The organism is Beggiatoa alba B18LD (assembly GCF_000245015.1).
Classification (GTDB): Bacteria; Pseudomonadota; Gammaproteobacteria; order Beggiatoales; family Beggiatoaceae; genus Beggiatoa; species Beggiatoa alba.
The window spans coordinates 1,278,901-1,444,336 of sequence record NZ_JH600070.1 but is presented as its reverse complement, the minus strand read 5'-3'; the positions used below and the strand labels follow the sequence as shown (position 1 = coordinate 1,444,336).

General features: G+C 41.2%; 146 protein-coding genes and 1 pseudogene. 89 read left to right on the top strand and 58 right to left on the bottom strand.

Annotated features, from left to right (window positions below; genetic code table 11):
• Positions 1-104: 104 nt before the first annotated feature.
• The 4 genes from BEGALDRAFT_RS05835 (at position 105) to BEGALDRAFT_RS05820 (ending at position 4,149) form a co-directional block, all read left to right on the top strand.
• Complete coding sequence (locus BEGALDRAFT_RS05835) at positions 105-575, top strand: IS630 family transposase (RefSeq protein WP_157237528.1); 471 nt, start codon at positions 105-107, stop codon at positions 573-575.
• 159 nt (positions 576-734) lie between these two features.
• Positions 735-2,177 carry a pyruvate kinase gene (pyk, locus tag BEGALDRAFT_RS05830; RefSeq protein ID WP_002684670.1) on the top strand — a complete coding sequence of 481 codons (1,443 nt, stop codon included), beginning with the start codon at positions 735-737 and terminating at the stop codon, positions 2,175-2,177.
• 159 nt (positions 2,178-2,336) lie between these two features.
• Positions 2,337-3,401: a class II fructose-bisphosphate aldolase gene (gene fba / locus BEGALDRAFT_RS05825; RefSeq protein WP_002684669.1), complete on the top strand. Its 1,065-nt coding sequence runs from the start codon at positions 2,337-2,339 to the stop codon at positions 3,399-3,401.
• A gap of 172 nt (positions 3,402-3,573) precedes the next feature.
• Positions 3,574-4,149 carry a Uma2 family endonuclease gene (locus tag BEGALDRAFT_RS05820; protein ID WP_002684667.1) on the top strand — a complete coding sequence of 192 codons (576 nt, stop codon included), beginning with the start codon at positions 3,574-3,576 and terminating at the stop codon, positions 4,147-4,149.
• 56 nt (positions 4,150-4,205) lie between these two features.
• Here the strand turns inward: BEGALDRAFT_RS05820 and BEGALDRAFT_RS05815 are convergent, their stop codons facing one another.
• The 4 genes from BEGALDRAFT_RS05815 to BEGALDRAFT_RS05800 all read right to left on the bottom strand — a co-directional run bounded on the left by BEGALDRAFT_RS05815 (position 4,206) and on the right by BEGALDRAFT_RS05800 (position 12,970).
• Positions 4,206-5,222 carry a virulence RhuM family protein gene (locus BEGALDRAFT_RS05815; RefSeq protein ID WP_002684665.1) on the bottom strand — a complete coding sequence of 339 codons (1,017 nt, stop codon included), beginning with the start codon at positions 5,220-5,222 and terminating at the stop codon, positions 4,206-4,208.
• 20 nt (positions 5,223-5,242) lie between these two features.
• Positions 5,243-8,683 carry an N-6 DNA methylase gene (locus BEGALDRAFT_RS05810; protein WP_002684663.1) on the bottom strand — a complete coding sequence of 1,147 codons (3,441 nt, stop codon included), beginning with the start codon at positions 8,681-8,683 and terminating at the stop codon, positions 5,243-5,245.
• A 395-nt stretch (positions 8,684-9,078) separates the two neighbouring features.
• A complete protein-coding gene (recD2, locus tag BEGALDRAFT_RS05805) occupies positions 9,079-11,340 on the bottom strand; it encodes an SF1B family DNA helicase RecD2 (RefSeq protein ID WP_002684661.1) in 2,262 nt (753 codons plus the stop codon).
• 214 nt (positions 11,341-11,554) lie between these two features.
• Complete coding sequence (locus tag BEGALDRAFT_RS05800) at positions 11,555-12,970, bottom strand: aminotransferase-like domain-containing protein (protein WP_002684660.1); 1,416 nt, start codon at positions 12,968-12,970, stop codon at positions 11,555-11,557.
• Positions 12,971-13,113: 143 nt separating this feature from the next.
• On the opposite strand from BEGALDRAFT_RS05800, the gene BEGALDRAFT_RS05795 reads away from it, so the two are divergent.
• Together BEGALDRAFT_RS05795 and BEGALDRAFT_RS05790 are read left to right on the top strand one after the other, a co-directional pair.
• Positions 13,114-14,139, top strand: coding sequence for an FAD-binding oxidoreductase (locus tag BEGALDRAFT_RS05795; RefSeq protein ID WP_002684659.1), 1,026 nt, complete (start codon positions 13,114-13,116; stop codon positions 14,137-14,139).
• A gap of 300 nt (positions 14,140-14,439) precedes the next feature.
• The gene (locus BEGALDRAFT_RS05790) at positions 14,440-14,973 is read left to right on the top strand and encodes a hypothetical protein (RefSeq protein WP_002684658.1); all 534 of its coding nucleotides are present in this window, start codon (positions 14,440-14,442) and stop codon (positions 14,971-14,973) included.
• Positions 14,974-15,807: 834 nt separating this feature from the next.
• On the opposite strand, the gene ftsY is transcribed toward BEGALDRAFT_RS05790, so the two are convergent.
• Positions 15,808-16,812, bottom strand: coding sequence for a signal recognition particle-docking protein FtsY (ftsY, locus tag BEGALDRAFT_RS05785; protein ID WP_002684657.1), 1,005 nt, complete (start codon positions 16,810-16,812; stop codon positions 15,808-15,810).
• Positions 16,813-17,318: 506 nt separating this feature from the next.
• Between ftsY and BEGALDRAFT_RS05780 the strand changes: the two genes are divergently transcribed.
• Positions 17,319-18,155: an N-acetylmuramoyl-L-alanine amidase gene (locus BEGALDRAFT_RS05780; RefSeq protein WP_002684656.1), complete on the top strand. Its 837-nt coding sequence runs from the start codon at positions 17,319-17,321 to the stop codon at positions 18,153-18,155.
• Between the two features lie 139 nt (positions 18,156-18,294).
• On the top strand, positions 18,295-18,807 hold the full coding sequence (locus BEGALDRAFT_RS05775; protein ID WP_002684655.1) for a zinc ribbon-containing protein: 513 nt from the start codon (positions 18,295-18,297) through the stop codon (positions 18,805-18,807).
• 274 nt (positions 18,808-19,081) lie between these two features.
• On the opposite strand, the gene arsM is transcribed toward BEGALDRAFT_RS05775, so the two are convergent.
• The 5 genes from arsM to BEGALDRAFT_RS05750 form a co-directional block, all read right to left on the bottom strand.
• Positions 19,082-19,903, bottom strand: coding sequence for an arsenite methyltransferase (arsM, locus tag BEGALDRAFT_RS05770; protein ID WP_002684653.1), 822 nt, complete (start codon positions 19,901-19,903; stop codon positions 19,082-19,084).
• Between the two features lie 242 nt (positions 19,904-20,145).
• Positions 20,146-20,772, bottom strand: coding sequence for a class I SAM-dependent methyltransferase (locus tag BEGALDRAFT_RS05765; protein WP_002684651.1), 627 nt, complete (start codon positions 20,770-20,772; stop codon positions 20,146-20,148).
• Between the two features lie 26 nt (positions 20,773-20,798).
• Positions 20,799-21,179, bottom strand: a complete 381-nt coding sequence (gene apaG, locus BEGALDRAFT_RS05760) for a Co2+/Mg2+ efflux protein ApaG (RefSeq protein ID WP_002684649.1) — start codon at positions 21,177-21,179, stop codon at positions 20,799-20,801.
• 56 nt (positions 21,180-21,235) lie between these two features.
• The gene (locus BEGALDRAFT_RS05755; protein WP_002684647.1) at positions 21,236-21,892 is read right to left on the bottom strand and encodes a thiopurine S-methyltransferase; all 657 of its coding nucleotides are present in this window, start codon (positions 21,890-21,892) and stop codon (positions 21,236-21,238) included.
• A 97-nt stretch (positions 21,893-21,989) separates the two neighbouring features.
• Positions 21,990-25,052, bottom strand: a complete 3,063-nt coding sequence (locus BEGALDRAFT_RS05750; protein WP_002684646.1) for a PAS domain-containing protein — start codon at positions 25,050-25,052, stop codon at positions 21,990-21,992.
• A gap of 461 nt (positions 25,053-25,513) precedes the next feature.
• Here BEGALDRAFT_RS05750 and ribBA point away from each other — a divergent pair, with 461 nt between their 5' ends.
• The gene (gene ribBA / locus BEGALDRAFT_RS05745) at positions 25,514-26,641 is read left to right on the top strand and encodes a bifunctional 3,4-dihydroxy-2-butanone-4-phosphate synthase/GTP cyclohydrolase II (RefSeq protein ID WP_002684644.1); all 1,128 of its coding nucleotides are present in this window, start codon (positions 25,514-25,516) and stop codon (positions 26,639-26,641) included.
• Positions 26,638-27,108 (top strand): 6,7-dimethyl-8-ribityllumazine synthase, encoded by a 471-nt coding sequence (gene ribH / locus BEGALDRAFT_RS05740; RefSeq protein ID WP_002684642.1) that lies wholly within the window; start codon positions 26,638-26,640, stop codon positions 27,106-27,108. The genes ribBA and ribH overlap by 4 nt, the downstream gene beginning before the upstream one ends.
• A gap of 508 nt (positions 27,109-27,616) precedes the next feature.
• Here ribH and BEGALDRAFT_RS05735 read toward each other — a convergent pair.
• The 4 genes from BEGALDRAFT_RS05735 to BEGALDRAFT_RS05720 are packed head-to-tail and all read right to left on the bottom strand — an operon-like array spanning position 27,617 to position 29,032.
• Positions 27,617-27,802, bottom strand: a complete 186-nt coding sequence (locus BEGALDRAFT_RS05735; protein WP_002684640.1) for a hypothetical protein — start codon at positions 27,800-27,802, stop codon at positions 27,617-27,619.
• The gene (locus BEGALDRAFT_RS05730) at positions 27,799-28,152 is read right to left on the bottom strand and encodes an IS630 transposase-related protein (RefSeq protein WP_002684639.1); all 354 of its coding nucleotides are present in this window, start codon (positions 28,150-28,152) and stop codon (positions 27,799-27,801) included. The genes BEGALDRAFT_RS05735 and BEGALDRAFT_RS05730 overlap by 4 nt, the downstream gene beginning before the upstream one ends.
• A 38-nt stretch (positions 28,153-28,190) precedes the next feature.
• On the bottom strand, positions 28,191-28,511 hold the full coding sequence (locus BEGALDRAFT_RS05725) for an RnfH family protein (RefSeq protein ID WP_002684632.1): 321 nt from the start codon (positions 28,509-28,511) through the stop codon (positions 28,191-28,193).
• A gap of 14 nt (positions 28,512-28,525) precedes the next feature.
• Positions 28,526-29,032, bottom strand: coding sequence for a type II toxin-antitoxin system RatA family toxin (locus BEGALDRAFT_RS05720; RefSeq protein WP_002684630.1), 507 nt, complete (start codon positions 29,030-29,032; stop codon positions 28,526-28,528).
• 185 nt (positions 29,033-29,217) lie between these two features.
• Between BEGALDRAFT_RS05720 and BEGALDRAFT_RS05715 the strand changes: the two genes are divergently transcribed.
• The gene (locus tag BEGALDRAFT_RS05715) at positions 29,218-29,802 is read left to right on the top strand and encodes a carboxymuconolactone decarboxylase family protein (RefSeq protein WP_002684629.1); all 585 of its coding nucleotides are present in this window, start codon (positions 29,218-29,220) and stop codon (positions 29,800-29,802) included.
• Positions 29,803-29,871: 69 nt separating this feature from the next.
• Here the strand turns inward: BEGALDRAFT_RS05715 and BEGALDRAFT_RS05710 are convergent, their stop codons facing one another.
• Positions 29,872-30,261: a DUF779 domain-containing protein gene (locus tag BEGALDRAFT_RS05710; RefSeq protein WP_002684627.1), complete on the bottom strand. Its 390-nt coding sequence runs from the start codon at positions 30,259-30,261 to the stop codon at positions 29,872-29,874.
• A 219-nt stretch (positions 30,262-30,480) separates the two neighbouring features.
• Positions 30,481-32,001 (bottom strand): aldehyde dehydrogenase, encoded by a 1,521-nt coding sequence (gene adh / locus BEGALDRAFT_RS05705; RefSeq protein WP_002684624.1) that lies wholly within the window; start codon positions 31,999-32,001, stop codon positions 30,481-30,483.
• Positions 32,002-32,448: 447 nt separating this feature from the next.
• Between adh and BEGALDRAFT_RS05700 the strand changes: the two genes are divergently transcribed.
• From BEGALDRAFT_RS05700 to mnmG, 17 genes are all read left to right on the top strand, one after another.
• Positions 32,449-33,327: a hypothetical protein gene (locus BEGALDRAFT_RS05700; RefSeq protein WP_002684623.1), complete on the top strand. Its 879-nt coding sequence runs from the start codon at positions 32,449-32,451 to the stop codon at positions 33,325-33,327.
• 12 nt (positions 33,328-33,339) lie between these two features.
• Positions 33,340-33,708 carry a hypothetical protein gene (locus BEGALDRAFT_RS05695; RefSeq protein WP_002684621.1) on the top strand — a complete coding sequence of 123 codons (369 nt, stop codon included), beginning with the start codon at positions 33,340-33,342 and terminating at the stop codon, positions 33,706-33,708.
• A gap of 39 nt (positions 33,709-33,747) precedes the next feature.
• Positions 33,748-34,110, top strand: a complete 363-nt coding sequence (locus BEGALDRAFT_RS17970; protein ID WP_157237552.1) for a hypothetical protein — start codon at positions 33,748-33,750, stop codon at positions 34,108-34,110.
• 18 nt (positions 34,111-34,128) lie between these two features.
• Positions 34,129-34,785, top strand: a complete 657-nt coding sequence (locus BEGALDRAFT_RS05685; RefSeq protein WP_002684613.1) for a YqiA/YcfP family alpha/beta fold hydrolase — start codon at positions 34,129-34,131, stop codon at positions 34,783-34,785.
• A 184-nt stretch (positions 34,786-34,969) separates the two neighbouring features.
• Positions 34,970-35,707 (top strand): 1-(5-phosphoribosyl)-5-[(5-phosphoribosylamino)methylideneamino]imidazole-4-carboxamide isomerase, encoded by a 738-nt coding sequence (hisA, locus tag BEGALDRAFT_RS05680; protein WP_002684612.1) that lies wholly within the window; start codon positions 34,970-34,972, stop codon positions 35,705-35,707.
• Between the two features lie 36 nt (positions 35,708-35,743).
• On the top strand, positions 35,744-36,517 hold the full coding sequence (hisF, locus tag BEGALDRAFT_RS05675; protein ID WP_002684610.1) for an imidazole glycerol phosphate synthase subunit HisF: 774 nt from the start codon (positions 35,744-35,746) through the stop codon (positions 36,515-36,517).
• A gap of 136 nt (positions 36,518-36,653) precedes the next feature.
• On the top strand, positions 36,654-37,046 hold the full coding sequence (gene hisI, locus BEGALDRAFT_RS05670) for a phosphoribosyl-AMP cyclohydrolase (protein ID WP_002684607.1): 393 nt from the start codon (positions 36,654-36,656) through the stop codon (positions 37,044-37,046).
• Between the two features lie 10 nt (positions 37,047-37,056).
• On the top strand, positions 37,057-37,770 hold the full coding sequence (locus tag BEGALDRAFT_RS05665) for a lipid-binding SYLF domain-containing protein (protein WP_002684606.1): 714 nt from the start codon (positions 37,057-37,059) through the stop codon (positions 37,768-37,770).
• 41 nt (positions 37,771-37,811) lie between these two features.
• A complete protein-coding gene (locus BEGALDRAFT_RS05660; protein WP_002684604.1) occupies positions 37,812-38,135 on the top strand; it encodes a phosphoribosyl-ATP diphosphatase in 324 nt (107 codons plus the stop codon).
• Positions 38,136-38,146: 11 nt separating this feature from the next.
• A complete protein-coding gene (locus BEGALDRAFT_RS05655; protein WP_002684602.1) occupies positions 38,147-38,494 on the top strand; it encodes a histidine triad nucleotide-binding protein in 348 nt (115 codons plus the stop codon).
• Positions 38,495-38,532: 38 nt separating this feature from the next.
• Complete coding sequence (tatA, locus tag BEGALDRAFT_RS05650; RefSeq protein WP_002684600.1) at positions 38,533-38,769, top strand: twin-arginine translocase TatA/TatE family subunit; 237 nt, start codon at positions 38,533-38,535, stop codon at positions 38,767-38,769.
• A 6-nt stretch (positions 38,770-38,775) separates the two neighbouring features.
• On the top strand, positions 38,776-39,162 hold the full coding sequence (tatB, locus tag BEGALDRAFT_RS05645) for a Sec-independent protein translocase protein TatB (protein WP_002684599.1): 387 nt from the start codon (positions 38,776-38,778) through the stop codon (positions 39,160-39,162).
• Positions 39,159-40,025, top strand: a complete 867-nt coding sequence (tatC, locus tag BEGALDRAFT_RS05640; RefSeq protein ID WP_002684591.1) for a twin-arginine translocase subunit TatC — start codon at positions 39,159-39,161, stop codon at positions 40,023-40,025. The genes tatB and tatC overlap by 4 nt, the downstream gene beginning before the upstream one ends.
• Positions 40,026-40,288: 263 nt before the next feature.
• Entirely contained in the window at positions 40,289-40,495 is a 207-nt protein-coding gene (locus BEGALDRAFT_RS05635) for a type II toxin-antitoxin system VapB family antitoxin (RefSeq protein ID WP_002684583.1), read from the top strand.
• Positions 40,482-40,877 (top strand): type II toxin-antitoxin system VapC family toxin, encoded by a 396-nt coding sequence (gene vapC, locus BEGALDRAFT_RS05630; RefSeq protein WP_002684581.1) that lies wholly within the window; start codon positions 40,482-40,484, stop codon positions 40,875-40,877. Before BEGALDRAFT_RS05635 ends, vapC begins: the two co-directional genes overlap by 14 nt.
• Before the next feature lie 314 nt (positions 40,878-41,191).
• A complete protein-coding gene (locus tag BEGALDRAFT_RS05625; protein ID WP_002684579.1) occupies positions 41,192-41,494 on the top strand; it encodes a hypothetical protein in 303 nt (100 codons plus the stop codon).
• 198 nt (positions 41,495-41,692) lie between these two features.
• Positions 41,693-43,567, top strand: a complete 1,875-nt coding sequence (gene mnmG, locus BEGALDRAFT_RS05620; protein ID WP_002684577.1) for a tRNA uridine-5-carboxymethylaminomethyl(34) synthesis enzyme MnmG — start codon at positions 41,693-41,695, stop codon at positions 43,565-43,567.
• Positions 43,568-43,982: 415 nt separating this feature from the next.
• On the opposite strand, the gene mch is transcribed toward mnmG, so the two are convergent.
• From mch to rpmH, 7 genes are all read right to left on the bottom strand, one after another.
• Positions 43,983-44,933 (bottom strand): methenyltetrahydromethanopterin cyclohydrolase, encoded by a 951-nt coding sequence (gene mch / locus BEGALDRAFT_RS05615; RefSeq protein WP_002684575.1) that lies wholly within the window; start codon positions 44,931-44,933, stop codon positions 43,983-43,985.
• A complete protein-coding gene (locus BEGALDRAFT_RS05610; protein WP_002684573.1) occupies positions 44,930-46,042 on the bottom strand; it encodes an ATP-grasp domain-containing protein in 1,113 nt (370 codons plus the stop codon). Before BEGALDRAFT_RS05610 ends, mch begins: the two co-directional genes overlap by 4 nt.
• Positions 46,043-46,045: 3 nt before the next feature.
• Entirely contained in the window at positions 46,046-46,942 is an 897-nt protein-coding gene (locus BEGALDRAFT_RS05605) for an NAD(P)-dependent methylenetetrahydromethanopterin dehydrogenase (RefSeq protein ID WP_002684571.1), read from the bottom strand.
• A gap of 534 nt (positions 46,943-47,476) precedes the next feature.
• The gene (gene yidC / locus BEGALDRAFT_RS05600) at positions 47,477-49,162 is read right to left on the bottom strand and encodes a membrane protein insertase YidC (protein WP_040294882.1); all 1,686 of its coding nucleotides are present in this window, start codon (positions 49,160-49,162) and stop codon (positions 47,477-47,479) included.
• Positions 49,155-49,391 carry a membrane protein insertion efficiency factor YidD gene (gene yidD / locus BEGALDRAFT_RS18710; protein ID WP_232281998.1) on the bottom strand — a complete coding sequence of 79 codons (237 nt, stop codon included), beginning with the start codon at positions 49,389-49,391 and terminating at the stop codon, positions 49,155-49,157. The genes yidC and yidD overlap by 8 nt, the downstream gene beginning before the upstream one ends.
• The gene (gene rnpA / locus BEGALDRAFT_RS05595) at positions 49,376-49,744 is read right to left on the bottom strand and encodes a ribonuclease P protein component (protein ID WP_002684563.1); all 369 of its coding nucleotides are present in this window, start codon (positions 49,742-49,744) and stop codon (positions 49,376-49,378) included. The genes yidD and rnpA overlap by 16 nt, the downstream gene beginning before the upstream one ends.
• On the bottom strand, positions 49,744-49,878 hold the full coding sequence (rpmH, locus tag BEGALDRAFT_RS05590) for a 50S ribosomal protein L34 (RefSeq protein WP_002684561.1): 135 nt from the start codon (positions 49,876-49,878) through the stop codon (positions 49,744-49,746). The genes rnpA and rpmH overlap by 1 nt, the downstream gene beginning before the upstream one ends.
• Before the next feature lie 303 nt (positions 49,879-50,181).
• Here rpmH and dnaA point away from each other — a divergent pair, with 303 nt between their 5' ends.
• Together dnaA and dnaN are read left to right on the top strand one after the other, a co-directional pair.
• Positions 50,182-51,549 carry a chromosomal replication initiator protein DnaA gene (dnaA, locus tag BEGALDRAFT_RS05585; RefSeq protein ID WP_002684560.1) on the top strand — a complete coding sequence of 456 codons (1,368 nt, stop codon included), beginning with the start codon at positions 50,182-50,184 and terminating at the stop codon, positions 51,547-51,549.
• Between the two features lie 136 nt (positions 51,550-51,685).
• Positions 51,686-52,819: a DNA polymerase III subunit beta gene (gene dnaN / locus BEGALDRAFT_RS05580; RefSeq protein ID WP_002684558.1), complete on the top strand. Its 1,134-nt coding sequence runs from the start codon at positions 51,686-51,688 to the stop codon at positions 52,817-52,819.
• A 112-nt stretch (positions 52,820-52,931) separates the two neighbouring features.
• Here the strand turns inward: dnaN and BEGALDRAFT_RS17965 are convergent, their stop codons facing one another.
• Entirely contained in the window at positions 52,932-55,619 is a 2,688-nt protein-coding gene (locus BEGALDRAFT_RS17965; protein ID WP_002684554.1) for an EAL domain-containing protein, read from the bottom strand.
• Between the two features lie 494 nt (positions 55,620-56,113).
• On the opposite strand from BEGALDRAFT_RS17965, the gene BEGALDRAFT_RS05570 reads away from it, so the two are divergent.
• From BEGALDRAFT_RS05570 to nadD, 4 genes are all read left to right on the top strand, one after another.
• Positions 56,114-56,395: a DUF6489 family protein gene (locus BEGALDRAFT_RS05570; protein ID WP_002684546.1), complete on the top strand. Its 282-nt coding sequence runs from the start codon at positions 56,114-56,116 to the stop codon at positions 56,393-56,395.
• Positions 56,396-56,435: 40 nt separating this feature from the next.
• The gene (gene holA, locus BEGALDRAFT_RS05565) at positions 56,436-57,452 is read left to right on the top strand and encodes a DNA polymerase III subunit delta (protein WP_002684545.1); all 1,017 of its coding nucleotides are present in this window, start codon (positions 56,436-56,438) and stop codon (positions 57,450-57,452) included.
• Between the two features lie 96 nt (positions 57,453-57,548).
• On the top strand, positions 57,549-58,805 hold the full coding sequence (locus BEGALDRAFT_RS05560; RefSeq protein WP_002684544.1) for a glutamate-5-semialdehyde dehydrogenase: 1,257 nt from the start codon (positions 57,549-57,551) through the stop codon (positions 58,803-58,805).
• A gap of 21 nt (positions 58,806-58,826) precedes the next feature.
• Positions 58,827-59,480, top strand: coding sequence for a nicotinate-nucleotide adenylyltransferase (gene nadD / locus BEGALDRAFT_RS05555; protein WP_002684543.1), 654 nt, complete (start codon positions 58,827-58,829; stop codon positions 59,478-59,480).
• A 15-nt stretch (positions 59,481-59,495) separates the two neighbouring features.
• On the opposite strand, the gene BEGALDRAFT_RS05550 is transcribed toward nadD, so the two are convergent.
• From BEGALDRAFT_RS05550 to BEGALDRAFT_RS05540, 3 genes are all read right to left on the bottom strand, one after another.
• Positions 59,496-59,879 carry a zinc-ribbon domain-containing protein gene (locus tag BEGALDRAFT_RS05550; RefSeq protein ID WP_002684542.1) on the bottom strand — a complete coding sequence of 128 codons (384 nt, stop codon included), beginning with the start codon at positions 59,877-59,879 and terminating at the stop codon, positions 59,496-59,498.
• 328 nt (positions 59,880-60,207) lie between these two features.
• Entirely contained in the window at positions 60,208-61,521 is a 1,314-nt protein-coding gene (locus tag BEGALDRAFT_RS05545; RefSeq protein ID WP_002684530.1) for an FMN-binding glutamate synthase family protein, read from the bottom strand.
• Between the two features lie 57 nt (positions 61,522-61,578).
• Positions 61,579-63,963 (bottom strand): 3'-5' exonuclease, encoded by a 2,385-nt coding sequence (locus BEGALDRAFT_RS05540; protein ID WP_002684528.1) that lies wholly within the window; start codon positions 63,961-63,963, stop codon positions 61,579-61,581.
• 233 nt (positions 63,964-64,196) lie between these two features.
• Between BEGALDRAFT_RS05540 and argS the strand changes: the two genes are divergently transcribed.
• From argS to BEGALDRAFT_RS05525, 3 genes are all read left to right on the top strand, one after another.
• Positions 64,197-65,957 (top strand): arginine--tRNA ligase, encoded by a 1,761-nt coding sequence (argS, locus tag BEGALDRAFT_RS05535; RefSeq protein ID WP_002684527.1) that lies wholly within the window; start codon positions 64,197-64,199, stop codon positions 65,955-65,957.
• Between the two features lies 1 nt (position 65,958).
• The gene (locus BEGALDRAFT_RS05530) at positions 65,959-66,603 is read left to right on the top strand and encodes an SPOR domain-containing protein (RefSeq protein ID WP_002684526.1); all 645 of its coding nucleotides are present in this window, start codon (positions 65,959-65,961) and stop codon (positions 66,601-66,603) included.
• A gap of 480 nt (positions 66,604-67,083) precedes the next feature.
• The gene (locus BEGALDRAFT_RS05525) at positions 67,084-67,704 is read left to right on the top strand and encodes a response regulator transcription factor (protein WP_002684525.1); all 621 of its coding nucleotides are present in this window, start codon (positions 67,084-67,086) and stop codon (positions 67,702-67,704) included.
• Here BEGALDRAFT_RS05525 and waaF read toward each other — a convergent pair.
• The 6 genes from waaF to BEGALDRAFT_RS05495 form a co-directional block, all read right to left on the bottom strand.
• Positions 67,688-68,707: a lipopolysaccharide heptosyltransferase II gene (waaF, locus tag BEGALDRAFT_RS05520; RefSeq protein WP_002684524.1), complete on the bottom strand. Its 1,020-nt coding sequence runs from the start codon at positions 68,705-68,707 to the stop codon at positions 67,688-67,690. The two genes, BEGALDRAFT_RS05525 and waaF, sit on opposite strands and share 17 nt — an antisense overlap.
• A 12-nt stretch (positions 68,708-68,719) precedes the next feature.
• Positions 68,720-68,929: a zinc-finger domain-containing protein gene (locus BEGALDRAFT_RS05515; RefSeq protein WP_002684523.1), complete on the bottom strand. Its 210-nt coding sequence runs from the start codon at positions 68,927-68,929 to the stop codon at positions 68,720-68,722.
• A 35-nt stretch (positions 68,930-68,964) separates the two neighbouring features.
• Positions 68,965-69,888: a branched-chain amino acid transaminase gene (locus BEGALDRAFT_RS05510; protein WP_002684522.1), complete on the bottom strand. Its 924-nt coding sequence runs from the start codon at positions 69,886-69,888 to the stop codon at positions 68,965-68,967.
• Positions 69,889-70,011: 123 nt separating this feature from the next.
• Positions 70,012-70,998, bottom strand: a complete 987-nt coding sequence (locus BEGALDRAFT_RS05505) for a KpsF/GutQ family sugar-phosphate isomerase (protein WP_002684521.1) — start codon at positions 70,996-70,998, stop codon at positions 70,012-70,014.
• A 118-nt stretch (positions 70,999-71,116) separates the two neighbouring features.
• Positions 71,117-71,590, bottom strand: a complete 474-nt coding sequence (locus tag BEGALDRAFT_RS05500; RefSeq protein ID WP_002684518.1) for a globin domain-containing protein — start codon at positions 71,588-71,590, stop codon at positions 71,117-71,119.
• A gap of 238 nt (positions 71,591-71,828) precedes the next feature.
• Positions 71,829-72,344 carry an HNH endonuclease gene (locus tag BEGALDRAFT_RS05495; RefSeq protein WP_040294881.1) on the bottom strand — a complete coding sequence of 172 codons (516 nt, stop codon included), beginning with the start codon at positions 72,342-72,344 and terminating at the stop codon, positions 71,829-71,831.
• A gap of 296 nt (positions 72,345-72,640) precedes the next feature.
• On the opposite strand from BEGALDRAFT_RS05495, the gene BEGALDRAFT_RS05490 reads away from it, so the two are divergent.
• Genes BEGALDRAFT_RS05490 through BEGALDRAFT_RS05480 form a run of 3 tightly spaced genes read left to right on the top strand, consistent with a single transcriptional unit; the run spans position 72,641 to position 76,149 of the window.
• Positions 72,641-73,285 carry an MBL fold metallo-hydrolase gene (locus BEGALDRAFT_RS05490; protein WP_040294880.1) on the top strand — a complete coding sequence of 215 codons (645 nt, stop codon included), beginning with the start codon at positions 72,641-72,643 and terminating at the stop codon, positions 73,283-73,285.
• A gap of 3 nt (positions 73,286-73,288) precedes the next feature.
• Positions 73,289-74,974, top strand: coding sequence for a tetratricopeptide repeat-containing sulfotransferase family protein (locus BEGALDRAFT_RS05485; protein WP_002684511.1), 1,686 nt, complete (start codon positions 73,289-73,291; stop codon positions 74,972-74,974).
• A 5-nt stretch (positions 74,975-74,979) separates the two neighbouring features.
• Positions 74,980-76,149, top strand: coding sequence for a MalY/PatB family protein (locus BEGALDRAFT_RS05480; protein ID WP_002684510.1), 1,170 nt, complete (start codon positions 74,980-74,982; stop codon positions 76,147-76,149).
• A 170-nt stretch (positions 76,150-76,319) separates the two neighbouring features.
• On the opposite strand, the gene BEGALDRAFT_RS19600 is transcribed toward BEGALDRAFT_RS05480, so the two are convergent.
• Both BEGALDRAFT_RS19600 and BEGALDRAFT_RS05475 read right to left on the bottom strand, forming a co-directional pair.
• Positions 76,320-76,445 carry a hypothetical protein gene (locus tag BEGALDRAFT_RS19600; RefSeq protein ID WP_269719544.1) on the bottom strand — a complete coding sequence of 42 codons (126 nt, stop codon included), beginning with the start codon at positions 76,443-76,445 and terminating at the stop codon, positions 76,320-76,322.
• Between the two features lie 229 nt (positions 76,446-76,674).
• The gene (locus tag BEGALDRAFT_RS05475) at positions 76,675-79,998 is read right to left on the bottom strand and encodes an ATP-binding protein (protein WP_002684508.1); all 3,324 of its coding nucleotides are present in this window, start codon (positions 79,996-79,998) and stop codon (positions 76,675-76,677) included.
• Positions 79,999-80,377: 379 nt separating this feature from the next.
• On the opposite strand from BEGALDRAFT_RS05475, the gene BEGALDRAFT_RS05470 reads away from it, so the two are divergent.
• The 3 genes from BEGALDRAFT_RS05470 (at position 80,378) to BEGALDRAFT_RS05460 (ending at position 83,538) form a co-directional block, all read left to right on the top strand.
• Positions 80,378-81,445, top strand: a complete 1,068-nt coding sequence (locus BEGALDRAFT_RS05470; protein ID WP_002684507.1) for a TRAP transporter substrate-binding protein — start codon at positions 80,378-80,380, stop codon at positions 81,443-81,445.
• Positions 81,446-81,561: 116 nt separating this feature from the next.
• A complete protein-coding gene (locus BEGALDRAFT_RS05465; protein WP_002684506.1) occupies positions 81,562-82,173 on the top strand; it encodes a TRAP transporter small permease subunit in 612 nt (203 codons plus the stop codon).
• Positions 82,174-82,179: 6 nt separating this feature from the next.
• Positions 82,180-83,538, top strand: a complete 1,359-nt coding sequence (locus BEGALDRAFT_RS05460) for a TRAP transporter large permease (protein ID WP_002684505.1) — start codon at positions 82,180-82,182, stop codon at positions 83,536-83,538.
• A gap of 88 nt (positions 83,539-83,626) precedes the next feature.
• Here BEGALDRAFT_RS05460 and BEGALDRAFT_RS05455 read toward each other — a convergent pair whose 3' ends face one another.
• The 3 genes from BEGALDRAFT_RS05455 to BEGALDRAFT_RS05445 form a co-directional block, all read right to left on the bottom strand.
• Positions 83,627-84,700: an Rpn family recombination-promoting nuclease/putative transposase gene (locus tag BEGALDRAFT_RS05455; RefSeq protein WP_002684504.1), complete on the bottom strand. Its 1,074-nt coding sequence runs from the start codon at positions 84,698-84,700 to the stop codon at positions 83,627-83,629.
• 144 nt (positions 84,701-84,844) lie between these two features.
• The gene (gene pckA / locus BEGALDRAFT_RS05450) at positions 84,845-86,419 is read right to left on the bottom strand and encodes a phosphoenolpyruvate carboxykinase (ATP) (protein WP_002684503.1); all 1,575 of its coding nucleotides are present in this window, start codon (positions 86,417-86,419) and stop codon (positions 84,845-84,847) included.
• 98 nt (positions 86,420-86,517) lie between these two features.
• On the bottom strand, positions 86,518-88,764 hold the full coding sequence (locus BEGALDRAFT_RS05445; RefSeq protein ID WP_002684501.1) for a response regulator: 2,247 nt from the start codon (positions 88,762-88,764) through the stop codon (positions 86,518-86,520).
• A 494-nt stretch (positions 88,765-89,258) separates the two neighbouring features.
• Between BEGALDRAFT_RS05445 and lexA the strand changes: the two genes are divergently transcribed.
• The 6 genes from lexA to BEGALDRAFT_RS17960 all read left to right on the top strand — a co-directional run bounded on the left by lexA (position 89,259) and on the right by BEGALDRAFT_RS17960 (position 92,892).
• A complete protein-coding gene (lexA, locus tag BEGALDRAFT_RS05440; RefSeq protein WP_232281969.1) occupies positions 89,259-89,894 on the top strand; it encodes a transcriptional repressor LexA in 636 nt (211 codons plus the stop codon).
• A gap of 95 nt (positions 89,895-89,989) precedes the next feature.
• Positions 89,990-90,361, top strand: coding sequence for a hypothetical protein (locus BEGALDRAFT_RS05435; protein WP_002684497.1), 372 nt, complete (start codon positions 89,990-89,992; stop codon positions 90,359-90,361).
• A gap of 10 nt (positions 90,362-90,371) precedes the next feature.
• Complete coding sequence (locus BEGALDRAFT_RS05430) at positions 90,372-90,599, top strand: hypothetical protein (RefSeq protein WP_002684494.1); 228 nt, start codon at positions 90,372-90,374, stop codon at positions 90,597-90,599.
• 22 nt (positions 90,600-90,621) lie between these two features.
• Positions 90,622-91,767 carry a hypothetical protein gene (locus tag BEGALDRAFT_RS05425; protein WP_002684492.1) on the top strand — a complete coding sequence of 382 codons (1,146 nt, stop codon included), beginning with the start codon at positions 90,622-90,624 and terminating at the stop codon, positions 91,765-91,767.
• A 133-nt stretch (positions 91,768-91,900) separates the two neighbouring features.
• Entirely contained in the window at positions 91,901-92,473 is a 573-nt protein-coding gene (locus tag BEGALDRAFT_RS05420) for a Panacea domain-containing protein (protein ID WP_002684490.1), read from the top strand.
• Positions 92,470-92,892: a hypothetical protein gene (locus BEGALDRAFT_RS17960; protein WP_002684473.1), complete on the top strand. Its 423-nt coding sequence runs from the start codon at positions 92,470-92,472 to the stop codon at positions 92,890-92,892. The genes BEGALDRAFT_RS05420 and BEGALDRAFT_RS17960 overlap by 4 nt, the downstream gene beginning before the upstream one ends.
• Positions 92,893-93,151: 259 nt before the next feature.
• On the opposite strand, the gene thiE is transcribed toward BEGALDRAFT_RS17960, so the two are convergent.
• Positions 93,152-93,781, bottom strand: a complete 630-nt coding sequence (gene thiE / locus BEGALDRAFT_RS05410; RefSeq protein ID WP_002684472.1) for a thiamine phosphate synthase — start codon at positions 93,779-93,781, stop codon at positions 93,152-93,154.
• A gap of 30 nt (positions 93,782-93,811) precedes the next feature.
• On the opposite strand from thiE, the gene thiS reads away from it, so the two are divergent.
• A complete protein-coding gene (gene thiS / locus BEGALDRAFT_RS05405; protein ID WP_232281968.1) occupies positions 93,812-94,054 on the top strand; it encodes a sulfur carrier protein ThiS in 243 nt (80 codons plus the stop codon).
• Positions 94,055-94,101: 47 nt separating this feature from the next.
• Positions 94,102-94,902: a thiazole synthase gene (locus tag BEGALDRAFT_RS05400; protein ID WP_002684470.1), complete on the top strand. Its 801-nt coding sequence runs from the start codon at positions 94,102-94,104 to the stop codon at positions 94,900-94,902.
• A 263-nt stretch (positions 94,903-95,165) separates the two neighbouring features.
• On the opposite strand, the gene cbiM is transcribed toward BEGALDRAFT_RS05400, so the two are convergent.
• The 4 genes from cbiM to BEGALDRAFT_RS05380 all read right to left on the bottom strand — a co-directional run bounded on the left by cbiM (position 95,166) and on the right by BEGALDRAFT_RS05380 (position 97,998).
• Positions 95,166-95,792, bottom strand: a complete 627-nt coding sequence (cbiM, locus tag BEGALDRAFT_RS05395; protein ID WP_002684469.1) for a cobalt transporter CbiM — start codon at positions 95,790-95,792, stop codon at positions 95,166-95,168.
• A 3-nt stretch (positions 95,793-95,795) separates the two neighbouring features.
• On the bottom strand, positions 95,796-96,386 hold the full coding sequence (locus BEGALDRAFT_RS05390) for a hypothetical protein (protein ID WP_157237550.1): 591 nt from the start codon (positions 96,384-96,386) through the stop codon (positions 95,796-95,798).
• Positions 96,359-97,132 (bottom strand): DUF4198 domain-containing protein, encoded by a 774-nt coding sequence (locus BEGALDRAFT_RS05385; RefSeq protein ID WP_002684466.1) that lies wholly within the window; start codon positions 97,130-97,132, stop codon positions 96,359-96,361. The genes BEGALDRAFT_RS05390 and BEGALDRAFT_RS05385 overlap by 28 nt, the downstream gene beginning before the upstream one ends.
• Positions 97,133-97,230: 98 nt before the next feature.
• Complete coding sequence (locus tag BEGALDRAFT_RS05380; RefSeq protein WP_002684464.1) at positions 97,231-97,998, bottom strand: methyltransferase domain-containing protein; 768 nt, start codon at positions 97,996-97,998, stop codon at positions 97,231-97,233.
• Between the two features lie 746 nt (positions 97,999-98,744).
• Here BEGALDRAFT_RS05380 and BEGALDRAFT_RS17955 point away from each other — a divergent pair.
• Together BEGALDRAFT_RS17955 and BEGALDRAFT_RS05370 are read left to right on the top strand one after the other, a co-directional pair.
• Positions 98,745-102,713, top strand: coding sequence for a diguanylate cyclase domain-containing protein (locus BEGALDRAFT_RS17955; protein ID WP_002684462.1), 3,969 nt, complete (start codon positions 98,745-98,747; stop codon positions 102,711-102,713).
• Between the two features lie 116 nt (positions 102,714-102,829).
• The gene (locus BEGALDRAFT_RS05370; protein WP_002684461.1) at positions 102,830-103,432 is read left to right on the top strand and encodes a TetR/AcrR family transcriptional regulator; all 603 of its coding nucleotides are present in this window, start codon (positions 102,830-102,832) and stop codon (positions 103,430-103,432) included.
• A gap of 107 nt (positions 103,433-103,539) precedes the next feature.
• Here BEGALDRAFT_RS05370 and leuC read toward each other — a convergent pair whose 3' ends face one another.
• Positions 103,540-104,946 carry a 3-isopropylmalate dehydratase large subunit gene (gene leuC / locus BEGALDRAFT_RS05365; RefSeq protein ID WP_002684459.1) on the bottom strand — a complete coding sequence of 469 codons (1,407 nt, stop codon included), beginning with the start codon at positions 104,944-104,946 and terminating at the stop codon, positions 103,540-103,542.
• A 160-nt stretch (positions 104,947-105,106) separates the two neighbouring features.
• The gene (locus BEGALDRAFT_RS17950; RefSeq protein ID WP_002684456.1) at positions 105,107-105,667 is read right to left on the bottom strand and encodes a protoglobin domain-containing protein; all 561 of its coding nucleotides are present in this window, start codon (positions 105,665-105,667) and stop codon (positions 105,107-105,109) included.
• 216 nt (positions 105,668-105,883) lie between these two features.
• Between BEGALDRAFT_RS17950 and BEGALDRAFT_RS05355 the strand changes: the two genes are divergently transcribed.
• From BEGALDRAFT_RS05355 to BEGALDRAFT_RS05345, 3 genes are all read left to right on the top strand, one after another.
• Complete coding sequence (locus tag BEGALDRAFT_RS05355) at positions 105,884-106,945, top strand: Rpn family recombination-promoting nuclease/putative transposase (protein WP_002684446.1); 1,062 nt, start codon at positions 105,884-105,886, stop codon at positions 106,943-106,945.
• Between the two features lie 22 nt (positions 106,946-106,967).
• Positions 106,968-107,309 carry an RpnC/YadD family protein gene (locus BEGALDRAFT_RS17945; RefSeq protein WP_002684444.1) on the top strand — a complete coding sequence of 114 codons (342 nt, stop codon included), beginning with the start codon at positions 106,968-106,970 and terminating at the stop codon, positions 107,307-107,309.
• 152 nt (positions 107,310-107,461) lie between these two features.
• The gene (locus BEGALDRAFT_RS05345; RefSeq protein WP_002684442.1) at positions 107,462-109,738 is read left to right on the top strand and encodes a heavy metal translocating P-type ATPase; all 2,277 of its coding nucleotides are present in this window, start codon (positions 107,462-107,464) and stop codon (positions 109,736-109,738) included.
• A gap of 760 nt (positions 109,739-110,498) precedes the next feature.
• Here BEGALDRAFT_RS05345 and ilvD read toward each other — a convergent pair.
• Entirely contained in the window at positions 110,499-112,181 is a 1,683-nt protein-coding gene (gene ilvD / locus BEGALDRAFT_RS05340; protein WP_002684438.1) for a dihydroxy-acid dehydratase, read from the bottom strand.
• A gap of 183 nt (positions 112,182-112,364) precedes the next feature.
• Positions 112,365-113,000, bottom strand: a complete 636-nt coding sequence (locus BEGALDRAFT_RS05335; protein ID WP_002684436.1) for a lysozyme inhibitor LprI family protein — start codon at positions 112,998-113,000, stop codon at positions 112,365-112,367.
• A 331-nt stretch (positions 113,001-113,331) separates the two neighbouring features.
• Between BEGALDRAFT_RS05335 and BEGALDRAFT_RS05330 the strand changes: the two genes are divergently transcribed.
• Complete coding sequence (locus BEGALDRAFT_RS05330) at positions 113,332-114,117, top strand: hypothetical protein (RefSeq protein ID WP_002684434.1); 786 nt, start codon at positions 113,332-113,334, stop codon at positions 114,115-114,117.
• Positions 114,118-114,194: 77 nt separating this feature from the next.
• On the opposite strand, the gene BEGALDRAFT_RS19130 is transcribed toward BEGALDRAFT_RS05330, so the two are convergent.
• Positions 114,195-114,344: a hypothetical protein gene (locus BEGALDRAFT_RS19130; RefSeq protein ID WP_002684432.1), complete on the bottom strand. Its 150-nt coding sequence runs from the start codon at positions 114,342-114,344 to the stop codon at positions 114,195-114,197.
• Between the two features lie 202 nt (positions 114,345-114,546).
• Here BEGALDRAFT_RS19130 and BEGALDRAFT_RS05325 point away from each other — a divergent pair, with 202 nt between their 5' ends.
• Positions 114,547-114,771, top strand: coding sequence for a hypothetical protein (locus BEGALDRAFT_RS05325; protein WP_002684430.1), 225 nt, complete (start codon positions 114,547-114,549; stop codon positions 114,769-114,771).
• Positions 114,772-114,996: 225 nt separating this feature from the next.
• Here BEGALDRAFT_RS05325 and BEGALDRAFT_RS05320 read toward each other — a convergent pair whose 3' ends face one another.
• Positions 114,997-115,971, bottom strand: a complete 975-nt coding sequence (locus BEGALDRAFT_RS05320; RefSeq protein WP_002684428.1) for a diguanylate cyclase domain-containing protein — start codon at positions 115,969-115,971, stop codon at positions 114,997-114,999.
• Complete coding sequence (locus BEGALDRAFT_RS17940; protein ID WP_002684427.1) at positions 115,972-119,172, bottom strand: HAMP domain-containing hybrid sensor histidine kinase/response regulator; 3,201 nt, start codon at positions 119,170-119,172, stop codon at positions 115,972-115,974.
• Between the two features lie 285 nt (positions 119,173-119,457).
• Here BEGALDRAFT_RS17940 and BEGALDRAFT_RS05310 point away from each other — a divergent pair, with 285 nt between their 5' ends.
• From BEGALDRAFT_RS05310 to BEGALDRAFT_RS05250, 13 genes are all read left to right on the top strand, one after another.
• Positions 119,458-120,981 carry a fumarate hydratase gene (locus BEGALDRAFT_RS05310; protein WP_002684426.1) on the top strand — a complete coding sequence of 508 codons (1,524 nt, stop codon included), beginning with the start codon at positions 119,458-119,460 and terminating at the stop codon, positions 120,979-120,981.
• A gap of 131 nt (positions 120,982-121,112) precedes the next feature.
• The gene (gene argB / locus BEGALDRAFT_RS05305) at positions 121,113-122,015 is read left to right on the top strand and encodes an acetylglutamate kinase (RefSeq protein WP_002684425.1); all 903 of its coding nucleotides are present in this window, start codon (positions 121,113-121,115) and stop codon (positions 122,013-122,015) included.
• A 170-nt stretch (positions 122,016-122,185) separates the two neighbouring features.
• On the top strand, positions 122,186-123,550 hold the full coding sequence (gene glmM, locus BEGALDRAFT_RS05300; RefSeq protein ID WP_002684424.1) for a phosphoglucosamine mutase: 1,365 nt from the start codon (positions 122,186-122,188) through the stop codon (positions 123,548-123,550).
• 468 nt (positions 123,551-124,018) lie between these two features.
• On the top strand, positions 124,019-124,402 hold the full coding sequence (locus BEGALDRAFT_RS05295) for a response regulator (protein WP_002684423.1): 384 nt from the start codon (positions 124,019-124,021) through the stop codon (positions 124,400-124,402).
• A gap of 43 nt (positions 124,403-124,445) precedes the next feature.
• Complete coding sequence (locus tag BEGALDRAFT_RS05290; protein WP_002684422.1) at positions 124,446-126,191, top strand: putative bifunctional diguanylate cyclase/phosphodiesterase; 1,746 nt, start codon at positions 124,446-124,448, stop codon at positions 126,189-126,191.
• A 219-nt stretch (positions 126,192-126,410) separates the two neighbouring features.
• Positions 126,411-128,636, top strand: a complete 2,226-nt coding sequence (locus BEGALDRAFT_RS05285) for a 3-hydroxybutyrate oligomer hydrolase family protein (protein WP_002684421.1) — start codon at positions 126,411-126,413, stop codon at positions 128,634-128,636.
• Between the two features lie 301 nt (positions 128,637-128,937).
• Positions 128,938-130,734: a L,D-transpeptidase family protein gene (locus BEGALDRAFT_RS05280; protein ID WP_002684420.1), complete on the top strand. Its 1,797-nt coding sequence runs from the start codon at positions 128,938-128,940 to the stop codon at positions 130,732-130,734.
• Between the two features lie 300 nt (positions 130,735-131,034).
• Positions 131,035-131,667 carry a YcbK family protein gene (locus tag BEGALDRAFT_RS05275; RefSeq protein WP_002684419.1) on the top strand — a complete coding sequence of 211 codons (633 nt, stop codon included), beginning with the start codon at positions 131,035-131,037 and terminating at the stop codon, positions 131,665-131,667.
• 143 nt (positions 131,668-131,810) lie between these two features.
• Entirely contained in the window at positions 131,811-133,712 is a 1,902-nt protein-coding gene (locus tag BEGALDRAFT_RS05270) for a GAF domain-containing protein (protein ID WP_157237549.1), read from the top strand.
• A gap of 194 nt (positions 133,713-133,906) precedes the next feature.
• On the top strand, positions 133,907-135,022 hold the full coding sequence (locus BEGALDRAFT_RS05265; protein WP_002684417.1) for a hydrogenase small subunit: 1,116 nt from the start codon (positions 133,907-133,909) through the stop codon (positions 135,020-135,022).
• Positions 135,022-135,681: a hypothetical protein gene (locus BEGALDRAFT_RS05260; RefSeq protein WP_002684416.1), complete on the top strand. Its 660-nt coding sequence runs from the start codon at positions 135,022-135,024 to the stop codon at positions 135,679-135,681. The genes BEGALDRAFT_RS05265 and BEGALDRAFT_RS05260 overlap by 1 nt, the downstream gene beginning before the upstream one ends.
• Positions 135,678-136,955 carry a (Fe-S)-binding protein gene (locus BEGALDRAFT_RS05255; RefSeq protein ID WP_002684415.1) on the top strand — a complete coding sequence of 426 codons (1,278 nt, stop codon included), beginning with the start codon at positions 135,678-135,680 and terminating at the stop codon, positions 136,953-136,955. The genes BEGALDRAFT_RS05260 and BEGALDRAFT_RS05255 overlap by 4 nt, the downstream gene beginning before the upstream one ends.
• Complete coding sequence (locus BEGALDRAFT_RS05250; RefSeq protein WP_002684413.1) at positions 136,952-138,673, top strand: nickel-dependent hydrogenase large subunit; 1,722 nt, start codon at positions 136,952-136,954, stop codon at positions 138,671-138,673. The genes BEGALDRAFT_RS05255 and BEGALDRAFT_RS05250 overlap by 4 nt, the downstream gene beginning before the upstream one ends.
• 27 nt (positions 138,674-138,700) lie before the next feature.
• On the opposite strand, the gene BEGALDRAFT_RS05245 is transcribed toward BEGALDRAFT_RS05250, so the two are convergent.
• The gene (locus BEGALDRAFT_RS05245) at positions 138,701-140,014 is read right to left on the bottom strand and encodes a type II toxin-antitoxin system HipA family toxin (RefSeq protein ID WP_002684410.1); all 1,314 of its coding nucleotides are present in this window, start codon (positions 140,012-140,014) and stop codon (positions 138,701-138,703) included.
• 3 nt (positions 140,015-140,017) lie between these two features.
• A complete protein-coding gene (locus tag BEGALDRAFT_RS17935; RefSeq protein WP_002684408.1) occupies positions 140,018-140,380 on the bottom strand; it encodes a helix-turn-helix domain-containing protein in 363 nt (120 codons plus the stop codon).
• Between the two features lie 259 nt (positions 140,381-140,639).
• On the opposite strand from BEGALDRAFT_RS17935, the gene BEGALDRAFT_RS05235 reads away from it, so the two are divergent.
• Genes BEGALDRAFT_RS05235 through BEGALDRAFT_RS05225 form a run of 3 tightly spaced genes read left to right on the top strand, consistent with a single transcriptional unit; the run spans position 140,640 to position 142,952 of the window.
• A complete protein-coding gene (locus BEGALDRAFT_RS05235; protein WP_002684406.1) occupies positions 140,640-140,849 on the top strand; it encodes a tautomerase family protein in 210 nt (69 codons plus the stop codon).
• 10 nt (positions 140,850-140,859) lie between these two features.
• On the top strand, positions 140,860-141,819 hold the full coding sequence (locus BEGALDRAFT_RS05230; protein ID WP_002684404.1) for an ABC transporter ATP-binding protein: 960 nt from the start codon (positions 140,860-140,862) through the stop codon (positions 141,817-141,819).
• The gene (locus tag BEGALDRAFT_RS05225) at positions 141,816-142,952 is read left to right on the top strand and encodes an ABC transporter permease (RefSeq protein WP_002684402.1); all 1,137 of its coding nucleotides are present in this window, start codon (positions 141,816-141,818) and stop codon (positions 142,950-142,952) included. The genes BEGALDRAFT_RS05230 and BEGALDRAFT_RS05225 overlap by 4 nt, the downstream gene beginning before the upstream one ends.
• 208 nt (positions 142,953-143,160) lie before the next feature.
• Here BEGALDRAFT_RS05225 and BEGALDRAFT_RS05220 read toward each other — a convergent pair whose 3' ends face one another.
• From BEGALDRAFT_RS05220 to BEGALDRAFT_RS05210, 3 genes are all read right to left on the bottom strand, one after another.
• Positions 143,161-143,571, bottom strand: coding sequence for an OsmC family protein (locus tag BEGALDRAFT_RS05220; protein ID WP_002684400.1), 411 nt, complete (start codon positions 143,569-143,571; stop codon positions 143,161-143,163).
• A 161-nt stretch (positions 143,572-143,732) separates the two neighbouring features.
• Positions 143,733-146,783, bottom strand: a complete 3,051-nt coding sequence (locus BEGALDRAFT_RS05215) for an MFS transporter (RefSeq protein ID WP_002684398.1) — start codon at positions 146,781-146,783, stop codon at positions 143,733-143,735.
• A gap of 11 nt (positions 146,784-146,794) precedes the next feature.
• Positions 146,795-147,229 carry a cyclic nucleotide-binding domain-containing protein gene (locus BEGALDRAFT_RS05210; RefSeq protein ID WP_002684396.1) on the bottom strand — a complete coding sequence of 145 codons (435 nt, stop codon included), beginning with the start codon at positions 147,227-147,229 and terminating at the stop codon, positions 146,795-146,797.
• Between the two features lie 617 nt (positions 147,230-147,846).
• Between BEGALDRAFT_RS05210 and BEGALDRAFT_RS05205 the strand changes: the two genes are divergently transcribed.
• The 4 genes from BEGALDRAFT_RS05205 (at position 147,847) to ampD (ending at position 150,846) form a co-directional block, all read left to right on the top strand.
• Positions 147,847-148,698: a LabA-like NYN domain-containing protein gene (locus BEGALDRAFT_RS05205; RefSeq protein WP_002684393.1), complete on the top strand. Its 852-nt coding sequence runs from the start codon at positions 147,847-147,849 to the stop codon at positions 148,696-148,698.
• A 216-nt stretch (positions 148,699-148,914) separates the two neighbouring features.
• The gene (locus BEGALDRAFT_RS05200; RefSeq protein ID WP_002684391.1) at positions 148,915-149,436 is read left to right on the top strand and encodes a Fur family transcriptional regulator; all 522 of its coding nucleotides are present in this window, start codon (positions 148,915-148,917) and stop codon (positions 149,434-149,436) included.
• Entirely contained in the window at positions 149,433-150,260 is an 828-nt protein-coding gene (gene znuC, locus BEGALDRAFT_RS05195) for a zinc ABC transporter ATP-binding protein ZnuC (protein WP_002684390.1), read from the top strand. The genes BEGALDRAFT_RS05200 and znuC overlap by 4 nt, the downstream gene beginning before the upstream one ends.
• 22 nt (positions 150,261-150,282) lie before the next feature.
• The gene (gene ampD, locus BEGALDRAFT_RS05190) at positions 150,283-150,846 is read left to right on the top strand and encodes a 1,6-anhydro-N-acetylmuramyl-L-alanine amidase AmpD (protein ID WP_002684389.1); all 564 of its coding nucleotides are present in this window, start codon (positions 150,283-150,285) and stop codon (positions 150,844-150,846) included.
• Here ampD and BEGALDRAFT_RS05185 read toward each other — a convergent pair.
• A complete protein-coding gene (locus BEGALDRAFT_RS05185) occupies positions 150,843-151,037 on the bottom strand; it encodes a hypothetical protein (protein ID WP_002684386.1) in 195 nt (64 codons plus the stop codon). The two genes, ampD and BEGALDRAFT_RS05185, sit on opposite strands and share 4 nt — an antisense overlap.
• A gap of 521 nt (positions 151,038-151,558) precedes the next feature.
• On the opposite strand from BEGALDRAFT_RS05185, the pseudogene BEGALDRAFT_RS19365 reads away from it, so the two are divergent.
• The 8 genes and pseudogenes from BEGALDRAFT_RS19365 to BEGALDRAFT_RS05150 all read left to right on the top strand — a co-directional run.
• Positions 151,559-152,182, top strand: a pseudogene (locus BEGALDRAFT_RS19365) (phosphoribosylanthranilate isomerase); the annotation flags it as partial.
• A 12-nt stretch (positions 152,183-152,194) separates the two neighbouring features.
• Complete coding sequence (gene trpB, locus BEGALDRAFT_RS05180) at positions 152,195-153,421, top strand: tryptophan synthase subunit beta (RefSeq protein WP_198284673.1); 1,227 nt, start codon at positions 152,195-152,197, stop codon at positions 153,419-153,421.
• Positions 153,422-153,423: 2 nt separating this feature from the next.
• Positions 153,424-154,227, top strand: coding sequence for a tryptophan synthase subunit alpha (gene trpA / locus BEGALDRAFT_RS05175; protein ID WP_002684382.1), 804 nt, complete (start codon positions 153,424-153,426; stop codon positions 154,225-154,227).
• Positions 154,228-154,507: 280 nt separating this feature from the next.
• Positions 154,508-155,068: a hypothetical protein gene (locus tag BEGALDRAFT_RS05170; RefSeq protein ID WP_002684380.1), complete on the top strand. Its 561-nt coding sequence runs from the start codon at positions 154,508-154,510 to the stop codon at positions 155,066-155,068.
• Positions 155,065-155,547, top strand: coding sequence for a type II secretion system protein N (locus tag BEGALDRAFT_RS05165; protein WP_002684378.1), 483 nt, complete (start codon positions 155,065-155,067; stop codon positions 155,545-155,547). Before BEGALDRAFT_RS05170 ends, BEGALDRAFT_RS05165 begins: the two co-directional genes overlap by 4 nt.
• A gap of 34 nt (positions 155,548-155,581) precedes the next feature.
• Positions 155,582-157,756 (top strand): secretin N-terminal domain-containing protein, encoded by a 2,175-nt coding sequence (locus tag BEGALDRAFT_RS05160; RefSeq protein ID WP_002684376.1) that lies wholly within the window; start codon positions 155,582-155,584, stop codon positions 157,754-157,756.
• Entirely contained in the window at positions 157,753-158,748 is a 996-nt protein-coding gene (locus BEGALDRAFT_RS05155; RefSeq protein WP_002684375.1) for an NAD-dependent 4,6-dehydratase LegB, read from the top strand. Before BEGALDRAFT_RS05160 ends, BEGALDRAFT_RS05155 begins: the two co-directional genes overlap by 4 nt.
• Positions 158,749-158,775: 27 nt before the next feature.
• The gene (locus tag BEGALDRAFT_RS05150; RefSeq protein ID WP_002684374.1) at positions 158,776-159,540 is read left to right on the top strand and encodes a glycosyltransferase family 32 protein; all 765 of its coding nucleotides are present in this window, start codon (positions 158,776-158,778) and stop codon (positions 159,538-159,540) included.
• 572 nt (positions 159,541-160,112) lie between these two features.
• Here the strand turns inward: BEGALDRAFT_RS05150 and BEGALDRAFT_RS05145 are convergent.
• Positions 160,113-161,279, bottom strand: a complete 1,167-nt coding sequence (locus BEGALDRAFT_RS05145; protein WP_002684373.1) for a LegC family aminotransferase — start codon at positions 161,277-161,279, stop codon at positions 160,113-160,115.
• A gap of 149 nt (positions 161,280-161,428) precedes the next feature.
• Positions 161,429-162,160, bottom strand: a complete 732-nt coding sequence (locus tag BEGALDRAFT_RS05140; RefSeq protein WP_002684372.1) for a DUF2743 domain-containing protein — start codon at positions 162,158-162,160, stop codon at positions 161,429-161,431.
• A 140-nt stretch (positions 162,161-162,300) separates the two neighbouring features.
• Between BEGALDRAFT_RS05140 and BEGALDRAFT_RS05135 the strand changes: the two genes are divergently transcribed.
• From BEGALDRAFT_RS05135 to BEGALDRAFT_RS05125, 3 genes are all read left to right on the top strand, one after another.
• The gene (locus tag BEGALDRAFT_RS05135; RefSeq protein WP_002684371.1) at positions 162,301-163,749 is read left to right on the top strand and encodes an FAD-linked oxidase C-terminal domain-containing protein; all 1,449 of its coding nucleotides are present in this window, start codon (positions 162,301-162,303) and stop codon (positions 163,747-163,749) included.
• A 26-nt stretch (positions 163,750-163,775) separates the two neighbouring features.
• A complete protein-coding gene (locus tag BEGALDRAFT_RS05130) occupies positions 163,776-164,477 on the top strand; it encodes a retropepsin-like aspartic protease family protein (RefSeq protein ID WP_050978411.1) in 702 nt (233 codons plus the stop codon).
• A gap of 261 nt (positions 164,478-164,738) precedes the next feature.
• Positions 164,739-165,329, top strand: coding sequence for a hypothetical protein (locus tag BEGALDRAFT_RS05125; protein WP_002684369.1), 591 nt, complete (start codon positions 164,739-164,741; stop codon positions 165,327-165,329).
• The last annotated feature ends 107 nt before the right edge of the window (positions 165,330-165,436 follow it).

The window sequence follows — 165,436 nt, the reverse complement described above, 5'->3', positions numbered from 1 at the left end:
AGGGGGAATTCGTAGCGCATTAAAACGTCTAGGAATTAGCCGTAAAAAAAAACCTCAAACATCCCAAAGCCAACCCCGAAGCACGGCAAGTCTTCCAAGACAAAATGAATCGTTATAAACAATCTGATAGACAAATTGTTTTCATCGATGAAAGTGGTTTTGCTCATGATATGCCACGCCGTTTTGGTTATGCACCTATCGGCAAACGTTGCTCTGGTACGCAAGACTGGCACGCAAAGGGACGCACTAATGTCATCGGGGCTTTGCTCAATTTTTGTTTACTAACGGTCTCTTTAGTTTCTGGGGCGGTTAATTCTGATGTCTTTTTTGCTTGGATAACCCAAGAGTTACTCCCTAAACTCCCTCAAAACTCTGTCATTGTCATGGATAACGCCACTTTTCATAAACGTAGTGATATTCAGCAGGCTATTTTAGATGCTGGGCATCTCTTGGAATATTTACCTCCTTATTCGCCTGATTTAAATCCTATCGAGCATAAATGGGCTCAGGCTAAGACTCTCCGCAAACAACAATATTGTTCTATTGATGCGCTCTTTTTATTGAATTCTATTTAATCTTTTTATAATTCGTTTGCTATAGCTAACACACCCTCACGACTGTATTCCGTTAATGTCATCAATAAAAATAGTTAATTTTATAATTTATAAAAAACCTATAAACTATAATTTATAACAAAAAACAACATGCCCTAAAAACCCCAAAGGAAGCCCGCTATGCCCCGTCGGACAAAAATCATTGCGACCTTAGGCCCTGCGACTGATGCACCTGATATGCTTGAAAAAATTATACATGCAGGTGTTGATGTCGTTCGTCTAAACTTCTCACATGGCACGATAGAAAACCATCAACAACGCTTAACCGCCGTGCGTCAACGCGCTCAAGCCCTTGGGCGACATGTTGCCGTAATGGCAGACCTACAAGGGCCTAAAATCCGCATCGAAAAATTTCAAACAGGCAGTATTCAACTGGCTGAAGGCGATGCTTTTATCCTTGATGCCACCTGCCCCAGCGACGCAGGCACACAAGCGCGGGTCGGTCTAACCTATAAACAACTGCCCCGAGATGTCAACACAAACGATACCTTATTACTCGACGATGGGCGCATTGTTCTAAGCGTGGATAAAGTCGAACAAGCACAAATCTTCTGCCATGTTATTGTTGGCGGAACGTTATCCAATAACAAAGGCATCAATCGCCTTGGGGGCGGACTCTCTGCCGAAACCCTCACCCACAAAGACCGTACCGACCTAGCCGCAGCGGCTAAAATGGGCATAGACTACCTCGCTATATCCTTCCCCCGCAGTGCAGAAAATATTCACGAAGCCCGTCGACTGCTTCAAGCAACAGGCAGTCAAGCCAACATTATCGCCAAAATTGAACGTGCGGAAGCTGTCACCAATCATGAAGAAATTATCCGTGCTGCTGATGGCATCATGGTTGCGCGAGGCGATTTAGGCGTAGAAATCGGCGATGCAGCCCTGCCCGCTGTACAAAAAATGCTGATAAAAAAAACCCGCGATTTAAATAAAATCGTCATTACCGCCACGCAAATGATGGAATCGATGATCGAGAATCCCATCCCAACCCGTGCCGAAGTTTCCGATGTCGCTAACGCCGTTTTCGACGGCACAGACGCGGTCATGCTCTCCGCCGAAACAGCATCAGGCAAATACCCTGATAAAGCCGTTACTGCCATGGATAGAGTTTGTCGTGAAGCCGAAAAACAACCCGTTACCCGCTTATCAGACCACCGCCTTGCCCTCCATTTTGGACGCATAGACGAAGCCATCGCCATGGCAACCATGTACACCGCTAACCATTTAGATGTAAAAGCCATTGTGTCCCTCACAGAATCAGGCTCGACCCCGCTATGGATGTCGCGGATTAGCTCAGGGATTCCCATTTATGCTTTTTCTCGCCATTTAGACACCTGCCAAAAAGTCACCCTTTACCGAGGCGTTTACCCCGTCCATTTAGACCTTGCCACTTTTGACACGATAGAAGTCAATCATGCCGTTTTAAACACCCTAAAAAGTACAGGTGCAGTTAGCAATGGCGATTTAGTTATCATCACCAAAGGCGACTTAAAAGGCATTGCAGGCGGGACTAACTTAATGAAAGTCGTTTGCGTGGGAGAAGAAAAAAGTATGATTTAACCCATCGAATTTTATGGGCTACTTTTATCTGAATCCTGATTCAAAAATCTTACAAAAATTTTTTACCCACTATAAAAACACGCGAAACAGGGGAAAATTTAACCAGCAACGGTATAATTTCCCCTTTTACGCGCTACCACAAACTGAGAGGAGAACGCGATGGCGTTGATATCCCTAAGACAATTACTTGACCATGCCGCAGAATACAGCTACGGCTTACCTGCTTTCAATGTCAACAACATGGAACAGATACAAGCCATTATGCAAGCGGCGGACGAAGTCAATAGCCCCGTCATTTTACAAGCCTCCGCAGGCGCACGCTCCTACGCAGGCGAACCCTTTTTACGGCATCTCGTGCTTGCAGCCCTAGAAATGTATCCTCACATCCCTGTTGTCATGCACCAAGACCACGGCGCAGAACCCGCCGTTTGTATTCGCTCTATACAAAGCGGATTCAGCTCCGTCATGATGGACGGCTCACTCCTTGCCGACATGAAAACCCCCGCCAGCTATGACTACAACGTCGACGTAACACGCCGAGTCGTAGAAATTGCCCATGCAGCAGGTGTATCCGTCGAAGGGGAATTAGGCTGTTTAGGTTCATTAGAAAGTGGCACAGCTGGCAAAGAAGACGGTGTCGGTGCGGAAGGGGTTTTATCGCATGACCAACTATTAACTGACCCAGAACAAGCCGTTGATTTCGTCAAAAAAACAGGCGTTGATGCCTTAGCGATAGCCATCGGTACAAGTCACGGCGCGTATAAATTCAGCCGTCCACCCACTGGCGATATTTTAGCCATAGACCGCGTCAAAGCCATTCATGCCCGCCTACCCAACACACATCTAGTCATGCACGGCTCATCTTCCGTCCCTCAAGACTGGTTAGAAATCATCAATAAATACGGGGGCGACATGGGACAAACTTATGGCGTGCCTGTCGAAGAAATTGTCGAAGGCATTAAACACGGCGTAAGAAAAGTCAATATTGATACAGACTTACGCATGGCATCTACAGGCGCGATGCGTAAAACCATGCACGACAACCCCAAAGAATTCGACCCACGCAAGTTTTTCAAAGCCACCACCAAAGCCATGAAAGACATTTGCAAAGCCCGTTTCGAAGCGTTTGGCTGTGCAGGTAAAGCGGAAAAAATCAAACCCGCCTCTTTAGAAGTCATGATTAAACGCTATCAAAGCGGTGAACTGAATCCAAAGATTCAATAAAATACAGATTCTCGCGCCTACTATTGAAATCAGCTATTGCTTCTTTTCTTGTTTCTACGTGCTAGTCGCGTGGGAACAAGATATAGTAAACGCACTATAAAACGATACGAAGGACTGGCAGTCCTGAATTTAAATTACTTTATGGTATGGTTATTATATTTAGGAGGTAATTATGCTAGTACAGAAAAAATATAGTTTTGAGGATTATTTAGTTTTATCTGAAGATGCAACTGAGAAATATGAGTTTTTTGCTGGTGAGGTTTTTGCGATGGCGGGGGGGACATTAAACCATGCAAAAATTCAGAGCAATATATTAATGAGTATTATGGCAAAGGTGCGAGCGCGGGGATGTCAAGCAGTCGGGAGCGATATGCGAATTCGTACGCCAAGCGGTTTAAATACCTATCCTGATGTGTCGGTATGGTGTGGGCAAGCGGCATTAGCCGATAAGCAACGAACATTGTTAAATCCTATCGTGTTGTTTGAAGTATTATCGCCTTCTACACAAAGCTATGATAGAGGTGGAAAATTTTTTCATTATCGAAGTATTCATAGCCTGCAAGATTATATATTAGTAGATTCTGAGCGGATTTTTGTTGAACATTTTCGACGGGCAGATAATGGCGAATGGACGCTACATGAATTTGAACAGGCGGAGGAAGATTTGCAACTAAGTCGTTTAGATTTACAATTGAATATTAATGAATTTTATGTATTAGTTGAGTTTGATTCATCATCATTGAATTGATATGCGTTGTTAAATAAATAGCCTCTCGTTCAAAGGTTTCTTTGTATCATATTTACTTATTTTATTTTCTTATCTTGTTTAGAAAGTTTCTTAATACTTTTATCAAAATCACTTTCAAAGTTTCTATCTTGAATTACTCTAAATTTTTCATATTGTTCTGTTGCAAGCTCCTTTGCAATGGATTTACTGACAGTTCCCGCATTTTGTAAAATCTCATATTCATTAAAGGCTAAAAAAGCATCTAGTTTTTTTATCCAATCATTCATTTTCATTGGATTTTGTCGTGTTGCTTGTAATTCAGCATAATCTAAATACATGACAACAATTTTTTCCAATTCTTTTATTTCAGATTCAACTAAATAATTTTTAGCAATCGTCACATCACCTTTTAATATCTTTCCATCAGGTGCGTTTTTCCATGTTTGCAAGCCCATATTTGGTTTATCTGCATTTGCACGACTCGCAATTATTTCCGCTGCTGTTTTGCCTGTAATTGCCCATTCTAATTTATTTTGTACAGTTTGATAAAACAATTGAGTCTGTTCCGCATTTGCGTCGTAATCAATACTACATTGTGCATAAATATCTGTAATTTTTTGATAAAAACGGCGTTCACTGGCGCGAATTTCGCGGATACGTTCCAATAATTCATCAAAATAATCTTTTCCAAAGCGTTTACCTTGTTTTAAGCGTGAGTCATCGAGAACAAAGCCTTTGATAATAAATTCTTTTAACGTTTGGGTTGCCCAAATTCTAAATTGTGTGGCACGTTGGCTGTTGACACGGTAGCCGACGGCAATAGTTGCGTCGAGGTTGTAAAAATCAATTTCGCGGTTTACGTCGCGGTTGCCTTCTTTTTGAACTATTCGGAATTTCCGAATAGTTGCTTCTTGATTTAATTCATTGGATTCAAATATATTTTTTAAATGCTCGTTGATAGTTGTGATGCTAACATCAAACAACTCCGCCATTTTCTTCTGATTTAACCAAAATGTTTCTTCTTGAAAAATCACTTCAATTTTAATTTGTCCGCTGGGCGTTGCGTATAACAAAATATCGCTGGTTTCTGACATTTTAATTTTCCTTTATAAAGTTAAAAGTTATCTAAAAACGCCATCGCGCTTTGTTCATCTTGTTCTATTGCTATTTCTACGGCTCGCTTGGCAAGTTCTAGCAATTTTTCGCTTTGTTGGCGTAATGTAAAACTGGTTTGTATTTGGGTGGCAATTTGGGTTTGGGTTTCTATCGATAAAATGGGAATATCAAGGTTTGAAACTTCTTGTAAATTTAAGTTTGTTTGTAAACCTTGCCGAGCATATTTTTCAATATACATTTTTCCTATGGATGAATTAAAAAAAGCAATAACGTACAGTCTTAATAAAATATTTTCATTAAATCTAAGAATACAAACGGCTTGATTAATATTAGCTTTAAATGAATAGTCAAAAATGGCACATCTTCCAACAGTACCCGCAATAGAAAATAAAACATCATTTTCTTTTAATTGTGTTTTCTTCAAAATACTATTATGTATTTCCTCTTTTACATAAATAAAATTATCTATCGAAACTCTACTATTGATTAAATCAACCGCACGAATAAATGGTATTCCATTTTTAGAGTCCTCAATATAAGCATCTCCTCCTGCTTTAGGAGTTGAACCACTTGATACAGGGTGATTGACTAAATCAATGATTTTGACTTTAGCAAAAATATCTAATTTTGCCTCTAACTCCTCATACTTCGGTTGATAATATTCCGCATCCAATCGCCCAGAATTCAAAAAAGAATCTTTAAAAGATTTGATATTGATATTTTGAGAAGTAGGTTGAAAGTCTTTTAAGCCGAGTGTTTCTAAAAGGAGATTTTCGGCGGTGGCGTAAATAGCTTGCGATACGCAACGTTTATTATGAGCTTCTCTAAATAATTTTTGTAAAATTTCCTGAAAACTAATATTAAGCAAAGGTATTTGTATTTCTTTTACCTCTTCAGGGTTCACATTAGTTTGATTGATAGAATGTCTAGCTCTACGTTTTACATCCAAAATGCCAAACTTAGTATTTAAAAATGTAGTTAAATATTCAGGCAAAATAATATTTTTATCAGGAACAAAACGAACTAAATAAGAAGCAAAAATGAAATCTTTATGGTCTTGTTCATAAAAAATTCCTGTTCTACCAACCCATTCATAAGAGTTTGTTCTATTAAATAAAACATCTCCATTATTTAATTTAAATTTCTGAAAGTCATCAAATGAAATATCAGCATATTTATCAACATCTAAGTCACATAACATATTGTGAATTTCATTCATACGATAAATAGGATAACCAATCCCATTTTCATTCATTTCAATTGAAATACCATATTGAGAAATCAATAGAATATTACCAATAGCAGTATATTTAAGATTTGGGTTAATCTTAAAAATCTTCGTATGAAAATCACTATCTATTCTGAAATCCTTGTTTTTTAAAGTCTCAGAAAACATCACCTCGCTAACTTCCAGCCCTTCCAACAAAGTGCGATACTTCACCTCATTGAAAGAGCTTGAATCAAAAAAACTTAATTTTTCCTTCTTCGCAAACTCAACAAACGCCTCAGCAATCCCGTCCTGCGCCAAACCCTCATGATTAAACAAATCATGCTCAACAATCAAATGACCATGTTCATCTAATACAGGCTCACCATTCGCTTGTTTCACATAAATTTTATCGCCGCTATTATCCTTGCTAGGTTTTTGCATCGTTGCAAAGAAAATAGGATAATCCTCACGCTTCGGACAAATTCCCTTATCATCTGTCCATTTTTGCAAAAATAACACGCTGGTTTTCGTTCCCGTATGCGGTTTAAACACATTTCCATGCAAACCGACCACCGCCAAAATACGACAACGTTCTGCGATAAACTCCCGAATAAGCTTATCCGACGAATTATTAAAGCGACCCTGTGGCAACACCACCGCCATGCGCCCGCCCGCTTTTAGAAAATCCAAATTACGCTCAATAAATAAAATATCGCGTCCTAACGCCGTCTGTCGCTTCCCATCCGCTTTTAAACTCAATTCGTACTTAGCCAACATCCGCGTTTCTTTAATATCGCCTGCAAAGGGTGGATTCGCCATCAACACATCCAAATTAAACCGCTGATGACTCTTATCTACCTGTAACTTACGCAACCGTTTCCAACCGTCGCCATAAATATCGCGCCATTCATCATCTTTGGTTTTCTCATCCCAGCGTTCAAAATCCAAGGTATTCAAATGCAAGACATTCGTCTGCCCATCGCCTGCAATTAAGTTTAACGTCCGCCCCACTCGCACGGCTTTTTCATCAAAATCAATTGCAAAGACTTTTTCGCGTACATAATCCTCACAACGTGGTGGCTTTTTTTCCAACGTAAATAAATGACTTACTGGGATATTTAACTCGACTAAAATCTGTTTCCATACATGAAAAATGGCATGTACAGGAAAACCACAACTGCCCGCTGCGGTATCAATCATCGTTTCATCTTCTTGCGGATTAAGCATTTTTACACACATATCAATGACATAACGCGGTGTAAAATACTGTCCTTTTTCGCCTTTACTGGTTTTATTAATCAAATATTCAAAAGCTTCGTCGACCACATCCAAATTAGAATTAAACAACTTTACCTTTTCTAACGAGGCGACACACACGGCTAAATGACTGGGCGTTAATTGCAATTTCGCATCGGCAGAAAACACGCCCTCCCATTTCTCGCGGGCTTTATCAAACAACGCTTGCATCTTAGTTTTTAACTCGGTCTCAGTTTCCCCATAGTTTTTAAACACTAAATGCCGTGCTTTATCGCGCCCGCCTTCCATCTCATCATACAATTTCGTGAAAATGAGCTTAAACATTTCCTCGAACACATCCACGCCCGCATTGGCTAAAACTTCATCTTCCATTTCTAAAATCAAATCTTTTAATGATTTTTTCTCATTAATCAATTTGTCATGCTTGACCAAATCGGCAATTGTCCAACGCTCGCTTAACACATCGGTTAAACGCTCTGAAGCACGCGGAATATGCGGAATATCTTCAAAATAATTGGGGTCTTTGCGGTGATAATAAGAAATCGACTTGCCATTTGTCCAAACGCCCATGGGCGCACCTGTGGCGTTGCAATAACTCTTAAGCTGTTCTTTCCCTTCTTTTAATTTGGGCTTTTTCAACTCAACAATGATATAAGCCGTATCAGGTCGGTCTTTATCCATAATGACAATATCCGCCCGTTTCTTTTCTATGCCAAAAGACACGGCATATTCCAACTGAATACGATTAGCAGGATAAGCATAATCTTGCATTAACACTTGCAAATACAGTTGTCTAACGATTTCTTCAGGGGTTAAATTAATTTCTTTATTGCGAATTGCACAAGTAATTTTATAAGTTGTTTTTCCCTTACTTTCTTTTTCAATAACTTGATTTTCTAAGGCTTCAATCTGTGATTGTTTAAACTGGGCGAGTTTGTAGTTTGAGTCTTTTAGAATTTGTTGTATTTTCATATAATTAGCTTCTGTGCTGTTCGGTGAAACGTGTATAAAAAAGCGGTTATTATGCCATGTTTGTGGTTTTTTCGAATAGAAAAAGGGCTGATAAATTTATCATTCACACAGCTTTTTTAACCCGCGTTACAAGATTAAAACATTGCTTAATTGTCTGAACCGTCACTTAATAGATTATCCCTAGTTTTGCAATTTTAAAAAAAAAACATATAGTTGCTAGGATTTCAAAACCTAGCAGGTCTTTTTTTGTCTGAATCAGAATTCACAGAATTTTCAGAATTAGCCGAATTAAAAAGCGTGATTCGCATTAATTTCTTGGTTTAAGGGTTTTAAATCCTGTTAATTCTGGTTCAAATAAGCTGTTGTCTTTTTTTTAAAAACTCGCCGAACTCAGGTTAGCCTAACCGACTGACTAAATTCGTCAACCGCTTTTCCGCTTTTTGTCCCTTTACTGCCATTGCTAGGGCTTGGGTTTGTCCGATGAGGACAACTAAGGATTTTGCCCGCGTGATTGCGGTGTAAATTAAGTTTCTTTCTAAAAGCATAAAGTGTTGCATGGCAATGGGTATCACGACACAAGGATATTCAGAGCCTTGCGATTTATGCACGCTGGTTGCGTAGGCTAAAGAAATCTCGTCCAGTTCATCCAGTGCGTAAACAACAAGCCGACCATCAAATAAAATAGCGACTTCGCCTGCGACTTCGTCTATTTCTTGAATTGTGCCCATATCGCCGTTAAATATTTCTTTTTCATAATTATTAACGGTTTGTATGATTTTATCCTGCGGGGCAAATGTCCAGCCGAAGCGTTCAATTCTGGGGGTATTGGTCGGGTTTAAGCGTTGTTGTAATTCAATGTTTAAACTTCGTGCGCCTAAGCCTCCGCGTTGCATCGGGGTTAAGACTTGTATGTCTCGAATCGGGTCGTAGTGAAAACGGCGGGGAATGCGTTCTGTAACGACGTGTAGGAGTTTTGCGCCAATGTCTTCGGGCGTTTCTGCTGTAATAAGGTAGAAATCTTGGAGCGGTGGTTCTGCGGGCGTTATTTGGTATGTCGTGACGGTTTCTTGTACTTGATAGTTATTTGTTTGTGCTTTATCAGGTTTCTGGCTGGGTTTTTCGGGCAATTTGGGCATGATGCCCTTATTGACGCGGTGGGCGTTGACGATGATTTGTGAGGCTTCCGCTTGACGGAAAATTTCGGTTAAGCGGACGACAGGCACGGCGCGGGAATTGATGATGTCCGCTAAGACTGTACCGGGCCCAACGGAGGGGAGTTGGTCAACATCGCCAACGATTAACACACCAGCTGGGTCGGGTACGGCTCTTAAAAGTTGGTTCATCAGCACGATATCAACCATTGAGGCTTCATCAATCACGAGTAAGTCTGTTGGTAAGGGATTATCAGCATTGTGGCGAAAATTGCCTGTTTGGGGGTCAAAGGCAAGCAGACGGTGAATGGTGAGCGCGTCGCGTTGGGTGGATTCGCTTAAGCGTTTGGCGGCGCGTCCTGTGGGGGCGCAGAGGGTGATGCGTAAATTTTTCGCGCTGATAATTTTTAAAATGCTGTTTACCAGTGTGGTTTTACCTACGCCGGGCCCGCCTGTAATCACCAGCACTTTACTTTGTAACGCTAAATGAATGGCTTGCTTTTGCGAGTGAGACAAGGCGATGGCGTTTTTTTCTTCTACCCATGCAATTGCTTGTTGTGGGTCAATCCCTTGCCAGCTATAAAAGCCTTGCATTAATCGTTTTAAATGGTTCGCTGTGCCTTGTTCGGCGCGGTAGAGGGCGGGGAGAAATACGCAAGATTCATTGTTGATGTTTTCGGCGATTAATTGATTTTCGTCAAGTTCAGCTTGAATCGCTTGGCTTAGAATAGGTTCAGGAATGTCGAGCAGTTGTTCGGCTTGGGTTAATAGGGTGGTGTAACGGCTGGCGCAGTGTCCTTCGCTTGAGAGTTCTTGTAAGACATGACGCACGCCTGCACGGGCGCGTATTAGTGAATCTTTAGGGATGCCAATGTGTTGGGCGATGGTGTCGGCACTTTTAAAGCCTATGCCATGTATATCTAAGGCGAGTTGGTAGGGGTTTTCTAGGACTTTTTCAATAGCATCATCGCCATAGGTTTTGTAAATGCGTACTGCACGCGCTGTGCCGACTCCGTGCGATTGTAAAAAAACCATGATGTCACGGACAACTTTTTGTTCTGCCCATGCTTTAACCACTTGGTCATGGCGTTTTTTGCCGATGCCTGAGAGTTCTAAAAGTCGTTCTGGATTATTTTCAATGACATCGAAAACTTGTTCACCAAAGGCAGCAACGAGTTTTTTGGCAAAGTGTTCGCCGATGCCTTTTATCATGCCTGAACCTAAGTATTTTTCGATGCCTTCGCGGGTGGTGGGGGGAACGGTGCGCAGTTGTTCGGTTTTAAATTGTAGTCCGTGGGTGCGGTCTATTGTCCATTGTCCTTGGGCTTCGATGTATTCACCACTGGCGACGCTGGGCGCGCTTCCAATAACGGTGACTAAGTCCCGTTGTCCGCGCACTTTCACCCGTAAGACGCAAAAACCTGTTTCAGGGCTATGAAAAGTGACACGTTCGATACTGCCTTGTAAATGTTCTACGGGTTGCGGGGTGACAGGTGAAAAAGTCATGATGGAAACCTGCGCGAATAGTGTAAATATTTACTTGTATTTTACACCATTATCTGGGGTAAGTCGCTGATTGTTTTTTGTAAGAAATTTATTTAAGGTCAATAGGTTGTCTAAATAAGGATTCACAGGATTTGCAGAATTAAATGGGCTTGGGGTTGCGTGGTTTTAATCCTGCTAATTCTATGAATCTTGAATATCTTGATTTAGATAGTTTTTATCCGCTTATATCGTTAAATTCAGCTAAAAATTGAAAAATTGCGGGATTATCGCAGTAAGCGGCATTAAAGCGTAACCATGGCGATGGCTCTTGATGTGGGCGGAAAACATTACCAGGTGCGAGCATAATTCCGCGTTTGGTGGCAATACTGGCGATTTTTGCTGCATCGTGGCAATCAGGCAATTTTGCCCAGATAAATAAGCCGTGTTCTGTTTCCGCAAAGATTTCTAAGCCTGCTTTTTCTAACTGTCGCATGGCTTTTTCTCGCGCATTTTGTACCCTCGCACGGAGTTTCTCTAAATGTTTGCGGTAATAGCCGTCGATTAACACTTGATGTATGACGCGCTCGTTAGTTTCTGAAGTGGTTAAACTGGTGAGCAGTTTTAAATCGCCTAAGGCTTGCACAATGTCAGCGCGGGCAGCGAGAAAACCCACGCGAACACTGGTCGTAATGGTTTTTGAAAAACTGCTTAAATAAATCACGCGGTTTAAATGGTCTAAAGTCGCTAAACGCGAGACGCTAGGCGGGCTAAAATCGCCATAGACATCATCTTCAATGATGAGTAAGTCATATTTTTCCGCCAGTTGTAGCACGCGATGGGCATTAGCTTGGCTTAAGCTCGTCCCTGTTGGATTATGCAATACCGTATTGGTAATAAAAATTTTTGGGCGGTGTAATTGAATCAGGGTTTCCATTGCCTGCGTATCGACACCGTCTAAAGTGCGTGGAACGCCGACTAATTTCGCGCCTAATAATTTTAAGTGACCAAATAACGAATAATAACCAGGGTCATCAACCAGTACGTTATCGCCTGCTTGAATCAGATAACGCCCAACTAAGTCAATACCTTGAGTTACGCCATGCGTAGTGAGAATATTTTGCAAATTCGTCACAATGCCCAGTTCAGCAAGGCGTTTTTGCAAATCTTGGCGCAGGGGAACATAGCCATAAATATTGCCATAGCCACCGCTGGTATAGTCGTTATGCCGTGAAACGGTACGAATCGCTTTTTGTAAGCTGGCATCGTCGCGCCATTCTGAAGGCAACCAACCGCAACCTGGTGAGGCAAAATGCGCCGTGTTTTGAAAAGATTGATGCAATAACCATAAAACATCGACAGCACGTTCTAATTGGGCTGAATGTTCTGCAATGGGTGGGTCTGCGCTTAAGGGTTTAGTGACAAAAAATCCAGAGCCTTTGCGTGATTCTAAATAGCCAGAGGCAACTAAACGGTCGTAAGCCTGTACGACGGTAAAGCGGCTAATACTGTGAACCTCGGCAAATTTTCGAATGGAAGGTAAACGTGCCCCTGTGCGTAAAACACGGGCATCTACTTGTTGTTGAATACCTTTCACAATTTGCTCGATTAACGGCATTGTGTCCTGACTATCTAAACTCACTAAGGACATCATAAAAACATCTCCAAACCTAAATTAATAAAAAAAAGAGTTATTCAATAGATACATAAGCAATAAGGGTGTGGAAGTAAAATGGATTTATTGAATGAATAACAATCTGTCATCATACGCAAATATGCGCTAATTCTAGGATAAAAATGGCAACTTACCCAATTACACTGATAACTCGTGATATGCAACAAGTCCAATTCGATTGTCAAACAGATGAGGATGTGATTTCTGCCGCAGAACGGCAATCGATTATTTTACCGCAACAATGCCGTAGTGGAGCATGTGGACTGTGTTCATCCGTTTTTGTGCAAGGTGAGTATGAATTCACGGATTATAATGAAACGGCTCTCCCTGCGGAGTTACGGGCGCAACATAAAACATTACTATGTCGTACTTATCCCCGTTCTGCATTAGCAATTAATACAGATTACAACTATCAAACCATTCATTTTGGGCATATTCCTGAAGCAATTTGCACGATTGTAGAAAAAACCGACTTAACAGCAGATGTCATTAAATTAGTCTTACAACAAGGAGAGGCACAAGAGAGTTTATTGAGCGCGAATATTATCGCAGGGCAATATATGCACTTGATGCCAATGGATAAACAGATAAAACGAGCATATTCATTGGCAAATATAAGTAATTGGGAGGGACGGCTAGAATTTTTAATTCAATTACGCCCAGAAGGTCAATTTTCTAAGCATTTAAAAACCCTAAAAGTGGGTGACTCATTGATTGCGCGGGGAACATTGGGCGAGTTTCAATTGCAAGACAACGGCTTAAAACCCCGTTGGTTTATTGCTGGTGGGACGGGTTTATCGCCTTTATTGGCAATGTTGAAGCAAATGGCAGATTTTGCAGAAATGCACCCCAGCCGTTTATTCTTTGGTTTACGCCATACTAATGATGTTTTTTGCGAATCTGACTTGCAAGACTTACAAGCGCAACTCTTAGATTTTCAATATCAAATCTGTTTATCACGAGAACAAGATAGCAATTATTACAATGGTTCTATTGTGCAAGCGGTGGAAACAGCTTTAATCAATCTAACGGAAAAACCTGATGTTTATCTCTGTGGTTCAGATAGATTAGTGGATAGTTTATTGCCAAAACTGCAAGCTCACGGGATTACAGAAAACTCGATTTATTTTGAACGGTTTTCTGGGTAGTTTTAAAAACACAACTAACCCAAACTAACCTGAGTTCAGCGAGTTTCTTTTAAAAAGACAACAAGTTGTCTGAATTAGAATTCACAGGATTAGCAGGATTAGCAGGATTAAAAAGCGTCATTCACCTGACTTTTTGGTTTGAGGGTTTTAAATCCTGTTAATCCTGATTCAGACAATGTTTTAATTTTGTCTGATTAATCCCGATGAAAAACAAGAGAATAATCTCTGCCAGTCCTTCAACCCTTTTCGCGTGTTCCGACAGACCTGCTAGATTTTGAAAACCTTAGAAAGAATAGTCTGATGAAATATTATATAAAGAAACTTGTTTTATATGGTTTTATTTTATTTATTGCTTATTTGAGCTTGGCTTATTTGATGCTTCATAAAGATTATGCGTATGAACGAGCTCAACAGAATTATGTCAATGGTCAAGTATCAGCTAATTTTTTAGGTCATGATACATATTCAGCTGATGAACGTATCAGAGTTAGAGGTTCACCTTATGAATTGTTGTTATCTATTGAGCAAAACTTAACAACAGATTACCTTGTAATACTGAAAACGGTTACATTACGCAAAATGTACAATAAAGAGATTTCTTTTGAAAATAAACAAGAAATATTAAAAATGCCAACTAGAGAATATAATAAAACGTATCCTACATATTTTTCTTTTAAAGATTTATATTTGGAATATACGCCTTATTTGTTATACCTAGAATTTTCGGTAAGAATTGGAGAAAACATACAAATAGAGAAACTTGAAATTCCCATTTATCCAAATTATCAAGAGTATTATAGCAATACCCTTTTGGATATGATTATGAGTGTTTAACAAGTAAACCAAGTATGCCCACCTCACTTATAGTAAACGCACTATAAAAGGATAATGTGAATTAAAATGACATTTGACGAATGGTTATTACTTGCTACCTGAGTTCGGCGAGTTTCTTTTAAAAAGACAACAGCTTGTCTGAATCAGGATTAAAAGATTGTCTGAATCAGAATTTTCAGAATTAAAAAGACAAGAAAATTAAAAGAATAAAAAATTATGTTTTTAATTGTTTTTAATTCTGCTAATTCTGAAAATTCTGTGAATTCTGATTCAGACAAAAAAAGACCTGCTAAGTTTTGAAAACCTAGCAGGTCTCTGTTTTGTTTTATAAAACTCGCCGAACTCAAGTTACTTGCTAAAAGCAAAGAGTCTGAGGAGTTATAGTAAACGTACCACAAAGTGATTAAATTTAGGACTGGCAGTCCTTCGCATCGTTTTATAGTGCGTTTACTATAGTAAAGAAGCCCTTGCGCTTGCTACGGCTTTAGGGAAGAAGAAAACGATAATGTATTCTACAGCGGATGGAGATGAACTAACGTGGGCGTTTTTTAAGGTGGAACGAATATTTGAAATAGATGCCGAAATACTTGTCCATGGAGTTGAGGTATTTGCTAGACATCTTCGTAATTCTGAAGTAGTTAGCTTGCTCACACCATTTGACGATTAACGAAAGCGAGAGAAACGTTGAACCAAAAATTAAAAACAGTTCGTGACGGCACAGTCACGGAAACTTACGATGTTAAAAACAAAAATACTGATTGGTACATCACATACAGGGAGAGACACTAAATAATAGTGTTCTCCCTTTTTCATTAAGGCGTATTCAACAATGCTTTATTCTTCTCGACTTAACAAGGCATTGACAAAATTGTCGGCAGAAAATACACGTAAATCATCAGGTTGTTCGCCAACACCAATAAAGCGAATCGGAATATTTAATTTTTTCGCAACGGCGAAAATCATCCCGCCTTTTGCTGTACCGTCTAATTTTGTCAGCGTAACCCCTGTTACTCCAACGGCTTGATGAAACTGTTGTGCTTGCACAAGGGCATTTTGTCCAATGCTTGCATCTAAAATCAACATGATTTCATGAGGAGCAGCCGCATCTAATTTCTGTAAAACACGCTTAACTTTTTTTAACTCCTCCATTAAATTACTTTGCGTGTGCAACCGCCCTGCGGTGTCTGCAATTAACACATCAATGCCCTTTGCGGTTGCCGATTGTAATGCGTCAAAAATCACTGCGGCGGAGTCGGCTTTTCCTTGCTGGGCAACAACGGTGACTTGATTACGTTCTCCCCAAATTTGCAATTGTTCGACAGCTGCCGCACGGAAGGTATCACCAGCGGCTAACATTACAGAACGCCCTTCTGCTTGAAAACGTTTTGCTAATTTACCGATAGTGGTCGTTTTGCCTGAGCCATTCACACCGACCATGAGTAAGACAAACGGTTTATGCAATTTTTCAGGTAAAACTAATGGTTTCTCCGCTGTTTTTAATAAACTCACCATATCCGCTTGTAAGGCATGAAATAAGGCTTCAGAGTCTTTGAGTTGTTGGCGAGAAGTTCGCTCGGTTAAGTCTTTTATCATCGCCTGTGTTGCTTCTATCCCCATATCAGCAGATAACAGCAAGGTTTCTAATTCATCTAATAAGTCGGCATCAATTGCTTTTTTGCCCAATAGCAAGTTAGATAAACCCGCAGTTAAACTCGCACGAGTACGGCTTAAACCCTGTTTTAAGCGATTAAAGAAGTTTGGTTTTACTTCTTCGCTGACTTGCTCAGGGGAGGTAGTAGTATTAGTGGGATTATCTTTCTTTTTGCCAAATGTAAACATAATTTCTCAAATCGTGACAAATTTTGAAGTAAAAGAGTGTGTGTGTTGTCTCAATCGCATTCATGCGCAATAGCGGTAAAACCTGTTACCATCATCAACGCGCATGGTCATTGCACAACTATCCGCCTGTCTTAAAATATTATATTTTTCAAGCGTCATCATTCATAGTGCATGAGTTGCCTCGACAGTTTACTGGGTTAGTCCTCCTAAATACAAACTAAATGCAAAGCTCGTTTTATCTTTTGCTACACATGATTCATTATTAGCGATTTTCTAAAACAAAAGTGCGATTTAATCACATTCATTGTTATCAGATAGGTGTATAAATAGACTGAACAATCTGTTTAAATTAGTCTAAAATGAGCAAAATACCAAAGGCTCATAGTTTCAATTCCGCTTGATTTCTCATGAATTGACGTTATCAAAGATACCTGCAAAACTGTACAAGTCGCGAGTTTGTCTGTTTTTTGGCTTGCAAACTTCAACGTAATAAATAAGGATACCCCATGAAGATTATAAATCACCGCCTTTGCCGTGATGACGATACGCCTTATCCTTTCCGTGTTTCTCCTAATATTGGCGATACTTTAAAACCTGAATTTTTAGTGATGCATTACACCGCAGGGCGTAATTTTGACCAATCTGTCAGTTGGTTAGTTAATCCTGCTGCAAAAGCGTCTGCACATTTAGTCATTGGACGCGATGGTAGTGTGGTGCAGTTAGTGCCGTTTAATAAAGTCGCATGGCATGCAGGCAGTAGTTCTTGGCAAGGTTATACAGGGCTAAATAACTATTCTATTGGGATAGAATTAGATAACGTCGGCATTGTAAATCCTTCACCAACAGGCGATTTTCGCTCTTGGTTTGGGGATGCTGTTCCTGTTGAGCAAGTGATACAAGCCCAACATAAAAATGAAACCATTTCCCGTTACTGGCAGTTATATACGCCCGAACAATTATTTGTTGCCTTAGAAGCTGCGGGGACAATTATCCAACAATATGGATTAAAAGATATTTTAGGACACGATGATATTGCCCCTGGACGTAAAAGCGATCCAGGCCCTGCATTCCCCATGATGACCTTCCGTTCTCGTTTATTAGGACGTTCAGCGTCTGTCAGTGATGAGGGGGAAACCTATGTAACGACTGCGAATTTACATATTCGTAAAGCACCTGACCAAACGGCTGCTACCCTACCAAATAGTCCTTTGCCTTTAAATACACGTTTAAAAGCAACGGGGATGGAAAATGGCGTGTGGAAAGAAGTAGAAGTCTTAGATAATATTAAGAATTTAAAAGGTCAAATCGGTTGGGTGCATAGTCGCTTTATCGTTGCAAAATAATTTGCGAGACATGTTTATTTAAATCAAGGGTAATCCGTCGGCTTACCCTTATTTTTTCGACACATTATCCGCTACACTTTAAATAAGCCTAAGCAACATAGAGCTTATTCCCTCTTTTATTCATCAAGGAATATTTATCATGCAACATAACGATAATAACTTGCTTTCTGGCTATCAGCAGATGATGGCACGGGTAAAGGACGCATTAGATACCCCTGCAACCCTCACTTTGCGTGAACACATTGAGGCAGCAAAAGAAAAAGCCGTTGCATTAGAAGAATTAAGTGTTGAGGAAGCGGAACGGGTTGGTCATTATTTATGGCGCGATTTACAGGATGCTGCGCAATTTGTCGCTGAAACAGAGCAAGGTTTAAATGAATGGATTCGTTTTGATTTGGCGTTAATTGAAGATAAGTTGCTGGATATGTTTCGCGTGATGGTTGATCAGACTCATCAAGAGTTAGATAACCTTGCAGAACGTGCTCGTTTAGCAACAGAATGGACAAGTGGCGAAATTACAGGACCTGGTACTTTACAGTGTGACAATTGCCAGCATTCTTTGCAGTTTACACAACCTGCTTATATTCCTGTTTGTCCCAATTGTGGTGCGACTTTATTTAAGCGTTTAACAACGGATGTAGAATTAGATTAAGATTAAAAAACTGTCTAAATCAGAATTCACAGAATTTTCAGAATTAGCAGGATTAAAAACATTAATTTTTTGGTTTAAGGGTTTTAAATCCTGTTAATTCTGCTAATTCTGATTCAGACAAATGCTTGTCTTTTTAAAAAATCTCGCCGAACTCAGGTTAAAAAATATAATAACCGTACCATAAAGTGATTTAAATCTAGGACTGGCAGTCCTCACAGGACTGCCAGTCCTCCATGTTGTTTTATAATACGTTTACTATATTAAAGAATAATGATTATTTAAAAGCCTCAATTTTCACACTGGCTATTGCAGTAGCCGCCTCAGTTAAAATAGTGGGGTCAGTGTTGTTCAGTCCGTCCACTAACTCGCGGTAAACATCTTCATGACATAACATTTCTAATGGGTATGGTGTTTCTTCTATGACTTTCACTGCTTGAAAACCGACTCGCGCCATAATGTCTAAATATTCTGTTTTTGGTAATGCGCCTGCGACACAGCCAACATAGGCAGAAATAGACTTTACCAATACACTTGGTAACGGTTTTAATAGCACGATATCAGATATTAATAATCGTCCTCCTGTTTTTAAAACCCGTAAGGCTTCGCGAAATACCGTTGTTTTATCCGTCGCTAAATTAATCACGCAATTGGAAATAATCACATCAATACTGTTATCTTCAACGGGTAATGCTTCAATATCTCCCTGACGAAACTCCACATTGTGATAATTGCCTTGTTTTGCATATTGACGCGCACTTGCTAGCATTTCAGGGGTCATATCAATCCCAATCACTCGCCCTGTTTCTCCAACTGCCCGTGCAGCTAAAAAGCAGTCAATGCCCGCGCCTGAGCCTAAATCTAGCACGGTTTCACCGACTTTAAGTGATGCTAATGCAGTCGGGTTTCCACAGCCTAGTCCTAAATTTGCACCTTCGGGTAAATGAATTAGCTCTTGTTGTGTGTAACCAATTGCTTGACTCATTTGTTGAATGGTTACTAAGGTTTGTTTTGCCCCACCACCACAACAACTACTTTGCGTTTCAGCAATTTTGCCATAGCGTTCTTTAACAATCGTTTTAATATCTATTTGTTGCATAATAATGCTGCCTGTTGTGGTTGTTAAAAATGTGTTTTGTTTTCTCTATTTTGGGAGAAGTGCCAGCAATGGAAATCAACTCCATATAGCAAACGTATTATAAAACGACATGGAGGACTGCCAGTCCTAGATTTAAATCACTTTATGGTACGGTTACTATATTTGTTATGGCAGGCTGGTTTTATATAAATATATATGCTTTTGCGAATATATCATGTGTAAACGTGCAAATATATTTTTTCTTATTTTGTGCCATAGGTTGCAATATTTTTTTCTAAAACAATATGTCTAAACCAGCCATTTAAAGCGGCAGGGGTGTTTTGTAAAACGGTGATATGGGTAGGGCGTTGGAGGTTTTCAAAAACAACATCGGTACGGGTGGCTATTTTGCCCATGAGTGGGCTGATAAAACGACGTATTGGGGCGTATTGGTTGGGGCGTAGAAATTTGTCGAGGATGATAATTTTACCGCCTGTTTTAACGACGCGCATGGCTTCGTTCAGGGCTTGTTGGGGTTCTGGGACGACGGAAAGAATAAGGTGCATGATGACGTGGTGATAGCTTTCGTCTGCATAGGGAAGTTGCATGACATCACCTTGATGCAGGCTGATGTCTGGCGGTTGTGTGGTCGCGCGTTGGCAGGCGCGTTTGAGCATGGCGGGGGTTAGGTCTATGCCGATGTAGTGGGCATTTGTGGGGAGGTGGGGGAAATCTAGTCCACTGCCAACCCCACAAAGTAGGATGGTTTGAGCGTCAACAGTGGGTAGTTGTTTTAGGCTGTGTTGACGAGCCAGCTTGGTCGGGTGAGCAACAATGGCATCATAAATGGGGGCTATGAGTGTGTAGCTGTATTTGAGGATATGGCGCATGTTGCTTATGAAGTCCTGACCGTGTTTTAGTGTAAGGTGTGAGGCAGGGCAAGGCTAAAAGGGGTAATGGGGGCAAGGAATTGTTCGCCGTTATCGGCAATCATTTGATAACTGCCTTGCATACTGCCGACGGGGGTTTCTATCATGGCAGCACTGGTGTAGCGGAAGCCTTCTCCTGGTCTTAGGTAGGGTTGTTCGCCGACAACGCCTTCGCCACGTACTTCTTGTACTTTGCCGTTTGCATCCATGATTACCCAGTGGCGAGTCATGAGGCGGGCGGGCATTTTGCCTAAGTTACGGATGGTGACAGTGTAGGCGAATACGTAGCGGTTAATTTCGGGGTCGGATTGTTCATCAATGTAGCGAGTTTCTACTTCTACAGTCACATTGTGCGGGGATTGGGACATATTAGGCTCTCCATATTTTTAGTTAAATTTTAGTCGATTCAGTGGATGACTGTGGGTTATTTTCTTTGGAGTTTATACACACGCTCTTGTAGTTTTGTGATGCCAATTTTTTGAAATCTTGGATTTTCATCTAAAATATCTTGGCAAGTGAGTTCTTGCAGGGTGAAGCCTTGTTGATAAAGTTGTTGTACTTCGTCAGTGGTGACAGAGAATGGCGGGCCTTGCATTTCTGCTTGTGGATATTCGAAGGTAATCAGCAGGGCTTTGGTTTGGGCTGGGAATAGTTTGGTTATGTGGCTTACGTAGTCGATACGCATGGCAGGGGGTAGCGCGATGAGTGAGGCGCGGTCATAGATGGCGGTGCAGTGTTGGACATCTTCGGGGGTCAGGTGGAAAAAGTCGCCACAGAGAATGGCTATTTCGTCCATAGACCAGCAGGTTAGATTTTTGTAGGTGCTGATATTTGGCGTTAGGTTGTTTTCGGTGAAGAAGTCACGAATAGCGATTTTATTGAGTTCTATACCTAGCACGCGATAGCCTTGTTCGAGTAGCCATATCATGTCGCTACTTTTACCGCAGAGGGGAACAAAAACAAGGCTACCTTTGGGCAGGTTGAGGCTTTGCCAGTAGTTTTGTAGATGGACGTTGATATCGGTTTGGTGGAATCCGATTTGATTTTTTTCCCAACGTTCATGCCAAAATTGTGCTTCCATCGTTCTATCCTTAATCTATTTGTTTGGTGACATCGTTTGTATAAGAGGGATGCCATGCATAGTGCTGTCTGTGAATGGGTAGTTTGGTAGTCAGGCGTTAGCCATCTAAATAGGTCACTATCCAGAGGACATGAACTTCTTTTTCCTGTTTGACACGGTGGGCATTCAGTTTGACTTTAAAGATGTGTCCGTCGCGGTGTAGGGCGTGGTGAATTTCTTCGTAAAAGCTGCCGTGTGCGCCTGTGTAAAAGCTAAAATAGTGTCGGGCAACAAAACTGCCACGGGTGTCTGCGGGCATGATTTGTTTAATCGACATTTTCAGCAGTTCTTCACTGCTATAGCCAAATAAGTCGCAAAAACTTTGGTTAATATAAACGATTTTTTCTAGTGAGTTGGTCGCGCAAATAGCACTGTCAACGCTGTTTAATGCGGCAATGAGTAAACCATCATTAATGCCCATGCTTTGTTCGATTTTTTTGCGCATGGTGACATCTTCGCCTGTTATCCATTTTGCCCAGCCTGTCATGGGAAATTGATTAGAAACATCTTTCCATGCAATCGTTTTCAGTTTGCCATCTTTACAGGTAATATCGTTTTGCCAGTAGGGGGCAATGTATTGGAGCGGTTTGGTACGGTAGCCTCGATATTCGGGTTGTGGATAGAGCATGGCAAGTGCACTGGGATTGCCAACGATGTCATTGGCGACGAAGCCTGTAATTTGTTCGCATTGGCGATTCCAGAGGACAATTTGTCCTTTTTCGTCGAATGCCATGAGCATGACGGGCATGTTTTCTACGAGTGAGCGTAAACGACCTTCGTTATCGGCGAGTTGTTTTAAAACTTTTTGCCGTTCTGTGACATCTTCACCCGTTCCCCAAACTGGGAAACCTGGAATTTTTATGTTGCTGTTGACTGCCCAAATGATAGTTTTATCCATACCGTCTTTACAGCGGACTATCCATTCACCACGTCGATAACCAGGGTTATCAGTTGCAACTCGTTGTACTGCATCAAGCATTTTTTGTCGATAGGCTGGGTCTGGGTAGAGTTTTTCTAAGGCGCGGGGATTGCCGATCATTTCTTTCGCGCTGTAGCCTGTGACTCGTTCACATTCCTGATTCCAAAGTAGGAATTTTCCATCTATATCTAGGGCATCGACCATTGTGGGTAAATGTTCAATGACAAATTTTAAATGCGCTTCGCTTTGTTTTAGGCGTTCCTCGCTGGTTTTAAGGATACGCAGGGCTTCTTCTCGTTCAGAAACATCTTCTCCAATACACCAAACTGCAAAACCAGGGATTTTTATCTGGCTATTAATTGCCCAAACAACGGTTTTTTCTGTGCCATCTCGACAAATAATTTTCCATTCGCTGTAGTAAATACCAGGATCGTTACTCACGATAGATTGGAAATGTTGGAGCATTTTTTGGCGATAGTCTGCGTCAGGATAGAGCAGAGCTAATGCATTGGGATTATTTAGCATTTCTACCGCGTTATAACCTGTAATACGTTCACATTCTCGATTCCAAAGTACAAAGCAATTTTCCGCATTGACCGCATTAACCATAATCGGCAAGTTTTCAATCACAAATTTTAAATGCGCTTCGCTTTGGCGCAGAGATTCTTCACTGGCTTTTAATTGGCTAAGGGCTTTTTCACGTTCAGTCACATCTTCGCCAATCCCCCACACGGCAAAACCAGGAATTTTAATATTACTATTGATAGACCAAGCAATGAGTTTTTGAGTGCCGTCTTTACAAGTCATATGCCATTCACGACGACGATAACCGGGGTTAGTTTGCATGACATTGTGTAAGGCATTGAGCAGTTTTTGCCGATCTTCTGCATCAGGGTAGATATTGGCTAACGCTTGCGGGTTATGCAGCATTTCAGCAGCAGAATAACCTGTGACTTGTTCACATTCCCGATTCCATAAGACAAATTGATATTTATCATCAATGGCATCAACCATAATGGGTAGATTTTCAATAATCATGCGCAGATGGGCTTCACTGTTTTGTAAGCTCTTTACCATCTGTTTACGTTGGGTAATATCTGACGTGAGAGTGACAACAAAAGGTTTATTGTATTGCGCAAGACGGCTAACAGTGATTTCTATATCAAATAAGTGCCCCTCTTTATGTTGTCCTTCCCATTCATCATGGGCGAGGAATTGCTCACCACTGACGGCATCCTGATAAAGTTTATAAACTTCTTTATGTAATTCACTGGGAAAAACGGTTAAAACAGATTGTCCTAATAATTCATGGGCATGATAGCCAAACATTTCACAATAGGCAGGGTTCACACGCACAAAACGCCCGTTTTTATCCGTTAAACCAATACCAACTTCGGCAACTTCAAAAATGGCAGACAATAAGGATTGATTTTCACGCAATGCTTGCTCAACTTTTAGGCGTTCTGTAACGTCTGTTGCAAACCAAACCACCCCTTCAACATTGCCGTTAGCATTACGGTAGGGAAATTTATCAATCTGTAGCGTGCCGTTTTGTGTTTCTTGTAAAATGCCACGTTTTGCTTGTCCTGAAACAATGATGTCTAAATCATCCGCATGATGATGGTCAACATCTTCAGGCATTAATGTATCCATTGAAACCCCAGCCAATTTCTCCGTTGTGGTTTTCCAAAAACGGGCGGCCTGCTGGTTAGCTCGTATTACATTATTTTCTTTATCTTTATGAATAATCAGTAAGGGGGCTATATCAAATAAAGAAGCGTATTGATGCTCTGCATTCGTATTTGTGTTAGTAGGCGGTATGACTGTGGGAATGGTTGTATTTTTTTGGCTTACTTCCCCAGTTGTTTCTATTCCTATGGCATAAAAAGAAAACTCTTTTAAACACGCCGTAATATGCCAATGATAAGTCCGATAGTAGCCTGATTTTTGCAAAACTCTATTTTTAAACGTTGCAAAATCTGCCCCTGTAATTAGCTTATCAATACATCCCTTCGTTATACTCTTATCTTCTGGGTGAATTAAATCTAAAAATAAAATATCGCTTAACTCTTTATTCGAATAGTGCAACTCAGTTTCCCAAGCAGGATTGAATTGGCGCAATCCTCCTTCAAACCCAATTACGCCTAACAGTGCTTTGCAAGTCGTAAAAAAATTAACATATTGAAATTCTTTAATTGACATTCGTTATATCTCGTAGTTACGCATAGCTTAATTGTAATGATTAATATCATACCTTAAACAATATACTATTTTTTATAAAAAATATGTTTTATAACAGTATGTTACTCTTTAATGATTTCTGATTATCTTCATACAGACAAGTATTTTAACGCTAGAAAAATTCCTGACGGTCTGCTGACACCTATTACACATGAAATTTATTCATGAATAGAAAAATATCCCTAAAAAAAGCAAACAATACACCAACCTTAAAACAAATCTGATAGTTCAATGATGCGCCCACAATAACGAGTATTAATGAGTGTATCTCTCGTGATTAACAGGCTAACACAGTTTAAAAATCCCGATAAAAAATAACGTTAGATAAATTCCGCCCCTACCCATATTGTCAATGCTATAATGACAGTTTGGTTAATTTCCCTCCTTATCCCCCTTTAGATAGTTTCATCCACCTAGTTAATATGTCCCTAAATACCATAGAAGAACTCATAGACGATATTCGTCAAGGAAAAATGGTCATCCTCATGGATGATGAAGATCGCGAAAATGAAGGCGATCTGATTATGGCGGCTGAAAAAGTTCGTGCTGAAGATATTAATTTCATGGCACGCTATGGACGTGGTCTCATTTGCTTGCCACTCACCGAAGAACGTTGCAAACAACTCCAACTCCCCTTAATGGTCAGTGATAACCGCACGCCACATGGCACCAACTTTACCGTTTCCATAGAAGCAGCCAAAGGTGTGACAACAGGAATTTCCGCAGCAGACCGTGCAGTAACGATTCAAGCAGCCGTTGCACCCAACGCAGCCCCCGCCGACCTCGTACAACCAGGGCATATTTTCCCATTAATGGCGCAACCAGGTGGCGTATTAAGACGTGCTGGACATACCGAAGCAGGTTGCGACTTAGCCCGTTTAGCAGGGTTAGAACCTGCTTCTGTATTAGTTGAAATACTAAACGAAGACGGTTCTATGGCACGCCGCCCTGATTTAGAAGTCTTTGCCAAACAACATCAATTAAAAATTGGCACGGTTGCGGATTTAATTCAATTCCGTTTAGCCAATGAAAAAACCGTCGAACAAGTAGCCCATTGTCGTCATCCTACAGAGTTTGGAGAATTTCAACTCTATGCTTACCAAGATTCTATTGACGGCACGTTGCATTTCGCACTGGTAAAAGGCACGCCAAAAGCGGACGAACCGACCTTAGTGCGTGTTCATATTACAAATATTCTTTGTGATTTAACCTTTAGCACTAAAAAAGAATGTGGTTGGCCACTGCGTGATGCATTACAACGAATTGCAGATGAAGAAACAGGCGTACTTGTGATTTTGCAACAAACAACTGATTCAAAGGCGATTATCAAAGCCATTCAAAATAATTTTAAACGGGAACAAGGGGAACAATTACCCGCACAACCCGCTACTGATGATTTACGCACTTACGGTTTAGGTGCGCAAATTCTTGCTGATTTAGGCGTGCGCAAAATGCGCGTTTTAAGCGCACCTAAGCGTATGCATGGTATTTCAGGATTTGGATTACAAGTTGTTGAATATATTAATCAAGAAGGAATCAGTCACTCATGACCGCTTACACTGTTTTAGAGGGTGATTTTACAGCATGTAACGCCCGCTACGCGCTTGTTGTTGGGCGTTTTAACGCTTTTATTGTCGATAGTTTACTGGAAGGTGCATTAGATACCTTAAAACGTCATGGCGTTACTGCGGATAATATTACCGTGATTAAAGTCCCTGGAGCGTATGAAATTCCTTTAGCCGCTCAACGTCTTGCTGCCAGTAAAAAATATGATGCCATTATCGCTTTAGGCGCGATTATTCGCGGTGGTACGCCTCATTTTGATTATGTTGCCAGTGAATGCACAAAAGGTATTGCAACGGTTGCATTGCAATATGATATTCCTGTGACATTTGGTGTATTAACCGTTGATAGTATTGAACAAGCCATCGAGCGGGCAGGGACGAAAGCAGGCAATAAAGGAGCAGAAGCGACATTATCCGCCTTAGAAATGGTCAGCTTGTTAAAGCAATTGTAAATAAATAACGTGAGTTCGGCGAGATTTATAAAATAAAACAGAGACCTGCTAGGTTTTGAAAACCTAGCAGGTCTTTTTTTGTCTGAATCAGAATTCACAGAATTTTCAGAATTAGCAGAATTAAAAAGCGTGATTCGCATTAATTTCTTGGTTTAAGGGTTTTATAGTAAACGTACCACAAAGTGATTTAAATTTAACTTGATTTCGGCGAGTTTTTTTGAAAAGACAACAGCTTGTCTGAATCAGAATTAACAGAATTTTCAGAATTAGCAGAATTAAAAACATAATTTTTTATTCTTTTAATTTTCTTGTCTTTTTAATTCTGAAAATTCTGTTAATTCTGAAAATTCTGATTCAGACAATCTTTTAATCCTGAAAATCCTGATTCAGACAAGCTGTTGTCTTTTCAAAAAAACTCGCCGAACTCAGGTAACTAAAAAATGTTGTTAAAGGAAGGAAATTCCAAGAAAAATCCATGAAATGGAACAATGTCCCCGTCGGATCGAAATTAATCGCCCCAGAAACTATTGAGCAAAGCCCCAATGGCATTAGTGCGTCCTTTAGCATTCCAACGATGTGAACCCCAACAAAGTTTGCCGATAGGCGCATAACCATGACGACGTGGCATGTTGTGAGCAAAACCACTCTCATCGATAAAAACAATAGGTTTATTAACTTGCTGATAAAAAGTCATTTTGTCTTGGAAGACTTGCCGTGCTTCGGGGTTGGCTTTGGGATGTTTGAGTGTTTTTTACGGCTAATCCCTAGACGTTTTAACGCATGGCGAATCCCCCCCTCAGTTATTCCAAAACGGGCTGCGCGTTCATAATGGTAAGCATCGGGATATAACTCAACATCTTGTTTTAGGGCTTCCATATCTATTTTAGTTGGTCTGTTGCGTGTCCCTTTGGCTTCCAATACTTTGCTCCACCTGACGACGCTCGCGATGGCTATTTGAAAGCGTTTTGCTACCGCTGCTATGGTGAGATTTTCTTCTTGTTTCACTTTTAAGACTTTCTTACGGAAATCTGTTGAATAGGTCATTTTCTATACTCTTTTTGTGATTCGCTTGCTATGGCTGATTAAGTCGCTATCTCTCCCCCGCCTTTTTTCATTTTTTTACCCTCATCCGCACGCTGTTTACGAACGGCTTTCGGGTCTGCAATTAATGGGCGGTAAATTTCTACACGGTCGCCTGCTTGTAAAACCGTACTTAATGCACAAGGCTTGCTAAAAATACCAATTTTTTGCTGGGTTAAGTCAATTTCAGGAAAGCGCATTTTTATTTTTGATAACTCGATAGCCTGTTCAGCGGTGGTATTTTCGGGAACAGTCAGCGGAATAATTAACTGTTCCATGAGCTTTGCATAGGCAACTTCTATTTGTATGGTGACAACGTCCATTTCTATTTCCTTGATTAAACCGTGTTAAAACGTTCATGTGCCTGTTGGATAAAAGAATCCATTAAGGTATCAACAATTTTAGTAAAAACAGGTTTTAAACTAATCCGCAACAACGGGTTAGAAATTTCAAACCGCATATCCAGCGTAATCTTACAACCTTCATTGCCTAATGGGTCAAATAACCATTTGCCATATAAATGGCTAAAAGGACCTTCGACAAGATTCATCTCTATCGATTTGTCAGGAATGAGAATATTACGGGTAGTAAAAGTTTTATCTAACCCAACACGCCCCATTGTGATGCTTGCGTGAACTTCTGTGCCTTGTGTAGAAAGGATTTGAGTTGCTTTGCACCATGGCAAAAATTGAGGATAGTCTTCTATCTGGCTGACTAGCATGTACATATCATGCAAGAGGTAAGGAACGAGCGCGGTTTTATAAATATGCGTTGTCATAAGAATAATCGTTTTATCCGCAGGATGCGGTGGTATCGCGTAAACAAAGGGAGTGAATATGCCCATTATTATATCTTAAGTTGCTTAAGCTGTTTTATGCCAATGCCTGACACGCTTATTCTGATTAAGTTATTCGCTGAAACCTTGATAAATCATCTAAATAGTCAAATTAGTAACATTAATATTTTAGAATAATCTAAAATACTATATAAGAATTTCATCACTTATTTTTATAACGGAGACAGCAAATAATGAGTAGTAAAGTGTTTAGGGATAAAGTTTTTCCACCGCATGTATCTGATTTAATGAGCTTGATGCACATGGTTGTTTTTGAGGGCACGGATGGGGAAGAACGTTGGACGACGTATTTAACTTTAGAAGAGAAAGAATGCGTTGCGCTGGGTTTAGCCAAATATTATCAGTGCGAACATTGTATTGAACATCATACAAAGGTCATTCAGAAACTGGGGCATGTCGATGAGGACACGTTAAATAGAAACATGAATTCGTTGGTTCTGTTTCTGCGCACAGATATTGAACGGATTAGCGACACTGAACGCAACCGTTGGATACAGGCATGGCAAGAGTATGCTCTGAAAATTGGGATGAAACGCGGTGATGAAAATATCCCATATTTAATTGGTTTAGCCGTTGGTATTGCGCGGGATGATAGTTTTTTAATTCAATTTTGTGGGGATATGGTCAAGAAAATTTTATTAGAGCGTGGCATAGAACCACGTGCGGCGATTGGGGAATTAGAATCCGTCGTTATTTTTATGAAGGCCGCGTCGTCTAAAAATCGGGTTGCGTCTAAAATCGAAACATTGTTTGTTTAAAATAACAGGATGTTTTGCATTTTTTTAATGCACAAAACTAAAGGTGCGAAGAATTTCGCACCACTGTGATTAATCCGTAACAATCTGATTGTCAATTAATACTTTCCATTCCTCATCCGTGAAAAGGCGCGAACGGGTTAAAAATCGTACGCCTTCCACGCCTTCTAATGAAAACATGCCGCCCCGACCAGCAACAACATCGATAATCAGTTGGGTATGTTTCCAATATTCATATTGTGACGCACTGATATAAAATGGGCTGTCGCCAATAGTCCCTAATAAAACATCTTGGTCACCAATTAATAATTCACCTAAGCTATAACACATCGGTGCACTACCATCACAGCAACCGCCCGATTGGTGAAACATTAGCTCACCGTGTTTCTGTTTAAGACGTTGAATAAGGTCTAGGGTCGCTGGGGTGGCGGTAACTCTGGGCGGGATGTTTATCTCTAACATAGCGATGCACTCCAAAAATGCTCAACTAGACTAAGATAGAACAGGTTTTATAAAAAAAAGGGAGAGTAGAAGCGAAGGCATGGACATGGTTCACTTTACTCTCCTAACAGTGGACACCTCTTTTCAAGGAGGCATTCGATACGGTGATGTTTTAATATCACCTATTAATCAATGGGCTAAGGTTATGGGAGTAACCTTAGTTCAATCTTTTTTAGTGGCTTAGAAGAACCCTAATGCATTAGGGTTGTAGCTCACTAATAAGTTTTTCGTTTGTTGATAGTGGTCTAACATCATTTTGTGGTTTTCACGACCAATACCAGATTGTTTGTAACCCCCGAAAGCGGCATGAGCTGGGTAAATGTGATAGCAGTTTGTCCATACACGACCCGCTTGAATTTCACGCCCCATCCGATAAGCACGATTGCCGTCGCGTGACCACACGCCAGCACCTAAACCGTATAAGGTATCGTTGGCAATGTGTAAAACTTCTTCTTCATCTTTGAAGGTTGCAACGGATAAGACGGGTCCGAAAATTTCTTCTTGGAAAATCCGCATTTTATTGTTGCCTTTGAACACGGTCGGTTCAATGTAGTAACCCTCTTCTAAACCAGAATTTAGGGCTTTACGAGCACCACCTGTCAGCAGTTGCGCCCCTTCTTGCTTACCAATATCGATGTAGCTCAGGATTTTTTCCATTTGCTCAGAAGAGGCTTGCGCACCCATCATGGTTTCAGTGTCTAAGGGATTGCCTTGACGAATTTTTTTCACCCGCTCAACGGCTTTTTCAATAAAGCGGTCATAAATAGATTCGTGAATTAAGGCACGAGAAGGACATGTACATACTTCGCCTTGATTTAAAGCGAACATGACAAAACCTTCTAAGGCTTTATCTAAGAACGCATCATCTTTCGCCATCACATCTTCAAAGAAGATATTGGGTGATTTGCCACCTAATTCTAAGGTCACAGGAATAATGTTTTGTGAGGCGTATTGCATGATTAAACGCCCTGTAGTGGTTTCACCTGTAAAGGCAATTTTTGCAATGCGCTTGTTAGAAGCTAAGGGTTTACCTGCTTCTACCCCGAAACCATTGACAATGTTTAAAACCCCTTTGGGGAGTAAATCGCCAATAACTTCCATTAAAATCAGTATTGAAAATGGTGTTTGTTCTGCGGGTTTTAAAACGATGCAGTTACCTGCTGCTAACGCGGGCGCGATTTTCCATGCTGCCATTAAAATGGGGAAATTCCACGGAATAATTTGCCCAACCACGCCTAAGGGTTCGTGAAAGTGGTACGCCACTAAATCGTGATTAATTTCACTAATCGCCCCTTCTTGTGAACGGATGCAAGCGGCAAAGTAGCGGAAGTGGTCAATGGCTAAGGGAATATCAGCGGCTAAGGTTTCACGAACAGGCTTGCCGTTGTCCCAAGATTCTGCAACTGCCAATGTTTCTAAATTGGCTTCCATGCGGTCAGCAATGCGATTTAGGATTAAAGCACGTTGCGCTGGTGCAGTTTTACCCCATGCCGTTTTTGCGGCGTGAGCGGCATCCAGTGCTAATTCAATATCATCAGCTTGTGAACGAGCAATTTCGCAAAAAACTTTTCCAGTCACAGGGGAGGTATTTTCAAAATAATCCCCCTTAATTGGAGCAACCCACTCACCATTGATGTAATTGGCATAACGGTTTTTTAGGCTCACTTTGGCGGATGGTTGGTTCGGTTGTGCGTACAGCATCGCTATTACCTCACTTATATTATCAAGTATTTTTATTAGTAAATCAAATAGGTTAAATTGTGCTAACCGTTATTAGCAACAGTGTAACATATCAAATTACATGCCAATATACATTTTTTATTTTTAAGGGAATGATTTTGAAAAGTAAACTTTCAAAAAATATCATTTCCCTGAAATTTTATTGGGGAATATAAATGAGTTAGCCTGTAACAATTTGTTACAAGCATCTTCTTTGTTTTTTTCTATTAATTAGGAGAGGTTAGTAAAAAATATGGTGATTAACGATGATGATGACAGAATGTGTCAATTTAGAACAAAGCGGTATTAAATAATAAAGGTAAAGATATTTGTATTTTTACAACGTGCTGTCATGGGGGAATCTTTGCAGATGTAATACAATCGACTTCTCTATTAAAATAGTGATACGACTAAAGATGAGGATTAGAAATGAAACGTTTTTCTTGGCTTAATACGTTTTATATCAGTGTCAGTTTATCTTGCTTGGGCTTATTGCAAGCATGTACCGTTCCGACAGAGGCGATTAAGCCCTTAGCACAGCAAAATCAACAAAATATCCAAGCATTAAATAAAAATGTCTCTGCGTTATTTGCCTTGTATGAACCGCTATTAGCAGCATCAGGCAATGCTTTAATGTATCAAAGTCTGGCAAAAACAGAGCAGGAGTTAATTGCTGTCGTTGGCTCGGCTTATTTAGCCGCACCGACAGAAGAAGAAACATGGCAAGTATTATTTGAACGTGCGGCAAATACCCCGATGGGAAAAAGAGATAAGTTTCTTGAACGTTATCGTTTTGTCCGTTCTGCTTATGAAGTCAACTCAGAAAGCGATTTAGCCCGTTTAAAATATCGGGAAGGTTGGATTTATCAAACCGTTGTCGACGCGAATTTTACACCACAGCGTGCACATAATTTGGTTATTGCATTGAATACGCTACGTGAAAACTCAACCGAAGATGATGCCCTATATTACACTCAAGTTGAATTACAACTCAGTCCTTATGACCCCTCCTTACAACTCAAGCGAGAGGCAATTAATGGTGCGCAGAAAGTTATCAATGGCTTTAAGCAGGAAATATTGAGCGAGTTGATGACAGCAGATATACATGGACGCGCCTTTATTAGCGTTGGAGAAAGTAAAATCAATTCTGAAACGACCGCCAATTTACTATTAGGCGAGATGAATAGTGATCAACTTGTCACTCTTTTAGATACAGTCAGCTCGAAATATTTGCAACATCCAACGGTTAAAGAAGCAGCGGTTGAATTTTTAACTGGAAAACTAGCCACTTTTATTAAAAAACTCTAAGGAATTAAACCGATGCTGACAGATGAACAAATTAGACGCTTCGAAGAGGCGATGAAAGGGCCCGCCCCTTCTCATGACCCCAATTGGGCAATTACTGAGCAGTTATTAAAAATTGTGACCATACAATCAAAACAGTTAATTATTTTACAGTCACAATTAGATGTCATGACCCGCGCAAACACGGCAAGCACCGCCGCACTGATTAGCGCGTTACAACGAACTGCAAACGGGATGGGTGCAGTTAGCAATAATTTAACGCCTGCACAAATTGAATTTGCTGTGCGTAATCTCAACGAAGCAATTACTGCCGCTTCACGAGGACAGCAAGTCGCTCGTTATGCAGGTAATGTCTTAAAGTTTATTGCTAAACTTGTGTTGTAGAATGAATCTAAACATTTGCGAAATAAAATGTTAAAAGAAATGTTACTTACGCAACAAGATACAGTTGATAAGCGCAAACGTTGGTTTGAGGATACCTATTTCGATTTATTTGTTTGGCAAGATATCAATACAGGGGAAATGACTTCCTTCCAACTTTGTTATGACAGAACAGGCACAGAGCGAGTCATCAGTTGGGAACGTCATCGCGGTTTTGAACATCAACGGATTGATGATGGCGAAACTTCCCCACACAAAAATATGACCCCCGTTTTTACGGGTATCTCATTATCATTACCCGCTGCCTTACTCTCTCGCTTTCATCTTGCCAGTCAAGGAATTGATGTGACTGTACGTCAATTTATTACTCAAAAGTTAGAAGAGTACCAATCACTGACTATTTAATTAACCATTGAAAACGCCATGATATCTTTTTTTTATTTGCATGGGTGGGCATCTAGTCCTAAATCCAGCAAAGCATTGTTTTTCAAAGAACGCTTTCAAGAATTGGGCTTAACATTGCACACGCCTGATTTAAATGAACCCGATTTTTATCATTTAACCCTGACTCGTCAACTCCAGCAAGTTGGTAAGCTGTTGCCAAATCGACCTTGCACCGTTATAGGCTCAAGCCTTGGTGGACTTGCTTCACTCTGGTTAGCACAGCGTTATCCCCAAATTCAACGCCTGATTTTGCTTGCACCTGCGTTAGACTTTCCCACTCAATGCCAACGCATTATTGGCACAGAAAACTTACAAAAATGGCAAGCAGATGGTGAAATGCCCATTTTTCATTATTCGTGGGAAAGGGAAATGTCATTAAGCTATGAATTTGTTGCAGATTGCCTACGCTATCCTGATAAACAATTGCAACGAGTTTTACCAACGTTAATTTTACATGGGCAACAGGATGAAACGATTCCTATACAAGCCTCACGGGATTTTATTCAAGGGCGGGCATGGATTCAGTTAATTGAATTAGAAAGCGACCATAGTTTAATGAATCAACTCGATACGATTTGGCAAATTATCCAAGCATTTTGTCAGCTTAAAGATTCAGAAAACCCAGCTACAATTTAATATCCTAAAATTTTGTGAGAAAACAACTTAATCCTGTCATTTTAAAAAATCATATACCTTAAGGTATAATCAGCCCCTATTTATGCTTAGGTTGAAATGATTCAAAGAGCTGGAATCTGTCTAAATTCAACCTTCATGTTACAACTAAAAACCAAAAAATTATTGTGTTGTTGAGGAATTTATTATGTTAATCATACCAGCCATTGACTTAAAAGATGGTCAATGCGTGCGTTTACGACAAGGGCGAATGGAGGATGATACTGTATTTTCTAATGACCCTGTTGAAGTCGCAGGGCGTTGGGTGAAAGCAGGCGCAAGACGCTTACATATTGTTGATTTAAATGGCGCGTTTGCAGGTCGCCCAGTCAATGCAGATGTTGTGCATCAAATTGCCCAAGCCTACCCTGATTTACCTATTCAAGTTGGTGGCGGTATTCGTGATGCAGAAACCATTCAAACGTATTTAGATGTTGGTGTGCAATACGTGATTATAGGCACAAAAGCCGTGACTGCGCCGCATTTTGTCTCTGATATGTGTTTAGAATTCCCCAATCACATCATTGTTGGTTTAGATGCTAAAGATGGCAAAGTGGCTACGGAAGGATGGTCTAAACTCTCTCATCATGACGTTATCGATTTAGCCAAACAATTCGAACAAGATGGCGTGAGTGCCATTGTTTACACCGACATCAACCGCGATGGCATGTTGCAAGGTGTTAATATTTCCGCCACGGTGGCACTTGCACGCGCAATGACAATTCCCGTGATTGCCTCAGGGGGAATTACCAATATTGAAGATATTCGTAACCTCTGTGCGGTAGAAAAAGAAGGCATTATGGGTGCAATCACAGGACGTGCGATTTATGAAGGCACATTAGATTTTGCCGAAGGTCAACGCCTCGCTGACAGCTATGTTGCATGATAACGTTACTTACTGAATTTAATTGAGTTAATCATTATGGGTTTAGCAAAACGGATTATTCCCTGTTTAGACGTTGATGCAGGACGAGTTGTAAAAGGGGTCAACTTTATCAATATTCGTGATGCAGGCGACCCTGTCGAAATTGCCCGCCGTTACGATGAACAAGGTGCGGACGAAATCACTTTTTTAGACATTACTGCCAGCTCTGACGCACGAGATACGATAGAACATGTCGTTTCGGCAGTAGCCAGTCAAGTATTTATCCCGCTCACCGTTGGCGGGGGTATTCGAAAGTTGGAAGACATTCGCCGTATGCTCAATGCAGGTGCGGATAAAGTCAGCATTAATACGGCTGCAGTCAGCCGTCCCGAATTTGTTAAAGAAGCCAGTGAACACTTCGGCTCACAATGTATTGTTGTCGCAATTGATGCCCGTCAAGTTAATCAAGCAGGCGAAGCCCCGCGTTGGGAAGTTTTCACCCATGGCGGACGCAAAGCGACGGGCTTAGACGTTTTAGAATGGGCAAAAAAAATGACCAATTTTGGCGCAGGAGAAATTCTCCTCACCAGTATGGACAAAGACGGCACGAAAAACGGGTTCGATTTAGCCTTAACCCGTGCGGTCAGTGATGCGGTCAATGTACCCGTCATTGCCTCAGGGGGGGTTGGCAATCTACAACATCTCGTTGATGGCGTAAGTCTTGGCAAAGCCAGTGCCGTATTAGCTGCAAGCATTTTTCACTTTGGGGAATACACCATTGCCCAAGCCAAACAAGCCATGCAAGCGCAAGGGATTGAAGTCAGGTTATAAACATAAATACTTACCATGAAAAACAAGTTGCCTCCTTACGTTACAGTGTAATCTTTAAAAAAGCCTTCTGTGATGTAGAAGTATTCAAAGATTTAGTAAAAGATTTTCTGGGGATAACACTATTACAACAGCTAAAATGAATACAACACTATCGTGGTTAGAACAAATTGCATGGAATGAGCAAGGCTTAATCCCTGTAATTGCACAAGAAGCCAGTACAGGACAAGTATTAATGTTTGCATGGATGAATCGCGAAGCCTTACAACTGACAGTAACAGAAAAACGTGCGGTTTATTGGTCACGTTCACGTCAAAAACTCTGGTTTAAAGGTGAAGAGTCTGGACATGTGCAACAAGTCAAAGATATTCGCCTTGATTGCGATAATGATGTGATTTTATTACAAGTTGAACAACTAGGCGGGATTGCTTGCCATACAGGGCGACATCATTGCTTTTTCCAACAATTACAAGATAGCCAATGGGTCACTGTTGAACCTGTCAAAAAAGACCCGCAAACGATTTATCGTTAAAGGCAAATTTATGAAACTTGCTTCTGTTTTTGCGCTATCAATCAGCTTATGCATAACACTTCAAGCGTGGGCAGATGATTTTAATCGTAACTTCTACAGTCGCACGGTCAGTGCTGCGGAAGCAAATAGTGTCGTCTTAAAATCAGCGGCAGTGCTAGAAGAATCCTATAGACAGATACAAATCAGCCTCCCGCCTGCCTTATTACGCGAAGCTGAAGCCATTGTGATTATTCCTAATTTACTGCGCGTTGCCTTTATTGTAGGCGGTAGTGGTGGTACGGGCATTATGCTGATTCGGGATAAAAATGGCATTTGGACAAACCCCTCATTTATTACCCTTGCTAGCGGTAGCGTAGGTTTGCAAATTGGTGCAAATGCCAGCGATATCGTTATCGTTTTTATGCAACGTGATAGCATTCAACAGATTGAACAAGGCAAATTTAAATTAGGGGCTGATATTGGCATGTCTGCGGGGGTTGTGGGCGCGGGTATCAATGCAGGCACTGATTTCCGAGCCGCCAGTTATGCTTACTCACGGAGTCAAGGCATTTTTGCAGGGGTTTCATTAGAAGGTGCTTTTTTAGATATAGACCCCGCAGGTAATCAAGGATTATACGGTTCACCTTACAATGCACGTGCTATCTTTTCAGGACGTGTACAAACCAACGCAACCACTGTACAACGGTTGAAAAATATTCTCTTTCGCTACGAACAACATCCTTGAATTACCCCTTGTTCGCCTTTCATCATGAGTATGATTTAAATATGAATAATGACTTATTAGACCGTTTAGCCGCTGTGCTGAATGAACGCAAACAAGCGGACCCGCAAAGTTCTTATGTCGCCAGTTTATATGCGAAAGGCTTAGATGCAATTCTTAAAAAAGTGGGCGAAGAAGCGACAGAAACCGTAATTGCTGCAAAAAATGCAGATTCAGCACAACTAATTTACGAAATAGCCGACTTATGGTTTCACACGCTTGTCGTACTTGTGCATCAAGATTTACATCCACAAGCGGTATTAGATGAATTAGATCGCCGTTTTGGACTATCAGGGATTGAAGAAAAAGCCAGCCGTAACCAACATTGAGAGCGTTTGCAATGAAAACAGAGCCATCTTGTATTTTTTGTAAAATCGTTGCAGGACAAATTCCCGCAGACATCGTACATCGTGACGAACAAGTAATTGTCTTTAAAGATATTAACCCCAAAGCACCTGTACATTTACTGATTGTTCCGCACGAACACGTCGACAGCTTATTTACGGTTGAAACACAACATGACAACTTGATGGCGCATATCATGCGACTCTTGCCAACCTTAGCAAAACAACTAGGCTTAGATGGTTTTCGTACAATCATTAACACGGGAAAATCAGGCGGACAAGAAGTTTTTCATCTACACGTACACTTATTGGGCGGTTGGAAAAATAGCCCGCAACTGTTTTAATGACGTAAAGACTTACACTAAATTAATGAGGTTCTACAATGGGTATTAGCATTTGGCAACTTTTAATTATTCTTGCCATCATTGTTGTGCTGTTCGGCACAAAAAAACTACGGAATATTGGTGGCGATTTAGGGGCTGCTATTAAAAATTTCCGCTCATCTATGCAAGAAGGTGAAAAGGAAGAAACCACTGATACAGATGATAAAGGGCGCGTGATTGAAGGACAAGTCAGCAACAAAGACACCCAACAAACCAAAGAACAAAACAAGGTCTAAAACACTATGTTTGAGATTGGTTTCTGGGAATTAGTTTTAATTGGGGTGATTGCCCTACTCGTCATAGGGCCTGATAAATTACCGAGCGCGGCGCGAACAGCAGGCTTATGGATAGGCAAGATGCGCCGTTTTGTCACCTCGATTAAAGATGAAGTTGACCGAGAATTGCGTTTGCAAGAGTTACAACAACAGTTAAAAGAAGTTGAAAAAAACAACTTGCAACCCTTAGTCGATGAAACCCGTAAAACAGCGTTAGACGTGCAAAATACGCTCAACCAAGTTGCGACAGATACCCAACCAACGAATAACACGCCAGAAGTCCCTTCACCTACGCCTGTTCTCACCAGTAGCGATGCTACGAAACCCACTGAAAGACAACAGACACCGTCATGAGCAATAATACCTCGCCTCCCTCTCCACAAGGAGAAATGCCTTTTATAGAACATCTGGTCGAATTGCGTGATCGCCTGTTAAAAATTGTATTAAGTGTGGGTGTTATTGTCGGGATTTTGCTGCCATTTTCTAACAGCATTTATGCCTATTTTGCCAAGCCCTTAGTCAGCTTACTGCCCGCAGGCACGCAAATGATAGCGATTGATGTCGCGTCGCCATTCTTTACCCCCATGAAACTAGTACTTGTACTGGCTATTTTCTTATCTATTCCTGTCATTCTCTATCACTTCTGGGCATTTGTTGCCCCTGGATTGTACGAACATGAACAAGAATTAATTTTTCCCCTGCTGGTTTCTAGCACGCTCCTATTTTACTTAGGAGCTGTATTTGCGTATTACATTGTTTTCCCGATGGTCTTTGGTTTTATGGTGTCGACGACACCTGATGGCGTGGCGATGATGACTGACATTGGTCGCTATTTAGATTTCGTGTTAACCGTCTTTTTTGCCTTTGGCGTTGCCTTTCAAGTTCCTGTTGTCACCATTGTGCTTGTTTGGATAGGACTTTTACATCCTGACGATTTAGCGGCAAAACGTCCTTATATCATTGTTGGTGCGTTTGTTATCGGCGCAGTACTCACCCCGCCTGATGTGATTTCACAAACCCTGTTAGCCGTGCCAATGCTCATTTTATTTGAAATTGGTTTATTTATTTCTCGTTACGTGTTGAAGAAGAAACAACAACGTGAAACCGAAGCCGAAGAAATGGAAGATAATAAATATCATCCCTTAACCCCTGAACAAATGGATGCTGCTTTCAAAGAAGCAGAAGCCACAGACAAACGCTTAAAAGATGATAAATAATACTGTTTTGTATTGTTTTATCTCCGTTGAATGCTTTTAAATCCTGACGCTGACAAAAAGACCTGCTAGGTTTTGAAAACCTAGCAGGTTTCTATTTTGTTTTATAAAACTCGCCGAACTCAAGTTATCTTTAGTAATTGTATTAATCATGGCAATTATGTGAATTGCGGTTCAGATAAAAATCTCAAAAATGACTCATTCCAGTATGAAGTTGCCATTATGCTAAAATTAACATGAACTAAGAGATAACGGGAAAAATGGCAATGAACACACTTTTGCATATAGATGAGCAATTGATACAGCAGGCTTTGCAATTGACGGGTTTGCATAATCCGCAATCGGTTGTTGAAATGGCTTTGAAAGAATTGGTGACACGTAGAAAAACGGATAAATTAAGCCAAGCCTTTGGGCAATATTGCTGGGATGGCGATTTAGAAATGATGCGGAATGATAGTCATGCTATTGATTGATAGCTCGGTATGGATAGATTTCTTCAATGGCAAGCCGACTACACAAACTTTATATTTACGAGACGATGCGGAGCGCGACCAAATTTTATTGGGCGATTTGATTTTGTGCGAGGTTTTACAAGGTTTTAAAAACGAGAAAGACCATAAAGCGGCGCGTGAATTATTATTAAGTTTTGCTTATCAAAATATGGTAGGACAACAAATAGCTCTCCAATCTGTAGATTATTTCCGCTATTTGCGTCAGCAAGGTGTTACGGTACGTAAAACAATTGATGTTCTCATTGCGACCTTTTGTATTGTGAATGAACATGAGTTGTTACATGCTGACCGCGATTTTGACATGATAGAAAAGTATCTTCCTTTAAAAGTTAAACATCCCTAATTCATGCTCTGAACCACAATTCACGCAATTTACACAATGACCACAAAATAATTATCTTTAGTAATTGTGTTAATCATGGCAATTATGTGAATTGCGGTTCAGACAAAAAAGTCTTAAATTCCTCTTCTAACCTAAAGTATTTCATGATTTAATAAACCTCATTACCGAGCAGTTTTTGGTAATTGAGCTGGTGCAGGTTTGTAACCTGCACCGTAACATTTCAGCTTGTTTTGACGTTCTCAAATGTTCTAGTCGGGGTTACAAACCCCGACCAGTAGCGCGGAAGACATAACTTAACTTGAGGAGTTTTTACGATGGGATATATTGTTGTTGTCAGTTTAGATTTATCTAATGCGACATCGGAGGATTATGATACGATAACCACAGAGTTTGAAAAATTTGGGTTAGAGAAATATTATATCAGTGGTACTAATTATAGAGTTACTCTACCAGAAACTACTTTTATGGGTGAGGCTGGTCAGGATTCTGATAAAAATGTTGATGTTAGAGATTATTTTCTTAAAAAGATTGAGGGAATTTTTACTGGTAATGATATCCGTGGTCAGGTATTTATAGCGGTTGGAAATAATTGGGCATTAAATTCGATGAATTTTTGATGTAGCAATGTGATTGTACATAATCTGTTTAGTGTTCTCGTTTTTGTAGCTTGGGTTAGCAACAACTAACCCAAACTACGAGAATGACACTCTCCCCGCTCCCCAACCCCCTCCCCCTGTGACAAATCCAGAACAAAACGCTAAAATACTAAAAAACACCGAAAATTACCCGCGTTTTATCCCTGATGATTAAGCACTATGAAATATCCCGAGCACTTTGATGTCATCGTAATTGGTGGCGGACACGCAGGCACAGAAGCCGCACTCGCAGCAGCACGTATGGGCACAAAAACCCTCCTGCTCACCCACAATGTAGAAACCCTCGGCGCAATGTCCTGCAACCCCGCCATCGGCGGCATCGGCAAAGGACACCTCGTCAAAGAAATCGACGCACTTGGGGGCATCATGGGACGCGCCGCCGATGTCAGCGGGATTCAATTCCGCACCCTGAACGCCAGCAAAGGCCCCGCCGTCCGCGCCACCCGCGCCCAAATCGACCGCCAACTGTATAAAGTCGCCGTGCGCCGCGCCATCGAAAGCCAAGCCAACTTACAACTGTTTCAACAAGCCGTTGACGACTTAATTGTCGAAGACAACCGCGTCATCGGCGCAGTCACCCAATCAGGCATTCAATTTTACGCGCACAGCGTCATCCTCACCGCAGGCACATTCTTAGCAGGCTTAATCCACATCGGTTTAAGCAATTACCAAGCAGGACGTGCAGGCGACCCACCCGCTATCGCGCTCGCTCATCGTTTACGGGAATTACCCTTGCGCGTTGACCGCTTAAAAACAGGCACGCCCCCACGTATCGACAGCCGTAGCATCAACTTTACCGAACTCGTCCCGCAACACGGCGACACGCCAACCCCTGTTTTTTCCTTTATGGGTGACATCAGCCACCATCCGCGCCAAGTGCCTTGTTACATCACGCACACGAATGAAAGAACCCATGAGATTATTCGTTCAGGGCTAGACCGTTCACCGCTTTACACAGGCGTGATTGAAGGCGTAGGCCCGCGCTATTGCCCGTCGATTGAAGACAAAATTATGCGTTTTGCGGATAAATCTTCACATCAAATTTTCTTAGAACCTGAAGGCTTAGATACCTTTGAAATTTATCCGAATGGAATTTCTACCAGTTTACCGTTTGATATTCAGCTCGGACTTGTGCGCTCAATGAAAGGCTGTGAAAACGCCCACATCACCCGCGCAGGCTATGCGATTGAATACGACTTTTTTGACCCGCGTGATTTAAAACCCAGCTTAGAAACCAAAGCGATAGAAGGTTTATTCTTTGCAGGACAAATTAACGGCACAACAGGCTATGAAGAAGCCGCCGCACAAGGTTTAATTGCGGGTTTAAATGCAGGCTTATTTGTACAGGATAAACCTGCATGGACACCGCGCCGCGATGAAGCCTACATGGGCGTGTTAGTGGATGACTTAATTACTCGTGGGACTAATGAACCTTATCGGATGTTTACCAGTCGCGCTGAATATCGCTTGCTATTACGCGAAGATAACGCGGATTTACGCTTAACCGCAAAAGGACGTGAATTAGGCTTAATCGATGACGTACAGTGGCAAGCCTTTGAAGAAAAACAAGAGGCGATTATTAAGGAACAACAACGTTTAGCAGGCATTTGGGTACGTCCTGACCCTCAATTAGCCGAACAATTGGGGACGGAATTACGTCGAGAAGTGAATTGTATGGATTTATTGCGTCGTCCTGAAATGACTTACGACAAACTGCGCCAACTGCCTCAACTTGCGCCCGCTGTTGCAGACCCTAAAGTAGCGGAGCAGGTGGAAATTCAAGCGAAATATAGCGGTTATATTGAACGTCAAGAAACCGAGATAGCCCGTTCACGTCGTTATGAGGAAGCGCAATTATCGCCTGATTTGGACTATAGCAAGGTGTTAGGCTTATCTGCAGAAGTTCGGCAAAAACTGACACAACACCGTCCGACAAGCGTCGGTCAAGCCTCGCGCATCGCGGGTGTTACTCCTGCAGCAATTTCTTTATTGCTTGTTCATTTAAAACGCCAGCCTGTGAAGTGGTCGGCTTAGTTACAGCAATCTGAAACAACAATTTGTCTGAATCAGGATTTTCAGGATTAGCAGGATTTAAAACCCTTAAACCAAAAAATTAAGGTGAATCATGCTTTTTAATTCTGCTAATTCTGAAAATTCTGTGAATTCTGATTCAGACGAAAAAAGACCTGCTAGGTTTTCAAAACCTAGCAGGTCTGTCGGAACACGCGAAAAAGTCTGAGCTTTTTTTAATCGGCAAGATTAAAACATTGTCTGAATCAGGATTTTCAGGATTAACAGGATTTAAAACCCTTAAACCAAAAAGTCAGGTGAATCATGCTTTTTAATTCTGCTAATTCTGAAAATTCTGTGAATTCTGATTCAGACAAGCCGTTGCCTTTTTAAAAAACTCTCCGAATTCAAGTTACTATATATTCATCCCGCTAGTTTTCTACTCTCCAAATGATTTCGCTAACCCTTGTAAATCAATTTGTCCTGCATGGAAACTGCGACCGCTTTCTAAGGCGGTAATTGTGACTTTTGCAGGGCTGAATAACAGGGGGTCTATTTGGAAAAAATCGTATTTGTAATCTTTGAAAATTTCCGCAAAGGGTCTGCCGTAGTCGCGGGAGGCACTGCTTGGCAGTTGTTCGGCAAGTTGTTTTGCGTCGCTGTCGTCACCTGTCACGAATAGTTGTACCTGTCCACCGAATAGAATTGCGTCGTTTGTGCGTCCCATTGCGGTGACAAAGTCTTTTGCGGGCGGTGGAAGGGGAGCACTACCCATGCCGTCAATAACCCGTTCTAAGGGAAAATGGAGGGTATGGACTTTATGCATAGCGACTTCTAGGACACGGGCAACAATTTGTACACAGCCTGCAAGGCTACGAGTCGGAGTTAGAATGAGGGTGAGGGCTTCGGCAGAGGGTAAATGGCAGTCTTGTACAATTTTGTCGATAATTTCTTGCGGGGGAATTTTATCAACTTCAAGTACAAGAGTTGTATTGGTTGCGTTATCAGTTAGTCCCAATTCATTGAATAGGGGTTCTTTTTGGGCAAGAATACGTCCTGCACCTGAGCCGAGCGCGTAAAATTTTTCGTGGCTTAAGCTCCAGCCCGCGTATTGGCTACCTAAGCAGGCAAGAACAGGGTTACTGGTGTTGACTTGTATTTGCCATGACCATGTCCCTTGTCCTGAGTTGCTGAGGTTGACGTGACCGAGTCCGCCTAGGCAAATTTCGGCAATGCGTAAACCTGCTTGTATGCCACCAATAGCATTAATGCCTGCATCGATGATGGTGCAGTGGGGTTTTTCGACGATTAAATGTAATTTTTCTGCATCTTTGAGCAGTTGGGTAACTAGCGGTTGTGTAAGTGCGTTGATGCTGATGCGGCTGTTCATGCCGTGTTCTCCTGCCATCGTTTTAAAAGTGTTTGTAGTTGTTGTTCACGTTTAAGAATTAATGCTTTGCAATTTCTGCCTTGGGCAAAAATAGTGCAAATGGGTTCGCCACGTTGTATCACGCTGTTGGGGCGTGGTTGGTCGGCTGTCCACGCTGACCATTGGGGGTAACGTGGGATATTTAGGGTTTTTAGCGCGTATAAAATGCGTTTTGCGCGGTTATAACGCGGGTGTGCCAGTGGGCTTGTGGGTAATTTGCCCATTGTGGCTTGTAAGTGCCAGTAAAATAGATTGCCTTTTATTTGGTGTAGTTCAAAACTGGCGGGCGGGCGTGGGTTGATTTCTAGGACATGAAATCCTGTTGCATTGAGTATCATGTCCATGCCGCATAAGCCTTTTAAGCCTGTTTCTTTGACAATGCAATTAACAACTTCGGTGATTTCGGGTTGAAATGGCATGTCGTCCACACGCATTGCGCCTGCGTATAAATATGGGGTGCTGGCAAAGTCTTCATTTATCCATTGTTCGTTATAGCCTATGATTTCAGCCGTTTTCCCATTGGCAAGAAATAGTACGGAGTGGGGATTGCCTGCTAATTGCCGTTGATAATAACAAGCTGATTTTTTTTCTGTTATTACTGTTTTTAACGGTTGCACATGGTAGCCACCTGTTCCGCCGATATGTTTCACTAGCCAGCCTGTTGATGTGTCGGTTGGTGGGGTTAAGCGGGTTTCTGGGTGTGGAATCCCTTGGCGGTGTAATAATCCGAAAAAGGCTTGTGGGTCTTTGATAAATTGTAAGATGTCGGGTGTATTGCCGTATAGGTATCGCCCTTGTGCGAGTTTGGCAAGTAGTGCAGGGTTGTGTTCAAACCCTGAGCCATAGACGAGTGCGGTATTTGTAGGACATAGGCGATGAACTTGTTCAAGTAAATCGGTGTCGTCAAAGTTGTAAGTCTGGGCTTGTACTTGCTGATAGGCTAAGGCGACTCGTTGCGTATCGGTGTCTGCAAAAAGGTCTAGTACATAGGTTGCAAGCCCCGCTTTGTGAGCAGAAACTGCCAGCGCACGGGCAGAAACCGCCACAATTAAGAGGGGAGTGCAATTCATCGTCTAAGCGGATAGCTGACAGGCTAATTCGAATGCACTAGGCAGTTCTAGGTAAACGGGTTTATCGGTTGCCAGCATTTGTTTTAATAAATTATGCTGTACTTGATATTTTACGTTACCAATGGCAAGCGCGCCGATGGCTTTGGCTTGTAGTGGGGTGTTGAGGGGTTTACCGTTGTCCATCACGCCAACGCCTGCAATGCCTTCGGGTGGTACAGCATTGACATCGGCGGCAACGAGTAAATGTTTAGCTTGTAATAAATCGTCCGCAGTCAGCACTTGTACGCCTGCTTTTGCGGTACTCATGACGACGTTGACTTGTTCGAGTAGTTCAAGGCGTTTTTTCGGGGTGCTACCGTCTGCGGGTAGTAGTTTGACGGTGTAGCGGGTACTGTAGGCATCGACGAGTTTAAGTGCGCCTTCCATACCGCGATGGCTGACAATATGCACTTGCGCCCCACAACGGGCAGCAATTACGCCTGCACAGAGTCCGACGGGGCCTGTCCCGCCAAAAATAGCGACTTGTGCGCCTTCTAAGGTTTTTTGATAGGTTTTTAGCGATTTGATAACGAGGGCAACAAGACCTGCAGCAGTGGTGGCTGAACCGCTGGGGTCTAACATAACAGAGGCTTCAAAAGGGGGAACCATTGCTTGCTTTGCTTGTCTTAGCATGTCGTCTGCAACAGCGATATCGCGTCCGCCGATAAAGATACCCGTCCGTTTTACCCCTTTAGGTCCTCTGGAAAAAATCGCGTCTTGAACTAGTCCTGCTATTTCGCTGACTTCAACGGAAGTATAGGGAATGATATGTTCAAATCCCGCATCAATTGCCATGTTGACATCGAAAGGACTTACATTTTTTTCGGGGGTGAAAACGTGAAGGATAGCAGCCTTTTCCATATTAAATATCTCTCCGTTTGGTGTGAATTACATGAAAGCTTATGTCATAGGTAGCTTTTCTATTTATTGGGATGATGCCCGCAGGAATTTTGGGAATAACCGTGGCACGTTGATATTCTAGTACAGTTAGTTAAAAAGCGAAAACGGATAAATCAGGGGTAAATCGGCATGTTTTGCGCTAATTGTAGGTCATGCTTAGAAAAATTATTCATAAAAAAAAGGGTGAAAAAAATCACCCTTTATTTATTTTTTTTATGGATAACCTGAGTTCGGCGAGTTTCTTTTAAAAAAGACAACAGTTTGTCTGAATCAGGATTTTCAGGATTAAAAGATTGTCTGAATCAGAATTTTCAGAATTAAAAAGACAAGAAAATTAAAAGAATAAAAAATTATGTTTTTAATTCTGCTAATTCTGAAAATTCTGTGAATTCTGATTCAGACAAAAAAAGACCTGCTAGGTTTTAAAAACCTAGCAGGTATCTGTTTTATTTTATAAATCTCGCCGAACTCAGGTTATGGATAGTATCAGCTTAATCAGTCGAGTTTGACTTCACCAACCACTTTTTTAGTGATAACCCATTGTTGTGCAATAGATAAGCTGTTATTCACAACCCAATATAACACTAAACCAGACGGGAAGAAGGCAAAAAAGACGGTAAAGACGAGCGGTAATGCCATCATTACTTTTTGTTGCACAGGGTCTAACGGTGCGGGGTTTAATTTATGTTGCAATAACATGGTCGCACCCATAATTAACGGCAATACAAAGAAAGGGTCGGGGCGGGATAAGTCATCCAGCCATAAAATAAAACTGGCTTGACGTAATTCGACACTTTCTAACAGTACCCAGTAAAGCGCGATAAAGACAGGAATTTGTACCAGAATGGGCAAACAACCGCCTAATGGGTTAATTTTTTCCTTTTTGTACAAATCCATCAAGGCTTGATTCATCTTTGCGCGGTCATCGCCATAACGTTCTTTAATGGACATTAAACGCGGTTGCACCCGACGCATATTCGCCATCGATTTATAGCTGGTTGCAGAAAGATGGAAAAATGCCAATTTAATCATGAGCGTTAAAACAATAATCGCCCAACCCCAATTACCAAACATGCCATGTAATAAAGACAGTAACCAGAATAAAGGTTGAGAAATAAACCAGAACCAACCGTAATCAACGGTTAATTCTAATCCTGAAGCTAATGCGGCAAGGTCATCTTGAATCTTAGGCCCTGCGTAGAATTGCAAATTAAACTCATGCGTTGCTTTTGGCTCGATAGTCTCAAGTTGCCCATAAAACCCTAAGACATAACGCTGACCTTGTTTAATGACATTGGTATAGTAATTAAAGACTTCTTCTTTATTCGGAACCCACGCACTGACAAAATAATGCTGAATCATGGCAGCCCAACCATTTGCCCAGCCTTGGCGTTTCTCTTGATTTAATTTGTCATCGCTGATGTCAGAAAAAGACAGTTTTTCGTACAAACTGCTGGGACTTGCAATTGCACCGCCCATATAGGTATGAATAAAACTTGATTGTCCTTGCTCTGCAACTTGGGTGCGTTGAAATTGCGCATATTGCCGAACTTGCCAAGGCGTTTCGCCGTTATTGTGGACACGGTGTTTAACATTGACGACATAACTACCCCGTGTAAAGGTGTAGATTTTATCGACTTGAATCCCTTGTTCATTACGCCAAGTTAAGACAACTTCTAACGTTTTTTCCCCATCGGCTAAACGATATTGAGTCGCATTGACTTGATAAATCGCTTGATGCGTGGGGGCATATTCGGCAGGTAATAACCCTGATTGTGCGACAAAAACATTCGGCAAGCTGTCATTTAATAACTGAAAAGGTCTATCAGGTTCTTCTAAACTGACGGGATACTTTGGCAATGCCATTTGACGAATGTCACCACCAACTGTATTAATCGCTACTTTTAAAACATCTGTTTCCACAGAAACTATTGCTTGATGTGGCAAAAGAGTCTGGCTAGAAGGCACATCTGGCAACGCAGTTGCTTGATGCGTTTTATCCATCACCGTAGGCAAGCCATTTGCTTGACTGGTGACAGGATTCCCATCAGCGGGTAAAGGCGTTGTTGCAACAGGTGCAGGATTAACGGGTTTTTGTCCGTAATCAATTTGCCATTGTTGATAAATCAGTAACAGAATGAATAGCAGGGTAAAAATCAGGATGAGTCTGATATTATCCATGTTGATCAGGTTTCCTTCGCTCAGGCACAGGGTCATAACCACCCTCATGCCAAGGGTTACAACGGAGCAAGCGTCTAATAGCCAGCCACAAACCAGACAGCACCCCGTGTTCACGGATGGCTATTTGGGCATATTCAGAACAGCTTGGGTGGAATCGACAATGTTGCCCCAGATAAGGGCTAATGAAAAGACGATAGCCTTGAATGAGAAGAATCAGGACTTTTTGCATTGCGCGGCTAAAAACCGCCAATGCCTTATTAATGAACATAACAGCGTAGCATTTTCTATGTCGGCTAAATTTTGGCGGGCTAATACAACACAATCTAATCCTGCCAAAGTATGTTGATGAAGGCGGAAACTTTCACGCGCTAACCGTTTCACCCGATTACGCATAACCGCCAATTTCATCTGCTTTTTGGCAATCGCTAACCCTAAACGAGCCTGAGAAAGACCATTAGCGCGGGCAAGCACTGTAAAATAGCGATCACCCGATTTATAAGATTTCTCAAAAACTTTCTTAAAGTCAGCGGCTTTTAACAAACGTTGCTGACGGCTAAACACATAGCGCGTTGAATCGTCCATTAAGCACTTAAACGATGCCGACCTTTTTCACGACGGGATTTTAATACTAAACGACCGCCACGAGTTTGCATCCGTGCACGGAAGCCATGGCGACGTTTACGCACTAATACGCTGGGTTGGAAGGTTCTTTTCATGGGATTTCTCCTCTAATATGCAGGTAGGTAAACAGACTATTGTATTTTTTCTGAAAAAATGTTGTCAAGAGTATAGACCTGAAAAAAATTTCTTATGCTTGCATTTCTTTCTTTATCAATTTGATATTAAAAATAAAACTTAAACAACTTTTCATGATCTAAAAAAATATTTCTTTTTAAAAATCATTAAATTAAGTGGCGATTTAGGAAAAATTTGAAAGCTAGCATATACAAGGTAAGCAGTATAAACTCATTAACCCCATTTTGCTTGTTTCCTGAATTATCTTTCATTGGAGGTTTAAATTGGTATCCACAAAACTGTGGAATGAGTGTCTAAAAACCTTAGAGCGAGAGCTGTCAGGGCAAGACTTTAATGTTTGGATACGCCCGTTGCAAGCCCTCGAAGATACTCAAACTCTACGACTCCTTGCTCCGAATCGGTTTGTCATGGATTATGTTAAGCAAAATTATGCTGAACAAATCAATGCACTGCTGATGCGTTTGCGCCCTAGTGGTACACCACAGTTAACGCTTCAAGTTGGGAATAGCCGTGTCTCCGTGAATAGTTCACCAGCCACAGCTGTATCAAAAAGTTCATTGCTAAACCACGCTGTTACCAGTCAAGCAATCCCAGTCGCTCAAGAGACTTTTACAACCCATCTCAATGCAAAATTACTGTTTAGTCATTTCGTCTCGGGAAATTCAAACCGTATTGCGTTATCTGCCGCAAAACAAGTGGCACAAGAACAAGGGATTTATAACCCTTTGTTTATTTATGGTGGTGTAGGCTTAGGTAAAACACATCTGATTCATGCGGTTGGCAATCAAATTTTACAAAAACAACCCCAATCACGAGTGCTTTACGTTCCCTCTGAACGTTTTGTCAGTGAAATGGTAAAAGCCTTGCATGAAAAGAAAATGAATGAATTTAAACGTCATTATCGATCAGTGGATACTTTACTCATTGATGATGTACAGTTTTTTATGAATAAAGCACAATCCCAAGAAGAGCTATTTCATACCTTTAATTATTTATTTGATAATCAAAAACAAATCATTTTTACCAGTGACCGCCCCCCGCAAAACTTACAAGGCATTGAAGAAAGATTAAAATCACGTTTTAGCTGTGGATTAGCGGTTGCTGTAGAACAACCTGACTTAGAAACACGGGTTGCGATACTGCATAGTAAAGCGCAAATTGCACAAACGCGCTTACCTGAAGAAGTGGCTTATTTCATGGCACAACATATTCAATCTAATGTTAGAGAGCTAGAAGGGGCTTTGCACCGTATTATTGCGACCGCACGTTTTACAAATTCCCCTATTACGCTAACGAGTGCCCAAGAAACCTTAAAAGACCTGATTAATCAAACACAATCACACTTAATAACCTTAGCAGCTATTCAAAAAATCGTCGCGGATTATTTCCGTGTACCAGTTTCGACCATGCGTTCTCGGCAACGCAGTCGACAAATTGCTCGTCCGCGTCAAATTGCCATGAGTTTAGCAAAAGAACTCACACAACACAGTTTGCCCGAAATCGGTGATGCTTTTGGTGGGCGTGACCACAGCACCGTCCTATATAGCTATCGCACGGTTGCTAAACTAAAAACCGCTGATTCACAAGTGCAACGTGATTACAGCCATTTATTAGAACGACTGACACATTAATCCAGAATCCAGTTGTCTGCGGTGTGTATCACATCGCAACAACCCCCTATTTAGAATTCCACCCGAATCTTTTATAATGAGCTTGACTCATTTACATTAGTATTAATTACTTAGCCCTCAATATCAGGAAGAATTTATGAAATTAGCAATAATTCGTAAAGACCTAATAAATCCTTTAAAAATGGTCAATGGGGCAGTTGAGCCTCGTCAAACCTTGCCAATTTTAGGTAATACCCTTGTTGAGGTAAAAGGACAAACCTTGCATTTAACGGCAACAGATGCAGAAATAGAGATTTCTTGCTGTATTCCATTAGAAGCAGAAAGTGATGTAGTCGAAGGGCGTACAACCATACCTGCCCGTAAATTCTTAGATATTTGTCGCTCTTTAGGGGATAACTCGCTGATTGAAATTCAAGCAGAGCCAGATAATCGGGCGGTGATTAAATCAGGACGCAGTCGTTTTACCCTATCAACGTTAAATGCAGACGAATTTCCGACCCTTTCTGCTGATAAACAATCTGAAACAACATTGCGTTTTACCTTTGAAATTGCTCAGCGCACCCTCCGCGATTTATTAGCACAAACACAATTTTCTATGGCACAACAGGATGTCCGTTATTATTTAAACGGTTTATTGTTTGATTTAACGCCTGGAGAATTAGCCGTTGTTGCGACCGATGGGCATCGCCTAGCGATGGCAAAGGAAAGTTTCAACTTAGAAGGCGTAGAACCGACACAAGTCATTATCCCTCGTAAAGCCGTCAATGAACTAGCACGGATGTTAGGTGACAATGCAGACACTCAAATAACCGTCTCTGTTTACGAAAACTACATTAAATTCGCCTTTGCGGACCGTCTTGTATTAAGTAGCAAATTAATCGATGGACGCTTTCCTGATTATCGTGGTGTCATCCCTGCATACCCTGATAAATTCATGTTGGCGCATTGCGACCTGTTAAAACAAGCATTATCTCGTGCCTCTATTCTTTCTAATGAAAAATATAAAGGGGTACGCTTAAGTTTTAATCCACAACGCTTGATTATTACCGCTCGAAATCCTGAGCAAGAAGAGGCTGAGGAAGAGTTAGAAGTTGAATATACGGGAGAAGCCTTTGAAATTGGCTTTAACGTTACCTATTTATTAGACGTATTAAATGCGATTACGACAAAAGAAGTTGAATTCTGCTTTGGTGATACAAATGCGAGTTGTCTCATTCGTCCGAAAGAAATTGATCAAACGAAGTACGTCATTATGCCCATGCGTTTATAAAGCGGGTTCAGCACTTAATCTTGATTGATCGTCATTTTCTGTAAACATGCAAAAAGGTCTGCTAGTCCTTAAAGGGCTGGCAGACCTCATTGAATCAATTAACCCCTAAAACTTACACCTTGCTACTTGCGAATGTATAAATACTGGGCTTAAACGGCTCAGGCGTTGCGATAGCAAAACCTTGCATATAATCAATATCTATCGCGCTAATCAGCGGGATAAGCGTCTCATACTCCACCGCAGTTGCAATGGTTTTAATCCCCATCGGGCGGGCGATTTGTGTAATCGCTTTTACAATATGACGCGATAACATATCGTTTTCCATTTGCTTAATGAGATGTGCATCAATTTTTAAATACTGAATAGGCAAACGTTGTTTTAAGTATTCAAAGGACGCAACACCACTGCCAAACTGTTGCAACGTAAAGCTAAAGCCTAATTGCTCTAATGCTTGAATAAAATAACTGCTTTTCTCTAAGGTATTTAAAACATCTTGTTCATTTAATTCAAAACTGATTTTATCGGGCGAGACGGTTAAATGACTTAATTGCTCTTCCATAAAATGAATAAAGCTATTGTCGTGTAAAGTCAGCAATGACAAGTTAATGCCGATATATTCATCATTAACCTTGTCTAACGGACGCTCTGCCAACTGTGCAAAGACTTGTTGTATTACCCAACGGTCAATTTGCCCCATAAAGCTATAGCGTTCTGCAACGGGTAAAAAAGCAGACGGCAGTAACAGCTCGTTTTTATCGGTACGTAAGCGAACTAAAATTTCATAACAAACCCCATTTTGACTAGGGTCAACCGCAATTAAAGGTTGGCTATAAAGCTGTAATTGATTTTCGGTAATAGCACGACGAATACGATTTGACCATTGTGTTTCATGATGGCGTAAATTGCGCAATTTCTGATCATTGCCTATATGCACATACACATGATCTGCCCCTTCTTCTTTTGCGGCATAACACGCTAATTCAGCCCGTTCAATTAATACAGTAGAATTTTTCTCCGTCTGTGCGTTAATTGTAATTGCGCCAATACTGGCAGTAATACTGAGCGGTTTTTCATCAATCATAAATCGCTGTTCACGCACTTCTTTTAAGAACGAATTGGCGACGTTTTCCGCCCATTCCAACGGACAATTTTTTAACAAAATGGCAAATTGATCGCGTGCTAAACGCGCAAAGATATCTCCACTACGAATCCGTTTTTGCAATGTCGCCGCCAATTGCTGCAACAGTTTATCCGCTTCATGTTCGCCATATCGTTCAACGATGACAGAAAATTGATCAATATCTAAATATAAAAAGGTATGTGAGGAACTTTCCGTTTTTGCCTGTGTAACCAAGGCACTAAGCCGATATTCAAACTCTTGTCGATTAAATAAACCCGTCACAACATCCTGATTACTGGCAATCGTTGACAATTCACGCAAATGTCGCTCTTTAGAAACATCATGAAAAACAATAACAACACCATCAATGTTACGCCCTTGTTGGTCACGAATTGGCGACACTGAATTTTCAATAATAATTTCTTCATTCAAGCGATTAGTTAAAAAACTACGATGAGGCGGGGTATGAATACCACGCAGACACCGTTCAACGGGATTTTCTTGTTTCCCCCCTAATTCATCTAAGGCACGGACTTGAAAAACTTCAGAAATTGGACGATTTAAAACTTGCCGCTGTGTCCAACCCAATAATTCTTCCGCTTGTGGATTGATAAACGTGACACGGGCAAATTGATCAGTCGTAATCACGGCATCACCGATGGAGTGCAAAGTAATAATTGCCCAATCCCGCTCACGCTGTGCATTTTCAATGGCTAAACGGCGTTCACTAAAAGCAACCGCGACAATAAACCCTGTAAATGCGGTAATACCAATAAAACTGATTTCAGAAAATAAATAAATAATATCGCGGTGACTGGGCGCTTTTTCTAACTCAAGGCTACCTACTAATAATAAAGAGGCAACCAGCGAAGCCGTTAACGTCGCGCCATGTTGTTCAAAACGTGTTGCTGCCCAAATGACAAACGGCAAAATCATATATAAAAACAATTGCCGTTGTTGTGCCTGCTCTATGTCTAAACTTAATACACAGACACTAACTAACGTCGTTAATAAGACTAAAGCCTCAAAACGGCGTTTTAAACTCATGTAAATATTTATATTTTCAGGTAGTTGTCGCCAAACTAGCAAGGTTGCTGTCATGACAAACATGCCTATCCCATCGTTTAAAACCGTCGTAATAAAAATTTGCTCACGATATCCTTCAAACTGTGAATTATTCAACGTGGTTTGAAAAAATGTACCAATTAAAGGAAACTCTTGAATATAAAATGCAATGGCATAAATCGTAGAGCCAATCAGTGGCGCGACAAAAAAAGTAACAACGCCAAAACTAAACACATCACGAACACGATTAAATTTATCTTTAAAATTTAAATATTTGAGTAAGAGAACGCTTAAAATGGCTTGTGTTGCTGCCCCAATAGATTGAAAAAATAGAATTGTAAAAATTGAAAGGTCATGTGCCCATAATCCATCAAACTTGGTCAGTAATAATCCTAAAATAATGCCTGGCCACAAACGAATTCCAAATAACCACAAGGCAGATAAAGCAACCCCTGCAGGCAAAAAAACAGGCATCACGCCGCGTGTAGAAATGCCTAGAAAAAAACCGACATGTGCAGCTGCAAAATAAACAGTTGCCAATAAAAAAACTTGAAATAAGTAAGCTAGCCCGTTATTCCATTTATCATGTAATACCGTTGATGGATGTTTATGCATCTGTATATTCAATGGGTTAGTTGATTAAAAGCGTTGTGCTACTAAGCATAAAACGATATTTGTCAATAAGCAATAACTCGTAGATGATAGAAATTAGAAATAATCTGTTTATTGTATTGAAAATAATAGTAATATCACGTTATAAATAACATGTTTCATCTTTGTTAAAGATGGGTGGTCTATGCATTATTTAGTTTAAGGGTTTATGCACCGCATCATTAACTTAATGAATAAATTAAGCATAAAATAATGATGATACTTTGATTTTTATCGCTTCAACATAATTTATGTGTATGACAAAAAGCGATTGTATTGTCTATGCTGGTGTCATAGAGAAAGGCAAGTTTCACACCATATCAGTAAATCATAGGCGGGGCGTTGTCAGGCAAGATATCTGCCATTACATATTTTCCCCTAAAACGGTACACTGCTCACTGTTTCAAGCTGACTCCTACCTAATCATTAGGCAGGACTACCTCATCGAGTGCATGATTATGAAAATAAAAGTTGATGTTGAAGCAACGCCACAAGAGTTGAGAAGCTTTTTTGGATTACCTAATCTTGAACCTTTACAAGATGAAATGTTAGAAATCATCCGCAAAAACATGTCCACAGGGATTGAAGGTTTTGACCCTGCAACATTGATGAAACCATTTTTACCTGAGCATTTACAATCATTAAGCACCTTACAAAAAACCTTTTGGCAAGCCATGATGGGCATGTCAAATAATCACGATAAAGATAAACAGGAGAAAAAAGAAAAAGACACGCCCTAAATTTTTTATTATATGATGATTTTCTTTATTATTCTTCGCTATGCGTATTAAACCCGCTCAATTTTTAAACCATCTACAAAAACAAACCTACGCACCGGTTTATTTAATAACGGGCGAAGAACCCTTGCAACTGATGGAATGTAGCGATTTATTACGCCAATCTGCCCGCCAGCAAGGATTTAGCGAAAGAATTATCATGGTTGTAGATACCAGTTTTGATTGGAAAAGTGTAGAGCAAGAGGCGAATAGCCTTTCTTTATTCGCAACACGGCGATTATTAGAAATTCAACTAGGCAGTAAAACACCTAACGATGCGGGCACTAAAGTATTAACGGCTTATTTAAATAATCCACCACCTGACACGCTGTTATTGATGACTGCGGACAAGTTAGATAGTCAAAAGCAAAAAACCAAATGGTTTACCACCATTGAAGAAAAAGGCGTGATTGTTCCCGTATTCCCCTTAGAACTCGCAGAATTGCCCGCATGGATACAACATCGCTTACATGTGCAAGGACTTAAAGCAACACCTGATGCAATTCAAATGATTGCCGAACGCTCTGAAGGGCATTTACTCGCTTGTGCGCAAGAAATAGAAAAGTTAAAACTGCTTTACGGCACAACACAAACGATTGATATAGAACAAGTGATGGACGCAGTTGCAGACAGTGCCCGCTTTGAGATTTTTGACTGGGTCGATACACTTTTAAATGGCGAAACAGCCCGTTGTGTGCGTCAACTACAAGGGCTAAAAGCCGAAGGATACGACCCTGTTTTAATTCTCTGGGCATTAACAAAAGATATTCGCCTTCTTTGCCAAGTCACTTACGCCTTACAAAGCGGACAACGCGCCGACCAAGTTTTTCGTAATCTACGTATTTGGCAACAACGTCAAGCCATTATCCAAAAAGCCGCCAAACGTTACCCACCGACAAAATGGCAAACGTTTCTACAACAAACCGTTATCATTGACCGCATGATAAAAGGGGCTGCAAGCGGTAATGTCTGGGACGAACTCCTACGCCTCAGTGTACAAATCTCAGGCGTTAAACTGTAAATAAAAGAACACCATCCCCCCACTATTTTTTTTTGCCCACTAACTGATTGAAGGGCGTTATTTTAAAGTCATAAAAGGGTTGTTTGAGGACATCGTATGAGCTTACAAGCGGAAATGTTACGCATTGGAAAACAGGCAAGAAGTGCATCCGTACTGCTCGCAAAAGCAAGCACAGCCGTTAAAAATCAAGCCTTAGCCATTATTGCGGAACAAATAGAAAAACACCAAGAACGGTTACTCGCTGCCAACGCGCAAGACGTGGCAAACGGTCAAGCTAAAGGCTTAGACAGCGCATTGTTAGAACGCTTAACCATCAACCCCCAACGGGTTGCTTCTATGATTGAAGGTGTTCAACAAATCATTGCCCTCCCCGACCCTATTGGCGAAATTAGCCAATTACAATACCGACCTACAGGCATTCAAGTTGGTAAAATGCGCGTGCCTTTGGGCGTTGTCGGCATGATTTACGAATCCCGTCCTAATGTCACCATTGATGCCGCCGCTTTATGTCTCAAATCAGGTAATGCCACGATTCTACGCGGTGGCTCTGAAGCGGTGCACTCCAATCAAGCCATTGCCCAGTGTATCCACACAGGATTAGTCTGTGCAGGACTTCCCAGCACAGCCGTACAAGTAATTGAAACCACAGACCGCGCGGCAGTTGGTGAACTGATTAAAATGAATGAATACGTCGATGTCATCATTCCGCGTGGAGGTAAAAGTTTAATTGAACGTATCAGCCAAGAGGCTCGCGTGCCTGTGATTAAACACCTAGATGGCATTTGCCACGTTTACATAGATGACGAAGCCAATCTCGACAAAGCCATCGCCATCGCTTACAACGCCAAAACTCACCGTTATGGCACATGTAACACCATGGAAACCCTATTGATTGCCCAAGCAATTGCGCCACATGTTCTGCCCCATTTAGCCGACATGTACCAAACCGCAGGCGTAGAATTGCGCGGCTGTCCTGCCACACAAATTCTCATCAACGGCATTAAACCTGCGACAGAAGAAGATTGGCGTACAGAATATCTTGCCCCAATTCTCTCCATCCGCATTGTGCCTGATTTAGACAGCGCGCTGGAACATATCCGCCAATACAGCTCACAACATACAGACGCTATCGTCACCGAAAACTGGAGCAAAGCGCAACGTTTCCTTCGTGAAGTCGACTCTAGCTCCGTGATGATTAACGCCTCTACCCGTTTTGCTGATGGCTTTGAATATGGCTTAGGTGCAGAAATTGGCATCAGTACCGATAAATTTCACGCACGCGGTCCCGTCGGCTTAGAAGGGCTAACCTCACAAAAATACATCGTCCTTGGCGATGGACATGTGCGTGTATAACTTCTGAAATTAAATTAAAAAATGACAGACCCAGCACCGTTGTATAAACCTATAGGCATGTTAGGCGGTACGTTTAACCCCATTCACCATGGACATTTACGCCTTGCCCTAGAACTCTATGAACGCTTATCTTTTGCCCAAGTCCATTTAATCCCTGCGGCTAGTCCTCCGCATCGAGAAAAACCGACTGTGAATGCAGAATTGCGTTTTGCCATGGTACAAGCAGCGGTTGCTGGGGTGAATGGACTGATTGCCGATGACCGCGAATTAAAGCGTCAAGGCTATTCCTACACCATCGACACCCTCCGCAGTTTAAGAAATGATTACCCACAACACCCACTCTGTTTAATTCTCGGGATGGATGCCTTTATTGGGCTACCGACATGGCACGCATGGGAATCAATTATTGAACTTGCCCACTTAGTTGTTGTGCGTCGCCCTGGTACTTTATTACCAATGTCGCACCGTATGCACGACTTTTTAGTGACTCATCAAGTAAATAACATTGCAGAAATGAATAACCGACTCGCGGGAAAAATTTTAGTTGAAGAAATTCCTGCCTTAACCATTTCCGCAACCCAAATCCGTACTTTGATTGCACAACAACGTAATCCCAGCTATTTAATTCCCGCGCCTGTTTTTGAAATCATTGAACAATATCAGCTTTACAGATAGCCTGATATTTTATTTTTAGCAAGATGGTGTGCTAGCTTTATGCTTCTCAGCCATTGCTTGCATATGTGCCTGTTGCAAGCGTTTTTGCTCACGCAGTTTATGGCGACAGCTTGCACAACGCACGGCGGTCGAGTGAATATGCGCTTTAACCACTTCATACCACCACCGTTGTCTTTCTGCCGTCCAAACCGCTTCCGCGCCACAATCCCGACAGGTAAATGGATAATCCACATAATAATGCGGTAATAAGCTGTAAGTATGGTTATGCACTAATTGCAGGGGATTTGCTAAAACCGCCCCTTTAGGAATGATAATAGTCGGTGTAACCTTTAACTGATTCATGCTTTTTTTCAATCGTTTAGCCTTAATTTCTAAACGTCGCTGTTTATTACTTTTCATCAGACTATCTCGCTGAATAAACCTTTATAACCTGAGTTCGGCAAGTTTCTTTTAAAAAGACAACAGCTTGTCTGAATCAGAATTCACAGAATTTTCAGAATTAGCAGAATTAAAAAGCGTGATTCACCTAACTTTTTGATTTGAGGGTTTTAAATCCTGTTAATCCTGAAAATCCTGATTCAGACAATGTTTTAATCTTGTTATAGTAAACGTACTATAAAACGATGCGGATGACTGGCAGTCCTAAATTTAAATCACTTTATGGTACGATTACTATAGGTCTTTTTTTATCTGAATCAGGATATTCAGGAAAGAATTAAGCCCAATATCAACTATTCGGAATCCAATCCGTCCCCGCTAACGGCACTTTCGCCATTGCCGCCGCTTCAACTGTCAACGCCACCATATCCTCAGGTTCTAAATTCAAAACATGCGTTTTACCACAAGCACGAGCCAGCGTTTGCATGTCTAATACCATGGTTTTTAAATAATTCTCTAAATACTTTGCCCCTGTCTGTGGGTCTAAACGTGCTTGTAATTCTGGGCGATGGGTCGTAATCCCCGCAGGACATAAACCTGTATGGCAATGGTGACAATATCCTGCGACCGTCCCTAATACTTGATAATCCTCAAGATATTGCGCTTTATTACAACCTAACGCAATTAACGCCCCTGTCCCAATCGCCACCGCATCCGCACCTAACGCGATTGCTTTTGCAACATCAGCCCCGCTCCGAATACCTCCAGAGACGATTAACTGTACTTTGCGATGCATATCCAAGGCTTGCAAGGTTTCCACCGCTTGACGCACAGCAGGCAAGGTCGGAATACCCACATTTTCTAAAAAAACCTGTTGTGTGGCAGCCGTTCCGCCTTGCATACCATCTAATACAATCACATCCGCGCCCGCTTTAACGGCTAAAGCAACATCATATTTCACCCGTGTTGCCCCAATTTTGATATAAATTGGCTTTTCCCAGTCGGTAATCTCGCGTAATTCCAAAATTTTAATTTCTAAATCATCCGCGCCTGTCCAATCAGGATGACGGCACGCGCTATGTTGGTCTATGCCTTCGGGCAAATCACGCAATTGTGCAACCCGTGCCGTATTTTTTTCACCGAGTAAAATACCACCGCCCCCCGGTTTCGACCCTTGGTCGACAAGAATTTCAATCGCATCGGCTTGGCGCAAATCATCAGGATTAATACCATAGCGAGAGGGCGTAATTTGATAAACAACCGTGCGAGAAGTTTGACGCTCTTCAGGAATCATCCCCCCGTCCCCCGTCGTCGTACTTGTCCCCATCGCCCGCGCGGCTAAACCTATCGCTTGTTTCGCATTCACCCCTAACGCGCCAAAACCCATAGCAGAAAAGGTAATTGGAATAGCAAGCTCTATCGGTTTTTGCGCAAAGCGTGTGCCTAAAATAATGTTTGTATCACAACGTTCTCGATAGGCTTCTAAAGGGTAACGAGACATAGACGCGCCTAAAAAAACGAGGTCATCAAATGAGGGTAGCTGTCGTTGTGCCCCTAATCCGCGAATGTGAAAAATCCCTTGTTCTGCTGCACGGTGTATATCGGCGATAGCTGTTTGTGAAAAAGTAGCCGATTCATGTAAATAGCGGGGATTGACAGTCATAATGAAGTTATCTCAGTTAATCAAAGGCGTATCAAGCAGTCTATAGCGGTTTATGAGTTAATGACGCAATAATGCCATTATCCAAAAATCGCGCAAATATTCCATTTCAACGAAGTTTAAAGCCTGTTGTAAATCAACTTCTAAATCTTTATTTTGAATATCAATAATCAATTGATACAGTAATTCATAGCGAATACGGTCATCTTGTTCCATGACGTAATAATTGCCATTTTGGGCATTCATCAATTTTTCAATCTCATCCATGCCCACTTTCCCCTTTATCGCAGGTTCGCGGCTGTCACGACAGATACGAAAACGGTAATTTTTGTGCTGTAATACGAGTTCATTAAAATTTTTTAGCCGAGCGGTAAAAGAGTTACCAACTAGGTATAAAAAACCCACAACAAAGGTATTTTTCTTTGTCTTAATTTGTAAATTATCAGGTAGGCGTTTTTTGCCATAATGTAAACAATCTAGTTCAATATCAGCGTATTTAACGCTTTGAAAAGCTCTCATGATGGTTTGTAATTTTCCTACATCATCATGTTCCGTGATAATTTGTTTTTTACTGTAATCAGCAATTAATTGTTGTTCGATTCTGGCTAAGTAGTCTAGTAAGGTTTGTTCTACAGTAGCAGGGGTATTCGCCGTTTCTGCGGGGTTATTTTGGGAACTGGCGGGCGGTGTTGGTTCTGTAATCCCAATCTGTTGTTTTAATTGTTGGATTTCTTTTTTTAATTCACCAATAACATGCCAAATTTGTGCCTCAAATACTAATTTGTCGGTGTCTAAATGCGGTAAGCTAATACCCTCAGCGCGATAGCGGAAATATTCAGCCGCACGGTTTAAAACGGTGCGAATTGAGTAGAAACTCAAAATTTCCCTGAAATCGTTGTCGTTAAACAATTTTTCTAAATCAACGCCTTGGGTACTAGCCTTTAAATAGAGAATTTCCTTTAATATTTCTGTATCAGGACGGTTTAAGGTAATTCGATATTGAGAAATACGGTCAACGATAGAGCTATCAAAAATCGTTTGAAAAGTCATCCAGCGGTCAGGAAATAAATTTAGGATAATCAAACTATTTGGAACAGCTGTGAAAATTTCCTTTAACCCATTGCCAAACTGAGTAAGCAAGGTTTCATTGTCTTTTAAACCCTCTAACTGGTCAAAAACGATAATTAAGGGTTCATCAATCAAGGATAAACGTCCAAATACAATCATGGCTTGTAGAGAAAAATCTTCTAAATTCAACTCTTCTTCCCAATCAGGCAAGCCGACGAGTTGTAGTTCTTCTGTCTCTAAACTTGCGCCTGCAAGCCAACGTTTAACCAAGTCACGGCGATGTGGGTCACGGTAAGCGCAGTATTTAATCAAGCCTTGAATAATGGCAGTCGCAATGCCTGCAAAACTGTAACGACTTTCCCACCAGCGTCGGGTCATGCGTTCTAAACTCGCCCAGTTATTTCTTTTTATTTCCGTGCCTTCTGCGCCGAGTTTCGCGTAAATATTTAAATGGTCTGTTGTTAATGCGTCTAAAATTGGTTCATCTTTTTTCGTTTGTTTTTGCTGATAATGTTCAATCGCAATTTTAGAAAAACTGTGGGCTAAGAGGTATTCTAGTTGGGAAAATGGGGTATCGGGTACTTTTTCGATAAACGATTCTAAAATACGGCTATAAACATGATGCAAAATCGCGTCAGGGTTATTCGGTTGACGGATGAATAATAAGCGATTATTTTTTAAAACTTCTTGTGCTAACCGCATCATTAAATGGGTTTTTCCGCTTCCTGCTTCTCCGATGACTACCGCGCCTTTACTCTGATGATTTGGGTCTTGCTTGATTTCGTTTAAGATAGATTTTAGAGTTGCAAATTCATGTTGATAAACGCTTTTTAAGTCTAAGTGTTGTTGAAATGGGTTGTCGACGCGACTATCGCTAAATGGATTCATAATCTGTGGTTTTATTGAAAAATTGGCGGTTTGGGTCAAATGGCAATAAAGTTGATGGGTAAAAGCGGCATCATAACGGGCTGAATGAGCTGCATTTTGATTAAAAAATTGGTGATCTACTTTTAAGCCTAAATACTTGCTTAAATAGGCTAATGAATAAGATGTTGCTTGTGGTAAGGCTTGTTTAGCCATTAAAAACGTGCAAGCCGTTTTTAATGGTGGAAAAGTTAAACTTGCGCTTTTAAAACTTCTTTTCAAGAGTCTTATATCATGTTCGGCATAGTGAAAAACGAGGGTTTTATCGACGCTGAGTTGTAAGATGTCTTGTAAAATCGTTTTTAATGGTTTGTTATTAAACTGTATTTCCTGTTGTGTGTCTTGGTTAAAGGCTTCGTAAATCAACTTACCGTCTGCGTTTAAAATCGCAATTTCATTTAAAGTAGATTTACCTTCAGTATCAATGACTAAAAAATTTACATCGTGCATCATGATTGTAAACAAGTTGTTAGGGTGAGTCTGTCGACAGAATTAACAGAGTTACTAGGATTTTAAAAGCTTTTTTTCATCTTTCATGGTTTTCATGTACTTTGTTGGGGTGAAAAATAGTTGATTTATGGCAAACTATACGACATTTTGTCGTCGTCTTTGATAATGTGCTTGTCTCTCATGGTGAGTGGCGACGATTCTGGATATTTTGACCTAATTAGTAAACGAGGAATACCTTGAAAGTTCAGCTACAACAATTAATTAATCAAGCCTTAACAACTTTAAAAACGCAAGGGCTTATTCCCAATGATGCGGTATTGCCTGCCGTGCAAGTTGAACGCGCCCGCGACGCTTCACATGGGGATTTTGCGTCGAATATTGCGCTGATGTTAGCCAAACCCCTCAAAAGTCGCCCCCGTGATATTGCTATTCAAGTGTTGAATGCTTTACCTAAAGTAGAATGGATTCAAAAAGTTGAAATAGCTGGTGCAGGGTTTATTAATTTCTTTTTGACCAGCGATGCGTATTTGAATGTGGTTAAAACCATTCTGAATGCAAAAGAACAGTATGGACGTTCGCAGTTAGGCGCAGGTCAGTCGGTTATGGTGGAGTTTGTCTCTGCGAATCCGACAGGTCCTTTACATGTCGGACATGGTCGCGGGGCGGCTTATGGCGCGGCGTTGTCCGAATTATTAAGTGTTGCTGGTTATCAAGTTACCCGTGAGTATTATGTGAATGACGCGGGGCGACAAATGGATATTTTAGGGACTAGTGTCTGGTTGCGCTATTTAGAAGAATGTGGCGAGTCTTTTACATTTCCCTCTAATGGTTATAAAGGTGATTATATTCGGGATATTGCCCGCGATTTATACCGTGATCATCAAACGGCTTTCCAACGTTCTGCCAGTGCGGTCTTTGTGGATATTCCTGCCGATGAGCCACAAGGCGGCGATAAAGAATTGCATATTGATGCCTTGGTCGAGCGGGCAAAAAAATTATTAGGTGCGGACGATTATCGGACGGTGTTTAAACGTGGTCTCGAGGTGATTTTAGACGATATTCGTGATGATTTAGCCGAGTTTGGCGTGACTTATAATAATTGGTTTTCGGAATATAGTTTGGTTGAAAATGAGACGGTTAAACGCGGTCTCGAAAAGCTGGTTGCGAATGGTTTTACGTATGAAAAAGAAGGGGCGTTATGGTTTCGCTCTAGTGATTTTGGCGATGAGAAAGACCGTGTTTTAGTCCGTGATAATGGGCAAGCGACTTATTTCGCTTCTGATGTGGCGTATCACTTTAATAAAGTCGAGCGTGGTTTTCAGCAAATTATCAATATTTGGGGGGCTGACCATCATGGCTATATTCCTCGTGTTAAAGCGGCAATGTCAGCATTGGGGCTAAACCCTGAGTGTTTAACGGTGTTATTGGTGCAGTTTGCAACTTTATATCGGGGCACAGAGCGTGTGCAGATGTCGACGCGCAGTGGCGAATTTGTGACGTTACGCGAGTTACGCGATGAAGTGGGCAAAGATGCGGCACGTTTCTTTTATATTCAACGTAAATCTGAGCAACATTTAGATTTTGACCTAGAATTAGCTAAGTCTCATTCTAATGAAAATCCTGTGTATTATATTCAATATGCCCATGCACGGATTTGTAGTGTATTGCGTCAGTTAGCAGAGAAAAATTTGACTTGGTCAGTGGCTGAGGCAGATTTAAGCCGTTTAGAAACGGAGCATGAGCAAGCCTTATTAACGAGTTTATCGCGCTATCCTGAAATGATTGAAAGTGCTGCGCGTAATTATGAACCGCATCAAATTACTTATTATTTGCGCGAGTTGGCACAGGCGTTTCATGCTTATTACAACACGAGTATTTTTATCGTGGAAGATGATACCGCTTTACGCAATGCGCGTTTAAGTTTGGTTAAAGCGGTACAACAAGTGTTACAAAATGGTCTCGCAATTATTGGCGTATCTGCGCCAGAGGTAATGTAACGTGGCAGGAAATCAACGCCGCTTGCGCCGTGAGGATGTGCAATCTTGTCCCCCTTGGGCATGGTTTTTAGGGGGCGTTCTTCTCGGCATTTTCCTATCCTTTCTCGTTTATTTACGGGAAATCGCGCCTTATTTAACACAAGCTGCACCAACCCATGCAACAGAAACGCCCGTCGATGGCAATGCAACTGTTGCAACGGCATCTACAGAAACTGCAAAAATCGCTGAGAAGACAGAAGAGAAAAAACCAAAAACGGCAGAAAAACCCGCAGATAAGGCAACCATGCCCACACATTTTGAGTTTTATGATGTGTTAAAACAGCCTTCTGTCCTGCAACCCAGTCCTCATAATCCTGTGGCGGAGGCAGAAATGCCTCCAATAGAAGATAGCGCACCATTAGCCGTGCAAACACCGGGAACGTATTTATTACAAGCAGGGGCATTTAGAGACCGACGCGAGGCGGAGGGCTTAAAGGTGCATCTTGCAAATTTAGGATTAATTGCCAGCATTGAAGAGGCAACCCTAGATAATACAGGGGTTTGGTATCGTGTGCGTTTGGGTCCTTTTACTGACCTCGCAACGTTAAATCAAGTCCGTAGTCAGTTATCTGCTAGTAATATTACGTCTGTTATTCTCCGCTTTTAATGTAGTTATCTTTCTTTCACTTTCCCTTTATTGTGTATAGAGATACGTTTTAACGTATCTCTTGGAAAGGATGGTGGAAAATTTTTCATCCGACATTTGGGTTTTTTGGGCATACTTTATGCCTTTTATTCCGTTTTACTTCATACCTGACAGGCGTTCTTGCCTGTTCTTCCCTAGCAGCATTTGCAATAGATACCATGCAATTTTTCAAATAGTTTAAATTGATTAGCGATGCTTCGTTTTCTTATGAAAACGGTGGGCTATTTATATTTTTAAAAACACTTGAACAAAACAGGAAGAAAACGCATTTTTAGTTTGCTGGAAATTGACTGGAAAATAGCCTAATACACCCCTAAAACAGGTGGGGTTTATTCAGCTTAACTGGCAATAAATATGCGATGATAGGAAGCGTAAAAAGCATAAAAACACATAACTAGCAGTAAGGATTAAATAAAGAAAACATTGTTTGAGGTTTTCATCATGCCTTCTAATTTTGTGGTTTATGTCGTTGACGATGAGAAACCTATCCGTAAAGCAGTAAAGTTTTTTTTAAATAAAGCAGGTTTTGAGACGGAATTACTTGAGTCTCCCGATGATTTTCTCAATAGTTATGCGACAGAAAAAATGGGCTGTTTGTTACTCGATATTCATATGCCAAGTAGCAATAGTAATGGGCTTGCTTTTCAAAAAACGCTAAAAGAGAAATCTATTGATATTCCAGTCGTTATTATGAGTGCCCATGGGGATATTCCTTCTGCTGTTTCTGCAATCCGTGCAGGTGCAATGGATTTTATTGAAAAACCTGTTGATAAAAATAAATTGCTGTTTGTCGTTAATGAGTGTTTTAAATATTGTGTTGCTAATCGTGAAAAAATTGTTAAACGGCAACAACTTGAGCGTTTATTAAATACGCTCACACATCGTGAAACCGAAATTTTGCCATATTTGTGCAAAGGCTACACCAGTAAAGAAGTCGCAAATTCTTTGGATATTAGCAGTCGAACAGTTGAACGCCATCGCGCCAATATTTTGCGTAAGATGCAAGCGCATTCATTAACGAGTTTAACAACCGATTTAAAATTGTTTACCGCGTTTTGTTAGTGTTGCGCAACGCGGCAATGACCATATCTGGCTTTAAATCTTGTAAACAATGTGTGTGACCTAAGGGACAAACTCGTTTAAAACAGGGGCTACAGGGTAATGCAAGGTATAAAATTTGTGCCTGTGGCTGTAAAGGCGGGGTCATGGTAGGACTGGATGAGCCATAAAGCGCAATTAAGGGTTTATCTAAGGCAGCGGCGACATGCATCAGCCCTGAGTCGTTACTAATCACTTGTTGCGCAACTGCCATTAAATCCACCGCTTCCGCTAAATTTGTTAATCCACATAAATTAACGCAGTCAGTTGATTGCGTCATTTCTACAATTTCCGCGCCGACTGGGGCATCTTTTTGTGACCCTAACAGCCAAACCTGTCCCCCTTGTTGAATAAAATACTGAGCCACTGTAGAAAAATAGGCAGGCAACCAACGTTTAGCAATGCCATATTCAGCCCCTGCACAGAGAATTAATAGCGGTTTTTCTAGCGTGAGCTTTAAACGTGTTAATGTAGGGCTGGCTGATTGTGGGGTGAGTCGTGGCAGGGGGTAATCTGTTGCGGGGGTGTTTGCGGGTAAGGCGAGGGCAACGAATTGTTCAACCGTTTTGGGATAGCGTTGTTTATCTTTACGGCGGGCATCGGTTAATAAACCATAACGCCATTCACCTAAAAAGCCTATGCGTTGTGGAATTTTTGCCCAAGCAGGAATTAAGGCGGATTTCCAAGAGTTTGGCAAAATAAACGCTTGTTGATAATGTCCGCGTAGGTTACGCCCAATTTGTTGACGGCTATGCCAAGCCCATTGTCCGTGGGCAATATCGTAGTCGATGACTTGACGCACTTCGGGCATTCGTTGCAACAGTCCTGCACTCCAGCGTGGCGCAAGCACATCGATAGCGCGTTCAGGGGCTTGGGTTTGTAAAACCTGTATTAAACTGTGTGCCATGACCATGTCGCCAACCCATGAGGGGGCGACAAGTAGGCAAGCGGTTTGGGTGTCGAGCATTATGTATTATGTTTAGTGATGCCCGTGTTTTTCCCCAACATAGTTAAACACAGCACCGCAGTAGGGACATTTTGCTGACCCTGTTTCTGTAACGGGTAGGAAGACGCGAGGGTGAGAATTCCACAAACTCATTTCAGGGGTAGGACAGTGTAGGGGTAAATCTTTTTCAGTTACTTGATATTCATTTTTTTCGTTAGGGGTCGCATTCGCATGACGGCTCATCATACAATCCTTTTTTGTCAAAATCTGAAATAAGGTTATTTAACAGGGGTTAACCATTCTTTATGTTGTCCATGACGACCATGCACGACATCAAAGAATAAGGTTTGTAATTTTTCGGTAATCGGTCCGCGTTTGCCTGCTCCAATCGCACGGTTATCGAGTTCACGAATCGGGGTAACTTCGGCGGCTGTGCCTGTGAAAAAGGCTTCATCGGCAATATAGATTTCATCGCGGGTAATGGGTTTTTCTTTAATGGTTAAACCCAATTCGCTGGCGAGGGTAAAAATGGTGTCGCGGGTAATGCCGTTCAGCGCGGAGGTTAAATCTGGCGTGTAAATAATACCATCGCGGACGACGAATATATTTTCCCCGCTGCCTTCTGCAACATAACCTTGTGCATCTAGCAGTAGTGCTTCATCATAGCCACAGCTTAAGGCTTCTTGTAACGCCAGCATAGAATTCATGTAGTTACCGACGGCTTTAGCACGGCACATGGTGACATTGATATGATGGCGGGTATAGGAAGAGGTACGAATCCGAATGCCTTTTTCCATGCCATCTTTCCCCAAATACGCGCCCCATGTCCATGCCGCGATGGCAACGTGAACTTTTAAATTATCTGCCCGTAAGCCCATACCTTCAGAGCCGTAGAAGCATAAAGGACGGATATAAGCGGATTCGAGTTTATTTTCGCGCACGACCTCTAAAATAGCTTGATTAATCGTCTCTTGGTCGTGCTGCATGGGCATTGCCAAAATATGCGCAGATTCGAACAAACGACGGGTATGCTCTTTTAAGCGAAAAACGGCAGTTCCTACAGTGGTATTATACGCACGAATGCCTTCAAATACGCCCATACCATAATGTAAAGTATGTGTTAATACATGAACTTGTGCATCACGCCACGGTACTAATTGACCATCAAACCAGATGACTCCATCACGGTCAGCCATCGACATGAGTAATTCTCCTCGTTAATTTTTGGGATAAAATGAGACTATTTTACGCTTTTCTATGTCCACGAAAAACACGAAAAGCACGAAAAAAACTAAGTTCGTTCGTGTTTTTCGTGCCTTTCGTGGTTAAATAACGCCTGCTCTTAATAAATCATGAAGGTGTAAAACCCCCACTAAATTGCTGGCATCGTCTAGGACTAATAATGTTGTGATTTTATGCTGTTGCATCAGATTTAAAGCATCTACAGCCAAATAGTTCGCGTTCACCGTTTTTCCACCCCGTGTCATCACGGTTTGCACGTCGGTTGTGTGGACATTGATTTGTGTATCTAAGGCACGACGCAAATCCCCATCCGTAAATACGCCTAATACTTTATCCACATTGTCTAAAACAACAGTCATGCCTAAGCCTTTACGGCTCATTTCAACTAATGCATCACGAATGCTCGCTGTTCCCAAGGTGCGCGGAATGTCTGCCCCTGTGTGCATAATATCACTGACTAAGAGTAATAAACGCCGTCCTAAGCGTCCCGCAGGATGCGAGCGAGCAAAATCTTCAGCAGTAAAGCCTTTCGCCTCTAATAAAGCAACAGCTAAGGCATCACCCATAACCAGTGCGGCGGTTGTGCTGGCAGTTGGCGCAAGTCCCAATGGACACGCTTCTTTTTCAACACTAACATCAATATTAACCGTTGCATTTTTCGCTAACGTCGACTGTGGGTTGCCTGTTAGCGTGATGAGTGGCACACCTAAGCGTTTAATTAACGGCAAAATCGTTAAAATCTCATCCGTTTCCCCCGAATTAGACAAAGCTAACACCACATCTTTAGCGGTAATCATCCCTAAATCGCCATGGCTCGCTTCACCAGGATGAACAAAGAACGCAGGGCTACCCGTACTGGCTAAGGTTGCCGCAATTTTATTACCAATATGTCCCGATTTACCCATACCAATGACAACAATACGCCCTTGGCAGCTTAAAAAGTGTTCGCAGGCTTGGACAAAGGCTTGATTAATTCGTGTGGTTAAACTGGCGACGGCTTGCATTTCAGTTTGAATCACGGCAAGCCCTAATTGGCGGAGTTTTTCAGTTTCTGGCAGGGGAAGAGACATGGATTAACAAATTAAAAAATAGAGAATACAACGGAGATTATAAAAATATAATGTGGAAAACTATCACCCTGTTTTCCACAACATACATGATTAGTCGTAAAAAATTTTAGGTAAAAACTTATGCCATTACAACGTTCGCATGTTCTTTATTACAACAACGGGTCGATAACTCACGTTCACGTTCGATTAATAAATCAGCAAAGAAAAAATAAGCCTCTTTCCATGCACTAATAATTTCTTCACTCGCTTTTTTGCCTAAAATTTCTTGCACAGCCTGCAATAAAGATTGTCCAAACATGGTGTAATGCCCTGGATGAACATCAGCAATAACATGACGCTGGCTAATCGTTTCTAAGTCACTCGCAATAAAAACTAAATTATCCACATTTTCACAAAACGCCATAATGGAACGGGCAAGTAAATGAGGCTGGTTAGGCGGGGCTTTAGCAAATAAGGGTTTAACTTGAGGATACTTTTCAAACAAAATTTCGTAAGTCCGTTTGGCAATGGCTTCCCCATATTCACGCAGTAAAGGTGCGCTGCTTTTAATAACGGCTTTAACATCGGTGGATAAAGTATCATTGATTATCATGGTATTTTTACCTCTCTCATGATTTAACGCGAATTATTAGCGGAGGGTTAGGGTAAGCGGATTTATCGCCCTCTGCAACCATTAAATCTTCTCCTTGGGGGCATATCTTATAGACATTTCACTAAGTTTAGAGGTAAAACTAAGCATTTGCCATGCAATTTTTTTTATTGAATTTATATCAAAATAGGGCGAATAAATTCGCCCACAAGACTAAACAGACGATTAAAGAAATTGTTCATCAATTATCAAGATGATGCTCGCGCCAAAATTGGGCGGCAAAGTTTAGGGCTGGGTGACTGGGTTGTTGGGGGATGGTTTGCAAAATCATATTGGCTTGTAACGGGGTTCTATCTCCTTTACGGTTATTGCAACGTTCGCAAGCGGTAACAACGTTATCCCAAACATGTTTCCCACCTTTAGAGCGCGGAATCACATGGTCAATCGTCAAGTTTTTCGTACTACCGCAATACTGACACGTATGCTTGTCACGCCGTAAGATTTCCCGACGATTTAATGTCGGTGCACGCCATGCGCGTTCTACAGGAGTAACAGTTAAACGAATTTGGTAAGGCACAATCAGAATCATTGTGGGTGAATGCACGGCAATTCCCTTACCTTGATTAAAATCCAATGGCTCTGCCTTACCCGTAATCAAAAGCGTAATGGCACGCTTAATATTAATCTGGCTAATCGGCAGATAGTTTTTTGAAAACACAACAATGGACTGACTTAACATTTCAATAGAACTTGTCACGGTTCATCTTCGATTTATCACTAAACCGACTCCTTTTAAGCGTTGAATAATTAATAAATATAAATAATGCCTTACCAAAGCAGTTTAGAAAAAACTGACAATGCAGTTACATTACATAGCACGTGGATTTAATAGGGTCAAGGAAACAAGCTGTTATCAACTTGAAAAGGTGATTTGTTATAAAGATAAGATAAACCGTTAAAATCGCTAAGGCAGTTTGAACATTGAGAAAAAAATGTGTCGTTCTTCAAAATTTTCAGTAATATCTGCTTTCTTGAATTTATCGAAAGAGCTTAATGATGCAATATACAACAGTTTCAGTAACCCCTTATTTACAAAATTGTTCCTTGCTTTGGTGTGAAAAAACCAAAGAGGGCATGGTTGTCGACCCTGGTGGCGATGTTGCACGTATTTTAAGTGTTATTAATAAGCAACAAATTGCTATCAAAAGCATTTTATTAACGCATGGACATTTAGACCATGTAGGCGGTGCGGTTGAATTATCACATCACGTCAAAGCCCCCATTTTAGGCCCTCATCAAGCAGATAAGTTTTGGTTAGACGCACTACAAGAGCAAAGCCGCGCTTTTGGTTTTCCACCGCACGAGCCTTTTATCCCACAACGCTGGCTCAATCATGGGGATTATGTTGAGTTTGGTAATGAGTCTCTTGAAGTACGTCATTGTCCTGGACATACACCAGGTCATGTGATTTTTTTTAATAAAAATAAAAGAATAGCGTTTGTCGGCGATGTGTTATTTAAAGGCTCTATTGGTCGGACAGATTTTCCACAAGGAAATCATAAAACCTTAATCCACTCCATTAAATCGCAGTTGTGGACATTAGGCGATGAAGTCACCTTTATTTCTGGGCATGGGGAAAGTTCAACGATTGGTGAAGAACGCGACACAAATCCTTTTGTTGATGGACATCTACTTTAAACCATGAAACCTGCTAACTCACAAGCTCAATTAGCTCAACTATTTAACGAAGCCATCCACTATCAGCAAAAAGGGCAATTTGCCTTAGCAGAAAAATCGCTCCGCCAAGCCTTAAAACACGCGCCACAACATCCTGAAATTCTGCACGCATTAGGGCTTGTTTTACATCAACAAGGTCAAACCGCCGAAGCAATTAAACTGTTAAAAAAAGCCATTGCCAATAAATCGGACGAGGCAATTTATCACAATAATCTGGGTAATTTACTGAATGAACAAGGCAATATTGCGCAAGCGATTACCGCTTATCGAGCTGCCTTGCGACATAAACCGAATCATTTAAATGCGTTATACAATCTCGCTTGTTTATTAGAAAAACAAGGCGACTATGACGGCGCAACTCAATGTTTACGCCATCTTGTTAAACTCGCGCCCCAAGATGCACAAGCATGGAATCAACTCGGCTCTTGTTTATTAGAAGATTGGCGGTATAACCACAGTGCAGAGGCTATCGCCTGTTATCAAAAAGCTGTGCAATATCAACCAAATTATGCCGATGCGTGGAATAATTTAGGCATTGCTTATATGGATTCGGGCAACAGTCAAACGGCAATCGACTGCTATCGCCAAGCCTTACGCTGTAACCCACAATATGCACGGGCTTATGAAAATTTAGCACGGGCGAAAAAATTCACCACAAACGACACAGCCGATTTAATTGCGATAGAAAATTTATTAGAAAATAAAGAACTAGATAATAATGCACGTTTATATCTACACAGTGCACTGGGCAAAATTTACGACGACTTAAACCAATATCCGCAAGCCTTTCATCATTATCAACAAACAAATCAACTGAAACAGCAAACAATTCAGTACGATTACCGACAACATAGCGCGTGGATAGATGAAATTATTCAAACATTTAACGCGGACTTTTTCCAACAACACACACAAACAGGCAACCCAAGCACTGCCCCTGTGTTTATTATCGGCATGATGCGCTCAGGTACGAGCCTTGTAGAACAAATTCTTGCCAGTCATCCGCTAGTTTACGGCGCGGGCGAATTGAACTACTTACCCCAACTCGCGCAACAACTACCTCAGCTATTAAAAACAACAAACACCTTTCCCGCCTGTATTGCCGCCCTTTCTGCCAACACCTGCCAACAACTTGCCGATACCCTGTTACACCGCTTACACGCCTATCAACCCCAAGCGCAAAAAATTACAGACAAACTCCCCGCTAACTACCTTTATTTAGGCTTGATTTATTTACTATTTCCCAACGCAACCATTATTCACTGCCAGCGCGACCCTTTCGACACCTGCTTATCTATTTACTTTCAACGTTTTAGCAAAAATCATCCCTACGCCTATGACTTAACGAATATCGCCCATTACTATCAAGACTACCAACGCCTGATGCAACACTGGCAAACTATCTTCCCAGCCCCGATTCACACCGTTGACTATGAAAACTTACTCGCCAATCAAGAAAACGTTAGCCGTCAACTCGTTGCTGCTTGTGGCTTAGAATGGGATGAACACTGCTTAAACTATCATCAAACCACACGCACCGTGCGCACCGCAAGCCATTGGCAAGTTCGACAACCTGTTTATAAAAGTTCATTAGCCCGTTGGAAACATTACGAACCCTACTTAAAGCCGCTCAAAGAAATACTGGAGTAAAATAAATGACTTCTCCGTTTGACCAAATCACCAACCGCCACGACACGGACAGTATAAAATGGCAACGATATGGCGCGGATGTATTGCCGATGTGGGTTGCCGATATGGATTTCCCCTCACCAGAGCCGATTCTCACCGCATTAAAACAACGGATTGAACATGGTGTTTTTGGCTACGGTTCAGAACCTAAAATCCTATTAAATCTACTGGTTGAACGACTCGCCCACTTTTACAACTGGCAAGTTAGCCCTGAACACATCGTCCTATTACCTGGATTAGTCAGCGGATTAAATATTGTTTGTCGAGCAATTGGTGATGTTGGCGATGCCGTATTAACCCAAACCCCTGTTTATCCGCCTTTTCTCTCCGCACCCACCAACCAACAACGCGAACTTCAAACCGTTAGCCTGCAATATGAACAAACCAAACAATTTTTAAAATACCGCATGGACTATGAAGCGTTAGAAAAAGCGATTACACCACGCACCCGCCTATTTTTACTCTGCCATCCGCACAACCCCGTTGGGCGACTCTTTACCCCTGAAGAATTACAACAACTTGCAGAGATTTGTTTAAAACATCAATTAGTCATTTGCTCCGACGAAATTCACTGCGACCTACTCCTAGACGGACGCACACACACGCCACTTGCCGCACTCTCGCCTGAAATTGCAGACAACTGCATTACTTTCATGGCAGCGAGTAAAACCTTTAATATTGCAGGCTTAGGCTGTAGCTTTGCCATTATCCAAAATCCACAACTGCGCCAACAATTCAAACGCGCAATGCAAGGGATAGTGCCAGAAGTCAATATTTTAGGCGTAACGGCGAGTATTGCTGCCTATCAATCCTGTGAAACATGGCGACAAGATTTATTAGACTATTTAAGCCATAACAGCCATTTTATAAGCTACTTTACAACCATGTATTTGCCTGAATTGAATTTAACCGCGCCTGAAGCGACTTTTTTAGGCTGGTTAGATTGTCGTGCGTTACCCGTTGCTGACCCATTTCAATATTTTTTAACTGAAGCAAAAATCGCCTTTAACGATGGCGCAACTTTTGGCGAAGGCGGAGCGGGTTTTATCCGCTTAAATTTTGGCTGTCCGCGTGAACAGTTGATTAAGGGATTAAATCGGATACGCGATGCGGTTGGGAAGTTGAAAAAAGCCTGATTCAGAGCGAGACCTGCTAGGTTTTTAAAGCCTAGCAGGTCTTTTTTTGTCTGAATCAGAATTCACAGAATTTTCAGAATTAAAAAACGTGATTCGCGTTAATTTCTTGGTTTAAGGAGTTTAAATTTTGTTAATTCTGAAAATCCTGATTCAGACAATCTCTTGTCTTTTTAAAAGAATCTCGCCGAACTCGGGCTAATCCCTAGACGTTTTAACGCATGGCGAATTCCCCCTTCCGTCATTCCAAACTGTGTTGCGCGTTCATCATGGTAAGCATTGGGGATATAACGCAACATCTTGTTTTAGGGCTTCCATGTCTATTTAGGTTGGTTTGTTACGTGTTTGTTTGGCTTCCGATACTTTGCTCTACCTGACGACGCTTGCGATGGCTATTTGAAAGCGTTTCGCTACCGCTGCTAGGGTGAGATTTTCTTCTTGTTTCACTTTTAATACTTTCTTACGGAAATCTATTGAATAGGTTATTTTTTATTCTCTTTTTATGGTACGGTAACTATATTTCCGTTGTTACTTCTCTTGTAATTCCTCTACGCCTTCCCAGTCATCAGGCACGCCATGCACGGCGTAGTATTGACAGCGTTCTAAATAAAATTCAGCAACTTTATCAGCGGGATTTTTCTCGATGAGTTCCGCAAATTGTTGGGTTGCTGGGGTAAAAGATTTTTGAAAGAACGCTTGTATCGCTTGATTAAAGATAGCGAGATGTTCAATTTTCAGTTGGCGGGTGTTGAGGTCTGGCTCTGCGTCTAGGACTTCTATCACTTGTACTGGTTCACGTTTGCCTTTTACTCGTAAATTGCCTAAAAATCGGCAGTGATAAGCATCTACTTTTTCTAAATTTTCTAGGAGTTGTTGACTAATAACGAGTGAGACATTGTACATTCGTGTGAGTCCTTCCATACGGGAGGCTAGGTTGACTGCATCCGATATGACTGTGCCTTCCATGCGTTTTTCTTCGCCAATAGTGCCAAGCATTAGTGTGCCAATATGGAGACCAATGCCAATACGAATAATAGGGCGACCTGGACGACCGCGTGTTAAGTTGTATTTTGCGAGGGCATTTAACATGCTCAGTGCAGCTTGTAGCGCGTCGTCGGCTTTATTGGGAAAGAGCGCCATCACTGTATCGCCGATGTATTTATCAATAAAGCCGTTGTATTGGCGTATCACAGGACTAACTTGTTGTAGGTAGGCATTGAGAAAGTTGAAATTGTCTTGTGGGCTCATGCTTTCAGAGAGGCTGGTAAAAGAGCGAATGTCTGCAAAGAGGACTGACATGCGTTTTTGAACGTGGTCGCCTAAACGGACATCGATGATGCTGTCTTTTTCTAGGAGCTTTAGGAATTCTAAGGGGACAAAGTGGCTGTAGGCGATGTTGATACGTGATAGGTTGATGTGTGTTTTGATACGGCTGAGTAGTTCTACTTTGGAAAAGGGTTTTGTGATGTAGTCATTCGCGCCGACTTCTAAGCCTTCAACTAGATCATGTTCTTGGCTGCGAGCGGTCAGCAGGATGACGGGCAGTTGTGTTGCAGGATATTGGGTGCGAATGATACGACAGACATCAAAGCCAGACATTTTCGGCATCATGATATCTAGGAGAATCAGGGCGAATTCTTCGCCAGCCCAGAGATGGTCTAGGGCTTCGTGTCCGTCAACAGCTTTAACCGCTTGGTAGTTTGCTAGTGATAGTTGATTTTCTAAGACTTTTAGGTTGACGGGGTCATCGTCCACAATCAGGATGCGGAAAGGTTTGTGGGTGTTGTTATGGCTAGGCTCTGCGGCAAGCATGGCAGGTAATGGGGCGTTGTCATGTAGAGCGCGATTTTCTGCGAGTAGTAGTTCAAAGGGAAGGGGGAGAGATTCGTTGTCTGTTTTAGCCGTATGTTGTTCTTCTGTGGTTGGCAGTATGGCAGTGTCAAAAAAGAGGCTATCGCGTTGGGCAAGTGGTAGGGTGAAGCTGAAACGGCTACCTTTACCAACCGTGGATTGTAGGCGAATTTCGCCCCCATGAAGTTCAACCAGTTTTTTGGTAATGGAGAGTCCAAGCCCCGCACCACCGTATTCTCGGGAGATAGAGGCATCTGCTTGTTCAAAGGCATTAAAGATTTTGTCGATTTTGTCTTCGGGAATCCCGATACCTGTATCAGTGATGGATATCATTAAAAATTTTTCGTTGTATTGGCTACTGAAGATTTCGATACGTCCAAATTCGGTAAATTTAATAGCGTTGCTGATGAGGTTGAGGAGAATTTGTTGTAAGCGGTCTTCGTCCGCTGTGACGAGAACGTCATCAGCAATATGGTTGATTAAGATAAGGTTTTTACTCCCTATCAGGGGATGGGCAATATTCAACACAATATCGCTGACTATGCGAATATCAACGGGTTTAGGATGTAGGATGAGTTCGCGGTGTTTTAGTTGGGCGAAGTCTAGTAAGTCATTAACTAGGTTAGAAAGACGCTTACCACTAAGAGCAATCAGTTGTAAATTTTGTTTGAGTGTATCGGCTAATGCACCTGAAACGCCATCGAGCATGGATTCTGTAATGCCAATAATGCCGTTAATCGGGGTGCGTAGTTCATGGGAGGTGTTGGAAAGAAATTCATCTTTCATGCGGTCAAGCTTTTGTAATTCTTGGTTTTGTTGTTTAATTTGATTGATAAAAGTCAACATGCTGTTGACCATCAAATTAATACTGTGTTTAAGAATTTTCAGTTCATTATTGGTTTTTACGGTGATTGGATGGTCTAAATTACCCAATGCAATGATATTAATGCTTTGAATAATGGCTTTTAATGGGCGTGTAATGTAGTCAGCGATAAGGTAAGTGAATAAAACACTGAGCACAATGCTGGTCACAATAATGAGGTAATAGATGTTACTCAGTTGTGTAAGGCTATCATTGATGATATTACGGTTATAATTGATTTCTATGATTTTACTGGGGTCTGCAAGTCCTGTATTTTGTTCATCGCTTAAATTGATATATAGATAACGTGCGTTTAAATTAGCTGTAGTAAGATAATTCGGTGGCGTGCGGGTGTTACTCATTTCTGTAATGATTTTTTTAGTTTTACTGTCGACTAAGGTTTCATCATTTAGAAGTGATTCATTTAAGTTAAAAATTCGTATATTACTAATTGTGTTATTAATCAAACGTAGTTGATTAGCCAATTTAGCAACATCAAATGTATCAATAATATGGGGATAGCGTTGCGTGCTGACATAAATAACGACAAATTGGTTAGTTTTATAAGGGTTAGGAATATAAGCTAATTTTCCGACACGTTGACGGTTATAATCATAAATAGTACGGCTATATAATGGAGTTTTTGCGTTATATGAATTATTTAATAAATTATACATTTTAGGATATGTTTGGTAATTTGCTCCTAACCAACGTAACCTACTGCTATATCTGACTATTCCTGTCTCGTCTATTAAAAAAATATCGCTTTCATCCTCTAAGGTTAAGTCTTTTTTAATGATATTCCAGTCTGTTGTATTATCAATCGTGACTGATTGCTCCATCCATCGTTTTACAATAGGTACGGTTTTATCTAATTTTTCCCGCAGGCTATCGTCAACAATTTTTTGATTCGTTGCTAACAAGCGAATTGCATGGCTGACATTGCTATCGGTTTGTTGCTGAATATGATGATACATCGCCTCTAAATAGTCTTCTGTTTCCCAATAATGAATAGATGCCGTAATCAGTAATAGCAGAGAAACCAAGCCAACAAATGCCCCTGTCAGCCCATAACGGAGGGGGATATATATAATTTCATTGGTATAAATATGTTGGAATGATTTAGTAATGAATGACATAACAATAATTCTCTGTGTTAATGCAAATAGATAACGCTGACAGTCGTTCTAGGTAAAATTAAAAAATCAATACGGGTAATAACTTATCATACTGACTTATCTATAATATTTAGCGTTTTTTCTTACTTAAGTATGCTATGTATTGTATCAATCTGTCAGCGTTAGACCATGTATAAACGTTTTTTTCTTACATCTTTTATTCATAAATGCGTATGAATTCCGAAGGTGTACATACCGCGTGCATTTTCTTGCAAGTGATTATGCTATGCTTGATACATCAGCGTTTAATCTATCGCCTGAATATATAAAAAACATTATAAAAACAAGCATTATTTGTTAAAACGTTGTTTTAATCATCAACCATCATAAGGAGAAACAAATGCGTTTTACTGCACGTGCTTTTTTAACCACCACCTTTGTTAGTTTAACCCTCAGTAGTTACCTCATCGTTCCAACAACACAAGCTGCTGATAAAGTGCGTTGGCGTGTGCCTGTTGCGTTTGCTTCTGATTTACCAGGTTTAGGGGATCCGATTACTTATGTTGCTGATAGTTTAATGAAAGCAAGCAACGGGGATATTGAGTTGCGGGTTTCTGAACCAGGTAAGTTAGTTCCGCCGTTTGAAATCACCGATGCGGTCAAAAATAACAAAGTGCCTGCTGGTTATACATGGATTGGTTATGATCAAGGCAAAATCCCTGCCTCACCGCTATTTGCTGCAGTGCCTTTTGGGATGGAGCCGTGGGAATATACGGCATGGTGGTATGAAGGCGGTGGACGGCAGTTAGGAGAAGAAGTGTATGGAAAACAGAATATTCAACCCTTGTTATGTAGTATTATTGGTCCTGAAACAGCAGGTTGGTTTCGAAATGAGATTAAAGGGTTAGACGATTTAAAAGGCTTAAAAATCCGTTTTGCAGGCATTGGTGGGCGTGTGATTCAGCAACTAGGCTCATCTGTTACGATGTTACCTGGTGGGGAAATTTTCCAAGCTTTGGAAAAAGGGGCGATTGATGCAACAGAATTTTCTATGCCTGCTATCGACCAAAAATTAGGCTTTGATAAAGTGGTGAAATATAACTATTTCCCTGGTTGGCATCAAGCATTTACAGCTAGCTACTTACTTGTTAATAAAGAAGAATGGGGCAAACTCAGCGAAGGGCAAAAAGCCATGATTGATATGGCTTGTACTGCTGCTGTTGCGCGTTCTACGGCTAAAGGAGAAGGCATTCAAGGGGGAGTTATCAAATCCCTGCAAGAAAAAGGGGTTACTGTCAGCTCTTTACCTGAACCTATTTTACGTGAGTTGCAAAAAGTGACACAGCAAGTCATGGCGGAAGAAGCTGCGAAAGATGCAGATTTTAAAAAGGTCATGGAAAGCCAAAAGGCTTTTATGGAAACTTATAAAATTTGGAAAGCACTTGCCTATTTACCCCGCAATTTCTAAAACGACGTTGATAAACAGGAAACAATGTTATTTTAATTATCTTTGATTTTTGGTAAAAATAACGTTGTTTCAATGACTTATCAACTATTTTTGCGTTTGCTTGCAAGGAGGTTTTCATGAATCCACCTGTTGAGCCATCCGTCACAACACCGTCAGCGGAAGAAATTCACTTTGCTCATATTGTCCCTGCCCATGGTTTACCTACAAATGCGATTTCTGCCCGCTTAGATGGATTTATTCGTACAATTGGGGAAATTGCATCATGGGTTTGGTTTCCGCTGATGTTTGTCATTATCATCAATGTTGTGATGCGCTACGCATTGGGACAGGGACGTATTGAATTAGAGGAAATTCAATGGCATCTGTACTCTATCGGCTTTATTGTTGGGCTTTCCTACTGTTATCAATCAGATTCACATGTACGCATAGACATTTTGCATGACCGTCTTAGTTTAAAAGCGCAAGCATGGATAGAATTGTTTGGTATTCTCTTCTTTCTCTTACCATTTATCACACTCGTGATTATTTACACTGTCCCCTTTGTGTATGACGCTTATAAAATTAATGAGATTTCACAAGCACCAGGGGGTTTGCCTTATCGCTGGTTGATTAAATCAGTTCTACTCATTGGCTTTTGCCTCTTAAGCATTGCCACCATATCGCGTTTTTTACGCTGTAGCAGTTTTTTATTTCGTTTTCCTAAACCGCTATCATCGACTGGGAGATAATCCATTATGGAACTTGATCAGATTCTAGCCTTGTCGATGTTTTTGTCATTTATCCTTTTATTATTTACGGGTTTTCCTGTTGCGTGGATACTTGGTGGTTTGGCGGTTATTTTTAGCGCGATATCTATTTTTATCAGTGCAAATTATGATGTTGATGTCTTTATTATCGAAACTTGGGCGGAAACGTCGCTGATTGTCGAGCGTATTTGGGACATCATGAATAATTGGGTATTGGTCGCCTTACCCATGTTCGTTTTTATGGGCTTGATGCTAGACCGTTCAGGCATGGCAGAACAATTAATGAGTAATTTAGTGAAATTGTTCGGACGAGTGCGTGGCGGTTATGCGATTACGGTGGCTTTAATTGGGCTATTGCTCGCTGCTTCTACAGGGATTATTGGCGCGTCAGTCACCTTATTGGCTTTATTAGCCTTACCGCCCATGCTAGAACAGCGTTATAGCAAAGAATTAGCCTGTGGCACAATTTGCGCGGTAGGCACATTAGGGATTTTAATCCCACCCAGCATCATGTTGGTGTTAATGGCTGACCGCTTATCTTTACCTGCAGGAGATTTATTTTTAGGAGCACTCTTTCCAGGGCTACTATTGGGTGTTTTATTTATCCTTTACATTCTCATCATTTCCTATCTAAAACCAGAGCTTGCCCCATTACCAAACAATATAGAACCCATCACGCTGGCACTGGTTGGGCGGGCATTATTAGCAGTTTTACCACCTGCATTTTTAATTTTAGCGGTTTTAGGCAGTATTTTTATGGGAATAGCAACCCCAACAGAAGCATCAGGCGTGGGCGCGTTTGGAGCAACGTTACTTGCTTTATTCAAAGGACGACTGACTTTTTCAATCTTAAAAGATGTTGCAATAGAAACAACGAAAACGACCGCATTTATTTTTGCAATTTTTGTCGGTGCAACTGCCTATTCTTTAGTCTTACGTGGATTAGGCGGAGATGAATTAGTTGCTAGTGCCTTAAAAGCCCTACCTTTCAGCGGTGATGGCATTGTTATCACCATCTTAGTTGTCGTATTTATCTTAGGATTCTTTTTAGATTGGGTGGAAATTACCCTAATTGTATTGCCACTGGTTGCGCCCGTCATTCAGGATTTAGGCTTTGATTTAGTTTGGTTTACGGTTGTCTTTGCTGTCTGTTTACAAACTTCTTTTTTAACGCCCCCTGTTGGCTTTGCCTTATTTTATTTAAAAGGGGTTGCTCCACCAGAAATACGCATAGGGCATGTTTATCGTGGTGTAGTTCCCTTTATTCTGCTACAAATATCAGGACTTGCGATTACTTACATGTGGAAAGATTTAGTATTATGGTTGCCTAGTGTGGCGTATGGGTAAACCTTCTAAATTCAGTGAGGTGTGATAAAAATAAGGACCTAACCGATTTTAAAAAATCAGTTAGGTCTTTATATTGAAGGTTTCACGATTAATGCGTAGGAAAAAGTAGTTGTTGGAAGGTTATCAGAGAATCGACAATAATGGCTTGACGCATTAGTTGTTCTAAGTGTTCTAGTTTTTGAATTGCTTCAATGGCTTGTTTGGTTTCAGGAGAAACTTCTCCAAAGCGCATGGTTAAGATGGCTAATAAGGCGGTTTTGATACCTTTTATTTCCCCTTTTATTTCCCCTTTTGCTTCTCCTTTTGCTTCTCCTTCAATAAGTCCTTCAAGTTTGCCTTGTTGTAAGCCTTTTTGAATGCCCGATTCATACCAGTTTGCGACACGTTCCGCTAACATGACATTTATCTCCTGTAAGTCTATTAATTCTGGGACTATTGCCTCTGGGAGATGATGCGGGAGATAAACACGCCCTAACCATGTCGCAAAGGCTTTTCTAATTTCTAGTTGTGCGGGTTCTTGTAGCCATGTGACGAGTAAATTAATCACTTCAGACACTTCTTGTTCTGTTTGGGCTTTTTCTAAGCGAAAGAGTGCCGCGACAAGGTTGTGTAAGTTCGATAATTCTGTGGGGTTATATATCCCTTCGTCTATGAGTAAATAGTGTAGTTGAGGTTGATATTTTTGAAGAGGTGAAGGTTCTATTAATTCGGAAACGTTTAACGGCATATTCCATCTGGCTTGTCCATTGTAGAGGACGATAGGCAATACAGGGGGAAGTTTGCCATCAATGAGTTTGGCATCTAATAAGTCTTGATAGAGTAAGCCGATATAAACCATGAAGCGTACCGACATGTATTTGTCGACGCTGGATTGAAATTCTAGCAGGATGTAGATGTATAGCCATTTGTCGCGCCAGTTAATTCGCCATATTACGTCGTTGTCACGGCTTCGGAGGTCGTGGCTGGTAAATTGTCCGCTGACTTTTTCTAGGGTTTTAAAGTCTAGTTCTTTAACCCATTCTTCTGCGACAAAGCCTTCTAGCAGGTCTTTTACCATCTCAGGATGGGAGAAAAAGCGTTTATAGCTGGGGTCGTGTTCGGGCTTTTTTTTCTCGCTTTTGTCACGTGGTTTTTTCGGCGACTTTGGGGGGTTGGCGGGCATGGGATTAATGGAGGCGTTTTTAAAAGTTTTATTTAACGAATTCTGACGCTGATTAAATCGTCATTTTTTATAGTTAATCATAAAATTAAAAAAGGTGCACAACATTTTGTTGATACACCTTTTTTAATCTGTGTGTTTAAAACACTAAGCTACTGCCACGACAGGTGCTACTTCAGGTAATTTAGGTCCAGCTTGTTTAAGGCTGTCGCTAACTTTACCATCATATTTCTTGAAGTTATCTAAGAACATTTTAGCCAGTTTTAATAATTGCGCATTGTAAACATTTTTATCCTGCCACGTGTTCACCATTTTTAAATGTGCACTGTCGATGCCTGATAACGCAGTCGGAACTTGAAAGCCGAAAACGGGGTCGATTTCAAAAGGAACGCTTGCTAGTTCGCCAGAAATTGCTGCGTTGACAATCCGTCGTGACATGGCAATTGGCATCCGTTCACCAACGCCATAAGCCCCTTTCCACCAGCCTGTATTGACAAGATAACAAGCAGCATTTGCGCGTTTAATTCGTTCTGCTAATAATTCTGCGTAACGGGTAGGATGTAAGACCATGAAAGGTCCACCAAAGCAAGCACTAAAAGTGCTTTGTGGTTCGGTAATTCCCGCTTCTGTGCCTGCAACTTTAGCCGTATAGCCACTGAGAAAGTAGAACATCGCTTGTTCGGCAGTTAATTTAGCAACAGGGGGTAATACGCCAAAAGCATCACAGGCTAACATCACAATCGCGGTCGGTTCGCCCGCGCAAGCAGTGGGGTGATGATTGGCAATCGTGGCAATGGGATAGGCAGCACGGGTATTTTCGGTGATTTTTTCTGAGTCAAAATCAATCGCGTGCGTATCCGAATCCATCACAACATTTTCTAAAATTGTGCCGAATTGGTGGCAGGCTGCCCAAATTTCAGGCTCGGCTTTTGGCGATAATTTAATGGCTTTAGCGTAACAACCGCCTTCAAAGTTAAAAACGCCCTCATCACTCCAGCCATGTTCGTCATCACCAATTAAATGGCGGTTAGCATCAGCGGATAAAGTGGTTTTTCCTGTGCCTGAAAGTCCGAAGAATATTGCAGATTTGCCATCATCGCCCGTATTTGCAGATGCGTGCATGGTCATGACATTCAATTGTGGCAAATAATAATTCATGACGGTAAAAATCGATTTTTTGATTTCGCCACAATATTTTGTGCCACCAATAACGATTTCTCGAGTCGTGAAATTGATACCGATAAAAGTTTCTGAATTTGTACCATCGGCTTCAGGATAGGCTTTTGCAGACGGTGCTGCATAAACATAGAAAGGCTCTAACAGCGGATTGCCTGAATATTGGGGTTGTGGTTCGCGGAACATGATTTGCGCAAACAAGGCTTGATAAGCCAACTCGGTACGTACTACTAAAGGCATGGCATAGCGTGGGTCAGCCCCGACAGACAATTCCATTTCGAAACTGTCACGGTCATTCCCATCTAAGACTTCTAAAACACGGGCTTTTAGTTGCGCAAATTGTTGGCTACTGATGGGTTGGTTGACTGTTCCCCAATCGACCAGTTTTTCGCTATTTGCATCGCGGACGATATATTTATCTTTCGCGGCGCGTCCTGTAAAGCGTCCCGACATAGCGACTAATGCGCCATCTTTGGACAATGAAGTTTCATAGCGTTTTAACGATAATTCAATTAATTTGGTTGGTTGTAAGTTTTTATAAATCATTATGTATCCTCTCTTGATGGGAAAAATAACGGACTGAATTAGTTATAAGTCATTTTAAAAGTTGTCCGTTTTATTTAGGTCAGACGCATAAGGGCAACTTATGCAGGGTTGGTTGTCGTCTCAGTATGAGTGACTTTCATTAAGCAAGCGCGTAATTCGTTGAGTAAATCCTCTCGTTGATAACTGCTTTTTTGAAAAATTTTCTCGACTCGATTATTCAATTGTTGACGGTCTTCTTGAGTAATATCTTTTGCAGTGAGTACGATAATGGGAATATCAGCAATTTCTGGCGTTTCACGAATACGACGAATCAATTCAAAGCCATCCATTTCAGGCATCATTAAGTCCGATAAGATTAAATTCGGTTTACGGGTCGCTAATAAATCTAGTGCCAGTTTACCGTTATCAGCGGTTTCTACCTGCCAGCCTGCTTTTTTTAACTGATTACTAATCATATCTTGCGTGACTTTGTCATCTTCGACAAGCAAAAGCCATTGTTGCCGCTGGTCTTTTAAATATTTACTTAATATTTGTCCCAATTGGTCACGGTCTATGGGCTTGGTAATATACTCCGTCGCACCTAATGAATAGCCTAAACTTTTTTCTTCTACCATGGAGAGCACAATAACGGGAATATCCGCTAAAACAGGGTCGTTTTTTAAGGCAGATAAAACCATCCAGCCATCCATACCAGGCATCATCACATCTAAAGTTATCGCGTCGGGTTTGATTTCTCGGGCAAGTTTTAACCCTTGGTCGCCACTGTCCGCAGTGGTCACACGATACCCTAACTTACCAATATAATTCTGTAATAACTCTCGCACAACGGCATCATCATCAATCACTAACACTTGATTGCTGGGTGTTCTATTGATGGCTTTAGGATTCTTGCCTAAGAGTTTTTCGCTAGCGTGGGTAATGACATAAGCGGGCAAATGAATCGAGAACGTACTGCCCTTGCCATAATTACTTTCTACAATCACGCCCCCCCCCATCATTTCGGCAAAACGTTTAGTGATGGTTAAGCCTAAGCCTGTACCACCATATTTACGAGTGGTTGAACTATCTGCTTGAGTAAATGGTTGAAATAACTTCTCTATTTGCTCATGCGTCATCCCAATTCCTTGGTCTGTGACGCTAAAAATAACCCAATCTAAATCGGCGCGACTTTCGCGGCGAATCGTGAGGCGAATTTGCCCTTGCTCAGTAAATTTAGCAGCATTACTCAATAGGTTAAATAACATCTGCCGTACTTTGGTTAAATCAGCGTGTAAATTGCCTAAAGGGTCGCAAGCATCTACTTTTAACGTATTCTCTTTCTTCTGAATTAAAGGCGTAATCGTAGAAACAACTTCTTGTACTAAACTACCTAAATCAAAGGTTTCAGTAAAAATATCCATTTTACCCGCTTCAATTTTTGATAAATCTAATACATCATTGATTAAACCCAATAAATGCTTACCTGCCGCGTGAATTTTCTTCACATCAGGAATCAGTGCCTCACCCTCCATATCAACCAAATCTTCTTGTAAAATCTCGCTATAGCCGATAATCGCATTTAAAGGGGTACGCAGTTCATGACTCATATTGGCTAAAAAAGCACTTTTTGCACGGTTCGCCTGTTCTGCCTCTTCTTTTGCCTTAAATAAGGCAGCTTCAGAGCGTTTACGCTCTGTAATATCCACCATAATGCCGACGATACCCGCAGGCTTACCATCCACACTGCAAAAATGGGTTTTATGCACAATATAATCATGCACAGAATGATCTAAATGTTCCGTTTCTATTTCATAGGCTTGCCCGACTTTTGTAGCCAATAGAATACGATCATTTTCTTCTTCCTTATCCGCGCGGGCTTTAACAAAAATATCTTGTACTGTATGCCCAACAATATTTTCCTCAGGCGTACCGACCATTTCTGCAAAAGCATTATTGCACCCTAAATATTGCCCTGCTAAATTTTTGAAAAAAATCGGACTAGGAATGCTATCTAATAAAGTTTGTAGAAAAATTAAATTATTACGTTGCGCCTCTTCAATGCGTTGTCTTTGTTGGATTTCTTTCTGTAAATGTTCATTTTTTTCTGCAAGCTCGCGGGTACGTGTAATTACCTGTACTTCTAAATTATTCCGAGCTGCGACTAACTGCTTTTCAAATGTATCAGCGTGCTCTGTCATTGTTTCTAAAGAAATTTCTAAATCGTCTCTGGCTTGCTCGACCTCAATAACAGTTTCACATAACGCACGCAAGACTTGCTGATCCGCAACTTCAATATTCTTGTATTTATTGATTAATTGCGTTACAACTGTTTTTAACTGCTCACTGATAGAAATTGGCATAATCATGAGTCTCTCAACAAATTATCAATTCTAATAGTACAACACTTTAGCCAACAATCAGATGACAAGTCATCCTGTGTTTTCCTATCCATCACATCACTATCTAGGGCTAAATACAAGGTTTCAAGGTGCTTCATTATCATAAACAGAGACTGACCTTAAAACCTTAATAACGTAATCCCCACCATATTTCAGATAAGTGGACTTTCTCCCCAATTATCACCAACAAACAATAGATACAACGCAAAAATAAAAATTTATCCTATTTCCTACCATTACCGCACAGATGCATCACTCTTTATTCTTGCAAACTATGTTCCCATTACGCAAAATAAGCCACAGTCCATAATAAACTGATTTAAAAAATTTTAATGCCAATATTGACAGTTTTTAAGACTGAGAAAAAATGCATTGAACAATGCAAACGCCCTGTTTAGCGATTTTTAATCCTTTAAAAAAAATCCTCGACAAACCATAAAACATGTATATAATGACAGTATGTGAATAAACACATAATCGAGACCACCACTATGGAAGAATTAACCAGCCGTCAAAGACAAGTTTGGGAGTTTATCGTACAACAGATAGATAGCACCCGTATGCCCCCAACCCGTGCGGAAATTACTCGCGCTTTTGGGTTCAACTCGCCCAACTCCGCCGAACAACATTTACAAGCCCTTGCAAAAAAAGGCTACATCGAATTGCTTGCGGGGTCATCACGTGGCATCCGCCTTTTAAAAGGTATCGGTTTACCCGTTATCGGGCGTGTTGCTGCGGGTCAGCCCATTATGGCAGAACAACACGTCGAAGGACGTTATCAACTGGACGAATCCCTATTTCATCCCCGTGCTGATTACTTGTTACGTGTTCAAGGGATGAGTATGCGCGATGTTGGTATTTTAGACGGTGATTTATTAGCCGTACATCGCACAGAAAAAGCCAGTAACGGACAAATTGTTGTTGCCCGTGTAGATGGCAATGAAGTCACTGTAAAACGGTTTCAACAACAAGCCCATGAAGTGCGTCTATTACCCGAAAATACAGATTTTGAACCCATTATTGTCGATTTGCGTACACAACATCTTGTTATTGAAGGATTAGGCGTGGGCATTATTCGCAGTCATCAAATTTCATAAATCGTAACGACATATAAAATTCATTGTGACTCCTGATGTTAGCGGCATCAAGCACAACAGCTTAATTTATAACGCCCAGCAAGCGAGGAAAAACCATGTTAAGCGTCCAACACCTACACCAACGGACAAGCCAATGGGCAAAACGGCTACTTGCGGCTGTCTTACCCCCCGCCCCGCCCGCGCCAGAAATCACCCTCCCCATCTCTTCTGCCGAAATCATCGCAGACCATGTGCAGTTCGAAACCATCAAACAAGCCATTCTCTCACGGCACTGTTTACCCATTCCCCAACAACTAAAACTGAAATATGACCTAAGCTATGCCAATGCTAAAAACTATCTGAATCAATTGGTTGATTTAGGCTTTTTAATCCGCGATACCAACGGGCGTTATCTCCTCAATCGGGATAATCCCGCCAGTCAACTCGGCTTTAATCAACTCGCACAACGCTTGAAACAGATGAATTGAGGAGCTTTCTATGCAATTTGTCGATACACCCATTTCTCAGCGAGCAAAAAAACGACGGATGAAAACCTTACAGAAAACGCCTACCCGTTCTCACCCGCTGGCGTTGTTCATGAAATATGTTTTTATTCCCTTGTTCGCGCTCTGTTTATGGCTATTCGTGCGTATCGATGTTCATTTCAATGATACGCATGAGGTTGGACAACGTTTATATGCCTTAGTTGCAATACTCAGTTCTTAATCTGTCTGCGGGGGGACTTGCAATGAATCTCATCCACTTGCGCCAAAATACCCTATTATTTTCCGCTTTATTTGTCGCGATTGGGATGGCGTGTAATGCCATTTTTTACTGGCATCTCGCCAGCGACGCGCTTTCTAGCGTGATTTATGTGATTTTAGGCTTAAGCTTTGATGGCTTTAAGATTTTATTACTGCCCCTCGCTTTTGTGTTTTTCGTGGTCTTACAACGTCCCTTTATGGCATTTGCCAGCGTGGCGATTTGGTTCTGTTTAACCGTGATTTCATTAATCGCCGCGTATGGATTTTTTACCACCGTTCAAGCGCAAGTAGAGAAGCAAAACTTAAAGGAAAGCCCACAATATCAAGCGATTCAACAATCATTAATCCAAGTGAGTCAACAAATTGAAGCCCAAGCAAGACACGCAAATATAGATACAGCCACGATTCAACAACAATTAGCCCAAGACTATGAACCCCGTTTAGCACAATTAAAACAAGAAATGTCAGTTTATGCAGACCCTGATTGCACGCCGAAACGCGATAAAAACGGCACAAGCTTTAAAAGTCGCGCCATAGATTACTGCAATCAGATAAAAAACTTAGAAGCGGAAATGCAACCCTATCTTGCACAACTGGCGAACTATGAACAATATCAGGGATTAATGAGCCATCGGGAAAAATTATTAAATCAACTCGCAACGGTTCAACAAGGAGAAAGCACGGTTATAGAAACGATAAACCCAACATTCACCGCGATAGGAAAACAAATCAATATGGCAGGGGATGCGGTAAAACGGGCCATTCTCACCTTTACCGCAATAGCGACGGAAGTATTAGGCACATTTGCCGCGTTAGTGGTCGCGATTCTCTCGATAAATCAAGGAGAGAAAAACGAGAAGAAAAAGGGATTTTACCGTGTCAAAGTCAATGAAGCGGAAGAAAATCAGCCAAGATTAGGACGTTATGACACAGGGACGGCGGAAGGGATGAACAGTCGTTTTAAGGATGTGACAGAAGCGATATTGAGCGGGGAATGTGCGCCGAATTTATCGCAATTACAAAAGCGGTTCAACATGGGGTCTGTGGTAGCAAAGGATTATTTATCGACACTTGCCGAGCAGGGGTATTTAGTGAAAAAAGACAATGGTCAGTATAAGTTAGCCGATTAATTCGTTTAGCCCGTTTGCACCTTCTTTCTTTTGGAGTTTGGGGGAAGGTGCTTTTTTTATGGATGAGTTGAATATTGAGGCTATATTAATAATATAATGAAACAATTTACTATTTATAAAATGAGCAGATTATATGTTTAATAAACGTAAAGTTGCACAAATGGCAGCTTTTTTTCTGAATAAGAGTTCAGATAAACGAATGCCTCATTTAAAGTTAATGAAATTGCTTTACCTTGCTGACCGTGAAGCAGTTAAACAGTTTGGTTTTTCTATTTCTCATGATATGTTCGTCGCTATGCCTCATGGTCCCGTACTCTCGCAAACTTTGGATTTAATAAACGGTTATGACCAATCCAGTGAGTATGACCAATCCAGTGAGTGGGAAAGTTGGATTTCAGATAAAGAAAATCATGAAGTTTCTCTGCATAAATTGTTTTCTTATGACAACGAGCTGGATGAGTTGAGTCAAGCTGAATTAGCGGTACTCACAGATATATGGGCAGAATTTGGTGAGATGGATCAATGGACTATACGTGATTGGACACATGATAATTGTCCTGAGTGGCATGATCCACATGGCTCATCCTATCCAATTGATTTTGAGAAATTAGCGTATGCAGTTGGTTTTGATGCTAATATTGCGCAGGAGTTGAAACAAGCTGTTGAAGTGGAAAAACAAATTGAGCAGTTTTTTAATCAGCTATGAATCTATTTATTCCTTTAGCTCGAACCACATTTTTGATTCCGTCAGGCTCACTTTCAGACCCTGATAGAAAACATCTTTTTGTATTACTTAATGATTCTTTTTTAGACCCAGTAACTAACCTAGAATTTATTTTAGTTGTTTCTATTACAAGTCTGAAATCTGGCATACCATATGATGCAACTTGTGTTTTAAAGTCGGGAGAACATCCTTTTATACAACATGATAGTTATGTTTTATATCATCGTGCAGAAATAAGGGAAACAGCGCAATTAAAGCGTTGTGTAGAAATAAATCAATGTATTGTTAAAGAAATGATGAATATCGATGTCTTTCAACGTATTTGTAAAGGGCTTATTGAATCGTCATTTACACCCGAAAAGATAAAAAACTTTTATCGTTCTCTCGTTCGTTCAACTTAAAAAGATTATTTAACCTGAGTTCTGCAAGATTTTATCGATTAAACAGTGAGTTCAGGCGTGCAATTACTTCAGCCATTGCACGCCTGCTTAATCTAACCTAAGTTCGGCGAATTTCTTTTAAAAGGATAACAGCTTGTCTGAATCAGAATTCACAGAATTTTCAGAATTAGCAGAATTAAACAGCGTGATTCGCATTAATTTCTTGGTTTAGAGGTTTAAATCCTGTTAATTCTGAAAATCCTGATTTAGACAAATACCCCTATTTTGCAAACAACGCACAATAACGCCGTGTTGCAGCCTCTACATCAGATGTTGCAAAAACCCCACTCACAACAGATAACATATCTGCTCCTGCCTCTACCAACGTGCCCCCATTCTCTGGCGTAATCCCACCAATAGCGATAATAGGGCAAGTCAACTGCTGACGCGCTAAACGCAACACATTAAGACTCACAGGGCTTGCATCGGGTTTTGTCGGCGATGGGAAAAAACTCCCAAACGCCACATAATCCGCGCCATTTGCCTGCATAGTTTGCGCCCGTTCCAAACTGGCATAACATGACACCCCTATCATCGCCTGCTCACCCAAAACCGCCCGTGCCTGCGCTAATTCGCCATCGTCTTCCCCAATATGCACCCCGTCCGCATTCACCGCTTTTGCCAGCACAACATCATCATTTACAATAAAAATAACGCCATGCTGTGCGCACAATGCCCGTAATGCCTGCGCTTCCGCGAACCGTTTTTCACTATCCGTACTTTTATCTCGATACTGCACCACACTTGCCCCACCCCGAATAGATGCAGCAACTCGTGCAACTAACTGTGCTGTTGTTGGTAATAAAAGACTATCAGTAATGACATATAAACCCCGCAGATGATGCCCCATATTCTATGTTTGTCCTTTCCTGAGAATGTTATGATAAGCCGATTTTTTAACCAGCCTATGAGTGAACCCAATATGCAAATTGTTGTCAATGGCGAAATAAAAACTGTTCAAGAACAAATAACTGTACAACAGTTAGTCGAACAACTCGCTCTTACAGGTCGCAGGCTTGCTATTGAAGTGAATCAAACTATTGTCCCTCGTAGCCAATTTGCACAATATACCCTACAAGCCCAAGATAAAGTTGAAATTGTTCACGCCATTGGTGGCGGTTAATTCTTGCCTATTTACTCTCACCCATTACTAAGGAAAAATAATAAAACATGAGCACCACCTACACTCCGCCCGCTGACCCTTTAGTGCTTGATGGCGTTACTTATAAATCCCGCTTATTAGTTGGAACTGGTAAATACAAAGACTTAGAACAAACCCGTCAAGCGATAGAAGCCAGTGGCGCGGAGATTGTCACTGTTGCGATTCGTCGCACCAATATTGGACAAAAGCCCGACGAGCCTAATTTACTCGATGTGATTCCGCCAAAACGTTACACCATTCTGCCCAATACCGCAGGATGCTACACCGTTGACGATGCCGTCAGAACTTGCCGTTTAGCTCGTGAACTTTTAGACGGACATAGCCTTGTTAAACTAGAAGTATTAGGCGATGAAAAAACCTTATTTCCCAATATCATCGATACGTTAAAAGCCGTTGAAATCTTAATCAAAGAAGATTTTAAAATCATGGTTTATACCAATGATGACCCGATTGTCGCAAAACAATTGGAAGAAATGGGATGTATTGCGGTTATGCCACTTGCCGCCCCAATTGGTAGCGGTTTAGGTATTCGTAACCCGCTAAATATTCTTACTATTGTTGAAAATGCCAAAGTGCCTATTTTAGTAGATGCAGGGGTTGGCACAGCGTCACACGCAGCGGAAGCGATGGAATTAGGGTGTGATGGGGTCTTAATGAATACGGCGATTGCAGGCGCGAAAAATCCTGTATTGATGGGCTACGCCATGCGCCAAGCGATAGAAGCAGGACGTGCGGCATATTTAGCAGGACGCATTCCGCCGAAACGCTTTGCCTCCGCTTCTTCACCGTTAGAAGGGTTGTTTTTTTAAACCGCAATTTTTTGTGTTAGGGGTTTAAATCACCTGAGTTCTACGAGTTTTATAAAATAAAACAGGTCTTTTTTCGTCTGAATCAGAATTCACAGAATTTTCAGAATTAAAAATCATGATTCGCATTAATTTCTTGGTTTAAGGGTTTTAAATCCTGTTAATCCTGATTCAGACAAGCTGTTGTCTTTTTTAAAAGAATCTCGCCGAACTCAGGTTAAATTAGCTTCAGCTATTTTACGCCTAAAGTGATGGTTCAGACACAATTATGCTGTTTCTGCTAAATATTTCGGCATTTCTAATAAATCAGGTTGCACACGGTATAAAAAGCCGACTGTTACCCCTGTTACAACGCCCTCTACTAGCATAACGGGTAGATGTGAGACGATGACCCAGAAAATCAGATATTGATAGGTTTGTGCATCACTGAGATATAACGCACTCGACATGATAAGTATGCCCAACATAACCGCTACCACCGCGCCCAAACTGCCACGCCATAACACACTTTTTGCACTGGCTTGTTGCAACTGTCGCCCAAATAAGTAGTACACACTCACCGCAGGTACAGCCATAATAAGAGTATTAACGCCTAGCGTTGTGATTCCCCCAAATCCGAAAAAAATCGCTTGTAATAGTAACGCAATAAAAATGGCAGGAAATGCCGCCCAACCCAGTAAAAGCCCACATAATCCTATCATTAATAAATGTACGCTAGTCACTCCAATAGGGAGATGAATTAAACTAGCGATAAAAAAGACACCTGATAAAACAGCGGTTAATGGAATACGGGCATAGTCTAAATGACGCAGTCCGATGGCAAGCCCGCCAACAGCGAGTAGATTACTACTGATTAAAACAGGAAGTGATAAAACCCCTTCTGCAATGTGCATTCTCTACTCCTTACGCGCTAATCGCCGACCTTGCACGAAAAACCAAAAACCCAGAATGCCCACGATATAACCTAATCCGCCTAAAATATCGTGTAAGCGCACTTTTTCTTCATAGTGTTCCAATTGTTCACGCAGTGGCTGCACTTGTTGATAAACAGCTTGTTCAATTAAGGTAGAAAGAACCGCCGTATCAGCGGGCATTTTTTCCGCAAGCGGGGCTGTCTTTACGACAGTGGCTGATGGTTGCGTGCTAAATTGCAATTGATAACTGGCTTGATGCCCATCGCCTGTATTGATAGACAACTGCACAGCCTGTGCTTGAGATAATACATAAGTAAATTTTCCCTGCGCATCCGTTTGTACCGTGCCGATGCTATTTCCTGCCATGTCTTGAATAAGCACGGGGATATTTTGCACGCTATTTCCGCCTGAAAAATACGCATAACCGTGTAGCGTTAAACCTTCAGCACTCACAAACAACTTTACTTTATGCGCATAAACAGGCGAGGTAATAAATAGCAGAAATACCATTAACCCTTGAATAACAATATAATGAACACGTGCCACTACTGCATATCTCGCGTTTGTATCCACATCACGCCCCCCTGTTCTACAACAGCAGGCTTTCTATCTGGGCTATTTATAGGGGTATCACTATCAACAATCGCCGCAAACCCCCACCAACCCGCGCGAGGCATGGCATAACTAAACTCACCTTGTGCATTAGCTTTTATAACTTGGGTAACAAATGGGTCAGCGGGAATTGATACTGCATTGTATTCATTCCAATATTCCACCTCTATCTTTGCATAGGGCACGGCTTGCCCATCTTTCTTTACAATCCCGCGAAAAACATTACCCGCCCACACCCCATAAGGGCGAACTAAAGGTTCTATTTCTACTGGAAACCCCACCAAATTATCCCAGCCTGTTTCAGCATCAAAAGCAGATACAACCACTTTTGTATATTGGATAATCCATTTATTTTCAGCCGCTTCCCAATACGGTGCAGGCTCTAAATAAAAAATATAATCATTAGGTTCAGTAAAACTATATTCTGTTGCATAAGTTGTTTTCCCCTGTTGCTTAACAGTCTTAAGCGTAGATAATAAATCCGTTTTTTGACCATTGACCAACACCCCAAACTGCTTAGGCTCGCCCATTTCCATCAAGGGCTGTTGTTCCATCGGATGAGTAAAAACTAAAGTTAAACTGATTTTATTTTCTTGCGGAAAGCTCACAATATCTTGAGAAGGGAGCAAAGTTTGAAAATGCGCAAAACTGGCAAAAGACGTGAAAAAGCTGATTAAAAAACAAGTGGACTTAATATAAACATGCATAACATGCCCTCCCTGATGACCTGCGTATGATAAATATAAAAATCGTAATACGCAGTAATCATAATTCGGGCAAGATGAGAAAGCAATTTATTCCATCTTTAACACTGAGCTATTAAAAATAAACGGCGAAAAGGAAAAAGCGTTGAACCATCTGCTCGGCGCGGATAAGCCTGTGCAATCACTGCCCGATACGCTTGTTCAAACGCACGTTGTTCTTCAGGATTTAGCACATCTAATAAAGGCTTTAACCAAGTCCCTTTCATCCATTCCACAACAGGATTCTCACCTGTCAACACATGCCAATAAACAGACTCCCACATATCAAGTGCCTGCACATGTGGGGCGAGCAAATCATAATAATATTCAGGAGACTGAACAGGCGATTCACGCAACAACGGGCGCAAAGTTTCTGCCCAAACTCCTTGTAAAGCCGTTTGAGTTATCAACGTATGCGATGGTGTATCAAAACTCATAGGCAACTGTATCGCAAAAATGCCTGATGGTTTGACACACTGCAATAAACGGGGCAATAAAACATCATGATGTACTAACCAATGTAACACCGCATTAGAAAACAAAATATCGCAAGATTCACTGGGTTGCCAGCTTGCAATATCTGATTGTACCCACTCTATTTGTGGATACTGTTGACGTGCATGAGCCAACATATCCGCAGAACTATCAACCCCAATCACCCGCGCCATCTGCCAACGATTTTGCAAATGTGGGCTAACCGTTCCCGCGCCACATCCTAAATCAACCACAACTTGCGCCGTCGCTAAAGGAATACGTGCAATTAAATCCAAAGCAGGACGCAAACGATAATCGCCAAATTTTAAATATTGCTGTGGATTCCAGATAGTCATATCGTTTTTTCCTCATTGGTTAAGAAACTTAATACAGTAACTTGAGTTCGGCGAGTTTTATAAAATAAAACAGAGACCTGCTAGGTTTTTAAAACCTAGCAGGTCTTTTTTTGTCTGAATCAGAATTCACAGAATTAGCAGAATTAAAAACAATTAAAAACATAATTTTTTATTCTTTTAATTTTCTTGTCTTTTTAATTCTGAAAATTCTGTTAATTCTGAAAATCCTGATTCAGACAATGTTGTAATCTTGTCTGAATCAGGATTTTCAGGATTTAAAACCCTCAAACCCAAAAGTCAGGTGAATCACGCTTTTTACCGTTTTATAGTGCGTTTACTATATTGCTTCTTTTTTCTTTATCCTGCGTAGCGGGGTAAAGAAAAAAGAAGGAAGAAAACCCCTTATCTTTGTAAAATAGCTAAAGCGATTTTACGCCTTAATAAACTGTTTAATTTATAAAATATCTCACGGCTCTGGTTAAGTATGTTGTGATTCTTAACTTAAGCTTAGGAATCGTGCTTAATTGTTGCATGAAATTTTTAACATAAGTGGTTTTAAACAATGAAGTTGGTTACTCGCATTTAGACTGAGGTTAAAATTTATTTTTCTCTTCTTTATAAGAGACTGCTACATTACCCTACATAATTAAGGAAAACGGGTTTTATTGAATTGGATAAACATTGCTAACGTGGCGTAAGGATGACGCTCAATAACCTTTTGCTTACACCCATTTATTATTAAAAATATGTCTTACTATTGGCGTGCTTGGTTAGTGCGTTTTACGAAACGGATACCACTCCGTGTAATGCTAACTATCCCTTTTATTTCACTCATTGTCATTGTCGTGAGTTTAACCAGCGGATTACCGCTGTATTATGGGCATCAAGTCGTCAATAACATCGCCGAAGAATTACGCCACGAAGTGACAAACCGCATTCAAGAAAATATTCAAAATTATTTGGCAACTGCGCATTTAGTAAATCAAGTCAATGCAAATGCACTCATAAATTCTCTTAATCAAGAAAATACACAAGATTTATCACAATTAGAAAACTTTTTCGTTAAACAAATTCATACCTTTCCCAGCATTAGCTATAGCTATTTTGCAACCCCTGATAATCAATTAATCGGTGCGGGACAAAATGCCAGCGGCGAACAATTTATCTTACAAGGTCATGCCAAAGAGCGTGCTTTACAATTTTATGCGATTAATGCAGAAGGCACGCGAGGCAAATTTCAACGCCAGATTGAAGACTATCTGCCGACTGAGCGACCATGGTTTAAAGTCGCCCGTGAACACTCGCGCCCCGTCTGGAGTGAAGTTTTCATTTCTTTGGGTGAACAAGAATTAGCCATTACGGCAGTACAGGGCGTGTATGACAAACAACAGCAATTACAGGGTATATTTGGAACATCGTTATTATTTTCTGGGATTCATCAATTTTTACATAAATTTAAATTAGGTGATTTTGGACAATTATTTATCATTGACCGTTCGGGGCAATTAATCGCTACTTCTAACGAGTCTCCCACATTTTATAAACAAGATGGGCACTATACCCGCTTGAATCTGGACTCTACCCTAGACCCCCTTATTCACAGTGCTGGGCAAAATATCTTGACACAACTACATAGTTTTAAAGATATTTGGATGGAAAAAAACTTAACTTTTGATTTTGAAAACCGTTCTTATTTAGCCCAAGTGACCCCTCTTAATGACCAATGGGGCTTAGACTGGCTTATTGTGATTGTTATCCCACAGTCAGACTTTACCGAACATTTAACCGAAAAAAATCAAATTACCTTATCTGTTTCACTCTTTATCTTCTGTTTAGCAGTCATCATTGGCATTTGGTTAGCACATTGGATAGGACAGCCTATTTTTAACCTTCATATTGCCGTACAACGCTTTATGCAGGGAGAATGGCACTACCCAATACGAGTCACACATACTAAAGAACTCAATCAATTAGCGCAGGCTTTTCGTCGTCTTGCTAAACAATTAAACGCAACAATTAAGAGATTGGCAGATAAAAATGCGGAGTTAAAGCGATTAGACCAATTAAAAGATGAGTTTTTAGCCAATACCTCGCATGAATTACGTACCCCGCTTAATGGGATTATTGGGCTTGCAGAATCGTTGTTAGACAATACAGAGCAGACGCTCAACCCGCACATTCAGCAAAATCTCAGCATGATTGCTATGAGTGGACGACGTTTAGCTAATTTAGTCAATGATTTATTAGATTTTTCAAAACTAAAGCATAAAGATTTACAACTGCAGTTAAAACCCATCAGCGTGCGTGAGGCGGTTGATATTGCTTGTCAACTCAATGCACCACTTGTCAAGCAGCAACATTTAACCCTTTATAATCAAATTGCTACGGATTTGCCGTTAATACTGGCAGATGAAAATCGCTTACAACAAATCTTAAATAATTTACTCAGTAACGCGATTAAATTTACACCGCAAGGCAGTATTTCTATTACTGCAACCCTCGCACCACCGATGGTGCAAATTCATATCCAAGACACAGGGATTGGCATTGCTCCTGAAGATATTGCCCGTATTTTTGAATCATTTGAACAAGCCGATGGACAAACTGCACGTACTTATGGCGGAACAGGTTTAGGGCTTGCCATTACCAAACAATTGGTAGAGCTACACGGCGGACAAATTAGCGTGACTTCCATCCAAGAACAAGGTTCTTGCTTTACCGTGAGCCTTCCCATTGCCTCCAACATGTCGCAAGTCTTAACCCCGCTAACCTATTGCCCTGTGCGTTATGAACCCAATTTACTCAGCGAAGTTTTACAAATTGCCCGCGTTTACCCCAATCAACACACTTTAGGCAAAATTCTGCTGGTTGATGATGAACTGATTAATCTTCATGTATTAAGCAATTACTTAACGCCACACGGATATGAACTCATTCACGCAACCAGCGGGCATGAAGTCTTGCAAATTCTTGAGGATGGCGTAAAACCAGACTTAATCCTCTTAGATATCATGATGCCAAAAATGACGGGGTATGAAGTCTGTAAAAAAGTCCGTGCTCGATATAACGCCAATGAATTACCCATTATTATCATCAGCGCAAAAAACCAAGTGAATGATTTAGTGTCAGGTTTAAACGCTGGCGCAAATGACTATCTGGTTAAGCCCGTTTGGAAAGATGAATTACTTGCACGGATGCGTATTCACTTACAACTTGCAGAAGTTTCTATTGAAAACATGCGGCTGTGCGCTGAATTAAGCGATAATGAACACCGCCTGACACAAATCTTAGAATCTTTACCTGTGGGTCTATTAGTAACTGACCATCAAGGAAAAGTAATTTATATCAATCGCATGGGGCAAATGATTACAGGGCAAGATGTCTCCTCTGGCGTTAATGTCCAAACTTTATCAAAAAGCTATCACTATTACCTCGCAGGTACGAATCAACTTTACCCCACCGAAGAATTACTCCTTGCTAAAGCCTTAGCGGGAGAAACTTGCACCATTGATAATATTGAAATTTTACGAAATGATAAACGCATTCCTTTAGAATCATGGGGTACACCTGTTTTTGATGAAAAACATCAAGTTCGTTACGCCATCGCGGTTTTCCAAGACATCAGTAAACGCCGTCAAGCAGAACAAGAACGCACCCACTATTTACAAGCCTTACAAGCCAGCGAAGAACGTTTCCGCCTTATCATGGAAATGCTACCCATTCCATTAGTGATTAATGAGATAGAAAGCGGACGGATTTTATTTGCAAATTCACAAGTTCATACCGTTTATGGCGTTGCGGTCAACCAATTATTAGGACGCAGCACATTAGACTTATATGCAGACCCTAGTGAGCGTCAAACCGTGATAGAACAATTTTTAGCCCAGAATGGGCAATTACGACATAAAGAAGTACGTCATAAACGGCTTGATAATCAAACCATTTTATGGGTTTCCCTATTTTTACAACGCATGGAATACAACGGACAACAAACCATTATTACCGTTTTACTAGACATCACCGCACAGAAAAAAGCCCAAGAGGAACGTGTACGCTTAATTCGAGCAATAGAAGCAGAAAAAGCCGTCTTAAGTATGAACTACAAACTACAACAAGAAATTTATCAACGCCAACAAACAGAAATTGCCTTACAAAAAGCCTACGCTGATTTAGAAAAAGCCAATGCCGATTTGCAACAACTCGCAACCCATGACCAATTAACCCAACTTGCCAATCGCTATTGGTTCGATGAGTACTATGCACAAACATGGAAACAAATGTGTCGCGAACAAAAACAACTCTCACTAATCATGGCGGACGTTGATTTTTTCAAAAATTACAATGATAAATATGGGCATTTGCAAGGCAATGACTGCTTACAACAAGTCGCGGCAGCATTAATGAACTCTATTAAACGCCCTGCGGATTTAGTCGCCCGTTATGGCGGAGAAGAATTTGCCATCATTCTACCCAATACAGATGAAGCAGGTGCGTTACATGTTGCACAACGCATACAAGCCAACCTACAAGAAAAAGCCATCGTGCATGAATACTCCCACGTTGCAAAACACATTACCCTGAGCATAGGCATTGCAACCCTAATTCCTCATGCAAACATCCCACTTGACCGCCTTGTTGCTATTGCTGACCAAGCGTTATATGAAGCTAAAGATGCAGGGCGTAATCGAATTGCATCAAAAACAGTGATGTTATAAAAATGTTACAAATATGAATTTGTTTCATCATTCCATCGTAAAATATGTAAAAATACAGCGTTTAATTAGAAACAATTTTTTCATCAATACTGATTGCCAGTAAGGACTTATGCGTAATGGGCAGACGGAATGATCACAGTCGGGAAGAAATTCAACAATTAGCCATACAAGCCGCAGAGAATATTATTACAGAACAAGGATGGCGCGAACTTAGCACCCGCAAAGTTGCGAAAGAAATTGGTTATACCGTTGGCAGTTTATACTTAGTTTTTGAAAATTTAGACGATTTAATTATGCAAATTAACGGGCGCACGCTTGATGAGCTGTACAGCATGATTGCCGAAATTGCCACCCAAGAAACCGACGCAACAGCTTGTTTAACCGCACTAGGACGCGCTTATTTAAATTTTGCCATGACCAATACACAACGCTGGTTAATGATTTTTGAATATAACCGCCCTGCTGACCCTGTCCTACCCGCTTGGTACTATCCCAAAATTGCACAACTGTTCGCGCTGGTCGAATCACATCTCAAAACACTGTTACCAGACCAACATTTGCCCGAATTAAGCAAAGTAACCCACGCACTGTGGGGAAGCGTGCATGGTATTTGTATTCTGGCATTAACAGGAAAATTGGCGATAGTTGGCGCGGAATCTGTCCACGAATTATTAGAAACGTTGATTAAAACTTACGTCGTGGGCTTACAGCATATTTAAACTTAATCAGACAAAAAAAGACCTGCTAGGTTTTCAAAAACTAGCAGGTCTCAGTTTTATTCAGAAAACTCGCCGAAAGCAGGCTATTTAACAAAATTAAGAAGCGGTTAAACCGCCACAAAATGCCCCGCGATTGCAGCAGCGGCAGCCATTGCGGGACTGACTAAATGAGTCCGTCCGCCTTGACCTTGACGACCTTCAAAGTTGCGATTTGAGGTTGAAGCGCAACGCTCACCCGGTTGTAAATAATCGGCGTTCATGGCTAAACACATAGAACAACCAGGTTCACGCCATTCAAATCCTGCTTCTTTGAAAATCTTGTCTAACCCTTCTTTTTCAGCTTGAGCTTTGACTAAACCAGAACCAGGAACGACTAAGGCTAATTTAATGCTGTTAGACACTTTTTTGCCTTTGACGACTTCGGCGGCTGCGCGTAAGTCTTCAATCCGTCCATTGGTACAGGAACCAATAAAGACCTTATCGGGTTTAATTTCGCTGATAGGTGTACCCGCAGCTAAACCCATATAGTCTAATGCACGGCGCACGCCATCAGCGCGGACAGGGTCACTGATTTTGCTAGGGTCTGGCACAATGCCATCAATGGGTAAAACCATTTCGGGAGATGTTCCCCATGTGACTTGTGGCTTAATTTCGCTGGCATCAAGGTGTAACACTTTGTCAAATACGGCATCCGTATCACTGTGCAATGTCCGCCAGACGGTAATCGCTTGGTCTAACTCTGCGCCTTTTGGAGAATAGGGACGACCTTTGACATATTCGATGGTTTTTTCATCAACCGCTATCATGCCTGCCCGTGCGCCCGCTTCAATTGCCATATTGCAGACGGTCATACGACCTTCTATGGAAAGGGCTTGAATGGCAGTGCCACCGAATTCAATGGCGTAGCCCGTACCGCCTGCAGTGCCGATTTCGCCAATGATGGCAAGAATAATGTCTTTTGCGGTCACACCTGCTTGTACTTGTCCATCAACGCTGATGAGCATGTTTTTAGATTTTTTCTGAATTAAGCATTGTGTGGCTAACACGTGTTCAACTTCAGAAGTGCCAATACCAAAGGCTAACGCGCCGAATGCGCCGTGTGTGGCTGTGTGAGAATCGCCACAAACAACGGTCATACCAGGGAGGATTGCGCCTTGTTCAGGGCCGATAATGTGGACAATCCCTTGACGCGGATCGTTAATTGTAAATTCGGGGATGCCAAAAAATTGGCAATTTTCATCTAAAGTCTGCACTTGCAGACGCGAAACGGGGTCAACGATAGCAGAAACGCCCCCTTTACGCTCAGCCGTTGTCGGGACGTTATGGTCTGGCACAGCCAAATTTGCATTAATACGCCACGGTTTACGATTCGCTAAACGTAAGCCTTCAAAGGCTTGGGGAGAAGTGACTTCATGGACGAGTTGACGGTCGATATAGAGTAAGGCAAAGCCATTTTCATCAATCCGTACAACGTGCTCATCCCATAATTTATCGTATAAAGTTTTTCCAGACATGCTGAGTGATTCCTGACCTTTTGTTGCGCTAAACACCCGTTAAACCCTAACAGGCGATACAGCCATAATTATGGATGAAGTATGACAATTTCACAATTGTAGCGGGCATTATTTCAAATAAAGAGATATGCATTAATCAAGGCATCTCTGATGAATAAACTTAACTTCTTAATGCCGCCAATTTTTTATCGATTTCTAATGCCATCATGCGCTGTAATAAGGGTTGTTTAAATCCGCCAATGTTTTCCATCGCTTGGATATAGTTAATAAAGTACCCTTCAGCAATAATGCCTGCGATAGTGTCCGTCATGCGTTTAAATGCGCCGTAAACTTGCTCTGTCTCACTTTGGCTAAAGGTACATAAGCATTTATTGAGAAAGACTTGTTGTAAACGGCTGGTCATGCCGAGCATGTAGGGATTAGTCACTCGTTTAGCAATGTGAATTAAGCCTACTGTCCATTGTTGTTCCCAAAAATGTTTATCATAATTCCCTTTTACAACGGCTAAATACCACGCTTTTAAAGTCCCCTCGCGGGTTTTGCGCTCGTTATCTTGAAAAACTGCCGCAGTGGGTTCGTAAGCATATAAAGTATCATAAAAAACAGTAACTAAAGCATCTGCCCATAGTTCTAATTGAGGGGCATATTTTCGTAAAATTTCGTAATCTTTTTCAGAAAGTCCCGTGAGCGTCATCATGTCTTTTAAAGTCTGTTCCATCATTATCATATCCCCGCAAGCGTTGGTGTTTTGGTTAATTATGAATCGTTCGTTGTAAAAATTAACGTTATTTTATAAGGTAGCAAGAAGTGAACCTGAGTTTAATCATAGCAAATTCAGCATTTACTCTGTGTATATAATCCCTTTTTGGCTAGGTATAGTGATAAATTCTACCTAATCTATGCAATCTTTTCATTTAGTTAAAAAAATAGATTAAAAATGAATACTCATGATAACAGTTATAAATTATTGTTTAGCCATCCTGAGATGGTTAGAGATTTATTGACGGGTTTTGTTCATGAAAAATGGGTCGAGCATGTCGATTTCAGTACGTTAGAGCCTTATAAAACGGACTTTATCAGTGAAAATCTGAAAAATCGTAATGATGACGTAATTTGGCGAGTTCGCTATCGGAAAAAATGGCTTTATATTTATATTATTTTAGAATTTCAATCATCTATTGATGATTTTATGGCGGTTCGGATGTGGGTTTATATTGGCTTGTTATATCAGCATTTGATAAAAACGAAAAAACTCACTAAACGGCATAAACTCCCTCCTGTTTTGCCTTTAGTACTCTACAATGGCAATCAACGCTGGAATGCTGAAACATCCTTAGAAACGCTTATTCATGCCGCCCCTGAAGGCTTGGAAAAATATCGCCCTCAACTCCATTATCTCTTGATTGATGAGTTAGCCTATCAAGATGCAGAGCTTTCCCCCTTAAAAAATCTGGTTGCAGCCCTATTTCGTATGGAAAACAGCCGCAATCATGAACAAGCCAATACTATAATGGTAGAAGTAGTAAAGGCATTAATTGATTGGTTAGCAACGCCAGAACAAGCGGGCTTAAGACGAGCCTTTACAACATGGCTAAAACAAATTTATTTACCACATCATCTACCAGATACCCCTATTCCAGAGGTTAACAATTTAGAAGAGGTCGGCATTATGTTAGAAGAACATGTACAACGTTGGTATGCTCAGGGTGTGCAGTTGGGTGTACAACAGGGAATAGAGCGTGGTATCGAGCAAGGTATACAACGTGGAATGGAGCGTGGTATCGAGCAAGGTCAACAGAAAGAAAAACGGCGAGATGTCTTAACGATTTTAGAAATTCGTTTCGGAGAGCTTCCCGTATCACTGGTAGAACAAATAAATGCCATTACAGACATAGAATTACTTGCTTACTATTTAAAACAAGCCATATTAAGCGACTCTTTATCCGCTTTTCAGCAACTATTCACAGATACACAACTATCCTTGAAACCTCGACACTAACTCAAAGGTAAAGGTCGGCATTATGTTAGAGGAACATGTACAACGTTGGTATGCTCAGGGTGTGCAGTTGGGTGTACAACAGGGAATAGAGCGTGGTATCGAGCAAGGTATACAACGTGGAATAGAGCGTGGAATGGAGCGTGGTATCGAGCAAGGTCAACAGAAAGAAAAACGGCGAGATGTCTTAACGATTTTAGAAATTCGTTTCGGAGAGCTTCCCGTATCACTGGTAGAACAAATAAATGTCATTACAGACATAGAATTACTTGCTTACTATTTAAAACAAGCCATATTAAGCGACTCTTTATCCGCTTTTCAACAACTATTCACAGATACACAACTATCCTTGAAACCTCGGCACTAACTAAAGGTCAGTATAATACCACCACAGACATGGCGTTACTCACCCACTCTTTAAAACAAGCTGTACTCATTGATTCCTTAGCAACTTTTAGCCAACTACTTACGAATCAGTACAAAATTAACGATTCACACGCTAAACACTAAAGTTTAAAAATGAACTCCTCAGAATCCCCCCAAACCTCCCGCCTTGCCATTAAAGGCATGATGTGCGCCTCCTGCGTTGCAACCGTAGAAGAAGCCATTTTGCAACAACAAGGCGTTGTATCTGCTAATGTAAACCTACTCGCGGGCGAGGCTGAAATCAGCTACCTTCCGCAACAAATTAATATAGAAAGCTTACGGCAAACCGTACAAAGTCGTGGATACGATGCAAAAGTTCTTCAAGCAGAATCCCAAGCGACTCGAAGCGAACAACAATTACAAGAAAATGTGAGAGAATATCAAATTCTGATGCGTAAATTTTGGTTTTCCGCACTCATTAGCCTGCCCGTGATGCTACTCAGCTATCCTGAAATGCTATTCGGACAACAAGACTGGCTGCCCGCGATGGGAACAGAAGAACGGCGATGGCTCTGGGGAGTTTTAGGCTTACTTTGCTTGCCTGTTATGTTCTGGTCGGGGTCACACTTTTATGTAGGGGCTTGGGCAGGCTTTAAACACCGCACGGCAAACATGAACACCCTTGTTGCTTTAGGCATTACCGCCGCCTTTATCTACTCCAGCATTGCCGTCCTATTTCCGACATGGTTTCCTCACCACGCCGCCGAAGTATTTTGGGAAGTCATCGCCGTTGTTGTAACCCTTGTACTCCTTGGCAACGCCCTAGAAGTTAAGGCAAAAGGCAAAACCTCCGAAGCCATTCGCAAACTAATCGGACTACAAGCCAAAACCGCCCGTGTCTTACGCGACGAAAAAGAGATAGATATCCCCATTGAAGCCGTACAAGTTGGCGATATCGTCATCGTTCGCCCTGGTGAAAAAATCCCCGTTGATGGCATTATTATCTCAGGTAACAGCAGCGTAGATGAATCCATGCTCACAGGTGAAGCCATGCCCGTGGACAAACAAAGTGGTCACGAAGTCATTGGCGCGACACTCAATAAAACAGGCACTTTCCGCTTCCGCGCCCAAAAAGTCGGACAAGACACCGCACTCGCCCACATCATCCAAATGGTACAAGCCGCGCAAAGCTCTAAAGCCCCCATACAACGCCTTGTTGACAAAGTCGCCAGCTACTTCGTGCCCACCGTCATGATACTCGCCATTATCGCCTTCATGGTTTGGTACGTCATTGGCCCAGAACCCCACCTTGTCTATGCTACTATTGCCCTTATCACCACGCTCGTCATCGCCTGCCCTTGTGCCTTAGGACTCGCAACCCCCACATCTATCACCGTCGGCATAGGCAAAGCCGCAGAATACGGTATTCTGATACGTGCCAGCGATGCCCTGCAACAAATCCAAAAAATAGACACCATCGTTCTTGATAAAACAGGCACAATCACCACAGGACAACCCAGCGTTACCGACATCATCCCCATTGAAGGCTACGACAAAAACCAAATTTTACACTACGCCGCCAGCCTAGAACGCTACTCAGAACACCCACTAGGACAAGCCATTGTCCAAGCCGCGCAAGGCATACCCCTTGATGAAGTTCACAACTTCAACGCCTTAGCAGGCTATGGTGTACAAGGACAACTTGCCGACAAAACTTTATTACTCGGCAACGCCAAACTACTACAAAGCCAAGCCATTGAAACCAGCTCATTAACCGACACCGCGACCCAACTCGCCCAAGCAGGTAAAACCCCTGTTTATCTTGCTGTTAATCAACAACTCATCGGCATCATTGCCATTGCAGACCCGATAAAACCCGACTCCGCCCAAGCCATTCGCACCCTGCAACACATGGGCTTAAACGTCGTGATGATGACAGGTGACAACCAACGCACCGCCCAAGCCATCGCCACACAAATTGGCATTACCGACGTTTTAGCCGAAGTACTCCCCGCTGATAAAGCCAATAAAATTAAATCTCTACAAACACAAGGACGCATTGTTGCCATGGTAGGCGATGGCATCAACGACGCGCCCGCCTTAGCACAAGCCCACGTCGGCATCGCCATCGGCACAGGCACTGATGTTGCCATAGAAGCCAGTGACATCACGTTAATACAAGGCAAACTCACCAGCGTTGCCACCGCGATACAAATCAGTCGCGCCACCCTGCAAAATATCAAACAAAATTTAATTGGTGCATTTATTTACAACATTCTAGGAATACCCATTGCGATGGGGGTTTTATACCCTGCCTTTGGACTATTACTTTCCCCCATGTTTGCAGGCGCGGCGATGGCAGCCAGTTCCGTCACAGTCGTTACCAATGCCAACCGTTTACGCTACTTTAAACCCACCCTTGGAGCTTAAACATGACAAACGACCGCTGGCTAGTCATCCTCATCGGCTGTTTACTGATTGCGTGGATAGTATGGTTTTTTTGGGGAGGAAAACGGGAATAATTGAAAAATATCTTAGAAAATCAGGATATATCATTTTCCTAAACCCTATTGATTTTTGTCTGAATCAGAATTCACAGGGTTTTCAGGATTAGCTGAATTTATAGCAAACGTATTATAACCGGAGTTCGGCGAGTTTTATAAAATAAAACAGATACCTGCTAGGTTTTCAAAACCTAGCAGGTCTGTTGGAACACGCGAAAAGGTTTGACGGACTGGCAGAGATTATTCTCTTGTTTTTCATCAAGATTAACCAGACAAGATTACAACATTGTCTGAATCAGGATTTTCAGAATTAACAGAATTAGCGGAATTTAAAACCCTTAAACCAAAAAGTAAGATGAATCATGCTTTTTAATTCTGCTAATTCTGAAAATTTTGTGAATTCTGATTCAGACAAGTCGTTGTTTCTTTAACAGAAACTCGCCGAACTCAGGTTATTATAAAACGACATGAAGGACTGGCAGTCCTCACAGGACTGCCAGTCCTAGATTCAAATCACTTTATGGTACGGTTACTATAGCTGAATTTAACAGACTCATTCGCATTAATTTTTTTATTTCAGAGTTTAAATCCTGAAAATCCTGATTCAGACAAAAAAAGACCTGCTAGGTTTTAAAAACCTAGCAGGTCTGTTGGAACGCGATATGATATAAGCCTAAAACATGAGGCTATTCGTCAGTGACGCAACCCTCAGAGGCATTTTTCACATTTTTGATGTATTTGTATAACGTGCCACGGTTAGCTTTATACGGCGGTTGTTTCCATTCCGTGCGACGTTTTGCCAATTCTGCATCGCTGACATCAATATCAATACGTTTGTTTTCTGCATCAATGGTGATGATGTCACCATTTTTCACTAACGCAATAGGGCCGCCTTCTTGGGCTTCGGGCACGATATGACCGACGATAAAGCCATGAGAACCGCCTGAAAAACGACCATCCGTTAATAACGCTACATCATTGCCTAAACCCGCGCCCATAATGGCAGAGGTTGGCGTGAGCATTTCGGGCATACCCGGCCCGCCTTTAGGTCCTTCATAACGAATGATAACCACGTCGCCTTTTTGGATTTCTTTACGCTCTAATGCACTGAGCATATCCTCTTCACAGTCATAGACTTTTGCAGTCCCCGTAAAGCGTAAGCCTTCTTTACCTGTAATTTTAGCGACAGAACCACCTGGGGCAAGATTACCCTTGAGGATTTGAATATGTCCTGTGGGTTTAATCGGATTTTCTAAGGGACGAATAACTTGTTGCCCTGCTTTTAAAGCGGGTAAATCGGCTAAGTTTTCCGCAATGGTTTTGCCTGTAACGGTTAAACAGCTACCGTCTAACAAGCCTTTTTCTAGTAAATACTTCATGATGGCAGGTGTACCACCGATATGGTGTACGTCTTCCATCACATATAAACCACTGGGTTTTAAATCGGCTAAGAAAGGAGTTTTATCGCTAATCCGTTGGAAGTCATCAATATTTAAATCAACATCTACAGAGCGAGCAATGGCAATGAGGTGTAATACGGCATTGGTTGACCCCCCTAACGCCATCACCATGACGATGGCATTTTCAAACGCGGCACGGGTCATGATGTCACGGGGTTTAATGTCTTTTTCTAATAGATTGCGTATCGCAACCCCTGCGTTAAAACACTCTTCTAATTTATAGGCTTCTGTTGCAGGTGTAGAGGAGCTATAAGGTAAGCTCATGCCGAGGGCTTCAATGGCGGATGCCATGGTATTAGCGGTGTACATGCCACCACAAGCCCCAGCACCAGGACAGGCATGACGCACGATGTCTTGACGTTCTTCTTCGGTAATTTTGCCAGAGATAAACGCGCCATAAGATTGGAACGCGGTTACAATATCAATCGGTTCTTGTTTTTTATTATAACCAGGGCGAATTGTTCCGCCATAAATCATTAATGACGGGCGGTTTAAACGCCCCATCGCTATTAAACAACCTGGCATGTTTTTATCGCAACCAGGTAGGGAAATATTGGCATCGTACCATTGTCCACCCATAATGGTTTCAATGGAGTCTGCAATTAAGTCACGGGATTGTAATGAAAAACTCATTCCGCGTGTGCCCATCGAAATCCCATCGCTGACCCCTACGGTATTAAAGCGCATTCCCACTAAACCCGCAGCGATTACGCCTTCTTTGACTTTTTGCGCGAGGTCTAATAAATGAATGTTGCAAGGGTTGCCTTCATACCAAACGCTGCCGATACCTACTTGCGCCTTGCTCATATCTACTTCTTCTAAGCCTGTTGCATATAACATGGCTTGAGACGCGCCTTGTGATTTCGGTTGAGTGATTTTGGCACTGTATTTATTGATGGGGTTAGCCATTCCTATCTCCTGATTTACTACTGCACACCATGAAAAAACCATGATAAATGAGTGCGCATCTATCATGATGCAATCGTTGATGTTTTAAAGTTGCCGTATTTTTCAGCAACTCATTACATCATCACGATAAAAATTTTGAAATGACAGGGTAGTCTTTGCAAGTACTTAGGTTAAAAAATGCACTTATTGCTTTTGATATTTTCCGTTTAAACTGCCACCCATGCCACAAAATAGACTCTCTTCGCCCTCGTCCACTGTCGCCTGATTTTTCGCAAAAGTTACTTTCACAATAGCATCATCTAAGGCTTTCATTGCCAATACGCCATTTTCTAACGTGCCTTGTCCGCCAAAATCACAAATCCAACGCCCATTTGTGGGTTCAGCACCGCTGATATTAACCGCCAATTCTTGTGCAGATAACGCTTCAACCACCATTTCCATATTTCCACCTAACTGATAAATCCCACTCGCTCGCCCTGTTGGCGTTTCTAAATAATCGGGAGATTTAAAAAAATCAAGTGTTGTTAAACGTTGTCGATATAAAGCGGCTAAACAAGCAGCATTGTGAATATCGCAGTTATTCTCGCGGGTTTGCGCCCAATAACGCTGGGTTTGCCGTAAAAAACTAGCTTCTTTTTTAGCAAGTATTTTTAATAAACTGTTATAGGTTTTGCCTAATTGACTATCTAACGCGCTTAAATCTTTATCATTACAAATTGTTTGTTCAATCTCTGCTTGCGCTTTTTTGCAATCAAAGCTCGCAGCGTGAACAGGTAATATCACACAAAAAGCACTGAATATGGCAATTTTCTTTAACATGAAACCTTATCCTAAATAACGCCTCTTTATCGATGGCTGACGTAATAGTGCGCTTATAGTAATGGAATTTAGCGCAATATAAAGTAGTTCTTATCAGGTTTTTTATGCCTGTTTTTACAAATTAGTGAATGGTAAAGCATAGGGGTAACTCCTTGTTAAAAGGATATTAGCATATCTAATGATGGATTAAATCAAGAATAATTATTCAAAAATAATAAGTTGAATAAACTCATTGTCTTTTTATAGTGGTTATAACGGATTTGATTATTAAACGGTGTTTAATTATAGTTAATCTTACTACTAAACACTGTTTATTTTAAAGAGGTCTGCAATGAAAAGCATTCGATTATTAGTGCTTTGTGGTGTCTTAACGGCTTGTGCTACGCCGAATCAAAATGCCCCCAGTGTTGTACATGGTTTTTCTAGTGCGTTAACGGGTTTAGGTATTTTAATTTTATCACCGATACAAATTGCCGCAGGTTTACTTGAAGGGATTGCCGCTGTTCCTTATTACATGGCAACAAGTACCCGTCAAATTAATACGGGTTTGATTCAGGCACAGGCAAAAATCACATTAGATGATACTTACGAAGCGGCTTATGGCAAGCGTTTAGCTGATGTACCTGATTCTGGCGAAACAGGCGTTGTTTTTCAACGGATGAAACATGCAACCACATTTTTTCAACAGATTTTGCGCCAATATGGGGTTGTGGATAGCGAACAGTATTATTTAACCAGTATCGACACGGCGAATGAAGCAGGTTACACGTTATTAGCCGTCGTGCATCGTCCGACGCAATCCATTCAAGTGATGGATAAGTATCAGCCCAATATGGTACGCACATTTACTAATACAGATAGATTATTTTATGAACCGTTTCAAGTTGATAGCAATAAACGTCCTTTAGATACTGTCATTGATTGGGCTGCTTTAAAAACCAATGATTTGCATACACAAAAAGCCCAAGCGGTTTTATTAACTTTAGCCGCTAATGCCGTCGTTAGTCATAAGCAAAGCCCTGATTATTGGCAAATTGAGAAACGCTGGATAGCGGGGGAATATCAGGTAATTACAGAACAACGTACCCGTTATGTCGGGGAACGGATGGGGCTTTAATCTTATCGGTTTAGCTGTATTAAAAGACCTGCTAGGTTTTGAAAACCTAGCAGGTCTTTACTTTTAGAATTCGAATATTAAAAACAATATTGTGGGTCGTAGTTATTCACAATCAACATGCCCCATTGTAGCCATAAATACCAACCTAACAGCATCAGTCCGCATAAGATACTAATGCCTAACAGGAGTAACAGTGATTTTTTTAAGCGTAACGTAATATGAAACATAGCAATTGTTATCAATCATAAAACACGTCAAGAACTCAATAATTAATAACCTGAATACGGCGCGATAATAGATATAAAACAGGGGATTAATGATTAAGCTAGAAAGAAGCGGAATGGAAGAAATAAAAAGTTGTACCTAAAGGAAAAGTAGGAATAATGGAACATCACCAAACGTCCACCCCCACTTTCCAAAGGTACAACCATGGATATGATAACAAGCCTGTTCTGCTCAATCGACGACTTTAGTAAATGGTTTATGCCTTTATGGGAACAACAGTTGAGTGTCTTGGGGTTTATGGTCAATGTCATTGCGGGGCTTATTGCCTATACTTGGAAGCTCCATAAGCCTTCTTTGATGTCTCGTATTAATCCTAAACTTGATGATGGCTTTAATTTGTTAAATCCTTCTCAACCTCTTTTTATTTAAGCCATTTTTCGCCGTACTCGCGTTGTTAATTTTGAAAATCCTGATTCAGACAAATGCTTGTCTTTTTAAAAAATCTCGCCGAACTCAGGCGAATAATGCTTTTTAATCCTGCTAATTCTGAAAATTCTGTGAATTCTGATTCAGACAAGCTGTTGTCTTTTTAAAAGAAACTCGCTGTACTCGCGTTAGTTAATTCTAATTGAACTCACTCTCATTCCTTTTCGTCTAATCCATCCACTGAATGCAGTTACGTCCTACAGATTTTGCTTGATATAAGGCATTATCTGTTTTTTGAATCAGTAGGTTGACTCCTGTATTAGGGTTTGCGCTGTCGCCTTGTGGGAGAATACTAGCGACACCAATGCTAAGGGTTAATAATTGGCTTACGCTGGATTTGCTGTGAGGTAAAGCGAGTGTTTGTAGTTTTGCTTGAATTTGTTTTGCAATGTGTAACGCGCCTGTTTTTTCTGTATCGGGCAGAATCACGGCGAATTCTTCCCCGCCATAACGGGCAACAAGGTCTGTTGAGCGGTGAACAGCGGATTCTATGGATTGTGCAACTTGTTTTAAGCAGTCGTCTCCTTGTAGGTGTCCGTATGTGTCGTTGTAGGCTTTGAAGTAGTCTATGTCTGCTAGGATTAACGCCATTGATTTGTGTTGATAGACCATTTGTTGCCATGTTTGTTTGAGGTAGTCATCAAAACGGCGACGGTTAGCGATTTGGGTTAGACCGTCTAGGGTGGCTTGGCGGTAGAGTTCTTGGTTGGCTTGTTCTAACCGTTTTTGTAGGTGGCGAATAGTGAGGTGGGTACGCACGCGGGCAAGGACTTCGTCAACGTGAAAGGGTTTGGTGATGTAGTCCACACCGCCAATGCTGAAGGCTTTGACTTTATCAATAATGTCGTGCATTGCGCTGATAAAGATAACAGGAATATCACGGGTTTGTTCGTCGGCTTTGAGGTGTTCGCAGACTTCATAACCGTTCATGTCTGGTATGTTGATATCTAGCAGGATTAAATCTGGTGGGGATAGGTGAATAGCGGTTAACGCACTTTTTCCATTTGTCACGCCACGCACTTTGTAGCCTTGTTCGTTTAGCATGTTAGAGAGCAGGCGTAAATTGGGGAGGGTATCATCTACGATGAGGATATTATCCTTCTGCGTAACATCCTTGTTTAAGTGGGGGCTAGAACTGTCCATTTATGTTATCTGCCGATGACTGGAGGAGGAAAGGGCTGTGTGACACAGGTTGATAATCATATCAAACTGAAAGTCGTGCGCTAGCGTTGCCATCTGTTCAGTGAGCGGATGGTAGGTTGCGGGTAGTTGTTGTAATAGTTGTAAAACTAAATCGTCATCTGCTTTTGCTGCTGCCAGTTGTAAGGCGTTTAACCATTCAGGCATACAGGTTTTTAATTGTTGTTCTAACAGGTGTTGTTCTGTTTCTGCTTGTTCGTTTGGGGGTGTGGTGGGGCTATCTGTGGGGGTGAAGTAGGTAAAGTGTACCCCTAAATGTTGGGTCAGTTTATCAAAAATTTCTCTTTCTCTAAACGGTTTACGGACAAAGTCGTCACAGCCTGCATCTAAAATGTGTTGGCGTTCGTGTTCAAAGGCACTGGCGGTAAGGGCGATGATAATGATTTTTTTGTCGCCTGCTTGGGCTTTAATCTGTTTGGTGGCTTCATAGCCGTTCATGATGGGCATACGAATGTCCATCCAAATTAAATCAGGTTGCCACCATTGGCATAAGCTGACTGCTTGTTGACCATCGCAGGCTTCATTCACTTCAAATCCAACCCCTTCAAGTAGGCGTTTTAACAGTAAGCGACTTTCGTCATTGTCTTCAACAATGAGTAATTTGTAAGATTGTTGGTCGGGTATTAGTCCTGTGACTTTGCAGAGATTAGCTGTCGGCTCTATTGTTGGTAGTGTATTGATATCAACTGATTCTATGGGGATATTGAAGGTGAAAGTTGAGCCTTTTCCGAGTTCGCTTTCTACGGTAATGTCACCCCCTAACAGTTGTACGAATTGGCGACTGATGGGTAAGCCTAAGCCAGAGCCTTCATACTGTTTGTTATGGTAAATACCTTGTTGAAAAACTTCAAATAAATTATTAATTTCTCCCGCTGCAATGCCGATACCTGTGTCGCTGATAGCAAAGTAAAGTTGTGCGGATTGTTGAGCTATTGTGGGTTGGTAGCTGACATATATCCGTACATCACCTTGTTCGGTAAATTTAATGGCGTTAGCAATGAGGTTGATGAGGATTTGCCGTAATTTATTTTCATCCGTTTTAATGTAACGTGGGACGGTTCTATCGATATTCTCAAGGAGTAATAATCCTTTATTTTTAGCCCGTATTCTGAGCATTTTTAAAACATTGTGTAGTGCTTGAGTAAAATCAAACACCGTTTTATTGAGTACAACACGCCCTGCTTCAATTTTCGACATTTCCAGCACATCATTGATAAGTTCTAGTAGGTGTTCACCGCTTTCTATAATAATATTAAGATTTTCTTGTTGTAATTCGGTAACTTGACTATCACGAATCATGAGTTGTGCAAAGCCTAGAATCGCGTTCATGGGGGTACGCAGTTCATGGCTCATATTGGCAAGAAAACGGCTTTTTGCATGGTTAGCAACTTCAGCCTCTAACTTTGCTTGTTCTGCATCTTCTTTGGCTTGGCGTAAGGATTCTTCTAGGGCGCGTTGTTGGGTAATGTCAATAATGATGCCATTTAAGACGACTTCGTTACGGCTTACAACGGGTTTTGCAATGGTGCGCCACCATTTTACTTCCCCATTTTGTAGGGCAAATCGTCCTTCGAAAGATAAATCTTCTCCTTGTTCAATCGCACGGCGTAAATTATCCCGCCATAGCACATTATCATCGGGATGAACGGGTAAACCTTGTGTGCCTGCTTGTAATTCTTCCGCACTGATGCCGTATAAATCCCAACAGCGAGGGCTAACATAGTAAAAACCTTGTTGTCCGTTGCTTTTTTCGTACCATTGGAAAATAACGCCAGGTACCATTGCCGCCATGTTATGAAATTTAATTTCTTTCAATTGGTTGAGTTGTTGTAACTCTTCATTTTTAATTTTCAGTGTTGCAATAGAGGCTTGTAGTTGACGCGCCATGGTGTTGAAAGAGAGGGATAAGCTACCAATTTCGTCAACACGGTGTACGGGTGGTAAAGGATGTGACCAGTTACCCATGGCTAATTCTTGCGCGGCATCATCAAGGGATAGTATCGGACGGATAACCCAGCGGGCAGTGCGAATGCTAAACCATGTAAAGAGTAATATTGCGAGGATTGCCAGTACTATCATGTCTAGCGAATCTCGATAAATTGTGGTGAGAAAATCTAATTCTGGTACAACAATCGTAATAAACCATGTTAAATCATACGAATCGCTGACTGCTTTCGTAGTTAGAATATAACGTTGATTGTTATAAGAAATTGGCGTTTGATGGATACCGATGAATTGATTATTTTTTTTTAATAAAGGATGTAAGACATTACTAATGGTTTTAAGTAATGGGTATTCACTGGTAAAAATATTGTCGTAAAGTAAATTATCTTGTTGAGGGATATTATTGTCATAATTACGATGCGTGCCAATAGCAATGAGCTGTCCAACGGCTGTAAATATAATGACTTTGCTGTTTTCGCTGATTAAGGTCTTATTTAAAGCATCACTCATATCATACAAATCTATTCCGACACCCAACACGCCAATTAATTGCCCTTGCTTGTCGTATAAAGGTTTGCTTAATACCCATTGTGGGTGTATTAACAGCGGTAAATCATTGCTTGTAATGGTTGACCATGCCCCCCAGTTTTTAATTAAAGGGGTTTGATACCACATAGATTCTTTAAAGGAAAAATTGGGATGTGTTTCAACATGCGTCTCATCCCCATTATTATTATGCAAGACTTGTTTTAACGCATTGCTATTACTGCTCTTTAAACTGCTGAGTGATTGATGATTATGCATCCGCACAACGCTTAAAAAGCGGTCATCAATGGTAGCAAACCATATGCTGTCAATCTCATTAAAATGATGTAGTTGTAGAAAAAAATGTCGATCTAAATAATCGCTATCTTTTAACCACTGTGGATTATCTCGAAATAACGCTTCGTTATAGGCTAAAACGTGATTAGGTAAACTCAAGTATTTCTGTAAATGTTCTTCAATCTGTGACAATCCCGTTTCGCTTAACTGGCGCATAAAGGATTCCCCCAGTTGCCAGCGATACGTAAACGATAAACCAATGATTAAAAGTAACGCGACAAACATTTGCAGGATAAACGGCACTGTTAAGGTAATCGGTAAAGGAATACGTCCGAAAATGTTTTCAACAAGCCGATTAATAGGATTTGTCCACATCATATAATAATGACACTTCTGATAGTAATAGATTGATAATCATTAAAATTTATTTGTCAATTCGTCAAAAATTGCATATCCCTAGATATTAAAGAAAAACAAATTTGATGCTTATCTTAAACACTGGTTAAGAAAACCCCATAAAACAAGTTTTGCTAAGATTCAAGGATATAAGAACTAGATAAAAGGTATCTCCGCCCATTGATGCAATATTTGGAAAGACATGCCGACAAGTTGACGCTTGCGTTATAATAAATACTTTATTGACACCATAAGTAGGACACCCCCATGACAGTCATTCGTGAAGAAGATTTCGTTCAAAGTATCGCTGATGCCTTTCAGTTTATTTCTTACTATCATCCCTTAGATTATATCCAAGCCTTAGGCGAGGCTTACGAGCGCGAAGAATCCGCCGCTGCTAAAGATGCTATGGCACAAATTCTGGTTAATTCCCGCATGAGTGCTGAAGGTCATCGCCCCATCTGTCAAGACACGGGCATCTGTGTGGTCTTTTTAAAAATCGGCATGGATGTTCGTTTTGAGGCTAAACATAGCATTCAAGAAATGGTCGATGAAGGCATTCGCCGTGCGTATAACCATCCTGATAACACTCTCCGCGCTTCCGTCGTTAGTGACCCCGCTGGCAGTCGCAAAAATACCCGCGATAATACGCCTGGTGTGGTACATGTTGAACTTGTATCTGGTGATAAAGTCGAGGTTAAAGTCGCGGCGAAAGGGGGCGGTTCTGAAAATAAAACCAAATTTACCATGCTCAATCCTAGCGATAGCATTGTCGATTGGGTATTAGAAACTGTGCCAAAAATGGGCGCGGGCTGGTGTCCTCCCGGTATTTTAGGTATAGGCATCGGTGGAACAGCAGAAAAAGCCGTGTTACTGGCAAAAGAAGCCTTAATGGAGCATGTTGATATTCATGAACTCAAAGCCCGTGGTGCGAAAAATCGCGTTGAAGAATTACGCTTAGAGTTATACGAAAAAGTCAACGCTTTAGGCATTGGTGCGCAAGGCTTAGGCGGTTTAACCACGGTATTAGATATTAAAATCCTTGATTATCCTACCCATGCGGCATCTTTACCCGTCGCTATGATTCCCAACTGTGCCGCCACCCGTCACGCCCATTTCTATTTAGACGGCTCAGGTCCTGCAAATTTAGAAGCCCCAAAATTAGAAGATTGGCCACAGGTCACATGGGCAGCTGGTTTACAAACCCGTCGTGTTAATTTAGACACCGTCACCCGCGAAGAAATTCTGCAATGGCAACCCGGTGAACGCTTACTACTCAATGGTAAATTGCTGACAGGGCGCGATGCGGCACATAAACGCATTGCCGACTTATTTGCCCAAGGGAAAGGCTTACCCGAAGGCGTGGACTTTAACAACCGCTTTATTTACTATGTCGGCCCCGTTGATGCTGTCCGCGATGAAGTCGTAGGTCCTGCAGGCCCTACCACTGCCACCCGTATGGACAAATTCACCGAAATGATGCTTGCCAAAACAGGCTTATTGGGCATGGTTGGCAAGGCAGAACGCGGTGATAAAGCCATTGATGCGATTAAAAAACACAAAGCCGTTTACTTAATGGCAGTGGGTGGCGCGGCTTATTTAGTCTCTAAAGCCATTCGTTCATCCCGCGTTGTCGCTTTTGGTGACTTAGGCATGGAAGCGATTTATGAGTTTGATGTACAAGATATGCCTGTTACTGTTGCAGTCGATTCTGCGGGAACGTCTGTTCATAAAACAGGTCCTGCTGAATGGCAAGCAAAAATTGGTAAAATTCCTGTCAATGCAGGTTAATAGCCAATAGAAAAATTAAGGGCGAATCAAATCGCCCTTTTTTCATCAAGTAAAATCAATGTGTTTTATCTCCGTCTCCTTTTCACTCCCCCCTGTTATCGTTTTCAATTAAAAAAGGAATTGATACTTATATGTCGCTCACAACGCCAACGGCAAAATCAGTTGCTCATGTGTTAATTGAAGCCTTGCCATACATCAACCGCTATCAAGATAAAACCCTCGTGGTGAAATATGGCGGTAATGCCATGGTTGACGAAACACTAAAACAAAGCTTTGCCCGCGATATGGTCTTGCTCAAACGAGTAGGCATGAATCCCATTGTTGTCCACGGTGGTGGCCCTCAAATTGGCGATGTGCTCAAACGCTTGGGCAAACAAAGTGAATTCTTTCAAGGGATGCGCATCACCGATACCGAAACCATGGATGTGGTGCAAATGGTATTAGGCGGTTTAGTCAATAAAGACATCGTCACCTTGATTAATCGCCAAGGGGGAAAAGCGGTCGGACTCACAGGGAAAGATGCGGAATTAATTCATGCGCGTAAACTCACATTTACCCGCACCAGTCCTGAAATGAATGCTTCCGAAATTATCGACATTGGTCATGTCGGGGAAGTTGCCAGTTTTGACACAGAAATTTTAACCCACCTGATTCATGGCGATTTTATCCCCGTGATTGCACCGATTGGGGTTGGTGATGATGGACAATCTTACAATATCAATGCTGATTTAGTCGCGGGTAAACTGGCGGAAGTCTTAGGCGCGGAAAACCTGATGTTATTAACTAACACAACAGGTGTCTTAGACAAAGAAGGCAAAGTCTTAACAGGGCTTGATTCTGTAACCGTACAAAATCTAATTGAAGATGGCACGATTTCAGGCGGTATGTTGCCTAAAGTTCGTTGCGCTTTAGAAGCTGTTCATGCAGGGGTTAAAACCGCACATATTATTGACGGTCGTGTCGAACATGCGGTTCTATTAGAAATTTTTACCAATGAAGGCGTGGGTACACTGATTCGTGGTAAATCACGCTAATATAGTAAACGTACCACAAAGTGATTTAAATTTAGGACTGCCAGTCCTTCGCATCGTTTTATAGTGCGTTTACTATAAACGCTTTACTCACGTATTAAGCCACTAATTATTTTTAGTAAGCAAATGCGGTGATAATCAGCACCGCATTTGTCACTAGGTTTACTAAAACTATGAAAAAACAAGAACGTAAATACTTTGGCACAGATGGTATTCGAGGGATGGTCGGAGAATATCCCATTACCCCTGAATTTGTTTTAAAACTGGGATGGGCAGCAGGGCAAGTCTTAGCCAAGGGCAAAGGGCGTAATAAAGTTATTATTGGTAAAGACACACGGATTTCTGGTTATATGTTTGAATCCGCGCTAGAAGCTGGTTTATCCGCTGCGGGCATGGATGTCGCGCTACTGGGCCCTATGCCGACCCCCGGTATTGCCTATTTAACCCGCACTTTTCACGCCCAAGCAGGCATTGTTATCAGTGCTTCGCATAATCCCTACCAAGACAACGGCATAAAATTCTTTTCCAGTCGTGGGACTAAATTACCTGATGATGTTGAATTAGCCATTGAAGCCGCGTTAGAACAACCGATGCAAATGGCAAGCGCAGATAAATTTGGCAAAGCTGAACGGGTCAACGATGCACGGGGACGTTATATCGAATTCTGCAAACGTACAATTTTATATGATACGGATTTAAAAGGATTAAAATTAGTTGTCGATTGCGCTCATGGGGCTACTTATAACATCGCCCCCGCTGTGTTTGAAGAACTCGGTGCACAAGTTACAACGATAGGCGCACAACCCAATGGTTTAAATATCAATGAAGGCGTTGGCGCAACCCAACCGCAAAAATTACGTGAGATGGTTTTAGAACGCCATGCAGATTTAGGCATTGCCCTAGATGGGGATGGCGACCGCGTTATCATGGTCGACCATCAGGGCGAAATCGTCGACGGCGATGAATTACTCTTTATTATTGCCAATGCTCGCCATCAAGCGGGACAGTTACAAGGGGCGGTAGTTGGTACTTTAATGAGCAATTTTGGCTTAGAAAAAGCCTTAAAAAATCGAGGAATCGATTTTCACCGTGCGGCAGTTGGCGACCGTTATGTTTTAGAACTGTTACAACAAGTTGGCGGATATTTAGGCGGAGAATCATCAGGGCATGTGATTTGTTTAGACCGCACCACGACAGGCGATGGGATTATCACGGCGTTACAAGTTTTAGAAATCAGTCGACAAACAGGTTTAAGCGTGCATGAATTAAAGCAAGGAATGCACAAACTCCCGCAACAAATGATTAATGTCCCTGTGAAAGAAGGCGCAAAACTCCTGCAATTGCCTGTGATTCAAAAAGCCTTACAAGTAGCAGAACAAAGTCTTGCACAACAAGGGCGGGTTTTACTCCGTCCATCAGGGACAGAACCTTTAATCCGTGTGATGGTGGAAGGCGAGGATTTACAGCAAGTTAAAACCGTTGTAGAAACGTTAGCCGATGTAATTCGGACAACAGCAATGTCTATGATTTCACCTTAACTTAAAAACTGTTACACAGGGTATCCACTTAATATACCCTCTAAAAAGTTACACACTTTTTCTTAAATATTGGCATAGTTTAGGCATGAATTACGTTAAGCATAACTATTTATTTTATTGTTTTTTCAAATAAATTATTGCTTTGCGAGAATAATTGGCAATGGTTAAAATATCACGCTTGGACAAATCAACACATGTTATAAAACGGTTTACTGTAATCATGTTGTAATAAATAGTATTGTCATGAATGATGAAAGGAAGACGTTTAAACAACATGTACTGCGACATTTGTAATGCACAAAAAGACACTCGTTTTTTAAAAAGCCGTTATTATATCTTTCCTAACAGTGCTAATTAATTGATAGAATATCAAATCAACTCACTTGTTATTCTTACGAGTTTGGTTCGGTTTTACGTGACAGATACATTTTTATAAAGGTCGAATTACCTTCTACGGAAACTAGTCTTATGCAAACTCAAGAGAAAATACCACTTCTCATTGTGGATGATGAAATTGTATCGCGTTCTAGCTTAGAAGCGTTGTTGGAGTCAGACGAATATCAGCTTTTCTTTGCAGAAGACGGCGCGCAGGGATTAGACAAAGCTGAGTCTATTCATCCCGTATTAATGATTTTAGATGTCATGATGCCTGGTATGAATGGTTTTGAAGTCTGTCGTCGTTTACGCGCAAATGCCAAATTGGCACAAATACCCGTGATTATGATTACAGCATGGGACGACCCAACCGCTAAACAGCGTTGCTTAGATGTTGGAGCAAATGACGTGATTTGTAAGCCGTTTAATCGTGCGGATTTACAAGCACGGATACAAAAGTTAATTGTTACTCGGTAACAAATTTACGCCACTTCAATTTACGAATCTTAGCGACTCAATTATGGCGGATAAAAGCACAGTACTCATTGTTGATGATGAAATCGTTTCACGTTATACCGTTGAAGTGCTTTTAGAATCAGAAGGATACAACCTTATTTTTGCGGAAAGCGGTGAAGAAGCATTGCGAAAAGCAGAAGAGGTTGTCCCTGATTTGATGTTATTAGATGTCATGATGCCTGGTATGGATGGCTTTGAAGTGTGTCTGCACTTACGCACGAATCCTAAACTAGCAGAGTTGCCCATTGTGATGATTACCGCATTAGACGATAGAGAATCACGATTGCGCGGTATTGAAGTAGGGGCTGATGACTTTATGAGTAAACCGTTTGACCGTGCTGAATTACGGGCGCGTGTGCGAACAATTACCCGTTTAAATCGTTATCGCCGTTTAGTAGAAACAGAAGAACAGTTAGTCTATTTAGCCAATTATGACGTTTTGACAGGCTTGCCCAACCGAAATCTTGTTTTAGAACATTTACGTCAAACGATTGAAAATGCAAGCCATAGCCATTCTACTTTTGCCCTGATGTCATTGGATTTAGACGGCATACAAATCATTAATGAATCATTAGGGCATAATTTTGGCGACCAACTTTTGCGCGAAGTTGCTTATCGTTTACGCAGTTTACACGCGCCTAAAGGGACAATTACCGCACGAATGGCGGGCGATGAGTTCTTATTAATTTTACAAACAACACAAAATCCGATTAAAGAAGCCAGCCACGTCGCCCAAGAATTATTAGAAACCATTCGCCAGCCGATTACATTAGAAAAGCAACATGAGGTTGTAATCACTGCCAGTGTGGGAATTAGTATTTATCCCAGTGATGGCGAGGATACACAGAATTTATTGCGCAATGCGAATGTTGCACGCTCACGCGCAAAAGCTCAGGGTAAAAATAATTATCAATTCTTTAAAGTAGAAATGAATGATGCCGCTGTCAAACGCCTCGTTTTTGAAAATCAATTACGTAAAGTGTTAGAGCGGGACGAATTACGTTTATATTATCAACCACAAATTGAGTTAGTGGGTAAACGGGTTGCGGGTTTAGAAGCCTTATTACGCTGGGAAAATACGGAGCTTGGGGGCATGGTTCCGCCTGACCGTTTTATTCCGCTCGCAGAAGAGATGGGGCTTATTGTTCCTATTGGTGAATGGGTACTACACACGGCTTGCCAACAAGGCAAAGATTGGCTAGATAGGGGGTTACCGCCTGTACGGATTGCAGTAAATATTTCTAGCCGTCAATTTCAGCAATCCAGTTTATTAAGCAAAATTCAAGAGATTTTAGAATATACCCATTTTCCGCCGACTTTATTGGAATTAGAAGTGACTGAAAGTTTATTTATTGGCGATGAAAGTGCGCATAATTGTTATAAAGTTTTAAAAGAATTGCAGGAAATGGGCGTACAAATCGCCATTGATGATTTTGGAACGGGTTACTCAGCACTGAATTATTTAAAACGTTTTCCTGTCAACACATTAAAGATAGACCGTTCTTTTATTAAAGACATTTGTATCGACAAAGACGATGCAGCGATTACAACAGCCATTATTGCGATGGCGCACAGCTTAAACTTATCGATTATTGCAGAAGGTGTGGAAGAAGTAGAACAATTAGCATTTTTACATTTCCACAAATGCGAAATGGCACAGGGTTATTTGTTCAGTCCACCTGTACCTGCACAATGTATTGAAAGTATTTTAACGAGAGAAAGCATTTTCCAATCTGCACCATATAGCTAAACAGTGCTAGCATTTTTGCAAATTAAGTGATAGCGATAATCCTGAAACCTATCAAGAATAATGTTAAGATGCATATCACTTATATGCCCGCTGAATGGCGGGTTTTTTATTGGTACACCAAGCGATTAGCTGTTATATCCAATAAAAATCAATTCACTTTATTCTCATAGATTTTCGCTCAACCAGTAATCTTGTTTCACTTGATGAAGACCCTTCGAGATGCGCATACGTAATTTTTCGTTTTTAAAACCCTCTGCTTTATTGTTATCTCTCACCTTATTGGGTGGTTGTGTAGATGGTAATGCAACCTTAGGTATTATTTTAGGACTCGCTGCCGCCGCAGGAGTGGCGAGTTTAGGTGGTGGCGGTGGTAGCGACTCAGGAGGGTCAACAACACCAGATACCGAAAAACAAACCTTAATTACTTCACAATATGATGGATTAAGTGATGATTTATTAACGGCTGGGGTCGGTGTTGGGGGACTACGTAACCCCCCTACGACAGGGACAGACCCCATTAATCCCACTTCGTCAGAAATTCGTAAAGCAACCCTGATTTCTCAATATCAAGCAACCCATGATATGCGGACAACATCAGGATACGGCACATTATATGGCGCAACGGCAACAACAGCATTTGCAATGCCAGCCAGTGAAGATGGTTTAGTAGCGGGTAAAGAATATCTTGGCTATTTGGATGATACAACAGGTAAAAATGTATCTGTCATGTTGCAAATTCCTAATAATTTTAATGTGAGTTCTCCTTGCATTGTTGCAACGGCAAGCCCTGAATTTCGTGGCATTTATAGTGCGGTCGGGCTAGCAGGGGAATGGGGATTAAAAAATAATTGTGCGGTGGTTTATACCGATAAAGGTGCGGGCGTTGGTGAACATGATTTGAACACCAACACGGTTTTTTTAATTGATGGTGTGCGCCGTTTAGCCACAGAAACCGCTCGCGATGTGACAACTACGCCGAATTTTGTCGCTCAGGGTTCTGATGCCTTAGATTTAGCGGCATTTAGTTCCACATATCCTTATCGTATTGCTTATAAAGCCGCGCATTCAAAGAAAAATCCCGAAGCCGAATGGGGCGCGAATTTGCTTGATGCCATTGAATTTGCTTTGTATGTTTTAAATTTTGAAGAGAATTATGGTTCTAGTCAATCAAGCAATGTTTTAACAGCGGAAAATACGTTAATCATTGCGGCAGCAACCTCAACAGGTGGTGAGGCGGTTTTGCAAGCAGCAGAACAGGATACGAATGGCTTAATTGATGGGGTAGTGGTTTTATCGCCTACGATTAGCCCTAGAAAATTAGCCAATACTAATGGGTTCACTATCAAATATGGTAAAACGAGTTATTTTAATGCAGTACATGGCAGAAGTTTATTTGATGCACTGACTTATCAGAATATTTACCAACCTTGTGCGAGTGTTAACTCAAGCGTGTCAGAGATTGCAGGCTCGCGGGGACGTTGTAGTGCATTATATGCACAAGGGTTATTAACCAGCACAACCATCAACGCACAAGCGGAAGAAGCACGGCAACGTTTAAAAGATTATGGCATTTTAAGCACAACAGCAGCGATGTCCGATATATATTGGGATAGCTCCGTGTATGCAGGTTTAAGCGTTTTATATGCAAACGCTTATGGACGTTTTAGCGTCACAGAAAATCTATGTGGCTATAGTTATGCAGGGACAAATCCTGATACAAGCACCGTGCGGGCTAAATATGCTTATGATTTGACGGATGATTACTTATCCAGCAGTGGCTTTCCGCCCACCAGTGGCACGGATTTAGTGAATAACTACGGTAATAATGGCAGTGGTATTCCCTATCGGGAATCAATCAATAACAATGGGTTATTAGATGAGTATTTGCAAGGTGCTTTATGCTTACGTCGCTTATTCACGGGCACAACTGGTATTGTTGCAACTGAAGGCAGTGCTTTAACCAGTACAGAACAAAATAATGCTCGACGTGTGCAAGAAGGTTTAAGTGAAGCAATTTTAACGGGTAATTTACGAGGCAAACCTGCAATTATTATTCACGGTCAAGATGATGCGCTTGCGCATGTCAATTTTAGCTCTCGCTCCTACTATGGCTTAAATCAACAAATTGAAGGCTCTCAAAGTCATTTGTCTTACATTGAAGTGACTAATGCAAATCATTTTGATGCGTTAAATGAACAGTATGAACTCAATAGCCAAGTTCCTTTAGTTTACTATTTTTATAATGGGTTAGACCGTTTATATGGTTATTTCCGCAATCGTACCTTACTCCCACAAAGCCAAGTCATTCCTACAACGCCGCCCAGTGCAACCGCAAATAAAGTGACAACGGCTAATTTACCCCTAATGGATAATGGCACATATAGTTGTCAAATTACCTTTGATGGGCAAACGCTCTCCATTCCTGAATGTCGCAATGATTTATAAAGTGAGGGTTTAAATTCTCGCTATTTTTCACCACATTTAAACTATCAGCCATTATTTTAGGACAAGTAGTCATACTTCAGATTCTACTTGTCCTTTTTAGTCTATCTATTTAATTTGTAAAATTTTCTATTAATCGCTACTATTAATATAGCTAGCACGGCACGTCTTTTGATAAGACTTATTGCCAAGAGGGCGACGACATCCGAACTCACCATTTATTCCTTATGGATTGGCGGAAACTTTCTCGCGGTGTTGTTCATATGCTCACGCTTTTCGCCTTTTTAAGAATCAGGTTATTATTATGAAAATTGCTTATCGTTCTCATATCTTACGACGCATGATGGGCTATCTTAGCTTATCAATTGGGATAGGACTGGCAACACCAATGAGTTACGCATTGGAGTCTGCTGAAGCAAACCCTGCCTTAACCCCTTCCCCTACACTTGCCCCCATAGACCCTCTATCGCCTGTTGTGGAATCAACACCACCGACAGAACCTGCTGTTCCTGAAGTGGTACTTGCCCCGCCAGAAACCCCTTTTGCAAAACAATTGGCGCAACAATTAGCACAACCCACTGTCATTTTAAAGACAGCTAATAAAACCCTACAAAGCGTAGAGCAACAAAAACAACTCTATAGCCATCGTGCTTATAATCCCGTTTGGACAAATGAGCATACATTGACAGCACAAGGTAAAGCATTACTCAATACACTTGCGCAAGCAGAATTAGAAGGCTTAAACCCAGAAGTCTATTCGGTATCATTATTGCAAAGACTGACAACACAATATCCTAATACGCTTGAAGCCCTTGCAGAATTAGAGATGTTATATACCGATGCCTTTTTATTGTACGGTTCACATGTCCATGATGGTCGTATTAATCCGAAAACGGTAAATAAAGAGTGGTATATCGCTCCAGAAATCCCATGGGATGGTGTTAGTGCTTTAGAAAATGCATTATCCAGCGCACAGCCGATGGATGCTTTTTTAGCCAGTTTGCCCCCGCCCCATTTGGAATATGCACGCTTACGCACAGCATTAAAGGTTTATAACGATTATCTAAAAACAGCAGGGGATTGGGTTACTTTACCGTTAGGAAAAAAAATCCAACCCAATGAGCGTAGCCCACAAATTAAGTTATTACGGGAACGCCTCCGTTTTAGTGGGGAATTGACTGATGAATCAAAGCGTACAGATGAAGAGCTTTATGATAATAAATTAGTCAATGCAATGAAATCGTTCCAAATACGTCATGGTCTTGCTGATGATGGTGTCTTAGGAGATAGCAGCCGTAAAATGCTGAATATCTCGCTTGCTGAACGAATTGAACAAATTAAGCTCAATATGGAACGTTGGCGTTGGGTACCAAGAGATTTTGGCGAGCAATATATCCTTGTCAATATTCCCGCTTATCGCTTAGATGTTTATGAACATGGAAAGCGGATTTATGACATGAAAGTCATGGTTGGAAGAACTGACCGTAACACCCCTATTTTTACGGAAAAAATGACTTATCTCGTCTTAAATCCACACTGGGGCGTTCCTTATAGCATTGCTGTCAAAGATATTTTACCAAAACTCCGCAAAGATGCGTCTTACTTATCACGGCAAAATATGCGGGTTTTTGCCAATGGGACTGAATTAAACGGACAAGCAATTAATTGGTCACAAGTCAGCTCTTCAAACTTCCCGTACCAATTACGTCAAAACCCTGGGGATGGTAACGCATTAGGGAAAATCAAATTTATGTTCCCGAATAAATTTTCAATTTACCTGCATGACACCCCAAAACGTAGCCTATTTGGTCTCAACGACCGTGCATTAAGTTCTGGCTGTATCCGCGTAGAACAACCGCTGAACTTAGCAAGCTATGTGTTAGGAAACAGCGATAAGTGGAATAAAGACAGTATTCAAAAAGCCATCCAATCAGGTAAACATCGCATTGTCAATTTAGACCAACCCTTACCCGTGTACTTACTCTATTGGACAGCATGGATTGATGATGAGGGAACAATGCAATTTCGGGATGACATCTATCAACACGATGAACGTTCGCTACAAGCTTTAACGAAATTACAAGTCGTTGCAAGAAAGTAAAATGATTGTCATTGTACAAATGAAAGAACTTGTATTAGGATGGACAAGCTAAACAGCAAGGAACGCAGTTGATTGATAGGGTGTGAGGTGAGCGATTTTACCGCTTACCTCTCATCATCAGCAGTAGAAAATCACAATCTTTGTGATGCACTTCTTAACTTGGGCGATTATTTTGGCGTTAGTCCGCGTCAAATTTTGACGTTTAGTCAAAAATGAAATAATTGCGATTCATACGATGTTAAAAACAATCGTAGCGGTACTTTGCGTGCCAGTTTTTAGCGATAAAGAGGAAATATATACATGACGTTTAGTAAAAAAACGACGCGCCGTCAATTTCTATACAACACACTACTCGCTAGCACAGGACTGCTAACATTGCCACAATTGGTATTAGCGAGCCAAGACAAACATAAACCCTCAGATATAGAATCGTTTAACGCCATTTGGGATAAGACACAACCCCTTGTTGTAAAAGAGAAAAAGCTCTCTTTTGCTAACCTGAACACCAATGAAGACTTAGAAATTATATATTGGTCAAATGGGGCTTACGTTAAATCTGCCTTAAACAAAATCAACCAACTTTTTCGTGACCATCGAACCGACGATGTACACGCCATCGATTTAAACTTGTTAGACTTGTTTTATGACTTACAACAAGCACTTTCAACACCAGAGCCACTACAATTAATCTCTGGCTACCGCTCCCCCGAAACAAACGCGATGTTAAGAGGACGTCGCAAAAACTCAGGGGTTGCTAAAAACAGTTTACATATGGAAGGTAAAGCGGCTGATATTCGTCTGCCTGACAAAAATATTGACCAAATTTACCAAACAGCCGTGCTCATGCAACGTGGTGGAGTTGGATACTATGCGGGTTCAAACTTTGTACACGTTGATGTAGGAAGTGTGCGCTCATGGGGTAAGAAAGAATAGGGATGAGTCCTTATCTGTAGCTTTATTTCAGATAAACGCGATTAACAAGTTTCTGTTGCATACAACACGACTGGTTTTGTGGATGTAGCGCGTTGCCATGTCATGATGAAACAAACTAAGGTCTATTTCTTAAAGACGCTTATTTGCTATGCTACGTTCAACTTAAATATGCAAGTTCTCTTGTAGAACAAGCTTTACCCCTACAAATCGCGTTTTATCCGATGAAAATTGCCACTAAACTTGCGTTACCCATTCTAAGTTTTGTAGCACTGGGCGTGTTTAGTCTTTTATTCTTGATAGCTCAAGAAAATAATAGCCTTACTAATCAACGCGCCCAACGATATACAGAAGCAATTACTCATCAATATGCAAGTTTTGTTAAGGCAGAATTAGAAATGCCTTTTAGTGAAGTGCGTACACTTGCAACCTTATTAGAAAGCACGCTTCGCACTTCCAACATTACAAACTATCGTCCTATTTTGGACACGCATTTAAAAGGCTATATTGAAAAAAACCAAACGGTTTTTGCGATTTATGTTGCCTTAACAAACAACCCGTTTAAAGAGTCATCCGCTGAATTTGTTGATAACAATGGATATTTTAAAGCTTATTGGACACGCAACGCAACAGGCGCAGGCGTTATGGAAACGGTTGGCAATAAGCTACAAGAAAGTTATCAATTAATACAAAGTTCAGAACAAGAGCAAATTCTTAGCCCCCATCTTATTTCTACACAAACAAAACAAGATATTCGTGTTATCTCTTTCCTTGTCCCTTTACTCAACCCCCAAAAAAAATTAATCGGCTTGGTTGGTGTTGATGTTCAAACCGATAGCCTATCGTATTTAAACAATATTCGTGTTGCGAATCTATCTGATGCCTTGTTTGAAGTTTATGCCGATGATAGCACTGTCGTCATTAGCTACGATAAATCCCATGTAGGACAATCAGTAAATGCTATTTCTTACGATGAACAAATCTTAACAGGTATAACCAAAGCCAAACCCTTTTTTCATCAACGCCAAATCAATCAAATAGATTACATCGGCTATGGTGTACCTATTCGTTTAGGCGTGAGTAAAAACACATGGCTAGTCATTGTTGATATTCCTCGCCGTCTTGCGATTGCAACAGAACAAGGCTTAACACAATGGAGCTTTGTCTTCGGCGGTGTGTTACTGCTAGGACTTGCATTACTGTTAATCCTCCTCTTATCGTATTACATCACAAAACCCTTACAACATCTCTGCCGTTATTTACAACACCTAGCCAGTGGACAATTAAACCAAAAGCAAGATTATCCCTATCATGGACACGATGAAATTGGTGATTTATTAGACACCGTGCGACGTTTACAAATAGGCTTATACCGTGTCATTCAACAAACCAATGCCATTTCTGTTGGTGACTATCATTGTCAAATAGAACTACTTTCTAACAATGACCAGTTAGGACTTGCCCTCTCTAACATGACCACCATGTTACGACAAGCCAACGAAAAAAACTTATTACAAGATTGGTTAAAAACAGGACAAGCGCAATTAAATGAGCAGATGAGCGGAGAGCAAGATAAATACTTGCTTGCAAAAAAAGTAATTACCTTCTTAACCCGTTATTTAGATATGCAAGTGGGTACATTTTACGGACTTATTCCACGAGAAGTGACCACACTAAAACTCTTAGCAAGTTCGGCTTATCACCAGCGCAAAACGATTGCGAATGAATTTCTATTAGGTGAGGGCATTATTGGACAAGCCGCATTAGAAGGTCGTCCGATTATTATCACGGATATTCCTGAAGATTACATGCTGATTCGCTCAGGACTAGGCAACACAACCCCGCGTGTGCTATTAGTTTTTCCAATTTTGTATGAAAACCACTTAAAAGGCGTAATAGAATTAGGTTCTTTTCACACACTAGAACCACGCTGTATTGAATTTTTAAATCAAAGCCTACCCAATATTGCTGTTGCGTTAAACACCACTGAAAACAATCAGCGAATGCAAAATTTTTTCATGGAACTACCGCCCACATCCACAACTTGAATTCCAGCAAATTTTCTAAAAAAACAAACACCTATTACATCCACAAAACCTAATAGATTTTTTGTTTTACATCTTTCGTGTATTTCGTGCCTTTCGTGGACAATAAATTAAACAAAAGCTATATTTTTTTTCATTAGTATATTATTAAATAATAATTATCTATAACACTAACTCGTTAAACCAAGGGGGAGAAAATGGACAGTAAATTAACGATTGGTGACTCTCTCCGCGCTCAAGGCATGAGTCGACGCGGTTTTTTACAATTCTGTACCGTCGCGGCGGGCATGATGGGATTATCATCCAGCCTAATTCCGCAAATTGCGCGGGCGTTAGAAAAAGCACAACGTCCTTCCGTTATCTGGCTTTCCTTTCAAGAATGTACAGGCTGTAGTGAGTCACTGACCCGTGCACATTCACCCAACATCGAAAGCCTGATATTTGATTATATCTCACTCGATTATCACCACACCTTACAAGCCGCCTCAGGCGATGCCGCCGAACAAGCCCGTATCGACGCAATGACGGCACACAAAGGCGAATACTTGTTAGTCGTCGACGGCTCTGTGCCACTGGGTAACATGGGCTATTCCACCATTGCAGGCGAAAGCAATCTCGATATTTTGAAACATGTCGCAAAGGATGCAAAAGCCATTATTGCTGTCGGCAGTTGTGCCGCTTTTGGCGGTATTCCGCAAGCCAATCCAAATCCAACAGGCGCGGTAGCAGTCGATAAAGTCATTACCGATAAGCCCATTATCAACGTCTCAGGCTGTCCGCCGATTCCCGTCGTTATCACAGGCGTTATTGCCCATCTCGTCACTTTTGGCACTTTACCCGCCTTAGACGCTTTAAAACGTCCGAAAGCCTTTTTCGGGCAAACCATTCATGACCGTTGCTATCGTCGTCCGTTTTACGATAAAGGCTTGTTTGCCGATACGTTTGATGATGAAGGGGCTAAACAAGGCTGGTGTTTATACAAATTGGGCTGTAAAGGGCCAACGACTTACAACGCCTGCGCCACTTTAAAATGGAATGATGGCGTGAGCTTCCCCATTGAAAGCGGTCACGGCTGTTTAGGTTGTTCTGAGCCGAATTTTTGGGATGCAGGCAGTTTTTACAAAGCCCTTTCTGTACCTACTGCCTGTTTAAGCAGTACAGTCGCTTACGCCAGTATTATCGGGATTGGCGCAGGCATGGCGGCAACCGTATTAAATCTTAATAAAAAATCACAAGCCGATACACAACGGGAAGTCGTCACGATTCACGATTTAACCCGCGAAGACGGTAAAAATGAAAGGGGGGGGAAATAATGGACGAAGGCGCATTATTATTATGGGCGCGTGGTACGGGCTTTCAAATTGCCTTTTTTATTTTCTGTGTGGGCATCGTGCTACGGTTGCTCGAAATTTTATTATTGGGACGCAAGCCGAATTATGCGGAGGCGCGAGGCAATCCCGTAGAAGGCGGATTACGCACAATTGTTTCTCGTTCTTGGGTGTATCAAGGCACTTTTGCCCGCTCGAAACTCACGATTTTATTAGGCTATGTTTTTCATTTAGGCATCTTTTTTATTTTGTTGCTTTTTATTCCGCACATTGCTTTTTTTGCGGAAATTCTGGGGTTTTCATGGGCGGGCTTGCCCTCACCAATCATTGATTTTATAACAGTTTTAACCTTGCTCGCATTACTGGGTGTCTTAATTCATCGTTTACAAGATAAAGTCTTGCGTTTTCTCTCTACTCGCATGGACTATATTGTATGGCTAGTAACGTTTCTACCTGTTTTAACAGGATATTTGGCTTACCATCATCTCTTTTTCTCTTATCAATTAATACTCGCTTTACACTTGCTCAGCGTGCAATTGTTAATGATTTTATTCCCATTTACTAAATTAATGCACGCTTTTAGCCTATTTATTGCCCGCTTTTATAACGGTGCGGATGCAGCCCGTAAAGGAGTTGAAGCATGAGCACGGCTACTTTTGAACGTGGTTATAACGCCTTAAAAAATCAAATTGATGCAGCGACAGCCGCTTATTTACAAAGTTGCGTCCATTGTGGCATGTGTGCAGAAGCCTGTTTATTTTACACAGAGACCCAAGACCCAAAATATACGCCTATTCATAAAGTTGAACCCTTGCGCAAAGTTTGGGAGCAAGAATATACCTTATTAGGACGCTTAAAAGTCACGCTCGGCATTACCAAAAAACTCACCGATGCCGAATTAGCCGATTGGCAAGAACTGGTTTATAACAGTTGCACCCTTTGCGGACGGTGCTCGCTGGTCTGTCCTGTTGGCAACGATATTGTCTCAATGGTGCGCAAAACTCGAGAGGGGATGGTTGCCGCAGGTCACGCGCCCGAGGGCTTAATTGGGGCTTCACAACGAGCCGTAACGATAGGTAGCCCCATGGGCTTAAAACTCCCCGCGTTACAAGCCCAAGTCAAACATATCGAAAAAGCCACAGGCTTAACGATTCCCTTCGACCAACTCGGTGCGGAATACATGGTATTGCTTTCTTCGATGGAAATTATCAACTTCCCCGAATACTTAGAAGCGATTGCCAAAATTATGAAACATGCGGGCAAAACGTGGACACTCGCCACCGAAGCCTATGAAGCGACTAACAGCGGGATTCAAATTGGCTCATCTGACATTGCAAAACAACTGGTAAGCCGTATTGTTCACGCTGCGGAACAATTACAAGTACAAACCGTTATCAGCCCCGAATGTGGTCATGCCTATACCGCCATTCGTTGGGAAGGCGCGAATTTAATGGGCAGACCGTTCCATTTTCGTGTCCGTCACATCCTCGAAGTGCTCGACGACCTCTACGCACAAGGCAAATTAAAACTGACAGGCATGGAAACAGAACGAATGACTTTCCACGACCCCTGTCAACTCGTGCGCCGTGGCGGTGTGATAGAACAACCGCGTCGACTCATGCACTTAGTTGTTAAAGACTTCGTCGAAATGGAAGACTCGGGAAAAATGAACTGGTGTTGTGGCGGTGGTGGCGGGGTTGGCGCGATAGAAGACGCAGCAGAATTACGCACCAAAGTCTTTAATCGCAAAGTCACCCAATTAAAAAATGCCCACGTCGACAAACTCGTCACCGCCTGCGCTAACTGTCGCACGGTGATGGAAGAAGGCATGGAAGAGTACGAAATGAACATGCCGATTGTCGGTTTAACCGAAATGATAGCCGAGCATTTAGACGAAAGCGCAGGAGAATCCGCATGAACGAACGCCTTGTTGTTGACCCCATTACGCGCATCGAGGGACATTTACGCATAGAAGCCCAAGTTGATGACAATCAAGTGATTCAATCCGCTTACTCGTCAGGGACTTCTGTGCGTGGCATAGAAATTATTTTACAAGGGCGCGACCCGCGTGATGCGTGGGCATTTGCGCAACGGATTTGCGGTGTTTGCACCCTCGTGCATGGCATGGCATCAATTCGCGCCGTAGAAAACGCCTTAAATTACCCCATTCCTGCCAACGCCCAATTAATCCGTAACCTCATGATAGGGGCGCAATACATACATGACCACGTCATGCACTTCTATCATTTACACGCCCTAGACTGGGTCGATGTCGTCTCAGCCCTACAAGCCGACCCCAAAGCTACTGCCGACCTTGCCCAATCTATCAGCCACTACCCGAAATCCTCAGCAGGCTACTTCAGCGACATGCAGAAAAAGCTCAAAGGCTTTGTTGAAGGCGGACAATTAGGAATTTTTGCCAATGGCTACTGGGGACATCCTGCCTACAAACTTCCATCTGAAGCCAATTTAATGGCGGTTTCACACTACTTAGAAGCCCTTGCATGGCAACGCGATGTTGCCAAACTTCATGCAATTTTCGGCGGAAAAAATCCCCATCCCAATTTTGTCGTCGGCGGTGTTCCCTGTGCTATCGACCTCAATTCTGATTCTGCCTTAAACGCCAAACGCTTAGCCCAAGTGAATGACATCATTCAACAAATGCGGCTTTTTGTCGAACAAGTCTATTTACCCGATACGCTTGCCATCGCCAGCTTTTATAAAGATTGGGCACAACAAGGCGAAGGCTTAGGCAACTTCATGACTTACGGCGATTTCCCACAAAATGGGCTACAAAATCCAGCTAACAATCTCATTCCTGCGGGCGTAATTCTCAACCGCAATTTACAAGAAATACACCCCGTCGATTTAAATGACCCTGAACAGATTCAAGAGTTTGTCAGTCACGCATGGTACGACTATCAAAGTGGAAAAGACAAAGGCTTACACCCCTATCACGGAGAAACCAAACTACACTACGATGGCCCAACCCCGCCTTATAAACAACTGGATGTCGAAAAAAGCTACTCATGGCTAAAATCCCCCCGCTGGCGCGGAAAAGCGGTAGAAGTTGGGCCTTTAGCCCGTGTTTTAATGCTCTACGCCACAGGACACGCCCAAACTAAAGAATTGGTTGATAGTAGCTTACGTCAATTAGATTTACCGATAAGCGCGCTTTATTCCACACTCGGACGCACTGCCACGCGTAGTTTAGAAAGTAAAATCGTCGCCGACCAAATGCAAATATGGTACGACAACTTATTAAACAATATCCGCCAAGGCGACACGAAAACCTTTAATGATACCCAATGGCATCCCAACACATGGGCAAAACAAGCCCAAGGCGTTGGCTATATGGAAGCCCCACGCGGCGCATTAGCGCATTGGATAGTGATAGAAAACGGTAAAATTGCTAATTATCAAGCTGTTGTCCCGACTACATGGAACGCAGGCCCACGTGATGCGCAAGGACAAACAGGTGCATATGAAGCTGCTTTGCAAGGGCAAAAACTCCAAAATCCAAAACAACCCATAGAAATCTTACGCACGATTCACAGCTTTGACCCCTGTATTGCTTGTGCAGTGCATTTAAGTGGTGAGGATGGGGAGGAGATGTTGCAGATTAAGGTGGGGTAGGTAAGGAAGGGTTAAGGGTAAGGTGCGTTAATGGAAGAGCAACGCACCTTGTTTGCGAATCCCGTTGAAAATCGTTTCTGCAAGGTTTAGTGGAAAATTAGGGGGTAAGCATTTTTCAACACTTGTTAATACCTGCTCTGTTGAATTGTGTAATTCTTCAAGGATTATTTCAGCCGTTTTCTCACCAAGTCCCACTTGATTAGCCTGTTCAAGCCAGTGTCGTCGTTGAATTTTGCTGACTAAATAGTGATTCCCACTTTTTCCCCGCACCGCTATTGCTAACTTTAATTTTTGAAAAGGTATTTTATTTTTGCCTGTTACAGCAATGGGATGAAAAGATAAAACATCATATAATGGCGTTAGCCTATAATTACCGTTAGGTAAATGAAAAATACTAAAATTCTTCGCATGTCCATCGCAAGCGGCTAATAACCAAAAAATGAGTTGTGATTTAAAAAAAGTTTTACGGTCTTCTGTTGCTTGCTCAGAACTATTTAAAATTCGCATAATATCCGCAATCCCTGCTCCGCCTTCTGCTTGATATTTATGCAGTGATGATACGCCTAACGCTTGGCAAAAATCCTCTTGAGGAAGGCGTAAAATCCATTGTTGATTACTCGCAAGCTTTCTATCAAAGCGTTCTACAATCAACACTTTTTGTTCTTCAAATTGTGCGATTTCACACTGTGCAATGTCTATTCCGTAAGCCTGAACAATTTTTGAGCATAACCACTCATTTTCTACAGAGGTTTGCATATCCGCTTGTGTATTACCAACCAACCCTATCGGTAATTTAAAAATATGTGTGCTGGGTGTACTTCCTTGTGGTAATAACCATTGTTGATTATGAAAAAGTAATGCTGTTTTTTCCTGTGCACCTGCAATTGAAATACGTAAATCTTCTTCAAATTCGTTAAAACTATTTTTTACGGTGATATTTTTCAATAATTGTGAAATTTCAGAATTATCTAGCAGTTTTCCTTGAATGGTTTGTAAATCGGTCGGTATTTTATCAGGCGGTAATAGTTGGATTGCGCCAACGCAATCACGTCCAATAGTCGCTAGGAGTTGAAATGGCGAAGTGTCTGTTGCACGGTGACGAACAGCTAGACGACGGCGAATTACATCGCTGTCAGGTAATAGATTATCAAAGAAGTTAGTAACAACTTCTCCTTGATAACGTTGATTATCTGCGGTGAAAGGTAAAGAGAGAGACAAGGGATAGCCATGTTTAACCCAATTATTGTCGTAAACAAAGCTATCTTTATTTTGCGTGTATTCCCATTTTCCAACAAGAACACCATTTGTCAAAACATTCAGTGTTTGTAAACTTTTCCCCATGTATCACCGCTTTTTCTTTAAACTATCAAACGCATATGATAATTCTTTTTTTATATCAAAAATATCAGGAATAACCTTTGTAGCATCTAAATTTGCCTGACTCAGAGACGCAAGGTTTTTCATATCAGGAATAACCTTTGTAACATCTACTACTCTTTCTCTCAAAATAATATCGACTTCTAATATAGCCAACACTTTAAAGAGTCTTTCTAAACTCGCGGTAGCAGGGTTTGCTTCTAATTGCGCATAGCTTTGTTGAGTAATGCCCAACCGCTTCGCAATATCTGTTTGTGTTAGTTTTTGCGCTTTACGAAAGCTACGCAAGATGGGACGTAATTGATTCAAAATTTTAATAGAAAATTCCATAACGAGCGGTTAACCTTAAATTTTTAAAAGAATTATTTAATACATATTATAGCCTGTATTTATAAAATACAAGCTATAGCTTGTTAATATAACTCCAATTCTGCGAGTTTTATAAAATAAAATTCGCAGAACTTAGGTTAAAACAAAAAATTAATGCGAATGACGCTTTTAAATCCTGAGCACTACCAAATCATTTTTTATTGAGAAATAATACTTGTCATATAATTCAGTAGTCTTTACGAAACTTAAAGGTACTTTTATGCCATACATTAATATACAAGTTATTCAAGGTATTACCCGCGAACAAAAACAACAACTCGTTCAAGAAATCACTGATTCACTGGTGCGTATCTTAGGTAAAAAACCAGAACATACCCATATCGTTATTCAAGAAATTGCAGAAGAAAATTGGGGATTTGCAGGTTGCTTAACGGATGATTGGAAAAAACAACAACTCAATAAGCAATAGTTCAACACTCATGCCAGCCCTCATTAATCTACGCCCCACAGATGCGACAAACGAGTTTGTGATTGATGTCTCGCAACTCAGTAAAACATTTGGTACACGTTGTGTTGTCAATAATTTAGCCCTGCGTATCAAACGCGGTGAAATTTATGGTTTTCTAGGTCCTAATGGCAGCGGAAAAACCACGACAATGCGCATGTTGTGTGGGTTACTCACACCCGACACGGGGCAAGGGGTTTGCCTTAATTACGACATTTTGCGAGATTCTAACCAAATTAAGCAAAAAGTCGGTTATATGACGCAAAAATTTAGTTTATATGAAGATTTAACTATTCGAGAAAATCTCGATTTTATCGCCCGTCTTTACCATCTCAATAACCGTCGACAACGTGTTTCAGCCAGTTTAGAACAATTAGGCTTAAGCACTCGTGCCAGCCAACTCGCGGGCGTTTTATCAGGTGGTTGGAAACAACGCCTTGCGTTGGCGGCGTGTCTTCTGCATGAACCACAACTATTATTACTCGACGAACCCACTGCAGGCGTTGACCCCGCCGCCCGCCGTGATTTTTGGGAACAAATTCATCAGCTCGCCGCTAATGGTATGACGACATTAGTTAGTACGCACTATATGGATGAAGCGGAACGTTGTCATCGTCTTGCGTATATTGCTTATGGTAATTTACTTGCCGATGGCACAGTGCAGGAAGTGATAACAGGCTCAGGTTTGAACACGTGGATAGTCAGCGGTTCCGCGCTTTGGCAATTACAAGCACAATTAAAACAACTCCCCGCGATTGAACAAGCTGTTGCGTTTGGCAATCAATTACATATCAGTGGGCGCAATGCTCAAGCCTTAAATGAGAGTTTGCAACCTTATCAACAAGACCCGCGTTATCAATGGACACTGACCCAGCCGAATTTGGAAGATGTTTTTATTAGTCTTATGCAAAGTGCGCAGGATACCAGCTTATGAAAACCCGTTTTACCCTGCATCGTTGGTGGGCAATTGTGGTTAAAGAATTCATTCAAATGCGACGTGACCGTTTAACCTTTGGCATGATTATCGGCATTCCTTTAATACAACTCACTTTATTCGGTTTTGCTATCAATTCTGACCCAAAACGCTTACCCACTGCCGTTTTACAAGCTGACCACAGCCCACACGCCAGAACATTACTAAACGCTATTCGTTACAGCGGTTATTTTCAAATTGTCAGCACGCCCGCCACTGAAAACGAGTTAACTAATTTATTGCAACGGGGCGATATTCAATTTGCGATTATTATTCCGCCCAATTTTTCCCGTGACCTCGTGCGTGGAACACGTCCTGTTTTGTTATTACAAGCGGATGCGACTGACCCCGCTGCGACCAGTAACGCGCTTTCTGCCCTTACAGCAATTGTACAAACAGGTTTAGACCGTGATTTAAACGGCGCATTGGACTATTTACATAGCCAAGCCCCAGCGGTAGAACTACGAATGCACCGTTTATATAACCCTGAAGGGATTACTCAATACAATATCGTGCCGGGATTAATGGGCGTGGTTTTAACCATGACGATGGTGATGATTACCGCGTTAGCGATTACGCGAGAGCGGGAGCGTGGGACAATGGAAAATTTGCTGGCAATGCCCGTGCGTCCGTTAGAAGTGATGATGGGAAAAATTGTGCCTTATATTCTTATTGGTTATATTCAAGTGGGTTTAATTCTTGTTGCTGCCCGCTTATTGTTTCATGTGCCTATGTTGGGCAGTATTGGCTTATTGCTCTTAATTAGCCTTGTTTTTATTGCGGCAAATTTAGCGGTTGGAATTACTTACTCGACCATTGCCCGTAATCAACTCCAAGCCATGCAAATGGCGTTTTTCTTCTTTCTCCCCTCTATCTTACTTTCTGGTTTTATGTTTCCTTTTCGTGGAATGCCGAACTGGGCGCAAGTTATCGGTGAGTGTTTACCGCTGACGCACTTTTTACGTTTAGTTCGTGGGATATTATTAAAAGGTAATAATTTTACTGAAAGCCTCTCGCATTTAATCCCTATTCTGATTTTTACGATTGTTGTTATTGTGATTGGTATGTTGAAATATCGGGAAACTTTGGATTAAGCTACCTGAGTTCTGGGAATTTTTTAAAAAGACAACAGCTTGTCTGAATCAGAATTCACAGAATTTTCAGAATTAGCAGAATTAAAAAGCGTGATTCGCCTGACTTTTTGGGTTTAAGGGTTTTAAATTCTGTTAATCCTGAAAATCCTGATTCAGACAGTGTTTTAATCTTGCTGATTAAAGTAAGGTCAAACAGAAAATAAAAAAATTATGCGGTTGTGCTTTCCATCACTTTTGCATTAACGCTAATTGTTGGTGGGTCAGCTAAGACTTTTTTAACACTACATTCGTTTGTCGCACGTACTAACGCAGATAAATATTTTTGTGGAAAACTTTCAGGGACATGTATTGTCATTGCAATATCTGTTAAGCGATGGCTGGCAGGGTCACGGCTACTATGCAAACTCAGGCGAATATCTGCTATTTCTAATTGACGCGATTGGCAAAAACGTAAAACGAAAAATCCTGCACATGCCGCTAAACTGCTTAAAAAATAAGAAAATGGGTCGGGTGCTGTTCCTTGTCCACCATTGTCTTTCGGTTGGTCAGCTAACACATGGAATCCATCAAATTCCGTAATCACTTGTAAACCTTCGCCAAAATGTACATTAATGTCCATGAGTTTATCCCCTTTGATTGCATTACTAATTAGTATATTAGTATATATTAATTTAATTACGTAGCAAGGGAAGTAGAAAACAAAAAGGTATCGCTTGTTTTATCAGAAAGTGTCTTTCTGTAAAATATAGAGATACCTTTAATCTTTAAAAAAACAGTTTATTATGCGGCGACAGCTTTCTTTTTTTGCGGTTTATCGATGAGCAATTCGCGGGATTTTTTTGTCAAAACTAAGCGAGGCATTTGCACTTGATCTTTATAGCTGTAAAACAAGCAAGCCTTTAATAAGTCATTATTAAGCAAAAATAAATGTGTATCGTAGTTGCTTTCTGTAATATCTAACGGTTCGTCATATAACAATAAATGCACTCGATGATAAACATGAATATCTGTAAAACGTTCATCGAAATATTTAACAATCCGTTCGGTTAAATATTTTTCTCCTGCATTGAGTAATACTTCTAGCGCGTTACCTTGATTTGCGCGACTATTAGAGAGCAATCCACGTGTAACACGTTGGAAAAATTCTAAATTACCATCCGTTTCATAAGTAATAACAGTCACAACTTGCAGTAATTGATTTTCTGCCATTTCTTCCAGTAATTTAGTAATTAATTCATGTGCTTTACCCTTTTCTTTACTTTGGCGATGAATACGACTTAAGCAGTTTATTTTAATAAACATTTGTAAGGATTTATCTGCCATTTGCCGTAAACGTTCTTTTTGTAATTCATTCAATCGGGTATAAACTAACGAAAGGATTTCAAAGCGTTGTTGTACAGAAATATCTTCTTTAAACAACTCTTTAATTAAGGCATGACGACATACCCCCAAACTTAAGCGTAATAATTCTTTACTTTCATTCACAACGGCGCGGTCTTTTGCGCCTAATAAATCAATCACAGTTGTCCAATCTTCTAAGGGTTGGCATTCTTTTAAGGCTTGTAACGCCGCAATTCGCATCCGATTGTCTTCAGAGGATAAGGCGGTAATTAAACGGTCTTTATATGGGTCTAATTGTCCCTCTAACATGTGCATATATGCCATTAAGGCAGCAAGACGCACATCAGGGCGCGGGCTGTTATCTAAATAGGGCAATAGGTAAAAAATATATTGTTGTTGTTTCAGCTCGCCTAAGGCATACAGGTATAAAGGCAATTCTTCAGAATCCCGATTTTCTTCTAAGCGTTGCAGAATCTTTTCTGCAACTACTTTTTTATTGCGATATTCAGGATGATTATGCAAACACAGTGCAGCCTCAATAAAAACTTGTGGAGTGTTATGCGATAGGAATTTTTCAATTTGATTATTAAAATTCACATTGCCAAATAAAGATAGATGTTTCAAGGTGATTGCTAAAATCGTTGTATCTGATTCAACGCTGAGTAATTCTATTAAAAAATTAGCATTTGTATGTGTTTGCGGAAGTGCTGCTAATGTATCCAAACAGTGTTTTTTAATATCAAAATGGCTACTTTTAATTGTGGCTAATGCATTACGGGTTTGATTTAATTTATTACGACATGCAGTGACTTGTTCTTCTAATTCTATTCGTTCTGTTGAACCTGCTGGCAAATGTTTAGCTTCATTTTTCAAGCGTTTGGAGTCAATTTCTAAATGTTTTGCTTCTAATTCTAGTGGTTTTGTCTCTTCTAGTTCCGTATGCTGGACTTTTAGCATTAATGTGCCTACGGGATTGCTAAATTGTCCTAGCTGTAACAAACGTATCATTTCTAGCGCAGCAATCACATGATGTGGGTCATGGCTGTTCAGTTTTTCTTCGATAACAAGGCGTAAATCTCCACTTTTTCTTGAGTTAATATCTGCATTGTGATCGAAAAGTCGGCGGTTTAGTAGCCCAAATACCCCTTCGTTATAAGCACGCCATTGAGGAAAAGCCATAACAATACCAATCAGCGAGGCAATGAGGGCAATACTGGGTAATATGTAACTTAAATCAGTAACATCAAAAAGCTGGTTGTTACTGGTCATGAAGATTAAAAAGCTACCCGCTAATGTGGTAGAAAATGGAAACACAATGCCATTTAAAAAGGCTTTGTTAACCCCCCATTGGTTGGGTGGAATTGCATTAAATAGTAAATTATTTGCGGGTGTACGTAATGCGCCACGCATTTCTTGATTAACAAATTGTGTAATAACTGCGAGTAAGAGCATTAACCCGACGCTATTGTCAACCACATTGTAAGGATTCCAATAGAAATAAAGGCATAAGCTCAGGCTGACGATGGCGGCTAACATGGGGTAAATCAAATTTGTTACGCCTACGCCTAAGCCAACAATTAAGCGTGATGTGACAAATAATTGAATTAATAGCCATGTTAAATTGGCAAAAATTTCATAGAGGGCGAAAAAAGAAGTACGTGAAGTGGCATCAGGGTAAATTGCAGGGTAAATAATCACTTGATATTGATATTCAAGTAGTTTATTTGCAATGACGAAGAATATTAATCCTAATGACATGTAAATCATCAGTCGTGAATTAATGATGTATTTAAATGCACTGACTAATTCATGAAAGGGACTTTTTGGTATTCCTCTTGTTTCTGACACACTGGAGCGTACTGGACTTAAGCGTGCATTCACGACTTTGAGTAAAGCAAGTACACCAAGGCAGGAAAGACCTAAAACAATAATTAAGTAGTTAGGTGATAAATGTAAAACTTTTAAGCAGAAGACAAGGACTAAACCGCCTAATGTACCGCCAATAGGAATACCTGCATTAATAACGGTTGTCACTCGTTTTACTTGAACCGCGTTGAAATAGGAGGCAACAACACTACCGATATGGATAAATATCAGCACGTAAAAGAAGAAAAAGCCAACAAAAAAAAGTCCATAAATCCACGTTAATGCAGGAAGCCAATTGATTACAAAAATCAGTAAACATTGAATAATAAAGGCAAAAACTGCCATGGAGATAAAGAAAAATTGTAAGATGCGTAAACCACTGACTTTTTTTGTATATTTTGCATATGCCATCGAACCGACCATAACAGAAAGGTCGATTAAAATGAACATTAAAGGGAGTTGACCTGGTAAATTTTGGATGAGCAGTGCCATGCCGATGCTACGCGCAAAACTTGCTCCAAAGGAAAAAACGAGGAAAATGAGAAAGAAGTAAAAAACGCTATCCCACTCGTTGGGCTTAATGGAAAAAAGGGTGCTAAAAAAACGAGTGAGTTTAACAGGCATAACACAAGACTCTAATTTTTAGTATTGTTTAGCATACCACGCATACGGCTAATCAATACTTTAATAAAACCAAAAGCAATTGCAGGATATTCATGCGCTAATTGCTCCATATCGTTGCGGTCTATTACTAAAAAGGTACTAGAACCACTACAGCGTGCAGTGGCGGTTCGTGTTTCTGCATCAAATAAAGCGAGTTCTCCAAGAAAGTCATTCTCCTTTAAAGTCGCAATCGGAATTTCAATCCCACCTTTACTTTTTAAAATGGTGACTTGCCCTGTGACCACAATATAAAGTCTATCGCCAATATCTCCTTCATAAAACAAGGTATGCCCATCTTCATAGGCCTCCTCACTTGCAATGGTAGAGATTCGGTGAATATCTTCTGTTTTCAGGGTAGAAAACAAAGGAACTTTACTCAGAACAATGATTTTCTCTAAAGGAATCATCAGGGATATAGCGTTAAGGTTTACTAAGATTTTTGTTTAAAAGAATAAAGATTGATTATACGGTTTGAAAAAAACTTATTCTACGTCTTTTCGTGTGTTGCATCGGGAGTTAGCAACGGCTGGGAAATATTGCGATCATACTTAGAATTAATATATCTTTTTTATCTTAACTGATTTTATAACTTTATAAAATATATAAATTTATCTATTTCATATTGAACATAACTTTATTAAAAATAAATAATGAAACTTATTGTATTGTAGATTTTGGTCATTGATTCAGTTAATGTTAAAATGAATAAAAACAGTTAGTAATTAATAAATCATAAACACACTTAGCTTAGAAAAAAGTAAAATAATATTTTATTTCATGCCGTTATAAGTAATCTTTATTATATCTAATGAAGTTCTTTATTACCTCCAATATTTTAGCTACATAGAAATTTACTTATCGCTTGTTTATTTTCAAGGGAGATTGACTCCTCTGCATTGAGACAAGTTTTCACTGTGTTTTTAGGATAACCCATTTATTTTAAACGTATAAATAGACAGTGTTATCGGCACAAAAAGTGCTTAAAAACAAGTATCCCTCTTTACAAAAAAGCAGAACTAATAATATGGATGGTAAACAATTGAACGGATTTAAATCAAACGCAAAAATAGGTGTCTATGTCGACGTTGCTAACGTAAATCGTAATGGTGGTTATGGAATGCAATACGACGTTTTACGGGAATTCGCCTGTCGTGATTTTGCAGAAGCCTTACGCTTAAATGCATACGTTAGCTTTGATATTGAACGCGCAAGAGAAGATGTGATTTATAGAAAAGGAATTAATAATTACTTCTCTGTCTTGCGTGAATATGGCTTTAAAGTCATTCAAAAAAATGTCAAATGGTATGAGGATGATAAAGGTAATCGGTATGGTAAAGCCAATGCAGATTTAGATATGGCAGTAGATGCACTTTTACAATCACAAAATTTGGATAGGGTTTTATTAGTCACAGGGGATGGTGACTTTATTCAAGTGGTCAGGGCATTACAAAATTATGGTTGTCGTGTTGAGGTGGTTGCTTTTGAAAATATATCAAGTGACTTAAAACGTGAAGCCGATATGTTTTTATCGGGTTATTTAATTCCGAATTTATTACCAGTTAAACGTAATATTGAAAATAATATTGAATGGGGTGAAATAGGGTCTGTCGTTCGTGGGTATTGTTCACATTATTATGATGATCGCGGATTTGGTTTTATGCGCTATTTAGACCGCATTGCCCCTGGTTTATGGATTACGGACGCTCGGCACGACGAATCACCTTATCGAGCCGCTTTCTTTCATGGCTCTAATTTGCCTGAAGAGGTTAATACTTCCCAATTGCCAAATCGAGATTTTATTTTTGAATTTAGGCTAGAAGAATCAAAAAATAATAACAAAGACCCTGTTGCTATGAATATTCGGTTGTTAGGGTGATTTGTTGCTATTTCCTGAATGAGTAATGGCGACAGATACCTTTACAAATAACAAATAGTGGGATGATTTAAGTTTAAGTAGAGGTATCTCGCACTTGTGACATGGGCTATTGAAACGCAATATATTGAATATTGTAGTTTTATTTTGCAACACCACTGTAACATTATAACAGTAATAAACACAGTTTCTGCTTGGTGTTTTACTAAGGAATTTATCATGTCAACTGTACTTTCTACGCAATCATTTGCACCACTCGCTTTTTCAGGAACATCACATGATCATCGTCAGTGTGTCACACAGGCACTTGCACAAGCGACACAAATTTGTCAACAACGTGATGCTCGTCTTACCCCTTTAAGACGGAGAGTTTTAGAATTAATTTGGCGTAGCCACAAACCACTTGGCGCGTACACGATCTTAGAAAGTTTACATGTCGATGAAGGTCGACGTGCTGCACCGCCCACAGTTTACCGCGCATTGGAATTTTTAATACAGCAAGGATTAATTCATCGAATTGCCTCTTTAAATGCATTTATTGGTTGTATTCATCCTGATAAACCCCATGTTGGGCAATTCCTCATCTGTACAGAATGTGGCAATGCGGCAGAGTTAGAAACGCCACTCATTGCTGACGGTATTGCATTGCAAGCAAGAACGCTTGGATTTATTATTGAAAATCAAGTTATTGAAATAACAGGGCGTTGTGCAAGTTGCCAACAACATCATAAAACATCATGAATCAAACAGCGTCAGTATTGGTCGAAGTAAAAAATATTTATTTGCGATTTCAGCAATATACTGCATTGCAGGATGTCTCCTTAGCAGTTAAACGGGGAGAAATTATCACGCTGATTGGTCCTAATGGCGCAGGTAAAACGAGCTTAGTTAAAGTCATTTTAGGACTATTAAGCCCTCAGCAAGGGCAGGTGTATCGCCACGCGCATTTAAAAATTGGTTATATGCCACAACGCTTAAGCATTGATATGGCGTTGCCGTTGACCGTAGAACGTTTTTTACGCTTGAGCGGTACATCAGCCCGTTCACAAATTCATAAAATTTTAGAAGAAGTCGGCGGACTCGCTTTATTACAACGACCACTACAACAAATTTCTGGCGGTGAACTGCAACGGGTTTTACTAGCACGGGCACTGCTGCGCGACCCTGACTTATTGGTGCTAGACGAACCCATTCAAGGGGTTGATGTGGGGGGACAATATGAATTGTATAAGCTCATCAGTCGTATTCGTAACCAGCGCGGTTGTGGGGTGTTGATGGTATCGCATGATTTACATTTAGTCATGGCTACCACTGACCACGTGATTTGTCTCAATCAGCATATTTGCTGCTCAGGACATCCCAGCATAGTCAGTCGTCACCCTGCTTACCTGTCCTTATTTGGTGGCGTGCATCTGCCTAATGATTTAGCCGTTTATACCCATCATCATCATTGTGCTGAGCATAGCATCACAGAGAATCCAAGCATTGAACCCGTGACACAGAACTCACCTGCAAATGATGCAAACAGCCAAACAACACAGGCGATAAATCGTACACTGCTATAGCTTCTTAGGTATTTATTGCTTTATGTTACAACTAGATATAGAAAAGGCATGGTTGCTAAACACCCGTCATTGTCCTTCGCCTAATGTTGATGAGCGTCCTGTTGGTAGCGTTATTGATTTACTGGTAATTCATGGGATTAGCCTACCACCTTGTCAATTTGGTGGAAGATTTATTGATGATTTATTTCTAAATCAGCTAGATATTCAAGCTGATGCCTATTTCCCCCCTTTGCAAAACTTACAAGTTTCAGCACATTGTTGTATTAATCGCTTGGGAGAAATCACTCAATACGTTTCTTTTCAAAAACGTGCATGGCATGCAGGTATCTCTCATTTTGCGGGGCGTAACCGTTGTAATGATTTTTCAATCGGCATTGAGTTAGAAGGTTGTGAAAAAATCGTTTATACCGATGCCCAATATCAGGCATTGATTCAGCTCACGCAGGTTTTACAACGGGCATTCCCCGCGCTTAACGACATGGGGCGGATTGTGGGACATGGAGATATAGCCCCCGAGCGTAAAAGCGACCCTTGGGCAGTTTTTGATTGGGAACGATATAAACAGGGGTTATTGAGAACAGATTAAGCAGTAGTAGGCGGAACTATCCAAACACTATCACGTAACTCAGCATCTTGGTATTTTTCTAAGCGTTGATTAATTTGCATGACCGCTTGTTGAGCCTCTGCTTCTGTAGCGAATAGACCAATAAAGTACGTTTCACGTGCAAAAGTATCGTAACCATAAACTTTCCATTGTTCTTGCGTTGCTTCTGACATAATAACCTCAATTTTACGAGTTTTATAAAAAAAACAGAGACCTGCTAGGCTTTTAAAACCTAGTAGGTCAGTCGGAACACGCGAAAAGGATTGAAGGACTGGCAGAGACTATTCTCTTGTTCTTCATTGGGATTCACCAGATAAGATTCAGACAACCTGTTGTCTTTTTAAAAGAAACTCGCCGAACTCAGGTTAAAACCAAGAAATTAATGTGAATCACGCTTTTTAATTCTGAAAATTCTGTGAATTCTGATTCAGACAAGCTGTTGTCTTTTTAGAAGAAACTCGCCGAACTCAGATTGTTAATTGAGTTATTCCACGATTGAACATTCACTGTTTTACATTTATGAATAAACAGTTAAAAATCGGCTCACTTTAATCCGAGCAGGGATAATTTATCAATATCCCGCATTGACGATAAAATAATGGTATAATTACCCATTACACGATTGCGAAATACATTAATCAATTTCAATAAAGTCAGTTCGTTATATTCTCACCACTCACTACTTTTTCACTTCATGAATACGGTTTCCTCTCCAACCCGTGTGCGGGTGAAAATTTGCGGTATTACACGCCCTCAAGATGCTTTAGATGCTGCTCGCTTTGGCGCAGATGCGATTGGGCTGGTTTTTTACCCAAAAAGTCCGCGCCATGTCACGATTCAGCAAGCTAAAGAAATTGTACAAACCTTGCCTGCTTTTGTGACCGTTGTCGGACTCTTTGTCGATGCAGAACCTGCTTGGGTACAGAGCGTTTTACAAGCTGTGCCATTAGATGTTTTACAATTTCATGGTGAAGAATCACCCGCTGATTGTGAGCAATATCACAAGCCATATATCAAAGCAGTCCGTATGAAAACCGATACTGATTTGAATCTGCTAGCAAAGCAATATCAAAAAGCACAAGCATTATTACTCGATACATATGTTGAAGGTGTGCAAGGGGGAACGGGGCTGACATTTGACTGGCGACGGATTCCATATCATTTATCTAAACCTGTGATACTCGCAGGTGGATTAACCGTCAGTAATATTCATCAAGCCCTTACTGTTTTTCGCCCTTATGCGGTTGATGTCAGTGGTGGGGTAGAATCTTCCAAAGGTATTAAGTCGGCGGAAAAAATCGCCGCATTTATTCGAGGTGTATCCATGTCAATGGCTACGGTTAGCGCGTTAGAAAATGTAGAGTCAACCTTATTACCCGATGCTCAGGGACATTTTGGGAAATATGGCGGGCGGTTCGTTGCAGAAACGTTAATGCAACCTTTAGAAGAGTTGCGACTTGCCTATGAAAAATACATGCGTGACCCTGAATTTTTAGCAGAGTTAAATAGCGATTTACAACATTATGTTGGCAGACCATCACCGCTATATCATGCCCGCCGTTGGTCTGAGCGTTTAGGCGGTGCACAGATTTATTTAAAACGTGAAGACCTAAACCACACTGGGGCGCATAAGATTAATAGCGCGCTCGGTCAAGCCATTCTGGCAAAACGCATGGGTAAAACCCGCGTGATTGCTGAAACAGGCGCAGGACAACATGGCGTTGCAACAGCAACTGTTGCCGCTCGTATGGGCATGGAATGCGTTGTTTATATGGGCGAAGAAGATATTAAGCGTCAAACCGTCAATGTCTATCGGATGCGTTTACTCGGTGCAGAAGTCCGTGCCGTTTCTTCAGGCTCTAAAACCCTGAAAGATGCCTTAAACGAAGCCATGCGTGATTGGGTGACAAATATCGATAATACCTTCTATATTATCGGCACTGTTGCGGGCCCGCATCCCTACCCCATGATGGTGCGCGATTTTCAAACCGTGATTGGGCGCGAAGCTCGCCAACAAATAAAAATTCAAGCAGGACGTTTACCCGATGTGATTTGCGCCTGCGTAGGCGGTGGCTCAAATGCCATGGGATTATTCTATCCTTTTATCCATGATAAATCCGTTAAAATTTATGGGGTTGAAGCGGGTGGCGACGGGGTAGAAACAGGGCGACACTCAGCCTCTTTAACCGCTGGAAAAACAGGGGTTTTACACGGCAATCGCACCTATTTAATGAGCGATGAAAACGGCTTAGTTATCGAAACACATTCCGTCTCCGCAGGCTTAGACTACCCTGGTGTAGGGCCCGAACATGCTTGGTTAAAAGATACAGGACGGGCGCAATATGTCACAATTACCGATGCAGAAGCCATTGCCGCCTTCCACGATTTAACCCGCACAGAAGGGATTATTCCCGCCTTAGAATCCAGCCATGCATTGGCTTATTGCACAAAACTTGCCCCAACCATGGATAAAGACCAAATTATTTTAGTCAATCTGTCAGGACGTGGTGACAAAGACATCAATACCATTGCTACTTTGGAAGGGATTAAAATCTAGTTATGAACCGCTTACAAACCTGTTTTACCAATCTGAAAGCGCAACGACGGACAGCTTTAATTCCTTTTATCACCGCAGGAGACCCAAAGCCCAGCATCACAGTGCCTCTCATGCACAAACTGGTCGAGGCAGGGGCGGATATTATTGAGTTAGGGATTCCTTTCTCAGACCCAATGGCAGATGGGCCAGTGATTCAACGCGCCAGTGAAAGAGCCATTGCCGCAGGAACACACCTGAGTGATGTTTTAAACATGGTGGCAAACTTTCGCCAACAAAATACCAGCACCCCTGTTGTACTCATGGGCTATTTAAACCCCATTGAAATCATGGGTTATCATCAATTTGCCCAACGAGCAGAACAAGCAGGCGTTGATGGTGTGCTCACGGTGGATTTACCCCCAGAAGAATCCACTGAATTAGGACAAGCGTTAAAAGCACATCATTTACTGCCAATCTTCTTACTTGCGCCCACGAGCACTGAAGAACGTATTAAACGGATTTGCACACAAGCAGGCGGATATTTATATTACGTTTCCTTAAAAGGGGTGACGGGGAGCGCAAATCTAGATACAGTTGCAGTACAAGAGAAAATCCAACAAATTCGCCAATATACCCAATTACCGATTGGGGTTGGCTTTGGGATTCGTGATGCTGAAACGGCGGGCAAAATTGCAAAAATCAGCGATGCCGTCATCGTTGGCAGTGCCCTAGTGCAACAAATAGAAACCACACCAGAAGCGGAACTCTTAACCGTTTTACCCGCCTTTTTACAAACATTAAGCCATGCCATGACACAGCCCGCTTAATAAAACAGCTGTGATAGCGATTGAAAAATAGGGAAAAACAAACAGAAAAGGACTGGCAATGTACTGAATTGTCAGTCCTGCTTTATTTATACCCTCGCATAACTGAGCTATAGTAACCGTACCATAAAGTGATTTAAATCTAGGACTGGCAGTCCTCACAGGACTGCCAGTCCTCCATGTCGTTTTATAATACGTTTGCTATATCGAATTTTTAATGATTGGTTTTTCACAGAAGACTGATAAGATTTGTCCTCATAAACTGGCTGGATTTCTCTAACGCATGTCTAATTCACTGAGCACTGAATTAAAAGAAAATCCTCGCTTACGGCTGGGATTATGGATGATACTTGGTATTCTCCTTGCCTATGGTGTTTTGCGCTTAGATGACTATCGCCGTAAAGTGGAAGCGGATTATGCTGAGGCAGAAAAACGCTTGGCACAATTACATCAAATTACACAACAAAATTTCTGGCTAACTCGACGCGAACAAATTCAAACCGCTTTATTGGATACAGAAAGTCGCTTATGGATAGCCAATACTAAAGGACTTGCACAAGCAAATATTCAAGCATGGTTTAATAACCAAATGAAGGGAATAGGGATTAAAGAAGCAAAAATTAGAGTTGATAACGCCATTGATAGCACAACCGCTATCAACTTATGGCAAGTAACAACCCAAGTCGACGCGCCTTTTATAGCCAGTAATACCCATAAATTATTACTAGCCATTGCCAGTAATCCACAATGGCTAATTGTTGAACGTTTTGACATTCGCCAAGGACAACCCCTGCGCTTTACCCTGATTGTTACAGCTTATTTTCAACCACCTGCAAACTCATGAAACTCATTCCGACAACCAATCAACAGGTTGCAATTTGGTTATTACTGCTTGCGGGTGTGAGTTTCGCGCTCTGTTTTATCAGTATCACCGCCCCTACGCCTAAACTTGGCATAGCAGAAAAAAACGAGCCAGAAAATACATGGAAAATGCCCACGATGAACACGGCAGACGAACAAATTGCGTTTGATAAACTCAATAAGTTACAACCTTGGGGCAAGGAAACAGATGAAAAAGCCACTTCATCCAATAAAACAGGTACTGTGGTTAATTCCAACTCTTTACGTTTATTAGGAATTATGACAACAGGTAAAACCCGTTATGCACTGATGGCAGATGCAAGCCAAAAAGTGAGCCGTTATCGAGTGAATGACAAATTACCAGATGAATCACTGATTATTGACATTGAAGAAAATACAGTGACTTTAAAACAAGTGGATACCGAAGAAATTCTGAAGCTCTACGCCCCTAAAATGCCCTAACCCATAGCCTAATTCCTGCCTAACAGTCCCTCTTATGGTTAAACATATTCTGCTTTTTAGTTACCTGTTATTACTCACGGCGTGCGTCCTTCCTCCCGCAAGCGATGTTAAAATTCCCACACCACTACGCGCCCCAAATATGGGACGTACAGGAGAAATAAGCGCAACGCCTGCTGAGGAGAAAAAACAAGAGTTAGGCTCTGCCCGTTTTCAAAGTACGCCGACCTACGCCCTATCCCTATCCAGTCACGGCGAAGTTGTGAAAGATTATGTACCTGTATTCCCACATACAAATCCCTCACAAATCAGTGTAGAAGCCTTACCATTACCCACATTTATTAATGAAGTGTATGGCAATTTACTGGGGCTTTCATTTGATATTGATGCAAGTTTACAAACGAAAAAAGATTTAGTGACCTTACGGGTTGTTGAACCGCAAACCCCCGTGCAACTCTATAAATTAGCCAATCAAGTGCTAGAAAATTATGGCGTTGGGCTTGCCTTACAAGACAACTTATTACGCTTTGTCCCTGCTGCCAGCAATATCAACCCCGTTCCACCGCTCTTAGTGACAGGAACAACATTACCAAGTGTACCCATTTCTCACCGCCCTATCTTTCAAGTTGTCCCCTTAAAAGTGCTACGGAATACCCAAATTGCGAACTGGCTACGACAAATTTACAACAACCCCAAATTACAAATGCTGGAAGACCCTGAACGCAATGCTATCGTCCTACTGGGCACACCTGAACTTATTCGCAATGCAGTTAATATTATAGGATTTTTAGACCAACCCTTTATGCGTAGTCGTCACAGCGTCAGGATTGAACCCGTTTTTTTAAGTGCCGAAGACTTAAATATTCAACTCACCAATGTGTTAGCCTCTGAAGGGTTTGCAGTGACAGGCGGAGCCAGTGCAGGCGGTAGCATTATCATGTTCCCATTAAAAGCCAGTAACGCCTTAATTGCCTTTGCCAATGATGAAACAGTGATTGAACATATTAAACAATGGGTAAAAACCCTAGACGCACCAAATAGTAACGCGAATAAAAAAGAAGGAGATAGCCTCTTTTTTTACCCCGTACAAAATACTCAAGCTGAAAACTTATCGAAAGTCTTATCGCCATTATTAGATGGTGTCATTGCTTCCACAACGTCACAAACATCTCCAGCAAGTACCACCGCTAACGACCAAACTAATAAAAGTGCTAACCCTGCTAATGTGCCAAATATCACCAATAGCACAACAACAAATAGTCGCCGTTTAGTCGTTGATACCAATAGAAATGCTTTGCTATATCAAGGTACTGCTGAATCGTGGGCATACTTATTACCCATTTTGAAACAAATGGATCAACCGCCAAAACTGACTTTAATCGAGGTGACTTTGGCTGAAGTAACGCTGAACGACCAAGAGCAATTTGGTATCGAATGGCTAGCAAAAGGCTTAGACTTAGGCGGTAGCTTAGGCGGAACACTTTCTACAATGGCACTAAGCCCCACCACATCAGGCTTGACTTACACCATTGATAATGCAGGACAAACACGCGCTTTACTCGGTGCATTTGCCAGTAATAGCCGTATTAGTATCCTATCCTCGCCCCGCGTGATGGTGAAAAGTGGTGAAAGTGCGACGATAAACGTAGGAACAGAAGTGCCCATTGTCACCAGTCAATCCAGCGATTCCAGTCAACAAAGTGACTCAACGATTTTGCAACAAATTCAATATCGAACCACAGGCGTACTCTTAACAGTAAAACCCATTGTCCATGCTGGCAATCGGATTGACTTAGACATCAAGCAAGAAGTCAGTAACGCAACAACAAACGAATTTAGCGGCATTGATTCCCCCTCAATTCTCAATCGCAGCATCACAACCAAATTAACCTTAAACGATGGTGGCTCTGTATTATTAGGCGGATTGATTTCAAACAATAACAACGTAGGCAATAGCGGTGTACCTGTTTTAAAAGACATTCCTATCGTTGGCAGTTTATTTAAAACAGAAAGCAGCTCTGTTGAACGCACTGAATTAATTGCAATTATTGTCCCTTATGTCATTAATAACGACAGTGAAGCGCAAGAAATTACCCAATCATTCCGCGAACGCTTATCCGTAGAAACTCAAAACGTTTCCTCACCAATTATGCCGAATACCACTGTTGTTCCTAATATCATTCAACCCTTAAGACAAGAAATTAAACCATGAAAATTTTGGTAACGGGTGCCGATGGGTTTATTGGCTCACATTTAACAGAAGCCCTAATTCAAGCAGGCTATGATGTTCGCGCTTTTGTTTTATATAACTCATTCAATACATGGGGATGGCTAGACCATATTGATAAAACCGTCCGTGAACAATTAGACGTTTTTACAGGAGATATCCGCGACCCATTTGGCGTAAAGCAAGCCATGCAAGGCTGTGATGTCGTTATGCATTTAGCCGCTTTAATTGCGATACCTTACTCCTACCACTCGCCCGCGACCTATGTTGAAACCAATATCAACGGCACACTAAATATTGTCCAAGCCGCCCGTGATTTAGGCATACAAAAAGTTATCCACACATCAACCAGCGAAGTCTATGGCACAGCCCGCTTTGTTCCCATCACAGAACAACACCCGTTACAAGGACAATCGCCTTATTCTGCGACTAAAATCGGTGCTGACCAACTTGCTATGTCGTTTTACCAAGCCTTTAACACCCCTGTAACCATTATCCGCCCTTTTAACACCTACGGCGCACGCCAATCCGCGCGGGCAGTTATTCCCACCATTATCACGCAAATTGCCAATGGTAAACGACAACTAAAGCTTGGTGCATTGCATCCTACCCGTGATTTTAACTATGTTCGTGACACCGTTCGCGGTTTCATGGCATTTCTTAAAACAGATAAATGCTTAGGTGAAGTCATTAATATCGGTAGTAATTATGAAGTGAGCATTGGCGACACAGTACGCTACATTGCAGAATTAATGCACGCTGAAATCCATATTGAAGAAGAATCCGCCCGCTTACGTCCCCAAAAAAGCGAAGTTGAACGCTTATGGGCAGATAATCAAAAAGCCCACGACTTATTAGACTGGCAACCCGAATATGCAGGCGTGACAGGGTTTAAACGCGGATTACAAGAAACCATTGAATGGTTTACTAATCCCGATAATTTAAAACGGTATAAGGCGGATATTTACAATTTATAGCCACGTTTTTGCACAGATAGAAAAGACATGATGAGAACGAACATTATTCCAAAAAATATCCTGCAATTTTGGCACGATAAGCAAACATTTCCTGCTATATATCAACAAGCAAGACAACAAAATCAAGAAAAGCATCCCGACTTTACGTTTTACTACCTTGACGATGCTGAGATAGAAAGAATATTGCAAAAAAAGTTTCATCCCTGCCTGCTCGAACTCTATCGCGCAAATCGGATTCCTGCTTCACGTTCAGACATAGCAAGATTAATCACACTCTATGAATATGGTGGGTTTTATCTGGATATGTCTTTTGTATTGCATCGCCCACTAACGACTTTGATAGACACAAATAGCCAAATTTATTTGGTCAAACGGGATGATATGCCTCGTTATCAAGATTGCCCACACGCAGCACATATTTACAATGGTTTTTTAGGTGCAGTGCCACACTCCCCATTTATTTACGCCTGCTTACTCACCATCATAAATAATCTACTCGCAGGGCATTACAATCAAAATGTGTTAGAGGCAACAGGCCCTTTTGCAATTAACCAAGTTTTTCAAAAGACTGATAAAAAAAGAATTAATGTTTTAAGTTTAAAAGCCTTAAAAGAAAACTTTCTCACCCATTTAAATATTCAAGGCGTACGTCAATCATGGGTTAGCTTGCAAGAACAAGGAATAATTGACACTCAGCAATTAAGCGAGTTACAAAGAAAATACCCGCCCATGACAGCATTACATTCACCGTCATGGCTAACACGACTCTTAAAACAAATTCCGTATCGCTAAACAACCACTGTATTGCAATATTTAAGAGATTGAACCATAGCGTTAAATTTAGGACTGGCAGTCCTTCGCATCGTTTTATAGTGCGTTTACTATAGTAACTTGAGTTCGGCGAGTTTTATAAAACAAAACAGAGACCTGCTAGGTTTTCAAAACTTAGCAGGTCTTTTTTTGTCTGAATCAGAATTCACAGAATTTTCAGAATTAGCAGAATTAAAAACAATTAAAAACATAATTTTTTATTCTTTTAATTTTCTTGTCTTTTTAATTCTGAAAATTTTGTTAATTCTGAAAATTCTGATTCAGACAATCTTTTAATCCTGATTCAGACAAGCTCTTGTCTTTTTAAAAGAAACTCACCAAACTCAGATTATAGTAGGTCTGTTTGACCTTACTTTAATCGGCAAGATTAAAACACTGTCTGAATCAGGATTTTCAGGATTAACAGAATTTAAAACCCTTAAACCCAAAAAGTCAGGTGAATCATGCTTTTTAATTCTGCTAATTCTGAAAATTCTGTGAATTCTGATTCAGACAAGCTGTTGTCTTTTCAACATAAACTCGCAGAATTCAGCTTAATCAAACATTAAACCTTGACTACTGGGAATATTAATTAAACGAGCTTCAAGGCTTTCAGCAACAGGTAAAGGCATACGAGGGCAGGCTTGATACATGGGGAGTTTGTGCTGCAATGTCCAACAGGGGCGAGTCATGATACCTTGTTGATTAGTCTCGGTTAATAATGCCGTTTGTTGGTCTGCATAAGCAGGTTCTAACAGTAGCGCGTTAAGCCAATAATTACTAATAGTTTCTATAGGTTCTTGTATGACACGCACGCCTGAAATGGTCGCAAAGGCTTGTTGATAGCGTTGGGCAAGTTGGCGTTTTGCTTCTAAAAAAGTGGGTAATTGTTCTAACTGTGCACAGCCAAGTGCTGCGTTAATGTTGGGTAAGCGATAGTTATAGCCTAATTGGTCATGGTCAAATCGCCATGCGTGTGGCAGTTTTGCGGTGGTCGTTAAATGTTTCGCTTGCTTTGCAAGACTTGCATCTTGGGTGAGAATTGCACCTCCTCCACCTGTCGTAATCACTTTATTACCGTTAAAACTCAAGGCACTGAGTTTGCCATGATGTCCGACATGTTGACCTTGATAATAAGAGCCTAATCCTTCGGCAGCATCTTCAATCAAGATTAAGTGATAACGTTGGCAGAGTTCAAGCAAGGGGTCTAATTCGACAGGATGTCCAAAGGTGTGCATCACCAGTAATGCACGGATAGGGCGTTGTGTCTGTCGGTTATAACTGATGCCTTGTTTTATCTGCACAATTTCGGCGAGATAATCCGCCAGACTGATAGGGTCAACCCCTAACGTGCGGTCGGTGCTGTCAATAAAATGGGGAATTGCTCGACAATAAGCAATTGCGTTTGTACTAGCGATAAAGGTCAGCGCAGGCGTTAATACTTCATCATCGGTTTGTACACCCGCAAGCAGCAGGCAAATATGTAACGCGGCTGTACCGTTAACGGTTGCAATCGCATGATTAATATTTGTAAATTCAGCTAGTTGCTGTTCAAAACGGTCAACAAATTTACCGACAGAAGAAACCCACCCCGTATCTATGCATTCTTTAACGTATTCCCATTCATGTCCTGCAAAACGGGGTTCATGTAAGGCGATAAAATTCCGCGAGGGTAAACAATTTTTTAGTGTGTTGGTGATGAGGGGAATATTTAACGCCATGATTCAATCTCTTCAGTATTGCAATGTAGTGAGCAGGAAGGAGTAACTTTCTTTAGTTTAACCTCAGTACAGCGAAAAAGAACTTGGTAGTGCTAAATCAAGTTAAGATTAACGACTAAAACCCGACTTCTTTAGCACTACCAAATTTCTTACGGTTCAGCGAATTGTTTTAAGTTTTTTTCTGTTAAAAAACGGGTTTCACGTTGTTGTAGGATAAGTTGGTAAACGATTTCTTCGTAGGTTAATCCTGGTGAAATAACGGCAACACCTGCTTCTGAAGCTGCTTGTTTTATATGTTCCTCTCCTGTGCTGGGTAATACGAGCGCGGCGATGTCTTTGTGTTCAAATTCAAAATTGCCTAATACCCGCCATTCTCGTTCCCAAGAAAAATCATATTGTTCATTCATGATGCTGAGAAATGGCATAATTGCACGGACTTCTTCCGTAAAACGGTAGGATTTTTCTCTAAAAAAGGGCAGAAATAGCCGTTTCATCGCTTCATTAACGGTGAGATTGCCAAAATAGCTATTGATGTATAAAACAGGATGCCCACCTTTTTGTAAAATAAATTCTTTCTTAAAGACTAAGCCGTAGGGTTTTAATTTTATTTGCCTGCCTTGTATCTCTCGGACTAAAAGGTGTAGTTGATGTAGGGGGATTTCAGTAAAACAAGCAACATTAAGCTGTTGTTTTTCTGTATAGTTAAGCCTATCTATCAGTGGGCTAAACATGCTATGTGGATTGCAAGCTAAAATTGTTTTAGTTCCTAAAATAGAGATAAGGTTTTCTCGTGCTGATTTGTTGCCCGTATCGCGGGTTAGGTGAATGATAAATTGGGAAAGGTCTTCTCTGTATTTAATAGCATGTGTCGTTTTTGACATCAGTTTGCATCCTAGCTGTCTGTATTTATTATATTAGCGATAAATCTAAGTGTAGATATACTGATTTTCTGATAAAAATGTAAGCCCTTTGACCGTATAAAGTCCTTCTTTTTTCCACCACTAAGACGTGAATATTGTTTATGAAAACTTTATTGCAACAATTAATTGAGTTTTTGCCAAAAGAGGATGTCTTGTTGTCTGATGAGGCTGTGCGTCCTTATGAGTGTGATGGGTTAAGTGCTTATCGTGAACGTCCTGCGGCGGTGGTGTTGCCTAATACGTTGGCTGAGGTACAACAGGTTTTAAAGTTTTGTCATCGTCATAAAATTCCTGTCGTTGCTCGAGGGGCTGGAACGGGTTTATCTGGCGGAGCATTACCGCATAAAACTGGAGTTTTGTTGAGTTTAGCGAAGTTTAAACGTATTTTAGCGATAGACCCACAGAGTCGTACTGCACGGGTGGAAACTGGGGTAAGAAATTTGGCGATTTCGCAAGCTGTCGCACCCTTGGGATTATATTACGCGCCCGACCCTTCTTCTCAGGTGGCTTGTACGATTGGGGGAAATGTGGCGGAAAATTCGGGCGGTGTGCATTGTTTAAAATATGGGTTGACTGTACATAATATCTTAGAGGTTAAGATGTTTACGATGGATGGGGAGTTGCTCACAATCGGCAGTCAAGCGTATGACAATGCAGGTTATGATTTGTTGGCATTAGTCACGGGTTCTGAGGGTTTGCTGGGGGTGGTGGTTGAGGTGACGGTGCGTTTATTGCCAAAACCTGAGCAGGCGCAGGTTTTAATGGCGGCGTTTGATGATGTGATTAAGGCAGGGCAGGCAGTTGCAGATATTATCGCTCAGGGCATTATTCCTGCTGGGTTGGAGATGATGGATAATGCGGCGATTCGTGCGGCAGAGGACTTTGTAAAAGCTGGATATCCTGTTGAGGCTTCAGCAATTTTATTGTGTGAGTTGGATGGTAATGTGGATGAGGTAGAACGCCAAATTGTTCAGGTGAATGCCATTTTAGCGCAAGCGGGGGCAGTGGATATTCGTCAGGCGGTGGATGAGCAACAGCGGTTGCAGTTTTGGGCAGGACGTAAAGCGGCGTTTCCTGCCGTCGGGCGGATTTCACCTGATTATTATTGTATGGATGGCACTATCCCGCGTAAGCATTTAGCGACGGTTTTGGGGAAAATTGAGCGTTTAAGCCAGCAGTATGGGTTAGCTGTCGCAAATGTGTTTCATGCGGGCGATGGCAATTTGCATCCATTGATTTTATTTGATGCGAATAAAGCGGGTGAATTGGAGAAAGCTGAGGCGTTAGGCGGTGAAATTTTAGAGTTATGCGTTGCGGTTGGGGGAACAATTACGGGTGAGCATGGGGTTGGATTAGAGAAAATAAATCAGATGTGTGTGCAGTTCAATTCGTTAGAATTGATGCAATTCCATGCGGTTAAAAGTGCGTTTGACCCTGATGGCTTGTTGAATCCTGAAAAAGCAATTCCGACATTGCACCGTTGCGCGGAGTTTGGCAAGTTGCATGTTCATCATGGTCAACTCCCTTTTCCTGAGTTAGAGCGGTTTTAATTTATCATCTAAATGAGTGAGGATAAATGATGAGAGTCAACCTTGTTATGCTGTGTTTGTTGATTGGGATAAGTGGGAGTATTTCCACAGTGAGTATTGCTGAGACAACCGATGAGTTATCTATACAAGCACCACCTAGCATCAGTATCAGCGTAATTGGGTTGATGCCGAATAAAGCAATTTTAATGATTGCAGGGCAACAACGGGTTTTAAAAGCAGGACAAAGTAGCCCCGAGGGGGTCACGTTAATCAGTGCGGATAGTGAACAGGCTGTTTTAGAGATTTTAGGACGGCAGGCTGTTTATGGGGTGGGCGGTTATATGTATAGTGTCGTTCAACCTGTCGAGCAGTCTGAGCAGGTTATTCGGATTGCACCAGATAGTCAGGGAATGTATCGAACCATTGGGCAGATTAATGGCATCAGTGTGAATTTTTTAGTGGATACAGGTGCAAATACGATTGCGTTAAATTCTGCCCTCGCGCAACGGTTAGGCATTGAGTATCGTGATGCAAGTATCCCTGTCCATTCGGCAACCACAGCATCAGGTGTTGTCCGTTCTTATCCCATAGATTTGAAGCGTGTGCAGATTGGCGGAATTGTCATGGAAAATATACAGGCGAGTGTGATAGAGGGTAAATATCCTGTCGATGTTTTACTGGGTACAAATTTCTTAAATAAATTGAAGTTAGAACATCAGGGTAGTTTTTTAGAATTACGTCAGCGTTAAGTTGAAAAATATTTAGCTGATAATGGGTTGAATTATTTAATTTAATTAAATCAGTTAAAGCCTACTTATATATTTCATTATTCATTAATATACTAATGTACTTTAGTTCATTCATCAGCGTTATAGTAACCGTATCATAAAGTGATTTAAATCTAGGACTGGCAGTCCTGTGAGGACTGCCAGTCCTTCATGTCGTTTTATAATACGTTTGCTATATGATGGTGAATTCAGTCCTTATCAACAGACACAGTGGGTGGAATAATGGCAAATGATAATGAAACGAGACAATTAGCTGAGTATATGGAAAATACTTCACGCGAAGTGAAGGAAATTATGCAGGCATTTAGCACGGCGATGCAGGTGCGTGAACAACTCAGCGTTCGGATAGGTAAACGGACGACACAGATTATCCGTTTTAGTATGATTGGGATGAGTTTATTATCATTAGCAATGTTAGCATTGCTTTATACATTAACAACGAATATGAACGACATTACCCAACGCATGGGGGTGATGTCAGATAGTATGAATAATATGGTAAAGAGTGTGGATACCATGCGTAATACCATGCAAATGATGGATAAAAATATCGCCCTGATGCAAAGTATGAGCGAATCCATGCACTCGATGAATACTGCAATGCAGAAAATGAGCGTGGATATTGACGAAATGAATGCGCATATTGCGGGGATGAGTGCGAATATTGGCAAGATGGATCAAACAATGACATTTATTAATGCCAATATGACAACCATGAGCGACCAATTCTTATTGGTGAACCGTCAATTAAATCTCATGGGCTACAATATCAATCGTATGTCCACCCCTATGCAGTTTTTTCCTTTTAAATAATAACTCGCTCGTGTCTGTGTTAATAAAGGTTTGATTTGTGATAACTTGAGTTCTGCGAGATTCTTTTAAAAAGACAACAGCTTGTCTGAATCAGAATTTTCAGAATT

Bases quoted from the DNA above. Each gene is read 5' to 3' on its own strand.
- BEGALDRAFT_RS05835 (WP_157237528.1), top strand. From the start codon at position 105: ATGAATCGTTATAAACAATCTGATAGACAAATTGTTTTCATCGATGAA.
- pyk (WP_002684670.1), top strand. From the start codon at position 735: ATGCCCCGTCGGACAAAAATCATTGCGACCTTAGGCCCTGCGACTGAT.
- fba (WP_002684669.1), top strand. From the start codon at position 2,337: ATGGCGTTGATATCCCTAAGACAATTACTTGACCATGCCGCAGAATAC.
- BEGALDRAFT_RS05820 (WP_002684667.1), top strand. From the start codon at position 3,574: ATGCTAGTACAGAAAAAATATAGTTTTGAGGATTATTTAGTTTTATCT.
- BEGALDRAFT_RS05815 (WP_002684665.1), bottom strand. From the start codon at position 5,222: ATGTCAGAAACCAGCGATATTTTGTTATACGCAACGCCCAGCGGACAA.
- BEGALDRAFT_RS05810 (WP_002684663.1), bottom strand. From the start codon at position 8,683: ATGAAAATACAACAAATTCTAAAAGACTCAAACTACAAACTCGCCCAG.
- recD2 (WP_002684661.1), bottom strand. From the start codon at position 11,340: ATGACTTTTTCACCTGTCACCCCGCAACCCGTAGAACATTTACAAGGC.
- BEGALDRAFT_RS05800 (WP_002684660.1), bottom strand. From the start codon at position 12,970: ATGATGTCCTTAGTGAGTTTAGATAGTCAGGACACAATGCCGTTAATC.
- BEGALDRAFT_RS05795 (WP_002684659.1), top strand. From the start codon at position 13,114: ATGGCAACTTACCCAATTACACTGATAACTCGTGATATGCAACAAGTC.
- BEGALDRAFT_RS05790 (WP_002684658.1), top strand. From the start codon at position 14,440: ATGAAATATTATATAAAGAAACTTGTTTTATATGGTTTTATTTTATTT.
- ftsY (WP_002684657.1), bottom strand. From the start codon at position 16,812: ATGTTTACATTTGGCAAAAAGAAAGATAATCCCACTAATACTACTACC.
- BEGALDRAFT_RS05780 (WP_002684656.1), top strand. From the start codon at position 17,319: ATGAAGATTATAAATCACCGCCTTTGCCGTGATGACGATACGCCTTAT.
- BEGALDRAFT_RS05775 (WP_002684655.1), top strand. From the start codon at position 18,295: ATGCAACATAACGATAATAACTTGCTTTCTGGCTATCAGCAGATGATG.
- arsM (WP_002684653.1), bottom strand. From the start codon at position 19,903: ATGCAACAAATAGATATTAAAACGATTGTTAAAGAACGCTATGGCAAA.
- BEGALDRAFT_RS05765 (WP_002684651.1), bottom strand. From the start codon at position 20,772: ATGCGCCATATCCTCAAATACAGCTACACACTCATAGCCCCCATTTAT.
- apaG (WP_002684649.1), bottom strand. From the start codon at position 21,179: ATGTCCCAATCCCCGCACAATGTGACTGTAGAAGTAGAAACTCGCTAC.
- BEGALDRAFT_RS05755 (WP_002684647.1), bottom strand. From the start codon at position 21,892: ATGGAAGCACAATTTTGGCATGAACGTTGGGAAAAAAATCAAATCGGA.
- BEGALDRAFT_RS05750 (WP_002684646.1), bottom strand. From the start codon at position 25,052: ATGTCAATTAAAGAATTTCAATATGTTAATTTTTTTACGACTTGCAAA.
- ribBA (WP_002684644.1), top strand. From the start codon at position 25,514: ATGTCCCTAAATACCATAGAAGAACTCATAGACGATATTCGTCAAGGA.
- ribH (WP_002684642.1), top strand. From the start codon at position 26,638: ATGACCGCTTACACTGTTTTAGAGGGTGATTTTACAGCATGTAACGCC.
- BEGALDRAFT_RS05735 (WP_002684640.1), bottom strand. From the start codon at position 27,802: ATGACTTTTTATCAGCAAGTTAATAAACCTATTGTTTTTATCGATGAG.
- BEGALDRAFT_RS05730 (WP_002684639.1), bottom strand. From the start codon at position 28,152: ATGACCTATTCAACAGATTTCCGTAAGAAAGTCTTAAAAGTGAAACAA.
- BEGALDRAFT_RS05725 (WP_002684632.1), bottom strand. From the start codon at position 28,511: ATGGACGTTGTCACCATACAAATAGAAGTTGCCTATGCAAAGCTCATG.
- BEGALDRAFT_RS05720 (WP_002684630.1), bottom strand. From the start codon at position 29,032: ATGGGCATATTCACTCCCTTTGTTTACGCGATACCACCGCATCCTGCG.
- BEGALDRAFT_RS05715 (WP_002684629.1), top strand. From the start codon at position 29,218: ATGAGTAGTAAAGTGTTTAGGGATAAAGTTTTTCCACCGCATGTATCT.
- BEGALDRAFT_RS05710 (WP_002684627.1), bottom strand. From the start codon at position 30,261: ATGTTAGAGATAAACATCCCGCCCAGAGTTACCGCCACCCCAGCGACC.
- adh (WP_002684624.1), bottom strand. From the start codon at position 32,001: ATGCTGTACGCACAACCGAACCAACCATCCGCCAAAGTGAGCCTAAAA.
- BEGALDRAFT_RS05700 (WP_002684623.1), top strand. From the start codon at position 32,449: ATGAAACGTTTTTCTTGGCTTAATACGTTTTATATCAGTGTCAGTTTA.
- BEGALDRAFT_RS05695 (WP_002684621.1), top strand. From the start codon at position 33,340: ATGCTGACAGATGAACAAATTAGACGCTTCGAAGAGGCGATGAAAGGG.
- BEGALDRAFT_RS17970 (WP_157237552.1), top strand. From the start codon at position 33,748: ATGTTACTTACGCAACAAGATACAGTTGATAAGCGCAAACGTTGGTTT.
- BEGALDRAFT_RS05685 (WP_002684613.1), top strand. From the start codon at position 34,129: ATGATATCTTTTTTTTATTTGCATGGGTGGGCATCTAGTCCTAAATCC.
- hisA (WP_002684612.1), top strand. From the start codon at position 34,970: ATGTTAATCATACCAGCCATTGACTTAAAAGATGGTCAATGCGTGCGT.
- hisF (WP_002684610.1), top strand. From the start codon at position 35,744: ATGGGTTTAGCAAAACGGATTATTCCCTGTTTAGACGTTGATGCAGGA.
- hisI (WP_002684607.1), top strand. From the start codon at position 36,654: ATGAATACAACACTATCGTGGTTAGAACAAATTGCATGGAATGAGCAA.
- BEGALDRAFT_RS05665 (WP_002684606.1), top strand. From the start codon at position 37,057: ATGAAACTTGCTTCTGTTTTTGCGCTATCAATCAGCTTATGCATAACA.
- BEGALDRAFT_RS05660 (WP_002684604.1), top strand. From the start codon at position 37,812: ATGAATAATGACTTATTAGACCGTTTAGCCGCTGTGCTGAATGAACGC.
- BEGALDRAFT_RS05655 (WP_002684602.1), top strand. From the start codon at position 38,147: ATGAAAACAGAGCCATCTTGTATTTTTTGTAAAATCGTTGCAGGACAA.
- tatA (WP_002684600.1), top strand. From the start codon at position 38,533: ATGGGTATTAGCATTTGGCAACTTTTAATTATTCTTGCCATCATTGTT.
- tatB (WP_002684599.1), top strand. From the start codon at position 38,776: ATGTTTGAGATTGGTTTCTGGGAATTAGTTTTAATTGGGGTGATTGCC.
- tatC (WP_002684591.1), top strand. From the start codon at position 39,159: ATGAGCAATAATACCTCGCCTCCCTCTCCACAAGGAGAAATGCCTTTT.
- BEGALDRAFT_RS05635 (WP_002684583.1), top strand. From the start codon at position 40,289: ATGAACACACTTTTGCATATAGATGAGCAATTGATACAGCAGGCTTTG.
- vapC (WP_002684581.1), top strand. From the start codon at position 40,482: ATGCTATTGATTGATAGCTCGGTATGGATAGATTTCTTCAATGGCAAG.
- BEGALDRAFT_RS05625 (WP_002684579.1), top strand. From the start codon at position 41,192: ATGGGATATATTGTTGTTGTCAGTTTAGATTTATCTAATGCGACATCG.
- mnmG (WP_002684577.1), top strand. From the start codon at position 41,693: ATGAAATATCCCGAGCACTTTGATGTCATCGTAATTGGTGGCGGACAC.
- mch (WP_002684575.1), bottom strand. From the start codon at position 44,933: ATGAACAGCCGCATCAGCATCAACGCACTTACACAACCGCTAGTTACC.
- BEGALDRAFT_RS05610 (WP_002684573.1), bottom strand. From the start codon at position 46,042: ATGAATTGCACTCCCCTCTTAATTGTGGCGGTTTCTGCCCGTGCGCTG.
- BEGALDRAFT_RS05605 (WP_002684571.1), bottom strand. From the start codon at position 46,942: ATGGAAAAGGCTGCTATCCTTCACGTTTTCACCCCCGAAAAAAATGTA.
- yidC (WP_040294882.1), bottom strand. From the start codon at position 49,162: ATGGATAATATCAGACTCATCCTGATTTTTACCCTGCTATTCATTCTG.
- yidD (WP_232281998.1), bottom strand. From the start codon at position 49,391: ATGCAAAAAGTCCTGATTCTTCTCATTCAAGGCTATCGTCTTTTCATT.
- rnpA (WP_002684563.1), bottom strand. From the start codon at position 49,744: ATGGACGATTCAACGCGCTATGTGTTTAGCCGTCAGCAACGTTTGTTA.
- rpmH (WP_002684561.1), bottom strand. From the start codon at position 49,878: ATGAAAAGAACCTTCCAACCCAGCGTATTAGTGCGTAAACGTCGCCAT.
- dnaN (WP_002684558.1), top strand. From the start codon at position 51,686: ATGAAATTAGCAATAATTCGTAAAGACCTAATAAATCCTTTAAAAATG.
- BEGALDRAFT_RS17965 (WP_002684554.1), bottom strand. From the start codon at position 55,619: ATGCATAAACATCCATCAACGGTATTACATGATAAATGGAATAACGGG.
- BEGALDRAFT_RS05570 (WP_002684546.1), top strand. From the start codon at position 56,114: ATGAAAATAAAAGTTGATGTTGAAGCAACGCCACAAGAGTTGAGAAGC.
- holA (WP_002684545.1), top strand. From the start codon at position 56,436: ATGCGTATTAAACCCGCTCAATTTTTAAACCATCTACAAAAACAAACC.
- BEGALDRAFT_RS05560 (WP_002684544.1), top strand. From the start codon at position 57,549: ATGAGCTTACAAGCGGAAATGTTACGCATTGGAAAACAGGCAAGAAGT.
- nadD (WP_002684543.1), top strand. From the start codon at position 58,827: ATGACAGACCCAGCACCGTTGTATAAACCTATAGGCATGTTAGGCGGT.
- BEGALDRAFT_RS05550 (WP_002684542.1), bottom strand. From the start codon at position 59,879: ATGAAAAGTAATAAACAGCGACGTTTAGAAATTAAGGCTAAACGATTG.
- BEGALDRAFT_RS05545 (WP_002684530.1), bottom strand. From the start codon at position 61,521: ATGACTGTCAATCCCCGCTATTTACATGAATCGGCTACTTTTTCACAA.
- BEGALDRAFT_RS05540 (WP_002684528.1), bottom strand. From the start codon at position 63,963: ATGATGCACGATGTAAATTTTTTAGTCATTGATACTGAAGGTAAATCT.
- BEGALDRAFT_RS05525 (WP_002684525.1), top strand. From the start codon at position 67,084: ATGCCTTCTAATTTTGTGGTTTATGTCGTTGACGATGAGAAACCTATC.
- waaF (WP_002684524.1), bottom strand. From the start codon at position 68,707: ATGCTCGACACCCAAACCGCTTGCCTACTTGTCGCCCCCTCATGGGTT.
- BEGALDRAFT_RS05515 (WP_002684523.1), bottom strand. From the start codon at position 68,929: ATGAGCCGTCATGCGAATGCGACCCCTAACGAAAAAAATGAATATCAA.
- BEGALDRAFT_RS05510 (WP_002684522.1), bottom strand. From the start codon at position 69,888: ATGTCGATGGCTGACCGTGATGGAGTCATCTGGTTTGATGGTCAATTA.
- BEGALDRAFT_RS05505 (WP_002684521.1), bottom strand. From the start codon at position 70,998: ATGTCTCTTCCCCTGCCAGAAACTGAAAAACTCCGCCAATTAGGGCTT.
- BEGALDRAFT_RS05500 (WP_002684518.1), bottom strand. From the start codon at position 71,590: ATGATAATCAATGATACTTTATCCACCGATGTTAAAGCCGTTATTAAA.
- BEGALDRAFT_RS05490 (WP_040294880.1), top strand. From the start codon at position 72,641: ATGATGCAATATACAACAGTTTCAGTAACCCCTTATTTACAAAATTGT.
- BEGALDRAFT_RS05485 (WP_002684511.1), top strand. From the start codon at position 73,289: ATGAAACCTGCTAACTCACAAGCTCAATTAGCTCAACTATTTAACGAA.
- BEGALDRAFT_RS05480 (WP_002684510.1), top strand. From the start codon at position 74,980: ATGACTTCTCCGTTTGACCAAATCACCAACCGCCACGACACGGACAGT.
- BEGALDRAFT_RS19600 (WP_269719544.1), bottom strand. From the start codon at position 76,445: ATGTTGCGTTATATCCCCAATGCTTACCATGATGAACGCGCAACACAG.
- BEGALDRAFT_RS05475 (WP_002684508.1), bottom strand. From the start codon at position 79,998: ATGTCATTCATTACTAAATCATTCCAACATATTTATACCAATGAAATT.
- BEGALDRAFT_RS05470 (WP_002684507.1), top strand. From the start codon at position 80,378: ATGCGTTTTACTGCACGTGCTTTTTTAACCACCACCTTTGTTAGTTTA.
- BEGALDRAFT_RS05465 (WP_002684506.1), top strand. From the start codon at position 81,562: ATGAATCCACCTGTTGAGCCATCCGTCACAACACCGTCAGCGGAAGAA.
- BEGALDRAFT_RS05460 (WP_002684505.1), top strand. From the start codon at position 82,180: ATGGAACTTGATCAGATTCTAGCCTTGTCGATGTTTTTGTCATTTATC.
- BEGALDRAFT_RS05455 (WP_002684504.1), bottom strand. From the start codon at position 84,700: ATGCCCGCCAACCCCCCAAAGTCGCCGAAAAAACCACGTGACAAAAGC.
- pckA (WP_002684503.1), bottom strand. From the start codon at position 86,419: ATGATTTATAAAAACTTACAACCAACCAAATTAATTGAATTATCGTTA.
- BEGALDRAFT_RS05445 (WP_002684501.1), bottom strand. From the start codon at position 88,764: ATGATTATGCCAATTTCTATCAGTGAGCAGTTAAAAACAGTTGTAACG.
- BEGALDRAFT_RS05435 (WP_002684497.1), top strand. From the start codon at position 89,990: ATGTTAAGCGTCCAACACCTACACCAACGGACAAGCCAATGGGCAAAA.
- BEGALDRAFT_RS05430 (WP_002684494.1), top strand. From the start codon at position 90,372: ATGCAATTTGTCGATACACCCATTTCTCAGCGAGCAAAAAAACGACGG.
- BEGALDRAFT_RS05425 (WP_002684492.1), top strand. From the start codon at position 90,622: ATGAATCTCATCCACTTGCGCCAAAATACCCTATTATTTTCCGCTTTA.
- BEGALDRAFT_RS05420 (WP_002684490.1), top strand. From the start codon at position 91,901: ATGTTTAATAAACGTAAAGTTGCACAAATGGCAGCTTTTTTTCTGAAT.
- BEGALDRAFT_RS17960 (WP_002684473.1), top strand. From the start codon at position 92,470: ATGAATCTATTTATTCCTTTAGCTCGAACCACATTTTTGATTCCGTCA.
- thiE (WP_002684472.1), bottom strand. From the start codon at position 93,781: ATGGGGCATCATCTGCGGGGTTTATATGTCATTACTGATAGTCTTTTA.
- thiS (WP_232281968.1), top strand. From the start codon at position 93,812: ATGATAAGCCGATTTTTTAACCAGCCTATGAGTGAACCCAATATGCAA.
- BEGALDRAFT_RS05400 (WP_002684470.1), top strand. From the start codon at position 94,102: ATGAGCACCACCTACACTCCGCCCGCTGACCCTTTAGTGCTTGATGGC.
- cbiM (WP_002684469.1), bottom strand. From the start codon at position 95,792: ATGCACATTGCAGAAGGGGTTTTATCACTTCCTGTTTTAATCAGTAGT.
- BEGALDRAFT_RS05385 (WP_002684466.1), bottom strand. From the start codon at position 97,132: ATGCATGTTTATATTAAGTCCACTTGTTTTTTAATCAGCTTTTTCACG.
- BEGALDRAFT_RS05380 (WP_002684464.1), bottom strand. From the start codon at position 97,998: ATGACTATCTGGAATCCACAGCAATATTTAAAATTTGGCGATTATCGT.
- BEGALDRAFT_RS17955 (WP_002684462.1), top strand. From the start codon at position 98,745: ATGTCTTACTATTGGCGTGCTTGGTTAGTGCGTTTTACGAAACGGATA.
- BEGALDRAFT_RS05370 (WP_002684461.1), top strand. From the start codon at position 102,830: ATGGGCAGACGGAATGATCACAGTCGGGAAGAAATTCAACAATTAGCC.
- leuC (WP_002684459.1), bottom strand. From the start codon at position 104,946: ATGTCTGGAAAAACTTTATACGATAAATTATGGGATGAGCACGTTGTA.
- BEGALDRAFT_RS17950 (WP_002684456.1), bottom strand. From the start codon at position 105,667: ATGATGGAACAGACTTTAAAAGACATGATGACGCTCACGGGACTTTCT.
- BEGALDRAFT_RS05355 (WP_002684446.1), top strand. From the start codon at position 105,884: ATGAATACTCATGATAACAGTTATAAATTATTGTTTAGCCATCCTGAG.
- BEGALDRAFT_RS17945 (WP_002684444.1), top strand. From the start codon at position 106,968: ATGTTAGAGGAACATGTACAACGTTGGTATGCTCAGGGTGTGCAGTTG.
- BEGALDRAFT_RS05345 (WP_002684442.1), top strand. From the start codon at position 107,462: ATGAACTCCTCAGAATCCCCCCAAACCTCCCGCCTTGCCATTAAAGGC.
- ilvD (WP_002684438.1), bottom strand. From the start codon at position 112,181: ATGGCTAACCCCATCAATAAATACAGTGCCAAAATCACTCAACCGAAA.
- BEGALDRAFT_RS05335 (WP_002684436.1), bottom strand. From the start codon at position 113,000: ATGTTAAAGAAAATTGCCATATTCAGTGCTTTTTGTGTGATATTACCT.
- BEGALDRAFT_RS05330 (WP_002684434.1), top strand. From the start codon at position 113,332: ATGAAAAGCATTCGATTATTAGTGCTTTGTGGTGTCTTAACGGCTTGT.
- BEGALDRAFT_RS19130 (WP_002684432.1), bottom strand. From the start codon at position 114,344: ATGTTTCATATTACGTTACGCTTAAAAAAATCACTGTTACTCCTGTTA.
- BEGALDRAFT_RS05325 (WP_002684430.1), top strand. From the start codon at position 114,547: ATGGATATGATAACAAGCCTGTTCTGCTCAATCGACGACTTTAGTAAA.
- BEGALDRAFT_RS05320 (WP_002684428.1), bottom strand. From the start codon at position 115,971: ATGGACAGTTCTAGCCCCCACTTAAACAAGGATGTTACGCAGAAGGAT.
- BEGALDRAFT_RS17940 (WP_002684427.1), bottom strand. From the start codon at position 119,172: ATGATGTGGACAAATCCTATTAATCGGCTTGTTGAAAACATTTTCGGA.
- BEGALDRAFT_RS05310 (WP_002684426.1), top strand. From the start codon at position 119,458: ATGACAGTCATTCGTGAAGAAGATTTCGTTCAAAGTATCGCTGATGCC.
- argB (WP_002684425.1), top strand. From the start codon at position 121,113: ATGTCGCTCACAACGCCAACGGCAAAATCAGTTGCTCATGTGTTAATT.
- glmM (WP_002684424.1), top strand. From the start codon at position 122,186: ATGAAAAAACAAGAACGTAAATACTTTGGCACAGATGGTATTCGAGGG.
- BEGALDRAFT_RS05295 (WP_002684423.1), top strand. From the start codon at position 124,019: ATGCAAACTCAAGAGAAAATACCACTTCTCATTGTGGATGATGAAATT.
- BEGALDRAFT_RS05290 (WP_002684422.1), top strand. From the start codon at position 124,446: ATGGCGGATAAAAGCACAGTACTCATTGTTGATGATGAAATCGTTTCA.
- BEGALDRAFT_RS05285 (WP_002684421.1), top strand. From the start codon at position 126,411: ATGCGCATACGTAATTTTTCGTTTTTAAAACCCTCTGCTTTATTGTTA.
- BEGALDRAFT_RS05280 (WP_002684420.1), top strand. From the start codon at position 128,938: ATGAAAATTGCTTATCGTTCTCATATCTTACGACGCATGATGGGCTAT.
- BEGALDRAFT_RS05275 (WP_002684419.1), top strand. From the start codon at position 131,035: ATGACGTTTAGTAAAAAAACGACGCGCCGTCAATTTCTATACAACACA.
- BEGALDRAFT_RS05265 (WP_002684417.1), top strand. From the start codon at position 133,907: ATGGACAGTAAATTAACGATTGGTGACTCTCTCCGCGCTCAAGGCATG.
- BEGALDRAFT_RS05260 (WP_002684416.1), top strand. From the start codon at position 135,022: ATGGACGAAGGCGCATTATTATTATGGGCGCGTGGTACGGGCTTTCAA.
- BEGALDRAFT_RS05255 (WP_002684415.1), top strand. From the start codon at position 135,678: ATGAGCACGGCTACTTTTGAACGTGGTTATAACGCCTTAAAAAATCAA.
- BEGALDRAFT_RS05250 (WP_002684413.1), top strand. From the start codon at position 136,952: ATGAACGAACGCCTTGTTGTTGACCCCATTACGCGCATCGAGGGACAT.
- BEGALDRAFT_RS05245 (WP_002684410.1), bottom strand. From the start codon at position 140,014: ATGGGGAAAAGTTTACAAACACTGAATGTTTTGACAAATGGTGTTCTT.
- BEGALDRAFT_RS17935 (WP_002684408.1), bottom strand. From the start codon at position 140,380: ATGGAATTTTCTATTAAAATTTTGAATCAATTACGTCCCATCTTGCGT.
- BEGALDRAFT_RS05235 (WP_002684406.1), top strand. From the start codon at position 140,640: ATGCCATACATTAATATACAAGTTATTCAAGGTATTACCCGCGAACAA.
- BEGALDRAFT_RS05230 (WP_002684404.1), top strand. From the start codon at position 140,860: ATGCCAGCCCTCATTAATCTACGCCCCACAGATGCGACAAACGAGTTT.
- BEGALDRAFT_RS05225 (WP_002684402.1), top strand. From the start codon at position 141,816: ATGAAAACCCGTTTTACCCTGCATCGTTGGTGGGCAATTGTGGTTAAA.
- BEGALDRAFT_RS05220 (WP_002684400.1), bottom strand. From the start codon at position 143,571: ATGGACATTAATGTACATTTTGGCGAAGGTTTACAAGTGATTACGGAA.
- BEGALDRAFT_RS05215 (WP_002684398.1), bottom strand. From the start codon at position 146,783: ATGCCTGTTAAACTCACTCGTTTTTTTAGCACCCTTTTTTCCATTAAG.
- BEGALDRAFT_RS05210 (WP_002684396.1), bottom strand. From the start codon at position 147,229: ATGATTCCTTTAGAGAAAATCATTGTTCTGAGTAAAGTTCCTTTGTTT.
- BEGALDRAFT_RS05205 (WP_002684393.1), top strand. From the start codon at position 147,847: ATGGATGGTAAACAATTGAACGGATTTAAATCAAACGCAAAAATAGGT.
- BEGALDRAFT_RS05200 (WP_002684391.1), top strand. From the start codon at position 148,915: ATGTCAACTGTACTTTCTACGCAATCATTTGCACCACTCGCTTTTTCA.
- znuC (WP_002684390.1), top strand. From the start codon at position 149,433: ATGAATCAAACAGCGTCAGTATTGGTCGAAGTAAAAAATATTTATTTG.
- ampD (WP_002684389.1), top strand. From the start codon at position 150,283: ATGTTACAACTAGATATAGAAAAGGCATGGTTGCTAAACACCCGTCAT.
- BEGALDRAFT_RS05185 (WP_002684386.1), bottom strand. From the start codon at position 151,037: ATGTCAGAAGCAACGCAAGAACAATGGAAAGTTTATGGTTACGATACT.
- trpB (WP_198284673.1), top strand. From the start codon at position 152,195: ATGGCTACGGTTAGCGCGTTAGAAAATGTAGAGTCAACCTTATTACCC.
- trpA (WP_002684382.1), top strand. From the start codon at position 153,424: ATGAACCGCTTACAAACCTGTTTTACCAATCTGAAAGCGCAACGACGG.
- BEGALDRAFT_RS05170 (WP_002684380.1), top strand. From the start codon at position 154,508: ATGTCTAATTCACTGAGCACTGAATTAAAAGAAAATCCTCGCTTACGG.
- BEGALDRAFT_RS05165 (WP_002684378.1), top strand. From the start codon at position 155,065: ATGAAACTCATTCCGACAACCAATCAACAGGTTGCAATTTGGTTATTA.
- BEGALDRAFT_RS05160 (WP_002684376.1), top strand. From the start codon at position 155,582: ATGGTTAAACATATTCTGCTTTTTAGTTACCTGTTATTACTCACGGCG.
- BEGALDRAFT_RS05155 (WP_002684375.1), top strand. From the start codon at position 157,753: ATGAAAATTTTGGTAACGGGTGCCGATGGGTTTATTGGCTCACATTTA.
- BEGALDRAFT_RS05150 (WP_002684374.1), top strand. From the start codon at position 158,776: ATGATGAGAACGAACATTATTCCAAAAAATATCCTGCAATTTTGGCAC.
- BEGALDRAFT_RS05145 (WP_002684373.1), bottom strand. From the start codon at position 161,279: ATGGCGTTAAATATTCCCCTCATCACCAACACACTAAAAAATTGTTTA.
- BEGALDRAFT_RS05140 (WP_002684372.1), bottom strand. From the start codon at position 162,160: ATGTCAAAAACGACACATGCTATTAAATACAGAGAAGACCTTTCCCAA.
- BEGALDRAFT_RS05135 (WP_002684371.1), top strand. From the start codon at position 162,301: ATGAAAACTTTATTGCAACAATTAATTGAGTTTTTGCCAAAAGAGGAT.
- BEGALDRAFT_RS05130 (WP_050978411.1), top strand. From the start codon at position 163,776: ATGATGAGAGTCAACCTTGTTATGCTGTGTTTGTTGATTGGGATAAGT.
- BEGALDRAFT_RS05125 (WP_002684369.1), top strand. From the start codon at position 164,739: ATGGCAAATGATAATGAAACGAGACAATTAGCTGAGTATATGGAAAAT.